Origin of the sequence: Cryobacterium sp. Y29 (genome assembly GCF_002929825.1) — a bacterium.
GTDB lineage: Bacteria > Actinomycetota > Actinomycetes > Actinomycetales > Microbacteriaceae > Cryobacterium.
Genome location: NZ_PJJN01000033.1, coordinates 56,879 through 240,228 on the forward strand (window position 1 = coordinate 56,879; position 183,350 = coordinate 240,228).

A 183,350-nucleotide genomic window follows, 5' to 3' on the forward strand; every position below is an offset into this window, starting at 1 on the left:
GCGAGCCGGCATCGATTCGACGGCGCGCACCGCGGAGGGCGCCCCGAGCAGGTGCTTGAGAAAATACTCGTTGCCCTTGCCGGAGGAGCCGAGCACATTGGCCCGCCACACTACGAGCACGCGGGGAAAGTTCTCGGGGGCGTCGGGGTCTTCGCAGGAGAACTCGAGCGAGCCGTCCCGGAGCGAATCGACCACGTATTCCGCTGGCTCCTGGCCCGCGGCTGCGGCGTCGTCGACGAGGTCGAGCGAGTTGCGGTTGAAGGTGGGGTAGCTGGGCATCCAGCCGCGTTTGGCCGAATCGACCATGGTGTCCGCGGTGGTGCGTCCCGTGAATATGCCGGCGCCGAGCGGGCTTGCCAGGGTGTCGGCGCTGAGTCCGTCGTAGCGCCACTGGTCGGTGGCGAGGTAGAAGAAGCCGGTGCCGATCATCTGGCGCGGCGGCCGCACCCAGTCCAGGCCGAAGGCGTATTGGCCGTATCCGGTGAGCGGGCGCACCTTTTCCTGGCCGACATAGTGGGCCCAGCCGCCGCCGTTGACGCCCTGGCAGCCGGTCATGGTGGTGAGCGCGAGAAAGGCGCGGTAGATGGTGTCGGAGTGGAACCAGTGGTTGGTGCCGGCGCCCATCAGAATCATCGAACGACCCTGTGAATCCTCGGCATTCTGCGCGAACTCGCGGCCGATGCGCGCGGCGGCCTGCCACGGCACCGAGGTGATCTCTTCCTGCCAGGCGGGGGTGCCGGGCGTCGACCCGTCGTCGTACCCGGTGGGCCACACGCCCGGCAGGCCGGGGCGACCGACGGCGTACTGGGCGAGCAGCAGGTCGAACACTGTCGTCACGAGCACGCCGGCGACGAGGCGTACCGGCACGCCGCGGCGTACGATGCCGGCCGCTCCGGCGTGCTGTTCACCGGCATTGTCCGCGCCCGGCGTGACGTCGAAGCGGGGCAGGTCGATTGCGGCGGTGGCACCGTCGTAATCGGGGGCATCCGCTATCGAGAGCAGCGGATCGCGGCCCTCGAGGTCGAGGTTCCAGGTGCCCTTGTCGGCCTCGCTGAACCGGTGGCCGATCGAACCGTTCGGCACGAACGGTTCGGCGTTTTCGTCGAGCATGACGGTTTTGAAGGCCGCGCTCGACACGGATGCGTCGGTGCCGGGCAGCGCGTCGGCCGTCAAAAACTTGCCGGGGACCCAGGCGTCCTGGCGCGGGGTGAGCGCGATCAGGTAGGAGGAGTCGCTGAACTTCTTCATATAGTCGACGAAACGCGGGGTGCGGCGGTCGACCAGGAATTCCTTCAGCACGACGTGCCCCATGGCGAGCGCGAGGGCGCCGTCGGTGCCGGGGTGCACGGCGAGCCACTCGTCGGCGAACTTGGAGTTGTCGGCATAGTCGGGCGAGACCGTGATGACTTTCTGGCCGCGGTAACGGGCTTCCACCATGAAGTGGGCATCGGGGGTGCGGGTAACGGGAACGTTGGAGCCCCACATGATCAGGTAGCTCGAGTTCCACCAGTCGGCCGATTCGGGGACGTCGGTCTGGTCGCCGAACACCTGTGGGCTCGCTACCGGCAGGTCGGCGTACCAGTCGTAGAACGAAAGCATGGTGCCGCCGAGCAGCGAGATGAAGCGGTTGCCAACGCCCTGGGACACGATTGACATGGCCGGAATCGGGCTGAAACCCACGACCCGGTCCGGGCCGTATTTCTTGATGGTGTGTACGTGGGCGGCGGCGACGATCTCGGCGGCCTCATCCCAGCTGGCACGCACCAGTCCACCCTGCCCCCGGGCACTCTTGTACTGGCGGGCGGTCTCGGGGTTACGGGTGATCTCCGCCCAGGCGAGCACCGGGTCGCCCAGGCGGGCCTTCGCTTCGCGATAGAGGTTCAGCAGTACACCGCGCACGTAGGGGTAGCGCACCCGGGTGGGCGAGTAGGTGTACCAGCTGAAGGCGGCGCCCCGGGGGCAACCGCGCGGCTCGTATTCGGGACTGTCCGGGCCGACACTGGGATAGTCGGTCTGCTGGGTTTCCCAGGTGATGATGCCGTCTTTGACGTACACCTTCCACGAGCAGCTGCCGGTGCAGTTCACGCCGTGGGTGGACCGCACCTCTTTATCGTGGGTCCAGCGGTCACGGTAGAACGTGTCGGCGGCGCGGCCGCCGTTCTTGAACACGCTGCGCAGGTCTTCGCTGGTTTCGCCGCGGCGCAGAAAGCGGCCGAGCTTGATCAAAGAGTCGGCGACCGGGCCGTCGGTGCCGGGCTTGGTCGCGGCGCTGGTGGAAACTCTGGAGCTGGTGTTTATGCGCTTTTTCACGGCTGTCCCTTACCTGCCGGGGAATGCCGCTGCGACATTCACCCTCGAAATAAGCTTTGCCGCTGGGTAAAACGGCTACAACCGCGAAATACCGTGAATAATGTTTTGCCCCACTTCACACGAGCCTGCATCCGCTACTCGGGAACTCTTTTCGCTCTCGCGGGCATCGGAAACGGCCACTACGTCGATCACGCAGAGATGCGGGGCATCGATGAGGTTCAGGCCGACCGCTCGGAGCGGGCCGTCGGCCTGCTCCAGCACACCTTGAATCAGGCGGTAGTGCACGCCGCAGACCTCGGGGTGGTCCTTGACCATTTCCGAGTACGGGCAGTCACGCAGGTTGAGTTGTTCACGGTTCGCGGCGATGCTTGCGTCGAAACCAGCTTGGTCGAGGTGGTCGTCGAGCGCATCGAGCTGCCGTTGCGCAGCCGCGCCGGAGCAACCGGCGAACCCCTGGCCGGCGGGCAGCAGCGGTAGCATCCGTCGCAGCTGGTCGGCGCGCTCCTGCGCGGCCGCGATTTTGCGGCTGCGGATCGACCCGAGCTCGGTGCTGACCCCGTCCGCAGCGCTGTAGAGCATTTTAGGACGACCCTTACTGTCGCGCGGCTCGGGCGCGCACGTGACAAAGCCCTCGTTGATCAGGCGGTCGAGATGTTCGCGGGCGGTGTTGTGGTGCAGACCCGCGGCTTCGGCGAGGTCGTTCACGGTCATCGTTCCGCGGCTTTGCAACTGGTACAGCAGGTTCATGCGGCTGAGACTGGCGAGCGTTTTGTAACTCGGAGGTTGGGCGGCCATGACTCCATTATGGGCTCCTCTTATGGGCGGCAGCAGAATCGGTCAGTTTCTCTCTTTCTTCCCGCAGATCCTTCCGCTGCACGGTGGAAAAAGAAAATATTCAGCACACAGTATTAGTCTGGTCAAACGAAGCACGCAGGAAGTGGGATCACATGGCGGCAAAAGCCCGCACGCGACCGGAGTCAACAATTGAGTCCACGGGTGGTGAGCCCGCCGACACCCTGCGTGACTATTACGAACAGATGTCGTTGGTGCGAGCCTTCGAATTACGCTCCAGCGAGATGTATGCCCGGGCCAAGATCGGTGGCTACTGCCACCTGAACCTCGGCGAAGAAGCCACGGTGGTCGGCCTGATGGCCGCCATCGAGGCCCGTGATTACCTGTTCACCGGCTACCGCGACCACGGCTATGCACTGCTGCGCGGACTGTCGCCCGAGCGGGTAATGGCCGAACTGTTCGGCAAAGTCACCGGCGTCTCGGGCGGACGCGGCGGTTCCATGCACCTGTTCGACGCCGAAACTCGCCTGTTCGGCGGCTACGGCATCGTCGGCGGGCAGATTCCCCCGGCGACCGGCGCCGCACTCGCTTTGAAAAATCAGGAAGTGGCAGGCCCCGACGCTGCGGCAGTGATGTGCCTGCTCGGTGACGGCACCACCAACATCGGCGCGTTCCACGAATCGCTCAACCTGGCCGGTCTCTGGAAACTTCCGATCGTCTATGTGATCGTCAACAACGGGCTTGGCATGGGCACAACGGTGGAGAAAGCATCCGCTGAACCGGACCTGTACAAGCGCGGCGCGTCGTACCGTATGCCCGGCGTGCGGGTTGACGGCGACGACGTTCTTGCCGTGCGCGACGCCGCCCGCGATGCACTCCGGCAGGCCCGCGAGTCGCGTCAGCCGGTGCTGCTCGAGGTCATGTGTTACCGGTTGCGCGGCCACTCCGTGGTCGACCCGGCCCGCTATCGCTCGAGCGAAGACACGACCATCGCCCAGCAGTCCGACCCGGTACCGAGCTTTCGTGCCAAGCTGATCAGCGCCGGAGTGCTCAGCGAAACGGATGCCGCCGCCATCGACGAAGCCGCCGACGTGCGCGTGTCCGAGGCGGTCGTTTTCGCTGACGAGAGCCCCGAGCCCGACGTTGACGACCTGTTCAAATATGTATACGCGACCGCGGTGGCACATATGCCGACCGCTTTGCCCGGAGAACCCGTTATGGACGCACTGTGAACACCGAAGTAGCAACCACCCGCACGATCACCTACCGCCAGGCGCTCAACGAGACTCTGCGCGCCGAGCTCGAACGTGACGACAAGGTCTTCCTCATCGGTGAAGAGATCGGCGTCTTCGAGGGGTCGTATAAGATCACCGCCGGACTGCTTGAAGACTTCGGACCCGACCGGGTAATCGACGCTCCGATCGCCGAAGAGGGTTTCGTGGGGGCCGCCCTCGGGGCTGCGATGCTCGGAATGCGCCCGGTGGTCGAGATCATGACCATCAACTTCAGCCTCATCGCGATCGACCAGATCGTGAACCACGCAGCCAAGATGCGGTCGATGTTCGCCGGTCAGGTTTCCATTCCCCTGGTCATTCGCATGCCCGGCGGCGGTGGCCAGCAGCTGGCCGCGACCCACTCGCAGAACCTCGAGGTCTGGTACGCGCACATTCCAGGACTCAAGGTCGTCGCCCCGTCGACCCCGGCCGATGCCAAGGCGCTCCTCACCGCTGCCATTCGCGATGACGACCCGGTGATTTTTCTGGAAAACCTTTCGCTCTACAGCGCCAAGGGCGAAGTTCCCACCGACGAGCAGGTCGCCGAGATCGGCAAGGCTGCCGTTGTCAAGACCGGCACCGACCTCACCATCGTGAGCTACTCGCGCGGCACCACGACGGCTCTCGAAGTGGCCCGCCAGCTCGAGGCCGAGGGCCTGTCGATCGAGGTCGTCGACCTGCGCAGCCTGCGGCCGCTCGACCGTGACACCATTTGCGCCTCGGTGAAGAAGACCGGCCACGCCGTCGTCTTCGAAGACGACTGGCTCAGCTACGGCATCGGCGCCGAGATATCGGCGACCATCGGCGAGGGAGTCTTCGACTTTCTCGACGCCCCGGTGCGTCGCGTCGCCGCCGCCGAGGTGCCGTTACCCTACGCCAAATCCCTCGAGAAAGCCGCTCTGCCCAGCGCTGCCGATCTCGCCAGGGTCGTGCGCGAGGTACTCAATATTTCATCTACCCCGAACGACAAGTAGGAGCCGGCCATGCCCGACGTCATTATGCCCCGTCTCTCCGACACCATGGAGGAGGGCGAACTCAGCCGCTGGATGAAGCAGGTCGGCGATGAGATTCACAAGGGTGATGTGCTCGCCGAAATCGAGACCGACAAGGCCACGATGGACCTGGAAGCCTTCGACAACGGCATTCTCGAGCAGCTGCTCGTCGTCGCTGGCGCGCTCGTACCCATCGGTGCACCGGTTGCGCGCATCGGCGACGGGAGCAACATCGTCACGGAAGACGCTGCCTCGGCAGCCCCAGCCGAAGCTGCCCCGGCTGCTCCAGTCGCAGCCGCAGCTGCCCCGGCTGCTCCAGTCGCGGTCGCTGCAGCAGCAACACCCACGGTCATCCCCCCGGCGGATACCCCCATGCCGACCACGCCCACGCCCACGGCAGCCCAGACCGGCGAACTGCGCACCTCGCCCCTGGCTCGCAAAATCGGCCGCGAGCACGGTATCGACCTGCACACCGTCGCGGGCACCGGGCCGCAGGGTCGCATCACGCGTACCGACGTCGACAGGGCGATCCGGGCCCAGGAGGCGGCAGCATCCGCTGTCCCGACGGCGCCTCGAGCCGCCGCTCCAGCGGCGGCAGCACCGGCGGCGGCAGCACCAGCGGCGGCGGCAGCACCGGCCGCTGTTTCAGCCGATTCCGTCTCCGTGGCGGTCAGCCGCATTCGCGCCGTCACGGCCCGCCGACTCACCGAGAGTCAGGCCGTTCCGCACTTCTTCCTCACCAGCGTCGTCAACGTTGAACGCCTGGTCGCTTTCCGCGCCGACGTCAACGAGTCGCTCGCCGCCCTCGGCACCAAGATCAGTCTGAACGACCTGTTCGTGCGCGCCAGCGCGGTCGCGCTGCGCGCGCACCCCGAAGTCAACGCGTCCTGGGGCGACGGCGTCATTCTGCGCCATAACCATGTCAACGTCGGCGTGGCCGTCGCGACCGACGATGGACTCCTCGTTCCCGTCGTCGTCGATGCCGATCAGAAGTCGCTCGGTGCCATCGCCGCCGAAACCCGCGCCCTGGCCGGCCTCGCCCGCACCGGCAGCCTGTCCCTCGCCCAGATGTCGGGGGGAACCTTCACCATCAGCAACCTCGGCATGTTCGGTATCGACTCCTTCACCGCCGTATTGAACCCGCCAGAGGCCGGCATCCTGGCAATCGGCGCGGCGAGCGACGTTCCCGCGGTGCGCGACGGCGTGCTCGTGACGGTACCAACGGTGAAGATCACCCTGACCGTCGACCATCGAGTACTCGACGGCGCCGTCGCGGCAGCGTTCCTGCGCGATCTCACTACCCTGCTTGAAGAGCCGCTGCGCATCGTTCTCTAGCCTGCCCGCCCCGCAAGATTAAAAGTATGCGACTGCTCATAATTCCGGGTTAGTCTTGTACGGTGGATTCCGACGAACGCGCTCCCGCCTGGCATGCCGCGCTGGCATCGCCGATTCGGCGCAGCGTGCTCCAGTTTCTGGTCGCCTCCGGCGAACCGCTCGATGCCGCCGCCGTCGCCGACCGGATGAATGTGCATGTCACCACGGCCAGGTTTCACCTCGACCAGCTTCTGGCTGCCAGGCTCATCGAACGAGAGCCCGAACGGTCCGGCCAGCGGGGCCGGCCGCGCATCCGTTTTTCTGCCGTGGCCGCCGCGCGCACCGACACACGCGACCAGCTCAGCCACGCCCTCGCCAGCGTGCTTGCCGAGGACGACGACGGCGGCCGGGGCCGGGCTATTCGGGCCGGTGAGAAGTGGTCGGAAGCCTTCACCGGCGGCCTCGCAGCGTCGACCGAAGCGGGCGCCGCCCCGTTGGTCGAATTACTCGACCAGCTCGAATTCGCCCCCGAACTCGATGAGTCCACGCAATCGATCGCCCTCTTGGCCTGCCCGTTCCGCGAGGCCGCCCGCGAAAACCCGGGCGTGGTCTGCGCCGTGCACCTCGGGCTCATCCAGCGGGTGGCGCGCACGCTCGGTCACGACGACAGCGTGATCGAGCTGCGCCCCTTCGTCGGCCCGCACCTCTGTGTCGTCGATCTCGGCAGCAATTGGAATGCCGTTCCGGTCGAGTTGAGTTAGTGCCGCCGCGACCGGGGCGCAGGCGCGGGCGGCACTTCCTTCGCTGCCACCACGTCCTTTATCGCAAGCGTGACCAGCCCACGTTTGGTTTCCACCGAAACGGATACCGCGCTGCGGTTCCGCAGAAAGCCCAGCGCGTCCGTGTACCCACCCGGAATGCTGGTGCGCACGACGACCCGAGTGCCGAGCGGTGCATCCGCGAGAAAAACGAAGGGGGAACTCATCGCATCAGGCTGTACTCTTCGACTCGCGCAGATTCTCCGGCGATGAGAATAATGTCGCCATCTTCGATCACGGTGTCGAGCGAGGTGTAGCTCCAGCCTGCGCCGGGGCGGTGAAACGCGGTGACGGTGATGCCGTAGCGGGCACGCACCTTGGCCTGGCCGAGGGGCACGCCGATGAGCGCCCGCGGCGGTGCCGTCTTGACCAGCGCGAAGTTCTCCCCGATCTCGATATAGTCCTGCATGGCGCCGCGCACCAGGTGCGCAACCCGCTTACCCATATCTTTTTCCGGGTAGATGACATGGTTGACGCCGAGCTGGGTGAGAATCTCGCCGTGCGGGTCGCTGACCGCTTTGGCCCAGATGTTCGCGATGCCCAGCTTGAGCAGCAGCGAAGCGGTGAGAATATTTGCCTGGATATCGCCGCCGATCGCCACGACCACGCTGGAGAAGTCGGGTACCGAGAGCTCCCGCAGGGTCGCTTCCTTGGTGGAGTCGGCACGCACCACGTGGGTGAGCAGTCCGTTGTGCATCTGTACCACCTCTTCGTCCCCGTCGATACCGAGCACCTCGGTGCCACTGTTCATGAGTTCGAGGGCGAGCGCGCTGCCAAACCGGCCGAGACCGATGACGACGACCGATTCAGCTTCAGCGAGGCGAGCGGGGTCGCGGTGCCCGAACAGCGAATATTTAGCCAATGATCGGCCTTTCCTTGGGAAGTTCGTAGGTGGTGTGGCGTTCGCGCAAGGCGATGGCCGACGCGAAGGTGATGGGGCCGAGACGGCCGATGAACATGAGCAGAATCAGGATGACTTGCCCTCCCCATGGCAGCCCTGCGGTGATCCCGGTCGACAGTCCCACCGTCGCAAAAGCGGAGATCGCCTCAAACAGCAGCGCGTCCAGAGAGATGTCGGTCATGAGCATGAGCGCCGCCGTCGCGGCAATGATGACGCCGACGGCGAGCAGGGAGATCGTGATCGCCTCACGGTGCACCGCCCGGGAAAGCCGCTTGCCGAACACGTTGACGGCAACCTGCCCGCGCACCTCGGTCCAGATAATGAAGAACAGTACGGCGAACGTCGTGATTTTAATGCCGCCGGCGGTTCCGGCAGGGCCGCCACCGATCAGCATCAGGACGTCCATCCCGAGCAGGGTGGCGGAGTCGAGCTGGCCGATGTCGATGCTATTGAAACCGGCGGTGCGGGTCTGCACCGATTGGAAGAAACCGGCCAGTAGTTTGCCCGACCAGTCCAACGGGCCGAGAGTATTCGGATTCGACCATTCGACGGCTGTGATATATGCCGTTCCTAGAATAAGGAGCGCGAGCGTGCCGGACACCACGATGCGGGTATTCATGGTCCAGGTTCGAATCGACCAGGCCTGCTGTAACCAGTGCCGCGGATCCCGCCCCTGCCGCCGCAACTGCCGCCGCAGCTGCACGATGACCGGAAAGCCGAGGCCACCGAGAATGACGGCGGCGGCAATCGGCAGGCAGATCCAGGCATCCGTTGCGTACCCCATGAGATTGTCGCTGAACAGGGCGAAGCCGGCATTGTTGAAGCTCGATACCGAGTGGAACACCCCCAGCCAGATGGCCCGGCCGACGGGCTCGCCGTAGCCAAGCATAAAGCGCAGCGCAAGCACCATCGCCACGGTGACCTCGATCGCGAGCGAGATACGCACGACGCCGAGCACCAGCCCCTTCACGTCAGCGAGACCGACGCTCTTGGTTTCGGCGGCGGCCGTGATGCGCGAGCGTAGGGAGAGCTTGCGGGCGATCGCGAGCCCGACGACCGAGGCAAAAGACATAATCCCGAACCCGCCAATTTGAATCAGCAGCAGAATCACGACCTGGCCGAACGGTGTCCAGTACACCGCCGTATCGACGACGGTCAGCCCGGTGACGCACACCGCGCTCGTCGCGGTGAACAGGGCCTCCAGAAACGATGCGCCGGCGGGCCCGACGCGGGCGTTCGGCAGCATCAACAGCGCCGTGCCGCTAAAAATGGTCAGGGCGAATCCGGAAACGACGATTTGCGCCGGATGCAGCCGGTGCCGCTTTGTTGTGTTGCCGCGTTCGCGGATGGCCCGTGAGTGCACGGTCCAACTCTACGCTGGGCGCACTCCCCGCGAGGTACCCCTGATGCGTCGACGCGAGACGTTACTCGCTTCAGGCGGCTTCGTCTACCCCCCTGAAATAGCAAAGAGATACTGGGTCGATGTGCGGGATACTCACTTTAAAGGGGTGAAACGGAACACATGATGCGCGAGGGGTTCAATCCGGCAGTCGGGCACGTTTTGTGGCCGCGTCGCAAGCTGGTCAAACGGTCGATTATCGCTGCACTGTCGTTGCTGGTCCCCGTTCTGATCGTGCTGTACTGGCTCACAATCCCCCGCGATACCTGGATCTTTGTCGCCGCCGTTCAGCTCGGCCTGACCCTTCTCGGCGTGATCGCTGTATTCGGGGCCCGCAGAGTGTGCGTGACCGTTGCGGCTGGCCGCTTGGAAAGCCGAAACCTGCTGGGCCGGGTGACCACGTTTGGCACGGCCGAAATCGCCAGCGTCGTGCTCGTCGAGCTGTATCAGAGCGAGATGGTCGAGACCCACTCGCACCTGTACCTGCTGGACTCCGCCGGTGACGTGCTGCTTCGCCTGCGGGGCCAGGTGTGGCCCCGATCCGGGCTGGAGAACATCATCGACGCACTCGGAGTGAGCGTCGTGCGACCACCCGACCCGCTCACCGTGTCCGAGCTGGGGCGACTCCGTCCACGGCTGGTGCACCGCTGGACTCGACACGCCGCTCGGCTGGGAAATTCATCCCCCCGTACGTCTGCGCGGCGAGTGCCCGATCCGTTCGGCCGTCTAGTGTCCCCGGCCCGACACGATGTCGGCCATGCGCGCGAACGGTGACGTGGTTCGACGCCCGGCAAGCTCGGCTCGATCGGCCAGTGAATAGGCACGGTAGAGCGCGGTGACGGCGAGCCAACGCAACGGCTCGGGTTCCCAGTCTCGTACCCGATGGTTGACCCACGGTAGGTCGAGGAGACCGCTGTCGCGACCGAGGATCAGATCGGTCAGCGTGCGCCCGGCCAGGTTCGTGGTGGCGACGCCGGTGCCCACGTAGCCGCCGGCCCAGGCCAATCCGGTCTGCGGGTCGAGGCCCACGGTTGCGGCCCAGTCTCGGGGCACGCCGAGCACGCCAGACCAGGCATGGTCGATGCGTGCCCCGACCGTTGCCGGAAAGAATCGCACCAGAATTTCGCGCAGCGCGTCGGTGGTGGCCTGCGGCGTCTGGCCGTCGGCATCCGTTTTAGAACCGAACCGGTACGGCACGCCGCGTCCGCCGATCGCGATGCGGTCGTCGCTCGTACGCTGCGCGTACATGTAGGCATGCGCCATGTCTCCCAGGGTTTCTCGCCCCGACCAGCCAATGCTCTGCCACACGGATGCCGAGAGCGGCTCGGTCGCGATCAGTGACGAGTTCATGGGGAGCCAGGTTCGGTGCAGCCCCTTGAGGCCGGGTGTGAACCCCTCTGTTGCGCGAATGACAAACGAAGCGTCGACGGTACCGGCTGCGCTCACTGCTCGATGCGGCGCGATCTCGCTCACCGGGGTGTTTTCGTAGATCTCCACGCCGAGCGCTTCGACCGTGCTGGCCAGGCCGGCTACGAGTGCGGCCGGGTTGATGCGGGCGCAGTGCGGATGCCATATTGCCCCGATGGTGCCCGCCACGTTGATGCGGTTCTGCGCCGCGGTTTTTGAGAGCAATTCAACGTCGGTGTGCGCCCAGGCCTGCTCGGCGCGGGCGACCTGCTCCAACCGGTGTTGTTGCGCCGGGTCGTAGGCCACCGTGAACTCGCCGCCTTTGACGATTTTAGCGTCGATGCCCTCGTCAGCGGCGACCCGGATGACCTCATCGACCGTGTCGTTCATGGCCGCCTGAAACTGTTCGGCGGCGGCGCGACCGTGGCTTGTCACGTACTGCTCACGGCCGCCGGTGACCGAGTTGGTCAGCCAGCCACCATTCCGGCCGGAAGCACCGAATCCGGCGAAGCGCGCCTCCAACACGACGACCCGCAGCTGCGGCGCTGCCTTCTTGAGGTAGTAGGCCGTCCACAGCCCGGTATAGCCGGCTCCGACGATGACGACATCGGCTCGCGTCGACCCGGGCAGGGCTGCGCGCGGGGCGCGCTGACCGAGCTGGTCCCACCAGAACGAGACCTTGCCGTTCTGCCGGGGCTCCTGTGGCCCGCTTGTCATGCCGTGAGGGTTTTCTGCCGCTTCCGCTGCCGTTCGAGTCGGCGGCGGGCGGCGAGTTCACGTTCGCCATCGAGTTTGGCGGCGACCGGAGCCCACAGCACGATAGCGACACCAGCGCCGAGTAATAAGCCACCGATGGTGTCGGTGAGCCAGTGCGCACCCAGATAGGTGCGGCTGAGCAGCATCACGATCGTGTACGCGGCGCCGGCGAGCACCACCCAGAGGCGCGGAAAGATGATGGCGAGGCACACCGCCATGGTCGCCGCATTGGCGACATGGCCGGAAGGAAACGACCCAAAATCGGAGGTGACCAGCATGTCTTCAGGGCGGGCCCGCCCAAAGACCTGTTTGAGCAGTTGCACGCCGACCGCGCTCAGCACCGTGGCCCCGAGGTAGTACCCAGCCGCCCACGGCCGTTTGATCAGCATTAGCACGAGGATGATGACCAGCGGCACGACGACGACGCCGAACAGGCCGCCGCCGAGCCCGTTCATGAACAGCGATGGAACTTCCCAGACCGGCGAGCGATGCTCGATGATCTCGTTCATCCACTCGGTGTCAACCTCGAGGGCGGCGCCGTTTGCCCGCACGACCACGACGAGACCGAGCAGGGCGGCCAATACCATAGCGGAAATCCCGCTGACGACGGGCCAGCGACGGGAAATGCGGCGAGCTGCGGGGGCTGCAGCGCGTTCCGGGTTAGTCATTCCGCCATCGTAGGTCAGCAGCCCGTTACCGCGCCCCCATTTTGGTCGGGGCCCGGGCCCGGACCGTGGGCCCAGTTTATAAACTGGGCCGACGGTCACATCATGGGCCCGAGCGGCGAAGACCGCGAAGGGGTCCGAGCGGGCGCCTCGGGCTAGCGGTCGAGCGCTGGCACGCTTCTCGGGCGCACAATCAGCCAGAGCGCAAGAATTGAGATCACGGCGGTGACGCCCATGACGGATGCCATCGGTATCGCCGTGCCCACTCCGAGCAGTCCTACAATCGGCGAGATCAGTCCGGCCACACCGAAGTTCGCGGCGCCGAGCAACGACGCGGCGGTTCCGGCTTCGTGTCCGTGGGCGTTGAGCGCGATGACCTGAACACTCGGCAGGGTGAAGCCGCAGGCCGCGATGAAGAACCAAAGCGGAATCAGGGTACCCCACAGCCCAATGCCGCCGAGGTCGAGCAGCACGATCGCACCAGCGGTGATCACCAGCACAACCGTGGAGACGGAAAGAATCCACTGCGGCCCGATGTTGGACCGGTGCATCAGGCGCGAGCTCAGCTGCACCCCAGTGACCACACCGAGGGAGTTGATGGCGAACAGCAGACCATACTCTTGCGGACTGAACGCGTACACGTCCTGGAACAGAAACGGTGAGGCCGACAGGTAGGAGAACAACCCGGTGAAGGTCATCGCCCCGATGATCGCGACGCCCACGAAGGTGCGGTCGCTCAGTACCGCTTTGTAGCGTTGACCGAGGGTGCTGTGGCCTTTCGCGTTGCGTTCGCTTTCGGGCAGGGTTTCAACGATCCAGAAGGCGACGGCCAGAATCACGATGACGCCGTAGGCGGCGAGTACCCAGAAGATTCCCCGCCAGCTCATGACGAGCAGCAGCTGCGAGCCGATCACCGGTGCCAGCACGGGTGCGAGGCCGCTGACCAGCGCGAGGCGGGAGAGCATCTTGACGAGCGGCTTGCCGCCGAACAGGTCCCGCACCATGGCCATGGCAACGACGGCGCCGGCGGCAGCGCCGAAGCCCTGCAGCACGCGGAAGATGGCGAGCACGATGATGTCGTTCGACAGGGCGGCGCCGACGCAGGCGAGAATGTGCACACCGGTAGCGAGCATGAGCGGGAGTCGCCGCCCGACCTTATCGCTCCACGGGCCTACGACCAGCTGTCCGAAACCGAAACCGATCATGGTGCCGGTCAGGGTGAGCTGAATGACCGACGGCAGCACGCCGAATTCGTTTTCAAGGGTCGGAAAAGCTGGCAGATACAGGTCGATGGTAAACGGGCCGAGCGCCGTGAGTGCCCCGAGAATGAGTATGTAGACGATGCGCTGGCGCCGAGTCAGTTTGTCCCCGGGATGCGCGGCGGTGGAGGCAAGTTGCGCGGCGCTAATCACGGGGATGCTGGCAGTAATCACGAAAACGGATGTCCTTGGCTGGTCTAGAGAGGCTGGATGGCGGCGGGCGGCGCGATTTCGGGCTACACGGCCGCGGTGGCACTTCCGGCCGCCCTTACGCTAAGCGGAGATAGACCCGCACTATTCCCACTTTCGGACTGTGGATCGAGAAGCAGCGTTTCGAAGGCCAGCTCGGCGGCACCGATCAGGAGCAGATTCGAGCCGAGAAGCGCGGGGGCGATCTGCACCTCGTCGAACGCAGTCCCCAGCGTCAGTGCGGCCACCGCGCGCGTCAGGCGCCCGGGGTCGACCACATAGAGCGCGGCGAGGAAGCCGCCCAGCACGATGAGTTCTGGGTTGAGAATGTTGACGGCGCCGGCCAACGCCACGGCCAAGAAATCGACCTGCCGGTTCACTTCGGCGCGTACCGCGGGCGCGGTAGAGGCGAGCAGCGCGCGTTCGAGGTCGTCGGCATCCGTTTGCCCGGCAGGCAGGCCGAGCACGTCAAGGAGCGCGCCGCGGGTGACCTCGGCTTCGAGAGTGCCGGCAATGCCAGCCGAGTCGGTGCGGCAGCCCGCGCTTACCTTGGTGTGCCCGAATTCCCCCGCGTAGCCCGCCCGTCCGCCGGCCGCGACTCCCCCGACGACGAGGCCGCCACCGATGCCGCTCGAGCCGCCGTTGAGGTAGATGAGATCGGTCATTCCTTGCCCCGCGCCGAAATAGCGTTCCGCCGTGACGCCGAGGCTCGCGTCGTTGGCGGCCACGACGGGCAGACCGGTGACCTCGGCGAGCAGGTCGCAGAGTGGTTCGTCGACCCAGCCGAGATGTGGAGCGTTGCGAACCAGACCGTCGTGTGCACGCACCAGGCCCGGCACGGCCACACCCATTCCGATAATGGAATATTTTCCGAGGTCGCGCCGCAGGTCGGTGACAATACTCGCCGTGATAGCGACCGCCTCGGCGACCGTCGGCGTGGTTGGAGTGGCGAAGCGGATGCTCCGGTGCACGACTCCGCTGAGGGCGACGACTCCCACGGTGATCGCGTCGATTTCAGGATTCACCGCAATGGCCACAACGCGGTCGCTCGCCGCCACGATCGGGCTTGGGCGCCCGGCAAGTTTGGTGGGGTCGGGAGTGCGTTCCTCGACCAGGCCGCGTTCGACCAACTCTGCGACCAGCGCGCCGATAGTCGACCGGTTCAAGCCGGTCAGGCGGGTCAGCTGGGCCCGCGACGCCGCGCCACCGCGGTGCACCAGGCGCAGGATGATCGACAGGTTGTGCCTGCGCACATCGTCATGGTTATTACCCTGCATGGCGTCCACTGCTCTCGGCTTCCCGCTCGCTTTTTTCGGTCAGAAGTTAGGTTACTGCGCCGGATGAGCTCGATGGATGATACGTTGCCAATGTCAACAAATCATCGACGGCGCTGACAGATACGAGGCGCCAGACAGGGGCGTCATGGAGTTTCGATATCTCGGCAACAGCGGATTAAAAGTTTCGGAGATTACCTACGGCAACTGGCTCACCCACGGGTCCCAGATCGAGAATGACACGGCGACGGCCTGCGTGCGCGCGGCCCTGGATGCCGGAATCAGCTCGTTCGACACCGCAGATGTCTACGCGAACACCGTAGCTGAACAGGTATTGGGCGATGCCCTGCGCGGTGAACGCCGCCAGTCTCTCGAAATCTTCACCAAGGTCTTCGGCCCGACCGGTCCCAAGGGACACAACGACACCGGCCTCTCTCGTAAGCACATCCTCGAGTCGATCGATGGCTCGCTCACGCGGCTGCAAACGGAGTACGTCGACCTCTATCAGGCGCACCGGTACGACGTGGAAACCCCGCTCGAGGAGACGATGCAGGCCTTCGCCGACGTTGTGCGCCAGGGCAAAGCCCTGTACATCGGAGTGAGCGAGTGGAACGCCGAGCAGTTGCGCGCCGGCCACGCCCTCGCCACTGACCTCGGCATTCAGCTCATCTCCAACCAGCCGCAGTACTCGATGCTGTGGCGCGTGATTGAATCCGAAGTGGTTCCGGCCTCCGAAGAACTCGGCGTCTCGCAGATCGTCTGGTCCCCTGTGGCTCAGGGCGTGCTCACCGGCAAATACCTGCCGGGCCAGGCGCCCTTGGAAGGCAGCCGGGCAACGGATGCCCAGGGCGGCGCCAACATGATCAAGCGTTGGATGGATGAGCCGGTGCTCACCGGCGTGCAGAAATTGCGCCCGATCGCCGACGAACTCGGACTGAGCATGGCGCAACTCGCGCTCGCCTGGGTGCTGGCGAATAAGAACGTTGCCTCCGCCATCATGGGCGCGTCCCGCCCCGAGCAGGTCGCCGACAACGCGAAGGCCGCCGGTGTGCACCTCGACGCTGACGTGCTCACAAGGATCGATGCGGCCGTTCGCGACCTGGCCGAGTTCGACCCGCGCAAGACCACCTCGCCGGAGCAGCGCGAGGTGTGAGCCAGCCGCATCCGCTTGTGAGAAATAGGGAGTATTCATGAGAATTGCCGTCACCGGTGGTAGTGGCAAGCTCGGCCGTAGCGTGGTTGCGCGCCTGGCGAGCGAGGGGCACGAGGTCACCAATCTCGACCAGTCGGGACTTCGCGGTTCCGGATTCACCCAGATCGACCTGACCGATTATGGCCAGGTCATCGACGTGATGTTCGGCATCGACGACCGCACAGACGGGTTTGACGCGCTCGTGCATCTGGGCGCAATCCCGGCCCCCGGCTTGTTGCCCGACGTGGCCACGTTCCACAACAACATGCTCGCAACCTTCAACGTCTTCCAGGCTGCCCGCCGGGCGGGCATCAAGCGCATCGTCTATGCCTCGAGTGAGACGACCCTCGGTCTGCCATTCGATATCGACCCGCCCTACATTCCTGTTGACGAGGAGCACCCGGCCCGCCCGGAGAGCACGTATTCCCTGGTCAAGCACCTCGAGGAACAGATGGCCATCCAGCTCGTGCGCTGGGATCCGCGGCTGAGCATCACGGCGCTGCGCTTCTCCAACGTGATGGACGAAGACGACTACGCGGCCTTCCCCGCATTCAACGATGACGCCACCCTGCGCAAGTGGAACCTGTGGGGCTACATCGACGGTCGCGACGGCGCCCAGGCCGTACTGCGCGCGCTCGAACAGGCCCAGCCGGGTTTCGAGACGTTCATCATCGCCGCCGCCGACACGGTGATGAGCCGGTCGAGCGCGAGCTTGGCCGCGGAGGTCTTCCCGAACGTCACCGTGACGAAGACGGTGGGCGAACACGAGACCCTGCTGTCGATCGACAAGGCGAAGCGGATGCTCGGTTTCGCCCCCGAGCACAGCTGGCGCGACCACGTGTAGTTCGCCGCACCTGGTAGTCAACTTGGGCAGTTTCGCTCCGGACCGCCGGCATCCGCTCGCTGCTGCGACGACGGATGTCGCGGCCCGCGTGAACTGCGTCAGACCCGTGCGCCCCCGAACACCGTTCGCTCCAGAAACGCGTTGCGAAATTTCTGTGCCGGGTCGAGTCGGTCGGCGAGAGCACGGAAGTCGTTGAAGCGTCGGTAGCGGGTTGCGAGCATCTCGGCATCCGCGTGAAAGAGTTTGCCCCAGTGCGGGCGCACTGCGAACGGCGCAAGAACGCCCTCCAGTACCGGCAGCAGCGCCTCAACGGCGGCCTGCTCGGGCTTCCAGGTGAAGTGCAGTGCCACGCCGGCCCGTTCGAAGTTCGGGCTGAGCCAGAGGTCGTCGGCCGCGATGCTGCGAACCTCGCTGACCAGCAGCAGCGGCGCGATCCGGGCGGAGAGAGTGCGCATCGCCTCGATTGCCGCGACGGCATGCTCGCGCGGCACGTGGTACTCGCTCTGCAACTCCTCGCCGTTGCTCGGGGTGAAGGCCAGGCGAAAGTGCGCCAGTCGCTCCGACCACGGTCCGGCGACGCCGAGCTGCTCCGTACAGTTGATTGCTGAAATACCGGGTAGCGGATGCCGCCCCGCGGTCGCCGCCGTCCCCCCGAAAAACTCGCCCGCGCCCGTAAAGTCGCCACCCCGGCTTTTCACCCAGGCCTGATCCACGTTTTCGCCGAGCCAGTTGGTGAACAGGCTCACGCTGTAGGCGCTGCCCATCACGGCATCGAAATGCTGCAGCACTTCGCTCCACGGCAGGTTCTCGTAGACGAACTGTTGCACCTCAAACGTCGGCTGAATATCGAGCGTGACCCGGGTGACGATGCCGAGCGCGCCGAGCGCCACCACCATGCCGGCGAAATCGGGAGTCGACCGATCAACCCGCAGCAGCTCCCCGGAGCCCGTGACGATCTCCAGGGCCGACACCGCGGTCGCGAGGCTGCCGTTGCGGTCGCCCGAGCCGTGCGTGCCGGTAGCGATAGCACCGGCCACGCTGATGTGCGGCAACGAAGCAAGGTTGTGCACGGCGTAGCCCTGCCGCTGCAACTCGACGGCGAGCGTGCCATAGGTTGTGCCGCCGGAAACCTCGACGCTCAGTGCGGTCGGGTCGATAACAATGGCATCGTCGACGCGGTCGAGCGCGACCAGCATGCCGGGGGAATCCGCGATCTCATTGAAGGAGTGGCGGGAACCGAGGGCGCGCACCCGGGTGGCCGCGGCAACGAGTTGCGGCACCTCGTCGATGCTCTTCGGGTGCGCGACGGGCGCCGCATAGCGGTAGTTGCCGGCCCAATTGCGTTCGCTCGTCTGGTTCATCCGGACCGCCTCACGATATTTGGTGTTTAGGACAACATACCAGCCGAGTCAGGTCGCCTTGGCACCATTGCACTCGGATTCTGCAGCTGCGTGGCTGCGTGGCTGCGGCGAATTCAACAGGCCGGCTATTGACGACTGCATCCATCCCCGGTATATGTTTTAGTGATCAACAAATCATCGACGCAGCTGAATCGGAAGTAGTGATATGACCCTGAGTGACGTGAGCCTGACCCCCACCCGCGACGACAAGTTCTCCTTCGGCCTCTGGACCGTCGGCTATAACGGCAGCGACCCGTTCGGTGGCCCGACGCGTCCCAAGCTCGACGTCGTCGATGCCGTGACCAACCTGGCCGAGCTCGGCACCTATGGCCTGACCTTTCACGACGATGACCTGTTCGACTTCGGCTCGACGGATGCCGCCCGCCAGTCCCAGATCGACCGCCTGAAGCAGGCGCTCGCCGATACCGGCCTGATCGTGCCGATGGTCACCACCAACCTGTTCAGCGCACCGGTCTTCAAGGACGGCGGCTTCACCTCGAACGACCGCGCGGTGCGCCGGTTCGCCCTCCGCAAGGTGCTGCGCAACATCGACCTCGCTGCCGAGCTCGGCGCCAAGACCTTCGTCATGTGGGGCGGCCGCGAGGGCGCCGAGTATGACGCGGCCAAGGACATCCGTTCGGCACTCGAGCGCTACCGCGAGGCCGTGAACCTGCTCGGTGACTACGTCACCGACAAGGGCTACGACATCCGTTTCGCCATTGAGCCCAAGCCCAACGAACCGCGTGGCGATATTCTGCTGCCGACGGTCGGCCACGCGATGGCGTTCATTGAGACCCTCGAGCGTCCCGAAATGGTCGGCGTGAACCCCGAGGTCGGGCACGAGCAGATGGCCGGGCTCAATTTCGCCGCCGGCATCGCCCAGGCGCTGTACCAGGGCAAGCTGTTCCACATCGACCTCAACGGTCAGCGCGGCATCAAGTATGACCAGGACCTCGTCTTCGGCCACGGTGACCTGCAGAACGCCTTCGCGCTCGTCGACCTGCTCGAAAACGGTGGCCCGAGCGGCGGCCAGGCCTATACCGGGCCGCGCCACTTCGACTACAAGCCGAGCCGCACCGAAGACGTCGCCGGCGTGTGGACCTCGGCCGCGGCCAACATGCGCACCTACCTGCTGCTCAAGCAGCGCGCGGCGGCGTTCCGCGCCGACCCCGAGGTGCAGGCGGCCCTCGCCGCGTCGAAGGTGCCTGACTTGTCGAACAACACCCTCGCATCCGGCGAAAGCTACGACGACCTGTTCGCCGACCGCAGTGCCTACGAAGACTTCGACACCGACGCGTACTTCGGTGGCAAGGGCTTCGGCTTCGTGCATCTGCAGCAGCTCGCCCTCGAACACCTGCTCGGCGCGCGCTAGCCCCACCGCACCCAAGTAGCTCATTCAGGAGATCCGCACGCGTTCGCCCCGCCCAGCCCCGACAAATCGGGGCTGGGCGGCACTGGCAACCCCCCTTTCCTGAATCAGCCACCTGCACGGCGCATAACTCCTGCAAATTGGCGACAGACCGCCCAGGCACCCGCGCGAATACGCGGATGTCCGTCGGCGGCCGCTCAGATTGCAGGAGTTATGCCTCGTGACCCCTGCACGGGACAGGTCAGGACGCTGGCGTCAGAGGGCGAGCGACACGACCATGGCCTCGATGCGCTCGGGCGAGAGCGCGTGGTGGATGGCCAGCATGCTCGCATCCAGGATGGCGGCATTGGGCCCGGCGCTGCACTGGGTGATCTGCAGGTGCTGCTGAAGTCTGCCCGCATCAGAACGGGCAGAGCGCAGCTCCCAGCCCGCTTTCAGCCAGTCTGAACCGGACCGTTAGGCGGGGCCGCTAACGTCGTAGGCAACGGCTGCTCCGGCGGCACTGCATCGAACGAATGGTGAACTCCCGCATGAGCACTTCCGGTCAGGCCCGTCCGCCCAAGAAAGACCGCCGCGAGGAAGCCCGCGAACACGCTCGACTGATGCGGGTCGAACAAGCCAAACGGACTCAGCGCCGTCGCCTCGTCCTCCGCGGCGGCATCGGTATCGGCCTGCTCGCCGTCGTCACCATCGTGACCCTCGTCATCGTGAACAACGTGAATGCCCCTGCAGCATCGGGCCCGGCCAACATGGCCAGCGATGGCGTCCTGCTCGGCAGCGACGGCACCACGGTCTCCGCCGCCACGACGGTCGCCCTCGCCGCCGACGCCGATCCCATCGCGACCGACCAGACCGCCCTGACCGACACGGCCAATATTGTGCTGTATCTCGACTACCTGTGCCCGATCTGTGGCAACTTCGAGGCCACCAACGGCCAGCAGATCACCGACTGGGTGACCGCCGGCAATGCCACGGTCGAGATCCACCCGATCTCGATTCTCGACCGCCTCTCGTCGGGCACCAAGTACGCCACGCGAGCCGCGAATGCGGCCGCCTGCGTGGCCAACTACGACCCCGACAACTTTCTGGCGTTCAATACGGCAATGTTCGCCGATCAACCCTCCGAGAATTCCAGCGGCCGCACGAATGACGAACTTGCCAGCCTCGCCCAGGGAGCCGGGGTGACGTCCAGCGGTGTCGCCAGCTGCATCACCGACCAAACTTATGCCGGCTGGGTGGATGCATCGACGCAGCGTGCGCTCGCGGGGCCGATCCCCAACTCCGACATTGAAAATATCAAAGGAACACCCACAGTGCTGGTGAACGGTGTGAGCTATACCGGCTCGTTTTCCGACCCCGCCGCCTTCGAGGCATTCGTCACCGCACAGCTGACCGCTGAGCCCGGCAAGTAGCCGTGCGCGTTGCTATGAGCAATTCTGACGAAACGGCCCCACCGGAAGTGGGCGCGCCGGAAATGGGCGCGCCGACCGTGTACGGGGCGGTTCTCGATGCGGCGACCCGGTGCATCCACTTTCACTCGGAGCGCGACATCGTGGCGATCAAATTTGCCTGCTGCCGACGGTATTACCCGTGCTTTCAGTGCCACGACGAGGCCGTGCGGCGCGAACCCACCCCACACGCGAGCCGACGGTGGCCGCAAGCCCAGTGGTCAGAGCTCGCAATCTTGTGCGGTGCATGCCAGCGCCAGCTCAGCATCTTCGAGTATCACCGAGTCGATCGCTGCCCGCACTGCAGTGCCGAGTTCAATCCCGGCTGCCGACTGCACGCCCACCTGTACTTCGACGAGCCCCAATGAGCACTCACCGTCGCTCCACGCTCCGGGCCCTAAGCGTGGGACCCGCCGTGCTAGCCCCGCGCTAGCCCGGCGCGAGCCCGAGCCAGAGGCCGAGCGCGGCAGCGGCCACGGACACCCCGAGCATGCCGATTCCATGCAGTAACGCCGCCCGGTAGCAGCGCGCCTGCATCAGCCGCACGGTTTCGAAGCTGGCCGTGCTGAACGTCGTGTAACCGCCCAGCAGACCGGCACCGAGCACGAGGCTCCATTCCGGAGCGAGCAGGTGGTTCATTGCCAGGCCGGCAACGAGCCCGAGCAGCAGCGAACCGCTCACGTTGATGATCATCGTTCCGAACGGGAACGCGTCACCCAGCCGGGATCGCACGAGGCCGTCGAGAAAAAACCGTGCGGCCGCGCCCGCGCCGCCGGCCGCGGCGATTGCCAGGAACAGGAGAGGGGTCATGCGGTCTGCTCCCCAGCGACTGCGGGGCCGTCGTGCGTGCGTCGGTGCAGCGCCGCACCGGTCAGGATGCCGAGCCAGGTGGCGACGCCACCGAACAGAACCGAACCAAGACCATAGGCAATGGCCACTCCGCTCGCACCACCCTGCAACAAAAAAACGCTGTCGGTTGCGAGGGCGCTGTAGGTCGTGAATCCGCCGAGCAGTCCGGTGCCGAGCAGCAGGCGCACGGTGCGGCGGCGGCCAGCATCGGTTCCGCGACGCACGAGGGCCTCGAGAAGCAGCCCGAGCAGTAGAGCACCGATCAGGTTGATGCCGAGGGTGGTCAGCGGCAGGCGAGCCCCGGCGGCGAGATCAACCGGGGGCAACGCGAGTGTGAGTGCCTCGCGGAGGGCGGTGCCCACGGTTCCACCGAGAAAGATGAGGCCGAGGTCACCCCAACGCCGGTGCACGGCGCCCGGCGTGATCGTGTCGATGGTTCACCTGTCTCATCGTTGCTGGTTCCGTCACAATCAGCGAGAACCACTGGCCACGGCTCAGTCGAGCGGATGCTCCGACGAGATCGGGCGCCGTGGCCAGAATACATGCCCTTTTCGGCACGCTTTCACGGCAGCGCGGCACGGCAGCGCGGCACGGCAGCGCGGCACGGCAGCGCGGCCACGCTTCGGTCCAACGGAGGCCCCGGTTCAGATAGCTGCAGGTCAGATAGCTGCAGGTCAGATAGCTGCAGGTCAGATAGCCGCGGGTCAGATAGCCGCGGGTCAGATAGCGGAGAGCACCCGGGCGACAGCGCCCAGCGAGCCGGGCACCAGGCTGTAGTACGACCAGGTTCCACGTTTGGCGCGGCTGAGAAACCCCGCCTCCACGAGCACCTTGAGGTGGTGCGAGATGGTTGGCTGGCTCAGGGTGAGCTGGTCGGTCAGGTCGCAGACGCAGGCTTCCTGGTTGGCATGGGCTGAGACGATCGAGATGATGCGCAGCCGGGCCGGATCGGCGAGGGCTTTGAGCGAGTGGGCGAGGGCGTCGGCGTGCTCAGGGGAGGTGGCCGCGCGCGCCAGCGGAGTTGAGCAGGCATCCGCTCGCGAAATGTCAGTCAGTTGCAGGATCTGGGTAAACGTCACGTGAACACACTCTCCTTAGATTGACATTGGTCGATATATTGCTCTAGCGTAAGGATCGACAACGATCAATGTTAGCGCGAATCGCTGTCGTCAATACTTGGAGATTCGTGAGCAACACAGCACTAGCACCCACCCGGCTCGGCGCGATGGACCGACTACTGCCGGTCTGGATCCTCGCAGCCATGGGCCTCGGCCTGCTTCTCGCCGTGTTCGTTCCGGCCGTCGGTGACGTGCTCCACGCCTTCACCATCGGGTCGATCAGCGTGCCGATCGCCATCGGACTGCTCATCATGATGTACCCGGTGCTCGCCAAGGTGCGCTACACGGATGCCCGTGCCGTCGCCGCCGACAAACGCCTGCTGGTCTCCTCCCTGCTGCTGAACTGGCTGGTCGGCCCAGCCCTCATGTTCGCCCTGGCCTGGATTTTTCTGCCCGACCTGCCGGAATACCGCACCGGGCTCATCATCGTCGGCCTCGCCCGCTGCATCGCCATGGTGCTGATCTGGAACGACCTCGCCTGCGGCGACCGCGAAGCCGCAGCCTTCCTCGTCGCCGTGAACTCGGTCTTCCAGGTCGTCGCGTTCGGCGCCCTCGGCTGGTTCTACCTGCAAATACTGCCGGGCTGGCTCGGCCTGCCGACCACGAGCGCCGAGTTCTCGATCTGGGCCATCACCGCGAGCGTGCTGGTGTTCCTGGGCATCCCACTGCTGGCCGGCTACCTGTCCCGTCGCATCGGTGAGGCTCGGCGTGGCCGCGACTGGTACGAGGCCACATTCCTGCCCCGGGTCGGCCCGTTCGCCCTCTGGGGCCTGTTGTTCACGATCGTGATGCTCTTCGCCCTGCAGGGCCAGCAGGTCATCGACCACCCGGGTGACGTGGCACGCATCGCCCTGCCGATGCTGGTCTACTTCGCCGTGATGTTTTTGGTCGGGTTTTTCACCGGTCGCCTGCTGCGCATGACGTACGAGCGCACCACGACCCTCGCCTTCACGGCCGCCGGTAACAACTTCGAGCTCGCCATCGCCGTTGCGATCGGAACCTTCGGCGCCCTCAGCGGCCAGGCCCTCGCCGGCATCGTCGGTCCGCTCATCGAGGTCCCAGCCCTCATCGCCCTCGTCTACGTCGCGCTCTGGCTCAAGCCTCGCCTGTTTCCCGAGCGGATGCCCGCGGCCGACGCGCCGACGACGCCCGCGGCATCCTCTCTCGTTTAGACCACTCCCAAGGAAGAAGCGTTCTATGAAACCCTCCGTACTGTTCGTCTGCGTGCACAACGCCGGCCGCTCGCAGATGGCCGCCGGTTATCTGACCGCGCTGGCGCAGGGACGAGTCGACGTGTTTTCGGCTGGCTCCGAACCGAAGGATCAGATCAACCCGGTAGCGATCGCCGCGATGGCCGAAGAGGGCATCGATATCGCGGGTAACGTGCCGAAAATTCTCACGACCGAGGCTGTCAGGCAGTCCGACGTGGTCATCACGATGGGCTGCGGCGACGCCTGCCCGATCTTTCCCGGCAAGCGCTACGAGGACTGGCTGCTGGACGACCCGGCCGGCCAGGGCATCGAGAGCGTACGCCCCATTCGCGATGAGATCAAGGCTCGCGTCGAGGCGCTCCTCGCCGAGATTCTGCCGGTCAAGGCCTAACCATGCTTCCCGGCCTCAGCTACCCCGAAGAGTCCCTCAAACGACTCGCCGGCGACCTGGCCGAGCGCTTTCACGGCGTTTTCGCTACCGAAACCGTCGAACGGTACGTACTCGAGTCCTACACCGGGCTGCTGCGCACCTCGAGCGTGAAGGCACACCTCACCACCCGCACGGCGCGGTTTTCGCTTGAGCGCCTCACCGCGCTTGCCCAGGCCAAGGGCGCTATCGAGCGTGCGGTGCCCGAGGTGCTGTTCGTCTGCGAGCAGAATGCGGGCCGGTCGCAAATGGCTGCGGTGTTCACCAACGTGCTGTCCGGTGGGGCCGTGCACGTGCGCTCGGCGGGATCGATGCCGTCGTCGGAGCTGGACCCCACGATGGTCGCGGTCATGACCGAGCTCGGCCTGTCGCTCGACGAGTCGTTCCCGAAGCCCCTCACCGACGACGTCGTGCAGGCGGCCGACGTCGTGATCACCATGGGCTGCGGCGACGCCTGCCCGATCTATCCCGGCAAACGCTACGTGGACTGGGACCTCGTCGACCCGGCGGGCCAGCCGATCGACGAGGTGCGGCGCATCCGCGACCAGGTCAAGGCCAATGTCATCGAGATGCTTGCCGGCCTCGGAGTGTCTCCCGCGGTCTGAGTCCCGCCTGTTCCAGCCCCGGGGAGCGCGGGTCACTTCTGGGGACGGGGCCTGGGCCCCGTCCCCAGGCCCAGTTTATAAACTGGGCCCGGGGCTACAAGGTGGGCCCGGCTAGGGGACACCCCGCACCCCGCACCCCGCACCCCGCTCTCTACGCGAGCGTCAGGAACAACTTCTCGAGCTCGGCTACCGTGAGCGAGTTCTCGTCGTCGGGGTTCGCGATGCAGTCACGCATCGCGGTCGACACGATGACGAAACCGGCTTTGTCGAGCGCACTGGACACGGCAGCGAGCTGGGTGACGACGTCGCGGCAATTGCCACCGCCCTCGACCGCGGCAATGACGGCGGTCAGCTGCCCCTGCGCCCGGCGAAGTCGGTTCAGGATCTTTTTCTGCTCGGTGGCCCGAGCATCGTGTGCGATCGTCATCTCAGGCCCCCTGCTCGGTTGGAAGCCCCGCCTGCTGCCAGGCCTTCGTGCCCCCGGCAATGTTTACAGCGTCGTGACCGTGGCCCGAGAGGTACTCGGCTACCTGCGCGCTGCGACCGCCGACGGCGCAGATGACGTGCACCGGAACATCCGCGGGAATCTCACCCATGCGCTCGACGATCTCACCCATCGGAATGTGCATCACGCCGGGTACGTGGGCGGCTTCGTACTCCCCCGGTTCGCGCACGTCGATGACGACTGGCGCGTCGAGCACCGAGAGTTCGGTGACGGTGATCTCTTTCATACGGGGACCCTTTCAACAGTGGGGGAAACAATAAGATTAGACGTTCCGGCAAGCCACGTGCGGTAGCCGCCGTCAAGGTTCTGCACGTCGAATCCGTGCTGGGTGAGAATGCGCGCAGCGGTGTGGCCGCGCTGGCCGACCTGACAGTGCACGATCAGCGGCGCCCGTGGTAGCTCGACGAGTCGCTCGCGCAGGTCGTCGAGCGACAGGTTGATCGCGCCCGGAATGCTACCCGCGGCAAATTCGCCGGCGGAGCGAACGTCAACGAGCACGGCGCCCGCCGCGCGCGCCGCCGCCAGTTCGTGCCACTGGAGATTCACGCTCGTGCCCCGCGCGAGGTTGTCGGCGACATAGCCGAGCTGGTTGATCGGGTCTTTCGCCGAGGCATACTGCGGCGCGTAGGCGAGTTCCAGTCGGGTCAAAGCGGATGCGCTCAGCCCGGCCGCCATCGCGACCGCAATCACGTCGATGCGCTTGTCCACCCCCGCGCCGCCCACGATCTGCGCTCCCAGAATTACATCGGACTCGGCGTCGATCAGAAGTTTGATCGACATGCCCTCGGCCCCGGGGTAGTAACCGGCGTGGTTGGCCGGATGGGTGTGCACGATACGGTGGGCGCGTCCCGCCTCGACTAGGCGCTTCTCACTCCAGCCGACCAGGGCTACGGTGAGGCCGAAAATCCCGAGGATTCCGGCGCCGACGGCCGGGGCTGCCTGCTCGGCGGTGCCGGCGATGCTGTCGGCGACGGAACGGCCGTGACGGTTCGCGAGTCCGGCCATGGTGACGAGCGTACCGGAGCCGTTGACGGCATCCGCTTTCTCGACACCGTCGCCGACGGCGAAGATGTGCGGGTCGCTGGTGGCCTGGGTGCCGTCGACCCAGACACCGCCGCTCTGGCCGATTCTAAGGCCCGCCTGCTCGGCAAGGGTCACGTCGGGGCGCACGCCGCTCGCGTCGATCACGAGGTCGGCGGGCACGGTCGTGCCGTCGCTCAGGGCGACAGTGCCTGGCGCGGTGGAACCGGTCACGGTCGTGTTCAGTCGCACGTCGACGCCTCGTTCACGCAGGCGATCACGCACGGGCGCGACCATTTCAGGGTCGAGCGGGGTGAAGATCTGCGGCCCGCGCTGCACAAGGGTCACGTGCACGCCACGGTGCACGAGGTTTTCAACGGCTTCGAGACCAATGAATCCGCCGCCGACCACCACAGCACATGCCCCGCTCGTTTCGGCGAGCACCGCGGTGATGTGGTCGACGTCGTCGACGGTGCGGAGGGTGTGGGTGGGGATGGCCGTGTCGTCAATCGCGGCCGAGCGGGCCGAGGCACCGGCGGCGAGCACGAGCCGGTCGTAGCGCTCAACGCTGTGTTCACCGGTGACCAGGTTGCGCACAGAGACGGTCTGGGCTGCTCGGTCGATCTGCACGACCTCGGTATCGATACGCACGTCGAGCGCGAAGCGGGCCTCGAGGGATTCCGGGGTCTGCAGCAGCAGTTCATCGCGATTACGAATGACTCCCCCCACGAAATACGGCAGGCCACAGTTCGCGAACGATACGTAGTGTCCACGCTCGAATACGATGATCTCGGCGCTCTCGTCGAGCCGGCGCAACCTGGTAGCTGCCGACATTCCGCCCGCAACTCCGCCTACAATGATTATTTTCACGTGTGCCTCCAGTGCAAATATACCCCATAGGGTATTCACGCACAAGGTGGCGGAGTAGCGTCTCGCGCGGTATCCGCTCGCGCCGGGCCCACCTTATGAACGTGGGCCCGGTCTATAAACTGGGCCCACGTTCCGGGCCCGGGCCCCGTCCCAAAAAACCCACACACTGCACGCGCACGGTTCAGGCGGTCGGCAGCGCCCGAAACCCGCGCAGGCGCAGGCTGTTGGTCACCACGAAGACCGACGACAGGGCCATCGCAGCGCCGGCGATCAGGGGATTGAGCAAACCGGCCATCGCGAGCGGAATCGCCGCAACGTTATAGGCGAAGGCCCAGAACAGGTTGGCTTTGATCGTCGCGAGGGTACGCCGAGACAAGCGGATGGCGTCGGCTGCGGCCAGCAGATCGCTGCGCATGAGTGTGAGGTCGCTCGCCTCAATGGCAACGTCGGTGCCAGACCCCATCGCAATGCCGAGGTCCGCTGTAGCCAGGGCGACGGCATCGTTCACCCCATCCCCCACCATGGCGACCACATGCCCCTTCGCCTGCAACTCACGAATTACCCGCGCCTTGTCGGCGGGCAGCACCCCGGCGGTCACGTCGGTGATGCCAACCTCAGCCGCGACACTCTGCGCGACCGCGAGATTGTCACCGGTCACGAGCAGGGGCGTCAGCCCGAGGGCGCGAAAGCGCGCGACGGCAGCGACGCTCGTGGGCTTCACAGTGTCGGAGACGGTGAGCACGCCGCGCACCCGGCCCTCCCAGGCCACCAGGACGGCCGTCTTGCCGTCCCCCTCGGCCGTACCCATCACGGCCTGCATCTCGCTTGGCACGTTCAACCCCCACCGGTTCAGCAGCCACACCGGACGCCCGACCAGAATCTGCCGGCCGTCAACCGTGGCCTGCACCCCGAGCCCTTGTTCCGACGCAAACGCCGACGAGGCTGGCAATGACCCGAGCCGCGACAGCGCGCCCGCCGTGATAGCCCGCGCAATCGGATGCTCCGACCCGCTTTCCGCAGCCCCCGCCAGTCGCAGCAACTCGTCTTCAGAATCACAGTCGTACGCGTTCACGGTCGCCAGCGTCATGCGCCCGGTGGTGATCGTTCCGGTCTTGTCGAGAACGATCGTGTCGACACGGCGTGTGGACTCGAGAACCTGCGGTCCCTTGATCAGAATGCCCAGCTGCGCGCCGCGCCCGGTGCCCACCAGCAGAGCGGTCGGCGTGGCGAGCCCGAGCGCGCACGGGCAGGCGATGATGAGCGTCGCCACGGCCGCGGTGAATGCCATCGCCGGTCCGGCGCCGACCAGCAGCCAGCCGGCCAGCGTGGCCAGGGCGAGCCCGATCACGATCGGCACGAAGATGCCGGAAACCCGGTCGGCCAGGCGTTGCACCTCGGCCTTGCCGGTTTGCGCCTGCTCGACCAGTCGGCCGATCTGGGCCAGCTCGGTATTGGCGCCGACCTGCGTCGCCCGCACCACGAGCCTTCCGCCGGAGTTCAGCGTGGCACCCACAACACTGTCGCCGGGCCCCACCTCGAGCGGCACCGATTCGCCGGTGAGCAGGCTCGCATCGATAGCGCTCGAGCCGTCGACGATCACCCCGTCGGTCGCGATCTTCTCGCCCGGCCGCACGACAAACTGGTCGCCCACCACGAGTAGGGCGGTACTGATGCGGCTCTCGACGCCGTCCCGCAGCAGGGTGGTCTCCTTTGCGCCGAGCTCCAGCAACGCCCGCAGGGCCGCGCCGGAGTTGCGCTTGGCCCGTGCCTCCGCGTAGCGACCGGCCAGGATAAACACGGTGACAGCGGATGCCACCTCGAGATAGATCTCGTCGGCGCCACTACCCGGGGTGGCCGAGAACGTGAAGCTCATGGTCATTCCCGCCATCCCGGCCAGGCCGAAAAACAGGGCGTAGAGCGACCAACCGAGGGCAGCGAGCACGCCGACGCTGACCAGGGTGTCCATGGTTGCGGCGCCGTGGCGGGCGTTCACCCAGGCGGCGCGGTGGAACGGCCAGGCACCCCAGGTAGCGACGGGGGCCGCCAGGGTCAGGGCGAGCCACTGCCAGTTCGTGAATTGCAGCGCGGGAATCATCGACAGGATGATTACCGGCAGGGTCAGTGCGGCTGAGATCAGCAGACGCTGGCGCAGGGACGCGACCTCGAGGGAGGCGGCATCTTTTTCGATGACAACGGCCGGCAACGCGGCCGTGTAGCCGGTGGCTTCAATGGTCTTGATGGCATCGTCGACGCTCGTACCAGCGGGCACGAAAACGCTCGCTTTCTCCGTGGCGTAGTTCACCGTGGCGGCGACTCCGGGCATGCGGTTGAGCTTCTTCTCAATGCGGGCAGCGCACGAGGTGCAGGTCATGCCCCCGACGAGCAGGTCAACCTGTTGGCCAGCGGCCATCAGGCAGCGGCTACCAGCTGGTAGCCCGCCTCCTCAACGGCCGCGGCGACCAGGGTTCGGTCGAGTTCCGATGTGCTCGTAACGGTGACCTGTGAAGTGCCGCCCTTGACGAGTTCTACGGTGACGTTTTCGGCGCCCGCGACAAGCCCGATCTCCTCGGTCACGCTCGCGACGCAGTGGCCGCAGGTCATTCCGTCAACGCCGTACGCGGTCGTGATGCTCATGGTGATTCCTCACTGTCTTGTACCTCGAATGGGTATTCATTCGAGCATACCCCTTGGGGGTACCGTTACTCCAACTATACCCCGAGGGGGTACAATCGAGGCTGGGGTTCACGAGCAACGCAGAGGATACGGTCATGAGCGATTCCGAGACCCACGACGGTCCGCACGGCTACATCTCGAACAAGGACGCCTACCTGAAGCGCCTGCGCCGCATCGAGGGCCAGGCTCGCGGCTTGCAGGGCATGGTTACCGACGACAAATACTGCATCGACATTCTCACCCAGATTTCCGCCATGACGAGCGCCCTCGAATCAGTCGCTCTGGGCCTGCTCGATGATCACCTCACCCACTGCGTACTGCACGCGGCCATGGCCGGCGGCGCCGAAGCGGAGGCCAAGCTGCAGGAGGCCTCGGCGGCCATCGCGCGGTTGGTGCGTTCTTAGAGGACCGGACCTTTGGCCCTAGTCGCCGGGCCGAGCGGCGCGCGACACTGAAGATACGCATGGAGCCAGCGTGCCCATTCGGGAAGGACCATTATGAACCTGCCGCCCAGCTCGCCCCAGACGACGGCCGGGACAGCGCCCGCCGTTCCCATCCGCGTTTTCATCCTCGACGACCACGAACTGGTGCGTCGCGGCCTACGTGAACTGCTCGAGGGTGAGGGTTTCGACGTCGTCGCCGACACCGGCCTGGCGGCGGAAGCCACCGTCCTGATCCCGAAGCTGCGCCCCGACGTGGCCATTCTCGACGCCCGCCTGCCCGACGGCACCGGTATCGAGGTCTGTCGCGACGTGCGTTCGGTCGATCCGGCATTGCAGTGCCTCATTCTCACGAGCTACGACGACGAGCAGGCGTTGCGTGGTGCTGTGCTGGCAGGCGCGGCCGGCTACGTACTGAAAGAGATTCGCAGCACCGACCTGCTCGACAAGATCCGCCGCGCTGCCGACGGTGAATCCCTGTTCGATCCCGCGGTCAAGGCGGGCATCATCGCCGGGCTGGCCGATCCACAAGACGCCCGCCTTGCGTCGCTCACCGCGCAGGAGCGCAAGGTGCTCGACCTGATCGGCGAGGGCTTGACCAACCGCGAGATCGGTCACACCATGTTTCTGGCCGAAAAAACCGTCAAGAACTACGTGTCTTCGATGCTGGCGAAACTGGATTTTCAGCGCCGAACCCAGGCTGCCGTGTACGTTGCGAAACGTGGAGACGAACACCAACGGTAACTTCCGGAACCGGTGCCGACCAACGCAGCCGCGTTCCCTCGCCCAAAACGCTGCGCACGGAGAACTTTCCGCCGAGAAGCGTCGCGCGCTCCTTGAGGTTGTCGAGGCCGCTGCGGCGGGTGAGTTTACTGAAACCACAACCGTTATCGGCGATGACCAACTTGAAACGATCGCCCTGAGCGTCAACCGAAATGTCGATCGTGCTCGCCTGGGAATGCCGCGCCGCGTTGCTGAGCCCCTCCGAGATCACGGCGAGCAGGCTGCTGCTGAGGTCATCGGACACCGGCGCATCGATCGGCCCCGATAAGCGGATGCGCGGCGCGAATGGCAGGCTCGCCGCCCCCTCTGTGATCACGGCCAGAATGCGACTGCTCAGCGTGTCGGTGTCCTGCGCCATTCCGCGCAGCGAATAGATCGTGTCGCGCAGCTCCCGAATGGTGTCATCGAGCTCCGTCGTAACCGCGTTGATGCGGTCCAGCGCGATCGGATCATTGGTGAACCGCCGCAGACTCTGCATGCTCAGTCCGGCGGCGAAAAGCCGCTGAATGACCAGGTCGTGCAGGTCGCGGGCAATACGGTCACGGTCACCCAGCACGGCCTGCTCTTCACGCATGCGATGCACCGCGGCCAGTTCGAGGGCGAGCGACAGCTGGGTGCCAAAGACCGCGCTCATCTCGACATCGGTAAGACTGTATGCAGCGGATGCCGGTGCCCGCGACAGCAGAATCACGCCCTGCCCTTCCCCGGCTGGCCCCAGGGCGGCCATGAGCGTTGACCCCAGGTGCGACCACGCGGCAACCGAGCCGGGCGCGGCATCCGCATTCTGCAGGGGCGGCGTGACGAGCGTGGCAGACCGGCCGGTGGCCTGCAGTTCGCGCAGCACGCCGGCCTGCAGCAGCACGGTCGTACCGACCAGTGCTGACGCGGTATCACCGGTTTGCGCTGTGCCAGCTGCGGCTGCGCAGTACAGGCTGTCCTCGGTAGGAAACCCGATCACGGCCAGGTCGGCGCCGGACGCCGCGAGTGCCCGTTGAACGACAAGGTCGAGGCCGTTGTCTTCGCCGTCAACGGGTCGCAGCAGGTCGCGGCCCATCGCAGCGACCGCCTCGAGCCAACGTGAGCGGGCGCGGGACTCATCGTAGAGACGCGCGTTCTCGATCGTGACACCGGCGGCCGCGGCGAGCGCGACGGCCAGGGTCTGGTCTTCGTCGGTGAAGTCGCCACCGCCTTCCTTCTCGGTGAGATACAGGTTGCCGAAGACGGTGTCGCGCACCCGCACCGGAACGCCGAGGAACGACTTCATCGGCGGGTGATGGGCGGGAAAACCGAAAGAATCCGGGTGCTCATGCAGGTCATGCAGACGAAGGGGGTGCGGTTCCCGAATGAGCAACCCGAGCACGCCGTGCCCGACGGGAAGCGCCCCGATCTGTCGAACGGTCTCCTCATCGAAGCCGACGGTGATGAAGTGACTCAGGGCCTGACCCGTGCCGATCACGCCCAGGGCACCGTACCGCGCCTGCACGAGCTCGCAGGCCGCGGTGGTGACGCGTTCCAGCACGGCCTCCAGACTCAGGTCTTCGGCCACCGAAACGACCGCGTCGAGCAGACCGCGCATGCGGTCCTGGGTGAGGGCGAGTTCGGCGGCGGTCTGATCCGTCATAGTCGCCCCCGCCCTTGTGCCGCTTGGTGGTCTAACTGTGGCACGACTTCAGGGCGGTGAAGCTATTTATGGGTGGTTCTGGTGACAATTGTCGGGCAGGTGATGTGCAGCAGCACCTCGTGGCTGACCGACCCCATCAGCAAGCGCTGCAGCGAGCCCCGGCCCCGGCTGCCCACGACGAGCAACTGGGCCGTGCGGGCGGCCGCAACGAGCGCCCTGGCCGGCGATTCGTCGGTCTCGAGAACCTGGTGCACCACCAAGTCGGGGTAGTGAGTTGTCAGACCCGCCACGGACTCGGCGAGCACCACACGTTCCTCTTCCATGCGCTCGGTCACAGCGTCGGCGGGGATGCTGCGCAGCACGCGGCGATTCGGCAGGTGCACCGCGTAGAGGGCATATAGTTCCTGACCGGTACGATCGGCCTCGGCGGCGGCGAACGCCACGGCGACGATCGAATCAGCGGAGCCGTCGACGCCGACGTAGACGCCGGAGCGCTCGGTTTCGGGTAGCGAAGGGATGACGGCGACCGGACAGGTTGACAGTGCCGCGATCTGCAGGCTCACACTGCCGAACAATTCGCCTTCGACTCGGCCCTTTTGATCGGTGCCGACGACGATGAGGGCGGCGTCTTTCGACAACTCACTGAGAACGCGCGGCGCACTGCCCGTGCGCAGCTCGGTGTGGGTGGTGACCGCGGGCGCGAGGGTCTCGGCGCGGGCAGCGGCCTCGGCGAGCAGTTTCTTCTCGGCGTCGAGAATGCTGTCGTAGTAGCCGTAACCGTCGGCCAGCCAGGTTTCGTACACGGTGTGCATGAGCGTCACCGGACTTTTGACGTTGGCGGCTCGGGCCATAGCCCACGCGAGGGCGGTCTCGCCGGCAGCCGAATCATCGATGCCGACCACAATCATCCGGTTCATTGCTCTACCTCGTTCTTGATCGCAGGTCGCAGCAGTGGAGTCCCCGCCACGAAGGAGGAGCTGATGCCCCATCGCCTCGCCTTCATTCTGTCAGCCGCCCGTACCAACACATAGGGCCGGAAGTCCCGATTGGGTGCCCATTCTGTGGCCCGCCCGGCCGGGACTTTCGGCCCTAGTCGCCGGTGACCGTTCAGTCGTACCGTGACTCCAAGGGGTTTTTTGCCCGCCCACATTCTTAGAATCGAGGAGAAACTCGTGAAGGCACTCGTTTATGGTGGCCCCGGCCAAAAAAGCTGGACCGACGTTCCCGACCCCACGCTGCACAGCCCGACCGATGCCATCGTGCGCGTGGACACGACCACGATCTGCGGCACCGACCTGCACATTCTCAAGGGTGACGTTCCCGCTGTCACCGTCGGGCGCATCCTCGGCCATGAGGGCGTCGGCACCATCACCGAGGTCGGTTCAGCGGTCAGTAACCTGAAAGTCGGTGACCGCGTCATCATCTCCTGCATCAAGAGCTGCGGACACTGCAGTAATTGCAGCAACGGCCTCTACTCCCACTGCCTCGGCGACGAGGGCGCCTCGGGCATCGGCTGGGTCTTCGGCCACCTGATCGACGGTACCCAGGCCGAGTTCGTGCGCGTGCCCTACGCCGACAACTCCCTGCACAAGCTGCCGGAGGGCGTCAGCGACGACCAGGGCGTCATGCTCAGCGACATTCTGCCGACCGGTTTTGAAATCGGCGTGCAGTACGGCCGGGTCAAGCCCGGCGATGTCGTCGCCGTCATCGGCGCCGGCCCGGTCGGCCTGGCCGCCATTGCCACCGCCGGCCTCTACGGCGCAGCGAGCATCATCGCGATCGACCTGGACGAGAACCGTCTCGAGCGCGCCCGCGAATTCGGCGCGACCGACACCGTCATCTCCGGCGCCGCCGATTGGAAAGATCAGGTGCTCGCACTGACCGACGGCGCCGGCGTCGACGTCGCGATCGAGGCCGTCGGCATTCCGGCGACCTTCACCATGGCCACCGAGATCGTGCGACCGGGCGGCAACATCGCCAACGTCGGCGTGCACGGCCAACCGGTCGACCTCCACCTCGAAACCCTCTGGATTCAAAACATCAACATCAGCATGGGGCTGGTCAACGCCAACACCACCAAAATGTTGCTCAAGCTCGTCGCAAGCAAGAAGCTGTCGGCTGAGAAACTCGCCACGCACCACTTCAACTTCGACCAGTTCCTCGAGGCCTACGACACCTTCAGCCGCGCCGCCGAAACGAAGGCACTCAAGGTCGTCATCTCCCGCTGACAAGGTTTTGACGGGTGGTTTGCCTGCGCGGTTTTCCTGCGCACTCTGCTCGTCTGCGAATCGATGTCCGGCGGCCCCCGCCTCGAGGCGGGGGCCGATCGTCTGAATTTTCTGTTGACCAGGAGTATCGCCCTGGTGCCGGGCGAGGTTCACCGAGTGAATCACGATCAGACGTGACTTAAGGCCCTACTTGCGGGCACCGGCGATGGCTAATGTGAAGAACACTCATTGGTGACGTTCACACGACATTCCCGCTCGTGGCCCGCCACCGTAGAAGGGATTGAGCTCATGACGCACACACTCACACGGAACCAGACGGTGGTCGCGTGGGATGGGTCTGACCCCGCTCGGGCGGCCCTGGATTGGTCACTCGCCCGCTGCAACGATGGCGAGCTCACCCTGGTGCGCATCCTCGACCGAACGGTGTCGTCGGCGGATTACTTCGCCGAGGAGTCCACCACCGTGCGTGCCCGCGAAGTACTCAAGGACGCTGCCGACCGGGTGAGCGCAGAATACCCGGATCTCACCGTGCACGCCGATCTACGCTCCGGCGACCCGGTCACCGAACTGCGCGCGTTGAGCGAAACCGACACCATCGTTGTGGTGGGAACGCACCGTCGTCGCGGGTCGACCCTGCGCTACGAGTGGTCAATGGGGGCCCGACTGGCCGGTTCGGCTCGGGGACCGATCGCGATTATTCCGGAGGGCGACAGCACACACCATGCGGGCGTCGTGGTCGGCGTCGACGGATCGGCGGCCTCGAACGCCGCCGTGGGCTTCGCTGCACAGGAGGCCGACCGCACCGGCCAGGAGCTGCACGCGATCCACGCGTGGCAGGAGCCGCTTGTCTGGCGCGACACGACCGAACCCGACGCTCGGTTTCTGCAGACGCTGGAGAAATCCCATCGGCGCATTCTCGACGAAGCACTGGTCACCGTCGCCCGCCGTTATCCGGCGCTCTCGATTCGGGCCTCACTCGTGCGCGGCGCCCCGCAATCGGCGCTGCTCGACGCTTCCCGTGGAGCCGCGCTGCTCGTCGTGGGCGACCACGGGCAGAAGGGCATCTCGAAACTATTGCTCGGTTCAGTGAGCCACTCGATCGTGCTGAACATCCAGTCGCCCATGGTGGTCATTCCCGCTCCGCGCATCTGACCCACGGGTGACCTCACGGCACTCGTCAGGGAAGCGGGCACCCCGAGGAACGCGTGCCCGCTTCCCGAACCGGTGCCGCGACGCGAGCCACCGCGATTAGGGTTTTGGTATGAGCTCTTTCGCGCCTCCCCGTCGTCACCCGCGCATTCTGGCGACCGGGATGGCCATCATCGGGCTTGCGGCGACGCTCATCGCACTGCCGCCGGAGCCGGTCGCCGCCGCACCGCTGTCGGCCGCCACGGCCGCCACGGCTGACCCGACCGACCTGACTGACCCGACAACCACCGACCCCGCTGTGTTCGACCCCGGTCTCATCATCAGCGACTTCAACTTCTTCAACCCGGACGCCCTCACCGAGAGCGGCATTCAGGATTTTCTCGAACAGCGTTCCTGCCGGCCGAGCGACAAAGTGCCCTGCCTCTGGGAGTTTCGCGAAACGACGACCAGCCAGCCGGCCCAGGGCGACGGGCACTGCCAGCCCTACATCGGCGCCGAGAACGAAACGGCCGCCCGGATCATCGCGAAGATCGCGGCGGCCTGCACGATCAGCCCCAAGGTCTTGCTGGTGTTGCTGCAGAAGGAACAGTCCCTGCTGACCCGACCGAGCGCATCCGGTTATCTGCGCGCCACCGGCTATGGCTGCCCGGATACCGCGGACTGTGACGCCCAATATTTCGGTTTCTTCAACCAGGTCTACAACGCGGCCTGGCAGTTTCGGCAGTACACCCAGGAGCCCGACCGGGCGTTCAAAATCGGCAGTGTTGACGTGGGCTTCAACCCCAAGGCCAAATGCGGGGCCTCCACCGTCGGCGTCAAGAACCAGGCCACCGCCAACCTGTATAACTACACGCCGTATCAGCCCAACGCTGTTGCCGTCGCAAATGCCGGCGACGAGGGCGACGGATGCTCGACCTACGGCAACCTCAATTTCTGGCTGTTCTATAACGACTGGTTCGGGGATTCAACCCTCAAACCGTTCTCGGTGATGTTCGATCACTGCCTCAACTTCGTCGGCGGCCAGGACTGTGCGCCCGCGTCGCTCCTGCTCGGTGTCACGGCTGCCGGCTAGCTCACGCTGTACACCCACGGCACCTGGCCGACTTCCAGGCGGTGACGACCGCCGGCCTGCTCGGCGAGCGCATCATCGGCGTGGGCGACATCCCCCGCCCAGAACAGCGCCGGCCCCCGCTCGCTCGTACCGAGCCGGGTTTCGTAGTGTGCCAGGGCGCGCCTTTGGGCACGCGCCATGATCTCGGCCACCGACCCGTCACCCTGCAGCCCGTGCAGGGTGACCCAGGTCGGCGCCACGAGGGTCATCAGAGCGGATGCGTGCCGCTCCAGCGCCTCGGCCGGACGCAGCCAGGCGTAATCGATGACCTCATCCTCGGCGAGCACGATGGTGCCGGGCGGCGCGGTAGTGAGGTAGAACCAGGTGCGTAGTCGCTTCGGGGCGCTGCGCGGAGGCACCCAAACCGCCGTCGCGATCAGCGCCCCGGGCACGACTTCGAGCCCGGTCTCTTCCCGCACCTCACGCACGGCAGCCCGACGGGCGGCGAGCTGTTCGACGGCCTCCGCCTTCGCAGCCGGGCCCGGCCCGTCGGGCAGGCCCACCGAGCCGCGGGCAGCCGGCTTCTCCCCCGCGGTGGCGGGACCAGCCGGCGCCGCCTCATCCGCTGCCCGCCGGTCGCCCGGGTCGACGCCGCCGCCGGGAAACACCCACGCGCCGGCGAAAGACCCTCGGTGACGGGGGCGTTCGAGCAGCAGCACCTCGGGCCCGGTGGCACTGTCACGCAGCAAGACCACCGTGGCAGCGACTCCAATACGTGCTGACACTGGCTCGGTGTCTCGCGTCATCGCTGGTCCTTCGGGTGTCGAGTCGGGCAGGCTTTCCCCACCCTAACGCCGGCTCTACACCGCTACCCGGCGAGTAGGCTGCAAACACGCCGAAGAGTATCGCCGGTGCCACGAGGGTATTGTCGCTGTTTCGGTGCAAGGAGTAGTGAGGCATCATGAAAGCAGCGCGTTTTCACGGCCCAGCAGACATCCGCGTCGAGGACATTCCCGCACCCGAACTTCGACCAGGAGCCGTCACCATCGACGTGGCCTGGTGCGGAATCTGCGGAACAGACCTGCACGAATACCTCGACGGGCCGATCTTCATTCCGGCCGAGGGGCACCCCCACCCGCTCTCCCACGAAGAGGAGCCGGTCACGCTCGGCCACGAATTCTCCGGCACCATCAGCGCGCTTGGCGAGGGAGTGACCGACCTCGCGGTCGGAGACAACGTCGTGGTCGAACCCTACTTCGTCTGCAATGAGTGCGCTCCCTGTTTATCTGGCAACTACCACCTGTGCACGAAGATGGGTTTCATCGGGCTGGCCGGTGGAGGCGGAGGACTCAGCGAGCAGGTCGTCGTCGACCGCCGCTGGGTACACGCCATCGGCGATATCCCCCTCGACGAAGCCGCGCTGATCGAACCACTCTCGGTGGCACACCACGCCTTCGTGCGCAGTGGGGCCAAAGCCGGCGATGTTGCCCTCGTCGGCGGTGCCGGCCCGATCGGTCTGCTCGTCGCCGCCGTGCTCAAGGCCGAGGGCCTGACCGTGATCATGTCCGAACTCAGTGAGGCACGCAAGGAGAAGGCGCGGGGCACCGGCGTGGCCGATCACGTGCTCGATCCGAGTAAGGAAGACGTCGTCGCCCGGGTTCGCGAACTCACCGGGGGCAACGGCGCCGACGTCTGCTTCGAATGCACGAGCGTGAACGTTGTACTGGACCAGCTGTTCGACGCTGTGCGACCCGCCGGCGTCATCGTCAACGTGTCGATCTGGGGTAAGCCGGCCAGCATCGACATGCAGAAGCTCGTGCTCAAAGAGATCGACCTGCGTGGAACGATCGCCTACGTGCGCGACCACCCGGCGACCATCAAGCTCGTGCAAGACGGGCGGGTCAAGCTGGCGCCGTTCATCACGGGTCGCATCGCACTCGATGACCTGATCACCGAGGGCTTCGACACCCTGATCAACCACAACGAGACCGCGGTCAAGATCATCGTTCATCCCTGACCAGTGCCGAATGGCGGCGCCTCGAGCCTCGGGGCGCCATCACTTGCAGCAGTAAGCTGCCAGCTATGCCCGACGACATCATGCGCACGAGTGCGCTCACCCGCAGCCTGCTCGCGCCGAATGCCGGTCCGATGACGCTCGACGGCACCAACAGCTACCTCATCAAGGCGCCCGACGCGCACACGATCGTCGTCGTCGACCCGGGGCCGCTGCATGAGGGACACCTCGCAACCCTTGCCGCCGCCGGCCGGGTCGAACTCGTGCTGATCACACACCGGCACGCCGATCACACGGCGGCAAGCGTTCGATTCGCCGAGCTCACCGGGGGCCCGGTGCGGGCCTTCGATCCGGCCTTCTGCGTGAATGGCGACCCGCTGGGCGACGGGGAGCTGATTGCGGCCGCCGGCACCAGCATCCGCATTCTGGCCATGCCGGGACACACCGACGACTCGGTCTGTCTGCACTTGCCCGGCGACGGCGCCACCGGCTCCGTCCTGACCGGCGACACCATTCTCGGCCGCGGAACGTCGATCATCGACGGCACCCTCGCCGACTACTTAGCCTCGCTCGAGGCTCTGCGCGCGCTCGGGCCGGCCATCGTGCTGCCCGCGCACGGCCCGGTGCTGCCCGACCTCGCGGCCATCTGCTCGGCCTACCTCGCGCACCGCCACGAGCGTCTCGACCAGGTGCGCGCCGCGCTCGAGGCCCTCGGTTCGGCGGCGACCGTCGCCCAGGTCACCGATCTGGTCTACTCGCACACGGATACCGCGGTGCGGTTCGCCGCCGAGGCATCCGTTCGCGCCCAGCTGGTTTACCTGCGCGCCCCGCGCTGACCGACCTCGCGCGGCTACCTGCCGGGCTTCTTGTTTTCCAGGGCGCGGGCCGCCAGGGCGCGGGCTCTGGCACCGGCAGTGTCTGCTGCAGCGCTGAATCGGGCATTTTTAATCCCCGAGCTGGCCGTTCGGGCAACCTTGTTGCTCTGTTTCGGGTTTTGAGCCATGGTGCATTTTCCAATCACGTGAAACCGGGAGGTGACCCCTCATTGAACCCTATCCGTCCCTCACACCCCGTTTTACGCCATAACTCCTGCAATCTGTCTCGACGATATTCCACTCTCCCGTCATTACGCGGATCTGCTCATCACGGGTTAGAAATTGCAGGAGTTATGCGCGCAGCCTCACCGAGCAGTCTTCCGCTCGAGCACCGGCCTGATCCGCCAAGTTGCATACAAAACAGACCAAGCAGTATGGTTCTCGGGGCGCTGCAATGTGGCGTTCACCCGGTCGTTCTCGCAGTGCGCTAGCGTATGGGGAGATCGGGGGCGGCGATCGGTTATTGGCGCGGCCCAGACAATGCTCAAAGGGGAACTTCATGCGCCATCGCTCACTGCTCACGGTCATCGCCGCCGCCGCTCTTTTGTCGCTGACGCTCGCGGGGTGCAGCGGTGAGAAGGCGGCCGAGAAGCTCGATCCGGCCGAGGGCCCGCTGGCGAAGTACATGTCGGGGATCTATGCGGGCTTCGACGAAGACTCGGTGATCGCTCAGCAGAACGAGCAACAGGAACTCGTCGCTGTCTGCATGTCCGACGAAGGCTTCGAGTACACGCCCGCCGACGCCGGGCAGTACAGCGGCATGATGGGCGACAGCGTCGAGGAGTACGGCACCGAAAAGTGGGTGGCGGAAAACGGATACGGCATGAGCCAGTCCCCGGAGCAGCTGGCCGCGCAGCAGGAGGAGAGCGAGGCCTACGTCGACCCGAACCAGGACTACCTGGCGTCGCTCTCCGCGGGCGAGCAAACCGCATACAACGAAGCGCTCAACGGTCCACAGCCCTCAGAAGAAGAGATCGCCGACGGTTCCTACGTGGACAGCTACGAAACCGCGGGCTGCTATGGCGCAGCCTTTCAGGAAATCAACGGCGACCAGCCGTCACCAGAAGATCACGCTGCGGTCTACGACGCGATGAGCACCCTGTACCAAGACCTGCAGAAGACCCCCGCGATCGTGAAGCTCGACGCCGAGTGGGCGGCCTGCATGGCCGATGCCGGGTATGCGACCTTCGCGAAGAAGGCCGACGCACAGGAGTCGATCATGGACGCGCAAAACGCGCTCTATGAAGACGAGGCCGGCACCACCCCCGATGAGAAGGTTCTCGCGGATCTGCGCGAACAGGAACTTGCGCTGGCGATGGCCGACTTCACCTGCGCCGAAGATGTGGACTACACCGAAGCAACAACCAAGGTGCAGTTCGAGCTGGAAGAACAGTTCATCACCGACCACAAGTCCGAGCTTGACGCGCTCATCGCAGACTCCGAGCAAGGCAAGTAGGTGTCACGCCTGTTCGGGCGACAAGCAGCGACAGAGCCAGATGCGATCGAGGTGATGGACCTCGACGCTGTCGCGCCGCCCACCCGCTCAGGCAGTCAGGGCTGGCGCCGCCTGTTCGCCGGCAATCGGGTGATCTGGGTCATGGCCACCGTCGCCATCGTCGCGCTCGTGGCCGGCCTCGGACTGGGTCAGCTGATCGTCTCACCCGGGCAGGCTGCAGCGGATGCCGATGCTCCCGCCGGCGGCCTCATCACGGTCCCCATCGAAAACCGGCAACTGGCCAACGACGTCACCATGCGCGGCGACGCCACCTACGCCGACTCGGTGGAGGTCAGCATTGAAACCGGCGAACTCGCCGGGGCGCCCATCGTCACCGGGCAGGTGCCTGAAGTCGCCGCCATCTTCGACACCGCCTCGATCGCGCTCGAGGTCACCGGCCGTCCGGTGATCGTACTGCCCGGCGACCTGCCGGTCTACCGCACCCTGCGCGTCGGCGTCTCCGGCCCCGACGTGTTGCAGTTCAAGCAGGGCTTGAACGCAGCCGGAATCGATGCCGGCGCGCTTGACTCCGACGTGTTCGACGCGCAAACGGCGAACGCGGTCACCGCGCTCTACGCCAAGGTCGGCTACCCAGCGCCCACCGGCGGCGGCGACGTCGCGATCGCGGTGAGCGGCGCCGAAGCCGGAGTCTCGAGCGCGCAGGCATCCGTCGACAGCGCCAACGGCGCCCTCACCACGGTGCAGGGCGCCGCGTCGAACGTCGACGTGGTCGAGCAGGGCAACCTCGTGCGGAGCGCAGAGCGGGCGCTTGCCCTGGCCAGAACCGAGGGAACCCCCAACGAGATAGCGGATGCCGAGGAGTCCGTCACCCTGGCCGTGGCCCGCCGGGCCCAGGCGCTCGCGCCACGCGACGCGAGCGCTGAAAAAGCCGCCGTCACCGCGGCCAAGGCCGAACTGACCCGTGCAAACGAGACCCTGAGCGACGCCCGTGACGGCGCGCTCGCGTACCTGCCGGCCGGAGAAGTGCTCTACCTACCCGGCCTCCCCCGCCGGGTCGACGAGATCAGCGTCAAACGCGGATCGAGCATCACCGGACCGGTCATGCGGGTCTCCGGCGCGACGCTCGTGATCTCCGGCTCGGCGACCGCCAGCGATGCCGCACTGCTCGAAGTCGGCGCCCCGGCCACTCTCGCCATGCCCGACGGCGACCAGCCCGCCACGATCACCTCCGTGCTCCCCGCCGAACCGGCCAGTGGCGAAGCCGCGAGCGGCCGCTTCACCGTACTGTTTGCTCCCGACTCCCTCACCGACGAGCAGATCCAGGCCGTGCAGGGCAGCAACGTGCGTGTGCGCGTGCCGGTCAGTTCAACCGAGGGCGACGTACTCGCCGTGCCGCTCGCCGCGCTGACCGCGGGGCCTGGCGGCGAATCCCGCGTGGAGTTCGCTCCCGGCGGCTCCGCCGACACGGTGCTGGTCGAGGTCACAACCGGGCTCGCCGCCGAAGGTTTCGTCGAGATCACCGCCGTCGACGGCTCGCTGGGAGTCGGAGATCTCGTCGTGGTGGGCCGGTGATCGCGGCCCCGGTCGTCGAACTGGTCAACGTCACCCGGTCTTTTCCCGGCCCCCCCGAGGTGCAGGCGCTCAAATCGATCAACCTGCGGGTGGAACGCGGCGACTACCTGTCGATCGTCGGCCCGAGCGGCTCGGGCAAATCCACAATGCTCAACCTGCTCGGCCTCCTCGACCGGCCGAGCGTCGGCGAATATCACCTCGACGGCACCTCGACGAGCCTGCTCGATGAGAAGCAGCGCGCCATCGTGCGCGGCGGCACTATCGGCTTCGTCTTTCAAGCGTTCCACCTGCTGCCACACCGCACCGTGCTCGACAATGTGCTGCTCGCTACGCTCTACAGCGGCGTGCCGCGTGCCGAGCGCGAGGACCGCGCCCGCGCCGCCCTCGACCGCGTGAAACTCAATCACCGCCTCGACTTTCTGCCCGGCACCCTCTCCGGCGGTGAACGCCAGCGCGTCGCCGTGGCGCGCGCCGTCGTCGCTTCGCCCGAGCTGCTGCTGGCCGACGAACCCACCGGCAACCTCGACGAGGCCACCGGCGGTGAGGTCATGGACCTGTTCGAAGAGCTGCACGCTGACGGCCTCACCCTCATCGTCATCACCCACGACCAGGCCGTGAGCGATCGGGCCGAGCGCCGCGTGCGCATCACCGACGGTCGCCTGAGCGAGCTGGCATGAAGGTCTTCGCCAAGCGGATGCTGCGCCGCTCCCGCGCCGCCGCTGCCCCTGATACTGAGCTGACGGCATCCGCTGAACTGACGCCCAGCATCGTTCCGGTCATTCGCCGCGCCGACCGGTTCTCGGTGCAGGACCTGATGGTCGAGGCGAGTTACGGCGTGGGCGCCCGCCCGAGCCGACTCGTGATGACGACCCTGGGCACTGTGCTCGGCATCGCCTCGCTCGTGGTGACGATCGGGTTCGCGCAGACCGCCGCCGGGCAGATTTCCAACCAGTTCGACGCCGTCTCGGCGACCCAGGTCATGATCGAGCCGGCCTCGACTCGCAATTCGAGCGGCGCCGAGCAGGCCACCGGGCGGCTGCCGTGGGATGCCCCGGAGCGGGTCAATCGCCTCGCCGGGGTAGAACGCGCGGGCCTCGTGGCCGAGATCGATGTCGAAGGCCAGCTCGTGACATCCGTTCCCGTCAACGACCCCTCGGCCGCGCAAACCCTGAGCCCCTCCGTCATCGCCACGTCGCCGGGCCTCCTCGCTGCAGTGCGCGGGCAGGTCGTCACCGGGCGCTACTTCGACGTCGGCCACGACGAGCGCGCCGACCGGGTCGTCGTGCTCGGCGCTCGAGCCGCCGAAACGCTCGGCATCAACCGGGTCGACTCGCAGCCGTCGATCTTCATCGGCGAGGTGCCGTACACGGTCATCGGCATCATTGACGGTGTTGAGCGCCGCGCTAATCTGCTCGACGCCGTCATTGTGCCGCTCGGCACCGCGCGCGCCGACTTTGGACTCACCGCCCCGACCGAGTTGCACGTGCAGATCAATGTCGGCGCCGGCACGCTCGTGGCCCGGCAGGCACCGATCGCGCTCGACCCGAACGCACCCGAGAACTTCACGGTGCAGGCGCCCGCCGCTGCTTCGTCGCTGCAAGACAATATCCAGGCCGACATCAACATCGTCTTTCTCACGCTCGGCATTCTCGCCCTGCTCGCCGGCGGTCTCGGAATCGCCAACGTCACCCTGCTCTCGGTGATGGAACGGGTCGGCGAGATCGGCCTGCGCCGGGCGCTCGGCGCGACCAAGCGCGACATCGCCCGGCAGTTCATCGTCGAGTCGGCCGTGATCGGCCTGCTCGGCGGCCTGATCGGCTCGGCGCTCGGGGTGCTCGCGGTCGTCGTCGTGTCGCTGCTGCAGGGCTGGACGCCCATACTCGACCCCTTCGTCGCCGTCGGCGCCGCCCTGCTCGGAACCGTCGTCGGGCTCGCCGCCGGCGCCTATCCCGCGGTGCGCGCCTCCAACATCGAGCCGATCACGGCCCTCCGCGGTGGCACCTAGGAGCCGGTCACTGCAGTCCGCGTGCCGAAGACCGTACTGGCCTGTGACCCGGGATCTAGAATCAATGGACCATGCCGAAGACCACTCCTCCCGCCTCCGAGCATGCCGACAGGTCGAAGCGGCAAGCCTTCTGGGTCTGCGTCGGAGTTGCTTCGCTGACAATCCTCGACCTGTCCAAAATCAATGTTGGGTTACCCGCCATCGAGCAGTCGCTCGGCGGCGGTACTACCGAACTCCAGCTCATCGTCGCTGGTTACGCACTCGCTTTCGGGCTCGCGCTGGTACCGTCCGGTCGGCTGGGCGACATCCATTCCCGGCGACTCATGTTCATTGTCGGTCTCTGCGCTTTCACGGCCGCGAGTATCCTGTGCGCGCTCGCGCCCACGATCGAATTTTTGATAGCGGCGCGTATCGCGCAGGGAATTGCTGCGGGAATTCAGATGCCGCAGGTACTCGGACTAATCCAACAGCTGTTCCAAGGCGCGGAGCGAGGGCGCGCCTTCGGCTTGTTTGGAGCGGTCATCGGAATTTCGACGGCCTTCGGACCGACCCTCGGGGGCCTTCTGATCGCCGTCGACGGCCCCGATAACGGCTGGCGCCTGTCGTTTTGGATGAATGTGCCGCTGGGCCTGCTGGCACTCTTCTTCGCGATGCGAGTGCTTCCGAAACGCCAGAGCCATGAGCGAGAACGCACGGGGCTCGACCTCGTCGGCATCCTGTTGCTGGGAATTGCCACTCTCGGCCTCATGCTTCCGTTCGTGCTCACGACCGGCGCCCCAACGGATGACCCCCGCCGCTGGTTCTGGCTGATCGTGTTCGGTCTTTCCAGCGCCGCGTTCTTCTGGTGGGAACGGCGCTACCAGCACAACGGCAAGTCACCCGTTGTAAATTTCGGGCTCTTTCGCACGGCGTCCTATCGCAACGGGATACTGATCAGTACGGCGTATTTTGCGGCAATTCCGCCGTACTTCCTGCTGGTCACCCTTTTTTTGCAACAGGGCCTGGGGCTTGAGCCCGTCTTCGCCGGAATGGTGAGCATCTCGTTTGCCCTCACCTCCGCTGTGACGTCGTGGATCGGCGGTCGCCTGGTCTTCCGTTGGGGCCGCCAGCTCGTCGCTCTCGGCCTGGTCACCGTCATGATCGGCTTTGTGCTCGTTCTCTTGGCGGGATTATTCGCCTCGGTCGGCCTCGCACCGTGGCTGATCGCCGCTGCCATGACGATGACCGGCGCCGGCGGTGGCCTCGTCATTTCACCGAACCAGACGCTCACCCTGAGCGAAGTTCCCATCACTCAGGGCGGCGTCGCCGGGTCGATGGCCCAGGTAGGCCAGCGGGTGGGAACGGCCATCGGAGTCGCGGCGATAATCTCGACCTTCTACGCAACGTTGTACGCGGAGGCGAGCCAGCCTGACCGCGTGCAGGTGTTTCGTGACGGCTTCCTCAACGGAATCCTGGTCGCGCTGGTACTCGTCGCCGTTGCCCTGGTGTTCGCCCTGGTCGACCTGTTCGAACACCGAACGAAGACGTCTGCCCTGCCGATCGCCTGAACGCGACATTTCTTCGTCGATGAACGAAAATCTCCGCCTCGGTTTACGGCGAATCGGGGCGCAATCTGCCATGCTGGCCGTGACCCGAGGTGCGGCAGTGGATCTCGTCCGTCTGCCGGGCGCCGGAGACAAGGGAGTGCAGCATGATCCAGTACGTGATTGTTGGGGTGGTGCCAGGGCAGCCGGATACCGTCGTAGAGCAGGCGGCCGCGTTCGCGGCGCGTTTCAACGCACAACTGGTGTGCGCATCCGTGGACACCGGCCAGTACCAGGTCTATGACCTGGGCTACGGCACGATGACGAGTCTGCCACTCACAGGGGACTCGCCCGAACGTGCGGAGGAGACATTCGACCCGGAACTCACGGCGCGCCTGGCTGTACTCCTCGACGGACGCGGTCTCACCTGGAGCACCCGGGCCTTGGCCGGCAATCCGGCCCGAGCCCTCGGCGACCTGGCCGACACGCTCAACGCGGCGATGATCGTGGTCGGCACCAGGGAGGCGACGTTGCGGGCCAGCCTGCAGGAGTTCATCAACGGTTCGGTGGCAGCACAACTCGCGCACCGTCAGCATCGCCCGGTGGTGGTGATTCCGCTCGCCCCGATTCCGTCTGATCAGGCCCTGCCCTGGGACCCCGCCTGATCGCGGCAAGGTCAAAGTCCCGCACGCCGATCGTGATCACCCCCGGCCCCTGAGCCGGCCCACCGCATCCGCTTTGACCGAACAGAGCTACGGTGTCCACCACGGCCGCTCGCCGACACCGACACCGTGCTTGGTCATCAACACCTGGTGCAGCTGGATCCCGTTGCTTTCGAACCCGAGCCGGGAGCCCGCCATGTACAGCCCCCACACCTTCGCGGTGGGAAGCCCGACCTCCGCGACCGCTCCGTCCCAATGCTTGACGAGGTTGGCGCACCAGTCGCGCAGCGTCAGCGCGTAGTGCTGGCGCAGGTTCTCCTCGTGCAGTACCTCGAGTCCCGCATCCTGCGCTTCGCTGATGATCCGGCCTGAGCCGATGAGTTCCCCGTCGGGGAAGACATAGCGATCGATGAACCCGCGGGGCGCCGGTTCGCTTCGGTTCTCTGGCCGGGTGATGCAGTAATTGAGCAGGAGACCGCCGGGGCGCAGCCTGGATTGCAGAAAGCCGAAGTACGACGAATAGTTGTGCACTCCGATGTGCTCGAGCAGCCCAATTGAAGACACCGCGTCAAAGCCGGCGTCACTCCGGTGGCCCGCACGCCGCGGCGTGCGGCGTAACGCACCATGCCGCCCCAGCCACACCCGACGTCGAGCAACCGGTCGCCCGGCAACAGCCGCAGCTTCTCGAACACGAGCCGATACTTGTTCTCCTGTGCCTCAGCCCGGGAGGCGTCGTCGCCTGAATAGCAGGCGCAGGTATACGTCATCGACGGCCCGAGCACCCACTCGTAGAACCGGTTCGAGACGTCGTAGTGGTGGAGGATCGCCTCGGCGTCACGCGTTTTGCTGTGCCATACGAGTTGGGGAAGGCGCGGAACAGGTCGGCGTTCTGGCCGGGCGACGCGGTGATTATCTCCCCGGCGCCGTTGAGGATGTCCAGCTCCAGCACCGACTCGTGCGGCAGACCGTTGCGAAACGACGTCGACTCGATGCCGAGGCCGGTCACCGCACCGCCGAGGGTGATGGTCTTCAGCTGCGGCACCACCAGCGGCGCCAACCCGTGGCGCAGCGTCGCGGCCACGAGGTCGTCGTAGGTGCACATGCCGGCCACATCGGCCGTCCGTGCCGCCACGTCAATTGCGATGACTCCGGTCAAGCCGGACGGGTCGAGCCCCTTGGCGCTGTTCGTAGCCCGTGTGCGGAACAGATTCGAGGTGGACTTGGCCAGTCGAATCGGGGCCGTCGCCGGAACGGCCCGATAACTCTCCCGTAAGCGCTGCATGCCAACGGCGTGAGCGCTCCGGGCGTCGAGCACAGCAACGGGCACGCCTTCACGTTAGTCTCGGTCGGAGCGATCGCACCAGTGCCCGTTTTCACTCCATCGCTGGCCAATTGCGTGCGCCACAATTTGGTGCGTTCTGGCAGACTCATGCCATGACCACGACGATCGGCACCCCGGGCGGCACGCCAGAGCGGCCGGCGATCTTCTTCGCTACGCCCGAGGAGTTCCGCAACTGGCTGGAGGCGAACCATGCCACCGCGGCGGAACTCTGGATGGGCCTGTACAAGAAGCACGTGCCCGACGGCGGGCTCACCTGGGAGCAGGCCGTTCCCGAAGCGTTGTGCTTCGGCTGGATCGATTCCATGGCCCAGCGCATCGATGAAGATGCGCGACGCCAACGGTGGACTCCGCGTAAGTCCTCGAGTATCTGGTCGAGCGTCAACATCGCGTTGGTCGAGAAGCTCACCGCAGAGGGGCGGATGCGCGAGGCCGGCATCGCCGCGTTCGAGCGCCGGCGTGAAGACAGGTCGGGTGTGTACTCGCACGAGAATCCCCACCGGGAGTTGCCGCCCGAGGCAGCGGCGCAGCTGGCGGCGAACCCCGCTGCATCCGCCTTCTGGGAGGCCGCCACAGCGACGTACCGCCGCCAGGTCACCCACTGGGCGCTCACCGCCAAGCAGGAGGCCACCCGCGAACGACGGTTGGCCCAGCTCATCGACGACAGCGCGGCCGGTCGGCTGGTTCCCTTCCAACGCTATGGCGAAGTGCCGAAGTGGGCCGAGCGCGCCGCCGAGGCGGCGCGAACGGCGGCATCCGCTTCATCTCCCCCGGAGTGATGCGCGCGTGCCTAGAAGTCCCAGTCGTCGTCTTCGGTAACGACAGCCTTGCCGATCACATACGACGATCCCGAGCCCGAGAAGAAGTCGTGGTTCTCGTCGCCGTTCGGTGAGAGGGCGGAGAGAATCGCCGGGTTCACGTCGCAGACGTCCTTCGGGAAGATCGCCTCGTAGCCGAGGTTCATCAAAGCCTTGTTGGCGTTGTAGTGCAGAAACTTCTTGACGTCTTCGGTCAGGCCGACCTCGTCGTACAGGTCCTGCGTGTACTGCACCTCGTTCTCGTACAGCTCGAACACGAGGTTGAAGGCGTAATCCTTGATCTCATCGCGACGCTCCTGCGTGGCCTTCTCGAGACCCTTCTGAAACTTGTAGCCGATGTAATAGCCGTGCACGGCTTCATCCCGAATGATCAAACGGATGAGATCGGCCGTGTTGGTCAGGCGCGCGCGGCTGGAGAAATACATGGGCAGGTAGAAGCCCGAGTAGAACAGGAACGACTCGAGCAGCACCGAGGCGACCTTGCGCTTGAGCGGGTCATCACCCTGGTAGTAATCCATGACGATGGACGCTTTTTTCTGCAGGTTCACATTCTCGGTCGACCAGCGAAAAGCCTCGTCGATGTCCTTGGTGTTACTCAGGGTCGAGAAGATCGACGAGTAGCTCTTGGCGTGCACCGACTCCATGAACGCGATGTTCGTGTAGACAGCCTCTTCGTGCGGGGTGATGGCATCCGGAATCAACGACACGGCGCCAACGGTGCCCTGGATCGTGTCGAGCAGGGTCAGTCCGGTGAAGACGCGCAGGGTGAGCTGCTGCTCGACCGGCGTGAGCTGGTTCCACGACTGGATGTCGTTGCTGAGCGGAATCTTCTCCGGCAGCCAGAAGTTGTTGGTCAATCGGTTCCAGACCTCGACGTCTTTCTCGTCTTCGATCCTGTTCCAGTTGATCGCATCAACGTGCGAGACCAGCTTGAGCTTGTCAATCATGGGTTCCTCCGGGAGCCATACCAGTACAGTCATTCAAAAATTTACAGCGCACTCACTCGAGCGCTCAATTTGCTTAGAGTGCGCAGGAAACGCAACCCTCAATTTCCGTGCCCTCGAGGGCCATCTGCCGCAGGCGGATGTAGTAGATCGTTTTGATGCCCTTTTTCCAAGCATAGATCTGGGCGCGGTTGATGTCGCGGGTGGTCGCGGTGTCCTTGAAGAACAGGGTCAGCGAGAGGCCCTGGTCTACGTGCTGGGTCGCCGCCGCGTACACGTCGATGATCTTCTCGTAGCCGATTTCGTAAGCATCCTGGTAGTACTCGGTATTGTCGTTCGTCATGAACGGCGCCGGGTAATACACGCGGCCCAGCTTGCCTTCCTTGCGAATCTCGATCTTCGCCGCGATCGGGTGGATCGACGCGGTCGAGTTGTTGATGTATGAGATCGACCCGGTCGGCGGCACGGCCTGCAGGTTCTGGTTGTAGATGCCGTGCTTGACAACGGATGCCTTCAGCTCGGCCCAGTCGGCCTGCGTCGGAATCGACACCCCGGCCTGGGAGAAGAGTTCGGCGCCGCGAACGGTCGTCGGCTCCCACACCTGGTCGGTGTACTTGTCGAAGAACACCCCGGAGGCATAGGTGGAGTTTTCGAAACCCTCAAAAGCGCGGCCGCGCTCGATGGCAATGGCGTTGGACGCCCGCAGCGCATGGAACAACACCGTGTAGAAGTAGATGTTGGTGAAGTCGATGCTCTCGTCACTGCCGTAGTAGACGCGCTCACGGGCGAGGTAGCCGTGCAGGTTCATCTGACCGAGGCCGATGGCGTGCGAGCGGTCGTTTCCGTCTTCAATCGACCGAACCGAGCTGATGTGGCTCTGCTCCGATACCGCGTTGAGGCCGCGAATGGCAGCATCGACGGTGCGGCCGAGGTCGCCGGAATCCATGGCCAGGGCAATGTTCATCGACCCTAAGTTGCAGGAGATGTCCTTGCCGATCTCGTTGTACGAGAGGTCCTCGTTGTAGGTCGTCGGGGTGTTCACCTGCAAAATCTCGGAGCACAGGTTCGACATATTGATGCGGCCCTCGATCGGGTTCGCCGCGTTCACCGTGTCTTCAAACATGATGTAGGGGTAGCCCGACTCGAACTGAATCTCGGCGAGGGTCTGGAAGAACTCGCGCGCCTTCATCTTCGACTTCTTGATGCGGGGGTTGTCGACCATCTCGTGGTACTTCTCGCTCACCGAGATATCGGCGAAGGGCACGCCGTAGACGCGTTCCACGTCGTAGGGCGAGAAGAGGTACATCCAGTCGTCGTTCTTGGCCAGCTCGAAGGTGATGTCGGGAATGACGACACCGAGCGAGAGGGTCTTGATGCGAATCTTCTCGTCGGCGTTCTCCCGCTTGGTGTCGAGAAAACGCATGATGTCGGGGTGGTGCGCGTGCAGGTAGACAGCGCCGGCGCCCTGGCGGGCACCGAGCTGGTTGGCGTAGCTGAAGGAGTCTTCGAGCAGCTTCATCACGGGAATGATGCCGCTGGACTGGTTCTCGATCTGCTTGATCGGTGCGCCGGCTTCACGAATGTTGGAGAGCAACAGGGCTACGCCGCCGCCACGTTTGGAGAGCTGTAGCGAGGAGTTGATGCCACGCGAGATCGATTCCATGTTGTCTTCGATTCGCAGCAAAAAGCACGAGACGAGTTCGCCGCGCTGGGCCTTGCCGGAGTTCAAAAAGGTCGGGGTTGCCGGCTGAAAGCGGCCGGCGATGATCTCTTCGACCAGGGCGACGGCGAGCTTCTCATCACCGGATGCGAGACCGAGTGCGGTCATGACTACCCGGTCTTCGAAACGCTCGAGGTACCGCTTGCCGTCGAAGGTCTTCAGCGTGTACGAGGTGTAGTACTTGAACGCGCCGAGGAAGCTCTGAAAGCGGAACTTCTTCGAATAGGCCAAATCGTTCAGGCTTGTGATGAACTCGAAGGAGTACTGGTCGAGCACGGCCTGCTCGTAGTATTCCTTCTCGACCAGGTAGTCGAGGCGCTCGCGCAGCGAGTGGAAGAACACCGTGTTCTGGTTGACGTGCTGCAGGAAGAACTCGCGGGCGGCCTCGCGGTCCTTGTCGAACTGGATCTCCCCGTTCGGGCCGTACAGGTTGAGCATCGCGTTGAGCGAGTGATAGTCCATGACCGACGGTGCGTCCATGGGCGTGACTTTCACGGCTGTTGTTTCCAAAATTCTTCCAATCCGTCGTGAACGATGCGCACATCATCCGGTGTTCCAAATACTTCAAAGCGATAGAGGTACGGCACCTTGCACTTGGCGGCGATGATGTCGCCGGCCAGGCAATAGGCGGTACCGAAATTCATATTGCCGGCGCCGATGACGCCGCGAATCAACGACCGATTAGTCTTGTTGTTCAAAAACTTGATGACCTGCTTGGGCACCGCCCCGCCCGCACTGCCGCCACCATAGGTGGGCACACAGAGCACGTACGGCTCCGTGGCTATGAGCGGCTCTTCACGCGTATGCAGAGGTATGCGCGCTGCCTTCCGACCGAGTTTCTCGACGAACCGGCGAGTGTTACCCGAGGTGCTCGAGAAATACACAATGTCAGTCATCTGCTGTGGCGATTCTGATCGGCAAGACTTTCGGGTGAGTGGGGCGTGCTGGCTGGTGTGAACTACGCGAGGCGAGCAGCGAGTGCGTTGATCTTGTCGGGGCGAAAGCCCGACCAGTGCTCTTCGTCGGTGATCACGACGGGAGCCTGCAGGTAACCCAAAGCCTTGACGGCCTCCAGAGCGTTTTCGTCGACCGAAAGGTCGAGCACCTCGTACTCGATGCCCTTGTTGTCGAGGGCACGGTACGTGGCCGTGCACTGTACGCAGGAGGGCTTCGTGTAAACGGTGATTGCCATGGTTATGGCCTTTCTTCTTGGCTGGTGAAGTCTAAATCTGTTCGACATACTTCGCAAGTATGTTCGATGAAACTCCTTGATCACCGGCAAGAAACCCGACAGGGAACGTCGTGCAAAGTGAGCAAGTGTACTGTCTGGCCGTAGCGCCTGACTAGAGTCTCAATACTACATCTAGTGATGGCTGCACTCAATAGCCACTACATGCAGTAATTACAATTGTGTAGTTATCCACCGACATTCCACATGTTACGCACAGCTCCCCGGCTCGAAACCGCCCGAATTCCGCGGAATCCGACGTAGTTATCCACAAGCACCATTTACGACCCAATTTTGCCTCTGGAATGGCATCCGGCGTGTCGGCCCCTGCCGGCTACGCGCGTGCGGGCGCGCCAGCACAGACGAAACGGGCCGGCCCCACGACTGTGGAGACCGGCCCGTTGGGTCAGCGGATGCTGCGTGCTTACTTGGTCAGCGGCGACAGCTTCGGGTCATTGGCGTACGCCTCGGCCGCGTTGTCCTTTGTCACGATGACCGGCGGCAGCAAGAACGCTGGAACGATCTTGTTGCCGTTGTCGTAGGTGTCGTCGTTCGTCTCGGGAGTGCCGCCGGTCTGCAGCATCTTGACCATGTCAATGGCCTGCTTCACGAGAACGCGGGTGTCCTTGTTGATGGTGGAATACTGCTCGCCGGCCATGATCGACTTGACCGACTCCACTTCGGAGTCCTGACCGGTGACCACCGGGATGGACTTGCCAGCCGCCTTCACCGAAGTGATGATGGCGCGGGCCAGGGTGTCGTTGGGCGAGAGCACGCCGTCGACTTCCTGGCTGCCGTAGGTGCTGGTCAGCAGCGAGTCCATGCGGCTCTGGGCGTTCTCCGGCTTCCAGTCGGCCGTTGCGGTCTGCTTGATGTCGGTCTGACCGGAGGCAACAACGAGCGTTCCGTCGTCGATCTTCGGCTGCAGCACGCTCATGGCCCCATTGAAGAACACCGGCGCATTGGCATCAGCGGAGTTGCCGGAGAACAATTCAATGTTGTACGGACCCTCGGGCTTTTTCGCCGCGAGACCGTCGAGCAGGGCCTGCCCCTGCAACTCGCCCACCTTGAAGTTGTCATAGGCCACGTAGTAATCGACGTCATCGGTATTCAGAATGAGACGGTCGTAGGCGATGACGATGGCACCGGCGTCATGGGCGTCCTTGACCTGCGTGCCGAGCTGGCCGCCGTCCTGGGCACCGACGATGATGACCTTGGCTCCGTTGGTGACCATGGCCGACATCTGATCCTGCTGGTCCTTCACCGTTGTAGACGCTCCGGCGTACTGTACGTCACCCTTGAACCCTGCCTCTTTGAGACCGTCCTCGAACAGCCCCCCAGCGAGAACCCAGTTCTCGCTGGTCTTCGAAGGAAGGGCTACGCCGATAACGGAGTCAGCCGGGAACCCGACCGCGGCACTGCCGCCACCAGCCGTCTCAGGCGCTCGGCTCGAGCAGCCGGAGAGCGCCATGAGCGCTACTGCGGCCATCGCTGTGACCGTGAGAATTTTTCGCATGTCAATCACTTTCTGTTCATTGATGTACAGGACTTGGCGGAAGGGAATAGGGGAAACCTCATGAGACCGGTGGCGTTATGGAACGTGTGCACTCAGTTGGAGGGCAGGTCGGCCGGCCGCGAGGTATCCGATGCGCCGGCATCCGGGCGCACCGCGGGCGGCGGTGTTGACGGGTCGGTGACCTTGCGCTTGCGGGTGAGAAGACCGATGATCGAGGGCCGACCCTGGCTCTTGTTCCAGACGTCCACGCCAACAGCCGCCAGCAGCACCATGCCCTTAATGATCTGCACCAGGTCGGAGCCCACGCCGAGCAGCTGTAGCCCGTTGTTCAACACCGCCATCACCAAACCACCGACGATGGAACCGATGACGGTACCGATCCCGCCCGACACCGCGGCGCCACCGATGAAGACCGCGGCAATCGCGTCGAGTTCCCAGCTGAGTCCGTCTTGCGGGCCGGATGCTCCGGCACGAGCTACAAAGATCATGCCGGCCAGGGCCGACAGGATCGACATGTTCATCATGACGAGAAAATCCACTCGCCGTGAGTTCACTCCGGAGAGTTCCGCGGCGAGTTTGTTGCCGCCGACCGCGTAAACGTGGCGGCCGAGGATGGTGTTGCGGGTGACGAAGCTGTAGAACAGCACGAGCACACCGAGGATGATGCCCGACACCGGGAAGCTGGTGCCCACCCGGCCACCAGCGAACAGGAACGTCGCGTAGATGACAACAGCGTCGAGGAGTCCGATCTTGACCAAGCTGGCCCAGAGCGGAGAGGAATCCGAGTGCATCGTCTTCTGCACCCGCCTGGCCCGCCACTCCCGCACGGCAATGGCGATGGCGATGGCGAATCCGAGCAGCAGAGTGAGGTTGTTGTATCCAGTGGTCGGACCCACCTCCGGCAAGTATCCGGCACCGATTACGGTGAAGCCCTCTGGAACGGGCACCGTGTTGGCGTTACCGAAGAATTGGTTGCCACCACGGAAAATGAGCATGCCAGCCAGGGTGACGATGAAGGCTGGAACGCCGATATAGGCCACCCAAAATCCTTGCCAGGCCCCGATCACGGCGCCAACCAGGAGGCCGAAGAGCAGCGCCAGCGGCCAGGGGAAGTTCCACTGCGACATAGACGTGGCCACCACGATGCCGGCGAACGCTGCAACCGATCCCACCGATAGGTCAATGTGACCGGCGATGATCACCATGACCATGCCAATGGCCAGGATCAAGATGTAGGAGTACTGGCTCACCAGGTTGATCAGGTTGCCCGGAGAAAGCGTGAGCCCGCCGGTCAAAATCTGAAACAGCACGATGATGGCGATCAGGCTGAAGAGAATGCCGAACTGACGAATATTACTGCCGAAGATCGACTTGCGTTTCTCGGTCGTGGTCGTGTTGCCGCTCATATGCTGCGCACCTTCTTCTTGGCAGAGGTCATGCTTTTCATCAGGGTTTCTGGGTCTGCGTCTGCGCCGTCAATGCAGTCGGTGATGGCGCCTTCGAAGATTGTGTAGATGCGGTCGGCCAGGCCAAGCAGCTCCGGCAGCTCAGACGAGATCAGGATCACGCCCTTACCCTGAGCGGCCAGGGCCTGGATGATCCCGTAGATCTCGTATTTCGCGCCGACATCGATGCCTCGGGTGGGTTCGTCCAGAATCAGGATGTCGGGGTCGGTAAACATCCATTTGGCCAACACCACCTTTTGTTGGTTGCCACCCGACAGCTTGCTCACCCCCATCTCGACGTTGGGGGTCTTGATGCGCAAGTTTTTGCGGTACTCCTCGGCGATGGAGTACTCCTTGGCGTCGTTGACCACCGAGCCAACCGAGATCTTCGAGAGTTTGGCCGAGACGACGGAGCGCTTGATATCGTCGAGCAGGTTGAGCCCGAGCGCTTTGCGATCCTCACTGACGTAGGCGAGGCCGTGATCGATGGCCTCGCCCACGTTGCGAAGCACAATCTCCTTGCCGTCCTTGAAGATGCGGCCCGAGATGAAGTTGCCGTAGGAACGGCCGAAGATGCTCATGGCCAGCTCGGTGCGCCCGGCACCCATCAGCCCGGCGATACCGACGATCTCGCCAGTACGCACGGTGAGGTTCGACCCTTTCGCGACCATCCGCTCGGACACTTGTGGGTGTTGCACGGTCCAATCGCGCACCTCGAAGAAGACCTCGCCGATCTTTGGAGTGCGATCGGGAAACCGACTCTCCAGGCTGCGTCCGACCATTCCACGAATGATCCGGTCCTCGTTTACGCCGTCGGCGGCGATGTTGAGGGTCTCGATCGACCGGCCGTCACGGATGATGGTAATCGTGTCGGCGATCTGCTCGATCTCGTTGAGCTTGTGGGAGATCATGATCGAGCTGATGCCCTTGCCCTTGAGCCCGCGAATGAGATCGAGCAGGTGCTGGGAGTCGGCTTCGTTGAGGGCGGCGGTTGGCTCGTCGAGAATGAGTACCTTGACCGATTTGTTGAGCGCCTTGGCGATCTCAACCAGCTGCTGCTTGCCGACACCGATGTTCTTGACTTGGGTGTCCGGATCGTCACGCAGGCCGACCCGGGCAAGCAGTTCGTAGGCGGTGCGCTTGGCGCCGATCCAATCGATGGCGCCCCACTTGGTGGGCTCGTTGCCAAGAAAGATGTTTTCGGTGATCGAGAGCTCCGGAATAAGCGCGAGCTCCTGATGGATGATCGCGACTCCAGCCGCTTCGCTTGAGCGAATGTCCTTGAACCGCATCTCGACGCCCTGCAAGATAATGTCCCCAGAGTAGGAACCATACGGGTAGACGCCGGAGAGCACTTTCATCAACGTGGACTTGCCTGCGCCGTTCTCACCGCAGATCGCGTGGATTTCTCCAGCCTTGACCGTCAGCGACACGTCGGACAGCGCTTTAACGCCGGGAAATTCTTTGGTGATGGAACGCATCTCAAGGATCACGTGCTCGACCGCCATTGGTTTACTCCTTGGTTAGCGGTCTTTGTGACCGTTCACATCGAAGTCAATGTTCGCTCCTGCGCCGATTCCTGTCAAGTCCCGCTAATAACGCTTAAGTAACGGCAGCCGCGAGACCGGAACCGGCCCCGAGGAATCACGCGCGACCAAGCAAGGCGCCGTGGGCCCGGTCGGAAAATCCACGATTGTTCCCATCGCGCCGAGCAGTGATGCGAAGGCCCGTCGACCGATTCCCTCGAAGTCCTGATGCACCGTGGTCAGGGGCGGCCAGGTGTGGCTGGAGACTGGAATATCGTCGAATCCGACCACGCTCACGTCTCCCGGGATATCGAGGCCAGCGTCGTGCAGGGCGTGCAGCAAACCGAGCGCCATCTCGTCATTGGCAGCGAACACCGCCGAGAAATCTCGGGACCGCAACAGCTCCTGGCCAGCAAAGTACCCGAAATCTGCGGTCCAGTCGCCGAGGATCGGCGGATGGGTCATGAGCTCGGCATCGTCGATCTCGAGCAGGAATCCTTGCATGCGCGCTTCGGCTTCAGTCCAGTCCTGCGGCCCGGCGATGTGCACAATCTCTCGGTGGCCCAGATCGACGAGGTGGCGGGTGGCCATCTTCGCGCCGAGAATCTGGTCCTCGGCCAGCGCCCGCAGATCGTGGTTTCCCGTGGACTGGAGGCTGACGTAGGGAACCTCGATAGACATCCGTTCGAGCACATCGAACACCCGCTCTTGCGGCGCGATAATGATCAGACCCTCGACCGCCTGGTCGAGAAGGTGTTCCAGGGCATCTTCGATCGCCGCCGGATCAGCGACGCTGAGGTTGGCGGTGTCCACGAAGTACCCTTGCCGCCGGGCAGTGTCCTCGATGGCCGCCACACTGCGAGCCGGCCCGTATTGGGTGCTTGACGCGGTCAGAACACCGATCGTGCGCGACCGTCCCTTCGATAGGGCGCGCGCCGCCTGATTCGGCCGGTATTGCAGCTCCTCCATTGCCTGGAGAATGCGCGCCTTAGTGGAGTCGCGAATGCTGGGATGGTCGTTGAGTACGCGGGAGACTGTCTGGTGCGAGACTCCGGCCAGGCGCGCAACATCCCGGATACTCGGTGCACGTTCCTTGGGCAGCTCTGCCGACATGGATAACCTTGCTCGCATGTGCACGGTCACAATTGTGAGTGCAGGTCCATTATGCCCTCCGACCTGTTCCACCGGGGAACGAGTATTTCAAGTCGGGCTGACCGATCGCTGCGGCGAAACGGGCCACACTGTACCCATGCCCATTCTCAACAAAGACATGACCCTGTGCATTTCGCTGTCGGCCCGGCCCAGCAATCTCGGCACCCGGTTTCACAACTACCTCTACGAGGAGTTGGGTCTGAACTACATCTACAAGGCTTTTGCCCCTTCGAGCCTGGCCGACGCGATCGCGGGTGTGCGCGGGCTGGGCATTCGCGGCTGCGCTGTATCGATGCCCTACAAAGAAGACGTCATCGCACTCATCGATGACATGGATGCCTCGGCGTCGGCCATTGATTCGGTCAACACAATCGTGAACGACGACGGCCACTTGACCGCGTACAACACCGACTACTCGGCCGTGCAGCGCCTGCTGGGCGAGCATGACGTTCCACGCGCCTACTCGGTGATCGTGCACGGCAGCGGCGGCATGGCCAAGGCCGTCGCGGCAGCCCTGCACGATGCCGGGTTCGCGCAAGGAACGATAGTGGCGCGCAACGAAGTCACCGGCCGGGCCTTGGCCGCACTGTACGGCTACGACTGGGCGCCCGCGGTGGGCGCGCTCACCGCCGACCTGATCGTCAACGTCACACCGGTGGGTATGGCCGGCGGCACTGAAGCCGATCAAACATCATTTTCCGCTTCAGCCATCGCGGGTGCGAGTGTTGTCTTCGACGTCGTAGCCTCTCCCGCCGAGACGCCGCTGATCCTGGCCGCGCGTGCGGCCGGAAAGCCGGTCATCACCGGCGCTGAAGTGGTGGCACTGCAAGCCGAGGAGCAGTTCTACCTGTATACCGGCATCCGTCCCACGCCAGACCAGGTACGCCGAGCTTCCGCCTTCTCCCGCCTCCCCTGACCCCCCTCTCTCTCGGACGGGGCCCGGGCCCCGTCCCCGGGCCCAGGTTATAAACTGGGCCCACGTTCCGGGCCTGGGCCCCGTCCCTGAACCCGGACCCGGCCCGGCCCGGCCCGGCCCGGCCCGAAAGCATGCCCGCGGTCAGGCCCGGGGCAGCGCGCTCTCGAGGTCGGCGATGAGGTCGGCGACGTCTTCGATGCCGACCGAGAGGCGCACGATGTTGTCGGGCACCTCGAGTTCGGTGCCGCGGACGGAGGCATGCGTCATCTCCGAGGGGTAGTTCACGAGAGATTCGACCCCGCCGAGCGATTCGGCAAGCTGGAACAGGTGCATCGACTCGGCGAATAGGCGCGCAGCAGCGGCTCCGCCGGCGAACGCGACAGAGATCATGCCGCCAAAGCCCGACATCTGCTTTTTCGCCAGTTCGTGGCCGGGATGGCCGGGTAGTCCGGGGTAATAGACCTGTTCGATGGCCGGGTGGCCGTCGAGAAATTCCGCGATGGCCTGGGCGTTGCTCGAGTGCCGCTGCATGCGCACCGAGAGCGTCTTGATGCCGCGCACGGTAAGCCAGGCGTCGAGTGGAGCCGACACGGGACCGGCCGCGAACTGCAGAAACTGGGCCTTCTCGTAAAGCTCGTCGTCGTTCATGATGAGCGCGCCACCGAGTACGTCGGAGTGGCCGCCGAGATACTTCGTGGTCGAGTGCACGACCACGTCAGCGCCAAATTCAAGCGGATGCTGCAGGGCCGGTGACGCAAAAGTGTTGTCGACGATCGCGACTATGCCGTGCCGGTGGGCGATCTCGGCGAGCGCCGCAATGTCGCTGATCTTCATGAGCGGGTTGCTCGGCGTCTCAACCCAGAGGATCTTCGTTTCCGGACGGATGGCCGCTTCGACCGCCGCGAGGTCGCTCATCTCGACCGTCGTGTTGAGCACACCCCAGGCAGCGTGCACCCGGTTGATGAGGCGGTGGGTTCCGCCGTAGACGTCGTTACCGAGCACGACGTGGTCGCCGGGCTTGAGAATGGCGCGCAGGATGGTGTCTTCCGCGGCGAGTCCGCTCGCAAATGACAGGCCGTGCTTGCCTCCTTCCAGGGCGGCGAGCAGCGTTTCGAGCACGGTGCGGGTGGGATTGCCGCCACGACTGTACTCGTACCCGCCACGCAGGTTGCCGATGCCGTCCTGAACGTAGGTCGAGGTCTGGTAGATCGGCGGAATGACCGCGCCGGTGGTCGGGTCGAACGCCTGGCCGGCGTGGATGGCGATCGTGTCGAAGTTCTGGTTATTGGCCATTGTGGGCTCCCTCTGTGAAAAAGATCAGACGCTCAGGTAGCTGAGCAGGTCATGCCGGGTGATGACGCCGAGCGGTTTGCCGCCGTCGGTCACCAGCAGCGCGTCGTGGTCGGCGAAGGCGGCGCGGGCGGCTGCCACCGGCTCGTTGACCCCGATCAGCGGCAACGCATCACCAACGATTGAGCCGACCCGATCGGTGAGCTTCGCGTCGCCGGAGAAGACGAGGCCCATGAGGGCACGCTCATCAACCGCCCCGAGTACCTCGCCCATGACGACGGGCGGTTTAGCGCTCAACACCAGCAGCTGGGACACTCCCTGGCTCGTCATGATTTCGATCGCATCGTGCACGGTGTCACTCGGATGCACGTACACCAGAGCTGGTAGGCGCCCGGTCTTCGATTCCAGCAAATGAGCGACCGTGTGACCGACCGGAGCGTTGCTGAAACCGTAGCTGCGCATCCACCCGTCGTTGAAGATTTTGCCGAGGTAGCCGCGCCCGCCGTCGGGCAGCAGCACGACGATCGTGTCCTCGGGCCCGAGCTTCTCGGCCGCACGCAGGGCTGCGACAACGGCCATGCCGCTCGAACCGCCGACGAGGATTCCTTCTTCGAGGGCGAGTCGGCGGGTCATGGCGAAGGAATCTGCGTCGGAGACGGCGATGACCTCGTGCACGACCGTTGGATCGTAGGCGCCGGGCCAGAAATCCTCGCCGACACCCTCGACCAGGTAAGGTCGACCGGTGCCGCCGGAGTAGACCGAGCCTTCCGGGTCCGCTCCGATGATGCGCACGGCGTCGTTCGAGACCTCGCGCAGGTAGCGGCCGGTTCCGGTGATGGTTCCGCCGGTGCCGACGCCGGCGACGAAATGGGTGACGGTTCCGTCGGTGTCGCGCCAGATCTCGGGCCCGGTGGTCTCATAGTGGCTGAGCGGGCCGTTCGGGTTGAAGTACTGGTTGGGTTTGAAGGCACCCGGAATGTCCCGGGCCAGTCGGTCGGAGACGCTGTAATACGACTGGGGGTCCTCCGGCGAAACGGATGTCGGCGTCACGACGATCTCGGCGCCGTAGGCCGTGAGCACGTTGCGCTTGTCTTCGCCGACCTTGTCGGGCAGCACGAACACACACTTGTAACCGCGCTGCTGCGCCACCAAAGCAAGACCGACGCCGGTATTGCCGGACGTCGGTTCGACGATCGTGCCGCCGGGCTTCAACAGGCCGTCGCGCTCGGCGGCATCGATGATGCGTACCGCGATGCGGTCCTTCGCGGAGCCGCCCGGATTGAGGTACTCGAGTTTCACAAGCACCGTCGCGGTCAATCCGTCGGTGACCTTGTGCAGTTTGACCAGCGGGGTGTCACCGATAAGGTCAAGAACGGTGTCTGCGATCTTCATGGAAATTCCTTCTGTCGGGCTGCACGCCAGGTGGCAGGCGCGGCCTCGGGGTTGCTCACCGGTTCAGCGCTGCCCGGCACGTTCGTACGAAATCGACTCGCGTCCACAGCAACACGGCGATGAGCGGACGCCCCTTCACTCTAACGGGCGGCGAGATCCGGTCACCAGCCTGAGAAATACCTGCGAGAGCGGCATCGGGGAAGCTACAGGGACGACTGCTACGTTCAGGTAGAAGAAGCTCCCATAGAGAGGCCCTCGTGACCCCCCAGCCCGGTTCCCCCGTCAATAAAGCGTCAATCAAGGAAGAGCGCGCCGCGAAGCGTGCGAAAAAGCTGGAGCAGTATCACCGCCAGCAAAAGCGCGGCAAGCGTAATCGTCTGATTGGCATTATCGGCGGCGCTGTGGCGATCGTCGCGATCATCGCCCTGATCGTGACCGCGTTCGTGCTCACGCCGAAGGCCGCCAACTATGCCGGCGGCGGCGCGGGCGATGCGTCGACGATCGACGGTGTCGAGACCTTCACGAACGGAGCTGGCCACGTTGAGACCGCCGTCACCTACGAGCAGACGCCGCCCGCCGGTGGCGAGCACGCTCCGGCTTGGCTCAATTGCGGCGTGTACGATCAGGCAGTCCCGAACGAGAACGCCGTGCACGCGCTCGAACACGGTGCCATCTGGGTCACCTACGATCCGTCCATCTCCGACGCTGAGCTCGATCTGCTGAAGACGGAACTACCCTCCAGCTACGTTGTGCTGTCGCCCTTCGAAGGAATTCCCGCACCGATCGTGCTGAGCGGCTGGAATTCACAGCTGCAGGTCGACAGCGCTGACGACCCGCGCATCGCCGAATACCTCACCGAATTCTGGAAGAGCACTAACGTGCCAGAAGACGGCGCCCCCTGCTCCGGCGGGATCGACGCACCCGGCAAAGTTTCATAAGCCGCGCTAACCTGTGACTTCTGATCACTTACAGGCCACAGCGGATGCTCGCCCACCGCGCCAACGCCGCTCCGTTTTGCGCGCCATCACCGTCACTGTTGTGGTCACGGTGCTCGTTGTCGGCGCTATAGCCTTTTCGGCGGGGCGCCTGAGCACGCTTACCGACGCCACGCCCGACACGACAAGTGCCGAGGCTGGCTTTGCCAGGGACATGCAGGAACACCACAATCAGGGCGTTGAACTCGCCCTGATTGTTCGCGATCGTACCGACGACGAGCCCGTGCGGTTACTCGCCTACGACATTGCCACGACGCAGGCCAAGCAAAGCGGGCAGATGTCGGGCTGGCTCGCTGTCTGGGGGCTACCGCAATTTGCGCCCGAACCGTCAATGACCTGGATGACCCGGCCCGGCCTGTCCGGCAACACTCACGATTCGTCTCACGCGGCCAGCACCGACGCCGGCCACGTCGCCGGAGAACCGATGCCCGGACTCGCGACCCCGGCACAGATTGCCGCGCTCACCGCGGCATCCGGTGTGGAAGCGGAGAGGCAGTTTCTTGTCATCATGATCGCCCACCACCGGGGCGCGATCGAGATGGCTGATGCCGTTCTGGACCGCAGCACGAACGAGACCGTGCAGGCCTTCGCTACCTCGGTGGTGTTGAGCCAGGAATCCGAGATCGAGCTGATGACCGGCATGCACGCCGAACGTTCGTAGCCCCCACCGTTCCGGGCCCACCTTATGAACCCGGGCCCAGTTTATAAACTGGGCCCGGGGACGGGGCCCGGGCCCCGTCCGCGACAGTCCCGGGGCGACAGTCCCGTGGCGGCAGTCAGGGGGTGGCGGCAGTCAGGAGGTGGCGGGAGTCAGGGGGTGGGGGCGTCAGCGGGGAGGGGGCTCGCGGTGATTTGGCGGGCGTAGAGGCTCGCGTAGACGGCGCCGCGGGCGAGCAGTTCGGCGTGGGTGCCGCGCTCCACGATGCGGCCGGCGTCGACGACGAAGATCACGTCGGCGTCGACGATCGTCGAGAGACGGTGCGCGATTGCAATTGTGGTGCGACCATGGCTCGCAGTGTCGAGCGCGGCCTGCACCACGCTCTCCGAGATGGAATCGAGCGCGCTCGTGGCCTCGTCGAGGATGAGCACCGGCGGGTCTTTCAATAAGACGCGCGCGATGGCGATGCGCTGCTTCTCACCGCCGGACAGCCGGTAGCCGCGCTCCCCCACCATGGTGTCGTACTTCTCCGGAAAAGAGTCGATCGTGTCGTGAATATTAGCGGCGCGGGCGGCAGCGACCAGTTCGGCATCCGTGGCCTCGGGTTTGGCATAGCGCAGGTTCTCGGCGATGGTGGCGTGGAACAGGTAGGTCTCCTGGCTCACGATGCCGATGTGGGAGACGAGCGACTCCTGTTGCAGGTCGCGCACATCCACGCCGGAGAACAGCACACGGCCAGCCGCGGCTTCGTAGAAACGCGGAATCAGGTACGAGACGGTGGTCTTGCCGGCCCCCGACGGCCCCACAAAAGCGGCGAACTGCCCCGGCTCGATTGTCAAGGACACATCGTCGAGGGTCGGGCGCGCGTCGCCGCGAGCGTCCGGGTAGGCAAATTGCACCCGGTCGAACTCCACCCGACCTCGAGCCGCCCCGGCCGACGGCACCAGGGCAGCGCCGGGCTTGTCGCTGATCGCCGGCTTCAGGTCGAGGTATTCGAAGATGCGCGCGAACAACGCAGCCGAGGTCTGCAGGTCGAGGGCGACCCGCATCAGGCCGAGCAGCGGAAAGATCAGCCGAGCCTGCACCGTGGTGAACGCCACGATCGTGCCGGGCGTGAAATCGGTCGTGCCATTGAACATGAGCGCCCCCGCGACGAGGTAGACGATCGCAGGAATGGCCGACAGGAACACGCTCACTGTGGCGAAGAACCACTGGCCGCTCATCTGCTGACTCACCTGCAGGCGCACCTGGTTGCGGTTCTCTTCGGCGTAGCGTTCGATCTCGTTCTGCTGTCGGGTGAAGCTCTTTGAGAGCAGAATGCCGGACACGCTCAGGGTTTCCTGCGTGATGGCGGTCATGTCCGACAGCGATTCCTGCGTCTTACCGGCAATGCGCGCCCGCACCTGCCCGACGCGGCGCTGGGCGAACACCAGAGTGGGCATGAGCACCACGGCCACGATGGTCAGCTGCCAATTCAGCAGCAGCATCGCCACGAAGGCGGCGATCACGGTGACGGTGTTGCCGAGGATGCTCGAGATGGTGTTGGTCAGCACCGTCGCGACGCCGCCGACATCGTTTTGCAACCGCGACTGAATCACGCCGGTCTTGGTCTTGGTGAAGAAGCTCAGCTCCATCGCCTGCAGGTGGGTGAACAGCCGCACGCGCAGGGCGCCCATGACCTTGTTGCCCACCGTGGCCGTCAGCCAGGTCTGCCAGACGCCGAGCAGCGCATTGACCAGAAAAATGCCGAGCATGAACGCCACCAGCACCCCGAGCACCGACAGGTTGGGAGTGTCGCCCGGCGGAAAGAGACCGTCGTCGAAGGCCCGCTGGGTGAGTAGCGGCGGCACCACCGAGAGGGCGGCGCTGACCAGAACGAGCACGACGGTGACGATGAGGGTGTTGCGGTGCGGCGAAAACAGCGCGAAAACACGCTGCAACAGGTGCGGGATGCGCGGTGCCTCGGCGTTCTCAGCCCGCTGCGCCGCAGCATCCGCCCCGCTCACCCGGCCGCGCTTCATACCGACGGCTGGCCGCGACCCGAAGCTTCCCGAACCGTGCGCTGAACTCATATCCTCATTTTAGGTGTAGCGGCAGAGACTACCCGGTGAGGCGGATGTCCCCATTCGGCGAGGGATCCTCCGTCACCTCCACGCTAGCCGGGCCACGACAGCTGCGTGGTCGGTCGGCCAGGCATTCTCCAGGTGGTTGCCCAGAATATCTGCGTCCAGGCCGACACTGCGCTTTCCGGTGGCGCTGAGTACCGAGAAAGTTTCAGCCTCCCTTCGCGGCAGTCGGCGCACCGTCATCGGTGAGCCCCGGTCGGCAGTAACGTTTGAAGAGTTTCGGAGTTTTGCCCACTGGGCGTCGTCGCGCGGGCGCGTACCGGCCGGCCAGGTCATCTTGGGCGTGTGGCAGAACACTTCACCGCTCGATCGCGAGGCACTGCGGTTGCCGATCGCTGCTCGCGTGTTCTGTGTCGTGCGGGTTCGCCTGCCCAGCAGGGGCGGAAGATGCCCGGCTGCTCGATGTGCGCCGGGGATCCCCGATGCTCATGCATAAACGGATGAGTTTCAGCCGCGACGGCGTGCCGCTGGAGTGGTCGGTCGACCGCTACGTCGCCGACACGATCAGCCTCGTGGTCGACAACTCCCTCAACGCCAACGCCTTGCGCTGGAAATGACTGCGGCATCTATTCACCGGAGCGCCACCGGCTCGGCTAGCCCTTGGTCGACCCGGCGAGCAGTCCGCGCACGAAGAAGCGTTGCAGGGAGAAGAACACGATCAGCGGAACCAGAATGGACAGGAAGGCACCGGCCGTGAGTAGATGCCAGTCTTGACCGCGGGCACCGGAGAGTTCGGCGAGCAGTTTGGTCATCGGGGCGACCGCGCCGTCCGCGAAGATCAGCGCCACCAGCAGGTCATTCCAGACCCAGAGAAACTGGAAGATGGCGATCGACGCGATGGCCGGCATGGTCAGCGGCAACACGATGCGAAAGAAGATCTGCCCGTGGCCGGCGCCGTCGACCCTGGCCGCTTCGATAACCTCGCTCGGTATCTCCGAAATGAAGTTGTGCAGCAGGTAGATGGCCAGAGGTAGGGCGAACATGGTGTGCGCGATCCACACTTGCGAATAACCGCTGCCGGGATTGAGCGCCGCGACGATCGGAAAACCGAAAACCGTGCCGCCGGAAAAGAACTGCAGCAGCGGCACGAGGGCCATCTGAATCGGCACGATCTGCAACGCAAAAACGCCGATGAACATGGCGTTCTTGCCCCGAAAGTCAATCCAGGCGAAGGCGTAGGCGGCGAGGCTGGCAATCATCAACGGGATGAGCGTGGCCGGCAGGGTGATCGCGATCGAGTTGATGAAGGAACCAGCCAGATTGAGCTGGCTGTTGCCCGCGGCCAGAGCCGTCGTGTAATTGTCGAAGGTGAAGCCGGTGTTGGTGAAAATAGTCCACCAACCGGTGGTGCGCACCTGCTGGGCCGGCCGGAAGGACGACACCAGTAGTCCTAGCGTGGGGATAGACCACAGCACCGCGATGATGAGCGCCCCAATGGTCGCCCCGCGGCTGGTGAGCCGTTTTTTGGTGTTGCGGGCGATGGGCGACTCCATCCGGCGAACTCCGCGACGGAGTCGCCGTGTGGTCTGCGCGTCCACGGGAAGTCTTACGGGCATGACCGAGCTCATCGAATTTCCCTCTGCTTCTTGATCTGGCGGGCGTTGTAGATGACGATCGGCAGCACCAGCAGAAACAACACCAGGGCGAAGGCGGCTGAACGGCCCTGCTCGAAGTTCTTGAACTGGGTGTACATTTCGTTGGCGACGACGCTGGTCTCGTTGGATCCGGCCGTCGTGGTGCGCACGATGTCGAAGACCTTGAGCGAAACAATAGAAATCGTCGTCAGAACGACCACGAGGGCGCTGCGGATGCCGGGAACGGTCACGTTCACGAACTGCTCCCAGGCGTTGGTGCCATCGAGTTCGGCCGCCTCCATCTGCTCGGTCGGTACGCCTTTGATAGCGGCAGACAGCACCACCATGGCGAACCCGGTCTGTACCCAGATGAGAATCACGATGAGAAACAGAGTGTTGAACGGGGACACCGACAGAAAGTCGACCGGCTGCCCGCCGAACATGACCACGAGCTGGTTCAGCAGGCCGATCTGCTCCTGGTCGGCCGGGCGGGACGTGTAGACGAAACGCCAAATAATGGATGCTCCCACCAGGGAGATGGCCATCGGCATGAAGACCAGAATCTTGAAGTACTTCTCACCGCGGCTCTTGTCGATGAACACCGCGTAGGCAAGGCCGGCGATGGTCGAGATAGTCGGAACGATCAGCACCCAGACAACGGTGTTGAGCACGATGCGCACGTTCTCGGGCTGCGTGAAGATCCAGACGAAGTTGTCCAGGCCGACGAACCTGTCACCTCGAGCGCTCATGAAGGCCTGCACCGTGGTCTGAATTGTCGGGATAACCAAGCCGATGGCGAGCAGAATCACGGCCGGGGCCAGGAAACCAACGAGCTGGAATAAATACCCAGCACCCTTACGTGATCGGTAGTCGATGTAAAAGAAGCCGAGGCCCAGTACGCCGGCACCGATGATGGCCCACGTATACGAGTTGCCGACCAACAGAATGAGCAGCGGTGCCAGAACGCACACGGCAAGACGGATGATCGTGTAGATCCGACCAGAGCGCGGGGCAATCTCAACGAAGAACAAGATTGCGCCAACAACGACACCGAACGCCAGGATCACGACGGGGACTTGTGCCAGCGCTGGCAATTGCGCCAACCAGGAGAAGAATGCGGACATCTGAAACCTTTCGAGTACGACAGTGAACCCTGGTATTCGCCCGACTCCCGGTGAAAACGTAACGAAAACGTACACCTGCCACGCGCGGTGTGCCGCCCGATTTTCGCAGCGGGCGGCACACCGTTTTCATGCCTGAGTAAAAGCTGTTTCAGCTAGCTGGACGGCCAGCCGGATTCGATGCTCGTGAGCACCTCGTCGGTCGGTGTGCCGTTGATCCAGCTGACCATCCCCTTCCAGAAGGTTCCCGATCCCACAGCGCCCGGCATCAGGTCGGAACCGTCAAAGCGGAAGGTGGTTTTCGGGTCCTGCAGGATAGTGATCGCTTCCTGCAGAATGGGGCTCGTTGCCTGGGAAGCGTCGAGGCCCTTGTTTGCGCTGATCACGCCGCCGAGACCGACCCGGCTGTTCGCCCAGTCAGCGCTCGAGAGGTATTCCAGCACCTTCTGGGTGTCGGCGTCATCGGAGAAAGCGCCGACGATCTCGCCGCCTCCGGTGACCGCCTGGCCACCCGCCTCGACTGAGGGAGTGATGAAAGCCCAGACGTCGGCGTCCGGTCCGACTGTTCCGCCGGCATCCGTGATGAATCCGTCGAAGAACGAGGCCTGGTGGGTCAGCGCGCAGGTGCCGTTGGCGATGGGGGTGGCCACATCTCCGAACGGGGTGCTGTTGATCGACTTGACGTCGCCGTAGGTGGCGTTGACGTAGTTGGGGTTGAGCAGAATTTCACCGAGGGAGTCGAAGGCGCTCTTGATGGCCGGGTCGGTGAAGGGGATCTCGTTGGCAATCCACTTGTCGTAGGTCTCGGCGCCGGCCTCGCGCAGCACGAGGTCTTCGACCCAGTCGGTGCCGGGCCAGCCTGTGGCGTCACCGGAGCCGAAGCCGGCGCACCAGGGAGCCGCGCCGGTCTTTTCCTGGATGGTCTTGGTAACGGCGAGTAATTCGTCCCAGGTGGTGGGGACTTCAACGCCCCACTCCGTGAATTTCGCGGGCGAGTACCAGACGAAACCCTTGATACTGGCCATCAGCGGCGCGCCGTACAGCGTGTCGTCTACGGTGCCGTAGGCCTTCCAGTCGGCCGACCAGTTCTTGTCGACATTAGCCGCGACGGCGTCGGGCGCTGCCTTGAGGAATTTACGGGAAGCGAGGTCCTTCATCAGCCCGGGCTGCGGGAAGATCGCGATGTCGGGAGCGTTTCCACCCTGCGCGCGGATAGAAATCTGGGATTCGAATTCCTTCGACTGTTCGTATTGAATGTCGATCTTGTTGTCTTTCTCCCACCCGGCCCAGGACTCTTCGAGGAGCTCGGCTTCGGTGTCGGCGATCGTGCCGTAGACGGTGACGACGCCATCGCCCTCGGCGCCCGATTCGGCGGTGGTGGCGCCGGGTCCGCCGGAACAACCAGCCAGTGCGAGACCGGCTATCGCCGCCATGGCGATCGGTGCTGTGAATCGACGGTGCAGGGAAGGCCGCATCTTATTTCTCCTCTTTGAGTGGTGCCGGATCAGGTTGTGCACGTGTGAACTGTGAATAGAGCTGGCGTTACCGAGGTAGGGACCAACCGTTGGGACAGGTCTTTTGATCGAATCTCGGGAACCGGTTCCAGACCATAAATTACGTTACCCGTAGCGGGATAGCAAGTCCGGAAATGTAACAAAATGGCAAAGATCAGAGCCATATCGTCGAGCGATATCAAAGTTTAGCGGCTGCATCGCAGGAGAATCAAGGGATATCATGGAACCGATTCCATGCCGGGCAAACGCACGCTAGGGTATGAGAAGCAGTCACCATAGACGGAGGCACAGATGAGCGCGATCGCCGATGTCGCGCGCCTCGCCGGAGTGGCCAAAGCCACGGCCAGTCGTGCGCTGAGTGGTCGTGGCTATGTCTCCACGGAGACCCGGGCGAAGGTCATCGCTGCTGCCCGGCAAATTGGGTACGTCGCTTCACCGAACGCCGCAAGCCTCGTGACCGGCCGCACCCAGAGTGTCGGCGTGATCATCCCGTACATCAGCCGCTGGTTTTTCGGGGAGGTTCTCGAGAGCCTGGAATTAGCCTTGCTCGAACACGGCTACGACATGACGCTATACAACCTTCCGCCCGCTTCCCCGGAGCGCGACCGGGTCTTTGAGTTCTTCCTGGCCCGCAAACGATTCGACGGCATCATCTCGGTCTGCGTGGCGCTGAGCGAGCAGGAGGTCGACCAGCTGCATCGCCTTCGTCGCCCCCTCGTCGGCATCGGTGGGCCCATCCGCGGCGTGGCCACAATTGAGATCGACGACGTCGCCGCCGCGCGACTCGCCACCGAACATCTACTCAGTCTCGGGCATCGCGACATCGTGCACGTGGGTGGCAGCCAGGCCGACGAGATGGACTTCGAGGTGCACAGTAATCGCCTGCGCGGCTTTGAGGCTGCGATGACGGAAGCCGGCCTGCCGGTCAGCGGATGCTTCTACTCCTCTGATTTCACCATGCCCGGTGGGTACGCCAGGGGCCTGGCCCTTCTCGGAGATCCTCGCCGTCGTCCTACCGCGATCTTCGCGGCGAGTGACGAGATTGCCTTCGGGCTGATTCTCGCGGCCCGTGAGCTGGGTATCCGGGTACCCACCGAGCTCAGCGTCATTGGCATCGACGGACATCCGCACTCCGAGATGTTCCGTCTCACCACCCTCGCGCAGCATCCGCGCACCCAGGGCCAACTCGCGGTGAGCACGCTGCTGGACGGACTCGCCAGCGGGAGCAGCATCGGCGCATCAGCCGTTTTGCCCACCAGCCTGGTCATCCGATCGAGCACCAGTGCGCCGCGCGCGCTTCGCGCCTTGCGGGCCGAATGACAATCGGAACAAGCCCCTGAATTCGCGACCGGCCGGGACCCAACCACCGCAAATGAATGACGGCGGGTCCGACAAAGGGGGCGCCATCTCCTTACGGAAATGACGCCCCCTGCGCAATGATCGGCACGAAGCCGGTCGGCTACGCCTCAATCAGCACCCCTCACGGGGCCTAGATTACTTGAGGGTAACGGTGGCGCCGGCCTCTTCGAGCGAAGCCTTGGCCTTGTCGGCAGCGTCCTTGGCAACGCCCTCGAGGACGGCCTTCGGCGCGCCATCGACAACGGCCTTGGCCTCGCCGAGGCCCAGGCTGGTGAGCTCGCGCACAACCTTGATGACCTGGATCTTCTTGTCGCCGACGGCGTCAAGGATGACGTCGAATGCGGTCTGCTCTTCAACCTCTTCAGCAGCAGCGGCGGGGCCAGCGGCTCCGGCAGCGGCGACGGGAGCGGCTGCGGTGACCTCGAAGGTCTCCTCGAACGCCTTGACGAACTCGGAGAGCTCGATGAGGGTCAGGCCCTTGAACTGCTCAAGCAGGTCTTCAGTGGAAAGCTTTGCCATGATGTACTCCTTTTAGTTTCTTAAAAATTCGTGAACCGTGATGCCAGGCAGATGCCTAGTTCGCGGACTCCTGCTTCTCACGCAGCGCGTCGATGGTGCGAACAGCCTTCGACAGCGGTGCCTGGAAGAGATAAGCGGCTCCGAACAGCGATGCCTTGAAGGCGCCGGCCAGCTTGGCCAACAGCACCTCGCGGGACTCGAGGTCGGCAAGCTTGCCAACCTCCGCTGCGGTGAGCGGGTTACCGTCAAAGTAACCGCCCTTTACCACCAGGAGAGGGTTTGCCTTGGTAAAGGCACGCAGGGTCTTCGCGACGGCGACGGGGTCTCCGTGCACGAAGGCGATAGCGGACGGACCGACAAGTTCCTCGTCGAACGAGGTGATGCCGGCCTTGTTGGCCGCAATCTTGGTGAGCGTGTTCTTTACCACGGCGTACGTGGCGTCCTCACTGATGGACGTACGCAGGCTCTTGAGCTGCGCAACAGTGAGACCGCGGTACTCGGTGAGCAGAACGGCGGTCGAGCTCTGGAATTTCTCCGTAAGCTCGGCGACCGTTGCTTCCTTGTTCGCCATGGTGCTCCTCATTAATAATCATGTGCCGGGTAGCCCGGGGCGCAGACATGAAAAAAGCTCCAGCGCAGGGCGCCGGAGCTTGGGCAACAATCTGAGAGACTGTAACTGAACTTCGAACACCTGCGCGGGCCGTTCACGTGAATGAACCTTCGTCTGCACTTCTGTCTTTCAACAGGGTGCAGCAACCGGCGGTCTGTGGCTAGGTTTCAGCATAGACGAGCGTCTAGCACTGTGCAAATCGAAGAAGATGGCACATGGTTGACTTCGCGACCCTCTCGGTGGGTGTCGCCATGTTCAGCACCTCGGCTGAACACTCCCAACTGACCCGCGTCGGGCCAGCGTCAGGCCAGCTCGTCAGGCCATGGGCAGCGAGACCCGGAAGGTGGTCTGGCCGGGGCGGCTGTCGACGGTGACCTCGCCGTGGTGCGCGGCAACGACCGCGGCCACGATAGCCAAACCGAGGCCGGTGCTTCCGGTACTCGGCGCGCCCGCGGCGTTGGCGGCGCGAAAACGTGAGCTGTCGCCGCGGGCAAAACGCTCAAACAGGGTGACTGAAAGCTCCTCGGGGATGCCGGGACCGTCATCCGTCACTGATATCACCGCGCGTTCGTCGTGCTCGTCGAGCGCGACCAGAACCGTGGTGCCAGCGTTCGTGTGCACCCGCGCGTTGGCGAGCAGGTTGGCGATCACCTGGCGCAGGCGCGGTTCGTCGCCGATCGCCTTGAGGGGTTCGTCGGGCAGGTCGAGGTTCCAGACGTGATCGCGGCCGGCGGCGTGGGCATCACTGACGGCGTCGACGAGCAGCATGGTGAGATCCACCGGCTGCATATCGAGCTCGCGGCCCTCGTCGAGGCGGGCGAGCAACAGCAGGTCTTCGACTATCCCCGTCATGCGCACCGACTCCGACTCGATGCGACCGAGTGCGTGCATCGCGTCGGGCGGCAATTCCTGGCCGCTGCGCCGGGTGAGTTCGGAGTAACCACGAATGGAGGCCAACGGCGTGCGCAACTCGTGGCTCGCGTCGGCGACGAACTGGCGCACTTTGCGCTCGCTGGCCTGCCGCGCTTCCAGGGCGCGGTTGACATGGTCGAGCATGCGATTGAGCGCCGAGCCGACCCGGCCCACCTCGGTGCGCGGGTCGGTGTCCCCCGCCGGAACCCGATCATCGAGGGACACCTCGCCGCGGTCGAGGGGCAGCTGCGCCACCCGAGTGGCCGTCGCTGTCATGCGTTGAAGGGGACGCAGGGCCAGCCGCACCACCCAGGCGGCAATGACAGCGACCACGACAAGCCCCGCGAGCGAGACCAGGCCAATGATCACAGCCAGCTGGGCTGCGGTGGCCGCCACTCCGGTCAAGGGCAAACCGACCAGATAGAGCGTGCCGGAGCGGGACGTCTCGACCTGCACCCGATAGTCACCGAGCTCACCGCCGAGATCGACGGTGACTGGCGCCAACTGGTTGACGTGGTCGGCGAGAAGCCGCACCTGCTGGGTGGTGAGTGCTTCGATCACGCCGCTGCGGTCGTCGGTATAGCCGGTCGTGATGGTGGCTTTATCGTAGACCAGCGCGAGCAGACCGGGCGGTTGGGCGGGTCCACTGAGAATGCTGTCGGCCGTCGGCGTGCCAAAGTAGCGGCTCCCCGGCAGGTCACCGGAACGATCGCCGTCGTTGTCTCCGACACCACCCAGCGCAACGCCCGATCGGTCAACGGCGGAGGCCAGCTGCACGTCGAGGCGATCAAGCAGGGAGGCGCGCAAAATGACCACGCTCACCACGCCGATGGTGAGGCTCACGAGCGCGAGCAGCCCGACCACTGTAAGCACGAGACGCCGCTGCAGAGTCCAGGGCGAGCGGTGTCGGCTGAGGCGGCGCGGCATCCGCTGCTGCATCAGACCGTCTTCAGCATGTAGCCGGCGCCACGCACCGTGTGGATCATCGGCTCCCGACCGGCATCGATCTTCTTGCGCAGATAAGAGATGTAGATCTCGACAACGCTCGACTTGCCGCCGAAGTCGTAGCTCCAGACCCGGTCGAGAATTTGCGCCTTGCTGAGTACCCGGCGCGGGTTACGCATGAGAAAGCGCAGCAGTTCGAATTCGGTCGCGGTCAGTTCGATGGCGTCGCCATCGCGGAACACCTCATAGCTGTCTTCGTCGAGGGTGAGGTCGCCGACGTTGATGCGGGGGTCGGTTGAGTCAGCAACAGCGAGGGTGGAGCGGCGAATAAGGCCGCGCAGCCGAGCGACGACTTCCTCGAGGCTGAAGGGTTTGGTGACGTAATCGTCGCCGCCGGCGGTGAGCCCCGCGATGCGGTCGTCGAGCGAGTCCTTGGCGGTGAGAAAGAGCACGGGAGTCTCGTAGCCGTCGGCGCGCACCCGCTGCAGCACCTGCAGGCCATCGATGCCGGGCAGCATGATGTCGAGCACGATGGCGTCCGGCCGAAATTCGCGGGCGATGGTGAGCGCTTGACGGCCTTCGCCGGCGGTGCGCACCTGCCAACCTTCGTAGCGCAGGGCCATCGAGAGCAGATCGGTGAGCGTGGGCTCGTCGTCAACGACCAGAACACGGATGGCGCTGCCGTCGGCCTTGGTCAGGCGCGGGCCGTGGCCGGTGTGGGTGCTCTCACGTGTGCTCATTCTGATGAGTATCCGGCAGTTGCCTATGAACGCGCTATGAGTACACCGTCGGATGACTGTGGCCCGATTAGCCGTTCAGGGCAGCCAGCAAGGCCGGCGCGGGCACGAGCGCCGCGCTGGCAAAGAGTCGCTGGCAGCCGTCGAGCTCGACCTGGATCGGACTGCCCAGCCGGGTGCCGGCGCGCTGGGGCCAGATCACCGCGAATCGGGTGAGGTCGGCCGTGCACTCGGGGGCGGGCAGAGCGGATGCTGCGGCCGGAAGCAGCGCTGCGGCATCCGCTGAAAGGACGGTCGCGCTGTCGAAGGTACCGAACTGCAGGCTAAGCATGGGGCCCAGCGCGTTGTCGCTGAATTCCATACCGTCAACGCCCCTCAGCTTCCCGGGCTCGGATTCGGTGGCCGGGTCCACCGTGTAGAAGCAGACGCTCGCGCCGTCGACGCCGTCGTAGGACACAATCTCTGCCGGGGGCGCGGCAATCGGCTGGACGTTTTCGCCGACCTCACCGGCGGTGACGTTCGTCTGCAAGCCGGTGACGCCGAACTGCAGCGATTGCTCAGGCGTGCCCGCACTCATAACGCAGCCGGCGTCGAGGGCCGGGCGGGTGACCTCCAGCACGAGTGGCAGTTTCACCGTGTCGGTCATCGCGAGCTTCTCGAGCGCTTTCCACGTCGCCCGCTTGGTCTTGCCGCAGGCAGTGCTCGGCCAGGCCACCCGCATCGCTTCACCCGTAGCGTTTTCAAGCCAGAGTTCCGGCACGATCTCCATATCGGCCGTGCAGGCCTGATTGAACCCGGCCTGGTCGCTGGGTTCGGCGAGCGCCGACAGTAGCGGGCCGAAGTCTCCGGTGCGGGTCTCGACCGTCACGGCTGCCCAGCGGCCCTGATCGTCGTCGACGCTGCCGGACACAGTACAGAGGTACGCGGCGACCGGTTTAAAGTCGGCCGGAACCATGCCCGGCTCCGGGGCGTCGGGGTGCGTGGCCGTCAGATCGGTTTGGGGCAAAGCACCTTCCCGAAAAACCATCCAGTCGTTCTTGAGGTTGGGCGCCTGGCAGTCGACGCCGGCGACGAGCTGCGCCACCGGAGTGCCAGTCGCAGCCGGGTAGCCGGGGAGGCCGGCGCATCCGCTGAGCAGCAGGGCCAGCGTGACGACCCCGGCGAGCGTGAATCGAACGGGAACCTGCTGCGCCATCTGTTCCCCCGATTGGTTGCCGTCGTTTCAGGCTAGCGAACCCAGGTCTCGTCGCGATAACAATTCTCACGGCAGCGGATGCGAGGCTACGGCTGGGCAGACGGGCCTGGCGTCGGCCGCACTTTCGGCCGGCAATCAGACCGCGCCCGTGGCGGTGGCGCGCCGACCGGTCCCGCGGGCACACAATAGAGGAGTGCCGAATTCCACGCTGTCTCTCTTCGACCTGGACCAGCCGTTGGCGCACCCCGCTGTATTCACTGTGCTCCCGGTAGCGGAACGGCCACCAGCACCGGCGCCGCACACATTGCGCATCGTCGCCGACTCGAGCGACCGGGTGGCCTGGCTGCGCGCGCGTAATCAGGGCATCACCGCAACGGATGTCGCCAAACTGTCGACCCCGAAATCCATCGTGAACGCCGCGCACGACAAAATGCACGGTACGAGCTTCTCCGGCAACAGTTACACCGACCATGGTCGCGCCCGAGAACCCGTCATCGCCGCGTGGGTTCTGGAGAACTATGGCATCGAGCCGAGCACGAACCTGTTTCGGTCGCTGGGGCATCCGCGACATCTGGCCACCCCCGATGGCGTCGGCGTCGTAGCCGGCGGCGACCTGCACCTGGCCGAGATCAAGACCACGAGCAAGCCGTGGCGCAGCATTCCCCGCAGCTATCTGCGGCAGGTGTGGTGGCAGCAGTATGTGCTCGGTGCCGACCGCACCCTGCTGGTCTGGGAAGAGCACCTTGATTTCGTGCCGGTGGCGGCCGTGCCCGAATGTCGCTGGATCGAGCGGGACGAGGACCAGATCGCCATTCTGGTCGGGCTCGCCAATGCCCTGATCGACAATCTCGACGAGCAGGCCCGCCGCTAGTCTCCCTCTCTTTTCGGACGGGGCCCGGGCCCCGTCCCCGGGCCCAGGTTATAAACTGGGCCCACGTTCCGGGCCCGGGCCCCGTCCGCAGTGCAGGGGCGGCGAATGCAGCAGAATGGGGAGCATGGCTCCTGAATTCGAACTGCCGCAGACCATGCGCGCCCTGGTTATCGACGAGACCGGCGCCCCCGAAGTGTTGCATCTGGCCGATCGAATGCTGCCACGCCCGATTGTCGACGAGGTTCTCGTCAAGGTCATCGCGGCCGGTCTCAACCCGATCGACGCCAAGACGCGCTCCGGCAAGGGCGTCGCGGCCGCCATCGAGAGCTACCCGGCCATTCTCGGCAACGATTTCAGCGGAATCGTCGTGCGCGCTGCCTTCGAGGCCGCGCCACTCCAGCCGGGCGATGCCGTCTACGGCATGGGCCGGGTTCCGCGCATCGGCGGCAGCTTCGCCGAGTACGTCGCGGTGTCGAGCCTGAGCGTCACCCGCAAACCGGCCCGGCTCAGTCACGCCGAGGCGGCCGCGGTTCCCCTCGCCGCCCTGACAGCATGGGGCATGGTCAAGCTGGCCGGAGCCGCCCCCGGGCAGCGCATGCTCGTACACGCCGCCAGCGGCGGCGTCGGCCACTTCGCAGTGCAGTTCGCCCGGGTTCTCGGCGCCCACGTGACCGCCACGGCATCGACCCGCAACCTCGACTTTCTGCGCGAGCTCGGCGCCGACGAGGTCATCGACTACACGACAACGCGCTTCGAAGACGTGGTCCACGACCTCAACTCGGTCATCGACCTCATTGGCAACGTGCACGACAACACCGGCACCCGTTCCCTCGCGGTGCTGCGCCCCGACGGCCTGCTCGTGAACGCGCCGACCGGCAGTTGGCCGACCATGGCAGCGGATGCCGCAGCAGCGGGCCGACGCGCAACCGGTTTCAAGGTGTCCCCCGACGCACGCGTGCTCGACGAAATTTCGGCACTGCTCGACGCGGGTATCGTACGGGTGCACATCGACTCGGTGTTCGACCTCGCCGACGGTGCCGCGGCCCATCGACTGCTCGAGGAGGGGCACACCCGCGGCAAGATCGTGCTGCGCGTGTCTTAATCGTCAAGCGCTTGGCCGGCCATCACGAGCGCTCAGCCGTGCCCTCCCACGTCGCACCCGCGATGCCCGGCTCGCTGGCATCGGCTGCCCGCGAGCGAGTTCGTCTGCGGTCAAGCACACCTCCGGCGACCATGAATCCGGCATAGCCGAAAAGCGCGACGGTCAACACGGGGATGATCCAAGCCCGGTTTGCCCCGTTGATCACGTTGTTGACGTAGCCGACATAGGGCACCGCGTACCAGAGCTGGCCCTGAACCTGCTCGGCCAGCACCGGGTCGTCGTCGGGCGCGCTGTTGTTGTCACCCTGCACGATAAAAGAACGCGATCCGTCTGAGCTCAATGTGATCGAGATGATGCGGTGCGTCACGACCTTGGCATCATTCGACACCATTTGATAGGTGACGACGTCGCCGATGCGCAGCGCCTCAGCGGTGACCGGGCGCACGATGACCAGAGTGCCCGGTGGAAGCCCCGGCTCCATGGAGCTGGTCAGCACGGTCAGCGGGGTCGCGCCGGTCACCTTGGGAATCACCACGAGCATCACCCCGAGACCGACGACGAGCAGGAGCAGTGCCGCGCTGAGCGCCAACCCGAGGTACCGCCAGATGCTGCTCTCGGTGGGAGCGGGCGAAGCGGCCGCAAATTCCTGAGGTGGGTCGACAGATGTGAGTGTCTGATGTCCGGTCACGGCTCGCGCCGACGCCGGGTGACGAGAAGCCCGCCGACACCGAGCAGCAGCCCTCCGCCGATGAGCGCGGGAATGGGCAGGTCGACACCGGTGCGCGGCAGGGCAACCGACCCGAGCGGCGCCGCCAGCTCTGCCCCTGCCCCTGCCGCTGCCGGGATCAGCACGCCTTCGTCGTCGCACGCCGAAGGCCCAAACGGTCCGGCCTCTTCATCGCGCAGGGCGACCAGGATTCCCAGGTCGGTGCGCGCGTTTTGGGCGGTCAGTCCGGTCACGTTCATCATCTCGATGGTGATCGCAACTCGCAGGGTTGCTCCGGCGGCGAGCGGCTGGGCCGGCGTGAGTACCGCACAGTTCTCACCGCCCCGCAGCGGAACGGTCGTCACGATGTGGGACGCGACGTCGTGGACGCTCAGGGTGAGGTATTCCGTCAGATCAGCGGATGCCCCGCCTGGCTCGCGCAGGCTCAGCCGCACGTTCGCGGGCGCGTCGCTCGGGTTCTGAATCCACAGCTCCGACCCCATCGACCCGCCAGGAATCAGCGTGCCGAAGGAGTCGAACAGCCCGGCGGACAGGCTGCTGGCGAAATGCACTCCGTCGCTGCTGACCCGCACGTCGGTTGCTGCCCCGCGGTTGGCCGTGTCGTTCAGCGCAGCACGCGCAGGAGTGGCGACCCCAGTAATCGCGAGGAGCAGCAGCACGCCGGCTGCCAAGCGCGCTCCGATCAGGTATCCGCTCATGGTGCCACCTCGACCAAAGTGAATTGCTGGTTGTCCTGGATGGGAATCGTGGTGTCGCAAGACTGCATGGTGAGCGCGGCACCCGAAGCGCCCGATTGCATGCACTGTTTATTTACCTGCATGCTGCGAATCTGGAACGCCCCGGTCGTGTCATCAACGCTGATGAGAGTGAAGTGTCGCTCCAATCTCTGTGGTCCGCCATCATCGACGCTCAGTGTCACGTCGGACGAGCCCTGTTTCTTAGCCCTGGAATCCCACACCCTGGCGTTCGTTTTCGCGTTGACCGTGTAAGCGCCTTCTGCATCCGCGACGAAGCGAAAGCTCGATGATAAGGCCGTCGAGCACAGCGTCGTTGCAAGAACTCTGCCTTCTTCTTGCGGAGCTGCGGCATCGACGCAGCTCCCTGTTGCGGAAACGACGTGATACCAGGTATTCGGCGCCGGCGCCTTTCTATCCGTCGTGACAGCGAGCACGTTCGAGGCTGCCAGACGGTTGTTGTCGCCATCCACTGAATACACCGTGTAACCGTAGGCAGTGTTTGCCGTCAGGCCCGTGTCCGTGAAGGTGGTTGCGGTCTGCACCGACGATACTGCCGTACTACCGCGATACAGCTGGTAGCGCGTCACGGATATATCGTCGGGTGCATCCCAGCTCAACGAGATGGAATTGTGCGTCTTCTTGACCGCCACGAGCGACCGCGGCGCGGTGTTGGCCACTTTCTGCACGGTTAATACGGTCGTCACCGGTGAGGTCCAGTTGTCGGCCCGCGCTTGCAGGTCCATTCGCGCCGTCATCGTCGTGCCGGGCGCGTTCCCAGCGGCCGCGCTGGTGATCGAGGTCTGCACGCAATAGCGCGCCGAAGCCCCCGCCGCCAAGGAGCCGCTGAGCGTGATTCCACTCGCCCAGGTGCTGCTTCGTGTGCCGGTCGACGCCGTCGCAGCGCAGGTATCGGCCGCGGCAATCGCCCAGGTGCGCACGGTGATCGCCTCGGCGAACGAGGTCGGGGTAGACGAGGCTGAGCCGAGCACCAGACTGTAGTTGGCTGGCATACCTTCGTTGAATACCGAAATCAGCTTGGTGGTCGAGAGGGCGGTGGACGTGTACGTCGTCGCGAGCTCGGCAAACCCCGTCTGGCTGATCGTCACGGCGCCCGACCGAACGGATGCCGTGGGATGGACCGCCGCCGCGGTCCAGAAGGCCTGGGCAATTCCAGAGCCTGAGAGGGTTAAGAAGACAGCGCTCGCGATCGTGAGGGCTGACCGGGTAGCGGGCCAGCGAGGCCGGAATGCACGTCGGCAAGCAGTCGGGCGCCGTGTTCTTAGTCGCAGGGAACGCGGGAAGTGACGGTGCAATTTCACGGGTTAGACCTGTCGTCCATCAATCAAAAGTCCGAAACTGGTCGCAGTCTGGGATTGGCTGGCGCTCGGGGCAGCCACTGAAAGCCCCACCGAGACGCAGAGCATTGCCGTAGCTCCCGGCGCGAGGGTCGTACCGAGCTCGGCAACCGGCGCGGAACGGAAAGTGCCGGTAATGGTCGGTGTCAGGCTTGACGTGCACTCGCTCGCCCCGGACACGGTTCGAGCGCCCACGATCAAGTTCTCAGACAATGCGGTCTGGGCCGTCGGCGGCGTCAGTCCAAAGAGCCGAAGCGCGAGCGACACAGTGCCGTCGTTTCGCACTTCGACCGTGCCAACATTTCTCGCTCCCGGATACAGCGGGGCGTCCGACATCACGAGGGGTGACGTGATGCTGAGGGCTGCCGATCCGGCCTGAATGGTCACCGCCTGGCCGGCCGAGGCGCTTGAAGTGAGAAGGGCATAGGTTTCGCCAACAGCGGCCGTCGCCAGCAGGGTAGCGCCCAGAATCGCCGCGCTTGCGAGTAGATACGTTTTCAAAAGATCACCGGCTTTCGCGAATCGAAAGGACACTGCCTGCTGGCCGTTTTCGGGGTACCCGTCGTCGGGTGGTGGGCACCCCGGCACAGACCGGTTACAGCTGGGTAAGCGTGACCACCATGTCTTGGAGGGTGACCGAACCGCGCATCATGCTGTTCTCGTGGCCCGAGACGCCCTTCGGGAACGTGATCGTCACCTCGACGGTGACGTCTTCATCGACCACTCCCGTTCCAGGCGTGACGACATATTTTGTCGGACCGGTGGTCACCATCCGGTTGGCCTCGGAGTAGTTGTCGCTAATTCCAGTACCCTCCGCTGTCAGGACCGCGGTCCCCTCGAGATACTCCGCGAGATTCACATCAGCAGGAACACTCGTCTGTGAAGCGACGATCGAACCCGGGGCAAGCGCCAGCTCGGCGACGAGGTTATCGCCACTGGCCGTGATGTGCATGGACTTGGTGTACACCAGCACATCACCGGGCGAGGCTTCGAAATTGGACAGCACAGGGATCGCCCTGCCGGCGGCGGTTCCGTCCTTCACGATCCACCTTCCTGCGGCTTCGACGCCGTCGACCTTGGTGGGGGCAACGGCCAAGTTGCCGGCGATAATCGTGCCGCCGGAAACCTCAGCCGAGGAGTTCCACAGTGCGAAAGTCGTGCCGCCGCCGAGTAGCAGGGTGAGACCGGCAGCGCCAGCAATCGCGCCTTTAGTGAGCTTGTTCATGAGTAAAACCCTTCGAGTACTGGTCTGAAAACTTCGGGTGATCGCAGGCCAGAAATCGGCAGGCGTGGAGCAACGGTAAGAGAACCCGCCAAGTGGCCGGCGTGGGGTAAGCACGCCGTTGTTGCGGCTGGCAGTCACGGCTCTGGGTATCAAGCCATGAATTGCGACAACTCGCCGATAATTTTTTCGGCTGTAGCGCCATCCGCGATTCACACACTAGAGGGGACAGACGGATTTGTCTGTCCTGCTCAAACCCCCAGAATGGGAATCAGGTTTTTGAGCGAATACGGTGCTTTTGTCTAGTATCCGTAGAGTCTTATGCTGATTTTCATAGTTTTTTACAGTCACGCCGAGGTTTTGGAGTTTTAGCTTCCTCGGTGAGCCATAGAAGACCAGTCCAATACAGAGCGTTCTACCTCCGAATTGGTCTACTCGCCGGAAGGGTCCACACTGGAGTTCTCTGGAGGAGACGCCCATGACTGCACCCCCCGCCATCACCCCCCACCCCGATGAGCCCGCCGGCCCCGTCATCGTCTGGTTCCGCGACGATCTGCGGGTAGCCGACCATCCGGCCCTGCACGCCGCCTTGGCCCGTCAACGACCGATCGTGGCCGTGTACGTGTTTGACGACGAATCTCCCGGCGTGCGTCCGCTCGGAGGTGCAGCACGCTGGTGGTTGCACCAAAGCCTGCGATCTCTCGCTGCGACCCTCGAAAAGCTCGGCGGGCGACTCATCTTGCGCCGGGGTGCTGCGGCCGCAATCATCGCCCAGATCGTGCACGACACGGATGCCGCGGCGGTCTTCTGGAATCGCCGCTACGGCGAGGCAGAACGTACGATCGACACCGCGATCAAGGCCGAGCTGCGCGGGCGCGGCGTGGACACCCACAGTTTCGCGGGTTCGCTCCTGTTTGAACCTTGGACGGTTCAGACCGGGCAAGGCGGCTCTTACTCGGTTTTTACGCCGTTCTGGCGTTCCTGCACAGCAGGCCCGCCGCCGCGCGCGCCGTATCCGGCGCCCACCAGCATTGCCAGCTCGACGGGCGGCAACGCGACAGACGGCCTCGACTCCGAGAATCTGAACGACTGGGGCCTCGAGCCGAGTGCGCCCGACTGGGCCGCTGGGCTGCGCGCCGCTTGGTCGCCGGGCGAAGCATCCGCTCAGAAAATGCTCAAACGCTTTCTTGCCGAGGCGCTCCCTCGCTACGCCGCCGAACGTGACGAACCGGCCCAGAACGCCACGTCGCGCCTGTCACCCTACCTGCGCTGGGGCGAGATCAGCCCGCATCAGGTTTGGGCCGCCACGCAGCAGGCTCAGCGCGAACTCACCGGCCCGGCACTGACGAGCGCGACCCGATTTCTTACCGAGCTCGGCTGGCGCGAGTTCGCCTACCATGTGCTCTTTCACGCTCCCGATCTCGCGACGAAGAACCTGCGTCCCGCCTTTGATGTTTTCCCATGGCCACCGGTCGACGAGCGTGCACTCGCCGCCTGGAAACAGGGCCGCACCGGCTTCGCGCTCGTCGATGCCGGGATGCGCGAACTGTGGCGCACGGGAAGCATGCATAATCGGGTACGCATGGTTACCGCATCATTCCTGATCAAGAATATGTTGGTCGACTGGCGCGAGGGAGAGCGCTGGTTCTGGGACACCCTGGTCGATGCCGACGCTGCGAGCAACCCCTTCGGCTGGCAGTGGGTGGCCGGCTCCGGAGCGGACGCTGCGCCCTACTTTCGCATCTTCAATCCCAATCTGCAGGCGGCCAAGTTCGACCCCCACCAGCAGTACATTCGGGAATACGTGCCCGAATACGGCACGGATGCCTATCCGGCGCCCCTCGTAGACCTTGGTGAAACCCGCCGAGCCGCCCTCGCCGCCTACGACAAGGTCAAGGCCCAGCCAGCAAACTAGAGCTTGGGGTCGTCCAGCGAGTCGGGATCTGCGTTTTCGGAATCAACAATGCACCCGCCGAATTCACGTGCTCGTCGGCGCTTGCGCACGCTGGCCACGACGCCGGCCAGGAACGTGAGGCTCGCGTAGGCGAACAGCAACGAAGCGACCACCGGAATGACCCAGGCCCGGTTGGCGCCATTGACCGCATTATTGACGTAGCCAATCAGCGGAACGGAGTACCAGAGCCGGCCTTGAATCTGCCCTTCGAGCACGGCGGTCGCATCGGCCGCACCGTTGTTGTCACCCTTCGTGACGAACGTGCGCTCACCCGCCGTCATATTGATCGCAATGACGCGGTGGGTAACGACACCGGGTTTTCCCGTCTCCATTTGGTAGGTGATCACGTCACCCAAGGCCACGTCCGCAACTGCAACGGGCCGAACGATGATCAGCGTGCCGGGTGGAAATCCCGGCTCCATCGAGCTGGTGAGCACGGTAAGCGGGATCGACCCAGTGACCTTCGGCACGACGATCAGCACGGCGGCGAGACCGATTACCAAAAGGAATACGGCCAGACTCAATGCGAAACTGATCTGGCGCCACAGGCCAACGGCCTGCTTGACCGGTTTGGGCACAGGATGCGGGTCAGCGGCGAGAGTCACGCGCACGGCTCCTTGTTTCACCCGACTCCCCTTCGTGAGCGATCAGTGGTAATGAGCGGCTACGGGGTCTGCGTGAGAATCACGCCGAGACTGGACAACATTGCCTTTGCGTTCTTCGCGTCGTCATCGTCGACGTCATCGAAGCTCTCCAGGAATTCGATCACGACCGTAACGCGGAGCTCGTGGTCGCCTTCACTCAGGTCGAACCAGGTTTGATCGTCGCTGAAGTCGTGGGCGACGACCATTGCGTCGCCGACGTTTACCGACACAATGGTGGACTTGTCGAGGAGGGTTTTGAGCGCCCTGCTGGCATCAGAGTTCACAGAGCTGATCGAGCCGTGGTCGACAGCTATTCGAGCATGGAGGTTGCCACCTCGTGCTGTTACGTCGAGGAACGATGTGTACGTGAGGACGTCGCCGGGCACGATCGTATAACTCTCCATATTGATCTCGGTGCCGTACTGGTCGGTCCAGAAAACAACATCCTCCGTCTCAACCGTCAGCGTGCCGGCAGTGAGGGGAGCGCCGGCAATGGCCGCGGAGCTATTCCAGAGCGCGAAGGTTCCCGCCCCGCCAAGAAGAAGTGCAATACCAGTAGCGCCGGCGATCGAACCGGTGAGGATCCGCTTCATGAAAATCTTCCATTCTACAATCGAGGTGAACCGAGGAAATCTCTCTACCGTTTGCCGCGCGGAGACCTTGGGGAACGCGAGACCGCACCTGGGTCCCCGCCCGAGGATGGAACGCCCACTGTCGGCGGGTCCCAAACCGGTGGAAAAGTAGGTCTTGGCGTTCTGCGTCGGTGCCGGCGACATTCATTCAATCGACGAGTTTTATTTTTGAACTACATTCTGGCTAACCGGACTCCACGGGGAGAGTCGCGCTCGCACTTGCGATTTCACGCGACTCTCCTTTCGTGGGGCGCCGAGTTCCTAGCCGAGGGTCTGCGTGAGGGTGACGTCGAACTTGGACAGATCGACGCTCCCGGCCTGCGCAGCGTTGTCGTAAACTGGCGCACCGCTCGGGAAGTGGACCGTGACAGTCACGAGGTACTCCTGAGTCCCGTCCGACGCGTTGACTGCAAAGGGACCGTCCGCGGCGGGGCTCTCCACCGCTACCCCGTCAACATCGGTGGTGAGCGTGGTCGTCACCTCGAGAGCCGCGTTTAGCGCCACGTCCTGTTCGGCGGTACTGTCGGTGGCCGCGATCGAGCCTTCGGGGACGTTCAGGTTCGCTTGAAGGTTGTCGCCCTTCGCGTCCACAGTCAGTGTGGTGGCATAGGTGAGCGTGTCGCCCGGAACAATGAAGTACTCTTCCGGGTTGATGGTGGAGCCCGCACCGTCACTCCAGATGCCCTCCGACGCTTCGACCGTCAGCGTTCCAGCGGTGATGGTTGCACCGGCGATCGCCGCGTCGCCATTCCAGAGCGCGAAGGTTCCCGCGCCGCCAAGAAGAAGAGCAACGCCGGCAGCGCCAGCGATGGATCCTTTGAGCATTTTGTTCACGATTGTGCCTCTCAATTGTCAGTCCCAAGGTGAGATGATGAATTTTATTCATCATCTATATTCAGAACAATAGAGATGAGACTTCCTCATGTATACCCCCGTTGGGTGGCCACGCCCCCCCCAGACTGGGGGATGGAACGATGGGTCTGCTCTCAACAAAAACGGGCAGACGAATGCTTCACCCCTGTGATGATGCCGGGGTGAAGCATCCGTCTGCCCGTTTTCACGAACGTCAAATAAGTTAGAAGAAGCGGGCGTACGCTCCGACCGTCAGAAAGGTCGGGAACTCGGGCTCGAGCGCTGAGGTACGCAGCACCGTGAGTGCGTCGTCGAAGCGGTCGGTGGGCGTGCGCTCGAGGCCGTCGACGATCTCGTCGAGCACCTCTTCAACCCAGTCGGAGTCGATCCGGCGCCCCTCGGCGGTGACCGAGTTCTCGTGGATCCACTGCCAGAGCTGCGAGCGGGAAATTTCCGCCGTAGCGGCGTCTTCCATCAGGTTGTCGATCGCCGCGGCGCCGACCCCACGCAGCCAGGACTCGATATACCGCAGAGAGATGAGCACGTTGCCCCGCACGCCCGCCTCGGTGATCTGGCCGCCGACCGACACAACGTCCAGCAACTGGGCGGCTGTCACGCTCACGTCGGCGCGAGTGCGCTCGAGTTGGTTCGGGCGGTCGCCGAGAACCGTGTCGAACTCAGCCTGAGCGGTCGGGATCAGGTCGGGGTGGGCAACCCAGGAACCGTCGAAACCGTCAGTGGCTTCACGCTTCTTGTCCGCGGCGACCTGGGCGAGAGCTTGCTCGGTGACCGCCGGATCGCGGCGGTTCGGGATGAAGGCGCTCATCCCGCCGATGGCGAAGGCTCCGCGACGGTGGCAGGTGGCGACGAGCAGTTCAGTGTATGCCCGCATAAAGGGCACCGTCATGGTGATCTGCTTGCGGTCGGGAAAAACAAAGCGGCTGCCCCGGGACCGGAAAGTCTTGATGATGCTGAAGATGTAGTCCCAGCGCCCGGCGTTCAGACCGGCGCAGTGGTCGCGCAGTTCGTAGAGAATTTCCTCCATCTCGAAGCCGGCCTGGATCGTTTCGATCAGCACCGTGGCACGGATGGTGCCGTGCTCGATACCCAAACGCTCCTCGGCGTAGGTGAAGATGTCGTTCCACAGGCGCGCTTCCTTGTGGCTCTCCAGCTTGGCCAGATAGAAGTACGGGCCGGTACCGTTCTCGATGAGCTTTTGAGCATTGTGAAAGAAGTACAGCCCGAAGTCGATGAGGCTTCCCGAGGACTTCATACGGCGGTTGGCGCGATCAACGAAGGTGATGTGCTTCTCAACGAGGTGCCAGCCGCGCGGACGCACCACGATGGTCGGCGTCGACTCGTTCGTGACCTCGTACTTCTTACCTTCGGGGCTTGTGAAGCTGAGCTGACCGCGCACCTGATCGAACAGGGTCAGCTGGCCCTCGATCACGTTGGTCCAGGTCGGGCTTGTGGCGTCTTCCTGGTCGGCGAGCCAGACCTTGGCGCTCGAGTTGAGGGCGTTGATAGCCATCTTGCGGTCGGTCGGGCCGGTGATCTCCACCCGGCGATCCTCCAGGCCAGGTCCGGCTCCGGCAACGCTCCAGGTCGGGTCCATACGGATACTCTCGGTTTCGCTGAGAAACCGGGGGTCGCGACCATTCGCGGTATCCACTCGAGTTTGCAGCCGAGCGGCGAGCAGGTCGTGTCGGGTTCCGGCGAAACGTTCGTGTAGCTCGGCGAGAAATTCAAGGGCGTCCGGGGTAAGGATCTCGTCGTAGCGGTCTCCGAGCGGGCCAGTGACCTCGAGGTGCGGACGAATCGTGGCGAAGCTGCCGGTGCTCGTCTTCACGGTTGCAGAACTGACTGCCTGATCGAGGGTGGGGTTCGGGGTGTTCATGATCTGGCTCCTTGCGAAAGTAGGTGGAACTGACAGCGGATGAGCCGCAGGTGCGGTTCGTCCAATCTCAGGGGGCGGGAGGGTAGAGCTGTTTTGCTTCGGCCGAATGAGCGAGTGCAGGGGTGTGCCACCACAATTCGACAATTGTTACTTGCCTATGCCTTTACTCTGCCCGGCCGGGGCCGGGTCGAACCACACTAATTGGGCAGAAGAAACCTTGTTCTTCTGATTGTGGAAACTTTTGCGATCTGCGACACTAACGCTATGGTCCCCGCAGAAGCCCTCGCCGCGCTTTCCTCTCTCAGCAGTGATGAACCGGAACTTGACGCGCTCACGCTGGGGCGTCGCATCCGGGAGCTGCGTACCGCGCGGCGCATGACGCTCGACGCCCTCGCTGCCGCGATCGACCGCGCACCGTCGCAGGTGTCGATGATGGAGAACGGCAAGCGCGAACCGCGCCTCTCCATGCTGCGCACGATCGCCCTCGCGCTCGGCACCACCGTCGAAGATCTGATGCGAACGGATGCCCCCTCCGAGCGTGCTGCCCTGGAAATCTCGGTCGAGCGCGCCCAGCGCGGGCCGGTATTCCAGGCCCTGGGACTCCCCCGCATCCGCGTGAGCAAAGGCCAGAGCGACGAAACTCTGCAGACCATCCTGAGCTTGCACAATGAAATCGACCGGCTCAACCGCGAACGCGCGGCGACTCCGGAGGAGGCCCGACGGGCCAATTCCGCGCTGCGCCAGATTATGCGTCAGCAGGATAACTACTTTCCCGAGCTGGAGGCGCAGGCCCTCGAGCTGCTCACCGCAGTCGGGCACTCCGGCGGTCCGGTGTCGCAGCAGCTCGTCGCCGACATGGCCACCCACCTGGGTTTTTCGCTGCACTATGTGAACGATTTACCACACTCCACCCGGTCGGTCACCGACAAGCGCAACGGGCGCATCTACCTACCCACCCAGCATTCGGCATCACGAGATTCCCGCTCACCGATCGTGCAGGCCTTCGCAAGCCACCTTTGCGCTCACGAAGAGCCGAAAAATTATGCTGAATTTCTGCGCCAACGGGTGGAAACCAACTATCTCACCGCCGCTATCCTGCTGCCGGAGCGGGACGCGGTGCGCATGCTGACTGAGGCCAAGACCCTGCGGCGCATCTCCATGGAAGACCTGCGGGATGCCTTCGCGGTCTCCTACGAGACGGCCGCTCATCGCTTCACCAACCTTGCCACGGCGCGGCTGGACATTCCCGTGCACTTCATGAAGGTACACGAGTCCGGCACGATCATCAAGGCCTATGAGAACGACAACGTGCGGTTCCCGAGCGACGCACTGGGCGCGGTCGAGGGCACCACTGTCTGCCGCAGCTGGACGGCCCGTACCGTCTTCGACGTCGAAGACCGGTTCAGCGCCTGGTATCAGTACACGGACATGCCGGCCGGAAGCTTCTGGTGTACCTCCCGCATCGAGAAAGCCAAAGAGGGCGAGTACTCGGTGAGCGTTGGCGTGCCGTTCGCTCACGTGAAATGGTTTCGAGGCAGGGAGACGGCGAACCGCGCCGTTTCCCTCTGCCCCGACGAATCCTGCTGCCGCCGCGCGCCTGACAATCTGGCCGTGCGCTGGGCCGGCCAATCCTGGCCGGCCGCACGCACCCCGACGAGCCTGCTTGCCGCGCTGCCCACCGGCACCTTTCCCGGCGTCGACCAGACCGAGGTGTATGAATTTCTTGAGGCGCACTCACCGCACTAACCTGCCCGCGGAACGTATGGATACCCATCCGCTCTAAACCAAACAAACCGGTACGTCGTCGGTAGTACTTTTCGATACCATTGTCATGACGGAAATAAGCGCACTGTAAACAGTGGCCTTGTCCTGGTACCACGCACCAGAGATTGTCGGTTGGGCTCGTCCTACGCGTCGCCGCTCGTCTCAACCTACTGAAATGCGAGCTGACAATGTGTGACTCTCGCAGTGGATCGCGTCATCTCAATCGTGCCGTGCACGCGGGAATCCCCTCGGTGGAACCGTGGATTAACGAGCCGCACGATCAGGTTGAACCTCCCCCGCCGGCCGAAACGACCGCGCCCATGCCATCACACTGGTTTCGCTCCGCAGCGCTGCTCGATGTGCGCGGGCTTCAGGTTTCGTCGGCGGCGCACGTGAACGCACGGCGTTTGGTGCACGGGATCTCGCTCTCCATCACCTGCGGCGAGGTCATCGGGCTGGTTGGCGATGCGTCTTCTGGAGCCCTTGAAGTCGCGCAGAGCATCGCCGGCGTACTTCCTGCCCCGGCGAGTATCCGATCCGGATCGATTCTGTACAACGGCGTCGAACTGGTCGGACTGCCGCCACGATCTTTCTCTCGGCCGCACGATACCAAAATCGCGTACCTGCCGCGCAGCCCACGGGACGGCCTCGACTCGAATATGACGGTGGGAACCCAGCTGGCCGCACTGCTGCGTTCCCGCGGCGGTCTGTCGAAACCGGCCGCCTACGAACGGTCGCTGGATCTGCTGGGCCAGGCCGGTGTCGAAAATCCGGAACATACCTTTACCGCCTACGCGCGCGATGTGTCGGCGATCCTGGCACGGCGCGTGCACATTGCCCATGCCCTCGCCGGCAGCCCGAATCTGCTGGTGGCCGACGACCCGACCGACACCCTGAACGCATCTGACAGCTTCGACATTCTTGAGCTCTTGGGCAAGTTGCAGCGCAAACACAAGTTGACGATGATCATCGTGACACGCTCGGTGCACGTGGCGGCCCAGATCTGCCATCGTGTTGCTGTGGTGCGTACCGGTGCGATTGTTGAATACGCGTCGGTCGCCGACCTGTGTGGCTCCCCCAAGCACCCGTACACCCGCGAGATGCTCCACGCGTCCGAGAATGAGTCACTGGGGTGCACCGCCTTGTAGATTGGGCGCCTGGAAGAAGCTTCGTGCTGAAAACGGATGCCCCGCACAGCACCCTCGTGCGGGCCCGCCTCCACGGTCTCGCCCGGTGGGAGACGCATTCGACGACGTGAGGAATCCGCTTGCCCGGTACCGCTTCAGCGCCTTCCCGGGCGTCGATTTGATGATCACCAGCCCGCGGGGCACGGCAAATACAAGATTAGATTCCGAATGATGTGCGATATCGTCGCGATAGGGCACCGCCGCCCGTACCGTCTCCTCGGCTTTTCGAAAGGACCACATGTCTATCCGTGAACTCCGCAACTTCGTCAACGGGGACTACACGTCGTCCTCGGCCAGTGAACAATTGGACATCATCAATCCGGCCACCGAAGAGGTGTATGCGCGCGCGCCCATCTCGACCGAGGTCGACGTAGCCGGTGCCTACACAGCCGCCGCCACCGCATTCGAAACCTGGGGACAGACCACCCCGAGCGAACGCCAGCTCGCCCTCCTGGGGTTCGCGGACGCGCTCGAGTCGCGGGCCGAGGAACTCGCCGACGCCGAGTGCGAGAACACCGGCAAGCCGCGCGCCGGCATCGTGGGCGACGAGGTCGAGGTCATGATCGACCAGGTGCGCTTCTTTGCCGGGGCGGCCCGCCTGCTCGAAGGCAAAGCCGCCGGCGAGTACATGAAAGACCACACGTCCTTTGTACGGCGCGAGCCGATCGGCGTCGTCGGCCAGGTCACTCCGTGGAACTACCCGATGATGATGGCCATCTGGAAGATCGCTCCGGCCCTCGCCGCCGGCAATACCGTCGTGCTCAAACCGAGCGACTCAACCCCGGTTTCCACCCTGATGCTGGCCGAGATTGCCTCCGAATTCCTGCCTGCCGGTACCTTCAACGTCGTAGCCGGAAACCGCGACACCGGTCGCGCCCTTGTCACCAACCGCACCCCGCAGCTCGTCTCGATCACCGGTTCGGTGCGCGCCGGCAGGGAGGTCGCCGGCACCGCCGCCCTTGATCTCAAGCGCGTACACCTCGAGCTCGGTGGCAAGGCCCCCGTCATCGTGTTCAACGACGCCGATATTCAACAGGCCGTCGAGGGCATCGCAGCCGCCGCGTTCTACAACGGCGGGCAGGACTGCACCGCGGCTACCCGCGTGCTCGTGCAGGAAGGCATTCACGACGAGTTCGTCGCCGCCCTCGCCGCCTACGCCAAGGACAACGCCCGAACGGGCGCCCCGCTCGATGAAGGCATCCTGTTCGGTGCCCTTTCGAGTGCCGATCAGCTCGCTCGGGTCGAGGGTGTCATCTCCCGCCTGCCCGACCACGCCACCCTCGCCCTTGGCGGCCACCGCCAGGGCACCACGGGCTACTTTCACGAAGCCACGATCGTCGCCGACCTGCTGCAAAGCGACGAGGCTGTACAGAACGAGATCTTCGGCCCGGTCATCACCGCGCAGAAGTTCAATGATGAGGCCCAGGCTCTGGCCTGGGCCAACGACGTGGAATACGGCCTCGCCTCGTCGGTCTGGACTTCGAACCACGGTGTTGCGATGCGCATGGCCAAGAACCTTGATTTCGGCTGTGTCTGGATCAACACGCACATCCCCCTTGTGGCGGAGATGCCGCACGGTGGCTTCAAACACTCCGGCTACGGCAAGGACCTCTCTATGTACGGCCTCGAGGACTACACCCGCATCAAGCACGTCATGAGCTACATCGGCTAGCGGTATCCGTTAAAGAAGCAGGGCCCGTCCGAAGACGGGCCCTGCTTCTTGTTCTAGCGAATGCTGAGGTGCTTTGAGCCTCAGATGCTATTGACGTCGAGCTGGATGCCCGGACCGAAGGTGGTCGAGACGACACCCTTCGTGATGTAACGGCCCTTGGACGAGCTCGGCTTGAGACGGACAACTTCTTCGAGCGCGGCGGAGATGTTCTCATTCAGCTGCTCGACCGAGAAAGAGGCCTTGCCGACGACGAAGTGCACGTTGGAGTGCTTGTCGACGCGGAATTCGATCTTTCCGCCCTTGATGTCGGAAACGGCCTTGGCGACGTCGGGCGTCACGGTTCCGGTCTTCGGGTTGGGCATGAGACCACGCGGGCCGAGCACCTTTCCGAGACGACCGACCTTACCCATAAGCTCGGGGGTCGAGACGGCCGAGTCGAACGAGGTGTAGCCAGCGGCTACCTTCTCGATGAGCTCGTCGCCACCGACCTCGTCGGCGCCGGCTGCGATAGCGGCTTCGGCGGCAGGACCGGTTGCGAAGACGATGACACGGGCGGTGCGGCCGGTGCCGTGCGGGAGGATGACGGTTCCACGAACCATCTGGTCGGCCTTACGGGGATCGACTCCGAGGCGGAGGGCGACCTCAACCGTGGAGTTGAACTTTGCGGAGCCGGTCTCCTTGGCGAGGGCTACGGCCTCGGCCGGGGTGAAGACGTTGTCTTCGCCGATTTTGGCGGCGGAGGCGCGGTACGCCTTTGACTTGGTTGCCATGTGAAATCTCCTGTATGTACTTCAGAGTGTGGTGCGAGCCTGGCAGGCTCTTCCACTAATTGCTAAGGGTGCACAGGCGCCGTGAGGCGCTGATGCGGGGGTGTGCTTAGGCGGTGACCGTGATGCCCATGGAGCGGGCAGTTCCGGCGATGATCTTCGCGGCGGCGTCGATGTCGTTGGCGTTAAGGTCAACCATCTTCGCTTCAGCAATCTCGCGGACCTGGGCCTGGGTGAGGTTGGCAACCTTGACGGTGTGCGGGGTTCCGCTGCCCTTGGCGACGCCGGCGGCCTTCTTGATGAGCTCCGCTGCGGGCGGGGTCTTCAGGATGAACGTGAACGAGCGGTCGTCGTAGACGGTGATTTCAACGGGGATGACGTTGCCGCGCTGGGCTTCGGTCGCCGCGTTATAGGCCTTGCAGAACTCCATGATGTTCACGCCGTGCTGACCCAGTGCCGGCCCGATGGGCGGTGCGGGGTTGGCTGCGCCGGCCTTGATCTGAAGTTTGATCAGACCTGTAACCTTCTTCTTCGGTGCCATTGTGTTGTCCTTCGTATTGATAAGCGAGCCGCCCGGAGGCCGCTCTCCCGGTGGCCCGGATGGGCCCCGGTGGTTTTGGGAAACCAGCGTGGATGGCCCTGGCGGGGCATCCGTTCTGATTGATTAGAGCTTGGTGACCTGGTCGAAGCTGAGCTCGACCGGGGTCTCACGCTCGAACAGGGAGACGAGCACGATGAGCTTGCCGCTCTCCGGCTTGATCTCGCTGATCGAACCGGGCAGGCCCGCGAACGAACCTTCCTTGATCGTGATGGTCTCGCCGATTTCGTAGTCGACCTCGGCAGCGATGACGCGCTGCGCCGACTTTCCTGGGGCGCCGCCAGCCTTGGTGGGGGCTTCGACAATTTCCACGAGTCCCTTGAGCATTCCAAAGGCCTCTTCGAAGCGCAGCGGCGTGGGGTTGTGGGCGTTGCCAACGAAGCCGGTCACACCGGGGGTGTGGCGAACAACCGACCAGCTGTCCTCGTCGAGGTCCATGCGCACGAGCACGTAGCCCGGGATGCGCACGCGGGTGACCATCTTACGCTGGCCGTTCTTGATCTCGACGACGTCTTCCATGGGAACTTCGCACTGGTAGATGAAGTCTTCCATCGCCATGGATTGCTTACGGTTTTCAATGTTGGACTTCACCCGACGCTCGAATCCGGCATAAGAGTGAATGACGTACCACTTACCCGGCAGAAAACGAAGTTCCTTGCGGAAGGCTTCATACGGGTCGATCGGGGCGTCGGAATCTGCTTCGGTCTCGACGCCAGCGTCGGCCGTGACGAGCTCGTCTTCGTCTTCGACGGCTTCGACGGAGGCTTCGGCTTCTTCAGCCGAATCAATGTCGAGGGCGTCATCGACGATGGCATCAGCTTCGGGATCGGGGGATTCGGCGAGGGCATCGAGTGCGGCATCGAGGTTGACCTCAACATCGTCGCTTTCGTTAACGACGTGCAGGGCCGCCTGCTCGGCAGCTTCTACGGAGTCTTCGTCGGCGGCAAGGGTATTGCCTTCCTGTGCCTCGTCTTCTTCAGAGGACTGCTCGGCGGCAGTGGCCCAGTCGACATCGTCGTGCTTCGTCTCAGTCACTAAATCTCAATCCCTAATTTGTTCTACGTGTGCAAATTGTCTGGACACGTTTCCATGCCGGTAATGCAGGCGTTCCGCCAGAGCGGATGCCGGTGGGCTCTCTTAGCCCGGCGTTCCGAACACGTAAAGAACGGCAAGTCCGAAGACCCAGTCGAAAGCCGACACGATAGCCATCATGATGATCACGAAGACGAGTACGACACCGGTGTAGTTCAGCAACTCTTTACGAGTCGGAGTGACGACCTTGCGCAACTCGGCGAAAACCTGCTTGATAAACAGGGATAACCGAGCGAAAGGACCGCGATTGGACTCGCGGGCAATTCGGGCGTTCGCGACGACTTCCTCACTAGGTTCGTCGACAACTTTTCGGGCCACCTGTTTCACCTCTCATGATCGGAAGAATTCTACCGATGTGCAGGGCGGACAGGACTCGAACCTGCAACCTGCGGTTTTGGAGACCGCTGCTCTACCAATTGAGCCACCACCCTATGGAAGCAAACCCGCAAAGCCGCCTGGACTTCAACCAAGTAGGAACACGTGGAAAAAGGCGCAGAAAAGCATGGCGGAATTCAACTACCGAGACCAGTCTAGGTCACGGACCGGCCACTGTAAAGCTGAGGCGAACAAGCCCAAGGGGCGAGCCATCGCTTCCCCGCCAGCTTGGCACACGAACCCTTGAGTGCACACCGTGCGAAGAAGTGAATCCTCATCGATTGATTCAGTTCCACCCGACCCGTCGGGTTTTATCTTCTCAGGTGAACGCGGAGCCAGCAGCTGGGATCAGGGAGCATCGAGGCGGCCGATCAGCTTGTGCATCGCGGTCATGGCGCCGCCGAGCACGGCCGGGATACCGCCGCCAGGGTGCACCGACGCGCCCACCCGCCACAGCCACGGACGTGCGCGGCTCGTGTAGCCGGGGCGGTGGAATGGCCCACTCTGCCAGAGCGGGTGGGTTGCGCCGTAGAGTGCTCCATCAGCGGAACCCCAGCCGCCGAAGTAGTGCGGGTCGAGCACGACATGGTCGCGAAACAGCTCGCTGATCGGGCGGTCCAGGCCCACGGCGGCGCTCACTCGAGCCACCTCACGCGCCACCCACGGGCTGTCGAGGTCGTAGTGGCGACCATCGGCAGGCGCGGTGAGGAGTACCGCCACGGTGGCCCGGTCATTGGGATAGACCTCGTGCGGCCGATAATAGTTCAGGAATGCCATCGTCTGCTCCGGCACGACTCCGGCATCGAGGCTGCGGTGCAGGGCGGCCGGGTCATCGGGCAACACGACAGAGTGCGTGGCCGTGCCCTCCGGCAGCGGCGTCTCGAGCGCCGCATAGATGGCCACCCCCGAGCACGAGCGCGGCCGCGCCCGTGCCGGTGGCGCGCCGAAGAGGCCGTCGAGCACCACGCTGTCGAGCCCGCTCACGATCACGTCGGCCGGGTACGTCGCCGACGCCGTGGTCACGAAACCTTTCGTCACGGCGGTAACGGGCTCGCCGGTGTGCACATTCGCGCCGGCATGCACCGCCAGGCGGTGCAACGCGAGTGGCAGCTCGTTCACCCCGCCCTCGGGAACCCACACGCCGTCCCTGGCCATAATGGCCGGCATGCTCGCGTACAGGGCGAGAGTCTGCCGGGGAGAGACGCCCGCGTTGAGGGTGTGGATGGCGATGACCTCCCGCAGGCCATCGGGCATCCAGTTCAGGCCGTCAAGAAAGCTGCGGGTGGTCAGGCGGGTGCCATACAGGCGGAACACGTTGCGTACGGCCGGCAGTGACGCCGGATCCAACGGGTTGGCGGTGAGCATGCTCGTGAGTTGGGGCCCGAGGCCACCGTGTTCGCGTTCGAAACGGGTCCAGGCCGCGTACCAGGGATGCCCGGCCGGCACCGGCAGGGTGGCTGCTTCTCCCCGGTAGAAGTACCGGCCCACTTCGGGCAGCCTGTGCAGCGTGACCCCGGCCACCGCGGCGGCTTCCAAGGGAGCAGACCGGCGGGCACCGAGCGCGTCGTAGCGAGCGAGCAGTTCCTCCCAGACCCGGGGGAACGTGACCAGTGCCGGTCCGGTGTCCACCCGCTGCCCGTCAATCTCGAGGCGCCTGCTCTTGCCACCGATCCAGTCGGATCCCTCCAATACGGTCACCGAATGGCCGGCGCGGGCCAACAGTGCGGCGGCCGTGAGCCCACCGATGCCCGCGCCGAGCACGACTATGCGCCGTGGGGATGTATTCAGGCGTGATCGGGTCATGGATAGCCTCCCAGCAACATGGCTGCCACGATTTGGGCCCCCGCTACGGAACCGGCAACGTAGGGGAACACGATCGAGTATCGATATAGTCGGCGGGCCGTTGCCGGTGTGGGGCTGCGCCCCAGCGAAATTACCAGCCAGCCGGCGATGAGGGCATTCACCACGGCGACCGGCCAACTGATCAGCGCGAATCCCACGGTGGACAGTGCCCACCACACGCCGCTCCACACCGTGGCGCCGCGCGCACCGAGATGGACGGCAGTGGTCTGAATTCCGGCCGCGCGGTCCTCGTCGATATCCTGCACCGCGTCGTAGGTGTGCTTGGCGACGCTCCACGCCATCAGCCCGATAGCCGCCGACCAGACCGGCGACTTGCCGAAGGCCAGGGGTACGAAGATCAGCGGAAAGGCGTAGGCGGCGTTGCTGAGCGAGTCAAGGTAGCGCCGGGCCTTGAAACGCAGCGGGGGTGCCGAATAGAAAATGAAGATCACCGTGTACGCGGCAATCCAGGCGAGCGCGGCCGCCGGCAGCGTGACGAGAAAATATGCCAGGAACGGCGTGTTGGTCAGCACGACCGCGAGCACGATACTGCGAGTTTCCGAGCCGAGGATACGAGCCCCCTCGAGGCCGCCCTTGCGGGCGTTCCGGGCATCCGTTTCCTGGTCGAAGATATCGTTCACGCCATAGATCAGCAGGTTGAACGGCAGGGTCGCCCAGAGCAGCAGCGGGATGATGTCCCAGCGCCACAAATCCCCGATCAACCACATGCCGATGACGGTCGTTCCGACGGTGTTGACCCACAGCACCGGTCGAGAGATCTGAACCAGACGGGTGATCATTTGATCACTCTATTCCTGCGGGAGACTCAATTTTTACGGCCATCTCATGGCTCAGCCGGCGCGCGGCAGATCTGCGTCACCGGAGCGGGCACGAGCGCTGGCACGAGCGCTGGCTCAGCCGGAGGCTGTGCTAGCTTGCGCGCGGGTCGGGTGGCTAAACTCAACACGTGGATCACGAACTCAAGCGAATTTCAACTCGGATCGGTTCTATTGCCGAGTCAGCGACCCTCAAGGTTGACGGCAAGGCCAAGGCGCTGCAGGCGGCGGGAAGGCCGGTGATCAGCTTCGCGGCGGGGGAACCCGATTTTCAGACGCCTGAGCACATCGTGGAGGCGGCGTTGACCGCCGTGCGCGACCCGAAGAACTATCGATACACCCCAGCGGCCGGTCTGCCCGAGCTGCGCGAGGCCATCGTGGCCAAGACGCTGCGTGACAGCAGCCTCGCAGTCTCGCCGAGCCAGGTCGTCGTCACCAATGGTGGCAAGCAGGCCGTTTACCAAGCCTTCGCGACCCTGCTCGATCCCGGTGACGAGGTCATCGTGCCGACCCCGTATTGGACCACTTACCCCGAAGCGATCCGCCTCGCCGGTGGCGTGCAGGTCGACGTCTTCGCCGGCAGTGATCAGGGCTATCTCGTGACCGTCGAGCAGCTCGAAGCCGCACGCACCCCGCGAACCAAGGTGCTGCTGTTCGTTTCACCGTCCAACCCCACCGGTGCCGTCTATTCGCTGGAGCAGACCCGTGCCATCGGTCAGTGGGCCGAAGACAACGGCCTCTGGGTCGTCTCCGATGAGATCTATCAGAACCTCACGTACGACGGGGTTCGTGCCGTGTCGATTGTCGAGGCCGTTCCGGCGCTCGCCGACCGCACCATCCTGGTCAACGGTGTCGCAAAAACGTATGCGATGACGGGCTGGCGGCTGGGCTGGATGGTCGGCCCCGCCGACGCCATGAAGGCGGCAGCAAACCTGCAGTCCCACCTCTCCTCGAACGTGTCGAACATCTCACAGCGCGCGGGAATCGCAGCACTGAACGGCCCGCAGGACGCCGCCGAGGCCATGCGGGTCGCCTTTGACCGCCGCCGCAAGTTGATCGTCGCCGAACTGAACCAGATCCCCGGCGTCGTGACGCCGACCCCGCAGGGCGCGTTCTACGTCTACCCCGACGTGACCGGCCTGCTTGGCCGTCAGTGGGGCGGTGTGACCCCAACGACGTCGCTCGAATTGGCCGACCTCATTCTCGACCAGGCCGAGGTGGCCGCAGTTCCCGGCGAAGCTTTCGGGCCGAGTGGATTCCTGCGCATGTCATACGCCCTCGGCGATGACGTCCTGCTCGAGGGTGTGCAACGCCTGCAGCGCCTGTTCAACTAGCACGGCATCCGTCCACTGCTGGATGAGGGAGACGATCACCAGAGGTGGTGCGGAAAGCGCGGGAGTGGGACTCTGGACCTATGACACCCACTCCCCCGGCTGTGCAGGTGCGCGACCTGCAGAAATCGTATGGCAACGTCGAGGCGGTACGCGGCGTGAGTTTCTCGATCGCAGCCGGTGAGACCTTCGCCCTGCTCGGCCCGAATGGCGCCGGCAAAAGCACGACGATCGAGATTCTCGAGGGCTACCGTGACCGTTCCGGTGGCGAGGTGAGCGTGCTGGGCACTGATCCGCACCGCGGTGGCCTGGAGTGGAAGGCCCGCCTGGGCATTGTGTTGCAGACCAGCAACGAGAGCGGCAATGCCACCGTGACCGAGCAGCTGCGCCACTTCGCCGGGTTCTATCCCCATCCGCGCGACGTCGACGAGGTTATCGACGCGGCGGGCCTGCGTGAGAAGGCGAAAACCCGCGTCAGCAAGCTTTCCGGCGGGCAGCGTCGCCGAGTGGATGTCGCCCTCGGCATTATCGGACGCCCTGAGTTGTTGTTTCTCGACGAACCAACCACTGGCTTCGACCCCGAGGCCCGGCATCAGTTTTGGCATCTGATTCGCGGGCTCAAGGCGGAGGGCACCACCATTCTGCTGACGACCCACTACCTCGACGAGGCCGCGCAACTCGGCGACCGTGCTGGAATCATCGCCGGTGGCCAGCTCATCGACATCGGCCCGCTCGACAAAATCGGCGGAGCGGATGCCCGCGTTCCGGTCGTGCGCTGGCGTGACGGCAACGGACTGGTACGCGAAGAGCGCACCAGTCGCCCGGCGCAGGTCGTGGCCGAACTCGTCCGCAGCTTGAACGGCGCCGAGCCCGAGGATCTCGAGGTGATCCGGCCCAGTCTCGAAGACGTGTACCTGTCGCTCGTGCGGGGACACGAGGCAATTCCGGCTGGGACCGGGGCTGCGGCATCCACCGATGAGGGCCGGCCGGATCCGAGCCGACGCACCGACAAGGACGTACGAGCATGAGCGCCACGGTCTTGGGCACCCGCCCGCAGAACAAGGCTCCGGGCACGCTCGCGCTCGGCCTGTCCCGCATCGGCTATGAAACGCGCCTGTACTTTCGCTCCCCCGACACCCTGTTGTTCACGTTCTTTTTTCCCTTCATCATGCTGGGCATTTTCACCGCCGCGTTCAGCTCCTCCGGCAATATCGGTGCGAATCCCGACGGCACCGGCGGCGTCAGCGTAGGTACCTACTATCTGCCCGGCATGCTCGCTGCCGGCATGCTTCTCTCCGGTGTGCAGAACCTCGCCGTCGATATCGCCGGCGAGAAAAGCGACGGCACCCTCAAACGCCTCGGCGGCACCCCGCTCTCCCCGCTGAGCTATTTTCTCGGCAAGATCGGGCAAGTCTTCGTCACCGCGATTCTTCAGGCCGGCCTCCTGCTGCTCGTGGCGAGGCTTGTGCTTGATATCGCGCTGCCGACTGAGCCCGAAAAGTGGGCGACGTTCGCCTGGGTGTTCGTATTTGGCGTGATCACGAGCGCGTTTCTCGGCATAGCGCTCGCGGCGGTACCTCGGTCGGGGCGCAGCGCCACGGCCGTGGTGGCTCCCGTGGTGCTCGTGCTGCAATTCATTTCGGGCGTCTACCTGCAGTTCACAACGCTGCCGGAGTGGATGCAGAACCTGGCGAGCATCTTTCCGCTCAAATGGATGGCGCAGGGCATGCGTTCGGTCTTTCTACCGGAAAGCTTCGCGGCTGCCGAGCAGAGCGGCACCTGGGATTTACCCTGGGTGGCCGGCGCCCTCGGTATCTGGCTGGTGCTGGGGCTCGTGCTGAGCCGGGTGACGTTTCGTTGGATTCGGCGCGACGCGTGAGCCTGGCCTGACGCCCGGGCGCTACAGCAGTTTGCGCTCGAGTGCCCCGGCGGTCAGTGCATGCTGATTCGACAGCTGCAGTGTGCGCAGCATGGACGAGACATGCGTTTCACCGGTGGTCGTTCTCTGCGGTCACTCTCGGCGGTCGGCGACAACGCCTCATCACTCAACGCGAACACCGCCGCCCCTGCCCCGACCACGAGCCACGCCATGATCGTCCGGCCGTCCACGCTGTGACGCTAGAGCGTCAGCCCCACCAGCACCGGCTCGGGCTGCAGGTTCACCCCGAACTCCGCCTGCACCCGGCCGAGCACGTACCGGGCCAGTTCCGCGACTTCCTCGGCGGTAGCTCCGCCGGTATTCGTCAAGGCCAGGGTGTGTTTGCTCGAGACAGCCGCTCTCGAGCCCGGCAGGCGAAAGCCGCGGCTGACCCCGGCGTGTTCGATCAACCAGGCGGCACTGAGCTTGACCATACGCACGGGTTCCTCACCGGGAACAGGTCCGACCCCCATATATTCCTCAAGCGGAATAACACGATCAGCCGGTTCCGCGGCAAGTGGCCAGCGCGGCGCATCCGCCGGCAGCGAGCGCGCAAATGCCTCGGTCACGATCGGGTTGGTGAAGAACGAACCGGCGCTGAAGGTGTCGGGGTCAGTCGGGTCCAGTACCATTCCTTTTTTGGCCCGCAGCCCGAGAACGGTGGCGCGCACAATCTGCAACGGAACCCGGTCGCCGAGCTGAACACCGAGGGCCCCGGCGAGTTGGGCGTACTTCAACGGTTGACCGAGGGCGCTTCCCAAAACGGATGCCTCGGCCGCGGTGTCGTGCAGCTTCAGCTCGATCGCCAGCACGACGCCGCGCAGCCCCTGTTTGAGCGCGGAGGTGCGGTAGCCGAGGCCCAGCTCGGCATGCTCGAGTCGTTCGACCTCGCCGGTTTCATAGGAGAGAAAATCGATGGCAACGAGGCTGTCCGCGAGCTCCTGGCCGTAGGCGCCGATGTTCTGCACCGGGGCGGCACCGCACGATCCGGGAATGCCCGACAGCGCCTCGATGCCGGACCAGCCGCGATCCACGCTGTAGGCGACGAGGTCGTCCCACGGTTCGCCGGCCTGTACGCGCAGTCGCACCCCACCGGTCGGCCCGGTGGTGGCATCCGCTTCGCTGGTGGTTTCACTGCGGAGCACCTCGATACCGCGAGTCACCACGTGGATGACGATGCCGTCAAAGCCGTCGTCGGCGACGACGGTGTTGGAGCCGCCGCCGAGCAGCAACCAGTTCTCAGCCATGCCCCAGACCACGAGGCTCTCGTTGATGAGGTCCTGCTCCGTGACCGGTGCCACCCGTGCAACTGGCGGCCCACCGATTTGAAAGGTGGTGAGGGTGCTGAGTGCAACGGGTTCGATCATTTTTCAGGCCAGGTTGACGCGCGCCTGCGCCTTGCCGAGAACCGTCGCACCGTTGAACGTCACGGTCAGGTCAATGCGGGCGATGAGGGCTTCGGGGTCGACTGCGCCGACCTTGGCGACGACCGCCACGGTTGCGCCAGCAGCGGCGTCGACGAAGACCGGGCGGGTAAACCGCACCTGATAGTCGACAACCCGGGCCGGGTCGCCGGCCCAGTCGACGACGGGCTGCACGGCCAGCCCCATGGTCAGCATGCCGTGGGCGAGCACACCCGACAATCCCACCGACTGCGCGACATCATCGCGATAGTGAATGGGATTGAAATCACCGGATGCCCCGGCATAGCGCACGAGGGAATCGCGCGTCAGGGCGAAACTCGCCTCGGCGACGACGTCGCCGACCGTGAGGGCGGTCACAACGGGGATCATTCGTCTCCCCTGACGACGAGAGTGGAGATGGCGGTGACGACGTGGGCGCCCGCGGCGTCGACGATGGTGGACTCGGCGGTCACCATCGAGTGGCCACCGAGGCTCTTGATGCTCGTCACCGCGAGAGTTGCCGTGAGCTCATCGCCGGCGATGATCGGCCGGGTGTAGCTGAAGCGTTGGTCACCGTGTACGACGCGGGTGAAGTCGATGCCGCCATCCGGTTCGGCCAGAAGTTGGGCCAGGGTGGCCTCCTGCACGACCACGGCAAAGGTGGGCGGGGCGACGACGTCGTGGTGGCCGGCCGCGCGGGCCGCTTCGGGATCGTGGTTGATTGGGTTGGTCGCGAACACGGCGCGGGAGAATTCGCGCACCTTTTCACGGCCGACTAGATACGGGGCGACCGGCGGAAAGACCCGCCCCTGCAACTCTGGGTTCACTGACACCCGTCGAGTCTACTCAGAGAGATCGCGCCGATTGTCAGGAGCGCACCACGATAAGGCGCACACTATTAAGCGTGAAATGTGTATCCGTGCGCTTCGGTGACCCCGAAGTTGCCCCTCTTCTGCTTGACCTGCACCGTGAATACGAGACCCGATACGGCGATGGCGATTCTGTGCATGACGTTGACGGGGCCGAGTTCGATCCGCCCGGCGGAGGATTTCTCGTGCTCGTCGACGGTGAGACCACTGTTGCCGGCGGCGGCCTCCGCCAGTACGACGCCACCACCGCCGAGGTCAAACGCATGTGGACCAACCCCGATTACCGCCGCCAGGGCCACGCGAAGACGATTCTGCGCGAGCTGGAATCGCTGGCCCGAGATCTCGGCTACAAACGGATGCGTTTGGAAACCGGCTATGCGCAGCCCGAAGCGCTCGCCCTCTACCGCAGTCTCGGTTTCGTTGACATCGGCAACTATGGCATCTACGAGCAGGCCTCCGGTTTCGAGCTGCTCCTCTCCTAGCAGCTCGCGACAGCGCAAAAAAGATCCTATTTGACACTCGCAATCGGGCACTTTTGCACTCTCGCGGGCTGGAAGCTGCGGAGGGGAGGTAGCGTTAGAGGGCTATGCAAAACAAATTGATTCCGCACCCCGACCTTCCGATCGATCTGCCGACCGATGAGCGCATTCGCGCCGCCGTCGTGCACTACGGCGAGAACGTCGTCATCGACAATGCCGTGGCCCTGTTGCGCGCCAAGAACGCCGGAAAAGACTTTCTGCTCTATGCCGGCGGACGCCACGCGCTCGGCATCCTCGAGGGTGCACCCGCCCTGTACTGGCCCGAACTGTGGGGCGCCCGCGCGCTGCTGCACGTCTGGGGAGAGCAGGCCGCACCATACATCGTCGTCGGCCTGAACAATCAGGCGTGGCGCGTGCGCGAAATGTGCGCCAAGGTTGTGCTGCTGCGCGGCCTGCAGGTGGTACCCAAGCTCGTGCGTCTCACGACCGACGAGAACCCGCGCGTGCGTTCCGCCGCGCTGCACGCCCTCGCTGACCAGGGCACCACCGACAACATCGCGACGATCGAGGTGCGCCTGCGCGACTCCGACAAGGAGGTGCGCCGCGCCGCCCAGCAGGCCCGCGACGCCATTCGCTCCCGGCTCAAGCTGACCGAGCCCGAAACCGAGCCCGAGGCCTGACCCGACCCGGGCATCCGCTCGCTACGGCCGGCGGAGCAGTGCTCCCTCGTGCCGACAGGTCGCCGCGGCGGTGAGCATGGCGTCGGCCAGCAGCGCCTCCCACGCCGTGGAATCCTGCGGCACCCCGTCGTTCATGATGGTGCACACGGATGCCGCCAGCGTTGCGTCCCCCGCCCCCATCGTGTCAACGATCGGGCCGTCAAGCTCGGCGATCGGAACACTGACCAGCCCATTGTTTTCGAACGCAACGGAAGCACCGAGCGGCCCGGCGGTCGCCAGCACCGTCTGCGCGCCCCCCTCGACGAGTCGTTCGCGCAGTTCGTCGAGCGTACTGTCGTAGAGAAGGTCGGCGTCTTCGTCGCCGACCTTCACGAGCAGACTGCGAGCGGCGAGCGCTTCAAAGTTGCGTACGAACCGCGGTCCGTCGTGCAGCATGCCGGCGCGCGGGTTCGGGTCGATCACGAGGCGGTGCTCCGGGTCGGTGATGCAGGCGATGAACGCCTCGGTCTGCGCGGTGTCGTCGAACGGAAAACAGCTCACGACGATAACGGCGGCGGCGGCCAGCGCGGCCCGCTCGGTCACGCCGAACTCGATTCGGCGCGCTTTGGCGGCGTCGTTGAAGAAGTAGCGGGGTTCGCCATCGGTGCGATCCGATACGGCCCGGGAAGACCCGAGCGGGCCCGGTGTCGCGATCAGCTGCACGCCGTACTGGTCGAGGAAGGACCGAAGCACCGCGCCGTCAGCGTCGTCACCGACCATCGCGATCAGGGTCGTCGGCACCCCGAGTATGGCCAGGCCCACCGCCACGTTCAGGGCTGCACCGCCGGCGAATTCTCGACTCGCCTTGGAGTCACGCAGCACATCGATCAGGGCGTCACCGACGACGACGACACGGGAAGGGGCGTTGAGTTCAGGCATGGGGTCCAATCTGTATCAACTCCGCAGCAGCTTGTTTGGGCAGAGAAAAAGCCGGTAGAAGGAGTTTATTCTCCTTCTACCGGCTGCTCTGGCACCATGTCGCGTCAGGCGCTCTTGCGTCCAGAAATTGATCGCATCAGGAACATGATCACCGCGATGATCGCCAGTACGATACCGACCCAGAGCAGAAATTGAAGCGACTGCACCAGACCTCCGGTAATGAGCAGCACCACCGCAACAATGGCCACAATGATGAGTAACGGGTTCATAGTCCGACCTTTCATTTCATGCGCGGGAAATCCCCGATTGCCGCGATACTACCCCCTTCTGGGGGTAGACAGCAGATGCCATGTATGGCCTCTGCCTTCGTGTCGCGACCGCGCGCTTTAGTACGTCGAGAGCGTGGGCTCGATCTCTTTCACCCAGGCCAGAACGCCGCCCTCAACCTGACGCACATGCTCATAGCCTTGCCGCTGCAGCTCGGCGCAGACGGCAGCCGAGCGCGGGCCCGCCTTGCAGTGCACGACCACGTCGCGGTCCCGGGCAAGGCACGCCTCTCCGGAGAGGATGGCGCCCTGCGGCACCAGTAGCGCCCCGGCAATGTGTACGATCTCGTACTCCTCTGGTTCCCGAACATCGATGAGGTCGAAGTCGATCTCGCCCCGCTGCCGAGCCCCGAGCATGACGGCGAGTTCCTGCACGGAAATCGCATCGTCATTCAGGGCCGATGTCCCGCACAACGCCTCGTAGTCCATCAGCGCGGTGATCGCTTCGGCCGCAGGGTCGCGCGCAATGCTGATTTCGCGCCAGGTCGCCTCGAGCGCATTGAACAGTACGACCCGGCCCAGCAACGTGCGCCCGACCCCGGTGATCAACTTCACGGCTTCGGCGACCATCGTCGAGCCGATCGTTCCGCAGAGCATCCCAAACACTCCGCCCTCGCCACAGCTGGGCACTGAGCCAGTTGGCGGGGCTTCCGGATACAGGTCTCGGTAGGTAGGTCCGTGTCGGTTCCAGAACACGCTGACCTGCCCGTCGAAGCGCAGGATAGATCCCCAGACGCACGGCTTGCCGAGCATCGCGGCAGCATCGCTGACCAGGTAGCGCGTGGCGAAGGTGTCGGCGCCGTCGATTACCAGGTCGTACTGGGCGAACAGGTCGAGGGCATTCGCCGCGGTAAGCCAGACGTCGTGCTGGTGCACCGTGACCAGCGGATTGAGCTCGGCGACCGCGGCCGCTGCCGATTTTAGTTTCGAGTGGCCGAGGCCTGAGGTGCCGTGGATGATCTGGCGCTGCAGATTGCTGAGGTCCACGGTGTCGTGATCGACGATGCCGAGCGTACCCACCCCGGCGGCTGCGAGATAGAGCAGCACCGGCGAGCCGAGTCCGCCGGCGCCGATTACGAGAACGCGCGCATTTTTCAGCCGTCGCTGGCTGAGCATTCCGATTTCGGGAATAAGAATATGGCGCGAATACCGCTCACGCTCGGCTATGGAGAGCTCCTCGCCGGGTTCGACGAGCGGCGCGAGCACCGGCATCCGCGTCACAGGTCAGGCCGCCCGGCCATCGGTGACGACGCCAGCGCGTGCTGGCGCCGCGGAATGCGGCCGGCCTGGGCGGCCCTGCGGCCTGCCAGTACGGCGTGTTTGAACGCATCGGCCATGAGCGGCGGGTTCTGCGCGCGTGTCACGGCGGTGGCCAGCAGCACTGCATCGCAGCCCAATTCCATCGCCAGCGCAGCGTCAGAGGCGGTACCGATTCCGGCATCGAGCACCACGGGAACACCGGCGCGGGCCACGATCAGCTCGATATTGTGCGGGTTGAGAATGCCGAGCCCGGTGCCGATCGGCGCCCCGAGCGGCATCACGGCCACAGCGCCCAGGTGTTCGAGCCGGAGCGCGAGCACCGGGTCGTCATTGGTGTACGCGAACACCTTGAAGCCCCGCGCAACGAGCTGTTCGGTGGCCTCCACCAGTTCGACCGCATCGGGCAGCAAGGTCTGCTCGTCGGCGATGACCTCGAGCTTGATCCAGTCGGTTTCGAGGGCTTCCCGAGCCAGCTCGGCAGTCAGTACCGCATCATGCGCGGTGAAACAGCCGGCGGTGTTCGGCAGCACCCGGATGGAATTCTCGACCAGCAGTTCGAAGAGTGAACCGGTGGTCGCTGCGCTGTGCCGCCGCATGGCGACCGTGGTGAGTTCGGTTCCCGACGCTCGCAGTGCTTCACCGAGGCCATCGAGACTCGGTGCTCCCCCGGTGCCCATGATCAGGCGGGAAGTCAGCGCCACGCCGTCAATCACCAGGCTGTCAGTGTTCGTGAAGTGTGCGGTCTGCACGGTCAACCTCCCTGGACTGCAGAAACAATTTCAATCTCATCGCCCGCCGTCAGCCCGGTAGTCGACCACAGGCTGCGGGGAACGACCGCAGCGTTTCGCGCCACGGCTACTCCGAGGCGGCCTCCGTCTGCTGCATGGCCGCCTGTTTCGAGGCGTCGCCCGGTGATCTCGGCTACGAGGTCGGTCACGGTGCCGCCGGATACGGTTCGTTTCTGGCCATTGACGGAAATTATTACGGTCACGATAGGCCTCCTTTCAGTGAAGCGGATGCGGGCTCTCGGCTCGCCGAGAACCGATCGGGCCGAAAGTTTCGCCACCGATCGTCTGCAATGCCATCGATGAGCTGCAGACAGTACTGGGCTGCGACCGGGGTGAGCAGTACACCGTGACGAAAGAATCCGGTGGCAATGATGAGGCCGGCGATGTCACCGCCCGAACACCCGACGCGGCCGAGGAACGGCGCATTGTCCGGCGTTCCCGGACGAGCCCGAGCGGTCGTTTCGATCAGCTCCAGCTCGCTGACCGCCGGCACCAGGGCCTGTGCATCACGCAACAGCTGATAGACGCCGCCGGCCGACACCACGCCCGAGCCGTCTTCGCGCTGGGTGGCTCCGATCACGAGCGTTCCGTCGGTGCGCGGAACCAGGTAGACCGGCACCCCATGCACCAACCCGCGCACCGTGCAGGTGAGCAGCGGCCGAAGGTGCTCGGGCACCCGCAATCGAAGTACGTCCCCGTACACCGGGCGAAGCGGCAGGCGCAGGTGCTCGGGAAGCCCGTCCAACTCGCCCGCCCAGAGTCCATTGGCCACGACCACCTCGTCGGCTTGGATCGAGCTACCGTCAGCCAGGGCGACACCGGTAACGCGCGAGGAGGTATCCGTGGCATCGGCGTGCAGTAACCCACGCGCACGCACCCGAATCACGGCGTCCTGACCGTTTGGCGCGAGGGCGGCGAGCGCGAACTGAATGCGCTCGGTGAGCCGTCGCGGGTCGACCTGGTGATCTTGTTCCACCAGAAAGGCGCCGGAGACCTGGGGGCTCAGCAGCGGTTCAAGCACGCGCGCTTCGCGCACGGTGAGGGGCTCGACACCCAATCCATTGGCCACCTGCACAGCACGCAGGTCGGCGAGGGCTTGCCGGTCGGCCGCGTCCGCGCCCACGTTCAGGGTTGTGGTTCGCTGGTATCCGGTAGCGTTGCTATCGGTTCCGAGCGAGTCGATGAAGTCGGGGTACAACGTCGAGGACGCGAGCATGAGATCAAGCAAAGCCTCTTCCCGATAGTGCAGTTCGCTCACCGCGGCGAGCATTCCGGCTGCAGCGAAGGTGGCGCCGCCGGCCGGGTCGGGGTCGATGACGACCACGCTACGGCCGGAATGCGCCAGCGTCCAGGCGATGCCGAGCCCGATGACGCCGCCGCCAATGACGGCGACATCAACTGTTCGCTGCGCTCCCCGCTCACTCATGGTGTGCACCGATGCCACGGCAGCGCCCCTTAGGGTTGGTCGCATGGACCCCGTCACCGCCCGGCTGTATCTCTGCACCGATGCTCGAAAGAATCGCGGCGATTTCGCCGACTTTGTGGATGCCGCCTTCGCCGGCGGGGTCGACATCATCCAACTGCGCGATAAGAATATCGACGCGGCCGAGGAACTTGATTATCTCGAGGTTCTGCGCACGGTCGCCGACCGTCACGCCCGGCTCTGGGCGGTCAATGACCGAGCGGATATCGCCGGCCTCTCCGGCGCGCCGGTTTTTCATGTCGGCCAGACCGACCTGCCGCTGCCCGCCGCCCGCAGACTGCTCGGTACAGCTGCGCGGATCGGCCTGTCCACCCACACCACCGAGCAAGTGGATGCCGCCGTCACCGCCGATAACCTCGACTATTTCTGTGTCGGTCCGGTCTGGGCTACGCCAACGAAACCTGGCCGCGCAGCGGTGGGAACCGACCTGCTGCGCTATGCGGCCGCGCAGAGCGCCACCGTCGGCAGCCTGCGCCCCTGGTTTGCCATCGGCGGCATCGACCTGGGCACCATCGACCAAGTGGTCGACGCCGGCGCCACCCGGGTAGTGGTGGTGCGCGCGATCACCGACGCCGACGACCCGACGGATGCCGCGCAGCGTCTGCTCGCCAGCCTCCCGCCGCTCGGCTAATCCCACCGACCGTACCGCGTTCATCGCACGCCTGCGGTCAGAGCGGATGCCGCTGTTGCGCGGGCGAACAGCCGATGAAAGTGGTGAATCGGGCCGTTTCCCTGGCCGACCTCGAGGTCGTCGGCGTGGGCGAGGGCGTCCTGGAGCCAGTCTTTGACCTCGGCGAGGGACTGCGCCCAGTCACCGGTTCTCGCCTGCACCGTGGCCATGGCCGAGGAGAGCGAGCATCCGGTGCCGTGCGTGTTCCTGGTGCGGATACGTGGTAACGCGACCTCGATCACGCTGTGCGACAGCAACCCCTGGGTGTTGACCAAGGCATCCGGGCAGCTGGTTTCGTTGAGATGGCCGCCTTTGACCAGAACGGTGACTCCGGTGCGAGCAGATAACCTTCCGCCCTGCTCGAGGGCCTCCGCCCAGGTGGCCGCCGGGTGCTCCCCGAGCAGAACAGCCAGCTCGGGAACGTTGGGCGTGACGAGATCGACCTGAGGGATCAGGTCGCGTAGCGCCTGCTCGGCTGAGCGGTCAAGCAGCCGGTCGCCACTCGTTGCCACCATCACCGGGTCGAGCACCACCAGAGGCGGTCGACACTCCGAGAGCCAGGAGCGCACCTCGGTAATGACGTCGAGTTGCGCGAGCATGCCGATCTTGACGGCGTCGATGGTCACATCGTCGCTCACGGCGTTCAATTGTGCGCGCAGAAAAGCCACGGGCGGGGTGTGCACCGAGCGCACCCCGCGCGTATTCTGCGCGACCAGAGCACTGACCACCGCCATGCCGTAGCCGCCGTTGGCCGCGATGCTCTTCAGGTCGGCCTGAATCCCGGCGCCGCCGGTCGGATCGGTTCCGGCGATACTGAGAATTCGAGGCGTTTGCCGCAGTGCGAGCTGGGAGGTTTGATCAGTCATCCGTGACATTCCTTCGCTAGTACTAACTAGACAGGTTCGACGGGTATTGATCTCAGCACGCACACTATGTGCGGCACCCCGTGTCAAGGTTCACCCTATACGCGCGCGTATTCAGCGCACAACCGCGCATGCGATCACCCTGGAGCACGTCTATGCGCCTTCGGCTCTGCGACCGCTCAACGACCGGCTGCACAAAGTATTCCGCAGACAGTCACGCCAACGACGGGCGCCTGCCTACGCAATGGTGGCGTAGGCTCCCCTCGCCTTCTGCGGCAGAACGGGCAACTCGCAGGGTGATGATCTGGAAGGCACGCAGCACCAATTGACCACCAGCATCCGTTGTCGACTGCACTGCTACAGGGGCGACAGTGCGTTCGAGCAGGTCAGTCTCGACGATTTCTGAGACAGTAAAGCCAAAGCTGACAGTGCCCGTGGAGCGCGAACCGCTCGCCTCGTACAATCGCACGATAAGGTCACCGGACCGGTCTTCGGCCAGTTTTACGGCTTCGACCACGATCGATGGGCACTCGCTCACGACTACGGGCGTTACGGCCGCGCCGACCACGTCGCGCAGCGGCAGGTTGATCCGGTAGCCCTGCGCCGCCGCTCCGAGTACGTCTGGCGTCAGACTTATCGAGGTGCGCAGCGTGTGCACCCCTTGATCCGCAGTTGGGTCAGGGAACGTCGGCGCACGCAGCAGTGATTCCCGCACAGTCGTGGTCGTCCCTCCCCCGACTCGAGTAGTGCGGCTGATGTCATGGCCATAGGTTGAGTCGTTGGCAATCGCAATCCCGAAGCCCGGCTCCCCGACGAAAACCCACCGGTGTGCGCAGGTCTCGAAGCGGGCAGCGTCCCAGGACGTGTTGACGTGGGTCGGTCGATAAATGTGGCCAAACTGTATTTCTGACGCAGCGCGGTCAGCGTGCACGTCGAGCGGAAAAGCCAACTTCAACAATTTTTGACGCTCATGCCAGTCAACCGTCGTCACGATGTCCAGGCTCGGCTGGTCACTGAGTACGGTCAGGTCCTGCTGAACGGATGACCCCCCGAAGCGGCGCGTCACGCGCACCGTGACCAGTCCTGAACTCTGCACGAGCACCTTGACTTCTTCTGCTTCTAGAAGTTCCACGCCGTTCCGGTCGTAGTGCTCGTCGATGTCCCACGCGTCCCACTGCGTCGGGGTATCCCGAAAAAGTTGGAGCACATTGCCCGCTTGCCCCGCGGGCACGGCTTCTCTTCCGCTCACGCGGTCTACCAAGGAAATGAGGAGCCCGCGTGCATCGATGGATGCCCGCACGACGTCGTTCTCGAGCACGAACCCCCCATCGGCCTGATGTAGGCGCACGGCTCCGGTTGGTATCCGCGGCGCAGCAGACAGGGCAGGCACTCCCGCTACTGGGAACGGTGAAGCATTGAAGCTCACCGGCGTTGCATCCGTTTGCGCCGAGGAGGCGAGCGCCGCCACGGATATCGCGATCAGGTCTTCGAGCTCGATTCGCACGGTCTCGTAGGCCGCTTCAGCAACCTGATGCACCCACGCGATAGAGCTTCCGGGCAGAATGTCGTGAAATTGATTGAGCAACACGGTCTGCCAAGCGGTAGCCAGTCGTTCGTAGGGGTAGTCAGCGCCGGCATAAAAGTACGCCGTTGATGCCCAGAGCTCGGCCTCTCGAAGCAGATGCTCGCTGCGACGGTTTCCAGATTTGGTCCTGGACTGCGACGTGTAGGTGCCACGGTGAAATTCCAGGTAGAGCTCCCCCGACCACACGGGCGGGTTGGCATACGTCGCCTCCGCCTCCTCGAAGAACGCCCGCGGGCTGGCCATTCGCACGGTCGGTGAACCCTCGAGAGAACGCGTGCGCTCCGCCGCTGCGAGCATCTCCCGATTGGGCCCACCGCCACCGTCTCCAAAGCCGAACGGCACCAGCGACACGTTTGACGCACCCTTTTCGGAGTATTGGCGTTGAGCCCGGGCTAATTCTTCCCCCGATAACAGTGAGTTATAGGTATCGACCGGCGGAAAGTGGGTGAAGACCTGGGTGCCGTCAATTCCCTCCCAAGAAAAGGTGTGGTGAGGCATGGTGTTGGTTTCGTTCCAACTGATTTTTTGGGTGAGGAAGTACTTCGATCCCGCCGCGATCACGATTTGCGGGAATGCCGCCGTGTATCCAAACGAGTCCGGCAGCCAGATCTCGAGGGGTTCGATGCCGAACTCCTGCATGAAGAAAGCCTTGCCCGCGAGCAGCTGCCGAGCCAGCGACTCCCCGCTGGGCATGTTGGTGTCGGATTCGACCCACATACCGCCCACCGGGACGAAACGGCCCTCGAGTGCGCGCGTACGGATGCGTTCAAACAGTTCCGGATAGTGCTGCTTCATCCATGAATACTGTTGCGCCGACGAACAGGCGAAGATGAAGTCGGGGTCTTCATCCATCAGGTGCAATACGTTTGAAAACGTGCGCGCACACTTGCGAATGGTTTCACGCACCGGCCAGAGCCAGGCCGAGTCGATGTGGGCGTGCCCGACAGCGATGATTCGGTGGGCGCTGGCGTAGGCGGGCTGCGCCAGAAGGGGCGCCAGTAAAGCGCGGCCACGGGATGCCGTGCCACTCACATCCTCGGGGTCCATTTGGTCGGTCATTTTTTCCAGCGCCCGAAGAATCTCAGCGGTACGCGGTAGGTCAGGGCTCAGCTGTTCCATGAGTCCGAACAGTGTCCACACGTCCCGGTCCAGTTTCCACACTTGGGTGTCGAGCAAAGCAACGTCTATGCGGCGCAGGCGGTAGATCGGTTTTATACCAGCCGTAGCCTTGTCACCCACGAGTGTCGGCTGAAAGCCCCAGTCACTTCCCACATCGGGGTTGGACGCAGCTTCAATGTAGATATCGACCTGCTCTCCCGGCTGAGCGATCAGCGGCACATAGTTATTGAACGGCTCCACAGCTTTCACGATGTGCCCCTGCGGGGTGAAGACCAGACCTTCCGCCTGGAACCCAGCCTGACCAGACAGAAAACCGAGGTCCACGATGACTTCCGTGCGCGTGTGGAGGTCGTGAAACCGAGACCAGTCGGAGGGAACCAGGCCTGTGATGTGGAACCACGTCGTGCCCCAGGGCTTGCCCCAATGCTGGCCGATGCTGAACGGGGTGAAATCCTGACCTTGCGCCTCAGAAAACGGCACGGGTTCGTCGGGCACTTCCCACGCGCTGATGGTCAACGGTGACGAAACCCGGTACAGCGACGGGGTGACCCGCTCGCTGACGAAACGACGGATGCGGGCGCGAATGAGGGCGGAATTGTCGTGCACTTGGTGCTCCTTGCGCTGGAGGGGTCAGAGCGTGACGGCGCCGGCCATGGCCGAGGATCCGCCGAGAACACGCGACACGAAGACATAGAGCGAACTTGTGTGAGGCCACCGTGGTGGTGGTCGATTCCGACGCTGCCTCCTCACCGCGCGCTGAACAGCCGGACTCGACAAGTGTTGCCATGGCCGCGAGTGCGACGGCGAAAACATGTGACTTTTTCATGAATTGCCTGAGTCCCTGACGCTGTGCTCCTTGCATCGTTGCCGGTGATTCTGCGTATTCCATATATACAACGGATGAACAAATTACTGTCTATATTTACCCTAGGAATGTAACAGGACTGAGACTTTCACAATGAAGGCCAGAAGATGCACAGCGTCAACGCCCGCCGCGCCGGTGTGTACGCCGGGTAGTGTCACAACCCGGCCTGGTTGAATCCGCTGAGCGCGTAAGGGTTTCCCCGTGGGAGAGTCGGCGCACGTGATCGAACCGTAAGGTCTCGCTGCGCCCATCTGGGGATGGCCGTGCAAGACTGTATGGACTTGCGCCTACGGCTCTCAGCCCGCGTCCCTATCCAGCTCCGCATCGGCGCCTCCAGTTGTGCCCGTGCCGGTGGCGGTAAATCAGTGTGTGATCGAAGCGAAGGGGTTTTGATGTGTGGGATTTTTTAGGGGGTCAGTATGAGCAGATCCTGTTCAACAGCTGGCAGCACTTCAGTCTCGTCGTGCAGTGTCTGATCCTGGCGACAGTCCTCGCCGTCGTGCTGGCCGCCGTCGTCTACCGCAGTTCCGCGCTCACCGGGATCGCCAACTCGGTGTCGGCCATTGGCTTGACTATCCCGTCGTTTGCGTTCATCGGGCTGCTCATCGCGCCGCTCGGCTTCGGCGTCGTTCCAGCCGTCATCGTCGTGGCGTTCTTCGCCACTCTGCCCATTCTGCGCAACGCGGTCGTGGGCCTGTCGGGTATCGCACCGTCGATCGTGGAATCCGCCCGCGGCATCGGCATGAGCAGGTTCCGCACGCTCCTGCAGGTGGAACTGCCGATGGCGTGGCCCATCATCCTCACCGGCATTCGAGTATCCGCTCAAATGGTCATGGGAATCGCTGCGATCGCCGCATATTCCCTCGGCCCGGGCCTCGGCGGATTCATCTTCTCCGGCCTCTCCCGACTCGGCGGTGCCAACTCCCTCGAGTCGGTGCTGACGGGCGTCATCGGCGTTGTCGTGCTCGCTCTTATTCTTGATCTCCTTCTCGTCGGCCTGGGCCGCCTGACCACACCCCGAGGTATCCGTGTCTGAACTCATTACATCCAACAGCGGCGAATCCATGAGCACCGAAGGTTCCACCACCCCGACCGGCATCACCGGTGCGAACATCCTGCTGGACCACGTCACCAAGCGTTTCCCCGGCCAGGCGCGCCCCGCCGTCGACGGTCTCACCATGGAGATCCCGGCCGGAAAGATCGTCATGCTCGTCGGCCCCTCGGGCTGCGGCAAGACCACTACCCTCAAGATGATCAACCGTCTCATTGAACCCTCCGAAGGCCGCATCGTCGTCGACGGTGACGATGTCACCAATATGAATGGCGATACCCTGCGCCGAGGCATCGGCTATGTCATTCAGGCCGGCGGACTCTTCCCGCACATGACGGTGGCCACCAACATCGGCCTCGTGCCGAAAATGCTCGGCTGGGACAAGGCCCGCATCACGGCCCGCGTCGACGAACTCCTCGAGCTCGTCTCCCTCGACCCGGCGCTCTACCGAAATCGGTACCCCAAGGAACTTTCCGGCGGTCAGCAGCAGCGCGTCGGCGTGGCGCGCGCCCTCGCGGCCGACCCGCCCGTGCTCCTCATGGACGAGCCGTTCGGCGCCGTCGACCCGATCACCCGCCTACGCCTCCAGGACGAACTGCTCAACATCCAGGAAGAACTGCAGAAGACCATCGTCTGCGTCACGCACGACTTCGACGAAGCTGTCAAGCTCGGCGACTGGATTGCCATCTTCAACGAGGGCGCCCAGCTCGAACAGTACGACACCCCGGAACGCATCCTCGGCGACCCGGCCAACGAGTTCGTCGAAAACTTCATCGGGTCCGGAGCCGGCCTCAAACAGCTCACCCTGACCCGGGTGGCAGAGGTCGGGTTCAGCGACGCCGTCGTGGGTAGCCCCGGCGAACGGGCAGCGGATGTCCTGGCCCGCCTCATCGACGCCGGCCACGGTCACGCGGTCATCGTCGATGAGCGTCACCGTCCCATCCAGTGGCTCTCCCGGCGTCAGCTCGGCCGCCTCGAGGTCATCAGCAACGTGCCCGACCCGAAACTTCCGGTCGTCGGCTACCGTGCCACGCTCAATGACGCACTCGACACAATGCTCGTCTCCAGCGCCGGGGCCGCGCTCGTCACCGGCCGCCGAGATATGTTCAAGGGCGTCATCGACGTACAGACCGTCATGGACGCCATTACCCGGTCGCAGACCGCTGCCGTACTCGAGTCGGACCAAGCGCCCGTCGGACTGAACACCGGCGTGTTCCACGCGCAGGCGCCGGCCGCCGAACTGAATGAGACCGCTAGCGATGGCGCCGACGCGCGGGCCAGTCAATGAGCACCCGCGCCCTGACTGCAGAAGCCGGCATTGCCGGCGGCGACTCCGCCGTCGAAACACCCGGCGACCCGGCCGCGCCGGCCGTACCGGCCAGTCAGGCTCGCGCGGTCTGGCAATCCTGGCGGGGCCTGGTCTACCAGCTGGCCGGCATCCTGCTCGCTTTCGCCGCGCTCGTCATCTGGCTGCTGACGACCAACCTCTCAGCGGTCGAACTCACCACCCTCGCCCCGGCCGCGCTCTGGATTTACACCGTGGAGCACATCCAACTCACCCTCCTCGCCGCGGCGATCGTACTGGTCATCGCAATTCCTTTGGGAATCGCCCTGACCCGACGACCCCTGCGGTTTCTGACCGCTCCGGTGCTCGCGATCGCCAACGTCGGGCAGGCCGCCCCCGCGATCGGCGTCGTCGTACTCCTCGCATTCTGGGTCGGCTTCGGCTTTTGGGCGGCGACGTTGAGCCTCGTGCTCTACGCGGTGCTCCCGGTGCTGCGAAACACCATGGTCGGTCTGCAGCAGGTCGACGCCCGACTCATCGAAGCCGGACGCGGCATGGGCATGAGTTCCACAGCCGTGCTCTTTCGCGTGGAACTACCTCTCGCCGTGCCGGTCATGCTGTCGGGCGTGCGTACCGCCCTCGTTCTACTGGTCGGCACCGCAGCCCTCGCCACGTTCGTCAACGGCGGCGGACTCGGCATTCTCATCACCACCGGCGTCAATCTCAGCCTCACCCCCGTGCTCGTCACCGGAGCCCTGCTCGTGGCTTTACTGGCCCTCCTCATCGACTGGATCGGCCGCGTGGTAGAACACGTCGCCCGCCCGAAGGGACTCTAGATGCACCGCCCCGCTTTTCACACCCGTCGCGGACACCTCGGCCGCTGGGGCCTGACAGTGAGTGTGCTCGCCGTGACTGCCCTCACCCTGACCGGCTGCGGCCTGCAGCCGGCGACCTCATACGTTCCCGCGGTTGGACCCGGGTCGATCACCCCGCTCGACGGTGCCGAGGGCGTCAACCTCACCGTCACGTCCAAAAACTATACCGAGCAGCTACTGCTCGGTAAGATCGCGGTGCTCGCCGGGACCGCCGCAGGATTCGACGTCACTGACCTCAGCAATGTGCCCGGCAGCCAGCCCGCCCGCGAACTCATTCTTTCGGGCCAGGCCGACGTGCTCTGGGAATACACCGGCACCGCGTGGCTGACCTATCTTGGCCAGACAGAGGTGATCACCGACCAGAACGAAATGTGGCAAGCCGTGCACGACATCGACCTCACCAATGGGGTCACCTGGGGCGCGCCGGCACCGATGAACAACACCTACGCCCTAGCGGTACGCAGTGAGGCGGTTGCCGAACTCGGCGGCATCACCGCCATGTCCGAACTCGCCGCACTGCCCGTCGATGACCGAACCTTTTGCGTTGAAGCCGAATTCAACTCCCGACCGGACGGCATGAACCCCATGCTCGCCCACTATGGGCTGGAACGTGGCGCCGCCGACAGCGTGCCCGACAGCAACATCGGCGTCTACGACACCGGTGCGATCTACAGCGCGACCAACGACGGGGCCTGCAACTTCGGTGAAGTCTTTACCACCGACGGTCGCATCGACGCGCTCGACCTCACCGTTTTGACCGATGACCGCGCATTTTTTCCGGCGTACAACGTGGCACCGATCTTCTTCACCGAAACGCTCAAGGCGCACCCCGGCCTGGAAAAGATCTTCGCCGCGATATCACCCAAACTCACCGACGAGGTTCTGCGCGGCATGAACCGTCAAGTTGACGTCGACGGTGCCGAACCCGCCGATGTGGCCTACGCCTGGATGATCGACGAAGGTTTCATCACTGACCCGGCCGCCTAGCGGAAGCTTCCTGGCTAGCTTTGATCACAGTTCTTCTTCGGGCCCCACTGGCCGAGGTTGAAAATCTCGGCCGGCCGGTCCTCCGTTGCGGAAGGTTGCGCTGAAGCCGCGACCCGGGCAGTCATCGGGGTAGAGGCAGTAGCAGGTACGCCCTACATTCCGCGGCGAATAAAGTCAGCCACTCGCTCCCCAACGAGAACGGCGGTCGCGGCCGGTCCGCGCACGGGCGTGGTCGGCAGAATCGAGGTGTCGGCGACGCGCAGCCCCTCGACACCGTGCACGCGCCCGTACTGATCGACGACGGCCCCCGGATCATCTGCTGGCCCGAACCGTGCACTGCCGCACAGGTGAATAGCGGTGCCGAGGTGGGAGCGTAGCCAGTCATTGAGCAGGTCATCGCTCTCGAGAACGATGTCGGTCAGTTCGGTCAATCGCCTAAACAGGTGTTTGTAGGCATCCGTTCGCAACAAACGTACCGCTACCCGCACAACTTCGCGCATGCGTTCGAGGTCGTATTCGGTCGACAGGTAGTTGTAGTCGATGCGCGGTTGCCTGGCGGGGTCGTCCGACTCCAGGCTGATGCGTCCGCGCGAGGTCTCTGACTGCACGGCGACGAGCAGCGCGAGGTCCCCCCGGTGGGCGATCTGTTTCGCGAAGCGCCGCATCGATACCCCGCGCATCGCCCGAAGTGCTCGAAGCGGATGCCGCGCTGCGGCCCGCACCCCGACCATGATGCCGCGCGCGCTGCCGGTCAACAGATACTCCATGGGTTTGAGCATCGGGAGAATCTCCAGATCCCCCGGCGCCGTGGAACCGATCGCCGTGAAGTTCAGGCAGGCCGCCATCGACTGCGACGTGCGGTAGTCGACGATCTGTCGGCGCGGCTGCCACAGCACGGCAATATCCGGGTGATCGCTAAAATTCGCCCCGACCCCGGGCAGGTCGCGCACGACCGGAATGCCGAATTGTTCCAGCTGTTCCCGGGGGCCCACCCCGGAAACCAGCAGCAGGTGAGGTGACTTGATCGCACCCGCTGAGAGCACGATCTCCCGGCCTTGCACCTGAACGATCCCGCCGCCGTGCGCGACCTCGACACCGATAGCTCTCGTTCCCGCGAACAGCACGCGGCGAACATAGCTGTCACCCCACACAGTGAGGTTGGCGCGATGTCGCACCGGATTCAGGTAGGCGATCCCGGTGTTCTGACGCACTCCATCGAGGGTATTCATCGGGAGCGGCCCGTGTCCCGGCAGTGCCTGGTCATTCTTGTCGGGTTCTTCGGCGAAGCCCAGCTCCGAAGCCGCCGCGCGAAAGGCGACGGTCACCGGATGGTCCTGCGGGGGCCGACCGACGACCATCGGCCCAGCGCCACCGTGAACGGCAGTCTCGCCATACTGCAGGTCGGTTTCAATCCGGCGATAGAACGGCAACACCTTCTCCCAAGCCCACTCGGGTGACCCGATTGACCAAGAATCGAAGTCGGCTGTTCTGGCACGAATGAAGTACGAGCCGTTGATCGTCGACGATCCTCCGAGGATCCGACCGCGCGCGATCGAGTAGGCGAGTTTTGGGGTGAGGTGACCGGTGAACGACCAGTTCTGCGGATGCCCCGGCATCGCTCCCTGCACGGTTCCAGCATCGAGCAACTCGGTCGGGAACCCGCCGGGAGACGACGGCACCGGTCCCGCCTCGAGGAGCAGAACCCGCCTGTCGGAGTCTTCGCTCAGTCGGGCTGCGAGCGGGGCTCCGGCCGCGCCGGCGCCGACCACGATCACGTCATAGTTCAGGTCCGACACTGGCTCCGTGAAATTCACGCCCGTCCGCCGGGTTGAACGGTTGGTGAGTGACCCGGTGCAAACCCCTCCCGAAGCAGCACAAGGGCCGACTCCAGCAGCTCGATGAGGTCTGAGTCGTCAGTTCTGAGCCACTGCTCGTACGCCGCAAGCGATGCACCGAGGAATACCCAACCGATCACCGTCGGTTCGATCGCGTCGACGGCTACTCCCAAGCGGTCAGCCGCGAAATCCGACACGACCCGGCGCCACTCGGCGTAGCGGAGCGTGGAGTGCGCTAACAGTGCCGGAACGTTCAACAGCAGGTGCATCCGCTCGCGATGATAGGGAACTTCCTCGGGCGGGAATCGGTTGAATTCGATGACCGCCGCTGCGAGCGCATCGCCGACGGACACGGTCGCGTCGGTAGCGGCCAGGAACACTCGCATACGTGCAAGTTCCGCTTCGAAGTCCCCCCAGGGCAGATCGTTCTTGGAGGGAAAATATCGAAACAGGGTTCGACGCCCAATTCCGGCGGCGGTGGCAATGTCATCGACGGTCGTTTGTTCGAAACCGCGCTCAAGAAAAAGTTGAAGCGCGACGTGGCTCAGGGCGGCGCGGGTCGTCAGCGGCTGCCGGCCCATCCGCGGTGCCACAGAGCGCTCATTCATCTGCAGGTACCCCTTCTCTTTCGGCACTGAGTGCCACTAGTCTGATGCATGCACCAAGCTTTCGCCACCGATGTCGATTTCTAGCACAAGGAGTACCACATGGTTTCCGCAAAAAAGACCAGCCCCACCGAGTTTGCACCCGCCGCCCCGGAACAATCTGTCGGGTTCGATCTCGAATCCGACACTCTGGTCGAGGAGATCTCGATCGATGGCATGTGCGGCGTCTACTAAATCGCCGACATGCCCGACCTGAATCTTGACCGGGGATGGGATCTTCATCCCCAGGTGTCCGTTCGCCCGGAGCCGTTCGGCGCGTTGCTCTACCATTTCGGCACCCGCAAGCTCTCGTTCCTGAAGGACACGACGCTTCTCGCCGTCGTGAGAACTCTCGCAGAAGCCCCAACTGCCCGTGCAGCCTGCACGGCCGCTGGCATCGCTGAGAGCGATCTTCCCCGCTACCAGCGCGCACTCAGCACACTCGCGAAATCCTCCATGGTCATCGAAAGGGCCTCGTGACTCTTCTTGATGCATCCCCTACATCCCCCTTCGTTCTCGCCCCGAAAGACACTCCCCGCAAGACCGAGCGTCTTGTCGATCTCTTCGAATACGGCCTCGACGCCCCCATCTGTCTGACCTGGGAATTAACGTATGCGTGCAATCTGTCTTGCGTGCACTGCCTTTCGAGTTCCGGGCGCCGCGATCCTCGCGAGTTGACGACGGCAGAGGCGAAGGCCGTCATCGACGAGTTCGAGCGGATGCAGGTCTTCTACGTCAACATCGGCGGCGGTGAACCGACCGTGCGTCCCGATTTCTGGGAACTCGTCGACTACGCCTCCGAACATCACGTCGGAGTCAAATTCTCCACCAACGGCGTGAAAATCTCCCCGGAAATTGCCCAGCGTCTCGTGAGAAGCGACTACGTCGACGTGCAGATCTCGCTCGACGGCGCCACAGCCGAAGTCAACGATCATGTGCGCGGCCCCGGCTCCTACGCGACGGCCATGAAAGCCATGCAGAACATGTATGACGCCGGCTTCAAGGGATTCAAGATATCGGTCGTCTGCACGAGCCAGAACATCAGCCAGCTCGACGACTTCAAAGCCATCGCCGACACATTTGACGCCCAATTGCGGCTCACCCGCCTGCGCCCCTCCGGTCGCGGAGCGGACGTCTGGGACGAACTGCACCCGACCCAAACACAGCAGCGCGAACTCTACGACTGGCTCGTCGCACACGGAGATGGTGTGCTCACCGGCGACTCGTTCTTCCATCTCTCCGCCTTTGGCGACGCCCTGCCCGGGCTCAACCTCTGCGGCGCGGGCCGTGTCGTCTGCCTCATCGACCCCATCGGCGACGTCTACGCCTGCCCCTTCGCCATCCACGAAGAGTTCCTCGCCGGCAATGTGCGCTCAGAGGGCGGGTTCCAGGAGGTCTGGAAGCACTCAGAACTCTTTCTCAAGCTCCGCGAACCGCAGTCGGGTGGAGCCTGCACCTCGTGCGCGTTCTTCGACACCTGCAAGGGCGGCTGCATGGCCGCAAAATTCTTCACCGGACTGCCGCTGGACGGCCCCGACCCGGAATGCGTCCAGGGCTACGGCGAAGAGTTGCTGAAGAACCGCACGGGCACAGCGGTGGAGCTTCCAAAATCATCAATCGTCGACCACTCCCACCGCACGACCCGAGCCGGTCGCGAAGGAATGGGACCGATACAGCTCACGCTGAGCCGTCGCGCCGGGCTAGCTCCGGTGAACGCCAGCGACTGCGAAGTCGGCCCCCTCGTCGGGTTCACGCCCGAACAACCACCGGCAGAGGCCTTGAATGAGCCCCCCCTGTCCGGGATAAATCTGCTCGCGAGTTCGCTATCCGGCTGCGCATGCGGCAGGAAAGGCGCGTGCAGCTGCAGTTGAAACGCGGTCCACGACGACGTGGATCGAACGCATCACAAAAAGGAGAACATGATGAAAACCCATGCAGCCATACTTCGTGAACAACCGGGACAGTGGCAGATCGAAGAGGTAGATCTGGACGATCCGGGTCCCACGGAAGTGCTGGTAGAACTGGTCGCCACCGGGTTGTGCCACAGCGACGACCATGCCGCGAGCGGAGACATGCCGATCAACCTTCCTATCGTCGGCGGACACGAAGGTGCTGGCATTATCCGCGCCATCGGCAGCCAGGTCACGGACTACGCGGTGGGCGATCACATCGTCACGTCGTTCATCCCCTCCTGCGGAAAGTGCCGGTGGTGCGCGATGGGGCTGCAGAATCTCTGCGACTTCGGCGCGAATACCCTGATCGGGAACCAGCCCTCCGGCGGCTACCGCATGCACTCCAACGGCGAAGATCTCGCCACGATGGCCGCATTGGGAACGTTCGCCGAGTGGCAGGTCTTCGACGAGGCATCCATCGTCAAGATCGATCCCGACATTCCCCTGGATGTCGCCGCACTGGTCGCCTGCGGTGTGCCGACCGGGTACGGCTCGGCCGTGAATGCGGCCGACATTCACAACGGTGACGTGGTGATCATTTTCGGTGTGGGCGGCATCGGCATGAACGCCGTCCAGGGCGCGGCCGCAGCCGGCGCTTCGCACATCGTTGTGGTCGACCCGGCACCGTTCAAACGGGAGAAAGCACCCGAGTTCGGAGCGACGGAGGTCTTCGCTGAGGCGCAAGCCGCTGTCGATTTTGTGCGCAGCATCACGAACGGGCAGGGCGCAGACGCCGCGATCTGCACTCCGGGCGTGTTGCACGGCGACATCGTCAACACGGCGACGGATGCCATCCGAAAGGGTGGAATCGTCGTCGTCACGTCGATGTCACCGCTCGGCGAGGTCGGCATTCCGACGGACCTGTTCAGCCTGGTCATGAACCAGAAGCGTATCCAGGGTGCGCTCTACGGATCCTGGTCTCCGCGCTACGCCATCCCGACGCTGCTCGGCTTGTATAAGCAGGGCAAGCTCAAGCTCGACGAACTCGTCACCAACCGGTACACGCTCGACCAGATCAATGATGCGTACCAAGATATGCGGGACGGACGGAACATTCGAGGCGTCATCCTCCTCTCACCGGTGGCTGCGGAGTCACCCGCGGTCGCGCGCGAAGCGGCCACCGTCGGGGTCTAGGCACACCGAAGCGCAGGCCAGCGCAGTAATCAAGTAGTGCGAACAGATAGTCCGGAGAAGCGGGTGTCACGCCCTGCACGGCATCCGCTTCTCCCCCTGAGCACGATTCGCTCACGAAAATGCGCTCAGGGAAGAGGTGAAATCAGCGGTGCGTCAGCTCACGACAACCGGGCTCGGAACCGCCCATCTCATGCATGCCCACCGTGATATCGGTAGGATTCGCGGCCACCTTGTAGAACCTGACCGACAACAAGAAAGCAGGAATTGCCATGGCGAAAAATGCCTGGTTTGAAACCGTAGCCGAGGCACAACGACGAGCCAAGAAAGCCCTCCCCTCGTCCGTGTATGGGGCTCTCGTTGCCGGTTCCGAGCGCGGGCTGACCATCGACGACAACATGGCAGCTTTCGGTGAACTAGGCTTCTCACCGCATGTCGCCGGGCATCAGGCAGTGCGCGACCTCACGACAACCGTGATGGGCATACCCATTTCTTTGCCGGTCATCATCTCTCCCACAGGGGTGCAGGCTGTGCACCCCGACGGTGAAGTAGCCGTTGCCCGGGCAGCCGCTAACCGCGGCACCATCATGGGCCTGAGTTCGTTCGCCAGCAAACCTGTTGAAGACGTAATTGCTGCCAACCCGAACACGCTTTTCCAAATGTACTGGTCGGGCTCGCGGGAATCGATGGTGCAGCGGATGGACCGGGCGCGGGCCGCCGGAGCCAAGGGACTCATCGCCACCCTCGATTGGTCATTCTCCAACGGTCGCGACTGGGGCAGCCCGCAGATTCCGGAGAAGATGAGCCTGAAAACAATGATCAACTTCGCGCCCAACGTGCTCCCCCACCCACAATGGCTTGTGCGTTTCGCGAAGTCCGGTCGTATCCCCGACCTCACCGCTCCCAATCTCACTCCCCCCGGCGGCACTGCACCAACATTCTTCGGCGCCTACTACGAGTGGATGCAGACTCCACCGCCCTCCTGGGAGGACGTGGCCTGGATGCGCGACACCTGGGGAGGACCCTTCATGCTCAAGGGCGTCACCCGAATCGACGATGCCCGCCGAGCCGTCGACGCGGGTGTAACGGCTATTTCCGTGTCCAATCACGGCGGCAACAACCTCGACGGAACACCGGCATCGATCCGCATGCTGGCTTCGGTGGCCGAGGCGGTGAACGGCGACGTGGAAATCGTGCTCGACGGTGGCATCCGTCGAGGCAGCGACGTCGCCAAGGCCCTCGCACTCGGTGCACGCGCGGTCATGATCGGCCGCGCTTACCTCTGGGGCCTCGCTGCAAACGGCCAGGCCGGAGTCGAGAACGTGCTCGACATTCTGCGTGGCGGACTGGACTCTGCGGTGCTCGGCCTCGGGCATAATTCAATCCACGAGCTATCACCCGCAGACTTCTACATCCCGCCGACGTTCTCGCGCACCCTCGGCGCGACGCTGAGCACAATCGAAGCGACAACCCGGCACTAATCACGTCACCATCAACCACGTCATCGCCGCGTCACCGCCGCGTCACCGCCACGTTACTGCCATGTCACCGTGCTGTGGCGGCGCCCGGCACTTTTCGGGGCCAAACTAGAAGTCGAATGAGGGGGCACGAATGCACGGTGAATTGGCGTACAGCACCTGGCCAGCGCTGTCGCCTACCCCAGTCGTGCTCGTGCCCCTCGGGTCGACGGAGCAGCACGGACCACACCTGCCGTTCTCCACCGACACCATAATCGCCTCGGCGGTGGCACAGCGAGTCGCCACTGATCTGGCCATCAGGGGGCATTGCGTCGTCGTCGCCCCCGCCCTGCCGTACGGGGCGAGCGGTGAGCATCAGAATTTTCCGGGAACCGTGTCGATCGGCACCGAAGCCCTCACGATGGTCATTGTCGAGCTGGTGCGCTCCCTGTCGACCTGGGCTGGTCGCATTGTGCTCGTCAACGGCCATGGCGGAAACCTTGCTGCGCTCACCGCATCCGTTTCCCTGCTCCGGGGTGAGGGGCACGCTGTCGCCTGGGCTCCGTGCACGGTTGCCCGGGGAGATGCCCATGCCGGACTCACCGAGACATCGATTCTGCTGCATCTCGACGCCAAGTTGGTCGACCTGGCATCGGTGGTGCCTGGCGCGACGACGCCGATGGCTGCCCTTTTGGGCCGGCTCAAGTTGGAGGGCGTGCGGGCGGTATCGCCGACCGGAATTCTGGGCGACCCGACCGGAGCCACCGCCACGACCGGCGCTGCGTTCATGTCCGAGATGTGCGAGGGTGTGCAGCGCCGGATCCTCGACGAGTCCATCGACCCGCGCGGATGCCTCCGCGACCTCGCTCGGAGCACAGCACCGGCACCGGACGCTAGGGAAGATAGACCATGAAGCCGCCCGCTGCTGTGCTCCCACCCGGTTTCACGGTCGAGCTCAATCGCACGGTCACGGTCCGTGACCAGGGCCGATCCTTGGTCGGAGGTTCCCCGACCCGCGCAATCTATCTCTCCCGGGCCGCCGCCAGCATGTTCGCCGGGCGCCGCTTGGCCGTCGACGGTGCCGGCTCGGGCGCCCTCGTGGACAAGCTGCTCGAAATTGGTATGGCCGATCCGGTACTCGACACGCTTCCGGCAGCGGATGAGAGCGACGTCACCTACGTGATTCCAACCTACGGCCGGCCGCAATCCCTCGACCGCCTTCTCACGAGTATCGGGCCCCACAAATCAGTCATCGTGGTCGATGATGCTTCGCCCGATCCCCGTGAGGCGAAACGGATCGCCGCCGCCGCCGGAGCCCGTTTCATCGGCCTGCCCGAGAACCTGGGTCCGGCTGGGGCCCGCAATGCTGGGCTGCGATTGGTGCACACGACCTACGTGGCATTCGTCGACAACGACATGGTCGTCACCGACGGGGCTGTCGCAACATTGCTCCGGCACTTCGTTGATCCGAGGGTTGCTCTCGTCGCCCCGCGAGTGATCGGGCTCCAGCTGTCGACCCGAGTCAACTGGATCTCTCGTTACGAGGACGCGCGGTCATCGCTCGACCTCGGACCGACTCCCGCCACGGTGCGGCCGCGCGCGCGGGTGTCGTGGGTGTCAACGGCTTTCGTCGTGGCCCGGGTCGAAGCCCTCGGTGCCGGGTTCAGCGACGGTATGCGAGTCGGCGAAGACGTCGACCTCGTGTGGACACTCGTCGAACGGGGGTGGAGGGTGCGCTACGAACCGGCCGCGACGAGCGCCCACGAACACCGAGTCACGTTGTCTGACTGGGCCAAACGCAAAGCGTTCTACGGCACGGGCGGCCATGCATTGGCACTCCGACATCCGGGCAACATCGCCCCGGCGATCCTCGCGCCCTGGAGCGTCAGCGTCATGGTGGCGTTGCTCGCCCAGCGGGTTTGGTCGGTTCCCCTCGCCCTCGCCATTTCAGCCGTTGCCGCCGTGCGCATCTCGCGCAAGCTATCCCGCCACGAGCATCCGCTGCGTATCGGTATCGAGCTGACGTCCACCGGCGTTGCCGCATCGGTTTCGCAGACGATGGCCCTGCTCACGCGGCACTGGTGGCCACTCGCGGTGCTCGGCAGCATCGTCTCCCGACGGGTACGCCGGGCAACGATCGCCGCCGCCATTCTCGACGTCGTCCTTGACTACCGCCGCACGAAACCGCAACTCGACGTCGTGCGCTTCGGGATCGCACGCCGAGCCGACGACCTCGCCTACGGGGCAGGCCTCTGGCTCGGCGCGCTCCGCGGGCGCTCGACGGCGGCGCTTCGCCCCGACATTCGCGGGCGTCGCTAGTTCTCCGATCCAGCAGGGGAGCAGCATCACCGCACGAGCCACCGGCACGTGCACACAGCGCTATCCCAACGGGCGTCCACCCCTCCTAAACTGAGGGCATGCGCACTGCCGGAGTGGATCTCGCCGCCGAGCCCAAAGGCACCGCCCTGGCCGTCATCGACTGGGCCGACAGCCGAGCATCACTGTGTGAGCTCCAGCTCGGCGTCGCTGACAACATCATCGCCCGCACAGCGGGCACTGTTGAGAAACTCGGCATCGACTGCGCGTTCGGTTGGCCGGACGAGTTCGTGCACTTTGTGGTCGCGCACTCCAGCGGCGACCCGAGCCGGCCCGGAGTCGACGGCGGAATGGACTGGCGCCGCACTCTGGCCTACCGCGAGACCGATCGTGACGTACGAAAAAGAACCGGACGATGGCCGCTCAGCGTGTCCACCGACCGGCTCGGACTCACCGCCATGCGGTGCGCCGGGCTGCTGGCCAGAATCTCCGAGACCGGCATCATCGTCGACAGGTCGGGTTCTGGAGTCGTCGCAGAAATCTACCCGGGAGCATCGCTACGACTGTGGGGCTTCTCCACAACGGGGTACCGAACGGAGCCCACCATCCGAAAGCAGCTTCTCCAACACATTCAGGATGTCGCGCCCTGGCTCGATCTCGGTCCGTTCGCGCCACAGATGATCATTTCAGCGGATGCCTTCGACGCCGTGGTCGCCGCACTCGCCGCCCGCAGCGCCGCCCTGGGATTCTACGAGCCGCCTGAACCATCCATGCGTGATCGTGCCCGGCGGGAAGGCTGGATCTTGCTCCCGTCCGGCGCTCTCGCCGATCTACTCCGGTAATCGACAGAGTGTTTCTCAGTTCTCCCACCCTGCTGCGCTGTCGTTTACGGCTCATAATCTGATCCGCTCACTCCGGGACCACGGCACGGATGCCGCGATCCCGGGGTATTTGAGGGTTCGCCGCTGGGGCTGGAGATCAGCTGACTTGCGGAAACCCGAGGTTGATCTCACTCGTCGTTGGGTCGGGCCAACGAGTGGTCACCACCTTGTTACGGGTGTAGAAACGAATACTGTCCGGCCCATACATGTGGGTATCACCGAACAGTGATGACTTCCAGCCGCCGAAGGAGAACGACCCAACCGGCACCGGTATGGGCAGGTTGACCCCGACCATTCCGGCCTCAATCTCAAATTCGAATTGCCGCGCGGCGCCGCCGTCACGCGTGAAAATGGCTGCCCCGTTGCCGAACTCGTTCGCGTTGGTCAACTGAATGGCATCTTCAAAGGTATCCACGCGAACGACTGACAGTACGGGGCCGAAGATCTCGTCGTCGTATACCTTCATGCCTGGCTTCACGTGGTCGATCAGGCTGACGCCGATGAAGAAGCCATCTGTATCAAACTGGTGCTGGCGACCGTCCACAACAACGGTGGCACCTTCATCCGCTGCTCCGGCAACATACGAGGCAACCTTGTCGCGGTGCGCAGCGGTGATCAGCGGGCCCATCTCTGAAGCAGCATCCGTCCCAGCGCCGATCGTCAGTCCGGCCATCCGCTGCTTGATGGCATCGACGAGTTCATCAGCAATACCGCCAACGGCCACGAGCACACTGACCGCCATGCAGCGCTCCCCCGCTGAGCCGTACGCCGCCGACACGGCCGCATCTGCAGCCATGTTCAGATCGGCATCCGGGAGTACCACCATGTGGTTCTTAGCGCCGCCCAGCGCCTGCACGCGCTTGCCGTTTTCGGCGGCCCGCTTATAGATGGACTTGGCAACAGGCGTGGATCCGACGAAGCTGATGGCCTTCACCTGCGGGTGTTCCAACAGTGCATCCACGGCTTCTTTGTCGCCCTGGATAACGTTCAGCACGCCGTCGGGGAGCCCTGCCTCGGAGAAAATCTCGGCAATGAAAATGGCCGTAGATGGGTCTTTCTCGCTGGGCTTGAGCAGAACGGTGTTGCCACAGGCCAGCGCACTGCCGATCATCCAGAGCGGCACCATGGCCGGAAAATTGAACGGAGTAACGCAGGCCACTACGCCAACCGGCTGGCGCACCGAGTGAACATCGACGCCGGTCGATACCTGCTCTGAGTGCTCCCCCTTGAGCATGTGGGAGAGTCCGGTGGCGAACTCGATATTCTCCAGGCCCCGGGTAATCTCGCCCTCCGCATCAGAGAGTACCTTGCCGTGTTCGCTAGTGAGAATGGCCGCCAGCTCCGACTTGCGCTCGCTGAGGAGCTCTCGAACCTTGAAAAAGATGTTGGTGCGTTTGGCCAGGCTGGTGGCCCGCCACCCCGGCAGCGCCGCACTGGCGGCCTCGATAGCTTCCTCGACCCGGGATGTTGAAGCCAAAGCGACCTCTTTGTTTTGCTCTCCGGTGGCGGGATTGTATACGGGGGCGAAACGCTCGGCGTCGGTGATCTTTCGACCATTGATGTAATGCGGAATTCGCTGCATGGGAGTGCTCTCTGTAGCTGCGGGACGCGGGTCAGTGGATGAGGTCACGACCGTTGTCATCAGCTGACCTGCGCTTGGGCTAGCGCCGGAATCTGTTCCGGTTCGGGGTCAGGAGCCAGGGTTCCATCGACGAGCTTGACGATTATGGAGCAGTCTTTACCGCCCTGTTCAGCATCCAGAACGCGCTGGAACAATTGCTGCACATGCGCCCCAATCTCCAGTGGTGTATTCGTTGCCCGCGCGGCGGCGATAGCCAAGCCGATATCTTTATTGGCCAACTCCGTCGTGAACGTCGGTGCAAAAGCAGTGTTAGCAGCGGAGGATGCCACGACTCCGGCAATCGGATACCAGGTGCGCAGGGCCCAACTGTCACCGGAGGAAACCGACGCGATGTCCCAGAACACCTGCTTGTCAAGACCGAGACGATCGGCCAGAACGGCACCTTCAGCGGCCCCCGCGAGATTGATGAACAGCATGAGATTGTTGCAGATCTTCGCGGCCTGGCCTGTGGTCGCACCGCCGGTCGGAATGATGTTGGCAGACATCGACTCGATGAACGTGCTGGCATCAGAGACGGCGTCGGGTTCCCCGCCGATCATGAACGTCAATGTTCCAGCCTGAGCACCGCTGATCCCGCCGGAAACGGGAGCGTCAACAAAGCGGAATCCAGCCTCGGCTGCCGCATCGTGAAGCCTCTGCGCGGATTCGACGTCAATGGTGGAGGAATCGACAAGAAGGGTACCGGGACTCACCGAGGCCAGCACGCCGCCTTCACCCAGATACACGGCAATGGCGTGCTCACCTTTGGGCAGCATGGTGAAGACGACCTCGGCGCCGGAGACAGCATCCGCGATGCTGCTTGCCGGTGTGAGGCCATTGGCCGCCGCGGTCGCGAGCGCCTGCGGATTCAGGTCGAAGCCGCGCACTTCATGCCCGGCCTTCACCAGGTTTGCCGTCATTGGGCCACCCATATTGCCCAGACCGATCCATCCAATTGCAGCCATTCGCAAGCTCCTTTGCTCTTTTCCAGCGAGAACGCACTTTATTTATAACTACCCTGACACCGTGTTACGGTGCAATCAAGATAAAAAAATACAGAGACCCTGTGCATTCATGCACAAATACGCTGATGTACCCATTGGCAGAAGGCCGGCGCGTGATGGTTGATTTCAAGCGGTTCCCGAGCCCGGATGACCTGCTCATCCTGCTCACCGTGGCGCGCCTGGGGCGATTCACCGCCGTGGCCGAGGCGCTGGAAACCACCCACACCACCATTTCCCGCCGGATTCTGGCGCTGGATAAGCGGCTGGGTGGGCGTACCCTCGAGCGAAGCCCGCACGGATGGGAACTCACGGAGCTCGGAAACCAGGCAGTCCGTGCAGCTGAGATCATCGAGACCAGCCTGGGCGCTCTCACTTCAACACTGGCGCATGACGCGGATCCGCTTTTCGGACTCGTACGCATCAGCACGCCCGACGGCTTCGGCGCAGCTTTTGTCACCCCCGCCTTGGTCAAGCTTCAACAGAAACATCCCAAGCTGAATGTAGAGATGCTCAGCGCGACGAGAAAGATCAACCAGAACCGCTCCGGCGTCGACCTGGAAGTCGTGGTCGGCCCAATCGACTCGAGTAGAGCACAGACGATCTTTCTGACGAACTATTTCATCCGACTGTATGCCAGCCCCGAATACCTCGCCACGAAAGGAACTCCACAGACTATTGATGACATCAAGGACCACAACTTTGTGTCCTACGTCGAGTCATCCCTCCAGGTCGCCGAGCTGGGGCATCGCTCGTCACAGTTACCAAATCCAGCCGCGATCTTTCAATCCACCAGTATTTTCGCCCAGGTCGAAGCCGTGCGACGCCACAGCGGCATCGGGTTGCTTCCGTCTTTCATGGTGTGGGGGCAGCCGGGTTTTGTCCCCGTGCTACCGGATTCTTTTCACCGAGAGCTGCCTATTTGGGCTGCCGCCCGCGCCGAGTCTCTTCGATCCATGGCCGTGAAGGCAGCAATTGAGGCCATCCAGCAGGAGGTCTCCGAGCGCCGGAACGAACTGGCGGCCTAACTGGTACGGCGGCCCCACCCGGCCTGTGGTTTTACAGATCTACCTGCAGCAGATCAGTTTGTCCGCAACTCCGGGCCCGTCTATCTGACGCTTTATCGTGCATCGGTGCGTTCGCGCAGTGCCGCCGTTTTTTCTACGTCGGCTGCATCGACATCGTGAAGCGAGGTTCCTCTCGTTTCTTTCATGGACACCACAGCGACCACCGTCACCGCACAGGCGACCAACAGATAAACGGCAATCGGCACCGATGACCCGGTGCCCCTCAGCAAAGCGGTGGCGATAATCGGGGCGAGCGAACCAGCCACGATCGACGTGACCTGGTACCCGAGTGAAACACCGGAATACCGCATTCGGGTGGGAAACATTTCCGACATGATTGAGGGTTGTCCGGCGTACATCAGTGCGTGGAACACAAGGCCGATCGTGACGGCGATCATAATGATCAGTTCATCCGCGGTCTCCATCATGGGGAAGGCAAAGAATCCCCAGGTCGAGCCCAACACCGCGCCCGTCAAGTAAACGGGTTTCCGGCCAACCGCGTCGGAGAGTTTTCCGACCAGCGGAATAAGACAGAACTCGATTGCATGCGCGATGAGCATCAGCAACAAGATCTTGGCTGTGTCCATTTTGACCACCACCACCAGGTACGTGATCGAGAAGGTGACGACGAGGTAATACAGCACGTTTTCTGCAAATCGCAGTCCCATGGCGGTGAAGACACCGCGCGGGTAACGTCGAAATACTTCAATGGCGCCGTAGCCCGGCGTGGGTGCAGCTTCAGCCTTCAGACGTGATTCTTCGAAGATCGGGGCATCCTGAACCTTCGTGCGAATGTAGTACCCGACAATGACGATTACCGCTGAGAGCCAAAATGCGACCCGCCAGCCCCAACTGAGGAATGCTTCCTCGGGCAGGGTCGCAGACAGCCCCAGGAGAACGACGGTGGCCAGCAAGTTTCCTCCCGGAACGGCTGCCTGCGGCCAGCTGGCCCAGAACCCACGGGATTTGTTGGGACTGTGCTCGGCTACCAGCAATACGGCGCCACCCCATTCGCCGCCAACCGCAAAGCCCTGAGCGAATCGCAAGAACACCAAAAGCGCCGGCGCCCAATAGCCAACTTGATCAAACGTTGGCAAACATCCCATTAGGAATGAGGATACGCCGACCAAAACAATGGCAACCTGGAGCAATCGCTTGCGCCCAAACTTGTCACCAAAGTGGCCAAAGACGATTCCGCCGATTGGACGTGCGAGAAAGCCGACGGCGTAGGTCAGAAAGGCCGCGAGGATACCGTCAAGTTGCGAGCCGGCATTGGGAAAGAACACTTGGCCAAACACCAAAGTCGCCAGCGAGCCATACAGAAAGAACTCATACCATTCAACGATGGTGCCGGCCATTGAGGCCGCCACCACTTTCTTCAATCCTGTCGGTTTTTTCTCTGTACCACTCTGGCTTGTGGGAACTTGCGTGCTCAATTCAATCTCCTTCGGTGTCAACTCTGACACTGCGTGGAATAGCGCATCCAACTTTATAAATGCGACGACAAAACCATCACTTGAACCATTGAAAGTATTGCCGTGCCGTCGACATCACACAACGTCGATTCATGCAGAGACCATCTGCACCAATGCACAGGGCTGCTAGCTGAATGTTGCGAGAGGTCAAGCGGGAGGCCACTGACACAACGTCGCCCACCGACGAGTAGCACCGCCCTTCCTCCGGCGGCGGTGCCAGCTGTGATCCCGAGCCGTGCAAGGGCAGCCGCTCACGCGCTTGAATCATTCGGTCATGGCCGTCATCTACGTCATCACCGCTGCGATTCTCGCCCTTGTCATCATCGTCGCTAGCAGCGTCATCATCGCCGCAGGCCTGTCAACTGCCGTTCCTGGTGCCACCGCCACAATCGATGCCATGCCCGGCCTCATCATTGCGGGCATCGGATGCGCGCTCATCCTGCTCGCCACGCTGGTTCCGACCTTGGTCGGTCTGAGAAGAGACGTCATGCGCACCCTCAGCTCCGAATAAAACCCCGGCACTCGTCGGGCCTCAACCGTGCGTATTTGCTCAACCGGATCGGCAATGTCCATCGTGACCGTGCGCCCAATGATGCCGTCATGAGGGTTCGCTCTCTAGCTAGAGGCGTTGGACCAGCGACGAGGCGAGAAACGCCGAGCCGACGATCGCCAGCACGGCTCGAGTCGTATTTGCACGACTCCAACCTGCGTCGAAAGATCGCCACGCGTCAGCGACGTCCCCCTCGGATGGCCTGATCCGGGCCAGCGCGTTGTTCCGCGGCACGTTGAACAACATTGTCGTGGCGAAGGACGCCACTGTCAGGCCTGCGCCGATGACGCGAACGGGGACCATTCCGGCGCTAGCGTCCTGAAGCAGAGCGGTGACGGCTGCCGCGCACGCGGCCCGGGCGCCCCCGAAGAAGACGATCATGAATGGGGCACGGACGGCATTTTCGTTGACCCGTTGCATTACGGCCACGGCCTCCGGGGCGGAACGCAGTCGCAGGGCCGGAGACACGATTGTGGCGAACGTAAAGTAGACCCCCCTCCGGTGACACCTGCCCCGACCGCCGCTGCCGCCGTCACGGCGCTCCTGGCCGGCGAGCTGCTTTCCGACCCTCGTCGGACAACCGCAGACATCGCCCAACAGGTGGGCTACGGCAGCCCCTTCGCCCTCAGCACCGCCTTCAAACGCCACCACGGTGTAAGCCCCACCGAATATCGCCGCCACCGACAAACTCCTCTGCCCACACAAACCGGCTGACCGAAGCCAAACGGGAAGGCACGTTTTGTCTCATTACGGGATAGCCGTTCGAAGTTGTGAGAGGTCATGGTCAACCTCGTCGTCGTGCTGCTTGAGCGTGTCTGGCAATGTCCCTTCACGATCTGAATGGTCTGCGGGCCTGGTTGCACGGGTCCATCTCGTAAGGTGTGGCCAGACGTCCAGCGGGCTGACCCTCAGTCGAGAACGCGCCATTCGCGCACGAACTCCTCGACGGTCTTGGTTTCGAGGTCGCGGCGCACGGTTTCCAAAAGGCAGTGGGGGTCGCCGAGGTCGGCGGCAGTGCGTAGAACCTCAACTCCGCTTGCGCGCCGGCGGATGCAAAGGTCGGCATCGACCTCGACGTCACTCCCTGCTGCACGAACCAGTGCCATTGCACGACGGAGCAGGCGTCGAGTGCGCGTGCCCGATGGCTCCTCGAGCTCGGAACGAACGTTCCATGCGTCGCTTCCACCCAAATAGCAATCACCCTCTCGCTGACCGTCTTCGGAATGGCCGCGGCGGCAACGCTCAACCCCGCAGACGCAGACGCAGACGCAGACGCAGACGCAGACGAGTCAGCCACCCGCGCGGCAGAAAGCGTCCCTGCCGAGGCAATCGTCCCAGCCGACGCGATTATCCCCGCGCCAACCGAGGCACCAACAAAATCGGAAACGTCGGACGCTGACTCAATCGAACCTACCGACATTGTCGATCCGCTGTTATCCGACGCTTTCACGGCGATGACTCCCGACGAGCAGACCAACGGGCGCGAGTGGATTGAAACGCAGACGATCACGGTGGCCTGCTTGAAAGGCAAAGGATACGCGTACACCTTCGAACCATTCTGGGAAAGGGAAGGAGACAGTGCCGTGCGTCCAGTGATGTGGGTCAACACTCTTCCCACCTCGGAGCGGGCAAACGTCCGACTGGCGCCACGCGTGCTGGGAGGGACGAAAAGTCAGTCGGAATTGGGCCATTGAGACAATCGAATGTCGACTACACACGATTTCAATCTGCGGGGTTTATGCGGGGTTCGCCCAAAATCGGCGAAAAAATACCCCGGACTTCCGCAGAAGTCCGGGGCGATTTTAGTGAGTACCGTGTAGCGGGAGCGGGAATTGAACCCGCGACACCACGATTATGAGCCGTGTGCTCTAACCAACTGAGCTACCCCGCCGCGACTTGTCGGCTGTTCGCTTCCAAGCCTGAGCCCCCTGTGGGAATCGGACCCACTACCTCTTCCTTACCAAGGAAGTGCTCTACCAATGAGCTAAGGGGGCAGAGCAACCAAAAAACAGTAGCAACGCCGCGTTTTTGGCAACCTAGAAACTTTATCACCCCGACAGGGCGCTCTAGACCATTCTCCACGCTACAGGCACACAGCGCCAATGCCGTAGCATTTTAGGATGACTGGCACCGAACTGACCCCTGGCACCGAATGGTGGCGCACCGCCGTCATCTATCAGATCTACCCCCGATCGTTCGCCGACGCGAACGGTGATGGCATGGGAGACCTCGCCGGCATCAGCGCGCGACTGCCGCAGCTCAAAGACCTGGGCATTGATGCCATTTGGCTGTCTCCTTTTTATACCTCGCCACAACGCGACGCAGGTTACGACGTCTCCGACTACTGCAACGTCGACCCGTTGTTCGGCACCCTCGACGACTTCGACGTGCTGCAGCGCACCGCCCACGACCTCGGAATCCGAGTCATCGTCGACATCGTGCCCAATCACTCCTCGAGTGACCACGGCTGGTTCCAAGCTGCCCTCGCCGCCGGCCCTGGCAGCGAGGAGCGCGCCCGCTACACCTTCCGCGACGGCAAGGGCAAAAGCGGCGAGCTACCTCCGAACAATTGGGAGTCCGTCTTCGGCGGCCTCGCCTGGACCCGCACGACCGATCCGGACGGCACCCCCGGCCAGTGGTACCTTCACTTGTTCGACAGCAGTCAGCCCGACTTCGACTGGGACAGCGAGTGGGTGCGCGAGCAGTTCCGTGCGGTGCTGCGCTTCTGGCTCGACCGCGGCGTCGACGGCTTTCGAGTGGATGTTGCGCACGGCATGATCAAGGCTCCCGGCCTCCCCGATTACACGCCTCCCGCCGAGGGCGGCAGCATGGGCGGGGCACCGGCATCCGCTCTCGAACCGGGGATCAGCGCCGAGACGCCGCTGACGGCCCCGTATTGGGCGCAGGACGGCGTGCACGAGATTTATCGCGACTGGCACCAGGTGCTCGCCGCTTACCCGGGCGACCGCGTTCTCGCGGCCGAAGCCTGGGTTGATCCGCTCAGCCAGATGGCCAAGTGGGTACGCCCAGACGAGATGCACCAGGCCTTCAACTTCGCCTACCTGGAGACCCCGTGGAACGCGCCGCAGCTGAAGAGCGTCATCGACGAGTCGCTCGAAGCTTTCGGCAACGTCGGGGCGCCGAGCACCTGGGTGCTCTCCAACCACGACGTCGTGCGCCACGCCTCCCGGCTCGCCCTCACCGGCGATAACCTGCAAGGTCACGGCATCGGCCCCAAGACGGTTGGACTGCCCGACACTGTTCTGGGACTGCGGCGCGCGCGGGCGGCATCCGCTTTGATGTTGTCGCTGCCCGGCTCGAGCTACCTGTATCAGGGCGAGGAACTCGGCTTGCCCGAGGCCGTCGATCTGCCCGACCATGCGCGCGAAGACCCCACCTGGTTTCGCACCAACGGCGAACGCTACGGGCGAGACGGATGCCGCGTGCCGATTCCGTGGGAAGCCGCCGGCGAGTCGTTCGGCTTCAGCACCGGAGAGAAGAGTTGGCTGCCGCAGCCGGCCGAATGGGCCGGGCTCGCTCGCGACCAGCAAAACGGCGTGGCCGGATCAACCCTCGAGCTGTACAAGCTCGCGTTGCGACTGCGCCGGGAGCACTCCCTCGCCTCCGGCACGGTCGAGTGGATCGACGGCTTCGGCCCCGAGGTCGCGGCGTACCGCAATGGCGACGTGATTGTCGTGGCGAATACGGGGTCGGCATCCGTTCAGCTGCCCGCTGGCGAGGTTCTGCTGGCGAGCGAAGAGCTCGTCAGTCGCACCCTGCCGGGCGATACGACGGCCTGGTTGCGCATCGTTCAACCATGACCACGTTCGACGACGCACCCGTCGGCAGCGCGGCCGACGCAGGCAGCGTCGTCTCTCCCGACTCCGGCAGCGTCTCGCCTAGTACCTCTGCGAGCATCGCCGCCATGCGGGAGTTGAAGCTCGAACTGACCCGGTTCATGATGTCGTACAAGTTCGCGACCGACGAGATACTGACCAAGATCAACATTTTGAAGGAGGAATTCAGTGCGATTCACGACTACAGCCCAATCGAGCACGTCAGTTCCCGACTCAAGTCGCCGGAGGGTATTCTCAAGAAGGCCATCCGCAAGGGGCACCCGCTCGAGCTGACCGGAATCCGCGACAATATCCAGGACATCGCCGGAATTCGCATCACCTGCAGCTTCATCTCCGACACCTATCGCGTTCGCGACATGCTCGCCGGACAGCGCGACATAACAGTGCTCCAAGTCAAGGACTATATCCGGGAACCGAAGGCCAACGGGTACCAGAGCCTGCACCTCATCGTCGCGATTCCGGTATTCATGTCCGACCGTGTGCAGCCAGTCACCGTCGAAATTCAGATCCGCACGATCGCGATGGACTTTTGGGCGAGCCTGGAACACAAGATCTACTACAAGTACAACGGCGCCGTGCCAGACACCCTGGTAGAAGACTTGCGGCAGGCAGCGGATGCCGCCAACCGGCTTGATGTGAAGATGGAACTGCTGCACGACCAGGTCGTGGCACTCGAACCCATTACCGATGACGCCGATCTGTTCAGCTTCGACAGCCTGCCACCGTTTCCGCTACCGAAGGGCCTGCTCGAGTCCTTCCTGCGCGGGCTTAGCGAGCCGAGCTAAACCGGCTGCGGCGGCAATGTGAGCTGGCCGCCCACCGCGCATAACTCCTGCAATTTGCGGGCGTTCCGAAAAACCCCCGCGGCTTCCCGCGCCTGCCCTGTTTGGACGCAAGAAATTGCAGGAGTTGTGCGCGCGCCGACGGGCGGCCGGACCCGAGGTGCGCTAGTTGGTGTTGGCGTAGAGCCAGGCGAGCGGGTCGACCTTGGTGCCGGTGATTCCGCCCTGACGAATCTCGAAGTGCAGGTGCGGGCCGGTCGACATCCCGGTACTGCCGGTCTTGCCGATGACCTGGCCAACCTTGACCACGTCACCCTCCGCGAACAGCATCGATCCGTGGATCATGTGCGCGTAGACGCTGGTGACGAGCTCGCCATTGATCATGTGGTCGATCATCATGTGAACGCCGAGGCTGGCTTCACCGTCTTCGGCGTAGCTGACCACACCGTCGGCGATGGCCTGGATCGGTGCGCCGACGCCCGGGTTGAAGTCCTGGCCGCCGTGGTTCACCGAACAACCGGCGCAATTGCGGTAGCCGATCTGGTCGCCGATATGAACACCGACGGCGAACGGCCACTGAATGGTTCCGTTCGGGTTGTTTGTGAAGGTGTCTTCCATGCGGATACCGCTGGCTTCAGCAACTTCGGCGATGGTGCTCGACTTGTAGCCGTCACGCACGACGGTAACGGTGTCACCGCCAGCCAGATCCATGCTCTGCATATCGGCCGCTGCCGGAACACGCTGCGATTCAAGAACGGATGCCTGCACGTCTTGTGACGACAGTAACGCTTCGGCCGGAATCGAGGTGGCCACGGCCATTAGAGCCACGAACGACATGGCGAGAATCGAAGCGCCTTTGGCCGCGCGCTTGCGCATGGTGCTGCCGAGCGGTCGTGCACGCGGGGTGCGACGGGGCAGCGCCCCGGCCGGAACGAAATCGCGCGCGGGGGCAAACGTCTCCCCCGGCTTCTGCTCGATGCGATGGCGACGCGGCCGTTCACCGGCAGCGGGAATGACCGTCGGGATCGATTGGGTCACGCCGGGAGCCAGCAACTTCTCGTAGTCGGTAGGCCCGGCGTCGGCGACCGGCCGAGCCGCAACAATGCGGTCAGTCTCGATGACCACAACCGGTTCAAGGTCCAGGTCGGCCGTGACGATCAGATCGGCTGCCGGGCTGAGCCGTGCGAGGTCATCAGCGGTTTCCGTGAACGGTGCTGTGACCGATAATGCGAGTTGTGAGAACGCCCCACGCTCGCGCTCGCGACGCTCCCGGCGAGTCAGCGCTACCGGTTCTGCCGGGGGAAATACGGCGCCGTCACTGTCACCGGACACGGTGGTGTCCATGGGTGGAGTGTGACGTGACAAAGTGCAGCTTTCGGCGTGGCGGACGGGATCTTGTGCTCGTTCTGAATAACGCCAAATGACGGAGGATCAATATAACGAATCAGCTAACGGTAACGCGCAACCCTGAGAATACCAGAGGAAAGCGACCAATCACACCCAAAAGGGGGTAGTGGGCATAGTTTCAGCGGGGTCCCTCGTCAGGCGGGAAGCACTCGAAGAGCGCGGCGAGCACCGGTGAGAACTGATCGTAAAGGGCCGGAGCTGCGGCGATGAGCAGGTCGCGGCCCTCGGCATCCGCGTACAAAGCACCGACCCGAGCGCCGGCTTCCCGCGCGATCAGGGCACCGGCGGCGTGGTCCCATGGGTTGAGTCCGCGTTCGAAATAGAGGTCAAGACGCCCGCAAGCGACCGAGCAGAGGTCGAGTGCGGCCGACCCGAGACGACGGATGTCCCGCACCTGGCCGATGAGACCACCCACGACTTTCGCCTGCCACACCCGCCGGTCCGCCTCGTAGCTGAAGCCGGTGCCGGCCAGGGCGAGCGAGAGCGGAACGTCGTGATTCACGTGCAGGCGTTGGTCGCCCAGCCAGGCGCCCGAACCCTTCGACGCGGTGAACACCTCGCGGAGGGCGGGGTTGACGACGGCGCCGGCAAGGGTGTTCCAGCTGGCCGGGTCGGGATCACCCTGCACAACGGCGATGCTGACGGCATAGAACGGAATGCCGTAGAGGTAGTTGACGGTGCCGTCGATGGGGTCGACCACCCAAGTGAGCCCACTGGTGTGCGCGGATGCGTCGGATTCTTCGCCGTAAAACCCGTCGTTTGGTCGGGCGTCTGCGAGCAGGCCGCGAATGAGCAACTCGACCTCGCGATCGGCCGCGGTGACGATGTCTTCGGGTGACGATTTCGAGGCTGCAATCTCGACCCCCTCGGTGCGACGCCGATGGGCGAGCGCGCCTGCGGTGAGGGCGACGGTGCGTGCAAGGTCGAGCAGCTCGGTCGGAGCGGGATGCATCATCCCCACACGCTACAGGCAGGGCCTCAACCAGAACAGGCAGGCCCGAGGGCCTGCCTGTCCTGGTGGTACTCGTGGCGAGTGCGAGGTTCGAACTCACGAAGGCTACGCCGTCTGATTTACAGTCAGATCCCTTTGGCCGCTTGGGTAACTCGCCAGGCGCTCCCGACCAGGTGTAATCACTTGACCGGAGACGCGGCTTTAACAATACAAGACGAAACGCCTCACCGAGAAATCAACGGGCATCGAAATCGTGATGAGACGTTTCCGGTACCCGGTGGGCGGCACTCCCCGGTTGGCCGGCGGGGTGCGCTTCTTGGTCGACGTGTCGCCGCCGATGCCGGTGAGGCCACGATGTCGGCGGTATCCGCCGCCTACCCATTGCCGATGTTCGAGACCGCACAGGAGTGTTCGCGTATGGTGTCTAACCGCGCACTTTTTGCACTCTCGCGGGTCGGATACCATGGGGGAATGGCAGATTCAACGTTCGACATCGTCAGCAAGGTCGACCCGATGGAGGTCGACAACGCCCTCAACCAGGCGCACAAAGAAGTCGCACAGCGCTACGACTTCAAGAACGTAGGAGCTTCGATCGCGATGAGCGGTGACAAGGTGCTCATGAAAGCGAACACCGAGGAGCGCGTCAAGGCGATCCTCGAAGTGTTCGAGGCCAAGCTGATCAAGCGCGGCATCTCACTGCGCAGCCTCGACGCTGGCGAGCCGTTCGCCTCCGGCAAGGAATATCGCATTGAGACGAGCATGAAGGCCGGCATCGACCAGGAGAACGCGAAGAAGATCGGCAAGATCATTCGCGACGAGGGCCCCAAAGGCGTCAAGAGCCAAATTCAGGGTGACGAACTGCGGGTCAGCTCGAAGAGTCGCGATGATTTGCAGGCCGTGATGGCGCTGCTCAAGGGTAAAGACCTTGACGTGGCCCTGCAGTTCACAAACTTTCGCTAGCGGACCTCTCCGGCAGGGGGGACTCCCTCGTCCTCTGTCCGCCAGGCCCACCTTGTGAACCGGGGCCCAGTTTATAAACTGGGCCCGCGGACGGGGCCTGGGCCCCGTCCGCGGAGGCGCGCACTCGGAGTGCTACTCGGCGCGGGACACCGCCACCATTTCGTGGCGGTCCACAACCTTGATGCGGGTGCGGCCTACAGCCTCGCCGAGCCCGAGTTCGTGCTGGTCGAGATTGTGCCAACCGTCCAGACCGGTGTATTTCACGCCGCGCGCATCGAGCAAGTCCACGATGCTCTCCTCCGACGGCGACTCGGGACGCCACCAGTTCCCGAGGTCATTGATCAGGTGACGAATCGTTTCCATCGCGTCGCTCTTGGTGTGGCCGATCAGACCGACCGGCCCGCGCTTGATCCAGCCGGTCGCGTAGACGCCGTACATCTGCTGGTTGAACAGCCCGCCGGTACCGGCCGACGGGTCACGGCGTAGCACCTGGCCCTCGCGGTTGGGAATGATGCCGCGCTTCTTGTCAAACGGCACGTCCGGCAATTCCGACCCGAAGTAGCCGACGGCTCGGTAGACGGCCTGCACCGGGATCTCGCGAATTTCGCCGGTGCCGACGACGCCGCCGGCGCCATCCGTTATGGTGCGTTCCCAGCGAAACGCGCCGACCCGGCCTGTGCCGTCATCGACCAACTCGACCGGCTTGGCGAAGAAGTGCATGTGCAGACGGCGGCTGGCGGCGCCGGTCTCGCGGGCACGCCACTGGTTCAGCGTCTTATCGATCACGAAGACCTGTTTGTTGCTCGCGACGGCGGACTGAGCGGCCTCGTCGTACTCAAAGTCCTCGTCGTAGACGATCATGTCCACATCATTCAGCTCGCCCACCTCACGCAGTTCCAGCGGAGTGAATTTAACGGATGTCGGACCACGCCGTCCAAATACGTGCACGTCGGTCACCGGTGACCCTTTCAACCCGGCGTACACGTTTTCGGGGATCTCCGTCGAAAGCAGGTCGTCGGCGTGCTTGATGAGCATGCGCGACACGTCGAGGGCCACGTTTCCGTTGCCGATCACGGCGATCTCGCGCGCGTGAAGCGGCCAGGTACGCGGTACGTCGGGATGGCCGTCAAACCAGCTCACGAAGTCGGCGGCGCCGTATGAACCGTTCAGAGACGCGCCTGGAATATTGAGGTCGGCATCCTGCACGGCGCCGGTCGCGAAGATGACCGCGTTGTAGTGCTTCTTGAGGTCGTCGAGGGTGACGTCCACTCCGAACCGCACATTGCCGAACACACGAATATCACCACTGTCGAGCACGCCCCGCAGAGCAGTGATGATGCCCTTGATGCGGGGGTGGTCGGGGGCGACGCCGTAGCGCACGAGGCCATACGGCGCCGGCAGGTGGTCGAACAGGTCGATCGAGACCTCAAAGTTGCGCTCGGCTTTGAGCAGAATATCGGCGGCATAAATGCCCGCCGGTCCTGCGCCGACGATGGCCAGTCTCAATTTGGTCACTGAAGATTCCTTACTGCGCGGACGGGCCGGGCCCAAGCCCTCGCCCGCTCTCGACTGGATCTAGCTGGAGCGCTCGACGATGGACTCGGCGAATCGGGTGAGGGCTTTCTTGACCGAACCATTCGGCAGCGGAGCGAGGGCGGCGACGGCGTCGCGGGCCCAGCCGTGTGCCTCGGCCAGGGTCTCGGCCGTGACGGCGTGCTCGCGCAGCGCGGTGATTGCCGCGTCCGCTTCCGCGCCCTGTTGCGCACCGGCCGTCATCACGTCACGTTCCAGCCGCTCCAGCAGATCAGCGGATGCCCCATCGCTCGCAGCACGTTCGCGCAATCGAAGCACCGGAAGCGTGACCACACCGGCCCGCAAATCCGTTCCCGGCACTTTGCCCGTCTCCTGCGGCTGCGGTGACAGATCGAGCACATCGTCGATGAGCTGAAAGGCCACGCCGATCTTCTCACCGAAGTCCACGACCGGCTGCTCGTACTCGGCCGGGGCGTTGGAGAACACCACACCGCCCTGGGCGGCCGCGGCGATGAGCGAACCGGTCTTCCCAGCGAGCACCTGAATATAGTGCGTGACCGGGTCTTCGCCGGCGCGCGGGCCCACCGTCTCCTGAAACTGACCGAGCACGAGGCGCTCGAACGTGGTCGCCTGCAGTTTGATGGCGCGTTCACCGAGGCGGGCCATCAACTGGCTGGCACGGGCGAACAGCAGGTCACCCGTGAGGATGGCGATGGAGTTGCCCCACACGGTTTGCGCGCTCGGCACGCCGCGGCGCTTGTCCGCGTCGTCCATGACGTCGTCGTGATAGAGCGAGGCCAGGTGGGTCAGTTCGATAGCTGTGGCTGCGGTGACAACGTCGGGCACGACGCCCCCGCCCAGGTGCGCGGTGAGCAGCGCGAGCATGGGACGCACGCGTTTTCCACCGGCATTGAGCAGGTAGCGGCTGGTAACGGTGGCGATTTCGTTGGCGTAGACGAGCTCATCGATGAGCGCCGCTTCGACCTTTACGATGCCGGCATCGATATTCGCCGCCAAGCCGCGGTCGGCGGACGTCGAGAAAATACGTTCGCCGAGGCCCGCTTGGCTAGTCACCGACGCGGTGCGTCGAATCACGGGGACTCTGGATTTCACGTAAGACAGCCTATCGAGTTGGTCAGGGCTTGGTTCCGCGGTGCAGGGCCACGATGCCGAGGGTGAGGTTGCGGTAGGCGACGGCGGAGTATCCGGCTGAGCGCAGCCATCCACTGAGCACCCGCTGGGTCGGCCACGCCGCGATGGACTCGCCGAGGTAGTCGTAGGCTTCGGCGTTGGAGGACGCGAGGCGTACGACGCGCGGCATGACGTGGTTGAGATAGGCAAAGTAGCTCTGGCGAACCAGCGTCAATGGTGGAGTCGAGAACTCGCAGATGACGACGCGCCCGCCGGGCTTGGTCACGCGATAAAACTCGGCCAGGGCTTTCTTCGGCTCGACCACGTTGCGCAGTCCGAACGAGATGGTGACGGCGTCGAACTCGTTGTCCTGGAAGGGAAGGGCGGTCGCGTCAGCCTGCACGAAGTCGATGTGCTCATTGTGCGCGTGGCGAGCCCGACCGACCTCGATCATCCCGGCCGAGAAGTCGGCGGCGACGACATGGGCCCCGTTGTGGGCGAGAGCCGCGCTCGAAGTGCCCGTGCCGGCCGCGATGTCGAGAATGCGTTCGCCCGATTGCGGGTTGACCGCCTTGGTCGTCGCGACGCGCCAGAGCGACGCGTTGCCGACCGACAGCAGCGTGTTCGTGCGGTCATAGTGGGCGGCGACCTCGTCGAACATGGCAGCCACCTGCGCGGGCCGTTTGTTCAGGTCTGCTCTATTCACCCCATCATTCTAGGATGCCTAGGCCCGCCGAAACTGCACGGTTGCCGAGGCATACACGCGCGGGCGTAGGCTACAGAAGTGAATGTGCGGGCCTTGACGGTCGAAACCTCCCCGATGGCCGATATCCGCCAACTGATCCTGCTGCTCGATCGCCGTACGCCCCTACTCTGGATGCGTCGCAACCAGGGCCTGGCCGGCATCGGCTGCGCACTGCGACTCGAGTTTTCCGGCCCGACCCGCATGACGGATGCCGCGGCCGCCTGGAAACAAGTCGTCGCCTTGGCCACCGTGACCGACCCGCTCGCCCGCGCTGGTAGCGGGCTGCTCGCCTTCGGTGCTTTCGCCTTCGATGAGACGTCTGCCGAGACCAGCGTGCTCATCGTTCCCGAGATCATCGTCGGCCGCCAGGACGGCCAATGCTGGGTGACGCGCATCTGGGAGACCGGGCAGAGCGCTCCCGAAAACCCGCTGACGCTGCATCCGCTCGGCGACGAGTACCGCATCGCCCTGCTGCCCGGTACGCTGCCCCCCGAAGATTTTCGCACAGCAGTCAGCTCGGGCGTCTCGCGGATTCAAAGTCAACGGGTCAATAAGGTCGTGCTCGCTCGCGACCTGGTCGGGCGGGTGCCGGCCGAGTCCGACCTGCGCCGCGCCATCACCAAACTCGCGCTTGGTTACCCGGACTGCTGGACCTACGCCGTCGACGGCCTCATCGGGTCGAGCCCCGAAACTCTTATTCGCGCCGACCACGGTTCGGTCAACGCCCGCGTGTTGGCCGGCACGATCTCCCGGGGAGCGGATGCTGAGGAAGATCGCGAGGCGGCCCTCGCCCTGGCGACCTCCTCGAAAGACGGTGACGAGCACGAATTTGCCGTGCAGAGCGTGCTCAAGTCGCTACGCCCGCACACCTCGGCGCTCGCCACGAGCGAGATTCCGTTCACGGTGAAACTCCCCAATCTCTGGCACCTCGCGACCGATCTGGAAGGCACCCTGAGCGACGGGTCGACGTCTCTCGATTTGATCGCAGCGTTGCACCCGACTGCTGCGGTCGCCGGAACCCCGACCGAGGCTGCTCTGGCCCTGATTCGCGAACTTGAACCGTTCGACCGTGGCCGCTACGCCGGACCGGTCGGCTGGGTAGGCGCCGACGGCGATGGCGAGTGGGCGATTGCGTTGCGCTGCGCGCAGGTAGTACCCGCCGGCGGCATCACCGCGTACGCCGGCTGTGGCATCGTGCTGGACTCCGACCCCGACCGCGAGCTCGCCGAAACCAAAATGAAGTTCCGTCCGATCGTCGAAGCCTTCGGTTGATTCGAACCGCTAACGAACTAGCGGAACCTCGAGGATGCTGGGGCGGGTCGGGGCGCCGGTGAGGGCGCGGTCCAACTCGGATCTCGTGGCCGCAATCTCATAGTCCCAGCCGTAGGCGGCGGCGAGCGCCTTCAGATCGACGCTGCGCGGGGTGTAGAGCACCCGGTCCATCGCTGCGGCCGAAGCCGTCGCGGCGACCTCCAGGCCGTCGAAGATGCTGCCACCACCGTCAACGCCGACGATGACCTGCAGCCGGGGTTCTGGTTCGCCCGGGGCGAGCAGCAGCGAACCGACATCGTGAAGAAAGGTGAGGTCGCCCATCAGAACCCGGGTCACGCCGACCGAACGTGGCTCGGGCTCGGCCTGGCTGGCCAGCGCCACCCCGATCGCGGTCGAAATAGTGCCGTCGATGCCGGCCAGTCCACGGTTGGACAGCACGGTGATCTTCTTGCCGGGAACGCGCTTATCGGCCTCGCGGATCAGCCGGGACGCGCCGAGCACGAGCCGGTCGTGCGGCCACGATGCACGCCAGACCGCGTCGACGAGCAGCGTCCGCGTCAGCGGGGCTCGCAAGACTGCCAATTCAGCGCGGGTTATGCCGCGTTTATCGATCGGTGCCCGCCCTTCATCAGCCGCGGCCTCTGCACGAGCCCTGCTGGTCATGACCCAGCGTCCGAGCCATTCCCGTGCCGCGGGCGTCCGGGCCGCCAGCACACACTCGGCGTCCGCGCCGATCGAACGGGTGAACGCGCGTGCAGCATGGGCCGGGTTGTACCATTCGAGTCCGGTCGTTGCGACAATGATGGTCTCGACACCCTCACGGGCGATGAGAGCCGGAATCTCTCGGCTGAGGGTGGGATGACCGAACACGACCACCCGTTCCACCTGGCCGCCGAGATCGGCGGCAGCGAGTAGTTCCCGGTAGTGCACGATCAAATTCGGGCCGAACCGAGCGCCGCTCGATACCTCGGCCAGCAACGGCCAGCCACCGGCGTGGGCCAGCTCTTCGGCCTCAGGTCCGGCACCATCACCGGCCACGACGACCGTGCGCAGTCCCGGCGCGAGGAGCATGGCCGGCCCATCACTTGATGTAGCCGGCGCTACGCGGATAGCGCGTGTCGTCAGGGAAGGGCGGGCAGGCCGCGCAGCCGACAGTGGCTCGCGAAAGGCCAGGTTGAGTTGTGCCGGGCCGGGAGCCGCGGTCGAAACGCCGGTTGCAGCATCCATTGCCTGCCGTGCCAGCGCCACGGCGATGCCGTCCTCATCGGGCTCACCGACCGGCGCCGGAACATCGAGGCACAGCCGGGTGGCGACCCCAAACAGGCCTGACTGTACGGTGGTCTGGTTCGAGCGGATACCGCGCAGCTCGGCCGGGCGGTCGGCCGTCAGCAAAATCATGGGCACCCCGGCATGGTGCGCCTCGAGCACGGCCGGGTGCAGGTTGGCGACCGCCGTGCCCGACGTCACCACGACGAGCGCTGGCAGGCCGGTCTCAAGGGCGAGGCCCACGCTGAGAAAACCGGCGCTGCGTTCGTCGGTGCGCACGTGTAAGCGGATGCTTCCGGCTTGTTCCAGCGCCGCTGCGGCTAAGGCGAGAGCCTGCGAGCGCGCCCCGGGACAAAGCACCAGATCACGAACCCCCAGCCGAACGAATTCGTCCAAAAGCGCGAAACTGAAATCGGTCGCCGGGCTGCTCGTGAGGCTTTCAGGCATCCCGCCGGCCAGGCTGCTCGCCGTCACCCGGTTCGTTCTTCTTTTTCTTCTTCGTCGCTTCCCCGGGAGTTGGGTCGTTCTTGTCTAGGTCCGCGAGGTCCTGCTCCATACGGCGAATGCGTTCCTGCTGGTCTTTCTCGTTGAAGGGGCGGTTTTGGCCGGTGTCGGATTTCGCGTTGCCGTCCTTCAGACCGGCGCCGTCGGGACCATCACTGTTCAGCCCGCGCAGAAATTCGAGGTCGTCATCGGGAGCCACCGAGCGAAAGGACCGGGTCGCGGGAGCGGAGCGCCCGTGGCCGACGAGCAGCCAGAGCAGTGGGCCGATCAGTGGCACGAGGACGATGACGAAAATCCAGACCCAGCGCGGCAATCCGCGAATGCGTTTGCGGTCGAACATTGCACAGTCCACAAGGGTGTAGACGGTGAGGATGACGAGGGCCAGTCCTAGTCCGATCAAGAGCTTGGGCATACCTAGATTGTAAGCCGCTTGACCGTGAGAGACATGTGCGCCTACTCAGCCGCGGCATTCTAAGCTTGATTTATGAAATTCCTGCCCCCTTGGCTGTACTACTCCGTGTTGCGTGTCTTAATGTTTGCCGTACCCCTGGCAATTCTCCTGTCCCTGGGGTTGTGGCCCTGGGCGTCCGCTGTGATCGCCGCGCTGGTCGGCCTGTGCTTGTCGTATCTTCTGCTGGGCAAGTCCCGCGCAAGTGTTGCCCGCGATCTCTACCACGCGCGGCACCCCGACAAGCAGACCGCCAACCCGGATTCTGAGATCGAGGACTCGCTGATGAGTGCCCAGGAGCGTGTCGAGTCAGAACGCGAAAGCAAGTCCCAATAGCAGGCCGTAAGCCAGCGCCGCGAGGCTCGTCAGCTTCAGGGCGAGGATGAATTCTTTCGCGGACGTGGCGGTGATCGTGATGAGGCAGGCCGGCAGAGCCAGCAGCAGCACGAAGAACGTAAAGATTCCGAGCGGATAGATCAGGCTGAAAAGACCCGCGATCACGAACGGCAGCAGCAGGAAAATGCAGAAGACGACCCGGGAGGCCGTGCTTCCGATTCGCACCGCGAGGGTGCGCTTGCCGGCGGCCTTGTCTGGCACGATGTCACGCAGGTTGTTGACCATGAGCACGGCACAGGCGATCAGCCCCATCGCCACACCACCGAGAACGCTCTCGGTGGTGAAGTCGCCGACCTGCACATAGGTCGTGCCCGCGGTGGCTACGAGACCGAAGAACACGAACACGAACACTTCACCCAGGCCCTGGTAGCCGTAGGGCTTCTTGCCGCCGGTGTAGAACCACGCTGCGGCGAGGGCCACAACGCCAACGAGCAATAGCCACCAGTACTGGGTCAGAATGACGAGCGTGATGCCAGCCATGGCAGCAAGGCCAAAGAAGATCAGGGCCACGCGCAGCACGGTGCGCGGATTGGCGACGCCGCCGCCGGTGAGCCGGGCTGGTCCGACCCGAAAGGCGTCGGTGCCTCGAATGCCGTCGGAATAGTCATTGGCATAGTTGACGCCGATCTGCAGGAGCAGCGCCACGGCAAGTGCAAGCAGCGCGCGCACCGGATGGTAGACGCCGGGTCCGCTCGCCACGATCGCGGCGCCGGTACCGAGCAGCACCGGAGCAACGGCGAGCGGCAGAGTACGCAGGCGTGCGCCCGATACCCAGTCGGCAGCGGTGGCCGGTTTGACCGCGGCCGGCCCCTTGCGGGGTGGTCCGTTCTTGATGGCCGGATGGCCTGATTTGCCGCTGGCCTTCCTGGCGGGATCAAGACCAGCCAGCTTCGCCGCGGGGTTCAATCGTTGTTGTTTGGGCCTGACCGGCCGAGCTCCTTGTGCCACGCCCCCATGTTACTGGGGAGCGCAGTACTGGGCAGCGCAGTACTGGGGAGCGCAGTACTGGCCAGTGTGCGCCGGTCAGGCTTGCCCGAAGCCAGTAATGGAATCGCCGCCACCAGCATGACGCGTGCAGGCCGGGCTGCACGCCCGAGCACCGCCACAACGGATGCCACCACGTCGGAAAAGTTCACAGGGTTGCCCCCGGTCACTACGACCGGAACCTGCCCCCACTCGTCATCGTCGGCCCCGATCACAACAGCCTGCTCGAAACCGGGGCAGGACCGCACGATGCCTTCGACGGCATCGAGTGACACCTTCTCGCCGCCCGAAATGATCACGTTATCGGCGCGACCCAGCACCGTGACCCGAGCGGTTATCGGGTCGATTTCGCCGAGGTCGCCGGTGCGGTACCAGCGCACACCGTGCTCCACTACAAAGCGCTCACGGGTGCGCGTTTCATCGCCGAGGTAGCCCTCAGCGAGCACGGAGCCTGATAGTTCGAGCTGCCCGTCGACAACCCGCGCGAGGGTGTCACCGATCGGAACACCATTGTAGATACAGCCGCCAGCGGTCTCCGACGACCCGTAGGTGCGCACGACTCGCACGTCCAGTTCAGCTGCCCGAGCAATGAGATCGGGCCTGATCGCTTGCCCGCCGACCAGAATCGCGGTGAAGCGACGCAGCACAGCCAGCAGTGCCGGGTCATCCGCTGCGTCGAGCAGGCGGGCCAGCTGCACCGGCACCAGCGCGGTGTAGCGCAGCGGCTCGGTCATGGTCTCGGCTAGCCGAAGAAAGTTCTCCGGATCGAAGTGGCCGGGTGGAAGCACGAGCGGGTTGGTTTCGGCGGTGATCGAACGCACGAGCACCTGCACCCCGGCGATGTAGTGCACGGGTAGAGCGAGCAGCCATTGTCCGGTCCCGCCGAGGGCGACAGCCGAGGCTGCGGCGCCGGCCAGCAGTGCGTTGGTGGCGAGCATGACCCGTTTCGGCGTGCCGGTCGACCCGGAGGTTTCGATCACAACCGCGACCCGTATCGGCACGTCTTCAAGAACCCTGTCACCGCCTGTCGGCATCGGCATCAGTGCCGGTCCGTTGCCCGCGAGTGCATCCCTCAGCGCCGCGAGAAAGGCGGGCGGATGCTCCGGCACGAGAGCCCGCAGCGGCCTCACCACGGTGCTGCTGCGTTGCGAGGGCGCCCGGAGGAGAAATCATGCACCCGTTCACTCATAGTGCCAGCCTACGCGGCGTCGACATTGACTTTTCGAATTTTCCAACTCGTAAGATTGGGGATTGAGAAGACGAAAAAACCTCAGGTAATCTGGAACAACGAAGAAGTCAACCCCTTGTCGCCCACCCCGTTCGGGGGTGTACTAATGACTTGGAAAGTATGGGGAGGTCGCCATGAACATCACGCAAGGTACGAAAATCACATGCGGGGGCTCATAACGATGACTACCACCGCTCAGGAACAACGAACGACCCCCGCGTCGCCTCGCCGATCAGCCTCGCCGGGCAATTATGCCGCCGCATCGACGGATGCTTTCGGCGACTACCTGCGCCGCATCGGCAAGGGGACCCTACTCAACGCCGAGCAGGAAGTTGACCTGGCGCGCCGCGTCGAGGTCGGACTCTTCGCTGAGGCCAGGCTGCTGCAGGGCGACGGTGCCGGTACTCGCGACTCGGCCGAAGAGCGCGAACTGTCCTGGCTTGTACACGACGGGCGCCGCGCCAAGAATCAGTTCATCGAGGCCAACCTGCGTTTGGTCGTGAGCATCGCCAAGCACTATTCCGGCCGCGGAGTGCCCATCATGGACCTCGTGCAGGACGGCAACATGGGGCTCGTTCGTGCCGTCGAAAAGTACGACTTCATGACCGGCTACAAATTCTCCACCTACGCCACTTGGTGGATTCGCCAGGCAATCCACCGCGGCATGGCTGATAAATCCCGCATGATCCGCATCCCGGTACACACCGCCGAAAAGCTCAATAAAATCAAGCGCATTCGTCGCGACCTGACCAGCGTGCTCGACCGTGACCCGACGGCACGGGAAATCGGCGAAGCCGCCCAGCTTCCCGTGCGCGACGTGCTGCGCCTCTTGCAATACGACAACGAACCGATCTCCCTGCACACTCCGGTCGGTGACGGTGCCGGCGATATGGCCGAACTGATCATTGATGACGACCTCCCCCAACCCGACGAACATGCCACGCTGACGCTGCGAGCGGCAGACATCCGCTATTTTCTCGACACACTTCCGCCACGGGAACGTTCTATTTTGCGAGCCAGGTTCGGCCTCGACGGTAACGAACCGCGCACCCTCGACCAGATCGCCCACACTGAGGGCGTCACCCGGGAACGAGTGCGCCAGATTGAGAAGCGTGCCCTCGCCCTGCTGCACGTGCCACGGTTGGAACATTATCTGCGGGACTAAACGCCGACCGTATCGATTGCACGCCAGCAGGAGCGCGACATGGGAAAACTAACCTACGACTCGACCCTAACCGCAGACTTTGACGATCGCGTACTCGCCCATATTCAGGTCGTGATCGGCGCCAAACTGCGCCGTGGGGAATCGTTCTACTTCACGTGGCGCGACGAGCTGCCGGCCGGAGAAGGACGCATCACGATTTGGCTCCACCCAGGAATCCCCATCGCCTACAAGTATTTTGGCAGCCGTGCGCCCACGCTCAACCGCGAGTGGATCGAAGCGCTCATGGCGACGGCAAATTCCTCCGGCGGACTGCAAATCGTTCCGGAAACCAGCTCTGCGGCAGTGCAGCCGGGCGTTGTGAAGGACGAGCCTTAGACCGCATCGACACCGTGTGCGACAAGAAATCATGTTCGCCCAGCGGCCGTTCCATCGAATCGATCCAGATCCAGATCGAGATCGAGATCGATGGCGACGAGCTGTACGCCGGGATGAGCGAGGCTCTGGCCGTCTACCCAGCCGGAGGCTGACACACTGGGTCCATGATGCCCTCACTGGATGAGTTACTCGGTTCCGCGCACGTCGTCTCCCTGAAGCTGTTCGACCGGTTTCGCGGGCTGGACAATCGGGAAGCACTGCTGCTGGAAGGCCCAGAGGGCTGGACCGAGTTCTCCCCGTTCGTGGAATACGATGATGCCGAGGCCGCCAATTGGTTGCGCGCCGCCATCGACTTCGGCTGGCAGAGCACGCCGCACGCCCTGCGTACGAGCATTCCAGTCAACGCCACGGTACCGGCCGTGCCAGCGGGCAAGGTCGAAGAAGTGCTCGCACGTTTTCCCGGTTGTCGCACGGCAAAAGTCAAGGTCGCCAGCCCGGATCAGGCCCTGGCCGACGATGTCGCCCGGGTGGCCGAGGTACGCCGCGTACTCGGTCCGGAGGGTCGTATTCGCATCGATGCGAATGGCCTGTGGAACGTGGACGAAGCCGAACACGCCATTCACGCATTGAACGCTTTCGACCTGGAATACGTCGAACAGCCGTGCATGAGCGTGCCTGAACTGGCCGAGATTCGCCAGCGCACCACCTACCTGAGCGTACCGATTGCCGCCGACGAGAGCGTGCGCAAGAGCGGTGACCCGCTCGCCGTGGCGCGGGCCGGCGCCGCCGACATCCTCGTCATCAAGGCCCAGCCGCTTGGGGGCATCCGCGCCGCACTGTCGATCATCGGTCAGACCGGGCTGCCTGTCGTGGTCTCCAGCGCCCTCGATACGTCGATCGGGCTCTCGATGGGCGCGCACCTCGCGGCATCCGTTCCTGGACTGTACTTCGACTGTGGCCTCGGCACCGCCTCACTGCTCGCCGAGGATGTCACGGACCAGCCGCTGCTCCCGGTAGCGGGGGCTATCCCGGTGCGCCGAGTCGTGCCAGACGCTGCTCTCCTCAACCAGCACGCGGCCAGTCCCGAGCGTCGCGACTGGTGGCTCGCGCGACTCGCGCGCTCGCACGCCCTGGTCGCCGCTGAGGAGCGGTAAACGAAGGGCTACAGGCCCGAGTAAGCGTGCAAACCCTTGAAGAACACGTTGACGATGCCAAAGTTGAACATGACGGCGGAAAAACCGATGATCGCCAGCCACGCCGAACGCGATCCGCGCCAGCCGCGGGTTGCGCGGGCGTGGATATAACCGGCGTAGATGACCCAGATGATGAAGGTCCACACCTCTTTGGTGTCCCAGCCCCAGTACCGCCCCCAAGCCTGTTCGGCCCAGATCGAACCGGCCATGAGGGTGAAGGTCCACAGAATGAAGCCGATGATGTTGATGCGGTAGGCCAGGTTTTCCAGTGTCGCCGACGACGGCAAAGTGGCCAGAAAACGCAGGCGTCGACCGGATGCCACGGCCGAGCGCGGCGCGGCGGCCTCGAGCGTTCTGTTTTCGCGCCGGAATTGCAGTAGTTGCACGGTCGACAGCGCGAAGCCCAGCGCGAACATCCCGGTGGCCAACGACGCCACGAATACGTGGATGACCAGCCAGGCCGACTGCAGTGCCGGCGGCAGTGGAGCGACCTCTACATAGAACTGCAGGGCTGCCACGCCGAGCAGTACCAGCACGAGACCGGTGACAAAGGTGCCGAGAAAACGCAGGTCGGCGCGGATCAGCACGATCAGGAATACCGTCATGATGAGCAGCGTGCCCGTCAGCGCGAACTCGTACATGTTCGCCCACGGCACCCGGTCGGCCGCGACGCCGCGCATGATGGTCGCCGCGAGGTGCGACGCCCAGCCCAGTACGGTGAGCGCAACTCCTACGCGCAGGCTCGACGAGCGGCCGTACGGTAGCGCCGCGTCGTCGTCCATGCGGGCGCTGATGCGCGACAGCACGGGTCGCTTCAGGGTGATGGTGCTGCCGGCGGACGTGGCAAACCCGGCAGAGGAGGCAGCGTCCGTTTCGACCAGGTCGGCGGCTTCAATCGCACCCACGGCGCTCGAACGACGCGCGAGGTCGACTGCGAAGGCGATGAAAGCGAGGGCGTAGATGGCCATTGCCGAATACAGCGCGTAGAGCGAGTACGAGTTGAGTAGTGCGGAGTCAATCAGATTCACGGTGCAATCCTAAGTCGATTCGGGGGTGGCGACGACGGTTTGGTGGGTCTTCAACAGCTTGAGATGACGCGCGGCCACCGCGCTGACGGCGGCCTCGAGGGCCGGGTCATCGCCACGGGCCAAGCCGGCGTATTCGAGGTGCACGGTTCCGTCGGCTCGGATCGTTGCCTTCACCCAAACACGGCGACGCGGCACGAGCAGCCCGGTGAACAGACCGAACAATACGAGCATGGAAAAGGAGATCAGCCAGATCTGTGTGGGGTCGTGATGAATGTCAAAGCTCGCAAAGCGCGGAACCGACTGGGTGAAATCGCCGGCCGCCGAGGACGCCGGATTGTTGTCGATGAAGCTGACGGTACCGAGGCCGCCCGGCAGCTCGGCCGATGCACCCGGCTTCAGCTCGATCGAGGACACACCGGTCTTACCGCCGGTCTGCTGCGCCAGGGTGTCGGTGTCGAGGGCATAAACGGATGTCGGCACGCCGGCATTGAGACCGAGGTCGCCGGTATAGACGTTCAGAGTGAGCAGCGGGTATTCGAGGTCGGGGTAGCTGGAGAAGTTCGCGCCGGAGGCTGCTTTGTCCTGGGTGGGATAGAAGAAGCCGATCATGCCGAGCTGCTCGGCCAGTCCGTCGGGCACTTTCACGATGCCGAGCGAGGTGAGGTTGGCGTCCTGTGGCAAGAATGGCACGGAGTCTGAAAAGACGACGGTACCGTCGGGGGCCGTCACCTGAATGGTCGGTGCGTACCCGTTGCCGAGCAGGTAGATGCTCGTCTCGTTGGTGCGTAGCGGTCCGTTGACCTTGACGGCGCCGGGCTCGGCAGCCTCGCCCTTGGGCGTAACGGTCACGTCGGCAGTGAAGTCGATCGGCTGGCCGTAGGCCTGCAGATTCCGTTGTTCGTAGGAGACCGAAAAGTCATCCAGGCTGAGGGTGTACGGGTCGAGAGTGGTGTCGTCGAAGAATCGTCCCGGGTTGAAAGAGTCGTAGGCGAGCAGCGTGTTCACAAAGGTCTGGCCTTCGACGAGCACTCGCTGGCCGCTGAAACCATAGCCGCCGCCGAATCCAACGGTAATCAGAATGCCGACCAGCGCAGCGTGAAAGACAAGGTTGCCGGTCTCCCGCAGGTAGCCGCGCTCGGCCGAAACGGATGACTCAGTGTCGGAATCAAAGCGCGCGACGCGGTAGCCGCTGGATTTCAGGACGGTGCGGGCGTACGTGATGGCGTCGCGGGCATCCGTGTGCGCCGGCGCGTCTTGCGTGGTGAAACCAAACAAGCGTCCGAGGCGAGCCGGCGTGGTCGGCGGCTTGGCGCGCAGGGCCTGGAAGTGATGTTTGGTGCGCGGGATGACGCAGCCGATGAGCGAGATGAACAGGAGCAGGTAGATCGACGAGAACCAAGCCGAGGTGTAGACGTCGAAGGCCTGCAGTTTGTCAAGAATCGGCGCCAGGTCGGGGTGGTCGGTGAAGTACTGGGTGACCCCGTTCGGGTCGCTCGTGCGTTGCGGCACGAGCGAGCCCGGAATGGACGCGATGGCGAGCATGAGCAGCAGAAAGAGGGCGGTGCGCATGCTCGTGAGTTGACGCCAGAACCAGCGAAGCCAGCCGGTCAGGCCGAGCTTGGGCTGCACGACACCGGTCTGCGGCGCCTCGCGGCGGGAATCGTAGTGGTCAGATGGCCGGGACAAAGTTGCCAATCACCCCTTGCAAATCGAGGAGCCAGGTGTTCCAGATGCCACTCACCATGAGTACTCCGATGACGACGAGCAGAACACCGCCGAACAGGTTGATGGCACGAATATGCCGTTTGAGGAATGCGACCGATCCGGTGGCCCAGTTGAGGCCGAGGGCGATCAGGAGGAAGGGAATTCCGAGCCCGAGAGAGTAGAAGAGGGCGAGCAGTCCGCCCTGCCAGGGCGAACCGGTGCCGAGACTGAGCGAGTTGATGGCCGTGAGCGTGGGCCCGGTGCACGGCGTCCAGCCCACCGCGAAGACCGCACCGAGTACGGGGGCGCCGGCGAGACCCATTTTGGGGCGCCAGTTGGTCTTGACGGTGCGTTGCATGGCACCGAACTGGCCGACGAAGACCAGGCCCAGCAAGATGACCACCACGCCGGCGAGGCGCGTGATCAGGTCGCGGTAGGAGTTGAGCCAGAATCCGGCGGCACCGAAGACCACGCCGGTGAGCACGAACACCACGGTAAAGCCGAGCACGAATAGGCCGACCCCGGCCAGGAGCCGGGTGCGGCCGCGACGATCACGCTGGGAGGCGCCGGTGCGTCCGTCCGCGAAGCCACCGATGTAGGCGAGGTAACCGGGAACCAGCGGCAGGATGCACGGTGAGGCGAACGAAACGAGGCCGGCGAGGAGTGCGATGGGAATAGCGAAGAGTAGCTGGCCGCTGAAGACGATCTCTCCGAAGGGATTGTTCACTCGGTCGTGCCAGTCTCCGCGATCGTGTCCCGAATCAGGGTCTCCAGAATGGACGGCGAGGTGACCTGGCCCAGAATGCGCGCCGCGACCCGCCCTTCGGCGTCGAGCACCAGGGTGGTCGGCACCGCGTTCGGCGGAATGCTGCCGCTGAACGCGAGTTGCATGGCGCCGGTATCAACGTCGAGCACCGAGGGGTAGGTCACGCTATAGGTCTCGTTGAATGCGATGGCGTTCGGGGCCTGGTCTCGCACATTGACACCGAGAAAACTCGCGCCCTTGTTTTCAAACTGCGCGTTGAGGCCCTGCAGATCGGAGGCCTCGGCGCGGCACGGTGCACAGCTCGCGTACCAGAAGTTGACCACGAGAACTTCACCGAGCGTGTCGGCGCTCGTGACCGGCTCGCCCGTCTCTGTCACGCCCGAGAAGTCAATGGCGTCACCGCGATCGGCGACGGCAATTTCGGTGACGCTTCCGTCGCCGGCGATGAAACCCTTGTTCGAGCCTTCCCGGTACTGATCCGCGAGCGGGTCGGAGGAGCAACCCGAGAGCAACAGGGCACCGGCGGCCAGCCCGGCCAGCAGGGGGCCGAGGCGGCGGCGTTGGTTCACACGGTGGCGATTCATACAGCACCCACATCGTTGCTTGGGTCTAGAAGTGCCAGCGCCGGGCTGACGTAGGCGGTTTCGGCGAAATGATCGCCGTGCCAGCACAGGGTGGTGATACTCGACAGGTCGCACCGGCGTTTGCGCGGGTCGTGGGCGAGGCGTTCATGAGCCAGGGCCCGATGCACCATCCAGATCGGCAGCTGGTGACTGACCAGCACGACGTCACCCTCATCCACCGAGTTCCAGGCGTCGTCGATCGCCGCGAGCATGCGGGCAGAGATTGAACGGAAGGGTTCTCCCCAGCTCGGCTTCGACGGGTTGATCAGCGCCGGCCAGTTGCGCGGGTCGCGCAACGCGCCGTCGGGGCCACGCATCCTCTTGCCCTCGAAGGCATTCGTTGGTTCGATGATGCGTTCGTCGGTGTCGATCGCGAGCGCGAAGGCTGCGGCGATCGGCGCCGCCGATTCCTGCGCGCGTTGCAGGGGCGAGGCGATGACGCGTACGACCGCGCGGCCACGTTCCACTAATTCCTCCGCGGCAGCAGCAGCCATAAGCACGCCCCGCTCGGAGAGTCGGTACTGCGGCAACCGTCCGTAGAGCACGCGTTCGGGGTTGAAAACCTCACCGTGACGCACGAGATGAACTTGACTAGCTACCACCCAACCAGTCTACGGAGGGGTCACCCTAGAAACCGCCGTGAGCGGGCCGCTCGGGCGGCAACGGCTAAACTTGACGTGTGACTTCGCGCGTATTGATCAAGAACCTGTCCGCTCTCGACGACGGCCCCGTATCGGTGTCCGGCTGGGTCGATACCGTTCGAGACCAGAAAAAGGTGCAATTCGTCGTTCTGCGCGACGAATCCGGCGCCGTGCAGCTGGTCAACCCTCGCACGACGGATGCCGATGGCGTCGTCGTCGCCGACGAGCCAGCCACCAGCATCTCGGGCCTCGCCCAGGGCACCTTCGTCACCGTGACGGGCCAGCTCAAGCACGACGAACGGGTCAAGCTCGGCGGCATCGAGATCAAGCTCACCACCCTGACAGTGGTGTCCGCCGCCATTCCGGAGACGCCGATCGCGGCCGACTCAAGCCTCGACAAGCGCATGGACTGGCGCTTTCTCGACCTGCGCAACCCCAAGCAGAACCTCATCTTCCGCATCCAGACCACGTTCGAGCACGCGCTGCGCACGTACTGGATCGAGCACGACTTCATCGAACTGCACACGCCCAAGCTCATGGCGAGTGCGAGTGAGTCGCGCGCCGAATTGTTCGAGGTGGGCTATTTCGACACCAAGGCCTACCTTGCGCAGAGCCCGCAGTTCTTCAAGCAGATGGCCCAGTCAGCTGGCTTCGGCAAAATCTTCGAGGTGGGCCCGGCGTTCCGAGCCGACCCCTCGTTCACGAGCCGGCACGCCACCGAGTTCACGAGCGTCGACAGTGAGATCAGCTGGATCGACAGCCACGACGACGTCATGACGCTGCACGAAGACCTCATGGTCGCCGGGTTCACCGCCGTACAGAAAAAGCACGGAGACGAGGTCAAGTCCCTGTTCGACGTTGAAGTGACCGTTCCGAGCACGCCGTTCCCGCGCATTCCCCTGGCCGAGGCCAAGGAGATCGTCAAGAGCCGCGGCTACGAGGTTCCCCGCGACGACGACGACATGGACCCGGAGGGCGAACGCCAGATCGCCGCGTACGTGGCCGAGAAATATGGGCACGAATTCGTGTTCCTCACCGACTACGCCTCGAGCATCCGCCCGTTTTATCACATGCGTCACGAGGGCGACGCGTCGATCACCAAGAGCTATGACCTCATCTTCAACGGCACCGAGATCTCCACCGGTGCCCAGCGCGAGCACCGCATCGAGGTGCTCGAAGCTCAGGCCATCGAGAAGGGCCTCGATCCGAAGGAAATCGAGGGCTACCTCGACTTCTTCCGCTACGGAGTTCCTTCGCACGGCGGTTTCGGCATGGGCCTGGCCCGGGTCTTGATGCTCATGCTGCACCAGGCGTCGATTCGCGAGGTCACCTACCTGTTCCGCGGCCCGACCCGTCTCGAGCCGTAGCTTCGGCGTCTCGCTCGGGCCGCGGGGTGCGTAAAGCCGCTAAATTCTGCGACAGGCCGGCGGCAGCATCCGTTTGGCCCGGCGAGTCGCAAACTGACCGGCATCAGCTGCGCCAGCGAATGCCGGCGGCCGGGAAATACTGCTAGCGCCGGGTTAGACCTCGAGGTCGACGGCCAGGCGATCGGCGACGACGGTGCGGATGAATGCGCCGACCTTCTTGTGCTCCGGGTGCCTCTGATAGCGGTCGAGCGCCTCGAGATCGTCGAAGTCAGCGATGAGAGCGACGTCCCAGTTTTCGTTGCCGGCAACATCCGGCCCGACCGTCAGAGCACGAATCTCGGGAACGACACCCACGAGGGCCTCGAGGCCGGCCACGATGCCCGCGGCATCCTCGGCCTTCTTGCGCGGGGTCAGCGCGTTGAGCTTCCAGCAGACGATATGACGAATGGTCATGAGACCTCCAATAGGGCGGTACGCAGGCGCACGGGATCGATGCGCCAATAATTGTGCACTTTGCCGTTGATGAGGAGCACCGGGATGTCCTCCAGGTAGCGCTCATGCAGCTCGGCGTCATCGAGAATGGACCGTTCCTCGAACGTGATCTCTGGGGCCGACACGTCGTCGGCGAGCTTGGCCACGACACTGCCGACCAAGTCACGTGCGTCGTCGCAGAGGTGACAACCGGGCTTGCCGATCAGGGTCAGGTGTGCGGTGGGCATGGCTCCAGCCTACGGCGACTTCGTGCCGGGGCGCACGGGCACGACATCCCGGGTGGTAGACAGCAAAAAGCGCCAGTCCCGAAGGGCTAGCGCTTTGCTCAACGAGCAGCTAGGTAACTACGCAGTCGATCTACTTCTTATTGCGACGCTGGTGGCGAGTCTTGCGAAGCAGCTTGCGGTGCTTCTTCTTCGCCATACGCTTGCGTCGCTTCTTAATTACAGAACCCACACGGACCTCACAAGTATTGGTTTAGTCGCGGGGCCCGCGACTGACACGAAAATACCATTCTACCGGACAAAACCGGCTCCAACTACTCAGCTGCCAGATCGGGCCTTGTTCAGCCGTTTCTGCGCCACTTTTTCGCCGTGGCATCTTTGACGACATGCGACATTTGCGAAGCATCGGCGAAAGCCTTGCCAATAGCCGAGGCGAAGGCACGCTGCTCATCTTTCAGGCCGGCATCGGCCTCCAGATCCACGTCCTTGACAGCCTGGTCGAAGTCGACGCTCAGGAAGGGAATCAACCAATCCTCAATCTCTTCGAGCGGCGAGTACTCCAGCCGGTAGAAGCGGTGCTGCCCCTCTTCGCGAACAGTGACCAAACCGGCCTCGCGCAACACCTTGAGGTGCTTGGAGACGGTGGGCTGACTCAGCCCGAGGTGCCCGACGATGTCGGACACGCTCAGCTCGCCACGCACGTCCCGGGACGGACCGCGAATTTCACCGGAAGGAACTGCGCGCTCCAAGAGGATCCGCAAGATGTCTCGTCGCGCCGAGTCCGCCACCACGGTGAAGATGTCTGCCATAACCTCAGGGTAGTCATTACTACTGGGTAATAACCAACGCCGGGTAGTACAGTTTCAAACTAGCAATAATCGCAGGCTTATCGGGGGTTCCAGGTGTCGTTGAGAACCGGAACTGGACCGCTTTTTCCGCGGCCGCTCACCATTGTGAGGCGGATGCGCGACGAAGTGGACTCGCTCGCTCACAAGTCACCATCGCGGTTCGCCATTTTGGTGTTTTCCGCGCTCATCATGGTGTTCACCGTGTTGTTCTCGCTACCGATCGCCTCAGCGGATCGCACGATCACCCCACTGCACGACGCGGTTTTCACGGCAGTATCGGTCATCTGTGTGACCGGATTGACTACGGTCGACATGGCCACCCACTGGTCAGCGTTCGGCAATATTCTGGTGTTCGTCGGTGTCAATATCGGCGGCATCGGCGTATTGACGCTCGCGTCACTGATGGGATTGGTCATCTCACGCAGGCTCGGGCTACGCGCAAAACTGATGGCGGCGAGCGATTCCAACCCCTCTCGCATTCACGCCGGGCCGGTCAACGAGGGTCAGACCGTACGCCTCGGCGAGGTTGGCAGCCTGCTGCTCACCGTTGCAATCAGCGCGTTCGTCATCGAGGTCAGCGTGGCAGCGCTGCTCTTTCCTCGCATGCTGCAAGCCGGTGCGCCCCTGGGCGAAGCGGTCTGGCACAGCTTCTACTACGCTGCCATGGCCTTCACCAATACCGGTTTCAACCCGAACCCCGGCGGCCTCAGCCCGTTCGCCGATGACTACTGGTTTCTCGGCGCGCTCATGATCGCTGTTTTTCTGGGCAGCCTGGGGTTTCCGGTGATCTACGCGTTCGCACGCGGCTGGCGCAAGCCGCGCCGCTGGTCCGTACACGTCAAGCTGACACTCGTCACGACAATCGCGCTGATGATCCTCGGAATGATCTTCTACATCATTCTCGAGTTCGATAATCCCAAGACTTTCGGGTCGCTCAATGCCGGCGACACCATCTTTCAATCGTTGTTCATGTCGGTGATGACGCGCTCGGGCGGCTTCGCGACCATTGAGGTGAGCGACCTGAACGGGTCCAGCTTGCTCCTGACCGACATGCTCATGTTCATTGGCGGCGGGTCGGCGTCGACCGCCGGCGGCATCAAGGTCACGACCCTGGCCATCCTCTTTCTGGCCGCCTTTGCCGAAGCACGTGGCAAGCAGGAAATGGAAGCGTTCGGCCGCCGTATTCCCAGCGACATCCTGCGCCTGTCGGTCAGCGTCGTGCTGTGGGGCGCGACCACCGTCGCGGTGGCGAGTATCCTCATTCTGCACATCTCGAAACAACCCTTCGACGTCGTCCTCTTCGACGTGATCAGCGCTTTCGCTACCTGCGGCCTGTCGACCGGGCTTACCGCTGATCTGCCGCCGGAAGGCGTCTACGTCATGGCAGCGACGATGTTCATGGGCCGGGTTGGTACAGTAACTCTCGCGGCGGCTCTGGCCGCGAGCCATAGCAGGCAACTGTTCAAACGCCCGGAAGAGAGACCCATCGTTGGTTGATCGTATTAAACACGACGCCCCTGTGCTTATCGTCGGGCTCGGACGGTTTGGCGCGGCCACGGCCGGCCAGCTCGACCGACTGGGCCGCGAAGTGCTCGTCGTCGACACGAGCGAGGCGCTCGTATCCAAGTGGTCAGAGCGGGTCACGCATGCCGTTCAAGCGGATGGCCGCTCGCTCGAAGCCCTGCAACAAATCGGCGCCCAGGACTTCTCGATCGCCGTCTGCGCGGTCGGCTCGTCGGTGGAAGCCAGCGTACTGATCGTCGCCAATCTGGTGGACCTGAAGATTCAACAGATCTGGGCCAAGGCCATCTCCAAGTCACACGGCAAGATTCTCGAACGAATCGGCGCCAACCACGTCATCTACCCCGAGGCCGAAGCCGGCGAGCGCGTCGCCCACCTGGTGTCGGGTCGCATGCTCGACTTCATCGAATTCGACGATGATTTCGCCCTCGTGAAGATGTACCCGCCGAAGCCCATCCGCGGCCTCACACTCGTCGATTCCGGCGTGCGCCGTAAGTACAACGTGACCGTCGTCGGCGTCAAAAGTCCAGGAAAGCCGTTCACCTATGCGACCCCGGAGACCGTGGTGTCCAACCATGACCTCATCATCGTGTCGGGCGCTGAGGCCGATATTGAACGGTTTGCCGCGCTGGGATAGTAGCGTTCGGCGCCGGTGCTACGAGGCGGCGAGTTCTTTCGCGCGAGCGAGGGCGGCATCCGTTGCGGTGTCGAAGAGTTCTTTCAGGCCGCCCTTTTCGAGCTCCCGGACGGCTCGCTCGGTCGTACCGGCCGGGCTGGTCACCTGGCGGCGCAACTCGCTCGGTGACTTGTCGGACTCAGCGAGCAGCGCGCTCGCGCCGAGGAAGGTGCCATTGACCATGACCGCGGCCTCTTCAGGGGTGAAGCCCTTGCTGATGGCCGTTTCGGTGAGCTGTTCGATGAGGTAGAACACGTAGGCCGGCCCGGAGCCGGAGATGGTGCTGAGGGCGTCGAGCTTGCTCTCGGGCACGACCAGCACGTCGCCGACGGTTGCGAACAGGGCTCGGGTGAGTTCGAGGTCAGCGTCGCTGGATCGGGTGCCGGCGCTGACGCCGGTGACGGCCATGCCGACGACGGCGGGGGTGTTGGGCATGGTGCGGATGACGTGCACGGCGCTCGGCAGGAGCGATTCGAAAGTGTCGATGGTCACACCGGCCGCGACGCTGAGCACGAGCGTGCCGGGAGCCAGGGAATCGCCGATCTCGGCCAGCAGGTCGGCGACCATGTAGGGCTTGACCGCGACGATAACGATCTGGGCGCCGTCGATGGCCTTACGGTTGGCGTCGGCGTCGATCTCGGTCGCGTAGGCGGTGACGCCCTCGGTGCTGGCCAGCTCTGCGGCCTTCGCCGCTGTGCGGTTGGTGACACGAATGCCGCCGTCCACGGTCACGCTCGGCTTGAGTAAGCCGGCCAGAATGGCGCGGGCCATGGATCCGGCGCCGAGGAAAGCGATCGTGGGCAGAGTCACATTCGAGGGAGAAGTCATCTGAATAGTCTACTTTTTCCGCGCTCGGGGTGCCCAAAACTGTCGCCTGGGGTGCAGCCTGCACCCGAGGCGACGTGCGGTTCTAGGGTGATTTCATGAGCGCATCCGGCGGAAATACGGCAATTGTGGCAGCATTTGCGCCCAATCTGGGCATCGACGTCACCCAGTTCGTGGCGTGGGGCCTCGGGGTCGTCTTCGATGCTCGCCGAGGGCGTGCACTCGGTAGCGGATGCCGGCAACCCGCTCCTCCTGCTCCTGGGCGGTCGCAAGGCAAAGAAGCGGGCCGACCTGGAGCATCCGTTCGGCTATGGGCGCGAACGCTACGACTACGCCTTTGTGGTGTCGATCATTCTGTTCTCGATCGGCGGGGTGTTCTCGCTCTATGAAGGCTTCGACAATCTGCAGGACCCGCATCCGCTGGAGAATGCCTGGGTGCCGATTCTGGTGCTCGCCATCGCGATGGTGCTGGAAGGCTTCTCGCTGCGCACCGCGATCAAAGAGTCGAACCATGTGCGAGGAAATGAGACCTGGGTGCAGTTCATTCGGCATGCCAAGGCGCCCGAGCTGCGCGTCGTGCTGCTCGAAGACGTTGCGGCCCTCACCGGTCTTACCTTCGCCTTCGTGGGCGTCGGCCTGACCATGATCACGGATGAGCCGCTCTGGGACGCCGTAGGTGCGCTCGCCATTGGCGCACTGCTCGTTTTGGTCGGGATTATTCTCGGCGTCGAAACCAAAAGCCTGCTCGTGGGCGAGGGCTCCAGCACGAAAGACCTCGACGCGATCGAGGCCGCCATTCTGAATGGCCCACAGACGAAGCGCATCATCCATCTCAAGACCCTCTTCCTCGGCCCGGATGAGATTCTGGTCGGTGCCAAGATCGCCTTCGACGGCGAGCACCGGTTTGCCGACATCGCCGCCGACATCAACGCCGTCGAAACTCGTATTCGCGCCGCGGTGCCGCTCGCACGCACGATCTATCTCGAGCCGGATATCTTCTTCGGACCAAACCTGGCCAATCCGCCGACCGACACTTTTGTGATCAAGGGACTGGAGTAAGCCTCAACGAGCCGCCCGCCGAGCGGGATTGTCGAAAAACTCGCGGAGGATCTTGCCGCACTCCGCGTCGTTGACGCCGGCGAAGACTTCAACGCGATGGTTGAGTCGACGGTCGCGCAGCACGTCGTAAACCGATCCGACCGCGCCCGCCTTTGCATCCCACGCGCCGAACACGACCGTGGGCACTCGTGCGGCGAGGATCGCACCGGCGCACATGACGCAGGGTTCGAGCGTAACGATGAGGGTGCAGTCGGTCAGGTGCCAGTCGCCGGTGTGCACGGCCGCCTGCCGAATGGCGACGACTTCGGCATGCAGGGTCGGGTCCTGATGCCGTTCCCGCTCGTTGCGGCCCCGGCCGATCACTGTGCCCGCGGCGTCGACGACGATGGCTCCAACAGGCACGTCGTCCGAGACCAGGGCGGAGCGCGCCTCGGTCAGGGCGAGCAGCATCCACTCGGCGTGCTGATCTCGTGCGCTCATCTGTCACCTCAAACCGGGGGGATTGCCTCTAGTAGAATTGAGCCTATGCGAGTCCATGTTGCCGACCATCCGCTCATTACGCACAAACTCACCGTGCTTCGCGATAAAGACACACCCTCACCGGTGTTCAGATCGCTCGTGGAAGAACTCATGACGCTGCTCGCTTATGAGGGCACGCGCGGCGTGCGCGTGGAGGCGGTCACCGTGCAGACCCCCGTGTCGGCGGCACAGGGCGTGCGCATCAGCGACCCAAAGCCGCTGGTCGTGCCGATTCTGCGTGCCGGACTCGGGATGCTCGAGGGCATGGTCAAATTACTGCCCACCGCCGAGGTCGGTTTTCTCGGCATGGCCCGGAACGAAGAAACGCTGCAGCCCACAACCTACGCCGAGCGGCTGCCGGATGACCTCTCGGATCGGCAATGTTTTGTGCTCGACCCGATGCTCGCCACCGGCGGGTCGCTCATCGCCGCTATTAATTTTCTGTTCGACCGTGGCGCTGTCGACGTGACCGCGATCTGCATTCTGGCGGCACCGGAAGGCCTCGATGCCGTGGAGCAAGCCCTGGCGGGCCGTGAAGTCACGATCGTACTGGGCGCCGTGGACGAGAAACTTGACGAACAGGGTTACATCGTGCCCGGCCTCGGCGATGCTGGCGACCGTCTCTACGGCGTGGTCTGACGACCCGATCGATGTACACCCGGCCGACGCATGCAGGACCTGCGACCAGCGACACGCCAGGCCGGGTTTACATCAATAATCTTCGATTTCTTGACATTTCGTCTGGGAAAATTTCACAATGATGTGATGGTGCAACGAATCGCCTAAATGGACGCGGCCTCGCGAACGTGGTGCACGTCATGCGAGGACTTACCGCGACGTTGAATTGACACACGGCGTCACATTCCGCTTTACTCGCAGTTATGACAACAAGCGCACGCCCCCTGACCTCCCTCGAGGCCCCCGGGACTGCCGCCATGATGATGGCCGGCATCCCCGCCATGCGCTGTTGCCGAATGTGCCGCTAGCCGAGACTTCCCCCCGCGTCCTTCGCCTGACTGACTTCTGAATCGTCAGGCCGACGCCTCGAGTGCTTTCTACAGCACTCGCCCTCCGGCCCCACGGGCCAACTGGAGCTTTTACAGACGGAGATCGCGCTTTCGCGATCCGTCGGGCTCCCTTCGATCAAACAGTCAAGGACCCCTCATGTCTCTCGCACACATCCACGCCAATCGCCCCACGCATGTCAACCGCCCCGACCTGACGCTGGCGCCGACCGTCGCCGCGCCCCGCATTCGCGCCGTCCCGACCGGCACCGAAGCACGCGGCTTCGTGCTCTACGTCGGTATCGATGAGGCCAAAGCGGCCGCAGCCGGCACGAGCTTGAACCGCATCGTTGAGGCGCTGAAGGCCCTCGCCGCCGACATTGCCCCGACCGCCGAGACGTACGCCGCCGTCGCTCTGGCTCCCGAGGGCGCTGGCGGACGGGACGTCGATGTCGTGCGGCTAGCCCTCCAAGACCCCGCGGCCCTGGCCCAGCACCGTGCCGAGCCGCAGGAACAGGACCGTGCCCACAGCGGCGTCGTCGTAGACATCTCCCGCAAGCGCGTCATCCTGGACAACGAGACCGCGGCCCTGACCTACAAAGAGTTCGAGCTGTTGCAGTACCTCGTACTGCGCGAGGGCCGCACGATCGATCGTGCCGAGATCATTGCCTCACTATGGAACTCCGCTGACGAGGACGATATCCCCAACGAGCGCACCATTGACGTGCACGTTCGCCGCCTGCGCTCCAAGCTCGGCCGCTACGAAGACATCGTGCGTACAGTGCGTGGCGTGGGCTACCGTTTCGACCGCCACGCGGACGTCGCCATTCGCCAGTCGACCACACCGAGCCCCGACCTGTTCTAGATGCCCCCGCACGGCGTCTGTTAGCAGGACTGAGAGCCAGTCGCAGAGGCTACGACTGACTCTCTTCCCTTGCACCAAGAGCGTCCTGCAATCACATTCCACGTCGTCCGCCACAGCAAACGGTTGACGCACCTTAAATGTATAACGAACTGGTAACGGGCGCCACCTCTCGTCGAGAGAATCCCCTGCTAGTTTCATGCCAAGCACCTGACAATCTCCGATCCAGCTCACGCCGCCGTCACCATCATCGGCGGTGCCCGCCGGCCGTGTCGAGTCTCTATTCTTGAGGAACGACGTGGTGAACGAAACGAGGAGCCGCAGGTGGTGGATCGAATGATTGCGGTGGGTGCTTGGGAGTCCCTTTTTCGGGCTCAGGTCGCCATTATGCGTAGCCTGGCGGCGGATTTCCCCTCGAAGGACATTTCGCTCAACGAGTACGACGTGATGTTCAACCTGTCTCGGCAGCCGGCCCGGCGCATCCGCTTGCGTGAACTCAACCAGCATGTGCTGCTCACCCAACCGAGCGTAAGCCGCCTCGTCGACCGGCTGATCTCTCGTGGATACCTGCTCAAGCACACCGACCCAACCGACGGGCGGGGCGCCATCATCGAACTGACGGATTTGGGCCTCGCGCTGTTTCGGCGGGTCGCCGTTGACCACATGGACTCTATTACCCAGCGCATCGGCGAGACGCTCAATGACTGTGAACTGCAACAGCTGACGAGGCTCTGCGACAAGTTGCGCATCGATTGCCCAGACGACGATGTGACGCGCCAGGACTAATTGGGAAATGGGGCGATGGGACGAGGGCCCTACCCCTCGTCCCACCGAGGCAATCCCTCGCAGGAATGCCTTCCTCACCGGGCGCCCGAACATTGCCCGGTGAGAAACTCGGGCGCGAGCACATACCATCTCTGCAAACAAAAAGAACGCAGGCGACCTGAGCAATCCTCACGCTGCATGATGCTATCCCAGCTTGGGGGTCGAAACCCTAATCCTGCGCAAGCACTCAGTATCTCGTCTACTCTGTAGCCATGACTTCCCTCTCCGGTTCTTCCGTTCTCGTCGTCGGCGCTACCGGTGGCTTGGGCCGCGAAATTGTTCAGCTTCTGAGCGAAGAAGGCGCTCTGCTCACGCTGCACGGGCGCAGCGCAGAGAACCTCGCCGAACTCGGCACCTTTGGAGCGACGGTCGCTGGTGACCTGAGTGATTCGGACACGGCCGCAGAGCTCGTGTCCGCCGCCCTCGCCGCACACGGCCGCCTCGACGGAATCATCAACGCCGCCGGAGTCGTCGCGTTCGGCCCCATGGCGGATGTTACTGACGAAACCATCGATACCCTGATGGCGGTGAACGCGACGGCACCGATGCGCCTGCTCCGGGCAGCCCACCCCGCTCTGACTGAATCGTCCGGCGGGCATCGTGATCCGTTCTTTGTCACGCTCAGTGGAATTGTGAGCGAGCGCCCGACCGCGAACATGGCGGCATACTCGGCCTCGAAGGCAGCCCTCGCGGCATTCGCGCAAGCGGCGGGCCGGGAAATGCGGCGGGACGGCATCCGCTTTCTTGATGCACGACCCGGCCACACCGAGACAGGACTGGCCACCAGACCAATCCAGGGTTCAGCACCGCCGCTGCCTGCCGGTTATCAGCCAGCGGATGTCGCCCGACGCATTGTCGATGCGATCATCTCCGGCGAGCGCGACTTGCCGAGCACCGCCTTCGCCGGATAGGCCCTACCAGTTCGTGCGCGTGCGTTCCTGAGCCACCACCTCGTCGCGGTCCACGAGACGCCGCAGACCGGCGAGCGGCTGGGCCATGCGGTGATTACCGCGAATGCGCGGCTCCACTCGATCCAGGAATGCCCAATATCCGGCCGTGAACGGGCAGGCCTTTGGCCCTAGTCGAATTTTCGGATTAAACGGACAGCCCCCGCAGAAATCGGTCATCTTCGAGATGTAGGCGCCACCGGCAGCGTATGGCTTCGTCGCGACAATGCCGCCGTCGGCGTGCTGCGACATGCCGACAACATTGGCCGGCATGACCCACGGTGTTCCGTCGACGAAGGCATTGATAAACCAATCCGACAGTGCTGATGGTTCGTAGCCTCGCTGCAACGACCAGTTGCCCAGAATCATGAGGCGCTGAATATGATGCGCATACCCGGTGCGGGAAACCTCATCGAGCACGTGGCTCAAGCACCGCGCTTCGACGGCGGCACCATTCAATTGCAGAAACGCCGGCGGAAGCGGCTCGTGGGCTCCAAGAAAATTGCTCTCCGCGACGTAGTTCTCGCCGAGGTGCCAGTACAGATGCCAGACCCAGTCCCGCCAGCCCATGATTTGGCGCACCACAGCCTCGGTGCTGGGCAGCGGAACCTGGCCGGAGTGGTACGCCGTGACGACCGCGTCGATGACTTCCTGCGGATGCAGGAGGCCCAGGTTGAGCGGGACGCTCAACCTGGAGTGGGCCATCGTGCTATCCCCGATCAGCGAGGCATCCTCGAAGGGCCCGAAGTTCGACAATCGCGTTTCGATGAAATCATCCAGCGCCGCGAGCGCTTCCGCGCGGGTGGCCGCGAATCGGCGCGGGCTATCTGCTCCGATCAGGTGCACTCGGCCTTCGGCGACGAGGCGGTCAAGGTCTCGCCGCACCTCCTCGTCGATGTCGTCTTCGACGGGAGCCCACGGGTCGGGCAGGCCGAGATTGGCCGCACGCTTCGGGGGCGGCTGTCGATTGTCGTGATCGAAGTTGAAGCGTCCACCCTCCGGCTCAGGACCACGCATAAGTGTGCCGGTGGTCGTGCGCACGTGGCGGTAGAACTGTTCCATCACGAGCCGGGATGCGGGCCGGCCGTCGGCCCAGCCGGCGAAGTCCTGCTCGCTCGTCACGAAGCCTCGACTCGGCAGAACGGATGCCCCCAGCTCGGCGACCAACGCGCGTGCACCCCACGAGGTGGGGTTGATCACCTCGAGGTCACGACCAGCAAGCGCGTCGCGGTAGTGCTCCGCTCGCAGAAACTCGACGCGATCGCCCAGCTCGCGCGCGCGGTGGCGGAGTGCGCTGAGTATGAGGTGGGCTTTGGCCCGGTGGTACGTGCGTCGCCCCAGCACGGCCGTCGCCTCGACCAGCACAATCGGCCCACCGTCGTCGAAGTGTGGGCCGAGCTGGTCGGCAAACAGAAAGCGCGACAGGGACATGCTGCCGATTCTATCCCCGCCGCTAAAAGACACAAAAAACCCCGCCCGGCAAATGTCGAACGGGGTCAAAATGTGCGCCCAAAGGGATTCGAACCCCCAACCTTCTGATCAAGGGTCGTGGTTTTCGCCACTATGCAGCGATCGTCATCAACCGCCATTTTATTCATCTGAACTGGTCTTTTCGTATTTTGACGGATTGAGGCCGGGACTGGTCCAAGGACGCAAAGTGGCGAACGCAATGTGGCGAATCGGATAGGTACGAGCAGCAAATCTCTTCACCCGCTTGTTACGCTCCCGGCCCCCGAAGCCGCCCGAGAAGATCTGACAACCCCGGAAAAGCCGGGCCCATGAAATCAGGGCTGGAAAGGAACTGATTTCGAGGGTGACAGCGCCGGTGTCACGATCCTTTGGTTCTCGGTGGCTTGCCCCTCCAGCTGAGCGGAATAGCCCATACCCGTTGCCCGTCATCCGTCGCTGCAGGCGGCAACACGACGGCGTGATCGTCGCCGATCCGCGGGCCGCGCCCCACGCCCGGCAGGCTCGCAGGGCCGATCACATATTTCATTGCTGGGATCCTCAAACCTGTTTTCTCGCGCGTGCTCGCTTCCAGCTAGTAAAGGTCTTTAAATGAGCGCATTGTTTCCTCCCAATCAAATGACAGAGATCATTGATGAGTTGCGGTCCCTGCCTCAGGAGATGGGGTACGTCGAGTTCAAAGAAAACTTTTTCGATCCAGAGAAAATCGGTGAGTACATTTCTGCGCTGGCGAATTCTGCCGCGCTCATGGACAAGGATCACGCATTCGTGGTTTGGGGCATACGCGATAACGACCACGCTGTGGTGGGTACGAAATTTACTTTCCACACCAAGGCGAAGGGGAACGAAGACCTAGTTCCTTGGATCACTCGTCAGCTGCTTCCGCAGACGCACTTCGAGTTTTCAGAATTGCAGTACCAGGGCCAGCGCTTGGTTATTCTTTCAATTGCTGCAGCCGCTTTTCAGCCTATTCGCTTCGCCGGCAATGCATACATACGGATTGGTAGCTACACCAAGCTTCTCATCGGATATCCGGACCACGAGCGCAGGCTGTGGCTCGCCTTCGACAAGAAGCCATTCGAGGCAGGCATCGCGCTAGACCGAGTCGAGGAGGCCGAATTCTTTCGACTGATCGACGTTGCTGCGTATTTTGAGCTCACCGATCAGGTTCAGCCCGAATCCCGGCTCGCCACTCTTGAAGCATTCCTGAACGAGAAGCTTGTCTATAGGTCGCCGGGGAAAGGCTGGCGCATCAGTAACCTAGGAGCGATTCTTCTCGCCAAAAACCTGAACGATTTCCCGACCCTGACGCGAAAGGTTCCACGCGTCATCCTGTACGCAGGAACTAACAAATCTGCACCGGCGAGGGAACAAGTGGGCGTCCATGGCTACGCCGCTGGCTTCAGAGGGCTCCTCGCCTACGTTCGCGACGCCTTGCCCGCCCGCGAAGAATTCATTGACGGGGTTAGGCGCCTAGTTCCGATCCTCCCGGAGAAAGCTGTCCGCGAGTTAGTTGCCAACGCGTTGATCCACCAGGACTTCTCAATCAAAGGAGCCGGTCCGCTCGTGGAAATTTTCACGGATCGGATTGAAGTTACGAATCCCGGCCGTCCGCTAATGGACCCATCGAGGCTGATTGACGCTGCTCCACAGTCTCGGAATGAGTCTCTCGCCTCACTTATGCGCCGGATGGGAATCTGCGAAGAGCGCGGCAGCGGCTGGGACCAGATTGCAACCTTAGTTGAGGCTTCCGAGCTCCCGGCGCCTCTGGTAGAAACCGAGAATGATTTCATGCGGGTGACCCTCTACGCGCACCGTGCACTCAAGGACCTCTCTAAGGAGGAACGGGTCCGGGCCATCTACTTTCACGCCTGTTTGCAGCACGTCCAACGACAGCGAACGACAAACGCCAGCTTGAGAACCCGATTTCGTATCGCCGAGAAGAACAAAGCGATCGTCTCTCGGCTCATTAAAGACGCGGTCGATGCGGGCGTAATTCATGTACTCGATCCGACCGTTGGAGCACGAGCCATGTCTTACGTTCCGTTCTGGGTTTAGCACTCGGTTGTTTCGTTGACCGTTGGTTGATGAAATTGCGTCGCCAGCATGTTGAGCGACCCGACAGGCCCGGAAACACGGGGGACTCCAGCAATCCATTTGTTGATCGCACCATGTGAGCGGGCGCAGCTTGGGCCGTTCAGGCTTCCAGATCAGGAGAGTGCCCCAGCGCAGCTATCACAGAGTCCGCACGCCTAGGGAGCGCCGGAAGGGCACCCGACCTTCCGGCCACCGTAGCCGAAGCCTAATCGGCGAATGCGCGGTAGACAGAGGCGCGACTTACGCCAAGCTCTGCGGCGATCGCCTGGGCTCCGAGTCCTTTCAGGCGGAGCGATTTCGCGAATTCGATCTTCGCCGGCGATAGAGCCCGCGGACGACCACCGACACGTCCGCGCGCCCGCGCCGCAGCGAGGCCAGCGACGGTTCGCTCCCGGATAGTGCCGCGCTCGAGCTCAGCGAACGCCCTTACGACAGTGATCATGGCGCGACCCATCGATCCTGTACTGTCGAGGCCTTCGGTCAGTGAACGGAAGCCGACTCCGCGATCGGCAAGAAGAGCCAGCAGCGTCAGCGTGTGCCGCGTGTTTCGGCCGAGGCGATCCAGCTTCCAGACGACCACGACATCGCCATCTCGGACATTTTCGAGCATCGCGTCGAGCTGAGGTCGGCTGGCAAGCGAACCAGACACTCCGAGGTCGGAATACAACTTCGTGACACCAGCCGCGGAAAGCGCATCAGCTTGCAAAGCCGGCGTTTGTTCGGTCGTGCTGACTCTGATGTAACCGATATTCGCCACTAGATGCTCCAGAAACGTTGACCGCGAGTTTTGAGACGAAGGGGTTTCGTTCACGGGTTCTGAAACAGCATGCGCGGCAGATCAGGCATCAACCGCAGCGCTTTCGGAATCCACCGAATTTGGGACGCGCGCCAGGACGTCTGAGGCCCCGGGATTCGTTCGATTGCTATGTAGTTATGCACTTCTCTGCAGAGGAGTACGATCCTTCAAACATTGGCAAGAGTTAGCCAACGGAGGTTAACGTGACGTACAGTCGTGGCGCGGTAGTCTCCAGTGTCTTAGCTGTGTTGGCCACCGTCGCCGTGGCGGCCGTAGGCTTATGGTTCGCGGCAATTGGTACCGCCGTGGCCACCGTCGATCCGCCGTTCAACCAAGGGTATGAGATCGACATCGCAACTATGGACGACGGCGATCCGAACACAGGCGACGTCGGGACAATTTCCGTAACTTTCTATTGGTTGATGGCGTCCAACGGTCGAGTTGAGGTTTCGGCCCGGTCTGTCGATGAATCCGTCGAAGCTGCCACCCCGACTTTCTTTATCTTCTTGTATTGCGGCGCCCGGCTCCGGCCGATGGCGAACATGGAATCCAAGACGGATGGAACGGGCATCCAGAAGGTAACGGAGTCCGGCGATGAGGCGGCCTGTAAAAGGAACGAACGGCAAGATCCCTTGGTCGATTCGCGGGCCTATCAAGTCATCGAGATCCGCGGTGACGCGCAATTCGAGGGAATGCCACTTGGCCTATGGACGAATGCTCGCGGAGGACAGCGGATCGCTAGAACGCCGTCCATTGGATGGGAGGGGGCCCACGGCGGTCTCGACGAAGTGTCCCCAACGTCTACGGCGACGATGATTCTGACCAGCACCACCACAGAGTCGCTCGGCAGCGTTGCTCCTGCGGAACTCTCTGATGGGGAGGTCGTGTACGACTCCGGAGAACGTCTCTTCGGACCCAACGAGACCGTCGAATTTGCTGCAGTACAGTGGGCATCCAAGCCTAGACCTGATGGCCCTCGAACGCAGGACCTTCGTTCAGGCATCGCCCGGTGGACGCAAATCAAAGGACAGCAACAGGCGCAGATGTTTACCCTCTTGGCGGGCGTCCTCCTCGGCGTTGCCGCCTCAGCAATCGTTGAAGGGCTAATTTCTATAGCCCGCAGCAATCTGACGGGTGGGTTGAAGCCGATTGCGCAGGCAAAACGATCGCAAGCGGTGAAGTGGACAAAGTAAGCAAAGGGCCAGGGATAAGGCGTTGCCAATTAGATGCCACAGCAAACTGCACTACGGGAAACCTTTCTGGGCCGCCATGTCCTACCAAAGCTCGAGTCGACGACTCTCAGATGATGCCTGAGCGCCTGTCACTAAGCCTGAATCCACCGGTCGGCCTCTGATCGGATCCTGATTTCGGTTCGGCGATCTTTCGGAGTTTCGGGCGTGGGTGTGGTCCGGGTCTCGCAGCCCGGGTGTTCCACTGGTGCTCCTGTTGAGGGGCTCTTCGCAATTGAGGGTGTAATTGAGGTCGGCGAAAGGGGCGCATCGCTGAGCGGAAGGAGGTCGAGGCCTTCGCATGATGGAAGTTCCAACCGTGCCCATCAGGAAGACCTCGACATGTCCAAGACCACTTGTGCGAACCCTGATCTGGCCACCTTTTGCCGCCTGGACGAGCTCGGCCTGCGCGCCGTCGGGCAGCACCTCGACCGCGGTCGTGCGGTGCTTGAGCGTCGCGTCGTCGAGTATGACGATTGGTGCCACCACTGTGGCTGCCAGGGCGTGCCACGAGACACCGTCATTCGGCGCCTCGCCCACGAGCCGTTGGGGTGGCGGCGACGACACTGCTCGTGCGCGTGCGCCGCTATCTGTGCACCGGGTGCGGGCGAACATGGCGGCAGGACACCGGGAAAGCGGCCCTCCGAAGGCCAAGATTTCGAGCTGCGGACTGCGGTGGGCGTTGGCTGGAATCGTCGTCGGTCATCTCTCTGTCAGCCGGGTCGCGGCCGGTCTCGCGGTCGCCTGGCACGCCGCGAACAGCGCTGTGCTGGCCGAGGGGAAACGGTTCCTGATCAATGACCCGGCACGGTTTGAGAACGTCACGGTCATCGGCGTCGACGGGCACATCTGGCGCCACACTCGCAAAGGCGACCAGTTCGTCACCGTGATCATCTACCTCACCCCTGTCCGCACCGAGACCGGGCCGTCACGGCTGCTGGACAGAAGTGGAAAGACCGCATCGACGTCGTCGCGATGGACCGCTCGGCGGCACGCCCTTTGGCAAAATATCTACTCGACCGCTCCCGAACGGAAATGTTCAAGCGAAGGCTCGCATTCGTTTCGAGATCGGCGGAAAACTGTATTCGTTCACAGCTCAAGGAGCTGACGACGACTTCGCGATAGCTGCCCTGAAAGCAAAATTGCTCACCGCGACAGAGCCGGTACGCAAGCGCAGACCCATTAAAGATGTCGATGGTGTGACAATTCGACCGGAGTTCACCACGGCCATCGAGAAGATTGAGTCTGAAACTCTAGTTAGGGATGCCATCGCGTTGTGGTTGCGGTCAATCGATGGCGACCCGCTACGCCGGGCACAGACTCGGGATGCGTATCGTCAAACTGCGAGGCAGTCACTTCTACTTAAATATGGCAACACCGAGGTCGGTAACCTCGATGCGGGCCGACTCAAGCGCTACTTCACGACGCTCGCTCAAACCCAGCCGTCCTTGGCTCGCCGAGCAAGATGGATGCTTCAGCAAGTGCTCGCGGACGCCGTGCTGGACAAGGCGCTCCCACACAACTTGGTGATGGATACCCCCAAAGTGAAGCGACCCGAGCACGAACAACCTGAAGTTCTCAGCATTGAGGACTTTCAGCAGATGAGGCAGTTGATAGTTGGCTGGCGCACGGCCCGCGCCGGCCTCGGTGGCGCACAACGAGACCGTTCTTTTGTACTTACGGACGTCGTTGAAATTCTGGGCGGGACTGCGCTACGAATCAACGAGCTCCTGGGGCTGCGGCACTCCGACGTCGATTACGAGCAGGGAACGGTCGCCGTGTGTGGAACCCTCGTCGAACTGGACGGACTCGGCCTTAAATTCCAGCCTCGGACCAAGCCCCCCGCGGGCATGCGCACAATCACCTTGCCTCGTTTCGCCCTCGACGCACTCCAGCGGCAGGCGAAACTCAACGGACACGCGGAATACATCTTTTCTACCGGGACCGGAAACTTCGTGAACTCACACAATATCGCCCGGTCATGGCGCGCAGCCCGCACCGATTCCCCACTCGTCTGGGCAGAGATGAAGTCCCTCCGCGCGTCCGTCGCGACCTGGATCGAGAACGAATCAGGCCTTGCTGCCGCGTCAGCGCAGCTCGGGCATGCGGTCGCAGTAGTTGGCGGCTCGAAGGTCACCGCGAAGTACTACATCGGCAAGAAGGGCCGCAAAATTGTCAACAACTCAGGGATACTTGGCGACCTTGTCGGACCCAATGTGGCGAATGAAAGTGGCGACTGAATTTTCGGGACAAACAACAAACCCCCGCAATCCCAATGATTGCGGGGGTTTTCTTGTGCGCCCGAAGGGATTCGAACCCCCAACCTTCTGATCCGTAGTCAGATGCTCTATCCGTTGAGCTACGAGCGCATGTGAATCTCCCGAGCTGTTACTCCCGGAGACAACTTGAAAACTATACCAGCTATCTGGAGTGCTCCGTGCCCCTGCGGGGTACACCGCGCCCGGTTCAGCAGAAATCAACCCCTTTTCTCGTTTTTCAGCCAGTGCTTTACTAACTGGATGCAACGTGAATCCTTTGACTACTCCGGCCTGCGCGCCGTCTTCATTAATTGCACCCTCAAACGCAGCCCCGAGGTCAGCAACAGCCAGGGCATCGTCGACCTCAGTGCCCGCATCATGCAGGAGCAGGGTGTGCACGTAGATCTGGTTCGAGCCGTCGATCATGACATCGCCACCGGCGTTTACCCCGACATGACCGAACACGGCTGGAAGACGGATGATTGGCCGTCACTGTTTGCCACGGTGCAGGCCGCCGACATTCTGGTGCTCGCCGGGCCAATCTGGCTCGGCGACAACGGCTCGGTGACCAAACGCATCGTGGAACGGCTCTATGCCCACTCTGGCGAATTCAACGACGAGGGCCAGTATGTTTTCTATGGCAAGGTTGGCGGCGCCATCATCACCGGCAACGAAGACGGCGTGAAACACTGCGCGGCGAACCTGCTGTACAGCCTGCAGCACATCGGTTACTCCATTCCGCCCGCTGCCGATGCCGGCTGGATCGGCGAGATCGGCCCCGGCCCGAGCTACCTCGACGAAGGATCCGGGGGACCTCAGAATGAATTCACCAACCGCAACGTGACCTTCATGAGCTGGAACCTCATGCACCTCGCCTCGATCCTGAAAAAAAACGGTGGCATTCCAGCCTTTGGCAATCTTCGCCAAGACTGGGACCGCGGCGAACGCTTTGGGTTCGAACCGAACCCGGAATATCGGTAGCTATCAGCAGATCAGGGAACCCGCGGCCCCAAGCACTCTGAACAGATTCTTCCGCCGTTCCTCGTGCACATGCCGAGCGCCCTGACGTGCTTGTCACCGGTGGTGCGCGGCAATGGTGACGGCCCCCGTAGCCTTTAGCATGGGGTATGGCCTTCGTCCGCTCCCGCCGTGCAGCCGGCCGGGGTAGCTACCTCGCGATCGCCGTGTTCGTCCTGGTTTACCTCGTCGGCGCCGTGTACTGGCCAAGGCCGCCCTGGGTGGTCGGGCTCTACCTGGTCACGGGTCTCACCTGTTTCACGCTCTACGCGATCGACAAGCGGCGAGCGAAGTGTGGCGGGTGGCGGATATCGGAACGCACCCTGCTGTTCTGGGGCTTAATCGGCGGCTGGCCGGGCGCGATTGTGGCGCAGCAGGTGCTGCGCCACAAAACCCAGAAGAAAAGCTTTCGAGAAGCATTCTGGGCTACGGTCATCGTCAACGTCGTGCTCTTCGCCCTGCTGAGCACTCCGGCATTTGACCGGCTGGTAGCGCAGGCGATCACCGACTTCAGCGTTCTCTAATACTCATTGATTTCAGGGCTGGTCGCCGCGTCGTGCTTGGCCTGCAAAATAGCGAGGTTGATCAGAACGAAGGCTTCCAGACGTTCGCTCCGGTGTTCGGCGTAGTCGGGCGCGCGCGGGTCGACGGCCAATTCGATGAGTTTGGACGACACCGCCGAACTGACCTCTTCGCTCGCTGATCGTTGTGCGCTCGCCACTATCCGGGCCACCTGGTTATTGTCGGCGGCCACGGCGTCGAGGGCGAGCGTCAACCGCTCATGCACGCGAACCCTGAGGGCGAACTGCTTGAGATCGTGGCGTTGGTCGTCGGTAAAACTCGGCCGCCACTTCATAGTGGCGAGATCTCGCCCCATTCGGCTCACCCGTCGGGCATACTCTTCGTTCTGCCGAGCCAGCCGATGCACTTCGCTACGGGCGTTGTCGGCATATCGCGCAGAGTCGTAGTCGAAGTGCTCCCGCAGTGCTCCGACGATGATGTCGTTCTTCACGGCCATCCGCACGGCTGACAACGCGATGAGCAGGCCTTCATCGACCGTGCGCTCGAGGTCGGGCAGCTCAGCGTTCACATCGGGTTCACTGACGTGCGCGTGAGCGTCAGCACGACGCCGGGACCGGTTCCAAATGATTGCGCCACCACTTCCTTGTGCAGGTGACTTTCATTTTATCGGTGATTCCGTTTGCTACGGCGCGTGCTACTGCGCGCAGAGCAGTGCAAGGAACTCATCGGCCATGCCGAGCTGGTCTTGAAGCCTCTGGCGTCGCGTGACGGTGTCGGTGATGAAGGCATCCAGCTGGTGCCTGGACTCGACGTTGTCGGCATCCGCTCCACCGCCTTGCCGCAGGTCGATGACCTCGTCATAGTGGCGAATCGTGCGTAGCGACAGCCCGGTCTTCTCGGCGAGTTCGCCGATGTGCATCGTGACCACGGACCCGGTCGCGCCTGGTGTCACCGGGAACCTTCTTTCTCTCAGTCACAATCTACCCTAACGTTAGGGCAGTGTTGCAGGAGTCGGCTGACATTCCTCTGTGAGCCCACTCTCCCACCAGTGTCCTCGCTGACCGGTGGAGGTGCGCACCGCGGCGCCCACCCAACTCTTCTCTATCCATTTCGGCCGCACGGCCGGCCCAGCTTCTGGAGGCCTCATGGCCATTGTTCACAAATCCACCGCGCCCAACCGTTACCGAGCGGAACCCTCCGTTCTCACCGCTCT

Annotated in this window: 179 protein-coding genes, 5 tRNA genes, 4 pseudogenes and 1 riboswitch (1 of these 189 cut by a window edge); of the genes and pseudogenes, 83 read left to right on the top strand and 105 right to left on the bottom strand. The window is 63.9% G+C overall.

All coding sequences use genetic code 11. The annotated features are described in order from the left end of the window. Both CXY74_RS09350 and CXY74_RS09355 read right to left on the bottom strand, forming a co-directional pair. Positions 1-2,310, bottom strand: the 5' portion of a protein-coding gene (locus CXY74_RS09350; protein ID WP_233193310.1) for a nitrate reductase subunit alpha. It extends 1,473 nt beyond the left edge of the window; only the first 2,310 of its 3,783 coding nucleotides appear in the window; the start codon lies at positions 2,308-2,310; its stop codon lies off the left edge, out of view. 75 nt (positions 2,311-2,385) lie between these two features. Further along, positions 2,386-3,105: a metalloregulator ArsR/SmtB family transcription factor gene (locus CXY74_RS09355; protein ID WP_104200195.1), complete on the bottom strand. Its 720-nt coding sequence runs from the start codon at positions 3,103-3,105 to the stop codon at positions 2,386-2,388. 152 nt (positions 3,106-3,257) lie between these two features. Here CXY74_RS09355 and pdhA point away from each other — a divergent pair, with 152 nt between their 5' ends. The 4 genes from pdhA (at position 3,258) to CXY74_RS09375 (ending at position 7,443) form a co-directional block, all read left to right on the top strand. Next, the gene (gene pdhA, locus CXY74_RS09360) at positions 3,258-4,334 is read left to right on the top strand and encodes a pyruvate dehydrogenase (acetyl-transferring) E1 component subunit alpha (protein ID WP_104200196.1); all 1,077 of its coding nucleotides are present in this window, start codon (positions 3,258-3,260) and stop codon (positions 4,332-4,334) included. Beyond that, positions 4,331-5,350, top strand: coding sequence for an alpha-ketoacid dehydrogenase subunit beta (locus CXY74_RS09365; protein ID WP_233193311.1), 1,020 nt, complete (start codon positions 4,331-4,333; stop codon positions 5,348-5,350). Before pdhA ends, CXY74_RS09365 begins: the two co-directional genes overlap by 4 nt. A gap of 9 nt (positions 5,351-5,359) precedes the next feature. Continuing rightward, positions 5,360-6,703: a dihydrolipoamide acetyltransferase family protein gene (locus CXY74_RS09370; RefSeq protein WP_199183185.1), complete on the top strand. Its 1,344-nt coding sequence runs from the start codon at positions 5,360-5,362 to the stop codon at positions 6,701-6,703. A gap of 62 nt (positions 6,704-6,765) precedes the next feature. After that, a complete protein-coding gene (locus tag CXY74_RS09375; protein ID WP_104200197.1) occupies positions 6,766-7,443 on the top strand; it encodes a metalloregulator ArsR/SmtB family transcription factor in 678 nt (225 codons plus the stop codon). On the opposite strand, the gene CXY74_RS09380 is transcribed toward CXY74_RS09375, so the two are convergent. Genes CXY74_RS09380 through CXY74_RS09390 form a run of 3 tightly spaced genes read right to left on the bottom strand, consistent with a single transcriptional unit; the run spans position 7,440 to position 9,764 of the window. Continuing rightward, complete coding sequence (locus CXY74_RS09380; protein WP_104200198.1) at positions 7,440-7,667, bottom strand: ferrous iron transport protein A; 228 nt, start codon at positions 7,665-7,667, stop codon at positions 7,440-7,442. The two genes, CXY74_RS09375 and CXY74_RS09380, sit on opposite strands and share 4 nt — an antisense overlap. Next, positions 7,664-8,362 (bottom strand): TrkA family potassium uptake protein, encoded by a 699-nt coding sequence (locus CXY74_RS09385; RefSeq protein ID WP_104200199.1) that lies wholly within the window; start codon positions 8,360-8,362, stop codon positions 7,664-7,666. The genes CXY74_RS09380 and CXY74_RS09385 overlap by 4 nt, the downstream gene beginning before the upstream one ends. After that, positions 8,355-9,764, bottom strand: a complete 1,410-nt coding sequence (locus CXY74_RS09390; protein ID WP_233193312.1) for a TrkH family potassium uptake protein — start codon at positions 9,762-9,764, stop codon at positions 8,355-8,357. Before CXY74_RS09390 ends, CXY74_RS09385 begins: the two co-directional genes overlap by 8 nt. 159 nt (positions 9,765-9,923) lie before the next feature. Here CXY74_RS09390 and CXY74_RS09395 point away from each other — a divergent pair, with 159 nt between their 5' ends. Next, a complete protein-coding gene (locus CXY74_RS09395; protein ID WP_104200200.1) occupies positions 9,924-10,574 on the top strand; it encodes a hypothetical protein in 651 nt (216 codons plus the stop codon). On the opposite strand, the gene CXY74_RS09400 is transcribed toward CXY74_RS09395, so the two are convergent. From CXY74_RS09400 to CXY74_RS09415, 4 genes are all read right to left on the bottom strand, one after another. Further along, positions 10,527-11,924, bottom strand: coding sequence for an FAD-binding oxidoreductase (locus tag CXY74_RS09400; protein ID WP_104200201.1), 1,398 nt, complete (start codon positions 11,922-11,924; stop codon positions 10,527-10,529). The genes CXY74_RS09395 and CXY74_RS09400 overlap by 48 nt on opposite strands. After that, entirely contained in the window at positions 11,921-12,631 is a 711-nt protein-coding gene (locus CXY74_RS09405) for a phosphatase PAP2 family protein (RefSeq protein WP_233193313.1), read from the bottom strand. The genes CXY74_RS09400 and CXY74_RS09405 overlap by 4 nt, the downstream gene beginning before the upstream one ends. Before the next feature lie 152 nt (positions 12,632-12,783). Next, entirely contained in the window at positions 12,784-14,061 is a 1,278-nt protein-coding gene (locus CXY74_RS09410) for a multidrug effflux MFS transporter (RefSeq protein ID WP_233193314.1), read from the bottom strand. Between the two features lie 62 nt (positions 14,062-14,123). Next, positions 14,124-15,353 (bottom strand): ROK family transcriptional regulator, encoded by a 1,230-nt coding sequence (locus CXY74_RS09415; protein ID WP_104200338.1) that lies wholly within the window; start codon positions 15,351-15,353, stop codon positions 14,124-14,126. 145 nt (positions 15,354-15,498) lie between these two features. Between CXY74_RS09415 and CXY74_RS09420 the strand changes: the two genes are divergently transcribed. Continuing rightward, entirely contained in the window at positions 15,499-16,503 is a 1,005-nt protein-coding gene (locus tag CXY74_RS09420; RefSeq protein ID WP_104200202.1) for an aldo/keto reductase family protein, read from the top strand. Between the two features lie 37 nt (positions 16,504-16,540). Continuing rightward, complete coding sequence (locus CXY74_RS09425) at positions 16,541-17,386, top strand: NAD(P)-dependent oxidoreductase (RefSeq protein ID WP_104200203.1); 846 nt, start codon at positions 16,541-16,543, stop codon at positions 17,384-17,386. A 98-nt stretch (positions 17,387-17,484) separates the two neighbouring features. On the opposite strand, the gene CXY74_RS09430 is transcribed toward CXY74_RS09425, so the two are convergent. Next, entirely contained in the window at positions 17,485-18,747 is a 1,263-nt protein-coding gene (locus CXY74_RS09430; protein ID WP_104200204.1) for an FAD-binding protein, read from the bottom strand. 205 nt (positions 18,748-18,952) lie between these two features. On the opposite strand from CXY74_RS09430, the gene xylA reads away from it, so the two are divergent. The 3 genes from xylA (at position 18,953) to CXY74_RS09450 (ending at position 21,971) form a co-directional block, all read left to right on the top strand. Next, positions 18,953-20,158, top strand: a complete 1,206-nt coding sequence (gene xylA, locus CXY74_RS09435) for a xylose isomerase (RefSeq protein ID WP_104200205.1) — start codon at positions 18,953-18,955, stop codon at positions 20,156-20,158. Positions 20,159-20,685: 527 nt separating this feature from the next. Beyond that, positions 20,686-21,567: a thioredoxin domain-containing protein gene (locus CXY74_RS09445; protein ID WP_158252338.1), complete on the top strand. Its 882-nt coding sequence runs from the start codon at positions 20,686-20,688 to the stop codon at positions 21,565-21,567. A 62-nt stretch (positions 21,568-21,629) separates the two neighbouring features. Further along, a complete protein-coding gene (locus tag CXY74_RS09450; RefSeq protein ID WP_104200208.1) occupies positions 21,630-21,971 on the top strand; it encodes a CHY zinc finger protein in 342 nt (113 codons plus the stop codon). Between the two features lie 61 nt (positions 21,972-22,032). Here the strand turns inward: CXY74_RS09450 and crcB are convergent, their stop codons facing one another. The 3 genes from crcB to CXY74_RS09465 form a co-directional block, all read right to left on the bottom strand. Continuing rightward, entirely contained in the window at positions 22,033-22,413 is a 381-nt protein-coding gene (gene crcB / locus CXY74_RS09455) for a fluoride efflux transporter CrcB (protein WP_104200209.1), read from the bottom strand. Further along, positions 22,410-22,862 carry a CrcB family protein gene (locus CXY74_RS09460; RefSeq protein ID WP_104200210.1) on the bottom strand — a complete coding sequence of 151 codons (453 nt, stop codon included), beginning with the start codon at positions 22,860-22,862 and terminating at the stop codon, positions 22,410-22,412. Before CXY74_RS09460 ends, crcB begins: the two co-directional genes overlap by 4 nt. A 309-nt stretch (positions 22,863-23,171) precedes the next feature. Continuing rightward, a complete protein-coding gene (locus CXY74_RS09465) occupies positions 23,172-23,531 on the bottom strand; it encodes a helix-turn-helix transcriptional regulator (RefSeq protein ID WP_233193315.1) in 360 nt (119 codons plus the stop codon). A 146-nt stretch (positions 23,532-23,677) separates the two neighbouring features. Between CXY74_RS09465 and arsB the strand changes: the two genes are divergently transcribed. From arsB to CXY74_RS09480, 3 genes are read left to right on the top strand one after another with little or no spacing between them, the layout of a single operon-like run. Then, entirely contained in the window at positions 23,678-24,742 is a 1,065-nt protein-coding gene (arsB, locus tag CXY74_RS09470; protein ID WP_104200211.1) for an ACR3 family arsenite efflux transporter, read from the top strand. A gap of 25 nt (positions 24,743-24,767) precedes the next feature. Next, positions 24,768-25,172, top strand: coding sequence for an arsenate reductase ArsC (locus tag CXY74_RS09475; protein ID WP_104127764.1), 405 nt, complete (start codon positions 24,768-24,770; stop codon positions 25,170-25,172). Between the two features lie 2 nt (positions 25,173-25,174). After that, the gene (locus CXY74_RS09480; RefSeq protein WP_104200212.1) at positions 25,175-25,813 is read left to right on the top strand and encodes an arsenate reductase ArsC; all 639 of its coding nucleotides are present in this window, start codon (positions 25,175-25,177) and stop codon (positions 25,811-25,813) included. 151 nt (positions 25,814-25,964) lie between these two features. Here CXY74_RS09480 and CXY74_RS09485 read toward each other — a convergent pair whose 3' ends face one another. From CXY74_RS09485 to CXY74_RS09505, 5 genes are all read right to left on the bottom strand, one after another. After that, positions 25,965-26,240: a metal-sensitive transcriptional regulator gene (locus CXY74_RS09485; protein ID WP_104200213.1), complete on the bottom strand. Its 276-nt coding sequence runs from the start codon at positions 26,238-26,240 to the stop codon at positions 25,965-25,967. Position 26,241: 1 nt separating this feature from the next. Further along, the gene (locus tag CXY74_RS09490; RefSeq protein WP_104200214.1) at positions 26,242-26,544 is read right to left on the bottom strand and encodes a rhodanese-like domain-containing protein; all 303 of its coding nucleotides are present in this window, start codon (positions 26,542-26,544) and stop codon (positions 26,242-26,244) included. Then, complete coding sequence (locus tag CXY74_RS09495; protein WP_104200215.1) at positions 26,541-28,208, bottom strand: FAD-dependent oxidoreductase; 1,668 nt, start codon at positions 28,206-28,208, stop codon at positions 26,541-26,543. The genes CXY74_RS09490 and CXY74_RS09495 overlap by 4 nt, the downstream gene beginning before the upstream one ends. 181 nt (positions 28,209-28,389) lie before the next feature. Then, the gene (locus CXY74_RS09500; protein ID WP_104200216.1) at positions 28,390-30,618 is read right to left on the bottom strand and encodes a cation-translocating P-type ATPase; all 2,229 of its coding nucleotides are present in this window, start codon (positions 30,616-30,618) and stop codon (positions 28,390-28,392) included. Beyond that, positions 30,618-30,842 (bottom strand): heavy-metal-associated domain-containing protein, encoded by a 225-nt coding sequence (locus tag CXY74_RS09505; protein ID WP_104196779.1) that lies wholly within the window; start codon positions 30,840-30,842, stop codon positions 30,618-30,620. Before CXY74_RS09505 ends, CXY74_RS09500 begins: the two co-directional genes overlap by 1 nt. Positions 30,843-30,976: 134 nt before the next feature. Between CXY74_RS09505 and CXY74_RS09510 the strand changes: the two genes are divergently transcribed. Both CXY74_RS09510 and CXY74_RS09515 read left to right on the top strand, forming a co-directional pair. Continuing rightward, complete coding sequence (locus CXY74_RS09510) at positions 30,977-31,285, top strand: metal-sensitive transcriptional regulator (RefSeq protein WP_104127771.1); 309 nt, start codon at positions 30,977-30,979, stop codon at positions 31,283-31,285. Positions 31,286-31,378: 93 nt separating this feature from the next. Beyond that, positions 31,379-32,065, top strand: coding sequence for a response regulator transcription factor (locus CXY74_RS09515; RefSeq protein WP_104200217.1), 687 nt, complete (start codon positions 31,379-31,381; stop codon positions 32,063-32,065). On the opposite strand, the gene CXY74_RS09520 is transcribed toward CXY74_RS09515, so the two are convergent. Beyond that, a complete protein-coding gene (locus tag CXY74_RS09520) occupies positions 31,965-33,725 on the bottom strand; it encodes a GAF domain-containing sensor histidine kinase (RefSeq protein ID WP_104200218.1) in 1,761 nt (586 codons plus the stop codon). The two genes, CXY74_RS09515 and CXY74_RS09520, sit on opposite strands and share 101 nt — an antisense overlap. Positions 33,726-33,787: 62 nt before the next feature. After that, complete coding sequence (locus CXY74_RS09525) at positions 33,788-34,642, bottom strand: universal stress protein (RefSeq protein ID WP_104200219.1); 855 nt, start codon at positions 34,640-34,642, stop codon at positions 33,788-33,790. Between the two features lie 255 nt (positions 34,643-34,897). On the opposite strand from CXY74_RS09525, the gene CXY74_RS09530 reads away from it, so the two are divergent. The 3 genes from CXY74_RS09530 (at position 34,898) to CXY74_RS09540 (ending at position 38,174) form a co-directional block, all read left to right on the top strand. Then, positions 34,898-35,953, top strand: coding sequence for a zinc-dependent alcohol dehydrogenase family protein (locus CXY74_RS09530; protein WP_104200220.1), 1,056 nt, complete (start codon positions 34,898-34,900; stop codon positions 35,951-35,953). Between the two features lie 288 nt (positions 35,954-36,241). Then, positions 36,242-37,105 carry a universal stress protein gene (locus CXY74_RS09535; RefSeq protein ID WP_104200221.1) on the top strand — a complete coding sequence of 288 codons (864 nt, stop codon included), beginning with the start codon at positions 36,242-36,244 and terminating at the stop codon, positions 37,103-37,105. 109 nt (positions 37,106-37,214) lie between these two features. Next, positions 37,215-38,174, top strand: a complete 960-nt coding sequence (locus CXY74_RS09540; RefSeq protein ID WP_233193316.1) for a hypothetical protein — start codon at positions 37,215-37,217, stop codon at positions 38,172-38,174. On the opposite strand, the gene CXY74_RS09545 is transcribed toward CXY74_RS09540, so the two are convergent. Beyond that, on the bottom strand, positions 38,171-38,959 hold the full coding sequence (locus CXY74_RS09545; RefSeq protein WP_104200223.1) for an NUDIX hydrolase: 789 nt from the start codon (positions 38,957-38,959) through the stop codon (positions 38,171-38,173). The two genes, CXY74_RS09540 and CXY74_RS09545, sit on opposite strands and share 4 nt — an antisense overlap. Before the next feature lie 155 nt (positions 38,960-39,114). On the opposite strand from CXY74_RS09545, the gene CXY74_RS09550 reads away from it, so the two are divergent. From CXY74_RS09550 to CXY74_RS09580, 8 genes are all read left to right on the top strand, one after another. After that, a complete protein-coding gene (locus tag CXY74_RS09550; protein ID WP_104200224.1) occupies positions 39,115-40,170 on the top strand; it encodes a 2,3-butanediol dehydrogenase in 1,056 nt (351 codons plus the stop codon). A gap of 65 nt (positions 40,171-40,235) precedes the next feature. Then, positions 40,236-41,003: an MBL fold metallo-hydrolase gene (locus CXY74_RS09555; RefSeq protein WP_104200225.1), complete on the top strand. Its 768-nt coding sequence runs from the start codon at positions 40,236-40,238 to the stop codon at positions 41,001-41,003. Positions 41,004-41,541: 538 nt separating this feature from the next. Beyond that, the gene (locus CXY74_RS09560) at positions 41,542-42,498 is read left to right on the top strand and encodes a hypothetical protein (protein WP_104200226.1); all 957 of its coding nucleotides are present in this window, start codon (positions 41,542-41,544) and stop codon (positions 42,496-42,498) included. Further along, complete coding sequence (locus CXY74_RS17710) at positions 42,499-44,070, top strand: hypothetical protein (protein ID WP_233193317.1); 1,572 nt, start codon at positions 42,499-42,501, stop codon at positions 44,068-44,070. It begins immediately after the preceding gene. Then, positions 44,067-44,747 carry an ABC transporter ATP-binding protein gene (locus CXY74_RS09565; protein ID WP_199183186.1) on the top strand — a complete coding sequence of 227 codons (681 nt, stop codon included), beginning with the start codon at positions 44,067-44,069 and terminating at the stop codon, positions 44,745-44,747. Before CXY74_RS17710 ends, CXY74_RS09565 begins: the two co-directional genes overlap by 4 nt. Before the next feature lie 137 nt (positions 44,748-44,884). After that, on the top strand, positions 44,885-46,075 hold the full coding sequence (locus tag CXY74_RS09570; protein WP_233193328.1) for an ABC transporter permease: 1,191 nt from the start codon (positions 44,885-44,887) through the stop codon (positions 46,073-46,075). Positions 46,076-46,146: 71 nt separating this feature from the next. Continuing rightward, positions 46,147-47,622: an MFS transporter gene (locus tag CXY74_RS09575; RefSeq protein ID WP_104200228.1), complete on the top strand. Its 1,476-nt coding sequence runs from the start codon at positions 46,147-46,149 to the stop codon at positions 47,620-47,622. A 143-nt stretch (positions 47,623-47,765) separates the two neighbouring features. Further along, complete coding sequence (locus CXY74_RS09580; protein ID WP_104200229.1) at positions 47,766-48,263, top strand: universal stress protein; 498 nt, start codon at positions 47,766-47,768, stop codon at positions 48,261-48,263. 87 nt (positions 48,264-48,350) lie between these two features. Here CXY74_RS09580 and CXY74_RS18215 read toward each other — a convergent pair whose 3' ends face one another. The 3 genes and pseudogenes from CXY74_RS18215 to CXY74_RS09590 form a co-directional block, all read right to left on the bottom strand. Beyond that, positions 48,351-48,824, bottom strand: coding sequence for a class I SAM-dependent methyltransferase (locus CXY74_RS18215; RefSeq protein WP_255409529.1), 474 nt, complete (start codon positions 48,822-48,824; stop codon positions 48,351-48,353). Between the two features lie 74 nt (positions 48,825-48,898). After that, positions 48,899-49,084 (bottom strand): annotated as a pseudogene (locus tag CXY74_RS18220) (class I SAM-dependent methyltransferase); the annotation flags it as partial. After that, positions 49,024-49,587: an FAD-binding protein gene (locus CXY74_RS09590; RefSeq protein WP_233193318.1), complete on the bottom strand. Its 564-nt coding sequence runs from the start codon at positions 49,585-49,587 to the stop codon at positions 49,024-49,026. The pseudogene CXY74_RS18220 and the gene CXY74_RS09590, both read right to left, overlap by 61 nt. Positions 49,588-49,694: 107 nt before the next feature. Here CXY74_RS09590 and CXY74_RS09595 point away from each other — a divergent pair, with 107 nt between their 5' ends. After that, positions 49,695-50,378 (top strand): YdeI family protein, encoded by a 684-nt coding sequence (locus CXY74_RS09595; RefSeq protein ID WP_104200230.1) that lies wholly within the window; start codon positions 49,695-49,697, stop codon positions 50,376-50,378. Between the two features lie 11 nt (positions 50,379-50,389). Here the strand turns inward: CXY74_RS09595 and nrdF are convergent, their stop codons facing one another. The 8 genes from nrdF to CXY74_RS09635 all read right to left on the bottom strand — a co-directional run bounded on the left by nrdF (position 50,390) and on the right by CXY74_RS09635 (position 59,909). After that, positions 50,390-51,364 (bottom strand): class 1b ribonucleoside-diphosphate reductase subunit beta, encoded by a 975-nt coding sequence (nrdF, locus tag CXY74_RS09600; protein WP_104200231.1) that lies wholly within the window; start codon positions 51,362-51,364, stop codon positions 50,390-50,392. Between the two features lie 73 nt (positions 51,365-51,437). Continuing rightward, positions 51,438-53,543, bottom strand: coding sequence for a class 1b ribonucleoside-diphosphate reductase subunit alpha (gene nrdE, locus CXY74_RS09605; RefSeq protein ID WP_199183196.1), 2,106 nt, complete (start codon positions 53,541-53,543; stop codon positions 51,438-51,440). Positions 53,544-53,572: 29 nt separating this feature from the next. After that, positions 53,573-53,977 (bottom strand): class Ib ribonucleoside-diphosphate reductase assembly flavoprotein NrdI, encoded by a 405-nt coding sequence (gene nrdI, locus CXY74_RS09610; protein ID WP_104127790.1) that lies wholly within the window; start codon positions 53,975-53,977, stop codon positions 53,573-53,575. A gap of 62 nt (positions 53,978-54,039) precedes the next feature. Beyond that, entirely contained in the window at positions 54,040-54,273 is a 234-nt protein-coding gene (gene nrdH / locus CXY74_RS09615) for a glutaredoxin-like protein NrdH (protein WP_035880942.1), read from the bottom strand. Positions 54,274-54,733: 460 nt separating this feature from the next. Next, the gene (locus CXY74_RS09620; protein WP_104200233.1) at positions 54,734-55,825 is read right to left on the bottom strand and encodes a sugar-binding protein; all 1,092 of its coding nucleotides are present in this window, start codon (positions 55,823-55,825) and stop codon (positions 54,734-54,736) included. A 92-nt stretch (positions 55,826-55,917) separates the two neighbouring features. Continuing rightward, positions 55,918-57,231 carry a multiple monosaccharide ABC transporter permease gene (mmsB, locus tag CXY74_RS09625; RefSeq protein WP_104200234.1) on the bottom strand — a complete coding sequence of 438 codons (1,314 nt, stop codon included), beginning with the start codon at positions 57,229-57,231 and terminating at the stop codon, positions 55,918-55,920. Continuing rightward, entirely contained in the window at positions 57,228-58,778 is a 1,551-nt protein-coding gene (mmsA, locus tag CXY74_RS09630; protein ID WP_104200235.1) for a multiple monosaccharide ABC transporter ATP-binding protein, read from the bottom strand. The genes mmsB (CXY74_RS09625) and mmsA overlap by 4 nt, the downstream gene beginning before the upstream one ends. A gap of 84 nt (positions 58,779-58,862) precedes the next feature. Continuing rightward, positions 58,863-59,909, bottom strand: coding sequence for a LacI family DNA-binding transcriptional regulator (locus CXY74_RS09635; protein ID WP_104200236.1), 1,047 nt, complete (start codon positions 59,907-59,909; stop codon positions 58,863-58,865). Between the two features lie 136 nt (positions 59,910-60,045). Between CXY74_RS09635 and CXY74_RS09640 the strand changes: the two genes are divergently transcribed. Next, complete coding sequence (locus tag CXY74_RS09640; protein ID WP_199183187.1) at positions 60,046-60,864, top strand: shikimate 5-dehydrogenase; 819 nt, start codon at positions 60,046-60,048, stop codon at positions 60,862-60,864. A gap of 141 nt (positions 60,865-61,005) precedes the next feature. Here CXY74_RS09640 and CXY74_RS09645 read toward each other — a convergent pair whose 3' ends face one another. Next, positions 61,006-62,157, bottom strand: coding sequence for a cystathionine gamma-synthase (locus tag CXY74_RS09645; protein ID WP_104200237.1), 1,152 nt, complete (start codon positions 62,155-62,157; stop codon positions 61,006-61,008). A 24-nt stretch (positions 62,158-62,181) separates the two neighbouring features. Further along, entirely contained in the window at positions 62,182-63,546 is a 1,365-nt protein-coding gene (locus CXY74_RS09650) for a cystathionine beta-synthase (protein ID WP_104200238.1), read from the bottom strand. A 257-nt stretch (positions 63,547-63,803) separates the two neighbouring features. Here CXY74_RS09650 and CXY74_RS09655 point away from each other — a divergent pair, with 257 nt between their 5' ends. Then, positions 63,804-64,484, top strand: coding sequence for a DUF3105 domain-containing protein (locus CXY74_RS09655; RefSeq protein ID WP_104200239.1), 681 nt, complete (start codon positions 63,804-63,806; stop codon positions 64,482-64,484). Positions 64,485-64,497: 13 nt separating this feature from the next. Further along, positions 64,498-65,202: a DUF305 domain-containing protein gene (locus CXY74_RS09660; protein WP_146070107.1), complete on the top strand. Its 705-nt coding sequence runs from the start codon at positions 64,498-64,500 to the stop codon at positions 65,200-65,202. Positions 65,203-65,351: 149 nt separating this feature from the next. Here CXY74_RS09660 and CXY74_RS09665 read toward each other — a convergent pair whose 3' ends face one another. Beyond that, positions 65,352-67,271, bottom strand: coding sequence for an ABC transporter ATP-binding protein (locus CXY74_RS09665; RefSeq protein WP_370446139.1), 1,920 nt, complete (start codon positions 67,269-67,271; stop codon positions 65,352-65,354). 404 nt (positions 67,272-67,675) lie between these two features. On the opposite strand from CXY74_RS09665, the gene CXY74_RS17570 reads away from it, so the two are divergent. Then, positions 67,676-67,882: a UTRA domain-containing protein gene (locus tag CXY74_RS17570; RefSeq protein ID WP_255409530.1), complete on the top strand. Its 207-nt coding sequence runs from the start codon at positions 67,676-67,678 to the stop codon at positions 67,880-67,882. Positions 67,883-67,918: 36 nt separating this feature from the next. On the opposite strand, the gene CXY74_RS09675 is transcribed toward CXY74_RS17570, so the two are convergent. The 3 genes from CXY74_RS09675 to CXY74_RS09685 all read right to left on the bottom strand — a co-directional run bounded on the left by CXY74_RS09675 (position 67,919) and on the right by CXY74_RS09685 (position 71,495). Then, positions 67,919-68,893, bottom strand: coding sequence for a carbohydrate ABC transporter permease (locus CXY74_RS09675; RefSeq protein WP_104196823.1), 975 nt, complete (start codon positions 68,891-68,893; stop codon positions 67,919-67,921). Then, positions 68,890-70,023, bottom strand: a complete 1,134-nt coding sequence (locus CXY74_RS09680; protein ID WP_104200243.1) for a carbohydrate ABC transporter permease — start codon at positions 70,021-70,023, stop codon at positions 68,890-68,892. The genes CXY74_RS09675 and CXY74_RS09680 overlap by 4 nt, the downstream gene beginning before the upstream one ends. Before the next feature lie 152 nt (positions 70,024-70,175). Next, positions 70,176-71,495 (bottom strand): ABC transporter substrate-binding protein, encoded by a 1,320-nt coding sequence (locus tag CXY74_RS09685; protein WP_104200244.1) that lies wholly within the window; start codon positions 71,493-71,495, stop codon positions 70,176-70,178. 330 nt (positions 71,496-71,825) lie between these two features. Between CXY74_RS09685 and CXY74_RS09690 the strand changes: the two genes are divergently transcribed. Further along, positions 71,826-72,854, top strand: coding sequence for a LacI family DNA-binding transcriptional regulator (locus CXY74_RS09690; protein ID WP_104200245.1), 1,029 nt, complete (start codon positions 71,826-71,828; stop codon positions 72,852-72,854). Positions 72,855-73,028: 174 nt separating this feature from the next. Here CXY74_RS09690 and rplL read toward each other — a convergent pair whose 3' ends face one another. From rplL to CXY74_RS09715, 5 genes are all read right to left on the bottom strand, one after another. Further along, positions 73,029-73,412 (bottom strand): 50S ribosomal protein L7/L12, encoded by a 384-nt coding sequence (rplL, locus tag CXY74_RS09695; protein ID WP_104192488.1) that lies wholly within the window; start codon positions 73,410-73,412, stop codon positions 73,029-73,031. Between the two features lie 55 nt (positions 73,413-73,467). After that, on the bottom strand, positions 73,468-73,983 hold the full coding sequence (gene rplJ, locus CXY74_RS09700) for a 50S ribosomal protein L10 (protein WP_104083138.1): 516 nt from the start codon (positions 73,981-73,983) through the stop codon (positions 73,468-73,470). 354 nt (positions 73,984-74,337) lie between these two features. Further along, on the bottom strand, positions 74,338-75,873 hold the full coding sequence (locus tag CXY74_RS09705) for a cell wall metabolism sensor histidine kinase WalK (RefSeq protein WP_104200246.1): 1,536 nt from the start codon (positions 75,871-75,873) through the stop codon (positions 74,338-74,340). Beyond that, positions 75,873-76,619, bottom strand: coding sequence for a response regulator transcription factor (locus CXY74_RS09710; RefSeq protein ID WP_104200247.1), 747 nt, complete (start codon positions 76,617-76,619; stop codon positions 75,873-75,875). Before CXY74_RS09710 ends, CXY74_RS09705 begins: the two co-directional genes overlap by 1 nt. A 67-nt stretch (positions 76,620-76,686) precedes the next feature. After that, positions 76,687-77,811: a hypothetical protein gene (locus CXY74_RS09715; RefSeq protein ID WP_104200248.1), complete on the bottom strand. Its 1,125-nt coding sequence runs from the start codon at positions 77,809-77,811 to the stop codon at positions 76,687-76,689. A 259-nt stretch (positions 77,812-78,070) separates the two neighbouring features. Between CXY74_RS09715 and CXY74_RS09720 the strand changes: the two genes are divergently transcribed. Beyond that, a complete protein-coding gene (locus CXY74_RS09720) occupies positions 78,071-78,682 on the top strand; it encodes a YqaJ viral recombinase family protein (protein ID WP_199183198.1) in 612 nt (203 codons plus the stop codon). A 124-nt stretch (positions 78,683-78,806) separates the two neighbouring features. Further along, positions 78,807-79,784 (top strand): NADP-dependent oxidoreductase, encoded by a 978-nt coding sequence (locus tag CXY74_RS09725; protein WP_233193321.1) that lies wholly within the window; start codon positions 78,807-78,809, stop codon positions 79,782-79,784. A gap of 22 nt (positions 79,785-79,806) precedes the next feature. Here the strand turns inward: CXY74_RS09725 and CXY74_RS09730 are convergent, their stop codons facing one another. The 5 genes from CXY74_RS09730 to CXY74_RS09750 form a co-directional block, all read right to left on the bottom strand. Then, positions 79,807-80,472, bottom strand: a complete 666-nt coding sequence (locus CXY74_RS09730) for a signal peptidase I (RefSeq protein ID WP_104200250.1) — start codon at positions 80,470-80,472, stop codon at positions 79,807-79,809. Next, complete coding sequence (locus CXY74_RS09735; RefSeq protein WP_104200251.1) at positions 80,469-81,209, bottom strand: LPXTG cell wall anchor domain-containing protein; 741 nt, start codon at positions 81,207-81,209, stop codon at positions 80,469-80,471. Before CXY74_RS09735 ends, CXY74_RS09730 begins: the two co-directional genes overlap by 4 nt. Then, positions 81,206-82,354: a fibronectin type III domain-containing protein gene (locus CXY74_RS09740; RefSeq protein WP_104200252.1), complete on the bottom strand. Its 1,149-nt coding sequence runs from the start codon at positions 82,352-82,354 to the stop codon at positions 81,206-81,208. The genes CXY74_RS09735 and CXY74_RS09740 overlap by 4 nt, the downstream gene beginning before the upstream one ends. 216 nt (positions 82,355-82,570) lie before the next feature. Next, positions 82,571-83,104: a hypothetical protein gene (locus CXY74_RS09745; protein WP_146070108.1), complete on the bottom strand. Its 534-nt coding sequence runs from the start codon at positions 83,102-83,104 to the stop codon at positions 82,571-82,573. Positions 83,105-83,198: 94 nt separating this feature from the next. Continuing rightward, positions 83,199-83,828 (bottom strand): alternate-type signal peptide domain-containing protein, encoded by a 630-nt coding sequence (locus CXY74_RS09750; protein ID WP_104200254.1) that lies wholly within the window; start codon positions 83,826-83,828, stop codon positions 83,199-83,201. Between the two features lie 475 nt (positions 83,829-84,303). On the opposite strand from CXY74_RS09750, the gene CXY74_RS09755 reads away from it, so the two are divergent. Next, positions 84,304-85,740: a deoxyribodipyrimidine photo-lyase gene (locus CXY74_RS09755; RefSeq protein WP_104200255.1), complete on the top strand. Its 1,437-nt coding sequence runs from the start codon at positions 84,304-84,306 to the stop codon at positions 85,738-85,740. Here CXY74_RS09755 and CXY74_RS09760 read toward each other — a convergent pair. The 4 genes from CXY74_RS09760 to aceB all read right to left on the bottom strand — a co-directional run bounded on the left by CXY74_RS09760 (position 85,737) and on the right by aceB (position 89,804). Beyond that, entirely contained in the window at positions 85,737-86,384 is a 648-nt protein-coding gene (locus tag CXY74_RS09760) for a signal peptidase I (protein WP_158252340.1), read from the bottom strand. The genes CXY74_RS09755 and CXY74_RS09760 overlap by 4 nt on opposite strands. Positions 86,385-86,443: 59 nt before the next feature. After that, complete coding sequence (locus tag CXY74_RS09765) at positions 86,444-87,016, bottom strand: alternate-type signal peptide domain-containing protein (RefSeq protein ID WP_104200257.1); 573 nt, start codon at positions 87,014-87,016, stop codon at positions 86,444-86,446. A gap of 300 nt (positions 87,017-87,316) precedes the next feature. Beyond that, positions 87,317-87,880, bottom strand: coding sequence for an alternate-type signal peptide domain-containing protein (locus CXY74_RS09770; RefSeq protein ID WP_104200258.1), 564 nt, complete (start codon positions 87,878-87,880; stop codon positions 87,317-87,319). A gap of 250 nt (positions 87,881-88,130) precedes the next feature. After that, positions 88,131-89,804, bottom strand: coding sequence for a malate synthase A (gene aceB / locus CXY74_RS09775; protein WP_104200259.1), 1,674 nt, complete (start codon positions 89,802-89,804; stop codon positions 88,131-88,133). Between the two features lie 264 nt (positions 89,805-90,068). On the opposite strand from aceB, the gene CXY74_RS09780 reads away from it, so the two are divergent. The 3 genes from CXY74_RS09780 (at position 90,069) to CXY74_RS09790 (ending at position 94,427) form a co-directional block, all read left to right on the top strand. After that, on the top strand, positions 90,069-91,550 hold the full coding sequence (locus CXY74_RS09780; RefSeq protein WP_104196844.1) for a helix-turn-helix transcriptional regulator: 1,482 nt from the start codon (positions 90,069-90,071) through the stop codon (positions 91,548-91,550). A gap of 338 nt (positions 91,551-91,888) precedes the next feature. Further along, positions 91,889-92,716: an ATP-binding cassette domain-containing protein gene (locus CXY74_RS09785; RefSeq protein ID WP_158252341.1), complete on the top strand. Its 828-nt coding sequence runs from the start codon at positions 91,889-91,891 to the stop codon at positions 92,714-92,716. 277 nt (positions 92,717-92,993) lie between these two features. Continuing rightward, on the top strand, positions 92,994-94,427 hold the full coding sequence (locus CXY74_RS09790) for an aminobutyraldehyde dehydrogenase (RefSeq protein WP_104200261.1): 1,434 nt from the start codon (positions 92,994-92,996) through the stop codon (positions 94,425-94,427). An 80-nt stretch (positions 94,428-94,507) separates the two neighbouring features. Here CXY74_RS09790 and rplA read toward each other — a convergent pair whose 3' ends face one another. From rplA to CXY74_RS09825, 7 genes are all read right to left on the bottom strand, one after another. After that, positions 94,508-95,197, bottom strand: a complete 690-nt coding sequence (gene rplA / locus CXY74_RS09795) for a 50S ribosomal protein L1 (protein ID WP_104192468.1) — start codon at positions 95,195-95,197, stop codon at positions 94,508-94,510. Between the two features lie 106 nt (positions 95,198-95,303). Continuing rightward, a complete protein-coding gene (gene rplK / locus CXY74_RS09800; RefSeq protein ID WP_104200262.1) occupies positions 95,304-95,735 on the bottom strand; it encodes a 50S ribosomal protein L11 in 432 nt (143 codons plus the stop codon). 123 nt (positions 95,736-95,858) lie between these two features. Continuing rightward, positions 95,859-96,827, bottom strand: a complete 969-nt coding sequence (nusG, locus tag CXY74_RS09805; protein ID WP_104200263.1) for a transcription termination/antitermination protein NusG — start codon at positions 96,825-96,827, stop codon at positions 95,859-95,861. 102 nt (positions 96,828-96,929) lie between these two features. Further along, positions 96,930-97,202 carry a preprotein translocase subunit SecE gene (gene secE, locus CXY74_RS09810; RefSeq protein WP_104200344.1) on the bottom strand — a complete coding sequence of 91 codons (273 nt, stop codon included), beginning with the start codon at positions 97,200-97,202 and terminating at the stop codon, positions 96,930-96,932. Between the two features lie 40 nt (positions 97,203-97,242). Further along, positions 97,243-97,315 (bottom strand) — tRNA-Trp (locus CXY74_RS09815). 292 nt (positions 97,316-97,607) lie between these two features. Further along, complete coding sequence (locus CXY74_RS09820) at positions 97,608-99,062, bottom strand: NAD(P)/FAD-dependent oxidoreductase (RefSeq protein ID WP_104200264.1); 1,455 nt, start codon at positions 99,060-99,062, stop codon at positions 97,608-97,610. Then, on the bottom strand, positions 99,059-99,901 hold the full coding sequence (locus CXY74_RS09825; RefSeq protein WP_104200265.1) for a UbiA family prenyltransferase: 843 nt from the start codon (positions 99,899-99,901) through the stop codon (positions 99,059-99,061). Before CXY74_RS09825 ends, CXY74_RS09820 begins: the two co-directional genes overlap by 4 nt. A gap of 167 nt (positions 99,902-100,068) precedes the next feature. On the opposite strand from CXY74_RS09825, the gene CXY74_RS09830 reads away from it, so the two are divergent. The 3 genes from CXY74_RS09830 (at position 100,069) to CXY74_RS09840 (ending at position 103,147) form a co-directional block, all read left to right on the top strand. Beyond that, positions 100,069-101,271: a pyridoxal phosphate-dependent aminotransferase gene (locus CXY74_RS09830; protein ID WP_104200266.1), complete on the top strand. Its 1,203-nt coding sequence runs from the start codon at positions 100,069-100,071 to the stop codon at positions 101,269-101,271. An 80-nt stretch (positions 101,272-101,351) separates the two neighbouring features. Next, positions 101,352-102,296, top strand: coding sequence for an ABC transporter ATP-binding protein (locus CXY74_RS09835; RefSeq protein ID WP_104200267.1), 945 nt, complete (start codon positions 101,352-101,354; stop codon positions 102,294-102,296). After that, positions 102,293-103,147: an ABC transporter permease gene (locus CXY74_RS09840; protein WP_104200268.1), complete on the top strand. Its 855-nt coding sequence runs from the start codon at positions 102,293-102,295 to the stop codon at positions 103,145-103,147. Before CXY74_RS09835 ends, CXY74_RS09840 begins: the two co-directional genes overlap by 4 nt. 239 nt (positions 103,148-103,386) lie before the next feature. On the opposite strand, the gene CXY74_RS09850 is transcribed toward CXY74_RS09840, so the two are convergent. Genes CXY74_RS09850 through CXY74_RS09860 form a run of 3 tightly spaced genes read right to left on the bottom strand, consistent with a single transcriptional unit; the run spans position 103,387 to position 105,422 of the window. Next, the gene (locus tag CXY74_RS09850) at positions 103,387-104,553 is read right to left on the bottom strand and encodes a UDP-N-acetylmuramate dehydrogenase (protein WP_104200269.1); all 1,167 of its coding nucleotides are present in this window, start codon (positions 104,551-104,553) and stop codon (positions 103,387-103,389) included. Positions 104,554-104,556: 3 nt separating this feature from the next. Continuing rightward, positions 104,557-104,979, bottom strand: a complete 423-nt coding sequence (locus CXY74_RS09855; RefSeq protein ID WP_104200270.1) for a MaoC/PaaZ C-terminal domain-containing protein — start codon at positions 104,977-104,979, stop codon at positions 104,557-104,559. Next, on the bottom strand, positions 104,976-105,422 hold the full coding sequence (locus tag CXY74_RS09860; RefSeq protein WP_104200271.1) for a MaoC family dehydratase N-terminal domain-containing protein: 447 nt from the start codon (positions 105,420-105,422) through the stop codon (positions 104,976-104,978). Before CXY74_RS09860 ends, CXY74_RS09855 begins: the two co-directional genes overlap by 4 nt. A gap of 71 nt (positions 105,423-105,493) precedes the next feature. Between CXY74_RS09860 and CXY74_RS09865 the strand changes: the two genes are divergently transcribed. After that, complete coding sequence (locus CXY74_RS09865) at positions 105,494-105,940, top strand: GNAT family N-acetyltransferase (RefSeq protein WP_158252342.1); 447 nt, start codon at positions 105,494-105,496, stop codon at positions 105,938-105,940. Between the two features lie 104 nt (positions 105,941-106,044). After that, complete coding sequence (locus tag CXY74_RS09870; RefSeq protein ID WP_104200272.1) at positions 106,045-106,617, top strand: HEAT repeat domain-containing protein; 573 nt, start codon at positions 106,045-106,047, stop codon at positions 106,615-106,617. Positions 106,618-106,638: 21 nt separating this feature from the next. Here the strand turns inward: CXY74_RS09870 and CXY74_RS09875 are convergent, their stop codons facing one another. From CXY74_RS09875 to thiO, 6 genes are all read right to left on the bottom strand, one after another. After that, positions 106,639-107,535: a PfkB family carbohydrate kinase gene (locus tag CXY74_RS09875; RefSeq protein ID WP_104200273.1), complete on the bottom strand. Its 897-nt coding sequence runs from the start codon at positions 107,533-107,535 to the stop codon at positions 106,639-106,641. A gap of 104 nt (positions 107,536-107,639) precedes the next feature. Continuing rightward, positions 107,640-107,804, bottom strand: coding sequence for a DUF2207 domain-containing protein (locus tag CXY74_RS17715; RefSeq protein ID WP_146070111.1), 165 nt, complete (start codon positions 107,802-107,804; stop codon positions 107,640-107,642). Positions 107,805-107,921: 117 nt separating this feature from the next. Then, complete coding sequence (gene moeB, locus CXY74_RS09880; protein WP_104200274.1) at positions 107,922-109,073, bottom strand: molybdopterin-synthase adenylyltransferase MoeB; 1,152 nt, start codon at positions 109,071-109,073, stop codon at positions 107,922-107,924. A 5-nt stretch (positions 109,074-109,078) separates the two neighbouring features. Beyond that, positions 109,079-109,870: a thiazole synthase gene (locus CXY74_RS09885; protein ID WP_370446140.1), complete on the bottom strand. Its 792-nt coding sequence runs from the start codon at positions 109,868-109,870 to the stop codon at positions 109,079-109,081. A gap of 2 nt (positions 109,871-109,872) precedes the next feature. Further along, positions 109,873-110,112 (bottom strand): sulfur carrier protein ThiS, encoded by a 240-nt coding sequence (thiS, locus tag CXY74_RS09890; protein WP_370446141.1) that lies wholly within the window; start codon positions 110,110-110,112, stop codon positions 109,873-109,875. Continuing rightward, positions 110,109-111,335, bottom strand: coding sequence for a glycine oxidase ThiO (thiO, locus tag CXY74_RS09895; protein WP_104200275.1), 1,227 nt, complete (start codon positions 111,333-111,335; stop codon positions 110,109-110,111). The genes thiS and thiO overlap by 4 nt, the downstream gene beginning before the upstream one ends. A 43-nt stretch (positions 111,336-111,378) precedes the next feature. Between thiO and thiE the strand changes: the two genes are divergently transcribed. After that, positions 111,379-112,023 carry a thiamine phosphate synthase gene (gene thiE / locus CXY74_RS09900; protein WP_104200276.1) on the top strand — a complete coding sequence of 215 codons (645 nt, stop codon included), beginning with the start codon at positions 111,379-111,381 and terminating at the stop codon, positions 112,021-112,023. Between the two features lie 68 nt (positions 112,024-112,091). Here the strand turns inward: thiE and thiD are convergent. Together thiD and CXY74_RS09910 are read right to left on the bottom strand one after the other, a co-directional pair. Next, positions 112,092-112,937 (bottom strand): annotated as a pseudogene (gene thiD / locus CXY74_RS09905) (bifunctional hydroxymethylpyrimidine kinase/phosphomethylpyrimidine kinase); the annotation flags it as partial. After that, positions 112,920-113,019: riboswitch (TPP riboswitch) on the bottom strand. (Overlaps the previous pseudogene by 18 nt.) A 120-nt stretch (positions 113,020-113,139) precedes the next feature. Beyond that, positions 113,140-116,235: a glycoside hydrolase family 38 C-terminal domain-containing protein gene (locus CXY74_RS09910; RefSeq protein WP_104200278.1), complete on the bottom strand. Its 3,096-nt coding sequence runs from the start codon at positions 116,233-116,235 to the stop codon at positions 113,140-113,142. A 653-nt stretch (positions 116,236-116,888) separates the two neighbouring features. Between CXY74_RS09910 and CXY74_RS09915 the strand changes: the two genes are divergently transcribed. Genes CXY74_RS09915 through CXY74_RS09930 form a run of 4 tightly spaced genes read left to right on the top strand, consistent with a single transcriptional unit; the run spans position 116,889 to position 120,692 of the window. Next, positions 116,889-117,530, top strand: a complete 642-nt coding sequence (locus CXY74_RS09915; protein WP_104196864.1) for an ABC transporter permease — start codon at positions 116,889-116,891, stop codon at positions 117,528-117,530. Between the two features lie 28 nt (positions 117,531-117,558). Further along, positions 117,559-118,833, top strand: coding sequence for an ATP-binding cassette domain-containing protein (locus tag CXY74_RS09920; RefSeq protein ID WP_104200348.1), 1,275 nt, complete (start codon positions 117,559-117,561; stop codon positions 118,831-118,833). Beyond that, on the top strand, positions 118,830-119,666 hold the full coding sequence (locus tag CXY74_RS09925) for an ABC transporter permease (RefSeq protein ID WP_104200279.1): 837 nt from the start codon (positions 118,830-118,832) through the stop codon (positions 119,664-119,666). The genes CXY74_RS09920 and CXY74_RS09925 overlap by 4 nt, the downstream gene beginning before the upstream one ends. Beyond that, complete coding sequence (locus tag CXY74_RS09930; RefSeq protein WP_104200280.1) at positions 119,667-120,692, top strand: glycine betaine ABC transporter substrate-binding protein; 1,026 nt, start codon at positions 119,667-119,669, stop codon at positions 120,690-120,692. 152 nt (positions 120,693-120,844) lie between these two features. Here CXY74_RS09930 and CXY74_RS09935 read toward each other — a convergent pair whose 3' ends face one another. After that, positions 120,845-122,488, bottom strand: a complete 1,644-nt coding sequence (locus tag CXY74_RS09935; RefSeq protein WP_199183188.1) for a GMC family oxidoreductase N-terminal domain-containing protein — start codon at positions 122,486-122,488, stop codon at positions 120,845-120,847. 14 nt (positions 122,489-122,502) lie between these two features. Continuing rightward, positions 122,503-123,135, bottom strand: a complete 633-nt coding sequence (mftR, locus tag CXY74_RS09940) for a mycofactocin system transcriptional regulator (protein ID WP_104200350.1) — start codon at positions 123,133-123,135, stop codon at positions 122,503-122,505. 99 nt (positions 123,136-123,234) lie between these two features. Here mftR and mftA point away from each other — a divergent pair, with 99 nt between their 5' ends. The 8 genes from mftA to CXY74_RS09980 all read left to right on the top strand — a co-directional run bounded on the left by mftA (position 123,235) and on the right by CXY74_RS09980 (position 130,869). Next, positions 123,235-123,366, top strand: a complete 132-nt coding sequence (gene mftA, locus CXY74_RS09945) for a mycofactocin precursor MftA (RefSeq protein WP_104200281.1) — start codon at positions 123,235-123,237, stop codon at positions 123,364-123,366. 9 nt (positions 123,367-123,375) lie between these two features. Then, positions 123,376-123,651 carry a mycofactocin biosynthesis chaperone MftB gene (mftB, locus tag CXY74_RS09950; RefSeq protein WP_104196868.1) on the top strand — a complete coding sequence of 92 codons (276 nt, stop codon included), beginning with the start codon at positions 123,376-123,378 and terminating at the stop codon, positions 123,649-123,651. Then, complete coding sequence (gene mftC / locus CXY74_RS09955) at positions 123,648-125,042, top strand: mycofactocin radical SAM maturase (RefSeq protein WP_104200282.1); 1,395 nt, start codon at positions 123,648-123,650, stop codon at positions 125,040-125,042. Before mftB ends, mftC begins: the two co-directional genes overlap by 4 nt. A gap of 51 nt (positions 125,043-125,093) precedes the next feature. After that, positions 125,094-126,257 carry an NDMA-dependent alcohol dehydrogenase gene (locus CXY74_RS09960; RefSeq protein ID WP_104200351.1) on the top strand — a complete coding sequence of 388 codons (1,164 nt, stop codon included), beginning with the start codon at positions 125,094-125,096 and terminating at the stop codon, positions 126,255-126,257. Positions 126,258-126,526: 269 nt separating this feature from the next. Next, entirely contained in the window at positions 126,527-127,735 is a 1,209-nt protein-coding gene (gene mftD, locus CXY74_RS09965; protein ID WP_104200283.1) for a pre-mycofactocin synthase MftD, read from the top strand. A gap of 130 nt (positions 127,736-127,865) precedes the next feature. Next, positions 127,866-128,624: a mycofactocin biosynthesis peptidyl-dipeptidase MftE gene (gene mftE, locus CXY74_RS09970; RefSeq protein ID WP_104200284.1), complete on the top strand. Its 759-nt coding sequence runs from the start codon at positions 127,866-127,868 to the stop codon at positions 128,622-128,624. Continuing rightward, positions 128,621-130,030, top strand: a complete 1,410-nt coding sequence (gene mftF / locus CXY74_RS09975) for a mycofactocin biosynthesis glycosyltransferase MftF (RefSeq protein ID WP_104200285.1) — start codon at positions 128,621-128,623, stop codon at positions 130,028-130,030. Before mftE ends, mftF begins: the two co-directional genes overlap by 4 nt. A 98-nt stretch (positions 130,031-130,128) precedes the next feature. Then, on the top strand, positions 130,129-130,869 hold the full coding sequence (locus CXY74_RS09980; RefSeq protein WP_104200286.1) for a DUF429 domain-containing protein: 741 nt from the start codon (positions 130,129-130,131) through the stop codon (positions 130,867-130,869). Positions 130,870-131,005: 136 nt separating this feature from the next. Here the strand turns inward: CXY74_RS09980 and CXY74_RS09985 are convergent, their stop codons facing one another. Further along, complete coding sequence (locus CXY74_RS09985) at positions 131,006-132,490, bottom strand: CoA-acylating methylmalonate-semialdehyde dehydrogenase (RefSeq protein ID WP_104200352.1); 1,485 nt, start codon at positions 132,488-132,490, stop codon at positions 131,006-131,008. 59 nt (positions 132,491-132,549) lie between these two features. Next, entirely contained in the window at positions 132,550-133,494 is a 945-nt protein-coding gene (gene mmsB, locus CXY74_RS09990; protein WP_104200287.1) for a 3-hydroxyisobutyrate dehydrogenase, read from the bottom strand. Between mmsB (CXY74_RS09990) and CXY74_RS09995 the strand changes: the two genes are divergently transcribed. Further along, complete coding sequence (locus CXY74_RS09995; protein WP_370446142.1) at positions 133,485-134,558, top strand: LysR family transcriptional regulator; 1,074 nt, start codon at positions 133,485-133,487, stop codon at positions 134,556-134,558. The genes mmsB (CXY74_RS09990) and CXY74_RS09995 overlap by 10 nt on opposite strands. A 92-nt stretch (positions 134,559-134,650) precedes the next feature. On the opposite strand, the gene CXY74_RS10000 is transcribed toward CXY74_RS09995, so the two are convergent. Then, positions 134,651-136,033, bottom strand: coding sequence for an MFS transporter (locus CXY74_RS10000; RefSeq protein WP_304481664.1), 1,383 nt, complete (start codon positions 136,031-136,033; stop codon positions 134,651-134,653). Positions 136,034-136,346: 313 nt separating this feature from the next. On the opposite strand from CXY74_RS10000, the gene CXY74_RS10005 reads away from it, so the two are divergent. Next, entirely contained in the window at positions 136,347-136,583 is a 237-nt protein-coding gene (locus tag CXY74_RS10005; RefSeq protein WP_104200290.1) for a hypothetical protein, read from the top strand. Positions 136,584-136,691: 108 nt separating this feature from the next. On the opposite strand, the gene CXY74_RS10010 is transcribed toward CXY74_RS10005, so the two are convergent. After that, positions 136,692-137,090, bottom strand: coding sequence for an anthrone oxygenase family protein (locus CXY74_RS10010; protein ID WP_158252344.1), 399 nt, complete (start codon positions 137,088-137,090; stop codon positions 136,692-136,694). A gap of 33 nt (positions 137,091-137,123) precedes the next feature. Here CXY74_RS10010 and CXY74_RS17575 point away from each other — a divergent pair, with 33 nt between their 5' ends. Next, complete coding sequence (locus CXY74_RS17575) at positions 137,124-137,336, top strand: AraC family transcriptional regulator (RefSeq protein ID WP_233193322.1); 213 nt, start codon at positions 137,124-137,126, stop codon at positions 137,334-137,336. Between the two features lie 194 nt (positions 137,337-137,530). On the opposite strand, the gene CXY74_RS10015 is transcribed toward CXY74_RS17575, so the two are convergent. Further along, positions 137,531-137,728, bottom strand: coding sequence for a hypothetical protein (locus CXY74_RS10015; RefSeq protein WP_146070112.1), 198 nt, complete (start codon positions 137,726-137,728; stop codon positions 137,531-137,533). Between the two features lie 117 nt (positions 137,729-137,845). Between CXY74_RS10015 and CXY74_RS10020 the strand changes: the two genes are divergently transcribed. Beyond that, the gene (locus CXY74_RS10020) at positions 137,846-138,316 is read left to right on the top strand and encodes a hypothetical protein (protein WP_104200293.1); all 471 of its coding nucleotides are present in this window, start codon (positions 137,846-137,848) and stop codon (positions 138,314-138,316) included. Positions 138,317-138,439: 123 nt separating this feature from the next. On the opposite strand, the gene CXY74_RS10025 is transcribed toward CXY74_RS10020, so the two are convergent. Both CXY74_RS10025 and CXY74_RS10030 read right to left on the bottom strand, forming a co-directional pair. Next, positions 138,440-138,513 (bottom strand) — tRNA-Met (locus CXY74_RS10025). A gap of 31 nt (positions 138,514-138,544) precedes the next feature. After that, a tRNA-Thr gene (locus tag CXY74_RS10030) sits at positions 138,545-138,616 on the bottom strand. Positions 138,617-138,742: 126 nt separating this feature from the next. Between CXY74_RS10030 and CXY74_RS10035 the strand changes: the two genes are divergently transcribed. After that, the gene (locus CXY74_RS10035; RefSeq protein ID WP_104200294.1) at positions 138,743-140,443 is read left to right on the top strand and encodes an alpha-amylase family glycosyl hydrolase; all 1,701 of its coding nucleotides are present in this window, start codon (positions 138,743-138,745) and stop codon (positions 140,441-140,443) included. Continuing rightward, complete coding sequence (locus CXY74_RS10040; protein ID WP_199183189.1) at positions 140,440-141,264, top strand: GTP pyrophosphokinase family protein; 825 nt, start codon at positions 140,440-140,442, stop codon at positions 141,262-141,264. The genes CXY74_RS10035 and CXY74_RS10040 overlap by 4 nt, the downstream gene beginning before the upstream one ends. Positions 141,265-141,426: 162 nt before the next feature. Here CXY74_RS10040 and CXY74_RS18290 read toward each other — a convergent pair whose 3' ends face one another. The 3 genes from CXY74_RS18290 to CXY74_RS10055 form a co-directional block, all read right to left on the bottom strand. After that, the gene (locus CXY74_RS18290; protein ID WP_104200295.1) at positions 141,427-142,605 is read right to left on the bottom strand and encodes a M23 family metallopeptidase; all 1,179 of its coding nucleotides are present in this window, start codon (positions 142,603-142,605) and stop codon (positions 141,427-141,429) included. A gap of 181 nt (positions 142,606-142,786) precedes the next feature. Further along, positions 142,787-143,623, bottom strand: coding sequence for an inositol monophosphatase family protein (locus CXY74_RS10050; protein ID WP_233193323.1), 837 nt, complete (start codon positions 143,621-143,623; stop codon positions 142,787-142,789). A 72-nt stretch (positions 143,624-143,695) separates the two neighbouring features. After that, a tRNA-Tyr gene (locus CXY74_RS10055) sits at positions 143,696-143,777 on the bottom strand. Positions 143,778-144,091: 314 nt separating this feature from the next. Here CXY74_RS10055 and CXY74_RS10060 point away from each other — a divergent pair. After that, entirely contained in the window at positions 144,092-144,580 is a 489-nt protein-coding gene (locus tag CXY74_RS10060; protein ID WP_104126358.1) for a YajQ family cyclic di-GMP-binding protein, read from the top strand. A gap of 132 nt (positions 144,581-144,712) precedes the next feature. Here CXY74_RS10060 and CXY74_RS10065 read toward each other — a convergent pair whose 3' ends face one another. The 3 genes from CXY74_RS10065 to ubiE are packed head-to-tail and all read right to left on the bottom strand — an operon-like array spanning position 144,713 to position 147,950. Continuing rightward, positions 144,713-146,095: an FAD-dependent oxidoreductase gene (locus CXY74_RS10065; RefSeq protein ID WP_104200296.1), complete on the bottom strand. Its 1,383-nt coding sequence runs from the start codon at positions 146,093-146,095 to the stop codon at positions 144,713-144,715. Between the two features lie 60 nt (positions 146,096-146,155). Then, complete coding sequence (locus CXY74_RS10070; protein WP_104200297.1) at positions 146,156-147,226, bottom strand: polyprenyl synthetase family protein; 1,071 nt, start codon at positions 147,224-147,226, stop codon at positions 146,156-146,158. A 22-nt stretch (positions 147,227-147,248) separates the two neighbouring features. Then, positions 147,249-147,950 (bottom strand): bifunctional demethylmenaquinone methyltransferase/2-methoxy-6-polyprenyl-1,4-benzoquinol methylase UbiE, encoded by a 702-nt coding sequence (ubiE, locus tag CXY74_RS10075; RefSeq protein ID WP_104200298.1) that lies wholly within the window; start codon positions 147,948-147,950, stop codon positions 147,249-147,251. Between the two features lie 114 nt (positions 147,951-148,064). Between ubiE and CXY74_RS10080 the strand changes: the two genes are divergently transcribed. Further along, entirely contained in the window at positions 148,065-149,261 is a 1,197-nt protein-coding gene (locus CXY74_RS10080) for an isochorismate synthase (RefSeq protein ID WP_104200299.1), read from the top strand. A gap of 9 nt (positions 149,262-149,270) precedes the next feature. Here the strand turns inward: CXY74_RS10080 and menD are convergent, their stop codons facing one another. Both menD and CXY74_RS10090 read right to left on the bottom strand, forming a co-directional pair. After that, positions 149,271-150,974, bottom strand: a complete 1,704-nt coding sequence (gene menD, locus CXY74_RS10085) for a 2-succinyl-5-enolpyruvyl-6-hydroxy-3-cyclohexene-1-carboxylic-acid synthase (RefSeq protein ID WP_104200355.1) — start codon at positions 150,972-150,974, stop codon at positions 149,271-149,273. Continuing rightward, positions 150,967-151,443, bottom strand: a complete 477-nt coding sequence (locus CXY74_RS10090) for a PLD nuclease N-terminal domain-containing protein (protein WP_104200300.1) — start codon at positions 151,441-151,443, stop codon at positions 150,967-150,969. The genes menD and CXY74_RS10090 overlap by 8 nt, the downstream gene beginning before the upstream one ends. Positions 151,444-151,515: 72 nt before the next feature. Between CXY74_RS10090 and CXY74_RS10095 the strand changes: the two genes are divergently transcribed. Beyond that, entirely contained in the window at positions 151,516-151,815 is a 300-nt protein-coding gene (locus tag CXY74_RS10095; protein WP_104200301.1) for a DUF4229 domain-containing protein, read from the top strand. On the opposite strand, the gene CXY74_RS10100 is transcribed toward CXY74_RS10095, so the two are convergent. Together CXY74_RS10100 and CXY74_RS10105 are read right to left on the bottom strand one after the other, a co-directional pair. Beyond that, positions 151,789-152,709 (bottom strand): 1,4-dihydroxy-2-naphthoate polyprenyltransferase, encoded by a 921-nt coding sequence (locus CXY74_RS10100; RefSeq protein WP_233193331.1) that lies wholly within the window; start codon positions 152,707-152,709, stop codon positions 151,789-151,791. The two genes, CXY74_RS10095 and CXY74_RS10100, sit on opposite strands and share 27 nt — an antisense overlap. A 68-nt stretch (positions 152,710-152,777) precedes the next feature. Next, positions 152,778-153,992 carry an AMP-binding protein gene (locus CXY74_RS10105; RefSeq protein WP_370446143.1) on the bottom strand — a complete coding sequence of 405 codons (1,215 nt, stop codon included), beginning with the start codon at positions 153,990-153,992 and terminating at the stop codon, positions 152,778-152,780. A 276-nt stretch (positions 153,993-154,268) separates the two neighbouring features. Here CXY74_RS10105 and CXY74_RS10110 point away from each other — a divergent pair, with 276 nt between their 5' ends. The 4 genes from CXY74_RS10110 to CXY74_RS10120 are packed head-to-tail and all read left to right on the top strand — an operon-like array spanning position 154,269 to position 156,781. After that, a complete protein-coding gene (locus CXY74_RS10110; RefSeq protein ID WP_158252345.1) occupies positions 154,269-155,252 on the top strand; it encodes an RNA polymerase sigma factor RpoD/SigA in 984 nt (327 codons plus the stop codon). A 39-nt stretch (positions 155,253-155,291) separates the two neighbouring features. Continuing rightward, entirely contained in the window at positions 155,292-155,627 is a 336-nt protein-coding gene (locus CXY74_RS10115; protein ID WP_104200304.1) for an ATP-dependent DNA ligase, read from the top strand. A 14-nt stretch (positions 155,628-155,641) separates the two neighbouring features. Then, entirely contained in the window at positions 155,642-155,779 is a 138-nt protein-coding gene (locus CXY74_RS17580; RefSeq protein WP_158252346.1) for a hypothetical protein, read from the top strand. 12 nt (positions 155,780-155,791) lie between these two features. Beyond that, positions 155,792-156,781 carry an o-succinylbenzoate synthase gene (locus tag CXY74_RS10120; RefSeq protein WP_104200305.1) on the top strand — a complete coding sequence of 330 codons (990 nt, stop codon included), beginning with the start codon at positions 155,792-155,794 and terminating at the stop codon, positions 156,779-156,781. Positions 156,782-156,789: 8 nt separating this feature from the next. Here CXY74_RS10120 and ccsB read toward each other — a convergent pair whose 3' ends face one another. From ccsB to CXY74_RS10145, 5 genes are read right to left on the bottom strand one after another with little or no spacing between them, the layout of a single operon-like run. Beyond that, the gene (gene ccsB / locus CXY74_RS10125; protein WP_104200357.1) at positions 156,790-157,839 is read right to left on the bottom strand and encodes a c-type cytochrome biogenesis protein CcsB; all 1,050 of its coding nucleotides are present in this window, start codon (positions 157,837-157,839) and stop codon (positions 156,790-156,792) included. Between the two features lie 18 nt (positions 157,840-157,857). Next, positions 157,858-159,534, bottom strand: coding sequence for a cytochrome c biogenesis protein ResB (locus CXY74_RS10130; protein ID WP_104200306.1), 1,677 nt, complete (start codon positions 159,532-159,534; stop codon positions 157,858-157,860). Further along, entirely contained in the window at positions 159,518-160,279 is a 762-nt protein-coding gene (locus tag CXY74_RS10135; RefSeq protein ID WP_104196896.1) for a cytochrome c biogenesis CcdA family protein, read from the bottom strand. The genes CXY74_RS10130 and CXY74_RS10135 overlap by 17 nt, the downstream gene beginning before the upstream one ends. Beyond that, a complete protein-coding gene (locus CXY74_RS10140; RefSeq protein ID WP_104200307.1) occupies positions 160,276-160,902 on the bottom strand; it encodes a TlpA disulfide reductase family protein in 627 nt (208 codons plus the stop codon). The genes CXY74_RS10135 and CXY74_RS10140 overlap by 4 nt, the downstream gene beginning before the upstream one ends. After that, positions 160,899-161,543: a histidine phosphatase family protein gene (locus CXY74_RS10145; protein WP_104200308.1), complete on the bottom strand. Its 645-nt coding sequence runs from the start codon at positions 161,541-161,543 to the stop codon at positions 160,899-160,901. Before CXY74_RS10145 ends, CXY74_RS10140 begins: the two co-directional genes overlap by 4 nt. A gap of 92 nt (positions 161,544-161,635) precedes the next feature. On the opposite strand from CXY74_RS10145, the gene aspS reads away from it, so the two are divergent. Next, positions 161,636-162,949: an aspartate--tRNA(Asn) ligase gene (gene aspS, locus CXY74_RS10150; protein WP_104200309.1), complete on the top strand. Its 1,314-nt coding sequence runs from the start codon at positions 161,636-161,638 to the stop codon at positions 162,947-162,949. A gap of 153 nt (positions 162,950-163,102) precedes the next feature. Here the strand turns inward: aspS and CXY74_RS10155 are convergent, their stop codons facing one another. The 4 genes from CXY74_RS10155 to CXY74_RS10170 all read right to left on the bottom strand — a co-directional run bounded on the left by CXY74_RS10155 (position 163,103) and on the right by CXY74_RS10170 (position 164,474). Continuing rightward, complete coding sequence (locus tag CXY74_RS10155) at positions 163,103-163,402, bottom strand: Dabb family protein (RefSeq protein WP_104196900.1); 300 nt, start codon at positions 163,400-163,402, stop codon at positions 163,103-163,105. Then, positions 163,399-163,668 (bottom strand): glutaredoxin family protein, encoded by a 270-nt coding sequence (locus tag CXY74_RS10160; RefSeq protein ID WP_104200310.1) that lies wholly within the window; start codon positions 163,666-163,668, stop codon positions 163,399-163,401. Before CXY74_RS10160 ends, CXY74_RS10155 begins: the two co-directional genes overlap by 4 nt. A 130-nt stretch (positions 163,669-163,798) precedes the next feature. Further along, positions 163,799-163,897 carry a 30S ribosomal protein bS22 gene (locus CXY74_RS10165; RefSeq protein WP_003792170.1) on the bottom strand — a complete coding sequence of 33 codons (99 nt, stop codon included), beginning with the start codon at positions 163,895-163,897 and terminating at the stop codon, positions 163,799-163,801. Positions 163,898-164,006: 109 nt separating this feature from the next. Beyond that, positions 164,007-164,474: a helix-turn-helix transcriptional regulator gene (locus CXY74_RS10170; protein WP_104196902.1), complete on the bottom strand. Its 468-nt coding sequence runs from the start codon at positions 164,472-164,474 to the stop codon at positions 164,007-164,009. A 153-nt stretch (positions 164,475-164,627) separates the two neighbouring features. Between CXY74_RS10170 and CXY74_RS10175 the strand changes: the two genes are divergently transcribed. After that, on the top strand, positions 164,628-166,010 hold the full coding sequence (locus CXY74_RS10175; protein ID WP_104200311.1) for a TrkH family potassium uptake protein: 1,383 nt from the start codon (positions 164,628-164,630) through the stop codon (positions 166,008-166,010). Then, a complete protein-coding gene (locus CXY74_RS10180) occupies positions 166,003-166,671 on the top strand; it encodes a TrkA family potassium uptake protein (RefSeq protein WP_104200312.1) in 669 nt (222 codons plus the stop codon). The genes CXY74_RS10175 and CXY74_RS10180 overlap by 8 nt, the downstream gene beginning before the upstream one ends. 18 nt (positions 166,672-166,689) lie before the next feature. On the opposite strand, the gene proC is transcribed toward CXY74_RS10180, so the two are convergent. After that, positions 166,690-167,538, bottom strand: coding sequence for a pyrroline-5-carboxylate reductase (gene proC, locus CXY74_RS10185; RefSeq protein ID WP_104200313.1), 849 nt, complete (start codon positions 167,536-167,538; stop codon positions 166,690-166,692). Positions 167,539-167,633: 95 nt separating this feature from the next. Here proC and CXY74_RS10190 point away from each other — a divergent pair. Continuing rightward, positions 167,634-168,594 (top strand): annotated as a pseudogene (locus CXY74_RS10190) (cation diffusion facilitator family transporter). 3 nt (positions 168,595-168,597) lie between these two features. Here CXY74_RS10190 and tadA read toward each other — a convergent pair. Continuing rightward, positions 168,598-169,074, bottom strand: coding sequence for a tRNA adenosine(34) deaminase TadA (gene tadA, locus CXY74_RS10195; protein WP_104200314.1), 477 nt, complete (start codon positions 169,072-169,074; stop codon positions 168,598-168,600). A 45-nt stretch (positions 169,075-169,119) separates the two neighbouring features. Here tadA and upp point away from each other — a divergent pair, with 45 nt between their 5' ends. The 4 genes from upp to CXY74_RS10215 all read left to right on the top strand — a co-directional run bounded on the left by upp (position 169,120) and on the right by CXY74_RS10215 (position 172,715). After that, positions 169,120-169,752, top strand: coding sequence for a uracil phosphoribosyltransferase (gene upp / locus CXY74_RS10200; protein ID WP_104126335.1), 633 nt, complete (start codon positions 169,120-169,122; stop codon positions 169,750-169,752). Between the two features lie 525 nt (positions 169,753-170,277). Beyond that, positions 170,278-170,982, top strand: a complete 705-nt coding sequence (locus CXY74_RS10205; protein WP_104200315.1) for a winged helix-turn-helix domain-containing protein — start codon at positions 170,278-170,280, stop codon at positions 170,980-170,982. 321 nt (positions 170,983-171,303) lie between these two features. After that, entirely contained in the window at positions 171,304-171,765 is a 462-nt protein-coding gene (locus CXY74_RS10210) for a MarR family winged helix-turn-helix transcriptional regulator (RefSeq protein ID WP_370446144.1), read from the top strand. A 251-nt stretch (positions 171,766-172,016) separates the two neighbouring features. After that, positions 172,017-172,715, top strand: a complete 699-nt coding sequence (locus CXY74_RS10215) for an SDR family oxidoreductase (protein ID WP_104200317.1) — start codon at positions 172,017-172,019, stop codon at positions 172,713-172,715. A gap of 3 nt (positions 172,716-172,718) precedes the next feature. On the opposite strand, the gene CXY74_RS10220 is transcribed toward CXY74_RS10215, so the two are convergent. Next, positions 172,719-174,182: a cryptochrome/photolyase family protein gene (locus tag CXY74_RS10220; RefSeq protein ID WP_104200318.1), complete on the bottom strand. Its 1,464-nt coding sequence runs from the start codon at positions 174,180-174,182 to the stop codon at positions 172,719-172,721. A 627-nt stretch (positions 174,183-174,809) separates the two neighbouring features. Here CXY74_RS10220 and CXY74_RS10225 point away from each other — a divergent pair. Then, positions 174,810-176,276, top strand: coding sequence for an ATP-binding protein (locus CXY74_RS10225; RefSeq protein ID WP_104200319.1), 1,467 nt, complete (start codon positions 174,810-174,812; stop codon positions 176,274-176,276). A 244-nt stretch (positions 176,277-176,520) separates the two neighbouring features. On the opposite strand, the gene CXY74_RS10230 is transcribed toward CXY74_RS10225, so the two are convergent. Then, positions 176,521-177,072, bottom strand: coding sequence for a recombinase family protein (locus CXY74_RS10230; protein WP_104200320.1), 552 nt, complete (start codon positions 177,070-177,072; stop codon positions 176,521-176,523). Between the two features lie 344 nt (positions 177,073-177,416). Here CXY74_RS10230 and CXY74_RS10235 point away from each other — a divergent pair, with 344 nt between their 5' ends. The 3 genes and pseudogenes from CXY74_RS10235 to CXY74_RS10245 all read left to right on the top strand — a co-directional run bounded on the left by CXY74_RS10235 (position 177,417) and on the right by CXY74_RS10245 (position 180,580). Further along, positions 177,417-178,304 (top strand): hypothetical protein, encoded by an 888-nt coding sequence (locus CXY74_RS10235; RefSeq protein ID WP_146070113.1) that lies wholly within the window; start codon positions 177,417-177,419, stop codon positions 178,302-178,304. Between the two features lie 378 nt (positions 178,305-178,682). Further along, positions 178,683-179,349, top strand: a pseudogene (locus tag CXY74_RS10240) (ISL3 family transposase); the annotation flags it as partial. Between the two features lie 190 nt (positions 179,350-179,539). Continuing rightward, positions 179,540-180,580, top strand: a complete 1,041-nt coding sequence (locus CXY74_RS10245) for a tyrosine-type recombinase/integrase (RefSeq protein ID WP_146070114.1) — start codon at positions 179,540-179,542, stop codon at positions 180,578-180,580. 56 nt (positions 180,581-180,636) lie between these two features. Here CXY74_RS10245 and CXY74_RS10250 read toward each other — a convergent pair. Then, positions 180,637-180,709 (bottom strand) — tRNA-Arg (locus tag CXY74_RS10250). Between the two features lie 150 nt (positions 180,710-180,859). On the opposite strand from CXY74_RS10250, the gene CXY74_RS10255 reads away from it, so the two are divergent. Next, entirely contained in the window at positions 180,860-181,579 is a 720-nt protein-coding gene (locus CXY74_RS10255; protein WP_104200323.1) for a flavodoxin family protein, read from the top strand. Between the two features lie 146 nt (positions 181,580-181,725). Then, on the top strand, positions 181,726-182,139 hold the full coding sequence (locus CXY74_RS10260) for a DUF1294 domain-containing protein (RefSeq protein WP_104200324.1): 414 nt from the start codon (positions 181,726-181,728) through the stop codon (positions 182,137-182,139). On the opposite strand, the gene CXY74_RS10265 is transcribed toward CXY74_RS10260, so the two are convergent. Further along, positions 182,136-182,705, bottom strand: coding sequence for a hypothetical protein (locus tag CXY74_RS10265; protein WP_104200325.1), 570 nt, complete (start codon positions 182,703-182,705; stop codon positions 182,136-182,138). The two genes, CXY74_RS10260 and CXY74_RS10265, sit on opposite strands and share 4 nt — an antisense overlap. A 126-nt stretch (positions 182,706-182,831) precedes the next feature. Beyond that, positions 182,832-183,089 carry a MerR family DNA-binding transcriptional regulator gene (locus CXY74_RS10270; protein ID WP_370446145.1) on the bottom strand — a complete coding sequence of 86 codons (258 nt, stop codon included), beginning with the start codon at positions 183,087-183,089 and terminating at the stop codon, positions 182,832-182,834. Positions 183,090-183,350 lie beyond the last annotated feature (261 nt).

Coding starts and splice junctions, on each gene's coding strand:
- CXY74_RS09355 (WP_104200195.1), bottom strand. CDS start 3,105: ATGGCCGCCCAACCTCCGAGTTACAAAACGCTCGCCAGTCTCAGCCGC.
- pdhA (WP_104200196.1), top strand. CDS start 3,258: ATGGCGGCAAAAGCCCGCACGCGACCGGAGTCAACAATTGAGTCCACG.
- CXY74_RS09370 (WP_199183185.1), top strand. CDS start 5,360: ATGCCCGACGTCATTATGCCCCGTCTCTCCGACACCATGGAGGAGGGC.
- CXY74_RS09380 (WP_104200198.1), bottom strand. CDS start 7,667: ATGAGTTCCCCCTTCGTTTTTCTCGCGGATGCACCGCTCGGCACTCGG.
- CXY74_RS09395 (WP_104200200.1), top strand. CDS start 9,924: ATGATGCGCGAGGGGTTCAATCCGGCAGTCGGGCACGTTTTGTGGCCG.
- CXY74_RS09400 (WP_104200201.1), bottom strand. CDS start 11,924: ATGACAAGCGGGCCACAGGAGCCCCGGCAGAACGGCAAGGTCTCGTTC.
- CXY74_RS09405 (WP_233193313.1), bottom strand. CDS start 12,631: ATGACTAACCCGGAACGCGCTGCAGCCCCCGCAGCTCGCCGCATTTCC.
- CXY74_RS09415 (WP_104200338.1), bottom strand. CDS start 15,353: ATGCAGGGTAATAACCATGACGATGTGCGCAGGCACAACCTGTCGATC.
- CXY74_RS09420 (WP_104200202.1), top strand. CDS start 15,499: ATGGAGTTTCGATATCTCGGCAACAGCGGATTAAAAGTTTCGGAGATT.
- CXY74_RS09425 (WP_104200203.1), top strand. CDS start 16,541: ATGAGAATTGCCGTCACCGGTGGTAGTGGCAAGCTCGGCCGTAGCGTG.
- CXY74_RS09430 (WP_104200204.1), bottom strand. CDS start 18,747: ATGAACCAGACGAGCGAACGCAATTGGGCCGGCAACTACCGCTATGCG.
- xylA (WP_104200205.1), top strand. CDS start 18,953: ATGACCCTGAGTGACGTGAGCCTGACCCCCACCCGCGACGACAAGTTC.
- CXY74_RS09445 (WP_158252338.1), top strand. CDS start 20,686: ATGAGCACTTCCGGTCAGGCCCGTCCGCCCAAGAAAGACCGCCGCGAG.
- CXY74_RS09450 (WP_104200208.1), top strand. CDS start 21,630: ATGGGCGCGCCGACCGTGTACGGGGCGGTTCTCGATGCGGCGACCCGG.
- crcB (WP_104200209.1), bottom strand. CDS start 22,413: ATGACCCCTCTCCTGTTCCTGGCAATCGCCGCGGCCGGCGGCGCGGGC.
- arsB (WP_104200211.1), top strand. CDS start 23,678: ATGGACCGACTACTGCCGGTCTGGATCCTCGCAGCCATGGGCCTCGGC.
- CXY74_RS09475 (WP_104127764.1), top strand. CDS start 24,768: ATGAAACCCTCCGTACTGTTCGTCTGCGTGCACAACGCCGGCCGCTCG.
- CXY74_RS09480 (WP_104200212.1), top strand. CDS start 25,175: ATGCTTCCCGGCCTCAGCTACCCCGAAGAGTCCCTCAAACGACTCGCC.
- CXY74_RS09485 (WP_104200213.1), bottom strand. CDS start 26,240: ATGACGATCGCACACGATGCTCGGGCCACCGAGCAGAAAAAGATCCTG.
- CXY74_RS09490 (WP_104200214.1), bottom strand. CDS start 26,544: ATGAAAGAGATCACCGTCACCGAACTCTCGGTGCTCGACGCGCCAGTC.
- CXY74_RS09500 (WP_104200216.1), bottom strand. CDS start 30,618: ATGGCCGCTGGCCAACAGGTTGACCTGCTCGTCGGGGGCATGACCTGC.
- CXY74_RS09505 (WP_104196779.1), bottom strand. CDS start 30,842: ATGAGCATCACGACCGCGTACGGCGTTGACGGAATGACCTGCGGCCAC.
- CXY74_RS09510 (WP_104127771.1), top strand. CDS start 30,977: ATGAGCGATTCCGAGACCCACGACGGTCCGCACGGCTACATCTCGAAC.
- CXY74_RS09515 (WP_104200217.1), top strand. CDS start 31,379: ATGAACCTGCCGCCCAGCTCGCCCCAGACGACGGCCGGGACAGCGCCC.
- CXY74_RS09520 (WP_104200218.1), bottom strand. CDS start 33,725: ATGACGGATCAGACCGCCGCCGAACTCGCCCTCACCCAGGACCGCATG.
- CXY74_RS09525 (WP_104200219.1), bottom strand. CDS start 34,642: ATGAACCGGATGATTGTGGTCGGCATCGATGATTCGGCTGCCGGCGAG.
- CXY74_RS09535 (WP_104200221.1), top strand. CDS start 36,242: ATGACGCACACACTCACACGGAACCAGACGGTGGTCGCGTGGGATGGG.
- CXY74_RS09540 (WP_233193316.1), top strand. CDS start 37,215: ATGAGCTCTTTCGCGCCTCCCCGTCGTCACCCGCGCATTCTGGCGACC.
- CXY74_RS09545 (WP_104200223.1), bottom strand. CDS start 38,959: ATGACGCGAGACACCGAGCCAGTGTCAGCACGTATTGGAGTCGCTGCC.
- CXY74_RS09550 (WP_104200224.1), top strand. CDS start 39,115: ATGAAAGCAGCGCGTTTTCACGGCCCAGCAGACATCCGCGTCGAGGAC.
- CXY74_RS09555 (WP_104200225.1), top strand. CDS start 40,236: ATGCCCGACGACATCATGCGCACGAGTGCGCTCACCCGCAGCCTGCTC.
- CXY74_RS09560 (WP_104200226.1), top strand. CDS start 41,542: ATGCGCCATCGCTCACTGCTCACGGTCATCGCCGCCGCCGCTCTTTTG.
- CXY74_RS09570 (WP_233193328.1), top strand. CDS start 44,885: ATGGTCGAGGCGAGTTACGGCGTGGGCGCCCGCCCGAGCCGACTCGTG.
- CXY74_RS09575 (WP_104200228.1), top strand. CDS start 46,147: ATGCCGAAGACCACTCCTCCCGCCTCCGAGCATGCCGACAGGTCGAAG.
- CXY74_RS09580 (WP_104200229.1), top strand. CDS start 47,766: ATGATCCAGTACGTGATTGTTGGGGTGGTGCCAGGGCAGCCGGATACC.
- CXY74_RS09595 (WP_104200230.1), top strand. CDS start 49,695: ATGACCACGACGATCGGCACCCCGGGCGGCACGCCAGAGCGGCCGGCG.
- nrdF (WP_104200231.1), bottom strand. CDS start 51,364: ATGATTGACAAGCTCAAGCTGGTCTCGCACGTTGATGCGATCAACTGG.
- nrdE (WP_199183196.1), bottom strand. CDS start 53,543: ATGGACTATCACTCGCTCAACGCGATGCTCAACCTGTACGGCCCGAAC.
- nrdI (WP_104127790.1), bottom strand. CDS start 53,977: ATGACTGACATTGTGTATTTCTCGAGCACCTCGGGTAACACTCGCCGG.
- nrdH (WP_035880942.1), bottom strand. CDS start 54,273: ATGGCAATCACCGTTTACACGAAGCCCTCCTGCGTACAGTGCACGGCC.
- CXY74_RS09620 (WP_104200233.1), bottom strand. CDS start 55,825: ATGCGAAAAATTCTCACGGTCACAGCGATGGCCGCAGTAGCGCTCATG.
- mmsB (WP_104200234.1), bottom strand. CDS start 57,231: ATGAGCGGCAACACGACCACGACCGAGAAACGCAAGTCGATCTTCGGC.
- mmsA (WP_104200235.1), bottom strand. CDS start 58,778: ATGGCGGTCGAGCACGTGATCCTTGAGATGCGTTCCATCACCAAAGAA.
- CXY74_RS09635 (WP_104200236.1), bottom strand. CDS start 59,909: ATGTCGGCAGAGCTGCCCAAGGAACGTGCACCGAGTATCCGGGATGTT.
- CXY74_RS09640 (WP_199183187.1), top strand. CDS start 60,046: ATGCCCATTCTCAACAAAGACATGACCCTGTGCATTTCGCTGTCGGCC.
- CXY74_RS09645 (WP_104200237.1), bottom strand. CDS start 62,157: ATGGCCAATAACCAGAACTTCGACACGATCGCCATCCACGCCGGCCAG.
- CXY74_RS09650 (WP_104200238.1), bottom strand. CDS start 63,546: ATGAAGATCGCAGACACCGTTCTTGACCTTATCGGTGACACCCCGCTG.
- CXY74_RS09665 (WP_370446139.1), bottom strand. CDS start 67,271: ATGAGTTCAGCGCACGGTTCGGGAAGCTTCGGGTCGCGGCCAGCCGTC.
- CXY74_RS09675 (WP_104196823.1), bottom strand. CDS start 68,893: ATGAGCTCGGTCATGCCCGTAAGACTTCCCGTGGACGCGCAGACCACA.
- CXY74_RS09680 (WP_104200243.1), bottom strand. CDS start 70,023: ATGTCCGCATTCTTCTCCTGGTTGGCGCAATTGCCAGCGCTGGCACAA.
- CXY74_RS09685 (WP_104200244.1), bottom strand. CDS start 71,495: ATGCGGCCTTCCCTGCACCGTCGATTCACAGCACCGATCGCCATGGCG.
- CXY74_RS09690 (WP_104200245.1), top strand. CDS start 71,826: ATGAGCGCGATCGCCGATGTCGCGCGCCTCGCCGGAGTGGCCAAAGCC.
- rplL (WP_104192488.1), bottom strand. CDS start 73,412: ATGGCAAAGCTTTCCACTGAAGACCTGCTTGAGCAGTTCAAGGGCCTG.
- rplJ (WP_104083138.1), bottom strand. CDS start 73,983: ATGGCGAACAAGGAAGCAACGGTCGCCGAGCTTACGGAGAAATTCCAG.
- CXY74_RS09705 (WP_104200246.1), bottom strand. CDS start 75,873: ATGCAGCAGCGGATGCCGCGCCGCCTCAGCCGACACCGCTCGCCCTGG.
- CXY74_RS09710 (WP_104200247.1), bottom strand. CDS start 76,619: ATGAGCACACGTGAGAGCACCCACACCGGCCACGGCCCGCGCCTGACC.
- CXY74_RS09715 (WP_104200248.1), bottom strand. CDS start 77,811: ATGGCGCAGCAGGTTCCCGTTCGATTCACGCTCGCCGGGGTCGTCACG.
- CXY74_RS09725 (WP_233193321.1), top strand. CDS start 78,807: ATGGCTCCTGAATTCGAACTGCCGCAGACCATGCGCGCCCTGGTTATC.
- CXY74_RS09735 (WP_104200251.1), bottom strand. CDS start 81,209: ATGAGCGGATACCTGATCGGAGCGCGCTTGGCAGCCGGCGTGCTGCTG.
- CXY74_RS09750 (WP_104200254.1), bottom strand. CDS start 83,828: ATGAACAAGCTCACTAAAGGCGCGATTGCTGGCGCTGCCGGTCTCACC.
- CXY74_RS09755 (WP_104200255.1), top strand. CDS start 84,304: ATGACTGCACCCCCCGCCATCACCCCCCACCCCGATGAGCCCGCCGGC.
- CXY74_RS09765 (WP_104200257.1), bottom strand. CDS start 87,016: ATGAAGCGGATCCTCACCGGTTCGATCGCCGGCGCTACTGGTATTGCA.
- CXY74_RS09770 (WP_104200258.1), bottom strand. CDS start 87,880: ATGCTCAAAGGATCCATCGCTGGCGCTGCCGGCGTTGCTCTTCTTCTT.
- aceB (WP_104200259.1), bottom strand. CDS start 89,804: ATGAACACCCCGAACCCCACCCTCGATCAGGCAGTCAGTTCTGCAACC.
- CXY74_RS09780 (WP_104196844.1), top strand. CDS start 90,069: ATGGTCCCCGCAGAAGCCCTCGCCGCGCTTTCCTCTCTCAGCAGTGAT.
- CXY74_RS09785 (WP_158252341.1), top strand. CDS start 91,889: ATGCCATCACACTGGTTTCGCTCCGCAGCGCTGCTCGATGTGCGCGGG.
- CXY74_RS09790 (WP_104200261.1), top strand. CDS start 92,994: ATGTCTATCCGTGAACTCCGCAACTTCGTCAACGGGGACTACACGTCG.
- rplA (WP_104192468.1), bottom strand. CDS start 95,197: ATGGCAACCAAGTCAAAGGCGTACCGCGCCTCCGCCGCCAAAATCGGC.
- rplK (WP_104200262.1), bottom strand. CDS start 95,735: ATGGCACCGAAGAAGAAGGTTACAGGTCTGATCAAACTTCAGATCAAG.
- CXY74_RS09820 (WP_104200264.1), bottom strand. CDS start 99,062: ATGACCCGATCACGCCTGAATACATCCCCACGGCGCATAGTCGTGCTC.
- CXY74_RS09825 (WP_104200265.1), bottom strand. CDS start 99,901: ATGATCACCCGTCTGGTTCAGATCTCTCGACCGGTGCTGTGGGTCAAC.
- CXY74_RS09835 (WP_104200267.1), top strand. CDS start 101,352: ATGACACCCACTCCCCCGGCTGTGCAGGTGCGCGACCTGCAGAAATCG.
- CXY74_RS09840 (WP_104200268.1), top strand. CDS start 102,293: ATGAGCGCCACGGTCTTGGGCACCCGCCCGCAGAACAAGGCTCCGGGC.
- CXY74_RS09850 (WP_104200269.1), bottom strand. CDS start 104,553: ATGATCGAACCCGTTGCACTCAGCACCCTCACCACCTTTCAAATCGGT.
- CXY74_RS09855 (WP_104200270.1), bottom strand. CDS start 104,979: ATGATCCCCGTTGTGACCGCCCTCACGGTCGGCGACGTCGTCGCCGAG.
- CXY74_RS09870 (WP_104200272.1), top strand. CDS start 106,045: ATGCAAAACAAATTGATTCCGCACCCCGACCTTCCGATCGATCTGCCG.
- CXY74_RS09875 (WP_104200273.1), bottom strand. CDS start 107,535: ATGCCTGAACTCAACGCCCCTTCCCGTGTCGTCGTCGTCGGTGACGCC.
- CXY74_RS17715 (WP_146070111.1), bottom strand. CDS start 107,804: ATGAACCCGTTACTCATCATTGTGGCCATTGTTGCGGTGGTGCTGCTC.
- moeB (WP_104200274.1), bottom strand. CDS start 109,073: ATGCCGGTGCTCGCGCCGCTCGTCGAACCCGGCGAGGAGCTCTCCATA.
- thiO (WP_104200275.1), bottom strand. CDS start 111,335: ATGAGTGAGCGGGGAGCGCAGCGAACAGTTGATGTCGCCGTCATTGGC.
- thiE (WP_104200276.1), top strand. CDS start 111,379: ATGGACCCCGTCACCGCCCGGCTGTATCTCTGCACCGATGCTCGAAAG.
- CXY74_RS09920 (WP_104200348.1), top strand. CDS start 117,559: ATGAGCACCGAAGGTTCCACCACCCCGACCGGCATCACCGGTGCGAAC.
- CXY74_RS09925 (WP_104200279.1), top strand. CDS start 118,830: ATGAGCACCCGCGCCCTGACTGCAGAAGCCGGCATTGCCGGCGGCGAC.
- CXY74_RS09930 (WP_104200280.1), top strand. CDS start 119,667: ATGCACCGCCCCGCTTTTCACACCCGTCGCGGACACCTCGGCCGCTGG.
- mftR (WP_104200350.1), bottom strand. CDS start 123,135: ATGAATGAGCGCTCTGTGGCACCGCGGATGGGCCGGCAGCCGCTGACG.
- mftA (WP_104200281.1), top strand. CDS start 123,235: ATGGTTTCCGCAAAAAAGACCAGCCCCACCGAGTTTGCACCCGCCGCC.
- mftB (WP_104196868.1), top strand. CDS start 123,376: ATGCCCGACCTGAATCTTGACCGGGGATGGGATCTTCATCCCCAGGTG.
- CXY74_RS09960 (WP_104200351.1), top strand. CDS start 125,094: ATGAAAACCCATGCAGCCATACTTCGTGAACAACCGGGACAGTGGCAG.
- mftD (WP_104200283.1), top strand. CDS start 126,527: ATGGCGAAAAATGCCTGGTTTGAAACCGTAGCCGAGGCACAACGACGA.
- mftE (WP_104200284.1), top strand. CDS start 127,866: ATGCACGGTGAATTGGCGTACAGCACCTGGCCAGCGCTGTCGCCTACC.
- mftF (WP_104200285.1), top strand. CDS start 128,621: ATGAAGCCGCCCGCTGCTGTGCTCCCACCCGGTTTCACGGTCGAGCTC.
- CXY74_RS09980 (WP_104200286.1), top strand. CDS start 130,129: ATGCGCACTGCCGGAGTGGATCTCGCCGCCGAGCCCAAAGGCACCGCC.
- CXY74_RS09985 (WP_104200352.1), bottom strand. CDS start 132,490: ATGCAGCGAATTCCGCATTACATCAATGGTCGAAAGATCACCGACGCC.
- mmsB (WP_104200287.1), bottom strand. CDS start 133,494: ATGGCTGCAATTGGATGGATCGGTCTGGGCAATATGGGTGGCCCAATG.
- CXY74_RS10005 (WP_104200290.1), top strand. CDS start 136,347: ATGGCCGTCATCTACGTCATCACCGCTGCGATTCTCGCCCTTGTCATC.
- CXY74_RS10015 (WP_146070112.1), bottom strand. CDS start 137,728: ATGGCACTGGTTCGTGCAGCAGGGAGTGACGTCGAGGTCGATGCCGAC.
- CXY74_RS10020 (WP_104200293.1), top strand. CDS start 137,846: ATGGCCGCGGCGGCAACGCTCAACCCCGCAGACGCAGACGCAGACGCA.
- CXY74_RS10035 (WP_104200294.1), top strand. CDS start 138,743: ATGACTGGCACCGAACTGACCCCTGGCACCGAATGGTGGCGCACCGCC.
- CXY74_RS10040 (WP_199183189.1), top strand. CDS start 140,440: ATGACCACGTTCGACGACGCACCCGTCGGCAGCGCGGCCGACGCAGGC.
- CXY74_RS18290 (WP_104200295.1), bottom strand. CDS start 142,605: ATGGACACCACCGTGTCCGGTGACAGTGACGGCGCCGTATTTCCCCCG.
- CXY74_RS10050 (WP_233193323.1), bottom strand. CDS start 143,623: ATGATGCATCCCGCTCCGACCGAGCTGCTCGACCTTGCACGCACCGTC.
- CXY74_RS10060 (WP_104126358.1), top strand. CDS start 144,092: ATGGCAGATTCAACGTTCGACATCGTCAGCAAGGTCGACCCGATGGAG.
- CXY74_RS10080 (WP_104200299.1), top strand. CDS start 148,065: ATGGCCGATATCCGCCAACTGATCCTGCTGCTCGATCGCCGTACGCCC.
- menD (WP_104200355.1), bottom strand. CDS start 150,974: ATGCCTGAAAGCCTCACGAGCAGCCCGGCGACCGATTTCAGTTTCGCG.
- CXY74_RS10090 (WP_104200300.1), bottom strand. CDS start 151,443: ATGCCCAAGCTCTTGATCGGACTAGGACTGGCCCTCGTCATCCTCACC.
- CXY74_RS10095 (WP_104200301.1), top strand. CDS start 151,516: ATGAAATTCCTGCCCCCTTGGCTGTACTACTCCGTGTTGCGTGTCTTA.
- CXY74_RS10110 (WP_158252345.1), top strand. CDS start 154,269: ATGACTACCACCGCTCAGGAACAACGAACGACCCCCGCGTCGCCTCGC.
- CXY74_RS10115 (WP_104200304.1), top strand. CDS start 155,292: ATGGGAAAACTAACCTACGACTCGACCCTAACCGCAGACTTTGACGAT.
- CXY74_RS10120 (WP_104200305.1), top strand. CDS start 155,792: ATGATGCCCTCACTGGATGAGTTACTCGGTTCCGCGCACGTCGTCTCC.
- CXY74_RS10140 (WP_104200307.1), bottom strand. CDS start 160,902: ATGAATCGCCACCGTGTGAACCAACGCCGCCGCCTCGGCCCCCTGCTG.
- CXY74_RS10155 (WP_104196900.1), bottom strand. CDS start 163,402: ATGACCATTCGTCATATCGTCTGCTGGAAGCTCAACGCGCTGACCCCG.
- CXY74_RS10160 (WP_104200310.1), bottom strand. CDS start 163,668: ATGCCCACCGCACACCTGACCCTGATCGGCAAGCCCGGTTGTCACCTC.
- CXY74_RS10170 (WP_104196902.1), bottom strand. CDS start 164,474: ATGGCAGACATCTTCACCGTGGTGGCGGACTCGGCGCGACGAGACATC.
- CXY74_RS10175 (WP_104200311.1), top strand. CDS start 164,628: ATGCGCGACGAAGTGGACTCGCTCGCTCACAAGTCACCATCGCGGTTC.
- proC (WP_104200313.1), bottom strand. CDS start 167,538: ATGACTTCTCCCTCGAATGTGACTCTGCCCACGATCGCTTTCCTCGGC.
- tadA (WP_104200314.1), bottom strand. CDS start 169,074: ATGAGCGCACGAGATCAGCACGCCGAGTGGATGCTGCTCGCCCTGACC.
- upp (WP_104126335.1), top strand. CDS start 169,120: ATGCGAGTCCATGTTGCCGACCATCCGCTCATTACGCACAAACTCACC.
- CXY74_RS10205 (WP_104200315.1), top strand. CDS start 170,278: ATGTCTCTCGCACACATCCACGCCAATCGCCCCACGCATGTCAACCGC.
- CXY74_RS10215 (WP_104200317.1), top strand. CDS start 172,017: ATGACTTCCCTCTCCGGTTCTTCCGTTCTCGTCGTCGGCGCTACCGGT.
- CXY74_RS10220 (WP_104200318.1), bottom strand. CDS start 174,182: ATGTCCCTGTCGCGCTTTCTGTTTGCCGACCAGCTCGGCCCACACTTC.
- CXY74_RS10225 (WP_104200319.1), top strand. CDS start 174,810: ATGAGCGCATTGTTTCCTCCCAATCAAATGACAGAGATCATTGATGAG.
- CXY74_RS10255 (WP_104200323.1), top strand. CDS start 180,860: ATGCAACGTGAATCCTTTGACTACTCCGGCCTGCGCGCCGTCTTCATT.
- CXY74_RS10260 (WP_104200324.1), top strand. CDS start 181,726: ATGGCCTTCGTCCGCTCCCGCCGTGCAGCCGGCCGGGGTAGCTACCTC.